General features: G+C 66.9%; 168 protein-coding genes, 2 tRNA genes and 3 rRNA genes (1 of these 173 only partly in view). 59 read left to right on the top strand and 114 right to left on the bottom strand.

Annotated features, from left to right (window positions below):
- The first annotated feature begins 119 nt into the window (after positions 1–119).
- From LL236_RS05675 to LL236_RS05620, 12 genes are all read left to right on the top strand, one after another.
- The gene (locus LL236_RS05675) at positions 120–365 is read left to right on the top strand and encodes a hypothetical protein (protein WP_228177815.1); all 246 of its coding nucleotides are present in this window, start codon (positions 120–122) and stop codon (positions 363–365) included.
- A complete protein-coding gene (locus LL236_RS05670; RefSeq protein WP_228177814.1) occupies positions 365–643 on the top strand; it encodes a hypothetical protein in 279 nt (92 codons plus the stop codon). The genes LL236_RS05675 and LL236_RS05670 overlap by 1 nt, the downstream gene beginning before the upstream one ends.
- 193 nt (positions 644–836) lie before the next feature.
- On the top strand, positions 837–1,451 hold the full coding sequence (locus LL236_RS05665) for an MT-A70 family methyltransferase (RefSeq protein WP_228177813.1): 615 nt from the start codon (positions 837–839) through the stop codon (positions 1,449–1,451).
- Positions 1,451–1,651, top strand: a complete 201-nt coding sequence (locus LL236_RS05660) for a hypothetical protein (RefSeq protein WP_228177812.1) — start codon at positions 1,451–1,453, stop codon at positions 1,649–1,651. Before LL236_RS05665 ends, LL236_RS05660 begins: the two co-directional genes overlap by 1 nt.
- A 388-nt stretch (positions 1,652–2,039) precedes the next feature.
- Positions 2,040–4,163 (top strand): type IV secretory system conjugative DNA transfer family protein, encoded by a 2,124-nt coding sequence (locus LL236_RS05655; RefSeq protein ID WP_228177811.1) that lies wholly within the window; start codon positions 2,040–2,042, stop codon positions 4,161–4,163.
- Between the two features lie 325 nt (positions 4,164–4,488).
- Complete coding sequence (locus LL236_RS05650; RefSeq protein WP_228177836.1) at positions 4,489–5,688, top strand: IS110 family transposase; 1,200 nt, start codon at positions 4,489–4,491, stop codon at positions 5,686–5,688.
- A gap of 293 nt (positions 5,689–5,981) precedes the next feature.
- On the top strand, positions 5,982–6,860 hold the full coding sequence (locus LL236_RS05645; RefSeq protein WP_228177810.1) for a hypothetical protein: 879 nt from the start codon (positions 5,982–5,984) through the stop codon (positions 6,858–6,860).
- Between the two features lie 44 nt (positions 6,861–6,904).
- Positions 6,905–7,267: a GntR family transcriptional regulator gene (locus tag LL236_RS05640; RefSeq protein WP_228177835.1), complete on the top strand. Its 363-nt coding sequence runs from the start codon at positions 6,905–6,907 to the stop codon at positions 7,265–7,267.
- Positions 7,268–7,631: 364 nt separating this feature from the next.
- The gene (locus LL236_RS05635; RefSeq protein WP_228177809.1) at positions 7,632–8,438 is read left to right on the top strand and encodes a replication-relaxation family protein; all 807 of its coding nucleotides are present in this window, start codon (positions 7,632–7,634) and stop codon (positions 8,436–8,438) included.
- Positions 8,435–8,752 (top strand): hypothetical protein, encoded by a 318-nt coding sequence (locus LL236_RS05630; RefSeq protein WP_228177808.1) that lies wholly within the window; start codon positions 8,435–8,437, stop codon positions 8,750–8,752. The genes LL236_RS05635 and LL236_RS05630 overlap by 4 nt, the downstream gene beginning before the upstream one ends.
- Entirely contained in the window at positions 8,749–9,573 is an 825-nt protein-coding gene (locus LL236_RS05625; RefSeq protein WP_228177807.1) for a hypothetical protein, read from the top strand. Before LL236_RS05630 ends, LL236_RS05625 begins: the two co-directional genes overlap by 4 nt.
- A gap of 20 nt (positions 9,574–9,593) precedes the next feature.
- Positions 9,594–11,708, top strand: a complete 2,115-nt coding sequence (locus tag LL236_RS05620) for a recombinase family protein (RefSeq protein ID WP_228177806.1) — start codon at positions 9,594–9,596, stop codon at positions 11,706–11,708.
- On the opposite strand, the gene LL236_RS05615 is transcribed toward LL236_RS05620, so the two are convergent.
- Positions 11,671–11,747 (bottom strand) — tRNA-Pro (locus LL236_RS05615). The genes LL236_RS05620 and LL236_RS05615 overlap by 38 nt on opposite strands.
- Positions 11,748–11,767: 20 nt before the next feature.
- A tRNA-Pro gene (locus tag LL236_RS05610) sits at positions 11,768–11,838 on the bottom strand.
- A 104-nt stretch (positions 11,839–11,942) separates the two neighbouring features.
- Here LL236_RS05610 and LL236_RS05605 point away from each other — a divergent pair.
- Complete coding sequence (locus LL236_RS05605; protein WP_228177805.1) at positions 11,943–13,340, top strand: MFS transporter; 1,398 nt, start codon at positions 11,943–11,945, stop codon at positions 13,338–13,340.
- On the opposite strand, the gene trxA is transcribed toward LL236_RS05605, so the two are convergent.
- Complete coding sequence (gene trxA / locus LL236_RS05600) at positions 13,337–13,765, bottom strand: thioredoxin (protein ID WP_228177804.1); 429 nt, start codon at positions 13,763–13,765, stop codon at positions 13,337–13,339. The two genes, LL236_RS05605 and trxA, sit on opposite strands and share 4 nt — an antisense overlap.
- A 107-nt stretch (positions 13,766–13,872) precedes the next feature.
- Here trxA and LL236_RS05595 point away from each other — a divergent pair, with 107 nt between their 5' ends.
- Both LL236_RS05595 and LL236_RS05590 read left to right on the top strand, forming a co-directional pair.
- Positions 13,873–14,592 (top strand): lysoplasmalogenase, encoded by a 720-nt coding sequence (locus LL236_RS05595; protein WP_228177803.1) that lies wholly within the window; start codon positions 13,873–13,875, stop codon positions 14,590–14,592.
- Positions 14,589–14,963, top strand: a complete 375-nt coding sequence (locus tag LL236_RS05590) for an RNA-binding S4 domain-containing protein (protein WP_228177802.1) — start codon at positions 14,589–14,591, stop codon at positions 14,961–14,963. Before LL236_RS05595 ends, LL236_RS05590 begins: the two co-directional genes overlap by 4 nt.
- Positions 14,964–14,970: 7 nt before the next feature.
- Here LL236_RS05590 and LL236_RS05585 read toward each other — a convergent pair whose 3' ends face one another.
- Positions 14,971–15,894, bottom strand: a complete 924-nt coding sequence (locus tag LL236_RS05585) for an NUDIX domain-containing protein (protein WP_228177801.1) — start codon at positions 15,892–15,894, stop codon at positions 14,971–14,973.
- A gap of 353 nt (positions 15,895–16,247) precedes the next feature.
- Entirely contained in the window at positions 16,248–18,725 is a 2,478-nt protein-coding gene (locus tag LL236_RS05580) for an FAD-dependent oxidoreductase (RefSeq protein ID WP_228177800.1), read from the bottom strand.
- 497 nt (positions 18,726–19,222) lie between these two features.
- On the opposite strand from LL236_RS05580, the gene LL236_RS05575 reads away from it, so the two are divergent.
- From LL236_RS05575 to LL236_RS05565, 3 genes are read left to right on the top strand one after another with little or no spacing between them, the layout of a single operon-like run.
- Entirely contained in the window at positions 19,223–21,118 is a 1,896-nt protein-coding gene (locus LL236_RS05575) for a ribonucleoside triphosphate reductase (RefSeq protein ID WP_228177799.1), read from the top strand.
- On the top strand, positions 21,115–21,867 hold the full coding sequence (locus LL236_RS05570) for an anaerobic ribonucleoside-triphosphate reductase activating protein (protein ID WP_228177798.1): 753 nt from the start codon (positions 21,115–21,117) through the stop codon (positions 21,865–21,867). The genes LL236_RS05575 and LL236_RS05570 overlap by 4 nt, the downstream gene beginning before the upstream one ends.
- A gap of 53 nt (positions 21,868–21,920) precedes the next feature.
- On the top strand, positions 21,921–22,100 hold the full coding sequence (locus LL236_RS05565) for a hypothetical protein (protein WP_228177797.1): 180 nt from the start codon (positions 21,921–21,923) through the stop codon (positions 22,098–22,100).
- Between the two features lie 18 nt (positions 22,101–22,118).
- Here LL236_RS05565 and der read toward each other — a convergent pair whose 3' ends face one another.
- From der to LL236_RS05530, 7 genes are all read right to left on the bottom strand, one after another.
- The gene (der, locus tag LL236_RS05560) at positions 22,119–23,654 is read right to left on the bottom strand and encodes a ribosome biogenesis GTPase Der (RefSeq protein WP_228177796.1); all 1,536 of its coding nucleotides are present in this window, start codon (positions 23,652–23,654) and stop codon (positions 22,119–22,121) included.
- Between the two features lie 2 nt (positions 23,655–23,656).
- Positions 23,657–24,436, bottom strand: a complete 780-nt coding sequence (gene cmk / locus LL236_RS05555) for a (d)CMP kinase (protein ID WP_228177795.1) — start codon at positions 24,434–24,436, stop codon at positions 23,657–23,659.
- On the bottom strand, positions 24,429–25,562 hold the full coding sequence (locus LL236_RS05550) for a prephenate dehydrogenase (protein ID WP_228177794.1): 1,134 nt from the start codon (positions 25,560–25,562) through the stop codon (positions 24,429–24,431). The genes cmk and LL236_RS05550 overlap by 8 nt, the downstream gene beginning before the upstream one ends.
- Entirely contained in the window at positions 25,559–26,398 is an 840-nt protein-coding gene (locus LL236_RS05545) for a pseudouridine synthase (protein ID WP_228177793.1), read from the bottom strand. The genes LL236_RS05550 and LL236_RS05545 overlap by 4 nt, the downstream gene beginning before the upstream one ends.
- Positions 26,395–26,979, bottom strand: coding sequence for an SMC-Scp complex subunit ScpB (scpB, locus tag LL236_RS05540; protein WP_228177792.1), 585 nt, complete (start codon positions 26,977–26,979; stop codon positions 26,395–26,397). Before scpB ends, LL236_RS05545 begins: the two co-directional genes overlap by 4 nt.
- Positions 26,969–27,847 (bottom strand): segregation and condensation protein A, encoded by an 879-nt coding sequence (locus tag LL236_RS05535; RefSeq protein ID WP_374198008.1) that lies wholly within the window; start codon positions 27,845–27,847, stop codon positions 26,969–26,971. Before LL236_RS05535 ends, scpB begins: the two co-directional genes overlap by 11 nt.
- 85 nt (positions 27,848–27,932) lie before the next feature.
- Entirely contained in the window at positions 27,933–28,835 is a 903-nt protein-coding gene (locus LL236_RS05530; RefSeq protein WP_228177791.1) for a ParA family protein, read from the bottom strand.
- A 77-nt stretch (positions 28,836–28,912) separates the two neighbouring features.
- On the opposite strand from LL236_RS05530, the gene LL236_RS05525 reads away from it, so the two are divergent.
- Complete coding sequence (locus LL236_RS05525; RefSeq protein WP_228177790.1) at positions 28,913–29,860, top strand: NAD-dependent epimerase/dehydratase family protein; 948 nt, start codon at positions 28,913–28,915, stop codon at positions 29,858–29,860.
- Between the two features lie 7 nt (positions 29,861–29,867).
- Here the strand turns inward: LL236_RS05525 and xerD are convergent, their stop codons facing one another.
- The 30 genes from xerD to infC form a co-directional block, all read right to left on the bottom strand.
- The gene (gene xerD / locus LL236_RS05520; protein ID WP_228177789.1) at positions 29,868–30,791 is read right to left on the bottom strand and encodes a site-specific tyrosine recombinase XerD; all 924 of its coding nucleotides are present in this window, start codon (positions 30,789–30,791) and stop codon (positions 29,868–29,870) included.
- Positions 30,792–30,793: 2 nt separating this feature from the next.
- Positions 30,794–31,384: an NUDIX domain-containing protein gene (locus tag LL236_RS05515; RefSeq protein ID WP_228177788.1), complete on the bottom strand. Its 591-nt coding sequence runs from the start codon at positions 31,382–31,384 to the stop codon at positions 30,794–30,796.
- Positions 31,377–33,128, bottom strand: a complete 1,752-nt coding sequence (locus tag LL236_RS05510; protein ID WP_228177832.1) for a CTP synthase — start codon at positions 33,126–33,128, stop codon at positions 31,377–31,379. The genes LL236_RS05515 and LL236_RS05510 overlap by 8 nt, the downstream gene beginning before the upstream one ends.
- Before the next feature lie 17 nt (positions 33,129–33,145).
- Positions 33,146–34,843: a DNA repair protein RecN gene (recN, locus tag LL236_RS05505; RefSeq protein ID WP_228177831.1), complete on the bottom strand. Its 1,698-nt coding sequence runs from the start codon at positions 34,841–34,843 to the stop codon at positions 33,146–33,148.
- A complete protein-coding gene (locus LL236_RS05500) occupies positions 34,840–35,763 on the bottom strand; it encodes an NAD kinase (protein ID WP_228177787.1) in 924 nt (307 codons plus the stop codon). Before LL236_RS05500 ends, recN begins: the two co-directional genes overlap by 4 nt.
- The gene (locus LL236_RS05495; RefSeq protein WP_228177786.1) at positions 35,760–36,560 is read right to left on the bottom strand and encodes a TlyA family RNA methyltransferase; all 801 of its coding nucleotides are present in this window, start codon (positions 36,558–36,560) and stop codon (positions 35,760–35,762) included. Before LL236_RS05495 ends, LL236_RS05500 begins: the two co-directional genes overlap by 4 nt.
- Before the next feature lie 10 nt (positions 36,561–36,570).
- The gene (locus LL236_RS05490; RefSeq protein ID WP_228177837.1) at positions 36,571–36,792 is read right to left on the bottom strand and encodes a hypothetical protein; all 222 of its coding nucleotides are present in this window, start codon (positions 36,790–36,792) and stop codon (positions 36,571–36,573) included.
- 89 nt (positions 36,793–36,881) lie between these two features.
- Positions 36,882–37,916: an HAD-IIA family hydrolase gene (locus LL236_RS05485; protein WP_228177785.1), complete on the bottom strand. Its 1,035-nt coding sequence runs from the start codon at positions 37,914–37,916 to the stop codon at positions 36,882–36,884.
- Positions 37,916–38,623 carry a hypothetical protein gene (locus LL236_RS05480; RefSeq protein ID WP_228177784.1) on the bottom strand — a complete coding sequence of 236 codons (708 nt, stop codon included), beginning with the start codon at positions 38,621–38,623 and terminating at the stop codon, positions 37,916–37,918. The genes LL236_RS05485 and LL236_RS05480 overlap by 1 nt, the downstream gene beginning before the upstream one ends.
- Before the next feature lie 673 nt (positions 38,624–39,296).
- Positions 39,297–39,413 (bottom strand): 5S ribosomal RNA (rrf, locus tag LL236_RS05475).
- A 101-nt stretch (positions 39,414–39,514) separates the two neighbouring features.
- Positions 39,515–42,614, bottom strand: a 23S ribosomal RNA gene (locus LL236_RS05470).
- 405 nt (positions 42,615–43,019) lie between these two features.
- Positions 43,020–44,541, bottom strand: a 16S ribosomal RNA gene (locus LL236_RS05465).
- Together the 16S, 23S and 5S rRNA genes form the textbook arrangement of a ribosomal RNA operon.
- A 513-nt stretch (positions 44,542–45,054) precedes the next feature.
- Positions 45,055–46,383 (bottom strand): tyrosine--tRNA ligase, encoded by a 1,329-nt coding sequence (gene tyrS, locus LL236_RS05460; RefSeq protein ID WP_228177783.1) that lies wholly within the window; start codon positions 46,381–46,383, stop codon positions 45,055–45,057.
- A gap of 40 nt (positions 46,384–46,423) precedes the next feature.
- Positions 46,424–47,122, bottom strand: coding sequence for a hypothetical protein (locus tag LL236_RS05455; protein ID WP_228177782.1), 699 nt, complete (start codon positions 47,120–47,122; stop codon positions 46,424–46,426).
- Positions 47,119–47,763 carry a SatD family protein gene (locus tag LL236_RS05450; RefSeq protein WP_228177781.1) on the bottom strand — a complete coding sequence of 215 codons (645 nt, stop codon included), beginning with the start codon at positions 47,761–47,763 and terminating at the stop codon, positions 47,119–47,121. The genes LL236_RS05455 and LL236_RS05450 overlap by 4 nt, the downstream gene beginning before the upstream one ends.
- A 69-nt stretch (positions 47,764–47,832) precedes the next feature.
- Positions 47,833–49,260, bottom strand: coding sequence for an argininosuccinate lyase (argH, locus tag LL236_RS05445; RefSeq protein ID WP_228177780.1), 1,428 nt, complete (start codon positions 49,258–49,260; stop codon positions 47,833–47,835).
- Positions 49,257–50,339 carry a heparan-alpha-glucosaminide N-acetyltransferase domain-containing protein gene (locus tag LL236_RS05440; RefSeq protein ID WP_228177779.1) on the bottom strand — a complete coding sequence of 361 codons (1,083 nt, stop codon included), beginning with the start codon at positions 50,337–50,339 and terminating at the stop codon, positions 49,257–49,259. Before LL236_RS05440 ends, argH begins: the two co-directional genes overlap by 4 nt.
- A complete protein-coding gene (gene argF / locus LL236_RS05435; protein WP_228177778.1) occupies positions 50,318–51,241 on the bottom strand; it encodes an ornithine carbamoyltransferase in 924 nt (307 codons plus the stop codon). Before argF ends, LL236_RS05440 begins: the two co-directional genes overlap by 22 nt.
- The gene (locus LL236_RS05430; RefSeq protein ID WP_228177777.1) at positions 51,238–52,509 is read right to left on the bottom strand and encodes an acetylornithine transaminase; all 1,272 of its coding nucleotides are present in this window, start codon (positions 52,507–52,509) and stop codon (positions 51,238–51,240) included. The genes argF and LL236_RS05430 overlap by 4 nt, the downstream gene beginning before the upstream one ends.
- A gap of 32 nt (positions 52,510–52,541) precedes the next feature.
- Positions 52,542–53,441 carry an acetylglutamate kinase gene (gene argB, locus LL236_RS05425; protein ID WP_228177776.1) on the bottom strand — a complete coding sequence of 300 codons (900 nt, stop codon included), beginning with the start codon at positions 53,439–53,441 and terminating at the stop codon, positions 52,542–52,544.
- Positions 53,438–54,595 carry a bifunctional glutamate N-acetyltransferase/amino-acid acetyltransferase ArgJ gene (gene argJ / locus LL236_RS05420; RefSeq protein ID WP_228177775.1) on the bottom strand — a complete coding sequence of 386 codons (1,158 nt, stop codon included), beginning with the start codon at positions 54,593–54,595 and terminating at the stop codon, positions 53,438–53,440. Before argJ ends, argB begins: the two co-directional genes overlap by 4 nt.
- The gene (gene argC, locus LL236_RS05415) at positions 54,592–55,635 is read right to left on the bottom strand and encodes an N-acetyl-gamma-glutamyl-phosphate reductase (protein WP_228177774.1); all 1,044 of its coding nucleotides are present in this window, start codon (positions 55,633–55,635) and stop codon (positions 54,592–54,594) included. The genes argJ and argC overlap by 4 nt, the downstream gene beginning before the upstream one ends.
- Positions 55,636–55,861: 226 nt before the next feature.
- Positions 55,862–57,694, bottom strand: a complete 1,833-nt coding sequence (locus LL236_RS05410) for a YhgE/Pip family protein (protein ID WP_228177773.1) — start codon at positions 57,692–57,694, stop codon at positions 55,862–55,864.
- Positions 57,691–60,591, bottom strand: a complete 2,901-nt coding sequence (locus LL236_RS05405) for an MMPL family transporter (protein WP_228177772.1) — start codon at positions 60,589–60,591, stop codon at positions 57,691–57,693. Before LL236_RS05405 ends, LL236_RS05410 begins: the two co-directional genes overlap by 4 nt.
- Positions 60,592–60,721: 130 nt before the next feature.
- Positions 60,722–63,256, bottom strand: coding sequence for a phenylalanine--tRNA ligase subunit beta (gene pheT / locus LL236_RS05400; protein WP_228177771.1), 2,535 nt, complete (start codon positions 63,254–63,256; stop codon positions 60,722–60,724).
- Positions 63,256–64,296 carry a phenylalanine--tRNA ligase subunit alpha gene (gene pheS, locus LL236_RS05395; RefSeq protein WP_228177770.1) on the bottom strand — a complete coding sequence of 347 codons (1,041 nt, stop codon included), beginning with the start codon at positions 64,294–64,296 and terminating at the stop codon, positions 63,256–63,258. Before pheS ends, pheT begins: the two co-directional genes overlap by 1 nt.
- 178 nt (positions 64,297–64,474) lie before the next feature.
- Entirely contained in the window at positions 64,475–65,278 is an 804-nt protein-coding gene (locus LL236_RS05390; protein ID WP_228177769.1) for a TrmH family RNA methyltransferase, read from the bottom strand.
- A gap of 240 nt (positions 65,279–65,518) precedes the next feature.
- Positions 65,519–65,902: a 50S ribosomal protein L20 gene (gene rplT / locus LL236_RS05385; RefSeq protein WP_228177768.1), complete on the bottom strand. Its 384-nt coding sequence runs from the start codon at positions 65,900–65,902 to the stop codon at positions 65,519–65,521.
- Positions 65,903–65,932: 30 nt separating this feature from the next.
- Positions 65,933–66,127, bottom strand: coding sequence for a 50S ribosomal protein L35 (gene rpmI, locus LL236_RS05380; RefSeq protein WP_228177767.1), 195 nt, complete (start codon positions 66,125–66,127; stop codon positions 65,933–65,935).
- Positions 66,128–66,173: 46 nt separating this feature from the next.
- On the bottom strand, positions 66,174–66,758 hold the full coding sequence (gene infC / locus LL236_RS05375) for a translation initiation factor IF-3 (RefSeq protein ID WP_292733357.1): 585 nt from the start codon (positions 66,756–66,758) through the stop codon (positions 66,174–66,176).
- A gap of 320 nt (positions 66,759–67,078) precedes the next feature.
- Here infC and LL236_RS05370 point away from each other — a divergent pair, with 320 nt between their 5' ends.
- Positions 67,079–67,498: a DUF1844 domain-containing protein gene (locus LL236_RS05370; protein WP_228177829.1), complete on the top strand. Its 420-nt coding sequence runs from the start codon at positions 67,079–67,081 to the stop codon at positions 67,496–67,498.
- A gap of 35 nt (positions 67,499–67,533) precedes the next feature.
- Here the strand turns inward: LL236_RS05370 and LL236_RS05365 are convergent, their stop codons facing one another.
- From LL236_RS05365 to LL236_RS05340, 6 genes are all read right to left on the bottom strand, one after another.
- Entirely contained in the window at positions 67,534–68,349 is an 816-nt protein-coding gene (locus tag LL236_RS05365) for an SseB family protein (RefSeq protein WP_228177766.1), read from the bottom strand.
- Positions 68,333–69,079, bottom strand: a complete 747-nt coding sequence (gene priA, locus LL236_RS05360) for a bifunctional 1-(5-phosphoribosyl)-5-((5-phosphoribosylamino)methylideneamino)imidazole-4-carboxamide isomerase/phosphoribosylanthranilate isomerase PriA (protein WP_228177765.1) — start codon at positions 69,077–69,079, stop codon at positions 68,333–68,335. The genes LL236_RS05365 and priA overlap by 17 nt, the downstream gene beginning before the upstream one ends.
- 63 nt (positions 69,080–69,142) lie before the next feature.
- Entirely contained in the window at positions 69,143–69,811 is a 669-nt protein-coding gene (gene hisH, locus LL236_RS05355; protein WP_228177764.1) for an imidazole glycerol phosphate synthase subunit HisH, read from the bottom strand.
- Complete coding sequence (hisB, locus tag LL236_RS05350) at positions 69,808–70,413, bottom strand: imidazoleglycerol-phosphate dehydratase HisB (RefSeq protein ID WP_228177763.1); 606 nt, start codon at positions 70,411–70,413, stop codon at positions 69,808–69,810. Before hisB ends, hisH begins: the two co-directional genes overlap by 4 nt.
- Positions 70,410–71,504 (bottom strand): histidinol-phosphate transaminase, encoded by a 1,095-nt coding sequence (locus tag LL236_RS05345; RefSeq protein ID WP_228177762.1) that lies wholly within the window; start codon positions 71,502–71,504, stop codon positions 70,410–70,412. Before LL236_RS05345 ends, hisB begins: the two co-directional genes overlap by 4 nt.
- Positions 71,505–71,547: 43 nt before the next feature.
- Positions 71,548–71,922 (bottom strand): LysM peptidoglycan-binding domain-containing protein, encoded by a 375-nt coding sequence (locus LL236_RS05340; RefSeq protein ID WP_228177761.1) that lies wholly within the window; start codon positions 71,920–71,922, stop codon positions 71,548–71,550.
- 264 nt (positions 71,923–72,186) lie between these two features.
- Here LL236_RS05340 and lexA point away from each other — a divergent pair, with 264 nt between their 5' ends.
- The 3 genes from lexA to LL236_RS05325 all read left to right on the top strand — a co-directional run bounded on the left by lexA (position 72,187) and on the right by LL236_RS05325 (position 76,251).
- Complete coding sequence (gene lexA, locus LL236_RS05335; RefSeq protein ID WP_228177760.1) at positions 72,187–72,867, top strand: transcriptional repressor LexA; 681 nt, start codon at positions 72,187–72,189, stop codon at positions 72,865–72,867.
- A gap of 62 nt (positions 72,868–72,929) precedes the next feature.
- Positions 72,930–74,300 carry a hypothetical protein gene (locus LL236_RS05330; protein WP_228177759.1) on the top strand — a complete coding sequence of 457 codons (1,371 nt, stop codon included), beginning with the start codon at positions 72,930–72,932 and terminating at the stop codon, positions 74,298–74,300.
- A 10-nt stretch (positions 74,301–74,310) separates the two neighbouring features.
- Entirely contained in the window at positions 74,311–76,251 is a 1,941-nt protein-coding gene (locus tag LL236_RS05325; RefSeq protein WP_228177758.1) for a S9 family peptidase, read from the top strand.
- Here the strand turns inward: LL236_RS05325 and hflX are convergent.
- Positions 76,214–77,764, bottom strand: a complete 1,551-nt coding sequence (gene hflX, locus LL236_RS05320; protein ID WP_374198007.1) for a GTPase HflX — start codon at positions 77,762–77,764, stop codon at positions 76,214–76,216. The genes LL236_RS05325 and hflX overlap by 38 nt on opposite strands.
- Positions 77,765–77,846: 82 nt before the next feature.
- On the opposite strand from hflX, the gene LL236_RS05315 reads away from it, so the two are divergent.
- Positions 77,847–78,488: a class I SAM-dependent methyltransferase gene (locus LL236_RS05315; RefSeq protein ID WP_228177757.1), complete on the top strand. Its 642-nt coding sequence runs from the start codon at positions 77,847–77,849 to the stop codon at positions 78,486–78,488.
- A gap of 15 nt (positions 78,489–78,503) precedes the next feature.
- Here LL236_RS05315 and dapF read toward each other — a convergent pair whose 3' ends face one another.
- From dapF to dapA, 13 genes are all read right to left on the bottom strand, one after another.
- Positions 78,504–79,376: a diaminopimelate epimerase gene (gene dapF, locus LL236_RS05310; RefSeq protein WP_228177756.1), complete on the bottom strand. Its 873-nt coding sequence runs from the start codon at positions 79,374–79,376 to the stop codon at positions 78,504–78,506.
- A gap of 50 nt (positions 79,377–79,426) precedes the next feature.
- Entirely contained in the window at positions 79,427–80,341 is a 915-nt protein-coding gene (miaA, locus tag LL236_RS05305; protein ID WP_228177755.1) for a tRNA (adenosine(37)-N6)-dimethylallyltransferase MiaA, read from the bottom strand.
- Between the two features lie 129 nt (positions 80,342–80,470).
- Entirely contained in the window at positions 80,471–82,018 is a 1,548-nt protein-coding gene (gene miaB, locus LL236_RS05300; RefSeq protein WP_228177754.1) for a tRNA (N6-isopentenyl adenosine(37)-C2)-methylthiotransferase MiaB, read from the bottom strand.
- Positions 82,019–82,130: 112 nt separating this feature from the next.
- Positions 82,131–82,853, bottom strand: coding sequence for a regulatory protein RecX (locus tag LL236_RS05295; RefSeq protein WP_228177753.1), 723 nt, complete (start codon positions 82,851–82,853; stop codon positions 82,131–82,133).
- Between the two features lie 2 nt (positions 82,854–82,855).
- Positions 82,856–83,905 (bottom strand): recombinase RecA, encoded by a 1,050-nt coding sequence (gene recA, locus LL236_RS05290; protein WP_228177752.1) that lies wholly within the window; start codon positions 83,903–83,905, stop codon positions 82,856–82,858.
- Positions 83,906–84,165: 260 nt separating this feature from the next.
- Positions 84,166–84,387: a DUF3046 domain-containing protein gene (locus tag LL236_RS05285; RefSeq protein ID WP_228177751.1), complete on the bottom strand. Its 222-nt coding sequence runs from the start codon at positions 84,385–84,387 to the stop codon at positions 84,166–84,168.
- 17 nt (positions 84,388–84,404) lie between these two features.
- Positions 84,405–84,713 carry a helix-turn-helix domain-containing protein gene (locus LL236_RS05280; protein ID WP_195693428.1) on the bottom strand — a complete coding sequence of 103 codons (309 nt, stop codon included), beginning with the start codon at positions 84,711–84,713 and terminating at the stop codon, positions 84,405–84,407.
- A 178-nt stretch (positions 84,714–84,891) separates the two neighbouring features.
- Positions 84,892–85,383, bottom strand: coding sequence for a CinA family protein (locus LL236_RS05275; protein ID WP_228177750.1), 492 nt, complete (start codon positions 85,381–85,383; stop codon positions 84,892–84,894).
- A complete protein-coding gene (gene pgsA / locus LL236_RS05270; RefSeq protein WP_228177749.1) occupies positions 85,380–85,970 on the bottom strand; it encodes a CDP-diacylglycerol--glycerol-3-phosphate 3-phosphatidyltransferase in 591 nt (196 codons plus the stop codon). The genes LL236_RS05275 and pgsA overlap by 4 nt, the downstream gene beginning before the upstream one ends.
- 48 nt (positions 85,971–86,018) lie before the next feature.
- The gene (locus LL236_RS05265) at positions 86,019–88,685 is read right to left on the bottom strand and encodes an FtsK/SpoIIIE family DNA translocase (RefSeq protein ID WP_228177748.1); all 2,667 of its coding nucleotides are present in this window, start codon (positions 88,683–88,685) and stop codon (positions 86,019–86,021) included.
- A 153-nt stretch (positions 88,686–88,838) separates the two neighbouring features.
- A complete protein-coding gene (locus tag LL236_RS05260; RefSeq protein ID WP_228177747.1) occupies positions 88,839–89,333 on the bottom strand; it encodes a GNAT family N-acetyltransferase in 495 nt (164 codons plus the stop codon).
- Positions 89,334–89,391: 58 nt separating this feature from the next.
- Entirely contained in the window at positions 89,392–91,068 is a 1,677-nt protein-coding gene (locus LL236_RS05255; protein WP_228177746.1) for a ribonuclease J, read from the bottom strand.
- A 23-nt stretch (positions 91,069–91,091) separates the two neighbouring features.
- Entirely contained in the window at positions 91,092–92,069 is a 978-nt protein-coding gene (gene dapA, locus LL236_RS05250; RefSeq protein WP_228177745.1) for a 4-hydroxy-tetrahydrodipicolinate synthase, read from the bottom strand.
- A 69-nt stretch (positions 92,070–92,138) separates the two neighbouring features.
- On the opposite strand from dapA, the gene LL236_RS05245 reads away from it, so the two are divergent.
- Complete coding sequence (locus LL236_RS05245) at positions 92,139–92,684, top strand: NUDIX domain-containing protein (RefSeq protein WP_228177744.1); 546 nt, start codon at positions 92,139–92,141, stop codon at positions 92,682–92,684.
- Between the two features lie 6 nt (positions 92,685–92,690).
- Here LL236_RS05245 and LL236_RS05240 read toward each other — a convergent pair whose 3' ends face one another.
- Both LL236_RS05240 and thyX read right to left on the bottom strand, forming a co-directional pair.
- The gene (locus LL236_RS05240; protein ID WP_228177743.1) at positions 92,691–93,455 is read right to left on the bottom strand and encodes an SDR family NAD(P)-dependent oxidoreductase; all 765 of its coding nucleotides are present in this window, start codon (positions 93,453–93,455) and stop codon (positions 92,691–92,693) included.
- Positions 93,456–93,489: 34 nt separating this feature from the next.
- Entirely contained in the window at positions 93,490–94,215 is a 726-nt protein-coding gene (gene thyX / locus LL236_RS05235; protein ID WP_228177742.1) for an FAD-dependent thymidylate synthase, read from the bottom strand.
- A gap of 143 nt (positions 94,216–94,358) precedes the next feature.
- Between thyX and LL236_RS05230 the strand changes: the two genes are divergently transcribed.
- The 4 genes from LL236_RS05230 (at position 94,359) to LL236_RS05215 (ending at position 96,703) form a co-directional block, all read left to right on the top strand.
- Positions 94,359–94,796 (top strand): thioredoxin family protein, encoded by a 438-nt coding sequence (locus LL236_RS05230; protein ID WP_228177741.1) that lies wholly within the window; start codon positions 94,359–94,361, stop codon positions 94,794–94,796.
- Positions 94,789–95,256: a DUF4395 domain-containing protein gene (locus LL236_RS05225; RefSeq protein WP_228177740.1), complete on the top strand. Its 468-nt coding sequence runs from the start codon at positions 94,789–94,791 to the stop codon at positions 95,254–95,256. The genes LL236_RS05230 and LL236_RS05225 overlap by 8 nt, the downstream gene beginning before the upstream one ends.
- 117 nt (positions 95,257–95,373) lie before the next feature.
- A complete protein-coding gene (locus tag LL236_RS05220; protein ID WP_228177739.1) occupies positions 95,374–95,799 on the top strand; it encodes an OsmC family peroxiredoxin in 426 nt (141 codons plus the stop codon).
- A complete protein-coding gene (locus LL236_RS05215; protein WP_228177738.1) occupies positions 95,792–96,703 on the top strand; it encodes a TIGR01777 family oxidoreductase in 912 nt (303 codons plus the stop codon). Before LL236_RS05220 ends, LL236_RS05215 begins: the two co-directional genes overlap by 8 nt.
- Positions 96,704–96,713: 10 nt before the next feature.
- Here LL236_RS05215 and LL236_RS05210 read toward each other — a convergent pair whose 3' ends face one another.
- The 6 genes from LL236_RS05210 to LL236_RS05185 form a co-directional block, all read right to left on the bottom strand.
- Complete coding sequence (locus tag LL236_RS05210) at positions 96,714–97,166, bottom strand: hypothetical protein (protein ID WP_228177737.1); 453 nt, start codon at positions 97,164–97,166, stop codon at positions 96,714–96,716.
- Positions 97,163–97,993 (bottom strand): 4-hydroxy-tetrahydrodipicolinate reductase, encoded by an 831-nt coding sequence (gene dapB, locus LL236_RS05205; protein ID WP_228177736.1) that lies wholly within the window; start codon positions 97,991–97,993, stop codon positions 97,163–97,165. Before dapB ends, LL236_RS05210 begins: the two co-directional genes overlap by 4 nt.
- 42 nt (positions 97,994–98,035) lie before the next feature.
- Complete coding sequence (locus LL236_RS05200; protein ID WP_228177735.1) at positions 98,036–98,638, bottom strand: histidine phosphatase family protein; 603 nt, start codon at positions 98,636–98,638, stop codon at positions 98,036–98,038.
- 66 nt (positions 98,639–98,704) lie between these two features.
- A complete protein-coding gene (locus tag LL236_RS05195) occupies positions 98,705–99,730 on the bottom strand; it encodes an aldo/keto reductase (protein WP_228177734.1) in 1,026 nt (341 codons plus the stop codon).
- A 200-nt stretch (positions 99,731–99,930) separates the two neighbouring features.
- Positions 99,931–102,210 carry a polyribonucleotide nucleotidyltransferase gene (locus tag LL236_RS05190; protein ID WP_228177733.1) on the bottom strand — a complete coding sequence of 760 codons (2,280 nt, stop codon included), beginning with the start codon at positions 102,208–102,210 and terminating at the stop codon, positions 99,931–99,933.
- Positions 102,211–102,459: 249 nt separating this feature from the next.
- On the bottom strand, positions 102,460–104,538 hold the full coding sequence (locus LL236_RS05185; protein ID WP_228177732.1) for a glycosyltransferase: 2,079 nt from the start codon (positions 104,536–104,538) through the stop codon (positions 102,460–102,462).
- A gap of 138 nt (positions 104,539–104,676) precedes the next feature.
- On the opposite strand from LL236_RS05185, the gene LL236_RS05180 reads away from it, so the two are divergent.
- The 4 genes from LL236_RS05180 (at position 104,677) to LL236_RS05165 (ending at position 109,273) form a co-directional block, all read left to right on the top strand.
- Positions 104,677–105,303 (top strand): DedA family protein, encoded by a 627-nt coding sequence (locus tag LL236_RS05180; RefSeq protein WP_228177731.1) that lies wholly within the window; start codon positions 104,677–104,679, stop codon positions 105,301–105,303.
- Positions 105,304–105,459: 156 nt separating this feature from the next.
- Positions 105,460–106,275 (top strand): DeoR/GlpR family DNA-binding transcription regulator, encoded by an 816-nt coding sequence (locus tag LL236_RS05175; RefSeq protein ID WP_228177730.1) that lies wholly within the window; start codon positions 105,460–105,462, stop codon positions 106,273–106,275.
- Positions 106,272–107,237 (top strand): 1-phosphofructokinase family hexose kinase, encoded by a 966-nt coding sequence (locus tag LL236_RS05170; protein ID WP_228177729.1) that lies wholly within the window; start codon positions 106,272–106,274, stop codon positions 107,235–107,237. The genes LL236_RS05175 and LL236_RS05170 overlap by 4 nt, the downstream gene beginning before the upstream one ends.
- Before the next feature lie 20 nt (positions 107,238–107,257).
- Complete coding sequence (locus LL236_RS05165; protein WP_228177728.1) at positions 107,258–109,273, top strand: PTS fructose transporter subunit IIABC; 2,016 nt, start codon at positions 107,258–107,260, stop codon at positions 109,271–109,273.
- A gap of 52 nt (positions 109,274–109,325) precedes the next feature.
- On the opposite strand, the gene LL236_RS05160 is transcribed toward LL236_RS05165, so the two are convergent.
- The 7 genes from LL236_RS05160 to rpsO all read right to left on the bottom strand — a co-directional run bounded on the left by LL236_RS05160 (position 109,326) and on the right by rpsO (position 116,142).
- Positions 109,326–109,967 carry an FMN reductase gene (locus LL236_RS05160; protein WP_228177727.1) on the bottom strand — a complete coding sequence of 214 codons (642 nt, stop codon included), beginning with the start codon at positions 109,965–109,967 and terminating at the stop codon, positions 109,326–109,328.
- A 1-nt stretch (position 109,968) separates the two neighbouring features.
- Positions 109,969–111,165, bottom strand: a complete 1,197-nt coding sequence (locus tag LL236_RS05155; protein ID WP_228177827.1) for an LLM class flavin-dependent oxidoreductase — start codon at positions 111,163–111,165, stop codon at positions 109,969–109,971.
- Between the two features lie 90 nt (positions 111,166–111,255).
- Positions 111,256–112,170 (bottom strand): alpha/beta fold hydrolase, encoded by a 915-nt coding sequence (locus LL236_RS05150; RefSeq protein ID WP_228177726.1) that lies wholly within the window; start codon positions 112,168–112,170, stop codon positions 111,256–111,258.
- A gap of 48 nt (positions 112,171–112,218) precedes the next feature.
- Entirely contained in the window at positions 112,219–113,508 is a 1,290-nt protein-coding gene (efeB, locus tag LL236_RS05145) for an iron uptake transporter deferrochelatase/peroxidase subunit (protein ID WP_228177725.1), read from the bottom strand.
- A 2-nt stretch (positions 113,509–113,510) separates the two neighbouring features.
- Entirely contained in the window at positions 113,511–114,743 is a 1,233-nt protein-coding gene (efeO, locus tag LL236_RS05140) for an iron uptake system protein EfeO (RefSeq protein WP_228177724.1), read from the bottom strand.
- Positions 114,724–115,710, bottom strand: a complete 987-nt coding sequence (gene efeU, locus LL236_RS05135; RefSeq protein ID WP_228177723.1) for an iron uptake transporter permease EfeU — start codon at positions 115,708–115,710, stop codon at positions 114,724–114,726. The genes efeO and efeU overlap by 20 nt, the downstream gene beginning before the upstream one ends.
- A gap of 162 nt (positions 115,711–115,872) precedes the next feature.
- Entirely contained in the window at positions 115,873–116,142 is a 270-nt protein-coding gene (gene rpsO, locus LL236_RS05130) for a 30S ribosomal protein S15 (RefSeq protein WP_228177722.1), read from the bottom strand.
- Between the two features lie 145 nt (positions 116,143–116,287).
- Between rpsO and LL236_RS05125 the strand changes: the two genes are divergently transcribed.
- Positions 116,288–116,509 (top strand): DUF167 domain-containing protein, encoded by a 222-nt coding sequence (locus LL236_RS05125; protein ID WP_228177721.1) that lies wholly within the window; start codon positions 116,288–116,290, stop codon positions 116,507–116,509.
- Positions 116,509–117,816 carry an MFS transporter gene (locus LL236_RS05120; protein WP_228177720.1) on the top strand — a complete coding sequence of 436 codons (1,308 nt, stop codon included), beginning with the start codon at positions 116,509–116,511 and terminating at the stop codon, positions 117,814–117,816. Before LL236_RS05125 ends, LL236_RS05120 begins: the two co-directional genes overlap by 1 nt.
- 71 nt (positions 117,817–117,887) lie before the next feature.
- Here the strand turns inward: LL236_RS05120 and LL236_RS05115 are convergent, their stop codons facing one another.
- Both LL236_RS05115 and LL236_RS05110 read right to left on the bottom strand, forming a co-directional pair.
- Positions 117,888–118,451, bottom strand: a complete 564-nt coding sequence (locus LL236_RS05115; protein ID WP_228177719.1) for a YceI family protein — start codon at positions 118,449–118,451, stop codon at positions 117,888–117,890.
- A 179-nt stretch (positions 118,452–118,630) separates the two neighbouring features.
- A complete protein-coding gene (locus LL236_RS05110; protein ID WP_228177718.1) occupies positions 118,631–118,999 on the bottom strand; it encodes an FKBP-type peptidyl-prolyl cis-trans isomerase in 369 nt (122 codons plus the stop codon).
- 167 nt (positions 119,000–119,166) lie between these two features.
- Here LL236_RS05110 and LL236_RS05105 point away from each other — a divergent pair, with 167 nt between their 5' ends.
- The 4 genes from LL236_RS05105 to LL236_RS05090 all read left to right on the top strand — a co-directional run bounded on the left by LL236_RS05105 (position 119,167) and on the right by LL236_RS05090 (position 122,510).
- Positions 119,167–119,868, top strand: a complete 702-nt coding sequence (locus tag LL236_RS05105; RefSeq protein WP_228177717.1) for a response regulator transcription factor — start codon at positions 119,167–119,169, stop codon at positions 119,866–119,868.
- Positions 119,865–120,881, top strand: coding sequence for a sensor histidine kinase (locus LL236_RS05100; protein ID WP_228177716.1), 1,017 nt, complete (start codon positions 119,865–119,867; stop codon positions 120,879–120,881). Before LL236_RS05105 ends, LL236_RS05100 begins: the two co-directional genes overlap by 4 nt.
- A 16-nt stretch (positions 120,882–120,897) precedes the next feature.
- On the top strand, positions 120,898–121,506 hold the full coding sequence (locus LL236_RS05095) for a cytochrome c biogenesis CcdA family protein (RefSeq protein ID WP_228177715.1): 609 nt from the start codon (positions 120,898–120,900) through the stop codon (positions 121,504–121,506).
- Between the two features lie 140 nt (positions 121,507–121,646).
- The gene (locus LL236_RS05090; protein WP_228177714.1) at positions 121,647–122,510 is read left to right on the top strand and encodes a fumarylacetoacetate hydrolase family protein; all 864 of its coding nucleotides are present in this window, start codon (positions 121,647–121,649) and stop codon (positions 122,508–122,510) included.
- Between the two features lie 29 nt (positions 122,511–122,539).
- On the opposite strand, the gene LL236_RS05085 is transcribed toward LL236_RS05090, so the two are convergent.
- The 3 genes from LL236_RS05085 to LL236_RS05075 all read right to left on the bottom strand — a co-directional run bounded on the left by LL236_RS05085 (position 122,540) and on the right by LL236_RS05075 (position 125,379).
- A complete protein-coding gene (locus LL236_RS05085; RefSeq protein WP_228177713.1) occupies positions 122,540–122,878 on the bottom strand; it encodes a DUF4190 domain-containing protein in 339 nt (112 codons plus the stop codon).
- A 107-nt stretch (positions 122,879–122,985) separates the two neighbouring features.
- Complete coding sequence (locus LL236_RS05080; RefSeq protein ID WP_228177712.1) at positions 122,986–124,458, bottom strand: aspartate ammonia-lyase; 1,473 nt, start codon at positions 124,456–124,458, stop codon at positions 122,986–122,988.
- 12 nt (positions 124,459–124,470) lie between these two features.
- Positions 124,471–125,379, bottom strand: coding sequence for a phosphodiesterase (locus LL236_RS05075; protein ID WP_228177711.1), 909 nt, complete (start codon positions 125,377–125,379; stop codon positions 124,471–124,473).
- 45 nt (positions 125,380–125,424) lie between these two features.
- On the opposite strand from LL236_RS05075, the gene LL236_RS05070 reads away from it, so the two are divergent.
- Entirely contained in the window at positions 125,425–127,542 is a 2,118-nt protein-coding gene (locus LL236_RS05070) for a S9 family peptidase (RefSeq protein WP_374198006.1), read from the top strand.
- Between the two features lie 101 nt (positions 127,543–127,643).
- On the opposite strand, the gene LL236_RS05065 is transcribed toward LL236_RS05070, so the two are convergent.
- The 4 genes from LL236_RS05065 to LL236_RS05050 all read right to left on the bottom strand — a co-directional run bounded on the left by LL236_RS05065 (position 127,644) and on the right by LL236_RS05050 (position 132,864).
- Entirely contained in the window at positions 127,644–128,519 is an 876-nt protein-coding gene (locus LL236_RS05065) for a DUF559 domain-containing protein (protein ID WP_228177709.1), read from the bottom strand.
- Between the two features lie 212 nt (positions 128,520–128,731).
- The gene (locus tag LL236_RS05060) at positions 128,732–129,760 is read right to left on the bottom strand and encodes a 6-phosphofructokinase (RefSeq protein WP_228177708.1); all 1,029 of its coding nucleotides are present in this window, start codon (positions 129,758–129,760) and stop codon (positions 128,732–128,734) included.
- 135 nt (positions 129,761–129,895) lie between these two features.
- Positions 129,896–132,046, bottom strand: coding sequence for a DEAD/DEAH box helicase (locus LL236_RS05055; protein ID WP_228177707.1), 2,151 nt, complete (start codon positions 132,044–132,046; stop codon positions 129,896–129,898).
- A gap of 197 nt (positions 132,047–132,243) precedes the next feature.
- Entirely contained in the window at positions 132,244–132,864 is a 621-nt protein-coding gene (locus tag LL236_RS05050) for a hypothetical protein (protein ID WP_228177706.1), read from the bottom strand.
- Between the two features lie 93 nt (positions 132,865–132,957).
- Between LL236_RS05050 and deoC the strand changes: the two genes are divergently transcribed.
- A complete protein-coding gene (gene deoC, locus LL236_RS05045) occupies positions 132,958–133,686 on the top strand; it encodes a deoxyribose-phosphate aldolase (protein ID WP_228177705.1) in 729 nt (242 codons plus the stop codon).
- Between the two features lie 17 nt (positions 133,687–133,703).
- Here deoC and LL236_RS05040 read toward each other — a convergent pair whose 3' ends face one another.
- The 5 genes from LL236_RS05040 to LL236_RS05020 form a co-directional block, all read right to left on the bottom strand.
- On the bottom strand, positions 133,704–134,681 hold the full coding sequence (locus tag LL236_RS05040; RefSeq protein WP_228177704.1) for a bifunctional riboflavin kinase/FAD synthetase: 978 nt from the start codon (positions 134,679–134,681) through the stop codon (positions 133,704–133,706).
- The gene (locus LL236_RS05035) at positions 134,678–135,115 is read right to left on the bottom strand and encodes a hypothetical protein (RefSeq protein WP_228177703.1); all 438 of its coding nucleotides are present in this window, start codon (positions 135,113–135,115) and stop codon (positions 134,678–134,680) included. The genes LL236_RS05040 and LL236_RS05035 overlap by 4 nt, the downstream gene beginning before the upstream one ends.
- A gap of 89 nt (positions 135,116–135,204) precedes the next feature.
- A complete protein-coding gene (locus LL236_RS05030; RefSeq protein ID WP_228177702.1) occupies positions 135,205–135,573 on the bottom strand; it encodes a hypothetical protein in 369 nt (122 codons plus the stop codon).
- Positions 135,570–136,475, bottom strand: a complete 906-nt coding sequence (gene truB / locus LL236_RS05025) for a tRNA pseudouridine(55) synthase TruB (protein ID WP_228177701.1) — start codon at positions 136,473–136,475, stop codon at positions 135,570–135,572. Before truB ends, LL236_RS05030 begins: the two co-directional genes overlap by 4 nt.
- Positions 136,472–137,146, bottom strand: coding sequence for a uridine kinase (locus tag LL236_RS05020; RefSeq protein WP_228177700.1), 675 nt, complete (start codon positions 137,144–137,146; stop codon positions 136,472–136,474). The genes truB and LL236_RS05020 overlap by 4 nt, the downstream gene beginning before the upstream one ends.
- Before the next feature lie 92 nt (positions 137,147–137,238).
- Between LL236_RS05020 and LL236_RS05015 the strand changes: the two genes are divergently transcribed.
- A complete protein-coding gene (locus tag LL236_RS05015; RefSeq protein WP_228177699.1) occupies positions 137,239–138,141 on the top strand; it encodes an A/G-specific adenine glycosylase in 903 nt (300 codons plus the stop codon).
- Between the two features lie 11 nt (positions 138,142–138,152).
- Complete coding sequence (locus LL236_RS05010; protein WP_228177698.1) at positions 138,153–138,677, top strand: flavodoxin family protein; 525 nt, start codon at positions 138,153–138,155, stop codon at positions 138,675–138,677.
- 6 nt (positions 138,678–138,683) lie between these two features.
- On the opposite strand, the gene rbfA is transcribed toward LL236_RS05010, so the two are convergent.
- The 4 genes from rbfA to nusA form a co-directional block, all read right to left on the bottom strand.
- On the bottom strand, positions 138,684–139,121 hold the full coding sequence (gene rbfA / locus LL236_RS05005; RefSeq protein WP_228177697.1) for a 30S ribosome-binding factor RbfA: 438 nt from the start codon (positions 139,119–139,121) through the stop codon (positions 138,684–138,686).
- 90 nt (positions 139,122–139,211) lie between these two features.
- Entirely contained in the window at positions 139,212–141,989 is a 2,778-nt protein-coding gene (gene infB / locus LL236_RS05000; RefSeq protein ID WP_228177696.1) for a translation initiation factor IF-2, read from the bottom strand.
- A 57-nt stretch (positions 141,990–142,046) separates the two neighbouring features.
- On the bottom strand, positions 142,047–142,334 hold the full coding sequence (locus tag LL236_RS04995; protein WP_228177695.1) for a YlxR family protein: 288 nt from the start codon (positions 142,332–142,334) through the stop codon (positions 142,047–142,049).
- A 43-nt stretch (positions 142,335–142,377) separates the two neighbouring features.
- The gene (gene nusA / locus LL236_RS04990; protein ID WP_228177694.1) at positions 142,378–143,367 is read right to left on the bottom strand and encodes a transcription termination factor NusA; all 990 of its coding nucleotides are present in this window, start codon (positions 143,365–143,367) and stop codon (positions 142,378–142,380) included.
- A 131-nt stretch (positions 143,368–143,498) separates the two neighbouring features.
- Between nusA and LL236_RS04985 the strand changes: the two genes are divergently transcribed.
- From LL236_RS04985 to LL236_RS04970, 4 genes are all read left to right on the top strand, one after another.
- Positions 143,499–145,004, top strand: a complete 1,506-nt coding sequence (locus LL236_RS04985) for an alanine/glycine:cation symporter family protein (protein WP_228177693.1) — start codon at positions 143,499–143,501, stop codon at positions 145,002–145,004.
- Positions 145,001–145,831, top strand: coding sequence for an NADH:ubiquinone oxidoreductase subunit 4 (chain M) (locus tag LL236_RS04980; protein WP_228177692.1), 831 nt, complete (start codon positions 145,001–145,003; stop codon positions 145,829–145,831). The genes LL236_RS04985 and LL236_RS04980 overlap by 4 nt, the downstream gene beginning before the upstream one ends.
- 84 nt (positions 145,832–145,915) lie before the next feature.
- Positions 145,916–146,725 carry a DUF1206 domain-containing protein gene (locus tag LL236_RS04975; protein ID WP_228177691.1) on the top strand — a complete coding sequence of 270 codons (810 nt, stop codon included), beginning with the start codon at positions 145,916–145,918 and terminating at the stop codon, positions 146,723–146,725.
- Positions 146,726–146,776: 51 nt separating this feature from the next.
- On the top strand, positions 146,777–147,280 hold the full coding sequence (locus tag LL236_RS04970; protein ID WP_228177690.1) for a pyridoxamine 5'-phosphate oxidase family protein: 504 nt from the start codon (positions 146,777–146,779) through the stop codon (positions 147,278–147,280).
- 4 nt (positions 147,281–147,284) lie between these two features.
- Here LL236_RS04970 and LL236_RS04965 read toward each other — a convergent pair whose 3' ends face one another.
- Both LL236_RS04965 and gtfA read right to left on the bottom strand, forming a co-directional pair.
- Positions 147,285–149,081, bottom strand: coding sequence for a proline--tRNA ligase (locus LL236_RS04965; RefSeq protein WP_228177689.1), 1,797 nt, complete (start codon positions 149,079–149,081; stop codon positions 147,285–147,287).
- 66 nt (positions 149,082–149,147) lie between these two features.
- Positions 149,148–150,635 (bottom strand): sucrose phosphorylase, encoded by a 1,488-nt coding sequence (gtfA, locus tag LL236_RS04960; protein WP_228177688.1) that lies wholly within the window; start codon positions 150,633–150,635, stop codon positions 149,148–149,150.
- Positions 150,636–150,739: 104 nt separating this feature from the next.
- Between gtfA and LL236_RS04955 the strand changes: the two genes are divergently transcribed.
- From LL236_RS04955 to LL236_RS04935, 5 genes are all read left to right on the top strand, one after another.
- Positions 150,740–151,378, top strand: coding sequence for a pyroglutamyl-peptidase I (locus LL236_RS04955; protein WP_228177687.1), 639 nt, complete (start codon positions 150,740–150,742; stop codon positions 151,376–151,378).
- A 53-nt stretch (positions 151,379–151,431) separates the two neighbouring features.
- Positions 151,432–152,145 carry a GntR family transcriptional regulator gene (locus LL236_RS04950; RefSeq protein WP_228177686.1) on the top strand — a complete coding sequence of 238 codons (714 nt, stop codon included), beginning with the start codon at positions 151,432–151,434 and terminating at the stop codon, positions 152,143–152,145.
- Positions 152,142–153,161 (top strand): 1-aminocyclopropane-1-carboxylate deaminase, encoded by a 1,020-nt coding sequence (locus tag LL236_RS04945; RefSeq protein WP_228177685.1) that lies wholly within the window; start codon positions 152,142–152,144, stop codon positions 153,159–153,161. The genes LL236_RS04950 and LL236_RS04945 overlap by 4 nt, the downstream gene beginning before the upstream one ends.
- Positions 153,162–153,255: 94 nt before the next feature.
- A complete protein-coding gene (treS, locus tag LL236_RS04940) occupies positions 153,256–155,022 on the top strand; it encodes a maltose alpha-D-glucosyltransferase (protein ID WP_228177684.1) in 1,767 nt (588 codons plus the stop codon).
- The gene (locus tag LL236_RS04935) at positions 155,019–156,464 is read left to right on the top strand and encodes a maltokinase N-terminal cap-like domain-containing protein (RefSeq protein ID WP_228177683.1); all 1,446 of its coding nucleotides are present in this window, start codon (positions 155,019–155,021) and stop codon (positions 156,462–156,464) included. Before treS ends, LL236_RS04935 begins: the two co-directional genes overlap by 4 nt.
- 36 nt (positions 156,465–156,500) lie before the next feature.
- Here the strand turns inward: LL236_RS04935 and ispG are convergent, their stop codons facing one another.
- Complete coding sequence (ispG, locus tag LL236_RS04930) at positions 156,501–157,631, bottom strand: flavodoxin-dependent (E)-4-hydroxy-3-methylbut-2-enyl-diphosphate synthase (RefSeq protein ID WP_228177826.1); 1,131 nt, start codon at positions 157,629–157,631, stop codon at positions 156,501–156,503.
- A gap of 80 nt (positions 157,632–157,711) precedes the next feature.
- Positions 157,712–157,993 carry a 2TM domain-containing protein gene (locus LL236_RS04925; RefSeq protein WP_228177682.1) on the bottom strand — a complete coding sequence of 94 codons (282 nt, stop codon included), beginning with the start codon at positions 157,991–157,993 and terminating at the stop codon, positions 157,712–157,714.
- Positions 157,994–158,190: 197 nt separating this feature from the next.
- Here LL236_RS04925 and LL236_RS04920 point away from each other — a divergent pair, with 197 nt between their 5' ends.
- Positions 158,191–160,116 carry an anthranilate synthase family protein gene (locus LL236_RS04920; RefSeq protein ID WP_228177681.1) on the top strand — a complete coding sequence of 642 codons (1,926 nt, stop codon included), beginning with the start codon at positions 158,191–158,193 and terminating at the stop codon, positions 160,114–160,116.
- 30 nt (positions 160,117–160,146) lie between these two features.
- On the opposite strand, the gene LL236_RS04915 is transcribed toward LL236_RS04920, so the two are convergent.
- Positions 160,147–161,460: a M50 family metallopeptidase gene (locus LL236_RS04915; protein WP_228177680.1), complete on the bottom strand. Its 1,314-nt coding sequence runs from the start codon at positions 161,458–161,460 to the stop codon at positions 160,147–160,149.
- A gap of 64 nt (positions 161,461–161,524) precedes the next feature.
- On the opposite strand from LL236_RS04915, the gene LL236_RS04910 reads away from it, so the two are divergent.
- The 4 genes from LL236_RS04910 (at position 161,525) to pflA (ending at position 166,733) form a co-directional block, all read left to right on the top strand.
- Entirely contained in the window at positions 161,525–163,168 is a 1,644-nt protein-coding gene (locus LL236_RS04910; protein ID WP_228177679.1) for a Mur ligase family protein, read from the top strand.
- A gap of 32 nt (positions 163,169–163,200) precedes the next feature.
- The gene (locus LL236_RS04905; protein WP_228177678.1) at positions 163,201–163,464 is read left to right on the top strand and encodes a GlsB/YeaQ/YmgE family stress response membrane protein; all 264 of its coding nucleotides are present in this window, start codon (positions 163,201–163,203) and stop codon (positions 163,462–163,464) included.
- A 184-nt stretch (positions 163,465–163,648) separates the two neighbouring features.
- Positions 163,649–165,919 carry a formate C-acetyltransferase gene (gene pflB, locus LL236_RS04900; RefSeq protein WP_228177677.1) on the top strand — a complete coding sequence of 757 codons (2,271 nt, stop codon included), beginning with the start codon at positions 163,649–163,651 and terminating at the stop codon, positions 165,917–165,919.
- Position 165,920: 1 nt separating this feature from the next.
- Entirely contained in the window at positions 165,921–166,733 is an 813-nt protein-coding gene (gene pflA, locus LL236_RS04895; RefSeq protein WP_228177676.1) for a pyruvate formate-lyase-activating protein, read from the top strand.
- 119 nt (positions 166,734–166,852) lie between these two features.
- Here the strand turns inward: pflA and dxr are convergent, their stop codons facing one another.
- Together dxr and LL236_RS14980 are read right to left on the bottom strand one after the other, a co-directional pair.
- Entirely contained in the window at positions 166,853–167,926 is a 1,074-nt protein-coding gene (gene dxr, locus LL236_RS04890) for a 1-deoxy-D-xylulose-5-phosphate reductoisomerase (RefSeq protein WP_228177675.1), read from the bottom strand.
- A 48-nt stretch (positions 167,927–167,974) separates the two neighbouring features.
- Entirely contained in the window at positions 167,975–168,925 is a 951-nt protein-coding gene (locus tag LL236_RS14980; protein ID WP_228177674.1) for an FKBP-type peptidyl-prolyl cis-trans isomerase, read from the bottom strand.
- A 188-nt stretch (positions 168,926–169,113) separates the two neighbouring features.
- On the opposite strand from LL236_RS14980, the gene LL236_RS04880 reads away from it, so the two are divergent.
- A complete protein-coding gene (locus LL236_RS04880; protein ID WP_228177825.1) occupies positions 169,114–169,830 on the top strand; it encodes a lysophospholipid acyltransferase family protein in 717 nt (238 codons plus the stop codon).
- Between the two features lie 9 nt (positions 169,831–169,839).
- On the opposite strand, the gene LL236_RS04875 is transcribed toward LL236_RS04880, so the two are convergent.
- On the bottom strand, positions 169,840–170,322 hold the full coding sequence (locus LL236_RS04875) for an OsmC family protein (protein WP_228177673.1): 483 nt from the start codon (positions 170,320–170,322) through the stop codon (positions 169,840–169,842).
- Between the two features lie 51 nt (positions 170,323–170,373).
- Here LL236_RS04875 and LL236_RS04870 point away from each other — a divergent pair, with 51 nt between their 5' ends.
- Positions 170,374–171,363, top strand: coding sequence for an asparaginase (locus tag LL236_RS04870; RefSeq protein WP_228177672.1), 990 nt, complete (start codon positions 170,374–170,376; stop codon positions 171,361–171,363).
- A 12-nt stretch (positions 171,364–171,375) separates the two neighbouring features.
- Here the strand turns inward: LL236_RS04870 and LL236_RS04865 are convergent, their stop codons facing one another.
- The 11 genes from LL236_RS04865 to LL236_RS04815 form a co-directional block, all read right to left on the bottom strand.
- On the bottom strand, positions 171,376–174,174 hold the full coding sequence (locus LL236_RS04865; RefSeq protein ID WP_228177671.1) for an FtsK/SpoIIIE domain-containing protein: 2,799 nt from the start codon (positions 174,172–174,174) through the stop codon (positions 171,376–171,378).
- Between the two features lie 95 nt (positions 174,175–174,269).
- The gene (locus tag LL236_RS04860) at positions 174,270–175,046 is read right to left on the bottom strand and encodes a PP2C family protein-serine/threonine phosphatase (protein ID WP_228177670.1); all 777 of its coding nucleotides are present in this window, start codon (positions 175,044–175,046) and stop codon (positions 174,270–174,272) included.
- A gap of 106 nt (positions 175,047–175,152) precedes the next feature.
- A complete protein-coding gene (locus LL236_RS04855) occupies positions 175,153–177,174 on the bottom strand; it encodes an ABC transporter ATP-binding protein (RefSeq protein ID WP_308017245.1) in 2,022 nt (673 codons plus the stop codon).
- Complete coding sequence (locus LL236_RS04850; RefSeq protein WP_228177669.1) at positions 177,171–178,904, bottom strand: ABC transporter ATP-binding protein; 1,734 nt, start codon at positions 178,902–178,904, stop codon at positions 177,171–177,173. Before LL236_RS04850 ends, LL236_RS04855 begins: the two co-directional genes overlap by 4 nt.
- Positions 178,905–179,087: 183 nt before the next feature.
- Complete coding sequence (locus LL236_RS04845) at positions 179,088–179,789, bottom strand: DUF5684 domain-containing protein (RefSeq protein ID WP_228177668.1); 702 nt, start codon at positions 179,787–179,789, stop codon at positions 179,088–179,090.
- A 110-nt stretch (positions 179,790–179,899) separates the two neighbouring features.
- Entirely contained in the window at positions 179,900–180,652 is a 753-nt protein-coding gene (locus LL236_RS04840) for a YaaA family protein (RefSeq protein ID WP_228177667.1), read from the bottom strand.
- A gap of 127 nt (positions 180,653–180,779) precedes the next feature.
- The gene (locus LL236_RS04835; protein ID WP_228177666.1) at positions 180,780–181,040 is read right to left on the bottom strand and encodes a F0F1 ATP synthase subunit epsilon; all 261 of its coding nucleotides are present in this window, start codon (positions 181,038–181,040) and stop codon (positions 180,780–180,782) included.
- A 2-nt stretch (positions 181,041–181,042) separates the two neighbouring features.
- Positions 181,043–182,491, bottom strand: a complete 1,449-nt coding sequence (gene atpD / locus LL236_RS04830) for a F0F1 ATP synthase subunit beta (protein ID WP_228177665.1) — start codon at positions 182,489–182,491, stop codon at positions 181,043–181,045.
- A 23-nt stretch (positions 182,492–182,514) separates the two neighbouring features.
- Positions 182,515–183,411, bottom strand: coding sequence for a F0F1 ATP synthase subunit gamma (locus LL236_RS04825; RefSeq protein WP_228177664.1), 897 nt, complete (start codon positions 183,409–183,411; stop codon positions 182,515–182,517).
- A gap of 22 nt (positions 183,412–183,433) precedes the next feature.
- Positions 183,434–185,071 carry a F0F1 ATP synthase subunit alpha gene (gene atpA / locus LL236_RS04820; protein ID WP_228177663.1) on the bottom strand — a complete coding sequence of 546 codons (1,638 nt, stop codon included), beginning with the start codon at positions 185,069–185,071 and terminating at the stop codon, positions 183,434–183,436.
- 72 nt (positions 185,072–185,143) lie between these two features.
- A protein-coding gene (locus LL236_RS04815; protein ID WP_228177662.1) for a F0F1 ATP synthase subunit delta crosses the window boundary here: on the bottom strand, positions 185,144–185,790 show its 3' portion. Its footprint extends 142 nt past the window's final position; only the last 647 of its 789 coding nucleotides appear in the window; the start codon falls outside the window, past its right edge; its stop codon occupies positions 185,144–185,146.

Here is a 185,790-nt window from a genome sequence, read left to right as displayed (position 1 = left end):
CGGCGACCACGTCCGCTACCCTCGCGGAAGCGGCATAACCGAAACGACACCGTGTCCACGATCGAGGGTCAAGGCCCCTTCCCTCGGGAAGCGCAGGCAGCTCCAATGGACTGGCGTCAATGTCGCTTGGTGCACAGCGGCAGGTGCGGCGTGAGGTTGAGCGGGTGCAGTCCCGCGCGATCGTTGCCAAGCTCACCGAGGAAGGCCGCGCCTTCCTCTCTCACACTGCTCTTGAGCATGTTGGCGCGCTCACCGCGCTGGAGCAGCACCTGATCTCGATCGCCCCGTTGGGTGAGGCTCGCTATCGGGAGATCGTGGACAGCTACACGCTCGGTGCGTCGGCCGCGATTCGACGGTGGCAGTGATGTCGTGCGGACGTCCGACCCCGACGTTTGCCGATGTCGTCGCCGCGATGAAGGACGTCGCAATCAAGGTGACCAACGACATCGCCAACGCGGTCGACAAGGGTCGCCGTGCGCGTATCGAAGCGGACCTGGACCGCAAGCAGGAGCAGCTTCGTCGCACCGTGCTCGATCTGGCGAACGCGCTGGGGATGGAGGCGCACGAGACCCGTCGGGCGCTCATCCGCGAGTCGTACCTCGCCTCGGGGAAAGTTCCCACCAACGAGTCCGCCGACTCGTAGCCCAGGCCGGTGATGGCGCGAGCTTCATCTACGCGGAGCTCGCGCCATCACCTTTCGTAGGCCTTCGTCGCGGTCGTTGTGGTTTTTGCAACGTACGCGACTGGTGCATTGACGACTTCGCGCCGAAAGCGCATAACCAGTGCTCACCAACGCCCCGCGATCACGAGCGGGCAGGGGAAAGGAGTTCATTGACATGACAACCACCAAGGACAAGAAGACCCCAGACACGTTCCGCGGCAGGAAGAAATTCAAGGTGTGTCACGCCGACCCACCGTGGATGCACGGCCAGCTAGGTGCGCGCGGTGCCGCGCGGAAGTACGACTTGATGACTACCGAGGACATCAAACACATGCCGGTCGCCGACCTCATGGACGACGACTCGACGCTGCTGCTGTGGACGACGAGCGCCGCACTTCCCGACGCCCTCGAGGTTATGAAGGCGTGGGGCTTCACCTATAAGACGAACGCCGTCTGGGACAAGTACTACATGGGCCTCGGGAACTACTTCCGTGGCTCGCACGAGCTTCTGCTGCACGGGGTGCGCGGGAAGGCGCCGTTCAAGTTCCGCGGGCAGCGTTCGACGCTGTTGTTCCCGCGTCAGGATCACTCGCACAAGCCCGAGGAGATGATTCCGCTCATCGAGCGGGTCCTCGACGGCCCGTACCTTGAGCTGTTCGCCCGTCAGCGCCCGAACAGCTTGAAGGACTGGTCGGTGTGGGGCAACGAGATCGATTCCGACATCTCCATCCCGGGGTATCCGGTGCCGAGCGACTTCACTCGCTCCGGTCAGGGAGACGGTGATGAGTGATGGCCGACGACTCTCCTCGCAGTGCGGCCGAACGGTTCTTCCGCACGATGCTTCTCATCCTCGGCGGGATCGTCGCGCTGTGGCTCGCTCTGGAGCTGCTGGCGCAGTTCTGGGGGTGGGTGCTCCTGATCGCGGCGATCGTGCTGGTCTTGTGGGTCGCGGTGATGCTCTTCCGCTATTGGTGGGGTCGGCGGTTCTGACCATGACCACGATCACCCCTGTCGAGATGTTGTGCTTTCGACTACAAGGCCGGATTTCGCTTGACAAGAGTGGTCGACGAGTTCATAACAGTCGGCACGACGCCCACGGACTTCATATCTGCGGGCGAACCGAGCGACCTTCCGCGACCGACGTGCGAACCCCAAACAGAGGTGGGCAGGAGGTCAAGCATGGCTAATCACTCCCCTCGACGCCGTTATCGGAAGGCTCAAGGTCGCCGCGTCTGGGTCTTCTCCGAACTCAATCACGATCTACGCCCGGACGCCGTGGCGCGCATCATCACCGCCGCCGGTCTCGAACAAGCCCGCCTCGAAGCAGAAGCCGCCGCCCAGCATCAGGATGCCGAGGACGACGCGGATGGAGGTGAGCATGCCTGACCTCCACTTCGCCCGCCTCCACATCCCACGGCCGCTCGAGTCCGACGCGGTCACAGCGCTCCTTACCCGCCTCATGAGCTCCGATGTCCCGCGACCGCTGGTCTTCGAGATCCACGCCAGCGCGGACGGCATCGTCCACCTCGTCGGCTGCGCTTCGGCCGCGACGGCGCGGCTGAAGCGGCTCCTGGCGGCCCACTTGCCCGGGTTGGCCGTTGAGGCCGCCACACGGCCCGACGTGGCCGCTGTCAGCCGGGTCGTGGCCCACCCCGCGGTGCTGCCCCTCGCCGAGGTCGACCTGGAACGGGTCACTTCCGGGATCTACGACGCGCTCGCCGCCCGTCGTGACGACGAGCATCTCGCGCTCCAACTCGTACTGGGTAGGACGCGGAGGGCAAGGGGTATCTCGGTCAAGGCACCGGATCCGCTCCAGTCCGTGGCGTCGCGGATGCTCGACGGCGTCCGCTCGATCGACGCCGAGACTCGCCGACGCCTCCAAAACCGCGCTGGCACGCCGACGACCGCGACGACGCTGCGCATCGGAGTGACCGCCTCGACCCAGAAACGCATCGGCGCGCTGGTGTGGGAGGTGTTCGGCGCTCTTCAACTGCTTGAGAGCCCCCGGCTCCGACTGAGCCTCAATCACGACACCGCCGACCGCTGGGCAACCGGCTCGCCCCGCGCCGCATTCGACTTGTCCGCGGAAGAACTCGCCCCGCTTCTCGGCTGGCCAGTTGGGGACCGGGACTACGCCGGTCTCGCCGCCATCCACCCGCGAAGACTCCCCGTGCCGGAGATCGTCACCTCGACGCAGTCGGTGTTCGCGACCAGTACCGCGCCCGGACCGCAGCGGGACATCGGTATCGACCCGCAAAGTCGTCTCCAGCACATCGTCGCAATCGGGCCGACCGGGTCAGGGAAGTCGGGGCTCTTTGAGCACCTGGTTCTGTCGGATATCGAGTCGGGCAGGGCATGCGTCGTCGTGGAACCCAAGGCCCAGCTAATCGACAACATCCTCGACCGCATCCCAATGGAGCACGCAGACCGCGTCGTGGTGCTCGACGCCGCCGACGAGTTCCCGGTCGGGTTCAACCCGCTCGATGTGGGCGACCGCGATGCAGACATCGTCGTTGACGGCATCGTCGCCGCTCTGGCCGCAATCTTCGACGACGGCTGGGGACCACGCACCGAGTACCTCATCCACGGCGCACTTCTTTCGCTCGCCCGGGCCGGCGCACACGCAGTCGACCCCTACACGCTGATCGACCTCCCGCGGCTACTCACCGACCCGACTTACCGACGCCCAGTCGTCGCAGCCGTTCAGGGCGATGAGGCCCTCGCTTCGTTCTGGGCAGAGTTCGAAGAACTCGGCGCTGCGCAACGTGCCGCCATGCTCGCGGCCCCACTCAACAAGCTCCGCAAGATCCTGCTCCGCGCCCCGCTCGTGCGTGTCCTCGGACAGGCGCGTCCACGCTTCCGCCTTCGGGATGTCTTCCGCGAGCGAAGCGTCGTATTGGTGCCGCTGAACGAGGCGTTGATCGGGGTGGGTGCGGCGAAGCTTCTCGGCAGCCTGATCGTCGCCGAGATCTGGAACGCCACCCTTGAGCGGGCCAAAGAGAAGCACCCGACCACCCGTCCCGGGATGGTGTTCGTCGATGAGGTGCAGAACTACCTGCACCTGCCGACCTCGATCGCCGACGCGCTGGCCACCTCCCGCTCCTACGGCGTTGCGTGGCACGTCGCTCACCAGTACCGGGCACAACTGCCGCCGCCGACCCGTGCCGGTCTGGACACGAACGCGCGCACAAAGCTGTGCTTCGCCGTCGGCCCCGACGATGCCCGAGACCTCGCCCGGATGGCCCCGCAGCTCAGCGCCGAAGACTTCCAGACGCTCCCGCGGTTCGAGATCTACGCCCACCTCATCGCCGGAGGAGTTCCCGCCGGGTGGTGCTCCGCACGAACACTGTCACCACGCCCGTCCCTCGGCACTGGCGAGCAAGTGCGTCAGCGCAGCCGCGACCGCTACGGCGCCCTTCCGCCAGCACCGACGCCCGTGTCGCCGTCCGAGGATCGCGAGCCGAACAGGCGGCCGTCGAACCAGAAGGCGAGGCGGTCATGACCAGCTCTTTCATCAACGACCTCTTGGTGAGGGTGTCTGACCGGTATTCCGGTCGCTGTTCGCTTCACGACGAACACCCACCGCGTTACTTTCTTTGTAGCCGTTCGGTGAGCATGCTGGGCGGTGGCAGCCTGCCGGGCTCGGCATGATTGGTCCCCCCTGTCCTCGATGATCCGGGGGGTGTTGTCACCGAGCCTGGTTGGCGGTGGGTGATCGCTGATAGGGGCCAGGCCCGAGCACGCTCGAGGTCGTTCGTAACGTGGATGCCGAGACGCACCGTCGCAGCTGTCAACCCGAGCGAAACGGAGGAGCAGTGGTCACCCAGATTGCGAACTACGACCAGGTCGACGTGTTCGTCGGTCTCGACGTCGGGAAAGGCGAGCATCACGCGGTCGCTCTCGACCGCACCGGCAAGAAGCTCTACGACCGGGCACTCCCGAATGACGAGCGCAGACTCCGCGCGGTGCTCACCGACCTGCAGAAGCACGGTATCGTGCTGCTGATCGTGGATCAGCCGGCAACGATCGGCGCGCTGCCGATCGCGGTTGCGCAAGCCGCGGGCGCCCTGGTCGGATATCTACCGGGACTTGCGATGCGACGCATCGCAGATCTGCACCCGGGCGAGGCCAAGACCGACGCGAGGGATGCGGCGATCATCGCGGAGACCGCACGGACAATGCCGCACACGCTTCGCTCGATCCAGGCGACGGATGAACAGGTTGCCGAGCTCGCGATGCTCTGCGGATTCGACGACGACCTCGCCGCCCAGATCACCCAAGTCGGCAACCGCGTCCGCGGACTGCTGACCCAGATCCACCCCGCGCTGGAACGCGCCATCGGGCCGCGACTGGATCACCCCGCGATTCTCGACTTGCTGCAACGGTGGCCGTCACCGGCGCAGTTGCGCGCAGCGGGCGAGAAGCGAATCGCGACGCGGATGCTGAAACTTGCGCCCCGCAAGGGCCGAGACTGGGCCTACGAGATCACCACCGCGCTCGACCAGCAGTCCGTGGTCGTCACTGGCACCAACGCGGCGGCGCTCGTGATCCCACGCCTCGCTGCACAGCTGGCAACGTTGCGGAAGCAGCGTGACGATGTCGCGGCGGAGGTTGAGAGGCTGGTCGATGCGCACCCTCTTCAGCCCGTCCTGACGAGCATGCCCGGAGTCGGCGTCAGGACCGCAGCTCGACTCCTTACCGAAGTCGCCGGCAAGCACTTCCCCACCGCCGGACACCTCGCCGCCTACGCGGGCCTCGCCCCCGTCACCCGAAGATCCGGGTCATCCATCCGCGGCGAGTACTCGTCGCGACGTGGAAACAAGGTGCTGAAGAACGCGATGTTCCTCTCCGCATTCGCTGCGCTCCGCGACCCCGACTCACGCGCCTACTACGACCGCAAGATCACCCAAGGCAAACGCCACAACCAAGCCCTCCTCGCTCTCGCCCGACGCCGCTCCGACGTGCTCTACGCCATGCTCCGAGACGGCACCCTCTACCTAGCGCCCGCCGCTCGACTGGCGGCCTGAGCTAAGAGCGAATCCGAAGAGCATTCTCGTCCTCGTCCACGATTCCGCCGGGCTTGTATCTTGCCATCGGTACAACTTGTGATAGACATGTGACACAAGATACGAGCGGAGTTCAGATGACGTGGGACAGATTCACCTCAATTGGCGTGCTAGATGTCGTGGCTGCGGCTCTTTCATTGCCATTGATCTCTCTGACGATCGCACTGGTCATTGCCGTCGGCATCCTCGCAACCAAGAGGGCAGGTGCTGACCAACGACCTTCGTCAGCACCGTTTGAAGCTCCGGGTCGTTCCGTGGCATCCAGATACGAGCCCGAGCATCGAGTTCTCGGAGTTGCGGCCGTAGCCGTCATCGTCTTGTTCGCGACCGAGAATGTCGTACGGGGCTACCTTTTAAACCTTGCCGACGTCGTGTCATGGTGGCGATTCGCGACGCCTGTCTTCTGCGCATTCCTCGGGATAGCCATTGCGCTGGTCTTCATCGCTTCTCGCGGCACGGCACGCTCCGAAATTCCGGTAGTGCTCGCTGACCGGCGCACGTGGGTGAGCTTTGGGCCACACTGGGGAATCGTCGGCGCAGGGATCGTTCTGCTTCTGCTGCTCGCGACAACACTCGCGGCGGGCATGGCCTCATCGCCTGATGGGGAGGGTCGCTACGTCTGGCTCGAGATACCCGTGCCGAATGAGTCGACCATCGACCCGATCCGTCTTTGGTTCTATGGATGGGCCTATGGCGTTCCCGTCCTCATCTGCCTCGCAGCGTTGTCGATAGCCACCTGGGCGGCGCTCCGCTGCAACGCCGCACGTCCATACATCCGCCCGGAGACGGTCGGTCTCGAGCGGTTCGAGCGCCGCGAGATCGCAACTGGAATCGTGCGTATTGCCACAGCAGGAATGCTGCTCGCGTTAGGCGGCGCATGGCGATTCATCGCAAGCTCGGGATCAATCTCCCAGCTGGTTATCGAGGGCGAGAACGAAGGCGCACCCTACGAAGCGGCCTGGCGCTACGCCGAGCTCGCCACCGCCGGGGGCTGGCTCGCTCCTGCGCTCGAGATCACAGCCTTCGTCCTTCTGCTGCTGGTCGCGAGCCGACTGCGCCGCCGCAACCACTCGACCACAGTTCCCTCGACGGAGGCAGTCGACCATACGACAAGCGCAGGTGCTGCACTGTGACAACCCATCCGATCCTGTCTTCGACGGAGGAGGGGAACCCAGCGATGGGGATCTACCGGCAATTGCGGGGACTCATCGTTTCTGGGCAACTAGGAGCAAACGAACGCTTACCGACCGTTCGACAAACCGCGAGCGATTTGGGAGTCGCCCCCGGCACCGCAGCGAAGGCCTACAAGCTACTCGAGCAGGACGGTCTCGTCGTCACCCGCACCGCCGCGGGCACACGCGTCGCAGAGTCCGCGGCGGTGCTCCCGCGATCGGTCATACGACGCATACGGGATCTGATCGCCGACGCCGAGTCCACTGGCACCGCCCCCGAGGACGTGATCAACGTGCTGCGAGTGATCTGGCCGAGCGACCCGAGCCAGATCCGCTCTTCCGATGCCGGCGACCCTCCAACGCACTGAGCAGTGGGGCGTTTCGCCTCCCACCGCGAACACGTTCAATCCAGACCATCACGATCGGAACAAATAGTGGGCCAACACCACGTACATCCGGCGGCAATCACACTTCCCCCGACCTTCCAGATCAGCATTCCTCTGGACCTCTTTCAGACCCACGAACTTTCACCGGTCGAAAGCCTGCCCAGCGGAAGGCAGAAATCGTCGATCGGCGCTTGACGAAAGACATAGGGGCACCCCCCGCGGCGCTGTTCCGCCCCAAGGTGGCAACACCTGGCGCGGACTCTCCCTGCCTTGCAGCAGCATTTCCCTCAGCACGGAGGCCCACCCCATGATGGCCACTCATGGCGCCCGAAGCCTCGAAGGGAAGTTGACGAGAAGAGACGAAGAGATTCTCGAAGACCTCGAACGGTTCCGGCTTCTCACGACTCGCCAGCTGCAGCGCCTGCACTTTCCTGCAGCGCCACTCGGGACGCACAGGACGGTGAGTGGGGCGACGCGTGGCACCACTCGTGTGCTCCGTCGCCTCGAAACACGCGGGGCCATCGCCCGGCTCCAACGTCGGATCGGCGGCATCAAGCACGGCTCCGCCGTCACCATCTGGCAACTCGCCGCAGCCGGAGACCGTCACCTTCGAGCGCAACGCGGTGAACCCATCCGACGCCGCTACGACGAACCGGGCCGCGCATTCACTGAGCACACCCTCGCCATCGCTGACGTCGCTGTCAGTCTCATCGAGCAGGGCAACGCTGACCGGTTCGAACTACTCGAGCTGGAACTCGAACCCGCGAGCTGGAGAAGCTTCACCGGCGCCGGGGCAACCGTCATCACACTCAAGCCCGACCTGGTGGTCGTGACCGCCGACGCCACCACCGAGACCCACTCATTCGTGGAAGTCGACCGCGCTACCGAACACCTCCCCGCCGTACTCCGAAAATGCGCTACCTACCAACGGCACTACCGGACCGGCATTGAGCAACAGCAGCGGGACCTCTACCCAGCCGTCGTCTGGATCGTTCCCAGCCCCGATCGGGCACGGAAGATCCGGGCCGCTATCGACGAGGACCGCGAACTCGACGGGTCGCTGTTCACCGTCATCACCAGCGAGCAGGCCCTCGCCACTCTGGCCCCGTACGGGCCGCACCCATCACTCACCCCGAAAGGAGGAACACCATGAACACCAACCTCACCCACCAGAATAACCCGCTGCCGAACTGGCTAGGGAAGGTCGATCAGACCGAGCACGCGAAGTTCGTCATCGACGCCTGGCTCGCCCTCGATCCGCACACGCAGCACACCCGCCTCGCACGCCTCATCGCCGCAACCATCCACGACGGCTCCGGTGGCGCACTGGAACGCTTCGCCGCGACCGGAATCCTCGATGCCGAGGCAGCGCTCACCGAACTCAACCACGTCACCGTTCCCCTCGAGCGGGAATCGTGGCTCGACGCTCTCGGCCGCTACATCATCACCGCGGAGCGACGGTCATGACCGAGCATGAGCCAACCCCAATCGTGGAAACCCGCCTCGCCCCCGAGCGCACCACGCCCGACTGGCGTCGCCTCGAAGTCGTCGCCCGCCGATTCGAACAACCCCTCCAAGAAGGCATCGCCAGGGCGCTGGCGAACAAGACCGAGATCGACGAAGGCACGGCGCGCTGCATTGCCCACACACTTGGACGGGCACTCGGCCCCGAGTCCCGCCTCGCAGCGTTCGCAAGAGACGGCGAAGGAAGCTACTTCGACCTGCGCGATGAATATCTCGACCTCTACAACGCAGAAGAGGCAACCCCCAAGGTCAAGGAGCTGATCAACTGGCTCGGCACCTACCTCGTCGCAGCCGAGAACCGCGGCTCCGGAGTGAGACCACGCGACGCAGCTCAACCACCCAGTCTCGACCGCATCCTCGTGCGCACCCGAGTCACCACAAGCGGACACCCGACCACCATCTACGTCCCCGGCACCCTCAACAGCAAAGACATCGAGACCCTCGTCGGCGGCCTCGAAGAGTGCGCAGAGTTCTTCGGTGCAGCCTTTCGCGCATATCTGTCGCTCCCCGACGTGAACGCCGCCGACAATGACCTGCTCGACACCTTCAACGAGAACTACGCCGGAAGCTTCGACTCCTACGAAGACGCCGCCCACTTCCTCAGCCCGCTCGAGGATTGGGAGATCGAACTTGCCAACTGGGCCGACGATCACGGGCTACCGCCCGACGCCGTCGAACTCCACGTTGACTACGTCATCCAACAGACGCGAGAAGCCTACGACCTGATCGAAGAAGGAGGCCGCCTCCATGCGTTCGGTACCTAGCCAGCTCGAGCCAAAGAGGCGTGGACGCCCGCGCGCGGAGCGCGATATCTCGGTCACCCCGGCGTGGAGAGCGCGCCCGGACCCGAGGCGACTCGCTCGCATTCTGCTCGGAATCGTGGCGCATCTCGACGCACCAATGCAGGGCGGCGGATCTGACATTGAGAGGGAAGACCGACATGAAAACGAGTGACGAGCGAGGTGAAAACTACATCGCCGACGTTCCCCAGGTGGACGGCGGTCGAGGTGCCCGGAAAACAGACGAAGGGCTGGACTTCTTGGCCAAGAAGAGCGTAAATCCGGAGGACCTAACCGAAGGAGGGCCTCATATGTACCAAGAAGGCGAGGAAGCGGCAGCCACCCTGGCGCAGCCGAATCTCACATCCATCACCGGACTCGAGCATCTATTTGAGGATGACGATGGGATACACATTCCGCTCCGCACAGGCCTGGCTATCAGCTATCTGCGCGTATCCACGACTCGTCAGCTCAATACCGCTGCTGATCTCGATGAAGATGGCAACAGCATCGCAACGCAGCGAGAGTGGGTGATCCGCAAGGCGAAGGAGCTCGGCGTACCGATCCTCCGCGAGTTTGTCGAACCTGGCCAGTCGGCGCAGACCATCGACAAGCGGCCAGAGTTCAAGAAGCTCCTCCGCTTCGTCGATGCCAACCCCGACATCCGCTACGTCGTGATCTACATGCGCTCTCGCGTCTTCCGCAACCACCTCGACGCTGCCATCACCAAGCGCCAACTGCGCGACAAGGGGGTCGAGCTGATCTCGGCCAAGGAGAACTTCGGCGACGGGTACATGGGCGATGCGATGGAGGCCATCACCGACGTCGTCAACGAACTCCAAGTCCGCATGAGCGGTGAGGACATCCGAATCAAGATGGCCCACAAAGTCGAGCGGGGCGGAAGCGTCGGGCGAGCGAAGCTTGGCTACCTCAACGTGCGCAAGGACTTCGACGGACGCCTCGTCAACACGATCGACGTCGACCCCGTCCGCGCACCGCTCATCATCTGGGCCTTCGAACAGTACGCCACGAACCAGTTCTCGATCACACAGCTCCAGATGATGCTCGAAGATCAAGGCCTGACCACGCGGCAGTCGAGCAAGCGCGCCGCAAGGCCGCTGTCGAGCAGCCAGCTCGCCATGATCCTGCGTGACCCTTATTACACCGGAGTGATCCGCTACAAGGGGAAGCTCCACCCGGGTAGGCACACGCCGCTCATCTCGAAAGAGTTGTTCCTCTCGGTGCAGAAGATCCTCGACGGACGCAATCGCAAAGGTGACCGTGACCGGATTCACTTCCACTTCCTGCGCGGCCTGCTGTACTGCGCCGAATGCAAGTCAGAGGGGCGCACGAGTCGACTCGTCTACAGCCAGAACAAGGGGCACGGCGGCACGTACGAGTACTACGTCTGCACAGCGAAGCAGCGCGGTCACTGCTCGATGCCGTCGGCGCGTCTCGACGAGCTCGAAGACGAGGTGGCGCGACGGGTCGCGGCTGAGCGCTTCGATGCTGACGACATCACGTCCGTACGTGAGGAAGTTCGACGCGCTCTCGTCGAACTCCAAGCCGCGGATCAGGAGGAGAAGGACGCCCTGCGCACGCAGCTCAAGAAGCTCGAGGGCCAGGAGGAGCGGCTCATCGAGCTCGCCGCCGACGGAACGATCGCCGTCGACAAGCTGCGCCAACGCCTCGAGTACGTGACGCTCCAGAAGGGCGCCATCACCGAGAAGCTCACACGGACGGTCGAACGCATCCGGCACGGTGTGGACAAGGCCTTTGCGTTCGTCGATCTCCTTGACGATCCCGCGGCGCTCTACAGGCAACTGCCCGACAACGTCCGCCGCGAGCTTCTCACCGCGTTCTTCGCCCGACTCGACGTCCAGGTCACCGACCGAGAGGTGAATATCGGCGTCGAACGCACTGAACTCAACGCCGGTCTGCATGACTGGCGCGCACAGCGTCGCCTCTCCGCGACCGCCCACACACCCGCCAAAGAAAAGAGAGCCTCCCGCATTTCTGCGGAAGACTCTCTTTCAGACCTATACCCGCTTACTCAGTCCAAAGGTTTGAATAAGCCTGTATTGGTCGGGCTGACAGGATTTGAACCTGCGACCCCCTGACCCCCAGTCAGGTGCGCTACCAAGCTGCGCCACAGCCCGTGGCATGGATATTCAGTTGTTCGGGGCGACGAGAGCGGGGTAAACCCCTTGACCCCCAGTCAAGTGCGCTACCAAGCTGCGCCACATCCCGGAGCCGCACCGAAGCGCGGACAACTCCCCTATCCTAGCCGGTCCCGCAGCCAGTCGAGAATCGAGCTCGCCGGCGGGTTCGGCATCCGTCGGTAGCGTGGATGCATGGCCCAGAGCGAACCGGTGCGCGCACGGATGTCGCACCGCGGCGTCGTGAGCGTCGTTACCCTCGTCATCGCAACCCTGGGCGCAGCACTCCCCCTCTCGATGGTCGCGCCGACGCTCGCGATCACTGCGGATCAGTTCGGTACGACAGCGGCGGAGTCGAGCTGGACACTCACGATCGTGCTCGTCGTCGCAGCGACAACGACACCCGTGATCGGACGGCTCGGCGACACGTTCGGACCCCGGCTGGTCCTGCTGATCCTGATACCGGTCGTCATGGTCGGCCTCGCGATCGCGGGCCTCGCCGGCTCGATGGGCGAGTTGATCGCGGGTCGAACACTGCAGGGCCTCGGCGGCGGAGTCTTTCCGCTGGCGATCGCCCTCGCGGGCCGCGCCGTTCCCGAAGCGCAACGTCCGCTCGCCGTCGGGCTGCTCACGGGAACCTTCGCGACCGGAACAGGACTCGGGGTCGTCATCGCCGGCATCCTCGTCGACCGTGTCGGCACTCAGGCTCTTGCATGGCTGCCGTTCGTGCTGCTCGCCGTTGCCGGAGTGATGACATTCGGTCTCGCCGAGGCGCCGCGCGCGGATCGCCAGCCGCTCCACCTCGGGTCTTCGCTGCTGCTCGCGGTCGGTGTGGCGATCCTGCTCTTCGCGGTCACCGAGGCCCCACGCTCCGACGCCGAGGTCGCGCTCACCGGCGGGAGCCTGGCCGCCGGCACAGCTGTCATCTCCGTGTGGGCATGGCGAGTGGTCAGACGCTCAGAGTCCGCGGGCGTCTCACACCTCCGTGTCCGGGCGCTTTGGACCTCGCACGTGACCTCCCTGTTCCTCGGCGCCGCCCTGTTCGCAACGTTCGTCGCCCTCCCGGTCTTCATCGAAGTCGGGGATGCCACTGCGGGGCCGCTGACACCGGCCACGCTCGCGGGGCTCCTGCTCCTACCCGCGACCGCGGCGATGGCGGCGGTCGGGCCGCTGTCAGGCATCCTGCGACGACGCCTCGGCAGGCGCGGACCCGCGGTTCTCGGCGCAGCGGCCACGGTCATCGGTGGCATCATCCTCGCCGCCGGGGCTCATACGCTGCCGACTCTGCTCGCCGGCTCCGTCCTCGTCGGTGCGGGCGTCGCCACGGGCTCGGCGGGCCTGGTCAACGTGCTCGTCGACGTCACGGATGACGACACGATCTCGAGCGTCAGCGGCGTCAACATCGCCGCACGTCAGATCGGCGGCGCGTTCGGGGCAGCAGGGTGCGCGGCGCTGCTCGCTACGAGCGGAGACGAACCGGATCCTGCGTCCTACGCACTCGCGTTCGGGCTGATCGCGGTGCTCGCGGTCGCGGCGCTTCTCGCCTCGTTCCTCATTCCCGCGCGCCAGGCACCCGGGGAAGAGAGGCCCTAGCCGACCTGCGCGGCAACCCACTGGCGCAACTGCGGCGCAGGAAGCGCGCCGATCTGCCGCGACTGCTCCGCGCCGTCCCGGTACAGCAGCAGAGTCGGAATGCTCTGGATGCCGTGACGCTGCGAAACGCGCGGCGACTCATCCGAGTTCACCTTCACGACCTTGAGCTTGCCGGCGAACTCCCGCGACATCTGCTCGACGATCGGCGACACCATCCGGCACGGACCGCACCACGGCGCCCACACATCAACGAGCACCGGAAGCGTTGCATCACCCACGACAGCGTCGAACGAAGCGTCGTCGGCCTCCACAAGCCAGGGCAGATCCGCGTGGCACGAGGCGCAACGGACCTTGCCGGTGCGCGCCGCCGGCACCCGATTCTTCGCACCACACGACGGACACGCCGTCACCGTCGACTCCGCCATCCTGACTCCCTCCCCGTCCATTGTCGCGATCACTCGGCCGCAAGCGCTACCTCTCGCGCACTCACCAGCAATAGGGTGGGAGCGGTTCCCAACACGAAGGAGTGTCTGTGACCGCTGATGCCGCTACGACCCGAGTCGCCGCATCCGACCTCTCCCCGCGCTGGTGGTGGGGGTTCCTTCCCTACATCGCGGTGTCGATCGTGCACGTCACGGCGCTGCTGTCGGGGTGGGATGCCGTGAGCGGCCCCACCAAGCTCGCGTTGATGCCGCTTCTTGCCGTGGCTGTGCTCTGGGGCGGCCGGGGTTCGCAGTGGGGTCCGCCCTACACGCTGCTTTTTGTCGCTCTCGCGCTATCGTGGCTCGGCGACGGCGCCGCGACCTTCTTCCCGTTCCTCGATGACGAACTCCCGGCGATGCTCCTGTGCTTCGGCCTCGCGCATATCGCCTACATCGTTTTGTTCTGGCGGTTCCTCGCGGTTCGGCGTGTGCCGTGGTGGTCTGCCGTCTACGCCGTGTGGTGGGTCGTCCTGGTCGTGTACCTCTGGCCGACTCTCGGCGGACTCGCGGTGGCGGTCGCGCTCTACGGCCTCGTCCTCGGCGGAACCGCCGTGCTCTCGACGCGGTGCCACCCCGCCATCGCGTGGGGTGGCGCGTTCTTCCTCATCTCCGACACGGTGCTCGCGTTCCGGCTGTTTCTTCCAGACTCCATGCCGTCGGGAAGCAGCGCCCTCGTCATGATCACCTATACGCTCGGGCAGGGACTCATCGCCGTGGGTGCCGTGATCGCGACCCACGCGGCGCGCGTCGCGAGAGAATCGACGGTGTGACCGACTCCGTGCGCGTGGATGCCTGGCTCTGGGCAGTCCGGGTCTACAAAACCCGATCCGCAGCCACTGCGGCGTGCCGTGCGGGGCATGTTCGCGTCGGAGGCGATCGCGCGAAGGCCGCACAACCCGTGCGGATCGGCGATGAGCTGCGCATCCGGATCGCAGGCTTCGACCGCATCCTCGTCGTCAAGCAGCTCCTGACCAAGCGCGTCGGTGCACCAGCGGCTGCCCTCGCGGTCGACGACCGCACCCCGGCGCGCCCGTCTCGGGAAGAGACCCCGTTCGTCCCGGTTCGCGAACGCGGTGCAGGGAGGCCGACCAAGCGCGAACGTCGCGCCATCGACCGGCTGCGCGGCCGGTCCGCCGACTAACGCTGCCTTATGCGCGCGCGTCGAGCTGATCGAGCAGCCAGCCAGCACCGACCACCCGCGCGCCCGCGTCGCTGACACGGTCGGCGAGTCCTCGGTCACTGGTCACGACGACCACCTGCTCCCCACCTCCGATGCGCCGCTGCGTCTCGGCGACGATCTCGTCATCCCCCTCGCCGGGGGCCAGCACGACCCGGATGCCGGCGCCTGACTCATCCGCGGGTCGAGCCGCGCCTTTGGCCTGACCCTCGAGCACGACCGCCACGGCGGGGAACCAGTGCGCGCCCGGAAGCTCGAGCGCGTTGGCGTCCACTCCCCGCGCCTGCCAACCGCTGACCCGGTCAATGAGCCGGCCGGCAGCACCGGCGCGGTCGCGCCACCATCCGTCAGGCACCGAACCCACGACGTTCGCCGCATCGATTACAACGGCCGGCCGCACCGACAGCAGCGGGCCAAGGTGCTCCCATGCCGATGCGAACGCCGGATGCAGCGGCCTATCGGCGACCTCGTCCACGGGAACCCACTCGAGCGCGACGCTCTCGGCATCCGCGATCTGCGGGTCGAACGGCTTGATGACGTCGGCGATCACCGTCGTGTACGACCAGATATCGAGGTCGAGCACGCTCCAGAACCGCTGCCGCACGGCATCCGGTGGCACCGCGGCTTCCTCCCGAGCCTCGCGAAGCGCCGCCACACCGGCATCCTCGTGCTCGTGTCGCGCACCGCCGGGCAGCGCCCAGGTTCCGCCGTGGTGGCTCCAGCCGACGCGGTGCTGCAACAGGATGCCGCGCTCGGCATCCACGGCAAGCAGCCCCGCCGCGCCGAACCGCCCCCAGTAACGCTCCCCCGTTGGCGCGATCACCCACGCGTCACCGGGATCGCGCGGGCCCGACGGGCGGCGCGGCTCTCCGGGAGCCGGGGGTTCGATCGTCACGATCTCAGCCTGTCACACCGCGCGGGCTCCCCCGGTCGCAGCCCCCCTCCGTTCAGTCGCGCCTTGTTGCGGCATCCCAGCCCCAATAGCCACAACACGGCGCGACCGAACATGCGCACTCAACCCCCAGGAGCCCCCCCTTTCGTTCAGTCGCGCCTTGTTGCGACACCCCGGGCAGCACACCCGCAACACGGCGCGACCGGAAGAAATCGGCTCCAGTATCCGAGACCCCCCGGTTCAGTCGCGCCTTGTTGCGGCATCCCAGCCCTCAACACCCGCAAGGCGGCGCGACCGAAACTGACGACGAGGCCCGATACCGACGCTCGAGGCCGACGCTCGAGGCCGGTCGCCGGCTAGATGAACAGGGTCGTCCCGGACTTCTGGGCCTCGCCGAGGAACGTGGCAACACCACCGAAGTCGATGCCGTCCTGCAGATCGGATTCGGCGATGCCGAGCAGGTCCATCGTCATCGTGCACGCCACCAGCTGCGCGCCACCCTCGCGCGCCGAGGTCATGAGCTCCTCGAGCGTCGGGACGTTGTGCTGCTTCATGACGTCCTTGATCATCTTGGGCCCCATGCCCGCCATGTTCATCTGAGACAGCGGCAGGTGGCCGGCATCTGAGGGCATCATCATCGCGAACATCCGGTCCATGACCTTCTTCTCGCGCGGCGGCGCATCGTGTCGGCGCAGCATGTTCAGCCCCCAGAACGTGAAGAACATCGACACCTTCTGCCCCATCGCGAGCGCCCCGTTGGCGATGATGAACGCGGCGATCGCCTTGTCGAGGTCGCCCGAGAAGACGACGAAGGATGTCTGATTCAGCGTCTGCACGGCGCGCGGGGCATCCGTTCCCGCGCTCTTGCGGAAGGTCGCCACATAGCCGGGCCCCTCGGGTGCGATCGCGAGCATCTCGTGGCCGTGGCTTGCGGCCCACGCCGGAGCGTCGTGCGCGAACCCGGGATCCGAGACGTGCACGACGACGTCGTCGCCCGGCTGCAGCTCGTCCATCTGCTTCGTGAGCTTCATGATCGGGCCTGGGCACGCGAGCCCCGTGCAGTCGAGGTCGACCACCTGGCCCGACCCCTTCACCTGGGCGAGCAGATCGGATGCCTCGGCATACGGGATTTCGGCGGGTTTGGCCACGAACCCCACGGGCTCGAGGTCATGGAAGAAGCGGAAGGTGGTCGAGCCGCCCGAGAGCGTCCGCACATTCGTGAACCCGCGCTGCACGAGCGCCCGGTATGCGAGGTAGCTGCGGAAGCCGACAGCGCAGTAGAGGCGGATGGGAACGTCCCGGTCCCAGCTCTGGCACACTTCGCGGATGATCCCGAGGGGCACGTTCTCGGCGCCCGAGATGTGCCAGATGTCGTACTCGACGTCGGTGCGCACATCGATGATGCGGCATCCGTCGGTCGCTGCCGGATAGTCCTTCGCGTACCAGAGCTTCAGGTCGCCGCTGAGCACGTTACTGGCCACGAAGCCCGCCATGTTGACGGGGTCTTTGGCCGACCCGAAGGGCGGTGCGTACGCGAGTTCCAGGTGCTCGAGATCGTGAACTGTCGCGCCGAGCCGGATTGCCGTCGCGAAGACATCCAGCCGCTTGTCGACCCCGTCGAACCCTGCGATCTGCGCCCCGAGGAGCTTGCCGTCCGTCGGCGAGAACGTGACCTTGATGTGCATCTGCGCCGTGCCCGGGTAGTAACCGGCGTGCCCCGAGGGATGCACGTGCGCGGTGAGGTAGTCGACGCCGGCCCGCTCGAGCTGACGCTCATTGGCACCGGTGGCGCCGGCTGTCATCTCGAACACCTTCACGATTGAGGTGCCCTGCGTCGAGAGGTACTCGGTGTCGCGACCGCAGATGTTCTCGGCGGCAACGCGCGCTTCGCGGTTTGCTGGCCCGGCAAGCGGGGTGATCCAGCGCCCCGGCAGCACGGTATGCGCGGTCTCGACAGCGTCGCCCGCTGCCCAGATGTGCGGGTCGGAGGTACGCATGTGCGTGTCGACCACGATGCCGCCGCGCTCGCCGATCGCCAGCCCCGCCTCGCGGGCCAGGGTCACGTTCGGGCGCACGCCCGCAGACAGCACGACGAGGTCGGCCGGAAGCGACTGGCCGTTGTTGAGCTCGACGCGCAGCATCCCATCGGATGCCTGCGTGAAGGCTGCGGCCGCGGTGCCCAGCTGCAGCTCGACACCGCGACCTCGCGCGTGCTGCTCGACGGGAATCGAGACGTCCTTATCCAGCGGCGGGAGGATCTGGTCGGCGAGCTCGACGATCGTGACCTCGGCTCCGCGGTGGATCAGGTTCTCGGCCATTTCGATGCCGATGTACCCGGCGCCGATCACGACGGTCTTCGCGGCCCGTCCCCGGGACGCTGCGGCGGCCAAGGCCTCGTCGAGGCGCGACTTGATGGCATCCATGTCGGCGACGTTTCGCAGGGTGTGGATGCCGGGAAGATCGATCCCCGGCAGCGGAAGCTGCAGCGGATCGGCACCCTGGCACAGCGCGAGCGCATCGTAGGACTCCGTGTACTCCCGGCCTGTCGCGACCTCACGCACCGTCACCGTCTGGGCGGCGCGGTCGAGCTCGACCACGTCCTGACCGATGCGCACGTCGATGTCGAGCGATTCGCGAAGGCTCTCGGGAGTCTGCAGCAGGAGGCGGCTGCGATCGGCGATGACACCGCCGATGTGGTATGGCAGGCCGCAGTTCGCGAATGACACGTACTCGCCCCGCTCGAGAACAACGATCTCGGCCGACTCGTCCAGACGGCGAGCTCTCGCGGCAACGGATGCCCCTCCAGCGACTCCTCCGACGACGACGATCTTCATGGTGTTCTCCTTCGCATTCGGGTCGCAACGGTTCGCGGCTCCGACATGAAGGTACTCCCGGGGGTATGCCTCCAGTCAGGGGCCAAGGTCCCCCCCATCGGTGACCCAGGTCCGGACACCCTGGACTCGGTCGCGCCAAACTGCGACATCCACGGCAATCCACCCGCAACACGGCGCGACCGAAAGAGATGGGCTCCACCATCCCAGCCCACCCCCTCACACTTCGGTCGCGCCTTGTTGCGCCATCCAGCGCTCAACACCCGCAACACGGCGCGACCGAACAGTTGGGCTTTGGCCAGATACTCCTCCGTGGCGTTTTCGCCGGGACCGACACGCGATGCTGTACGCCGCCACAAGGATGCAGGATGCCATGTGGTCTGACCATGTGGATCACCACATATTGTGCCGAGCTCGAGATCGAGCACTGCATATAGTGGCATTCCCGCGATCCGGGAAACCCTCCGAACCGCGCGCCCACACTCCGAAGGAAGCCGCCGATGAAGCCTCGCCCTACCGCCTCACCGCGAACGGTGGCCGTGTCAGACACGATCAACGAATACCTGTCCCGGTCGGACTGGCGCGTGAACGCGAACGCGAACCAGGGCTACTCACTCGGCGGCATGATCCTCAACACCGCGGGCAAGATCATCGCGAACTACTGGCTCGATGAGGTGTACTCCCCCGAGGCCGGAGCCGCGCACCGCGACGGCGACATCCACATCCATGACCTCGATATGTTCGCCGGATACTGCGCGGGATGGTCGCTCCGCACCCTCCTGGAACAGGGCTTCAACGGCATCCCCGGCCGGATCTCCTCTGCGCCGCCACGACACCTGTCGGCAGCGACCGGTCAGATGGTCAATTTCCTCGGCACGCTGCAAAACGAGTGGGCGGGCGCACAGGCGTTCAGCTCCGTCGACACGTATCTCGCGCCTTTCGTTCGCATCGACGGGCTCTCGTACGACCAGGTGCTCCAGGCTGTGCAAGAACTGGTCTTCAACCTCAACGTCCCCTCCCGCTGGGGAACGCAGACGCCCTTCACGAATCTGACGTTCGACTGGACGTGCCCCGACGACCTCGCAGACCAGCGGCCCCTGATCGGCGGCGTCGTGCAGGACTTCACCTACGGAGACCTCGCCGAGGAGATGTCGCTGATCAACCGCGCGTTCATCGAGGTCTACGCCGACGGGGATGCCGACGGTCGCGCCTTCACGTTCCCCATCCCGACCTACAACATCACGAAGGACTTCGATTGGGACGGCCCGAACGTCGACGCCCTCTTCGCGATGACAGCCCGCTACGGACTCCCCTACTTCCAGAACTTCATCAACTCAGACCTTGACCCGCACATGATCCGCTCGATGTGCTGCAGGCTCCAGCTGGACCTCACCGAGCTCCTCAAGCGCGGAAACGGGCTCTTCGGATCCGCCGAGCAGACCGGATCGATCGGCGTCGTCACGATCAACTGTGCCCGCCTCGGATACCTCCACCCCGGCGACCGGCAGGGGGTTCTCGACCGACTCGATGAGCTGATCGCCATCGCCCGCGACAGCCTTGAAGCCAAGCGCGCAGAGATCGGCCGCCACATCGACGGTGGCCTGTTCCCGTACACGAAGCGCTATCTCGGCACGCTCGACAACCACTTCTCAACGATCGGCGTCAACGGCATCAACGAGTTCATCCGCAACTTCACCCTCGACGCTCACGACATGACGGATGCCGAGGGCATGGAGTTGGCGTCGTGGCTGCTCGAGCACGTTCGGGCTCGCATGGTCGAAGCCCAGGAACAGACGGGGCACATGTACAACCTCGAAGCGACCCCCGCCGAAAGCGCGACCTACCGGTTCGCGCGGCTGGACATCGCCAGATTCGGCGATCAGAGCGGCGCTCCCCGGGGCGCCGGCGGCGACGGCATCCGCCACGCGGGCACCGCCGACCACCCGTACTACACGAACTCGTCGCAGCTTCCCGTCGGCTACACCGATGATCCGTTCGAGGCGATGAGCCTGCAAGAGCCGCTGCAGCAGCTCTACACCGGAGGAACCGTGCTGCACCTGTACCTCGGCGAAGCCGTTGCGTCGGCATCCGTCTGCAAGAACCTGGTTCGGCGATCCCTCGAGCAGTTCCGGCTCCCCTACCTCACTGTCACGCCCACCTTCTCGATCTGCCCCGCACACGGATACGTCTCGGGCGACCACCCGCTCTGCCCGCGCTGCGGTCGAGACTGCGAGGTGTGGACGCGCGTCATGGGTTACTTCCGGCCGGTGTCCTCGTTCAACATCGGTAAGCAGGGCGAAGCCGCCGAGCGCGTGTACTTCGATGCAACCCGTGCCGTGCCGGACCCGGAAGCCGCCGAGCCGGATGCAGCGCCCCCGGCGCTGGCGCGACAATGAACGCGCTCGCGTCAGAGACAGCTGACGAGCTGCGCATCGCCGGACTCACGAGATTCTCGGGGGCAGACTGGCCCGACCACCTGGCCGCGACGGTCTTCCTTCAGGGGTGCCCGTGGGACTGCGTCTACTGTCACAACCCCGACCTCATCGACCCCCACAGCACCGGCACGATCGCGTGGCGCGAGGTCCTCGCGTTCCTCGACGAGCGCCGCACCCAGCTCGACGGCGTCGTCTTCTCCGGCGGTGAACCGACGATGCAGACCGCGCTGGTCCCCGCCATCGACGAGGCGCGACGGCTCGGCATCCGCGTCGGCCTGCACACCGGGGGCGCGTTTCCCTCGCGACTGGACTCGGTCCTTCCCCAACTGGACTGGGTCGGCCTCGACATCAAGGCATCCGCCGCCGACTACGCCACCGTGACGCAGCGCCGCTGCAGCGGCATCCATGCCTGGCGCTCCCTGCGGCTCCTGCTGGATGCCGCACGGGCGCGCGCGGGCAGCGAACGCCCGCTGGAGTACGAGGTGCGCACGACCGTCCATCCGACGCTCACCGATGCCAGCCGACTGCGCCTGTTGGGCGAACAGCTGCTTGCCGAAGGCGTGCAGTGGTGGGCGCTGCAGTGCGCCCGCGCTATCGGCACGCGGCCAGAGTTCCCGCACGCATCCGGAGGCGAGGCGGCAACGACCAAGCTCGTCGAGATGATCGCGGCCGAATTCGACGGAGCCTTCGCGAACGTCGTCACGCGCTGACCGCCGTTGTCAAGACCCTCGCACCGCCGACGCACGAGTGCTCGGCTGGCGTCATGGGAAACGAACACGACCACGAGATGATCGAGACTCCAGAGAACGGCGAAACGCACGGCCAGTGGGAGGACCGGGACTTCGGCGACGCCGAGTCAGGAACGGACAAGGGCACCGGCGACCCGGGCGACGACCGCTCGCACCTGCAGGACCTGCCGCCGGCCAAGACCGACGGCGCCTGAGCGCGGCGCGCTGAAACCTCAGCGCTGGCGACGCTCGCGGACTCGCATGTTGAGCACGATCGGCGTCCCCTCGAAACCGAACAGTTCGCGCAAGCGACGCTGAATGAATCGGCGATAGCCGGGGTCGAGGAATCCGGTCGTGAACAGCACGAACGTCGGCGGGCGCGTCGCGGCCTGCGTACCGAACAGGATGCGGGGCTGCTTGCCACCGCGCAGCGGGTGCGGGTGTTCTGCGACGAGTTCAGCCAGGAAGGCATTGAACTTGCCGGTCGGGATCCGCTGATCCCACGACTCCAGCGCCGTCTCGAGCGCCGGCACGAGCTTCTCGAGGTGACGGCCGGTCCGGGCAGAGATGTTCACCCGGGGGGCCCACGACACGTGAGCGAGATCCTGTTCGATCTCCCGTTCGAGGTGCCGGCGACGGTCCTGGTTCTCGAGCTCGGGCGTTGCGAGCAGGTCCCACTTGTTGAACGCCAGCACGAGCGCTCGCCCGGACTCCAGCACCAGGTCGATGATCCGCACGTCTTGCTCGCTGAGCGGCTGGCTGACATCGAGCACAACGACGGCGACCTCAGCCTTCTCGAGCGCCGCTGAGGTCCGAAGCGAGGCGTAGAAGTCGGCGCCCTGCTGCAGGTGTACGCGTCGACGGATGCCGGCAGTATCAACAAAGGTCCACAGGCGCCCCCCGATCTCGACGATCTCATCGACCGGGTCGCGCGTGGTTCCCGCCAGCTCGTTGACGACGACCCGCTCCTCGCCGGCAGCTTTGTTCAGGAGCGACGACTTGCCCACATTGGGGCGACCGAGGATCGCGACACGGCGCGGCCCGCCGATCTCGTGCTTGGCGACGGCTGAGACATCCGGCAGCACCTTCATGATCTCGTCGAGAAGGTCAGCAACCCCGCGGCCGTGGATCGCGGAAACCGGATGCGGCTCCCCGAGCCCCAGGTTCCACAGCGCGGCAGCCTCGGGCTCCTGACGGGCGTCATCGATCTTGTTGGCGACGAGGAAGACGGGCTTGCCGCTCTTGCGCAGCAGCTTGACGACGTGCTCGTCGGTCGAGGTGGCCCCGACCATCGCGTCGACCACGAACAGCACCACATCCGAGAGGTCGATCGCCACCTCGGCCTGCGCCGCCACCGACCGGTCGATACCACGGGCGTCAGGCTCCCACCCGCCGGTGTCGACGAGGGTGAACCGGCGGTCCATCCACTCGGCCTTGTAGGTCACGCGGTCGCGTGTCACGCCCGGAGTGTCTTCGACAACTGCCTCGCGGCGCCCGAGGATGCGGTTTACGAGCGCCGACTTGCCGACGTTCGGACGTCCGACGATCGCGACGACCGGCAACGCCGGCAGGTACTCGATGCCGTCCTCACCGGCCACGAGCCCAGCGAGGACCGCGGCGTCATCCTCGTCCAGGTCGTAGTCATCGAGGGTCGCTCGCAGCGCTGCTGCCCGCGACTCCGCCAGTTCCTCGTCGAGGTCCGCGAGAGTATCGGCGAGGTGGTCCTCGCCCGCGGCGGTCTCGTCAAACTCGTCACCAGTGGTGCTCATGGTCAGTCCTTCCCCTCCACGCCCGGGGCTACCCGGTCGGGGTCCACTGGCGCGGCGCCCCCGAGTTCCCGGCGTGCGACGGCGAGCACTTCTGCCACCGTCTCGTCGAAATCCAACGCGGTCGAATCGACCACGGCAACGCCCGGAGCGGCGGTCAGGAAGTCCACGACCTTCGAGTCCGACGAATCGCGGCGCCGCAACGCCTCCGCGACCTCTGCCGCGGTCGATCCGCTGATCTCGGCGCTGCGTCGCGCAGCCCGAACCGCGGGATCAGCGGTCAGCAGGATCCGCGCCGGCGCATCCGGGGCGACGACGGTCGTGATGTCCCGACCCTCCACGACAACCCCGGGACGACCGGATGCCGCAACCAGCCGCCGGAACGCCGCATTGATCGCTCGTCGGATCGCCGGAACGCGGGCGACGCCGCTCACGGCATCCGTCACCCGCTGCTCGCGAATCGCCTCGGTCACATCGACCTCGCCCGATCGCACCCAATAGTCATCAGGGTCCAGGGAAATGCGGAAGTCGAAGTCGCTGACGGCTTCCAGCACAGCAGTGGCATCGGAGGTGTCGACCTCGCGCGCCAACGCGTGCCACGCGAGCGCCCGATACGCCGCTCCCGTGTCGAGGTAGCCGAAGCCGAGCGCGCGGGCCACCTGCTTCGACACGCTGGACTTGCCGCTGCCGGCAGGGCCATCAACCGCGACGATCACGACGTCGGACGCGGCGGTGTCTGCGGCGACAGTGTCGGCGGCCAGAGCCTCGGGGGCGGTATCAGTCATTGGTGGTGCTCGCGATCTTCCATCCGCGCTTCTCGAGTCCGGCTGTCGCGTCGCGCAGCACGGATGGCGCGACGGCGATTTCGGCGAGGCCGAAAGGGGCCCCCGGCGAGTGTTCCAGCCGGAAGTCTTCGACGTTGACCGCGAGCGCGCCCAGGTCACCGAACAGGCGGCCGAGTTGCCCGGCGGTGTCATCGACCATCACCACGAGGGACGCGAAGCGGCGGTTCTGGCCGTGCTTACCGGGCAGGCGCTCCACGCCCTCGTTGCCCCGGCGAATGGTGTCGGCGATCTCGCGTCGAGCTCCCGGCGCCTCGGGCGTGCGGAGCGCCTCGGCGACGGCGGCAAGGTCCTGCGACAGTGCGTCGAGGATGTCTACGACGGGGGCGGCATTGGCCGCCAGGATCTGCACCCAGAGCTCGGGAGCCGAAGCGGCGATTCGGGTGGTGTCGCGAACGCCCTGACCGGCGAGCCGCAGCGACCCGTCGGGGGCGTCGGTGAACCGGCCTGCCAGCAGGCTCGCCACCAGCTGCGGCACGTGCGACACCAGCGCCACTGAGCGGTCGTGGTCTTCCGGAGTCATCTCGATCGGGGTCGCCCCGAGATCCAGCGCGAGCGCCTCGACGAGGGCAAGGTCGGATGCCGGGGTCTTGCCGTCACGGCAGACCACCCAGGGGCGACCGATGAACAGGTCGGCCCGCGCCGAAATCGCACCGCCCCGCTCACGACCGGCCAGCGGATGCGACCCGATGTAGTGCGTGAGGTCGACGCCGCGAGCTTGCAGCTCCTGCAACGGCTCGAGCTTGACGCTCGCGACATCCGTCACGACGGCGGCCGGGAACGTGCGCAGTTCCCGCTCGACGACGTCGGCGACGACATCCGGCGGAACCGCGACGACGATGAGCGTGGGCTCGTCGGCGGGTGTGGCAGCGCGTCCGGCGCCGTAATCGATCGCGAGACGCAGTTGCGATGGCGAAGCATCCTCGAGCACGACATCCACGCCCAGCGCCCGCAGCGCGTGCCCGACGCTGGCGCCGAGGAGACCGGCACCGACGACGCGCACTGTGCCGGTGACGCGTGGGGTCAGCGAATCACCGCCTGCCACGGCTGACGTATCGGGGCTCGTCACGGGGAAGTCTCCTGAGAATCGGGCGACGAAGAGTCGTCAGCCTCGTGGCGCGCGATCTCTTGCTGCGGGTCACCCTCGCGGCGCGCAAGAGTCAGCAATGCGCCTCGTTCTACTGTAGTCAACTCCCTCACCGCCCCGACCGGGAGGCTTCCCAGGTGCAGCGGGCCGAACTGGCGGCGCACGAGCTCCACGACCGGATGACCCACCTCGGCCATCATCCGTCGCACGATGCGGTTGCGGCCCGAGTGCAGGGTGAGTTCCACGAGCGAGCCACCGCCGGCATCGGATGCCGACAGCAGCCGCGCCTTGTCGGCGGCTATCGGGCCATCCTCCAGCGTGATCCCACGTGTGAGTCGCGCGATCGTCTGCGGCGTGACGCGCCCCTCGACCTTGGCGATGTAGACCTTCGTCACCCCGAACGACGGGTGTGAGAGCACGTGCGCCAACTCACCGTCGTTCGTGAGGACGAGCAGTCCGCTGGTATCGGCATCCAGGCGTCCGACGTTGAAGAGTCGCTCCGACCATTCCGCCGTGTATTCGCGAAGATCCGGGCGGCCCCGCTCGTCGCGCATCGAGCTGACGACGCCGCGCGGTTTGTTGAGCACCACATATCGCTTGCTCTCATCGAGCTGCACGGCGACCCCGTCCACATCCACGAGGTCCGTGGTCGGATCGATACGCGTCCCGAGTTCGGTCACGACGCGGCCGTTCACCCGAACACGCCCGGCCGCGATCAGCTGCTCTGAGACACGACGCGACGCTACTCCGGCTCCGGCGAGCACCTTCTGCAGGCGCACGCCGTCGGGGCCCTCTGACTCGAATCCGGATGCCGTCATCGGATCGACTCCCCCGCGAAACCGTCTGCACCGTCATCGAGCAGGGGTGAGATGTGCGGCAGCTCATCAAGGGAGTTGATCCCGAGGTTCACGAGCAGGGCATCGGTCGTGCCGTAATGGATCGCCCCGGTGTCGGGATCCGTGAATACCTCCGTGATGAGACCCCGCGACAGGAGCGTCCGCACCACCGAATCGACATTGACGGCACGGATCGCCGCGACTTGCCCGCGGGTGACGGGCTGCTTGTAGGCGATGACGGCGAGCGTCTCGAGGGCAGCCTGCGAGAGCCGCGACGGAGCCTGCGTTCCGACGAAGTCGCTCACGAGATCGTCGAACTCCTCCCGTACGTACAGCCGCCAGCCGCCGCCGACCTCGCGCAGCTCGAACCCGCGCTTGGGGCCGCCGGTCAGACCGTCGTAGTCAGCGACGAGGGTCTCGATGGCCTGGCGTACGGCGGGCACGGGCGCCCCTACTGCCGCGGCAAGGCTCACGAGGCTGTGCGGCTCGTCGAGGATCATCATGATCGCCTCAAGCCGGCGGGTGATGTCGGAAGCGAAGTCCGAGGTCGTGTCATCGGTCATAGTCGGCTCCCAGTGTCGCAAGGTTCTCGTCCGACCACCGCTCGGCGGTCCAGCGCAGCGTGAGTTCGCCGAGGGGTTCGACCTGCTCGAATGAGAGTGCCGCGTGGCGGTACAGCTCGAGGACCGACAGGAAGCGCGCTACCACGATCCCCGGCTGGTCCACCCCGACGATCAGCTCGCGGAAGTTCAGCGATCCGGAGTTTCGAAGCAGCGTCACCACGACAGCCGCCTGCTCCCGGATGCTGATCAACGGCGCGTGCAGATGGTCGAGCCCGACCTGCGGGATCTCCTTCGGCGCGAAGGCGAGCATCGCGAGCGCAGCAAAATCCTGCGGTGAAAGCGTCCAGACGAGTTCGGGGACGGCATCCCGGTACTTCGCATCGAGCCGCACCGTGCGCGCGTGACGTGTGTCCTCGCGCAGGAGGCTGCGCCCGAACCACGCCGAGACCTCCTTGAACGCGCGGTATTGCAAGAGGCGGGCGAAGAGCAGATCGCGGGCCTCGAGCAGCGCGACGCTCTCGGCATCCACCAACTCCCCCTGGGGCAGTAGGCCTGCGACCTTCATGTCCAAGAGCGTCGCGGCAACGACCAGGAACTGCGAGGACTCGTCGAGGTCGTGCTCGGGGCCGAGCGCCCGCACGTGGGCGATGAACTCGTTGGTGACCTCGCTGAGCGAAACCTCGGTGATATCGAGTTCGCGTTTGCTGATGAGTGTCAGCAGCAGGTCGAACGGGCCATCGAACACATCGAGCGTGACGCGGAACCCGCCGTCTGCTTCGGCCGCGGCATCCGCAGCGGCACCGGGCGCGGCATCCGCAGCGGCACCGGGCGCGGCATCCGTTCCCTCGTGTGCTGCAGTTTCGTGCACCTGCGGCTCATCAATGCGCCGCGGATGCACGGAACTGCCGCTCTCGTCTGACGGCACCGGAGCGGCATCCGTCGCGCTCGAGGGCTCAGGCGACGGCGCCACGGGCGACGAGCTCTCGCGCGAGCCGCAGATAGGCCTGCGCCGCGGCGTGTTCGGGAGCGAACGTCGTGATCGGCATCCCCGACACCGACGCGTCCGGGAACTTGACGGTGCGACCGATCACGGTCTCCAGCACGTCATCGCCGAACGCCTCGACGACGCGCTCGAGCACCTCACGCGAGTGCAGCGTGCGCGGGTCGTACATGGTCGCGAGTACCCCATCGAGACGGATGTCGGGGTTCAGGCGATCGCGGACCTTGTCGATCGTCTCGATGAGCAGGGCAACCCCGCGCAGCGCGAAGTACTCGCACTCCAGCGGAATGATCACGCCGTGGCTGGCGGTGAGGGCATTGACGGTGAGGAGTCCGAGCGAGGGCTGACAGTCGATGAGGATGACGTCGTATTCCCCGGCCACCTTGCGCAGCACCCGGGCAAGGATCGTCTCGCGTGCTACCTCGTTGACGAGGTGGACTTCTGCAGCCGACAGATCGATGTTCGCCGGGATGACATCGAGCCCCTCCACCGACGTCTTCACGATCGCGTCGTGCGGGTCGCGCTTGGGATCGAGCAGCAGCTCGTAGATCGTGGTGATGTCGTGCGTCGGGATGCCGAGACCCGCCGACAGCGCACCCTGCGGGTCGAAGTCGACGGCCAGCACTCGCCTGCCGTAGTCCGCGAGCGAGGCAGCGAGATTGATCGTCGTCGTGGTCTTGCCGACGCCGCCCTTCTGGTTGCACAGGGCGATCACGCGGGCAGGACCGTGCGACGACAGCGGCGGAGGGGTGTCGAACCCGCGATATGGGCGACCGGTGGGACCGAGGATGTCGGACTCCGCGTCCGTCTTCGCGCCTCGTTTGCTGCCCGCCACCGACTCTCCTGACTTCGCCATGCCGTTGATCGATTCTAGTCACCGAGCGTTCACCGACCGCGAGGCGTGCCGGGCGCGTTCGGCCCTACACTCGGGCCATGTCCAGCGCACCCCACGTCATCGTCGGAGCCGGCCCGGTCGGGTCGTCTCTCGCGCGCATCCTCGCCGGCGACGGTGAACCGGTGATCGTCGTCACCCGCTCGGGCAGTGAACTTGGCGGCGACGGCATCAGGTCGATAGCCGCGGATGCTTCGGACCCGGAGGCGCTCACCCGCATCGCCTCCGGTGCGGCAGCGATCTACAACTGCGCGAACCCGGGGAGCTACACGCAGTGGGAACGCCTCTGGCCGCCGTTGGGGTCGGCGCTCCTGACCGCTGCCGAGTCGACCGGCGCCGTGCTCGTGACGATGTCGAACCTGTACGGCTACGGCCCCGTCACGGAGCCGATGACCGCGCAGATGCCGCTGAATCCGACTGATCACAAGGGCGCTTTGCGGGCCCGGATGTGGGAGGAAGCACACGCGGCACACGAGGCAGGCCGCATCCGTGCCACCGAGGCCCGCGCCTCGGACTACATCGGCCCGACGCTCCCCGTTGCCAGCGGGCTCCTCGCGAGGTACGCCCAGTCGACGCTCGCCGGCAAGCCCGCATCGGTGTTCGCCGACCCTGATGTGCCACACGCGTGGACAGCGATCGACGACGTCGCACGGACCCTCGCAATGCTCGGCCGCGACGAACGGGCCTGGGGCAGACCGTGGCTCGTGCCCTCGAACCCGCCCGTGAGCGTCCGCGAGGCGCTTCGGCGACTGAGCGCGGCGGTCGGCGCTCCCGAACCGCGACTACGCGTCGTGCCGCGGTGGCTGCTCAAGACCGGTGGTCTCGTCGTCCCGCTCCTTCGCGAAGTGGACGGAATGCTGTATCAGTTCGATGCGCCCTTCGAGGTCGATGCCACCGAGACCGAGCAGACCTTCGGCATCCGCCCGACGAACTGGGACCAGCTCCTCGCCGAGACCGCGCGAGCATGGCGGGAACGTCTGTCGTCCTGAGGCCTGCTCAGCGCGCGCGAGGGTGCGACGTCGCATACACATCACGCAGGGCGTCGACGCTGACATGCGTGTAGATCTGCGTCGTCGCGACCGAGGCATGGCCGAGGAGTTCTTGCACGACGCGGACGTCGGCGCCGCCCTGCAGCAAATGGGTCGCGAACGAGTGCCGCAGCGTGTGCGGCGACACATGCGCCTCGAGGTTCGCGCGCTCGGCGGCGGCCTGGATTACGAGCCACGCGCTCTGTCGCGATAACGGCGCCCCGCGCGCCCCGAGGAACAGCCGCGGGCTTGCCTTGCCGCGACGGGCGAGCTCGGGACGCGCCCGGGTGAGGTAGGCATCCACCGCTGCCCGCGCGTACGACCCGATGGGAACGATGCGCTCCTTCGAGCCCTTGCCGCGCACCCGCAGGATGTCGCCATCGGTCACGTCGTCGACATCGAGGCCTACCGCCTCCGACACGCGCGCACCCGTCGCGTACAGCAGTTCGAGAAGTGCCCGATCCCGCAGCGCCACGAGATCGCCGGGTGTTGCCGCCGCAGGCTCGGGACCCGCAGCAGCCAGCAGCGACTCGACCTGGGCGATCGTGAGCGCCTTCGGGAGGCGCCGGGGCATCTTCGGCGGCCGCACGTGCGTCGTCGGATCGACGTGGTCGATGCCCTCGACAACGAGGAACCGATGCATCCCCCGCACCGACGACTGCAGGCGTGCAAGACTCGTGGCTGCTGGCGGCGGGTCGGATGCCGCGCGCTCGGCGATGAACTCCGTTACGAGCGCCGCCGTGACCTGCGCAGAGTCATCGATCCCGCGCCCTGCGAGCCACTGCCAGTATGGCCCGAGGTCGCGGCGATACGCGGCCACGGTATGCGCCGAGAGCCCCCGCTCGATCGTGACGTGGCGCAGGTACGCGTCGAGGGCCCGATCGAGCTGCATCCTCAGCCCTGGCGTTCGCGACGCAGCACTTCGGCGGCGGCGAGCACCCCCACCGAGAGGATGCCGTTGCGCAGGCTCCCGCCCAGAACACCCGAGATGACCTCATCGACGGGCACCCATTCGAGCCGAATGTCGGCCTCCTCGTCCTCGCGCTCGTGCACCTCTGGCGCCGCGCTCAACCCGCGCGCGAGGAACAGGTGCACGACCTCGTCGTTGCCGCCCGGCGTCGTGAAGATGCTCACGAGCGGCTGCCACGACGCAGCAACAAGGTCGGCCTCCTCGGCAAGCTCGCGCTGCGCCGTCGCCATCGGCGGTTCACCGGCGACATCGAGCAGCCCCGCCGGCACCTCCCAGTCCCGGTGGCGAATCGGATGCCGATACTGCTGGATCAGCAGCATCCGCCCCTCGTCGTCGATCGCGATCACAGCCGCAGCACCCGGATGGTCAACGTACTCGCGCACGATCTCGGCATCGCCGTAGCGAACAGTGTCGCTGCGGACGTCCCACACCCGACCCTCGTGCACCAGAGTCGACGAGACGACGGGAGCCTCGAACGGCTCATCGTGCACTGCGCCGGTCACGTTCTCACTCATCCGATTCGACGTCGAAGAGCTCGCTCGCGCGGTGACGGTCGAGAGCTGCACCCACGAGCCCGCGGAAAAGCGGATGCGGCGCCGTCGGCCGCGAGCGCAGCTCGGGGTGGGCCTGGGTCGCGATGTAGTACGGGTGCACCTCACGCGGCAGCTCGACGTATTCGACGAGGTTCCGGTCGGGAGAGAGCCCCGAGAAACGCAGGCCCGCGGTGGCGAGGCGGTCACGGTAGGCGTTGTTGACCTCGTACCGGTGGCGGTGGCGCTCCGAAACGCGCGTGGATTCGTAGACCTCGGCCGCGATCGAGCCCTCGTCGAGCTGCGCCGGATACAGCCCCAGCCGCATGGTGCCGCCCAGGTCGCCGTGGTCGATGATGTCGACCTGCTCTGCCATCGTCGCGATGACCGGGAACTCGGTGTCGGGATCGAACTCGCTCGAGGATGCCCCCGGCAGGTCTGCCATGTTGCGCGCGTACTCGATGACCATGCACTGCAGGCCCAGGCACAGGCCGAGCGTCGGGATGCCCTGCTCGCGCGCGAAACGCAGCGCACCGAGCTTGCCCTCGATGCCACGGATGCCGAAACCGCCGGGAACGACGATCCCATCGACCGACGCGAGCGCCTTCGCCGCGCCCTCCGGGGTCTCGCACAGGTCCGAGGGAATCCAGGTGATGGTCACGTGGGTCTCGTGCGCGAAGCCGCCGGCCTTCAGGGCCTCGGTCACCGACAGATAGGCGTCGGGAAGATCGATGTACTTGCCGACCAGCCCGATCGTCACCTCGTGCTTGGGGTTGTGGACCGCCTGCAGCACGCGGTTCCAGCGCGTCCAGTCCACGCGGTCGGCCTTCGCGATATCGAGAGCGTCGACGATGTAGTCATCCAGCCCCTGGTCGTGGAGCATCGTCGGGATGTCGTAGATGCTCGGCACGTCGACCGCGTTGACGACGGCGCCCTCGTCGACGTCGCACATGAGGGCGATCTTGCGCTTGTTCGCCTCAGTCACGGGGCGGTCGCTACGCAGCACGAGCGCGTCGGGCTGGATGCCGATCGAGCGCAGCGTCGCCACCGAGTGCTGCGTGGGCTTGGTCTTCTGCTCCCCCGAGGCACCCATGAACGGCACGAGCGACACATGCACGAAGAAGACGTTCTTGCGGCCGAGCTCGTGCCGGATCTGACGGGCGGACTCGATGAACGGCTGCGACTCGATGTCACCGACAGTGCCGCCGATCTCGGTGATGATGACATCGGGCTGCGGGTCCTCGGTCGCCTGCAACCGCATGCGCCGCTTGATCTCGTCGGTGATGTGCGGAATCACCTGCACCGTGTCGCCGAGGTACTCACCGCGCCGCTCCCGGGCGATGACCTGGGAGTAGATCTGCCCGGTCGTGACGTTGGCAGCCTGGCTCAGGTCGATGTCGAGGAACCGCTCGTAGTGCCCGATGTCGAGGTCGGTCTCAGCGCCGTCATCGGTCACGAAGACCTCGCCGTGCTGGAACGGGTTCATCGTTCCGGGATCGACGTTGAGGTACGGGTCGAGCTTCTGCATCACGACCCGCAAGCCGCGAGCGGTGAGCAGATTGCCGAGGCTTGCGGCAGTCAGACCCTTGCCGAGGGAGGAAACGACACCTCCCGTGACGAAAATATGCTTCGTCGTCGTGAGGCCCGACGAGCGCTCGTCACCGGTAGAGAAGGGGGACGCCGGGGCGTCATCCGAAGGGGAACCGTGCGAGTCACTCGGGGTCTGCATCACGGGCTTCGATCCTATCAGTCGGCAATCGCGCCCAGGTCGAGCAACTCGCGGGCGTGGGTGAGCGCTGCCTCGGAGTCTGGCATCCCCGACAGCAGCCGCGCCATCTCGGCCTCCCGGGCGGCGCCGATGAGTTGGTGAACACCGGATGCCGTGATCGCGCCATCGCTGGCCTTGACCACGCTCAGATGGTTGTTCGCGAACGCCGCCACCTGCGCGAGGTGGGTCACGGCGATCACCTGGGATGTCTGGGCCAAACGCGCGAGCCGCCTTCCCACCTCGATCGCCGCGGCGCCGCCGATCCCGGCATCCACCTCATCGAACACGAAGGTCGGTACGGCATCGACACCGGCGATCACGACCTCGATCGCGAGCATGACCCGACTGAGCTCACCGCCGGATGCGCTGCGCGAGACCGGGCGTGGCGACGAACCCGGGTGGGGTGCCAGGAGGATCGCCACTTCGTCCCGCCCGGAGCGGCTCGGAGCTGCGGGGGTGACGGAAACCTCGATCTCGGCATCCGGCATCGCCAGAGCATGCAACTCGGCGGTCACGAGCTCTCCGAGGCGGGCGGCAGCCGTCGTGCGCGCCGCCGTGAGGGCAGCTGCCGCCTCATCGAGAGCGGATGCCGCCTCCTCCCGCTCCCGAGTGAGTCGCTCGACCCGCTCGCCGTCGTCGTCGAGTTCTGCCAGCCGTGCCGACCCGGTGTCCAGAAGCGCGATCGCCTCATCCAGGGAGCCGTGCGCGCGCACCAGTTCGGACAGTGCGGCACGGCGCTCCTCGACGGCGGCAAGTTCGTGCGGACCCGATTCATCGAGGTCGGCGAGGTACCCCGCGAGCGAGGCTGAGACATCGACGAGCCGGTACCCGATCTCGGCTACCTGCTCGGCGAGACGCTCGAGCTCGGGGTCACTTCCCGCGGCACGTTCCAGGGCACGCCTGGCCTCCCCGACGAGGGTCGTCGCGTCTGTTGCCTCGTCTTCGGCTGTCAGTGCCGCATGCGCCAGCGCCGCGGCCTCCCGCAGCGCCTCGGCGTTCGCGAGCCGCTCGGCCCGCTGGGTGAGTTCGGCATCCTCCCCGGCCCGCGGTGCCACCGCTTCGATCACCGCGATCGCGGCGCGCAGTTCCTCGGCTTCCGCAGCCCGCGCGTCGCGATCGGTGATCAGGGTCGTCAGTTCCGCGTCCAGTCCCTCCCACGCCGCAAACCGGTCCCGGTAGGTGACGAGCGCGTCGGCGACGTCGGCACCGCCAAACCGGTCGAGAGCGTCGCGCTGGGCGGCAGCCGAGCGCAGCCGCAACTGCTCGGACTGCCCGTGCACGACCACGAGGTCATCGGCAAGATCCGACAGGACCGCGGCGGGAGCTGCTCGCCCGCCGACTGCAGCCCGACTGCGTCCCTCGCTCGAGATGATGCGCCCGACGATCAGCTCGGCCCGCGTCTCGTCGATCGGTTCGACGTCGGCGCCAGCTTCGCGCACCCGCTCTGCCACAGCCCCGTCGGGCGGCACGATCCACACGCCCTCAACGGATGCCTGCGCCGCCCCCGCGCGCACTGCACCGCTGTCCGAGCGCTGACCGAGAAGCAGGCCGAGGCCGGTCACGACCATCGTCTTGCCCGCGCCGGTCTCACCCGTGATCGCCGTGAAACCCGGACCGATGGGCAGGGTGGCCTCGGCGATGACGCCGAGGTCCCGCAGGGTCATCTGCTCGATCACGAACTCTCCGCGGCGGGTGACGGGCCGCGCCATCCTTCGACGGGCAGGCGGAACTTCTTGACGAGCCGGTCGGTGAACGACGCGGGATGCAGGCGCGCAAGCCGCACCGGATGCTCGGATCGGCGGACGACGACGCGCGCCCCGGCCGGAAGATCGTGCGAGCGGCGGCCGTCGCACCACAGGATGCCCGTGCCGTTCGTGCGCTCGAGCAACTCGACGGCCACGGTGTGCTCGGGCGCGATCACGAGCGGCTTGGCAAACAGCGCGTGCGCCGACAGCGGGACGACGGCGATCGCCTCGACTCCCGGCCAGATCACCGGACCGCCGGCGGAGAAGTTGTACGCGGTCGAGCCGGTCGGAGTGGACACCACGATGCCGTCGCAGCCGAACGACGACAGCGGCCGGCCGTCGATCTCGATCACGACCTCGAGCATCCGCTCCCGGCTGGCCTTTTCGACCGTGGCCTCGTTCAGCGCCCACGTCTCGTAGATGACCTGCTCGTCGCGGTCCTTGATCCGCACCTGCAGCGCGAGTCGCTCTTCGACCGTATAGTCGCGGTCGATGACCCGCCGGACTGCCTCGTCCATGTCATCGCGCTCGATCTCGGCGAGGAAGCCGACGTGACCCATGTTGATCCCGAGAACCGGGGCGCTGCCCTCGCGCACGAGTTCTGCGGCCCGCAGGATTGTGCCATCGCCCCCGAGGACGATCGCCAGCTCGATGTCGGCTACCGCGACATCAGCACCGAGGGTCGCGAGCGGCCCCGGTATCGCGGAGTCGAGCTCAGCCCGGTCGTCGGAGGAGAGCACTGGTGTTGCGCCCGCGTCACGCAGGGCGCCGATCACACGGGCAGCAGCGCCCACCGTGTCAGGTCGACGCCCGTGCGCGACCACGAGGATGTTGCGCGCCTCGTCGGTCATCCTGCTCCCGTCAGCTGATTCACCGTGCTGATCCATTCTGTCGGATTGCTCCCCCGCGACGCGGCAAGATGCACGAGGTACTCGAGGTTGCCGTGGGTACCCACGATCGGGGAGGAAATCACCCCGAGAGTGCCGAGTCCCGTGTCCCACGCCGACCACAGGACCCCCATGACGGCCTCGGAACGCAGCGCTGCATCGGTCACGACCCCTTCGCGGATGCCGGTGCGCCCCACCTCGAACTGCGGCTTTACGAGCAGGACGATGTCGGCATCCGCCGCCGCCACGCGGCGGATCGCAGGAAGGACATGGCTCAGGGAGATGAAGGAGAGGTCCCCCACGACGATCCGAGGCTCGAGTCCCACGCCGGATGCCGAGCGCAGCGTCTCGGCATCCATGTAACGCACGTTGAACCCCTCGACCGAGATGACCTCGGGGTCGGATGCGATGCCGGCCGCGAGCTGTCCGTGGCCGACGTCGACGGCAACGACCGGCGTTGCCCCGCGCTCCCGCAGCACCTGTGTGAACCCGCCGGTTGACGCACCCAGGTCCAGCGCAGCTCTGCCCGCGATGTCCACCCCGAACGCCTCGAGCGCCGCGACGAGTTTGTGCGCCCCACGGCTGACGTAGTGATCCTCGGCTGCTACCTCGATGACGGATGCCGCGTCCACTGCCGCTGACGGCTTCACCACCCCGCGCCCGTCGACGGTGACGCTGCCCGCGGAGATCAGGCGCGCAGCATGCGTTCGCGAGCGCGCCAGGCCGCGAGCGGCGAGCTCGGCATCCAGTCGGGGTGTCATCGGCGAGAGATCACTGACGAGGCGCCTCAGGATTGTGCTCCAGGCGCCGAGCCAGGTCTTCGTGGATGGCTTCGTACGCCGCAGCCCGGTCAGACAGCGGCTGCGACTCGACGATATCCAGCTGCGAGAGAAGGTTTTCGTCAGGGCGGGGAGCGGCGGCTTCCGTCACGGTGTCGCCGTCCTTGATCTCGTCGGAGGCGGCATCCTCATCGGGACGGTCGTCGCTGAGCATGACACCCAGACTACGGGCGCGACAGCGCGATCAGGCCCGACAGCGCGGTGAAGGCCCCAGGAGGGTGGAGGCCCAGGGCCGGTGAACGCTCAGGGCCGGTGGAATGGATCCGCGTAGAGGCGCTCCGGCACACGGAACCCGAAGATCGCACGGCCGGTCCGCCAGATCGCGGCAGCCCCGGCACGCAGGAGGTCGATGGGGCGCTCCCCCTCCGCGAGGATTTCCACATCGGGACCATCGATGCGAACGCGAGCACCCCGCACCTCCGTCACCCCGTCATGGGTCACAGCCTCGGGGTACGGCTCGAAGAGTTCGCGAAGATCACCGAGGATAAACGTGGGCTGCGATCCGGCGGGGGCTGCCAGCACGTGCTTGGGCCGGTCGATTCCCGTCAGCACCAGAGCCGAGGCGATTCCGGCCCGGCAGGCGCCGAGAATGTCGGTGTCGAGGCGGTCACCGATGAACAACGGATGCTGCGCCCCGAAACGCGCGACAGCCTCCTCGAAGATCGGCGTCTCGGGCTTTCCCGCGACGGTCGCCAGGCGCCCGACGGCAGTGTGCACCGCCGAGACGAGCGTGCCGTTGCCCGGTGCGATCCCGCGGGCCTGCGGGATCGTCCAGTCGGTGTTGGTGGCGATCCAGGGGATGCCACCCTCGTCCTCCGGGGTCTTCAGCGCGAACGCCGCCTCCGCCAGCTGCTTCCACCCCACATCCGGGGCGAAACCCTGCACGACAGCCGCCGGCGAATCCTCAGCACTCCGGGTGACGGCGTACCCGGCGTTCTCGAGTTCGACGACCAGCCCCTCACCACCGACGACGAGAATCGTCGCGCCCGGTTCTACGCGGGTACGCAGCAGACGCGTTGCCGCTTGCGGGCTGGTGACCACGTCCGATGCCTGCGTCGCAAGGCCAAGCTCCCGAAGGTGCTCGGCGACAGCCTCGTCGGTCCTGGATGCATTGTTCGTGATGAACCCGAGGCGCCGCTCCCCCAGCGCTGACAGGCTCTCCACTGCCCACGGCAATGCGCCGGCCCCGGCGTAGACGACACCGTCGAGGTCGGCGAGGACCGCATCCACTCCATCGAGCGGCGTCGATGACGTGCGCCGCCGCGAGAACATCGCCATCAGCCCTCTCCGTCGGCGCGCTCGGTCTCAGTCGCGGGACGCGAGGTCGGCTCGGCGGTGGCCGCCGGCGCGGCGGTGGGCCCTTCGGACGAGAGTTCCTCGGGTTCAATGTCCTCGACGAACAGCTCTTCGCTCTCGGCAAAGCCGGCTGCCGCATCCAGGGCATCGGCGGCGATGATCGCCCGTCGCTGCCACTCCTGTGCCTCATCGACGCGTCCGAGCTCGTCCAGAACCGTGGCACGGGCGGCAAAGAGCGCGGGTGACCACTCGAAGGCGCGATCCGGGTCGAGCTCCGGAATATCGAGCTCACTGAGCGCGCGCTCGGGCTCGCCCAGATCCAGGCGCGCGCCAGACATCGCGATCGCGAGCTCGACACGTACCCCCGACGGGAGCGCGTCGCGGTCGACGGCCCGGCCCGCCTCCAGGGCACGGTCGGGACGCCCCACCCCGCGTTCACTGTCGACGAGCAGAGCGATCTGGTCATCCTTGCCCGAGATGCGGCGATACGTCCGCAGCTCACGCAGCGCGAGGGCGAAGTCCCCGGTCGCGTACGCGGTGATCGCGGCAGTCTCACGGACCACGGCGATCCGACCCGCACGCTTGACCGCGGCCTGCGCGTGCTCGTGCGCGAGGGCCGGATCGGTATCGATCACCCGCGCCGCCATGGCGAGGTGCCGGGCAACGGCGTCCGCGTTCTCTTTGCTCAAGGTCTTGAGCTCATTGCGGGCGGGCGCAGCGAGGTCCCGGGCGGTGATCTCTTCAGGGATCTCGGGCGCGCGTTCGCGGGTTTCGTTGTCGCGAGGTGGGCGTTCCCTACGCTGCGGACGATCTGCGCGACCGCGGTCCGTATCGCCCCTGCGCTCCGAGGGGCGGCCTCCACGATCCGATGGACGACCACCGCGCTCGGACGGACGACCACCTCGCTCGAACGGCCGTCCTCCACGATCGGACGGCCGACCACCTCGTTCAGACGAGCGCGGCCTGTCGGCGTCACGCTCACCCGCGCCGCGGGGGCGGGCCGAGCCGTGGGGCCGGCCGCGGTCATCGCTGTAGCGAGGACGGGCTTCGCCTCCGCTCGCGCCGCCGTCGCGAGGGCCTCGCGACGAGCCGCGGGCTGACTTGTCACCGGACGCGCTCCGCCCAGCACCAGCCCGACGATCCGAACCACCCCGATCGGGTCGGCCACCACGCGCAGAACTGCCCTCGCGATACGGACGACCCGCTCGATCCTTGCGGTCGCGACGGTCCGAATCATCCGCGTTCGGCGCGCTGTCCTCTACCATCTCGTGCCCGATCCTTCCACGTGGCGTACATCAGCGATGCAGTGGCCTGTTAACGCGAAATGGCCACCCAGCATTGGGTGGCCATTTCTTAAAAGAAGTCCGGCGGTGTCCTACTCTCCCACAGGGTCCCCCCTGCAGTACCATCGGCGCTGAGAGGCTTAGCTTCCGGGTTCGGAATGGGACCGGGCGTTTCCCTCTCGCTATGGCCGCCGAAACACTATTGATGTTTCAGTCTGCACAACAAAAGTCATTGTCATGCGGTTCTCGACCGTACATCGAGAACCACTCAGTGGACGCAAGCACCAAAAACGGTGTGTTATCAAGTCATCGGCTTATTAGTACCAGTCAGCTGCACGTGTTACCACGCTTCCACATCTGGCCTATCAACCCAGTAGTCTGCTGGGAGCCTCTCGCCCGTAGGCATGGAAGTCTCATCTTGAGGCCGGCTTCCCGCTTAGATGCTTTCAGCGGTTATCCATCCCGAACGTAGCTAATCAGCGGTGCTCCTGGCGGAACAACTGACACACCAGAGGTTCGTCCAACCCGGTCCTCTCGTACTAGGGTCAGATCCTCTCAAACTTCCTACGCGCGCAGCGGATAGGGACCGAACTGTCTCACGACGTTCTAAACCCAGCTCGCGTACCGCTTTAATGGGCGAACAGCCCAACCCTTGGGACCTACTCCAGCCCCAGGATGCGACGAGCCGACATCGAGGTGCCAAACCATGCCGTCGATATGGACTCTTGGGCAAGATCAGCCTGTTATCCCCGAGGTACCTTTTATCCGTTGAGCGACAGCGCTTCCACAAGCCACTGCCGGATCACTAGTCCCGACTTTCGTCCCTGCTCGACCTGTCAGTCTCACAGTCAAGCTCCCTTGTGCACTTACACTCGCCACCTGATTGCCAACCAGGTTGAGGGAACCTTTGGGCGCCTCCGTTACTTTTTGGGAGGCAACCGCCCCAGTTAAACTACCCACCAGGCACTGTCCCTGAACCGGATTACGGTTCTAAGTTAGACATCCAGAGTGACCAGAGTGGTATTTCAACAATGACTCCACAAGAACTGGCGTCCCTGCTTCAAAGTCTCCCACCTATCCTACACAAGCCACACCGAACACCAATACCAAGCTGTAGTAAAGGTCACGGGGTCTTTCCGTCCTGCTGCGCGTAACGAGCATCTTTACTCGTAGTGCAATTTCGCCGAGTTCGCGGTTGAGACAGTTGGGAAGTCGTTACGCCATTCGTGCAGGTCGGAACTTACCCGACAAGGAATTTCGCTACCTTAGGATGGTTATAGTTACCACCGCCGTTTACTGGGGCTTAAATTCTGAGCTTCGCTTGCGCTAACCCGTCCTCTTAACCTTCCAGCACCGGGCAGGCGTCAGTCCGTATACATCGTCTTGCGACTTGGCACGGACCTGTGTTTTTAGTAAACAGTCGCTACCCACTAGTCTCTGCGGCCTCCAAACGCTTTCGGAGCAAGTCCTAATACGTCGAAGGCCCCCCTTCTCCCGAAGTTACGGGGGCATTTTGCCGAGTTCCTTAACCACGATTCTCTCGATCTCCTTGGTATTCTCTACCTGACCACCTGAGTCGGTTTGGGGTACGGGCGGCTAGAACCTCGCGTCGATGCTTTTCTCGGCAGCATAGGATCACCCACTTTTTATCCGCATCGTGTCTCAGCCATATGAGTGACGGATTTGCCTATCACTCGGCCTACGCACTTGCACCAGGACAACCATCGCCTGGCTTGGGCTACCTTCCTGCGTCACACCTGTTAATACGCTAACCGCACCAGCATGGGGTCGTGCGCTAGGCCCAATGCCTCACCCCGAAGGGATCGTACAAAGGGATTCGGGCACTTAGCACCACTGGATTGATTGGGGCGGTTCTTCGCCGGTACGGGAATATCAACCCGTTGTCCATCGACTACGCCTGTCGGCCTCGCCTTAGGTCCCGACTTACCCAGGGAAGATTAGCTTGACCCTGGAACCCTTGGTCTTTCGGAGGACGTGTTTCTCACACGTCTTTCGCTACTCATGCCTGCATTCTCACTCGTGTAGCCTCCACGGCTGGTTCACACCGCCGCTTCGCTGGCCACACGACGCTCTCCTACCCATCAACACGGCTGGACCACGAAGGCCTACCAATAATGTCAATGCCACAACTTCGGTGGCGTGCTTGAGCCCCGTTACATTGTCGGCGCGGAATCACTTGACCAGTGAGCTATTACGCACTCTTTCAAGGGTGGCTGCTTCTAAGCCAACCTCCTGGTTGTCTGAGCAACTCCACATCCTTTCCCACTTAGCACGCGCTTAGGGACCTTAGTTGGTGGTCTGGGTTGTTTCCCTCTCGACTATGAAGCTTATCCCCCACAGTCTCACTGCTGCGCTCTCACTTACCGGCATTCGGAGTTTGGCTGACGTCAGTAACCTTGTAGGGCCCATCGGCCATCCAGTAGCTCTACCTCCGGCAAGAAACACGCAACGCTGCACCTAAATGCATTTCGGAGAGAACCAGCTATCACGAAGTTTGATTGGCCTTTCACCCCTATCCACAGCTCATCCCCTCAGTTTTCAACCTAAGTGGGTTCGGCCCTCCACGACGTCTTACCGTCGCTTCAGCCTGGCCATGGATAGATCACTTCGCTTCGGGTCTAGGACATGCGACTGAATCGCCCTATTCAGACTCGCTTTCGCTACGGCTACCCCACACGGGTTAACCTCGCCACATATCGCTAACTCGCAGGCTCATTCTTCAAAAGGCACGCTGTCACAGCTGCTAGGGCTGCTCCAACGGTTTGTAAGCAAACGGTTTCAGGTACTATTTCACTCCCCTCCCGGGGTACTTTTCACCTTTCCCTCACGGTACTTGTCCGCTATCGGTCATCTGGGAGTATTTAGGCTTATCAGGTGGTCCTGACAGATTCACACGGGATTTCTCGGGCCCCGTGCTACTTGGGATACTTCTCGCGCCAAGGGAGGCATTTCGACTACGGGGTTGGCACCCTCTATGACTGGCCTTTCAATGCCATTCGTCTATACCTTCTTGTAACGCTTGCTGTTCGGCAGAACAACACGAAAAGTCCCACAACCCCGAATACGCAACTCCTGCCGGATATCACACGTACTCGGTTTAGCCTGTTCCGGTTTCGCTCGCCACTACTAACGGAATCGCGGTTGCTTTCTCTTCCTGTGGGTACTGAGATGTTTCACTTCCCCACGTTCCCTCTACCCGCCCTATATATTCAGGCGGGAGTCACTGGGTCGGCACGCCGCCCAGCGGGGTTTCCCCATTCGGAGATCCTCGGATCAAAGTGTGCTTATCCACTCCCCGAGGCTTATCGCAGATTGCTACGTCCTTCTTCGGCTCCAGATGCCAAGGCATCCACCGTTTGCTCTTAAAGACTTGAAATCACATGAGTTTTATCAAGAATCGGATCCGACCGAAGCCGGATCAGAAATTGACTAATGATCTATAAAGATCATCTTTGTGAAACGATCCGAAGATCGTCTCTAAGATGCTCGCGTCCACTGTGTAGTTCTCAAAGTACGGGCGGTACCTTCTCCGCGTGTCGCACTGCGACCGCCAGAAAAGGCCCTGAGGTTCAGCTGCCGCATTCGCGACACCCGGTCCCTCAGGACCCAACAGCGTGCATGTGCCGATCGTTCACGATCCGCGGTTCCAGTCCCGAAGGACGTACTGAGCGGGGCGATCTTCGATCGACACCTCGTCAAATGTTCCACCCATGAGCTAACCGGCGAGAACGTATGTCTCGATCCGGCGCCTGGACACCCGAGGGTGCCAGATGCTCCTTAGAAAGGAGGTGATCCAGCCGCACCTTCCGGTACGGCTACCTTGTTACGACTTAGTCCTAATTACCGATCCCACCTTCGACGGCTCCCTCCACAAGGGTTGGGCCACCGGCTTCAGGTGTTACCGACTTTCATGACTTGACGGGCGGTGTGTACAAGACCCGGGAACGTATTCACCGCAGCGTTGCTGATCTGCGATTACTAGCGACTCCGACTTCATGAGGTCGAGTTGCAGACCTCAATCCGAACTGGGACCGGCTTTTTGGGATTCGCTCCACCTCGCGGTATTGCAGCCCTTTGTACCGGCCATTGTAGCATGCGTGAAGCCCAAGACATAAGGGGCATGATGATTTGACGTCATCCCCACCTTCCTCCGAGTTGACCCCGGCAGTATCCCATGAGTTCCCACCATTACGTGCTGGCAACATAGAACGAGGGTTGCGCTCGTTGCGGGACTTAACCCAACATCTCACGACACGAGCTGACGACAACCATGCACCACCTGTTTACGAGTGTCCAAAGAGTTGACCATTTCTGGCCCGTTCTCGTATATGTCAAGCCTTGGTAAGGTTCTTCGCGTTGCATCGAATTAATCCGCATGCTCCGCCGCTTGTGCGGGTCCCCGTCAATTCCTTTGAGTTTTAGCCTTGCGGCCGTACTCCCCAGGCGGGGAACTTAATGCGTTAGCTGCGTCACGGAATCCGTGGAATGGACCCCACAACTAGTTCCCAACGTTTACGGGGTGGACTACCAGGGTATCTAAGCCTGTTTGCTCCCCACCCTTTCGCTCCTCAGCGTCAGTTACGGCCCAGAGATCTGCCTTCGCCATCGGTGTTCCTCCTGATATCTGCGCATTCCACCGCTACACCAGGAATTCCAATCTCCCCTACCGCACTCTAGTCTGCCCGTACCCACTGCAGGCCCGAGGTTGAGCCTCGGGTTTTCACAGCAGACGCGACAGACCGCCTACGAGCTCTTTACGCCCAATAATTCCGGATAACGCTTGCGCCCTACGTATTACCGCGGCTGCTGGCACGTAGTTAGCCGGCGCTTTTTCTGCAGGTACCGTCACTTTCGCTTCTTTCCTGCTAAAAGAGGTTTACAACCCGAAGGCCGTCGTCCCTCACGCGGCGTTGCTGCATCAGGCTTTCGCCCATTGTGCAATATTCCCCACTGCTGCCTCCCGTAGGAGTCTGGGCCGTGTCTCAGTCCCAGTGTGGCCGGTCACCCTCTCAGGCCGGCTACCCGTCGACGCCTTGGTGAGCCGTTACCTCACCAACAAGCTGATAGGCCGCGAGCTCATCCCTGACCGAAATTCTTTCCAGCTGCTGAAGATGCCTTCGCAGCTCGTATCCGGTATTAGACGCCGTTTCCAGCGCTTATCCCAGAGTCAGGGGCAGATTGCTCACGTGTTACTCACCCGTTCGCCACTGATCCACAGAGCAAGCTCTGCTTCACCGTTCGACTTGCATGTGTTAAGCACGCCGCCAGCGTTCATCCTGAGCCAGGATCAAACTCTCCGTGAAGAAATGTTGCTGCGATCAGCCGGAAATTGACTGAAGCAGCGAGTTTGATCTGACCAAATGGATGTCATTGCTGACTATCCGTTGCCGGCACCGAAGTGCCGGACTTTGATCCAAAGGAATCTCATTCAGCCGAAGCTGAATCGAGGTTTTTTGGCATTTGACAAGTGCACGCTGTTGAGTTCTCAAGGATCGGATGCTCCTGCTTTCGGCCTCTCGACCTCCCCGCAGGGCAACTTCTCTATCTTATCCGTTTCCTCGTCGCTGTCAAATCGGCGTCCGGCGAGTCTCAGACTCGCTCGAGCGGTCGACAAGACCACCGCGAAGAGCGGATCCCCCATCGTAGACCCGGAGGTCTGTGACTCTCAAGGAGTCTGTGTGTTGGGGGGTGGTTCACTGCTTGAGGAGGGGAGGCTCTCAGCCTCACCGCGCTCCTTTGGGGCGAACAAGAAAGACAATACGCGGATATGAACAACGTGACAAATCCTGCCCGCATCCCGGGCGTGTCGCGCCGCATCACGCGGATTCACGCGGTCCGAGGAAGACTCCAGCAAGCGTCTTCTTGCCGCGACGCAGCACCGACACTCCCCCGGGGAGCCCACCGGTCACCCGCGCGCCGTCGTCGTCGACGCGGATGCCGTCGAGCGAGACCCCGCCCTGCGCGATGGCCCGCCGAGCCTCGGAGAGACTGGCCACCAGTCCGGTTGCGACAAGAGCTTCAACGACGGTCATCTCCAGCGCCCCCTGCACGTGCGGCAACTCCTCCAGTGCGGTGCGAAGGACCTCGGCATCCAGCGAGGTGAGATCGCCCTGCCCGAACAGCGCGTCGGATGCGGCGATCACTGCTGCCGTCGCCTCCGGACCATGCACCGTCGTCGTGACCTCCAGGGCGAGCCGCTTCTGCGCGGCCCTGCGGTAGGGCTCCACCTCGACGAGTCGTTCATACTCGTCGATCTCCTCGCGAGTGAGGAACGTGAAGATCTTCATCCGCGTGATGACGTCGGCGTCGTCAGTGTTGAGCCAGAACTGGTACATCCGGTACGGAGAGCACATGGAGGCATCCAGCCAGATGGCGTTGCCCTCGCTCTTGCCGAACTTCGTACCGTCGCTGTTGGTGATCAGCGGCGTGCCGATGGCGTGAACCGACGCATGTTCGGCGTGGTGAATCAGATCCACGCCGCTGGTGAGGTTCCCCCACTGATCGCTGCCGCCGGTCTGCAGAACACAGCCGTAGGTCCGGTACAGCTCGAGATAGTCGAGCCCCTGAAGGATCTGGTAGCTGAACTCCGTGTAGCTGATCCCCGCCTCCGAGTTCAGACGAGCGCTGACCGCGTCTTTCTTCAGCATGGTGCCAACGCGGTAGTGCTTGCCGATCTCGCGAAGGAAGTCGATAGCCGACAGCGGCGCCGTCCAGTCCAGGTTGTTGACGATGCGTGCGGCGTTCTCCCCCTCGAAGCTGAGGAAGCGCTCCACCTGGCTGCGCAGTCGCGACACCCACTCGGCAACGGTCTCGCGCGTGTTCAGGGTCCGCTCGGCTGTCGGTCGCGGATCGCCCACCAGGCCGGTCGATCCCCCGACCAGGCCGAGCGGTCGGTGCCCCGCGAGCTGCAGCCGACGCAGCAGGAGCAGCTGCACGAGGTTACCCAGGTGCAGGCTCGGCGCCGTCGGGTCAAAGCCGCAGTAATACGTGATCGGGCCGCCCCCCAGCAGCGCGCGCAGCGCCTCCTGATCGGTGGAAACGTGCACCAAACCACGCCAAACGATCTCGTCCCAGACCGATTCGAACGAAGGGTCGTTCGCGGGCTCCAACGCGCGGACGGGGGAATCGGTCGTGAGTTCTGCCACGAATCTCAGGCTAGCAGCGCGCCCACCGCTGACCGCGGCGTCAGATCGAGGTCCCCCACCATACGAGGAAAGCTACAGCGAGGGCAGTCGTCCAACTCACGAGGCTCCCGATGAGGAAGTACTCCGCGCGGATGCCGCCCTCTCCGTCCCGGGAGATCTCGGGAAAGCGGACGATGCCCTTCGCTGCAAGCACCGCGGCCAGGAGCGTGAACGCGCCGGTGAGGGTAAGGGCGAAGACGAGCACCCGCTCGATCGGACCGATGAGTCGTCCGCCCTTCAGCGTCGCCGCACGCTCCTCAACGGGCACGTCGCCGTCTCGGAGCGCGATTCGCACGATCACGTTCCCGGATTCGAGAAGGAAGACCAACGCTCCGGCGACGAGCACTGCGACGTCCAGGCTCACCGCGCCCAGCGGCGAGTGGGAGGGCCACACCTCGCCGAGCGGCCCCTGGTCTTCTCGGACGCCGAGAAGCGCGACGGCGAGAGCAGCGACAGCTACCACGAGCGCGACCGGCCAGAACCCGGCTCGCCCGCCCCGGCGATCCGGGGTGGCCAGAGCCCAGACCGCGGCCACGCCGACGGCGACGAAGCTCCAGACCGCGGCATCCGCGCCAGCCGAGGCGATCAGCAACACGAGTCCGAGCACGGCCAGAACGATCGCGCGACGCATCCCGGTCAGCGAACGCCGAGTGAGGTCGACGCCACCGACTGTCAGGAGCACGATGCCGGCGGCGATCATCCGGACGCTTCGTCCAGGATCTGGAAGCCGGCCACGAGTCCTGCGGCTCCGCCGGCGGCGAGCGCTTGGGAGACCGCGGACTGCGTGATCCCCTCCTCTGCGGCGAGGTCGTGCTGCGTTCGACCGAGGCAGCGACCATAAGCGAGGCGGCGCGTGCGTGACGTCATCGCGCCGACGATCTCATCGCGGACGAGCAGGTATGCGTTGACGGATCGGACACGCTCGGCCATGGCGGCATCCTCCCCCGAAGCTGCGACAACGCGCGTCCGCGCGCGCGGCACGGCGCGATCCTGGAGGCGGTGCACGGCCTCGACGGCATCCCGGGCTGACCACCAACCGGGCCCGTCGGAGATGCGGTCGGTTGCTGACGAAACGGCCCCCACGGTGCCGATGCCGATCCCGAAGCGCAGCTCGATCTCTTCGGGAAGAGCAAGCTGGAGCAACAGGAGCCACGCGAGCGCGTGATCGAGTTCCGCGAAGACCGCCTGGAATTCATCGGCGAACGTCGCCGTCAGCGGGACGATCGCTGTCGGCCGGTCAGCGTTGACGCGCGCGATAGTCGCCTCGAGCTCGCGCTGCGCGGCATCCCGGTCGGCGAGGCGCCGGGATCCGACGATATCTGCGATCACCGCGACGGTCACACAAGCAGTCTATCGCTTATGAAGCGAGATAATAAGCCCCGGGCTGATTTTTTGGGTCTATCAGTCCCGTCACAGCCCCAGCGCGTGCGCAGCGTCCTGCACACGCGAAATCAGTTCCGCGCGCTGCTCGGCAACCCGCTCCGGAGCGGTTCCGCCCACGCCGGTGCGACTGGAAACCGACCCCTCGATCGTCAGGACCTCGCGGACTCCCGGCGTGAGCCGCGGCGAGACCCGCGCAAGCAGGTCGTCGTCGGCGTCTTCGAGTCCGATCCCCCGAACTTCACACGCCTGCACAAGCTTCCCGGAGATCTCATGCGCATCACGGAAGGGAACGCCCTCCCGAACGAGCCACTCCGCGACATCCGTGGCAAGAGAGAAGCCCTGCGGTGCAAGCTCCGCCATCCGGTCGGTGTCAAAACGCAGGGTCGCCACCATCCCGGCGAAGGCGGGCAACACCGTCTCGAGCGTCCGCACCGAATCGAAGACGGGTTCCTTGTCTTCCTGCAGATCACGGTTGTACGCCAGGGGCAGGCCCTTGAGCGTGGCCAGCAGCCCGGTGAGGTTTCCGATCAGGCGCCCCGCCTTGCCCCGCGCCAGTTCCGCGATATCAGGGTTCTTCTTCTGCGGCATGATGCTCGAGCCGGTCGAGTAGCCATCGTCGAGCGTGACGAAGCCGAACTCCCGCGTGTTCCACACGATGATGTCTTCGGCAAAGCGCGACAGATCGACCCCGATCTGCGCGGCGATGAACGCGAACTCGGCGACGACGTCGCGCGCCGCGGTTCCATCCAGCGAGTTCTCTGCGGGCCGAGAGAGCCCCAGTTCTGCAGCGACAAGCGCGGGATCAAGTCCCAGAGTGGATCCGGCGAGCGCTCCCCCGCCGTAGGGCGACACCGATGCCCGCGTCGACCAATCGCGGAGCCGTTCGAGGTCGCGCACGAGCGGCCACGCGTGAGCGAGCAGGTGGTGCGCCAGCAGGATGGGTTGGGCGTGCTGCAGGTGAGTTCGCCCCGGCATGATCGCAGCCGGGTGGGCCTCAGCCTGGGCGACGATGGCATCGATGAGACGGACGATCTCACGTACCAGCGTCCGCGTGTGGTCGAGGAGGTACATCCGCACCAGCGTCGCGATCTGGTCGTTTCGGCTGCGCCCGGCTCGGAGCTTTCCGCCGAGCTCGGGACCGACGATCTCGATGAGCGCCTGCTCGAGCGCACCGTGGACGTCTTCATCCTGAGGCCGGGCAACGACCTCGCCGCGGGTGACTGCAGCAGCGAGCTCATCGAGCCCCGCGCGCATGCTGGCAGCTTCGTCGGCGCTGAGATAGCCAGCAGCCTCGAGGGCTGACGCGTGGGCACGCGATCCCCGGATGTCGTAAGGGGCGAGTGCCCAGTCGAAGTGGGTGGACACGCTCAGGGCCGCAAGTTCGGGCGATGGACCCGAAGCGAATCGCGCACCCCAGAGGGCGCCATCGTGCGTTGCATCACCCGTCGCAGTCATCGTGCCAGCCTATCCGCGCGCGGCCGCGACACCGTATCGACCAGCCGCTCGAGAGGGCCGCGCCCGAGCAGCAGTGCCCACGCGAAGCAGGCTGCGATGATCCCGAGCGTCATCGGCCAGAACGGGTTCAGGGCCCGGAACCCGAACAGGTCGGATGTCGTCCCCAGTGCGATGAGCGCCCACACCGCCCACACGACGATCTGCGCAGAGTATGCCGTCAGCGGCATCGCGCCCAGGGTCCGGATCGGAAGCACGACGGCGCGCAGGATAGTACGGCACAGCAGCACGCACAGGGCGATGATCGCGATGGCGAACCCACCCGAGCCCCACACCTCGAGGATGCCACCACTGTGCCCGCTGGCCCGCCACACCTGGCCGAGGTACCCGTCGGGGGCTGGAACAACGACCGCGAGGGTCTCTGCTACCGCGGCAGTCACAAGACCCGCGCCCGCCGTGACCCACAGCACTCCTGCCCGCGCGAGGTCGAGGCGGCCGACCGCCATTCCGGCCAGCAGGAACGCAAGCCAGAGCGGAGCTGGGTAGGCCCATCCGGTCAGGAGGAACACCGCTTCGCCCGGCGCCGTGTCCCAGAACGGCGCCGCCTCGATCGGCGGAAGCAGCCACGGCACGATAAGCGCCACCGCGACAGCCCAGACCCACAGCGTCGCTGTGCGCACGCGCACGAAAGGAATCGCCGCGGCGAACAGGATCGCGTACGCCGGCAGGATGACGTACACCGGCACACCCGTGAGGATCAGTGCGATTCCGATGACCCAGAGCACGAGAGCTCGCCAGGCCAGCCACCTGCCCGGGGCGCGGGGGGCGCGTGGGCCGGCGGTGACGATCGAGATCGAGACGCCGGCGAGAGTCGCGAACAGAATCGACGAGCGACCGCCGACGATCCCACCCCAGGTCACCGGATCGGTCCAGTCGATCTCGGGCAGCGTGAACAGGTGAGCCGCGAGCATCCCGATCACGGCGAGCCCGCGGGCAAGGTCCAGCCCCGGAATCCGCGGCGGCCCGTCCAGGCGGCGCAGATTCCCGACGACCCGGTCGGCTACTGCTGCTGCAGCAGCCACACCAGCAGCGCCTTCTGCGCGTGGAGTCGGTTTTCGGCTTCGTCCCACACGACGCTCTGCGGGCCGTCGATCACCTCGGCATCCACTTCGTACCCGCGGTCGGCGGGGAGGCAGTGGATGAAGTTCGCGTCGTCCTTGGCGAGGCTCATGAGTTCCTGCGACACCTTGTAGGGCGTGAGGTCGCGAAGCCGTTGGAGCTTTTCGTCCTCCTTGCCCATCGAGACCCAGGTGTCGGTGACGATGATGTCTGCGCCGGCGGCAGCCTCGTTGGGGTCGGTGTAGAGCGCGACCGAACCGCCGGTCTGCTCGGCGCGGCGGTCGGCGTCGGCCACGACATCCTCACGCGGTGCGTACTCCACCGGGGAGGCGACGCGCACATGCATGCCGGCCGTGACCCCGCCGAGCACATAGGACTGCCCCATGTTGGTGCGCCCGTCCCCGAAGAAGGCGAGCGTGAGGCCCTTCAGCTCGCCCTTGTGCTCCTGGATTGTGAGCAGATCGGCGAGGATCTGACACGGATGGAAGTCGTCGCTGAGCGCATTGATGACGGGCACCCGCGTGCCGGCAGCCATCTCTTCGAGGCCTGCCTGCGCATAGGTGCGCCAGACGATCGCGGCCACCTGCCGCTCGAGCACGCGGGCGGTGTCGGCGGGGGTCTCCTTGCCGCCCAGCTGACTGTTGGCGGTCGAGATGATCAGCGGCGACCCGCCGAGATCGGCGATTCCGACAGCAAACGACACGCGCGTACGCGTGGATGACTTGTCGAAGATCACCGCGACGGTCTGCGGGCCAGCCAGCGGCTGAACCTTCCAGCGGTCCTTCTTCAGGTCTGCCGCAAGGGCAAGGATCTCTGCCTGCTCCTTCGGGGTCAGGTCATCGTCGCGAAGCAGGTGGCGGGTCATTGCGCGGCTTCCTTGTGGTCGGGCTGCGAGGTCTCGTCGGGCTGCGAGGTCTCGTCGAGCATGAGGGCGTCGGTCACGGTGGACAGGGCCGCGGTGAAGAGGGTCAGGAACTCGTCGATCTCGACGTCGCCGATCGTCAGGGCCGGCGCGATCCGGATCGTGTCGTCGTTGGCGGCGTTGACGATGAGTCCGTGTTCCTGCGCCGCGGCGACGACGGCCTTCGCGACGGGGCGGGTCAGCGCCACGCCCAGGAGCAGTCCCTGCCCGCGGCATCCGGCGATCAGCGGGGAGTCGATCGCGAGGATGCCCTCACGCACCTGCCCGCCACGGATGCGGGCGTTGGTCACCAGATCGGCGCGCTCGATCTCGTCGAGCACCGCCCCCGCGACCGCGGTAGCCAGCGCGTTCCCCCCGAACGTCGACCCGTGGGTACCGGGGTAGAACAGCTCGCTCGCCTCGCCGTAGGTGATGAGCGCCCCGATCGGGAATCCGCCGCCAATACCCTTTGCCACGGTGATGGCATCCGGGGTGATACCGGTGTGCTGGAAGGCGAACCATTCGCCGGTGCGACCGGCCCCGGTCTGGATCTCATCAAGGATGAGGAGCGCACCGTGGCGGCGGGTCAGCTCGCGCGCGGCTTCGAGATAGCCGTCCGGGAGCGGGAGCACGCCAGCCTCACCCTTGATCGGTTCGAGGATGAGGGCTGCGACCGAGTCATCCATCGCGGCTTCGAGAGCCTCGATCGTCGAGTCCAGGAACTCCACACCAGGAACCATCGGAAGGAACGGTTCCTGCATGGCCGGCTTTCCCGTGAGGGCGAGGGTGCCCATCGTCCGCCCGTGGAAGGCATCGGTGAGGGCGAGGATCCGGGGCCGGTCAGTTCCGCCGTGCAGCCGGGCGAGCTTGAACGCCGCTTCGTTGGCCTCCGCACCCGAGTTCGAGAAATACACGCGGCCGGAATCACCGGTTCCCGCGAGTCGCTTGAGCTTCGCGGCCAGGCCGAGCTGCGGCGGGGTGGCGAAGTAGTTCGACACGTGCGCGAGGGTCGCGGCCTGAGCAGAAACCGCCTCGACGAACGCGGGGTGTGCGTGCCCGAGCGAGTTCACCGCGATACCGGCAAGGAAGTCCAGGTAGCGCTTACCCGCGTCATCCCACAGGTAGGCGCCCTCACCGCGGGTGAACAGCGCAAGGCGGTCTCCGGCGTTGGCAAGAAGGTCGCGGCGGGCATCGTGCTGCCAGGATGCCGTGGTCGGTGCCTCGTCGTTCATTGCGCCTCTTTTCGTCTCGGGGAGTACTGCACTCATGCGCTCACCACTTCGGTTCCGATGCCCTTACTCGTGAAGACCTCGATCAGGAGCGAGTGCGGCACGCGCCCGTCGATGATCGCCGCCGTGTCGACTCCCCCGTCGACGGCGTCCAGACACGCCTGCATCTTGGGGACCATTCCCGACTCCAGCGTCGGCAGCATCGTTCGCAGCTCCGTCGAGGTCAGGTGAGAGACCAGCGAGTCACGATTCGGCCAGTCCGCGTACAGTCCGGGGACGTCGGTGAGGATGACGAGCTTGGCGGCATTCAGCGACACCGCGAGCGCCGCCGCCGCCGCGTCGGCGTTGACATTCAAGGTGTGTCCCGGACGATCCAGGTCGGGCGCGATCGAGGACACGACGGGGATGCGGCCCGCCGCGAGGTGGTCGAGGACCGCCGTCGGGTTCACGTGAACGACATCCCCGACCGACCCGAGGTCGACCTCTTCACCGTTGACGACAACCCCGCGGCGGCGGCCGCCGAACAGCCCGGCGTCCTCACCCGAGAGGCCGGCGGCGAACGGGCCGTGCGCATTGATCTTCGATACGAGCTGCGGGTTGATGTGGCCGGTGAGGACCATGCGCACGACCGAGATCGCCTCGGTGTTCGTGACGCGGTATCCGCCCTGGAACTCGCTCGGGATGTCGAGGCGCTCCAGCATGCGGGAGATCTGCGGGCCTCCCCCGTGGACCACCACGGGCTTGACGCCGACGTAACGCAGGTACGCGATGTCTTCGGCGACCGTGCGCTGCAGTTCTTCGGACACCATCGCATTGCCGCCGTATTTGACGACCACGATCTGGTCGCGGAAGCGCTTGAGCCACGGCAGCGACTCGATCAGCACGGCTGCCTTCTCGGCAGCCTCGTCGGGCGTGGTCTCTTGCAGGTCAGTCATGACGAGTAGGCGCTGTTCTCGTGAACGTAGTCGTGGGTGAGGTCGTTGGTGTAGATGGTGGCCGAGGCATCGCCCACCTTGAGGTCGATGACGACGCTCGTTGCCCGAGGGGTGAGATCCACGAGTTCGCGGGGCTGGTCGGGACCGCCGTCGGAGCACACGCGGACACCGTTCATCGTGACATCCACGGCATAGGGGTCGAATGCGGCATCCGTCGTCCCGATCGCCGCGAGCACGCGCCCCCAGTTCGGGTCGTTGCCGAAGATCGCCGCCTTGAAGAGGTTGTTGCGCGCAACCGAGCGTCCCACCTCGACGGCGTCGTCTTCGGATGCCGCGTGGATCACCTCGATCGTGATGTCGTGGCTGGCCCCCTCGGCGTCTGACTGCAGCTGGGTCGCGAGGTCGGTGCAGACCGCGATGAGCGCGGTGCGGAAGGCACCCGGCTCGGGCGTGACGCCGCTCGCACCGCTGACCATCAAGGTCACCTGGTCGTTCGTGGACATGCACCCGTCGGAGTCGAGGCGGTCAAAGCTCACGCGCGTCGCAGCACGCAGGTGGCCGTCGGCTTCTGCCGCGCTCAGGACGGCATCGGTGGTGAGAACGACGAGCATCGTCGCGAGCCCGGGCGCGAGCATTCCGGCGCCCTTGGCCATTCCGCCGATCGTCCAGCCGTCAACGGTGATGGTGGTGGTCTTCGGGCGGGAGTCGGTGGTCATGATCGCTCGGGCAGCATCCTCGCCGCCATCCGGCGACAGGGCACCGATCGCGGCTTCGGTTCCCACGAGGACCTTGTCGCGGAAGACCTGATCGCCGGTTCCGATGAGGCCGGTGGAACAGACCTGGATGTCGCCGGCGCTCACTCCGAGCAGCTCGGCGGCGCGCTCCGCGGTCAGGTGGGTCGTCAGAAACCCGAACGAACCCGTGAAACAGTTCGCGCCGCCGGAGTTGAGCACGATGGCTTCGACGACGCCGTCCTGGATGGCCTGTTCGGACCAGAGAATCGGGTTTGCCTTGGCGCGGTTGCTCGTGAAGACGGCAGCGCCGACGGTGAGCGGCCCGCGGTTGACCACCACGGCGACATCCGGCTTTCCGGTCGACTTGAGTCCGGCGGCAACTCCTGCCGCCTCGAACCCTGCGGGCGCGGTGACGGTCACGGTGCCACTCCGTTCGTAGTGAGGGCGCGGCCCTCGGGAAGGCCGAGCGCGATGTTCATGGATTGGACCGCGGCACCGGCCGTGCCCTTGACGAGGTTGTCGACAGCGGCGACGACGACGACCCGGCCTGCGGCCCGGTCGATCGCGAGCCCGAGGAGCGCAGTGTTGGCCCCGACCACGTCGGCCGTGCGAGGGACCTGTCCCTCCGGCAGCAGCTGGACGAACGGCTCGTCGGCGTACGCCAGCTCCCAGGCCGCGCGGATGTCGGCATCCGTGGCGCCCGGAGCAATCGGCGCGGTGGAAGTCGCAAGGATTCCGCGGGCCATCGGGACGATGACGGGCGTGAAGGAGATCCGGACGTCGGTCCCTCCGGCATCCTGCAGCGCCTGACGGATCTCGGGGATGTGCCGGTGTGTGCCGCCGACCGCATACGGGTTCGCGCTGCCGAGCACTTCGCTTGCCAGCAGGTGCGGTTTGAGGCTCTTCCCTGCCCCCGACGGGCCGACGGCGAGCACGCTGACGATGTCGCTCGGATCGATCACGCCGGCAGCCACCCCCGGCGCGAGCGACAAACTCACCGTCGAGGCGTTGCAGCCGGGTGCGGCGATGCGAGTCGCGCCCGCGAGGGTGTCACGGATCTTCCCGCTCGCGACGGGCAGCTCGGGAACGCCGTAGACCCAGGGCTCAGGGTGCGCCCCGCCGTAGAACTGCTCCCACGCTGCCGCATCGCGCAACCGGTGATCGGCGCCGGCGTCGATCACGAGGGGCACATCTCCGAGGGCATCCGTGTATTGCGCTGACTGTCCGTGCGGTAATGCGAGAACCACGATGTCGTGGCCGGCAAGGGTCTCGGGAGTGGTGTCTTGCAACGTCAGATGCGAGAGCGAGCGCAGATGCGGCTGGTGCTCGATGAGGGGCTGCCCGGCGTTGGAGTGGGCGGTGACGGTGCGGATATCGACATCAGGATGCTGGGCTAGGAGCCGCAGGATCTCGCCGCCGGCATATCCGGAGGCGCCAGAGACGGCGACCGAGTAGGTCATGGATTCCACCTTATTGTCTGGGTTCGTCGTGCATCGAAAGCACAGAGCCGGAGGTGGCGACACCGCCGCGCGCGACAGCGCAGCGGGGTCGCCTAGAGTCGGCGACCGCCCAGACGTCGGCGCAGCACGCGAACCGTCGTCGCGAAAGCAACGAGGTCGTGCGGTGCCGGAAGCATGTCGCGAGAGTACCGATCTAGGCCTCGACGCCGCAAATCGACGCGCGAGCTCACGCCGGAAGCAGGGCGCTCACGGCACGTGAGCGCGCGCGGCGCACCCCGATGACCGTGCCAGCGAAGGCGACCGCAGCCCACAGCAGAAGTCCGACTGCAGCCCCGAGCACTTCGTGTAGCGACCCGCCCACCAGAGCGTCGGCGCCCTGCAGGGCAACGCTCAACGGCAGGATCGAGAACGGCGTGGCAGCCAGCGAACCCTCGGTAACCGGTTGAAGGGTGCCTGCGGCCACCAGCTGGAGACCCAGTGCGAGCACCGACACGATGAGACCTGCTCGACCGAACAGGGCGGTGAGTGCCTGGTGGAACAGCGTGAACGACACCGCGGCGGCAAGGGTCAGCCCGTAGGCGACGGCGATCCGATCGGGGACGACACCGAGGACGGCAACCCCCAGCCACACGAGCACCGACTGCACAACGGCGATTCCCATCGCAACCAGTGCAGCGTCAGCGGCGATGTGCGCGGACGTTGCCGGGGTCACGAGCGACGCCCGCGCAAAGGGAGAAACGACGAGGAAGGTGGCGAGCGCCCCCAGCCACAGCGACACCGGCGCCAGCGCTGCCACCGCCGCGGCCAGAGCGGAATCCGGGCCACCGATGCTGGTGGTGGTGACGCCGATCGGCGAGGCGACGGTTGCCGCGATGCTCTGCTGCTGGGCACTCGAATAACTCGGGATGCTGGATGCCGCCTCACCCAGGCCGCTCGCGAGTTCACCAGCGGCGCCGGCCGCGGTATCGAGCCCGCTGGCAAGGTCTGCAGCGCCGGCCGCGAGATCAGACGCACCGGACACCGCCTCCTGCTGAGCCGCCGCGAGTTGGGTGAGCGCTGACGCCGCCGGCCCCGCGAGGTCGGCCACGGCGTCGGCGCCGACGGCGAGTTCGGCGGCATCCACGGCGTCGCCGGCAAGAGCGCCGGCCTGATTCTGAAGGTCCGATGCAATCGCGGCGGCCCCACTGCGGAGGGCCAGGATGTCATCGAGCAGGTCGCCGGCTGGCACGGTCGGGTCCGCGGAGATCACCGCAGCGAGGGCGTCGAGATCGGCGACGCCGAGATCCTGCGCGAGCGAGAGCGCCTCGGCGTCGATCGCAGCGCCGGCCAGCGACCCCGCGAGAGCCGCGGCATCCGACCCGGCTGCGGCGCTCAGCGCACCCAGGTCGCGGACCCCTGTCGGGAGGGCGCGAAGCACCGTTCCAATCCCCTCGAGCCCCGCGACCAGCTCCCGCTGCCCCTCTGCGAGCACTGCCGCTCCCCCCGCGGCGTCCCCGATGCCGCTCGCGAGTTCGCTCGCGCCGTCGGCTGCCTGCCCGATTCCGGTGTGCAACTCAGTGAAGGCCGCCAGCGTGCCTGACACATACCCCGACGTGAGCTGAGCTTCCACTCCGCGCGGAAGGCCCGCTGCCAGAGCTTCGGCCAGCACGCCCGAGAGATACCCGTGACGAGTGCTGGTCTGCACTGTCAGCGAAGCCTGCGTCGGCGCATCAGTGCCGAGGGTTGCGACGTCCTGGGAGAAGTCGGCCGGGATCGTCACCACCGCGAGATAGGTGCCCTGCGCGAGCCCCTGGTCGGCTGTCGCGGTGTCCGTCAGGGTCCACGCGATCGCGTCGTCGGCTGTCAGAAGGTTCTCGGTGACGAGCTTGCCCGCGGCGACGGGCGTGCCCCCGTCCCCGATCGGAACATCAAGATTCACGATCGCCACGGGAACCTGTTCCTGGGTCTGACGCGGCAGCAGCGTCAGCATGACCAGCAGCGGTATCAGGATCGCGAAGACCGCGAGCGCGATCGCCCTGCCCCGACCGCCACCGGTCAACAGCCCCGACAGCCCGGTCATACGACCACCTCGTCGCTTACGTCTTGCCGGCTGCGACCTTCAGGTGACCGGTCTGCAAGGAGGACCCTCACGACGCGGCCGTGAGGGGTCAGGGCAAGTGCATCTTCGGCCACGGGATCACTGACAGCGACAACGAGCGTCGTCGAGGCCGACGCGGTGCGCAGGATGCGGTCAAGCAGCGCCGATTGATCTCGCCTGCGCTGCAGATCGAGGACCGTCACCTCGGGCGTCGATGCGAGCGCGGCAGCGGCATCGAGGGTCCACCGCTGGTGCTCGTCAAGACGCGACATCGGCACATCGACCTCGTCGAGAACGTTCGGCCCGCCCGTCAGTTCCCCCCAGAGCTCGATCGCGCGGCGCACCCGATCACGGTGATCACCACCGCTGCCGTTCAGGCGTACCTGTCGCCGCACATGTTCGACGAGAGTGCTCGCGTCAGTGGGCGTAGGAAGCGCCGGAACCAGGACCGAGACCCGAGAGAGCGGCTCTCTCTCGAACGGGATGAGCCGACCGCCGACGGCAAGGTCGCCGCCGATGCCGGGAATCCGGCCCGAGAGACCTGCGCAGACGGCTGCGGCTTCGGGGCCGTGGACCACAAGGACGCCGGACTCCGGCAGATCGACGGTGAGCGGCGCCGAGTCACCGAACGTCGCCTCGTGCGCATGGATGCCGCGCCCTCGCGTCTCCCGATCGGCCTCGCGCCAGGTTCGCTGATCGAGCATGCGGCGCACTGCCTCACCCTCAATGTCAGCATCCGGCAATGCCCGTACCAACCAGCGCGGCAACCACCACGCGCGCGCACCGAGCAGTGCCATGAGGGCGGGGATCAGGGTCATCCGCACCACGAACGCATCAATGAGCACCCCCACCGCGAGCGCGAGAGCGATCGGCTGGATGATCGCGTTTCCCCCGGGGACGAACGAGAAGAAGACGGAGAACATGATGAGCGCGGCGGCAGTGATGACCCGCGCGGAGGCGGAGAAGCCCTGGAGTACCGCGGCGTGCGCGTCGCCGGTGTCGACGAACCGCTCGCGCATCCGTGAGACGAGGAACACGTGATAGTCCATCGCGAGTCCGAACAGCACAGCCATGACGAGGATCGGCATGAAGCTGATCACCGGGCCGACCTTGCCGACCCCCAGAAGGGATGCACCCCAGCCCCATTCGAAGACCACGGTGGCGATCCCGAGCCCCGCCCCCACTGTCAGGAGGTAGCCGAAGGTCGCGGTGATCGGCACGGCGATGGAGCGGAACATGATCGTCAGCAGCACCAGGCTCAGCCCCACGACCACGATCGCGAACGGCAGCATCGCCGCGCCCAGGCGATCGGAGATGTCGATGGCGAGGGCAGTCTGTCCGGTGATCTCGTAGGTGAAGCCGTTCGCCTCCTCGAACGCCGCGGCGCGATCGCGCAGGGTCTGCACGAGCTGAGCGGTCTGATCGGATGACGGGGAGCTGTCGGGAGTGATCGTCACGACAGCCATGTCGAGGGCTTCGTTCGGGAACGCCTGCGAGACCGCGGTGATCCCGGGCACGCCCTGGAATGCATCCTGGAGCGCGGTGAGAGCCTGCTCGATCTGGAGCGTGCGAGAGATGTCGGCGGTGACCAGCAGCGGGCCGTTGAAGCCGGGTCCGAAACCCTCGTCGAGCAGATCGTAGGCGACGCGCGCCTCGGATCCGGGCGGATCGTATCCGGCATCGGGCAGCGTCAGACGAAGTCCGGATGCCGGGATCGCGATCACCGCGAGCACCGCGGTGACACCGAGCGCGGTCAGCAGCGGCTGACGAGTGACGATCTTCACCCAGCGCGCTGTGTGTCCCGGCTCCGCGCCGCGGCGAGCGGCCCGACGAACGGCCCGACCCCGTGGGATGAGTCGGCGGCCGAGGAGCGAGAGGATCGCCGGAAGCAGAGTGACAGCCACCAACAGCGCCGTGAGCACCGCGCCAGCAGCTCCCAGCCCCATGACGGTGAGGAACGGGATCCCGGCCACCCCGAGGCCTACCAGGGCGATCATGACCGTCATCCCCGCGAAGACGACAGCCGTGCCCGCCGTTGCTATGGCCACCGCTACCGACTCGGCCGGATCCATCCCCTCCCGGAGGTTGTCGCGGTGCCGGGATGTGATCAGCAGGGCGTAGTCGATACCGACAGCAAGGCCCAGCATCGTCGCGAGGACCGGAGCCGTCGAGGAGACCGGCACGAGGGCACCGACGATCGTGATGGCACTCGCTGCGAGTCCGACACCGAGCGCGGCCGTGACCAGGGGAATCCCCGCGGCAAGGAGGGAACCGAACGTGATGGCCAGCACGATGTAGGCGATGCCCATCCCGGCAAGCTCCGTCCAGTCGACCCCCGACGATGAACTCGCGGCCAGTCCCGACACGGCAACGGTCAGTCCGGCATCCGACAGCGGCGCGGTGGCCTGCCCGACTGAGGCCACGAGCGAGTCGGGAATGTCGGTGGCGGCCACCGAGAGCTGAATGGCGATGAAGGCCATGTCACCGTTCGCGGAGATCTGCGAGGACGCCCCATCGGATGCCGCCGTCGAGCCGCTCTCGGCCATCGGGTACGGGCACGTGACAGCAACGACATCAGCGAGGGCGGCGATGTTCTCGCAAGCGGTGGAGATCAGCTCCTCGCTCGTGGAGATCTGGTCCCCCGACGGCGCGGCGGCGACGACCTTGGCGCTGGCACCACTGATCTGCGGGAAGCGCTGCTCCAGGGCGTCCAGCGCCGACTGCGCCTGGGTGCCCGGCACGGTGAAGCTCGACTGCAGGTGGTTGCCGAGAACACCGGCCAGCGCCGAAGCACCGACGACCACGGCGATCCAGATGACGATGACCGTCCACCGACGACGGGCCGCGAATCGGCCCACGCGGTAGAGGAACGACGACATCGGCGCGGCTCCTATCGGGTCGTGTGGTCGCGGCGAGGGGCCGGCCTCTGCGCCCGGACCCTTCGCCAGCGTAGCGGGCGGTCCCCGTTAGTGCAGGAACCGGCGCCGCGATCACGACGACCGATGCGTCTTACTCCCGGATGCGCGCCCCGAACCGCTCGGCAGCAGCAGCGACACCTGCCAGTTTCGCCTCGGTGGCCTCCGCCGCCGTCAGAGTACGGTCGGGGGCCCGGAAGCGCAGCGCGTAGGTCAGACTCTTCGTGCCCGGATCAACACCCGGCCCGCGGTAGTCGTCAACCAGACGCACTGCCTCGAGCAGGTCACCGGCGCCCGAGACGAGCGCCGCCTCGACCTCGGCCGCGGGAACCGCCTCCGACACGACGAGCGAGACATCCTGCGTCGCAGCCGGGAACCCAGACAGGGACGCCGCGACAACCCGCTCCCCCGCGAGAGAGATCATGAGATCCAGGTCCAGCTCGGCAACGATGACGCGGCCGGGCAGGTCGGCGTCTGCTGCCACGGCGGGCAGGAGCTCGCCGACATAGCCGACGGTGACATCACCGACACGAACGTCGCCCGCGCGCCCCGGATGCAGCGCAGCGCGCCGCGTCTGGACGATCGTCACGTCGACGCCCGCCGCCGAAGCGACGGTGCGAACGGCGTCGATGACATCGGCGAGGTCTGCAGCCTCGGCGCCCTGACCGGGCTGCTTGGCCACCCGCGCTCCGGTCAGCAGCACCGCGACATGGCGCGGCTGCGACGGAATCGACGCGTCAAGTCCTGCGAGCGTGGCGGCATCCGGGCGAACGCCGAGCGGCGGCACGAACGGCGTCCCGTACTCTACGCCCGCAGCGGGGAGGAACACGACCCCGGTCTCGAACAGGGCGAGATCGACCAGTCCGCGCGACACGTTGCGGTGCGCGACCTGCAGCAGGCCCGGCACGAGCGAACGGCGCAGGAAGGGCAACTGGCCGTCCAGCGGGTTCGCGAGCTTGATGCTCGGAAGATGGCCCCCGTCGGCGCTGCCGTGAAGGTCATTGCTCTCGACGGTGGCGAACGGGAACGACGGCGTCTCGACGTAGCCGGCGGCTGCCAGCGCGTTCGAGACGCGTCGGCGCGCGCGCTGGGCCGAGGTGAGCCCGCGCCCCGACGGCGGAGTGGGCAGCACGGAGGGCACCTGATCGAGCCCATGGATGCGAGCCACCTCTTCGGCAAGGGTCCACCGGTCGGTGAGGTCGGGACGCCACGACGGCGGGAAGACCAGCCAGGGCGCGGCCGCGTCGGTGCCGGCATCCTGGATGTCGCAACCGATCAGTCGGAGCGCCTCGACGACCTGGTCGGCCGTGTAGTCGACGCCGATCAGACCCGAGACGAAGCCGCGTGGCAGCTCGATCGCCGCCTGTTCGTGACCCGAGCGCAGCGCGCCCCCGAACGACGTGTCAAGCGTCCCGCCAGCCAGCTCCACCATCAGGTCTGCTACCCGACGAGCGGCCGCGAAGGCAATAGCGGGGTCCACGCCGCGTTCGAAGCGGCGCGAAGCCTCCGACGACAGCTTGTGTCGGCGCGCCGTCCGCGCGATCGACACCGGGTCGAACCGAGCCGCCTCGACGAGCACGGTGCGCGTCGCGGGCCCCATCTCTGTCGTGGCCCCGCCCATCACTCCGGCAAGACCGATCGGACCGGATTCATCGGTGATCAGGAGGTCCTCGGGATCGAGGGTGCGCACCTGCCCATCGAGGGTCTCGAGCTTCTCACCGGCGCGGGCGCGTCGGACGGTGATCCCGCCCCGCAGGGTGTCGTAGTCGTACCCGTGGATGGGGTTCCCGAGCTCGAGCATCACATAGTTGGTGATGTCGATGAGGATGCCGAGGGGCCGCACGCCGGCGAGGGTCAGCCGCGTGATCATCCACGGTGGTGTGGGCTTGGAAGCGTCCACATCACGCACGAGACGCACAACGAATTCGGAGGCTCCGACCTGACCACGAATGGGGTTGGGGTCATCGACGGTGATCGGGAAGCCCTCGCCGGGATCCACGTCCTCCCAGGGCCGGTCCGCAGGGTCGCGGAACGCCGCCCCCGTGGCGTGCGAGTATTCGCGCGCCACACCCCGGATCGAGAGCGCGTAGCCGCGGTCGGGGGTCACGTTGATCTCGACTGCCTCATCGTCAAGCCCCAGCAGCGCGATGGCATCCGAGCCCACGGGAGCGTCGATGCCGAGTTCGACCAGACGCAGGATCCCCGAGTGGTCCTGACCGAGCCCCAGCTCCTTGGCCGACGCGATCATGCCGTCCGAGACATGTCCGTAGGTCTTGCGCGCGGCGATCGGGAAGGGTCCCGGCAGCACCGCTCCGGGCAGCGTCACGACCACCTTGTCGCCGGCGAAGAAATTGCTCGCGCCGCACACGATGCCGCGGACGGCTGGCGCGTCATCCGTGCCCTCTCCGTCTGCAACGCGCACCTGGCACCACCGGATCGTCTTGCCGTTGGACTGCGGCTCCTCGACGAACTCGAGAACCTCGCCCACCACGATCGCACCCGACAGATCGAAGCGGTGAACGTCCTCTTCTTCGAAGCCGACCGACACCAGTGCTGCGAGGACATCCTCGGGAGTTGCCTCGGCGGGCACCTCGACGAACTCACGCAGCCACGACAGCGGAACGCGCATCACACCACCATCCCGAACTGCTCACTGAAGCGCACATCACCCTCGGCCATGTCGCGCATGTCCTTCACGTCGCTGCGGAACATCAGCGTGCGCTCGATCCCCATCCCGAACGCGAACCCGGAGTACTCTTCGGGATCGATTCCGGCAGCTCGGAGCACGTTCGGGTTGACCATGCCGCATCCGCCCCACTCGATCCACCGCGCACCGCCCTTGAAGGTGGGGTGCCACAGGTCGAGCTCCGCGCTCGGCTCCGTGAACGGGAAGTAGTTGGTGCGCAGACGCGTCTTGGCCTCCGGGCCGAAAAGGACGCGCGCGAAGTGGTCGAGCGTGCCCTTCAGGTGCGCCATCGTGATGCCTTTGTCGATGACGAGGCCCTCGACCTGCGAGAAGACGGGGAGGTGCGTCGCGTCGAACTCGTCGGTGCGATACACCCGTCCAGGACAGACGACGTAGACCGGAAGCTCGCGATCGAGCATGGAACGCACCTGCACGGGGCTCGTGTGCGTGCGCATCACGAGGTGCCGATCGATCGGGTCGACGAAGAACGTGTCCTGCATCTGCCGGGCGGGGTGATCGACGTCGAAGTTGAGGGCGTCGAAGTTGAACCACTCGTGTTCGAGCTCGGGTCCTTCCGCGACCTCCCAGCCCATGCCGACGAAGACGTCCGAGATCTCCTCCTGCAAGAGAGTGAGCGGATGCCGGGCACCGACCCGCGCGCGCGTCGGCAACGCCGTGATGTCGATCGCTTCGGCATCCAGACGTGCCGCCAGCTCGGCGGCCTCAAGCTCGGCCTCGCGGGCAGCGAGCGCCTGCGTCACCTGACCGCGAGCTTGCCCGATGAGCTTGCCGAACTCGGCCTTGCGCTCGGGAGCAACATCACGCAGCGAAGCGTTCAAGCGCGCCAGCGGCGACCCCTCCCCGACGTGCGCGGCTCGCGCCTGCTTGAGGGATGCCGAATCGGCAGCCGCGGCTATCGCGGCGCGTGCGGCATCAGCCGCTGCAGCGACGGTCTCGGGAGTGATCTCTAGTGCGTCGGACACGAGAGTCGAGTCTACCGAGGCAACAGAGTGCCGCTTCTCTTCTGCCAGGGCGACGAACAGGATGGCCTCGGCGCCTCGGTCTCCCCATCCAGGAGCCGCGGCACCCTCAGACCTCAGGGAGTCTCTTTCACCACCGCCTCCCGCCTGACACTCTCGGGAGTATTGGTCGAAACGCAGCTCAGGCGAGCGCGCTGCGCTGGGCGAACGCGGTCTCGTAAAGACAGACACTCGCCGCCGTCGCAAGATTGAGGGACTCAGCCTTGCCGTAAATGGGAAGCCGCAACGAGAGGTCCGCGTGCGAGAGGGCATCCTCTTCGAGCCCGCGCGCTTCGTTGCCGAACAGCCACGCGGTGGGCTCCGCGAGAAGGTCCCGGGACGCCAGGAAGTCGGTCCCGTCCACGTCTGCGGCCACCACGCGGATGCCAGCGGCATGGGCCTGTTCAACAGCCTCCGGCAGGTCCACCCCCACGGCGATCGGGAGATGGAAGAGCGAGCCGGTCGTGGAACGGACGACTTTCGGGTTGTACGGGTCGACCGACTTGCCGGTGAGGATCACGGCATCGGCGCCCGCCGCATCGGCCGCGCGGATGATCGTCCCGAGGTTCCCCGGGTCACGCACCTGCTCGCAGATCGCGACCAACCGCGGCCGGGCTGCGAACACGTCAGCGACGCTGGACGGGGTCTGGCGTGCGACCGCCACGATTCCCTGCGGAGTCACCGTGTCTGCCATCGCGTCCAGGACAGCTTCGCTTGCCAGCTCCAGGTCCAGTCCCGCGGCACGCGCAGCATCCCGAATGTCGCCGTGCCGATCCAGTGCGCCCGGTGTCGCGTAAAGCTCCACGAGCGCGTCGGACCGGTAGGTCAGCGCCTCGCGAACTGCCTGCGGTCCCTCAAGCAGGAACAGCCCGGTCTCCTGGCGTGCGCTGCGCTTGGACAACTTCGCGACCGCGCGCACGCGCGGCGATCGCGGGTTCTCCAGCACGGGCCCAGTTTAGAGGTACGGCGACAGCGATTCCGGCGCGATCACGGGCGCGACGAGCTTATATTCCGCGAAGGTTACGGTCCGAGGCACCGCGTGTGCGGCACATCCGTGCAAGTGCGGCGATTCTCTGTGCCGCAGTCGCACGACAGTGCCGCACACGTGAGAGCAGGCGACGGATGCCGACACGACAACGAAGGGCGCCTCCCTTTCGGGAAGCGCCCTTCGGGCAAGAACGACCGATCAGGCCGACTTGGGTGCGTTGACGTCGCTGGGAAGCGCCTTCTTGGCGGTGTCGACGAGCGAAGCGAAGACCTTCGGCTCGTTGACCGCGAGCTCGGCAAGCATCCGGCGGTCGACCTGCACACCTGCCAGGTTCAGGCCCTGGATGAAGCGGTTGTAGGTGAGACCGTTCTGGCGGCTCGCGGCGTTGATGCGCTGGATCCACAGGCGACGGAAGTCGCCCTTACGCTTGCGGCGGTCGCGGTAGGCGTAAACGAGCGAGTGGGTGACCTGCTCCTTCGCCTTGCGGTACAGACGCGAGCGCTGCCCGCGGTAGCCGGACGCGCGCTCAAGGATGACGCGACGCTTCTTGTGGGCGTTGACAGCCCGCTTGACTCTAGCCATTTCGTTTCGTTCCTGTTCGTACCGGGGCGCTCAGATGCCGAGGAGCTTCTTGGCGACCTTCGCGTCACCGGGGGCGAGCATCTTGTCTGCCGACAGACGGCGCGTGCGCTTGGTGGGCTTGCCCTCGAAGTTGTGGCGGAGGTTCGCCTGCTGCTTCTTGATCTTCCCGGTTCCGGTGACCTTGAAGCGCTTCTTGGCACCCGAGTGGGTCTTCTGCTTCGGCATCTTGTTTTCCTTCGTTGTGGTTCCCGCCGGGCGGGAGTCTGGGGGCCTACTCGGCGGGAGCGGCCGTGGGCTCGGGGGCTTCACCGCGGGCGGACTGACGTGCAGCCTCCTTGGTGGCAGCGCGCTGGGCGTTCTGCTCGGCCTTCGCCTCGGACTTGTTCTTGTGCGGTGCGATCACCATCGTCATGTTGCGGCCGTCGATCGTGGGGTTCGATTCGACGGTGCCGAACTCGGCGACGTCCTCGGCGAACTTGCGAAGCAGGCGCACACCCTGCTCGGGGCGCGACTGCTCGCGACCACGGAACAGGATCATCGCCTTGACCTTGTCGCCGGCTTTCAGGAACGACTCCGCGTGCTTGCGCTTGGTTTCGTAGTCGTGCGGCTCGATCTTCAGGCGGAACCGGACTTCCTTCAGGACCGTGTTGGCCTGGTTGCGTCGCGCTTCCTTCGCCTTCTGCGCAGCCTCGTACTTGAACTTGCCGTAGTCCATGATCTTGACCACGGGCGGCTTCGAGTTCGGGGCGACCTCGACCAGGTCGAGATCGGCCTCCTGGGCCAGACGCTGCGCGACTTCGATGCGAACGACACCGACCTGTTCGCCGCCGGGACCGACCAAACGGACCTCGGGCACGCGAATGCGCTCGTTGATGCGGGGATCGCTGATGCGGAACTCCTCTTCGTGCGGGTGTAAGCCACCGCGACACGGGATGCGCCGCGGGTGAGATCAGAACACTCCACCCGCTCGACGCACTGCATCGGCTTCATTCACCCTGACGCCCGATGGTTTCTCGAGCGCTACCTCGCCTGGCAATCGGATTGCGAGGCGAAGCGGAGTTCGTGGACCCGGTAGCCTTGAGCGGCAAGCGCGGGTGGGATGTGATCCTCTTTCGTGTCCGGGGCATAGTGCTCCGGAGCCCGCACGAGTCTAGCAGAAGGCATCACGTGTCGACGATTTCCGGTTTCTCCGGCCCCGCAGCATCCGACGGCGAGTCGGTCGACCGCCGAGACCGCGAGCGCGAGCAGCGCTGGGAGGAGGATGCCGAGGCTGCCGCCGCCGCGTCCCGAGACATCGCTGATGTCCCGGCTGTCGAGGTCATCACGACCACTGCCGTGCACCTCATGAGCGCCGCAGCCGTGAAGGTCGGGCTTGCCGACGACCCCGATAGGCAGAAGGACCTCGACGAGGCCCGCAAGCTCATCAATGCACTCGCGGGCTTGATCACCGCCGGCGCCCCGGAGATCAGCGACATGCACGCTCGCTCGCTGCGCGATGGCCTGCGCTCACTCCAGCTCGCGTTCCGCGAAGCGTCAGTGATCCCCGACCCGATCGGCAAGGGACCCGGCGAGAAATGGACAGGTCCGGTCACCTGAGTGAGTCTCGTCAGGCCCCGCCAGTCCGCACCAGCTCAGACCGATGAGCGCCGGATCTTCACGGCGAGGGAGTCCACGAGAACCGCGATGCGGTCGTCAGCTGCCCAGCGTTTCGCGAGCCGCTGCAGCACGGCATCCAGTTCTTCGCGGTCAAGGCCCGGCATGATGTCGAGCTGAACCTGGACCTCGGGGCCTCTCCCCCGCGCCTGCGGGTCGGCTGACGCCAGCGAGAGATCGAGGACGGCAAGTTCCGCACCGATGCTCTCCTGGAATCCGGCGAAGACCTCTGGTGAGGTGTGCGCGGGCTCCCAGGCCTGACCTTGCGCGATCGCCCAGACCGCGGGCCGACGGATGACGAACTCGGTCTCGGATCCCGGGTCGAGAACGATGAGGTCGGTGCCGTCATCGACAGCGGCTGCCGCGGTCCGCACGCCATCGGCGGGGACAGGCCGCGCGGCGGGGTCCCACGCGCCCATTGCCGCGACCGACGAGAACACCGGGAGCACGCGCCTGCCGTCGGGCGCGGCGACAGTGACGATCGACAGCTCCTGCGTCTTGTCGACCGTCAGCCCGTGAGCGCCGACACCCTCGTCGCCCTTCTCAGCGACGAGGGGAATGAGAAGGCGCGCGGATCGGTAGGCGTCTGTCACCTCGACGACAGCAGCATCACCCGCCCGGAACCGCTCGATCGCGCCGATCAGCGCGGGGTCAGCCGACCCATCATCACCGGCGAACGGGTTTGCCTCGAAGCTGCGCCCGGCCCAGGGGAAACCGGCGGAGTCGGCGGTGTGATCCGATCCGTGGGTGTGCGCGTGCGGATGCCGCTGCGGGTCTTCAGCCTCCGGCGACATCCAGTGCCTCGGCCAGGGTGAAGGCGCCCGAATACAACGCCTTCCCGACGATCGCACCCTCGACACCGAGGGGGACGAGCTCGCGCAGCGCCGCGATGTCATCAAGCGTTGCCACACCGCCCGAGGCGATGACCGGCTTCGGGGTGCGGGTCGTGACCTCGCGAAGCAGATCGAGGTTGGGTCCGCGGAGCGTCCCGTCTTTGGTCACGTCGGTGACGACGTAGCGACTGCACCCGGCATCCTCGAGGCGGTCGAGCACCGCCCACAGGTCCCCGCCCTCCTGCGTCCAGCCGCGAGCTGCGAGGGTCGTGCCGCGCACGTCGAGCCCCACCGCGACAAGTTCGCCGTACCGGCCGATCACGTCGGCAGCCCACTCCGGGTTCTCCAGTGCTGCGGTGCCGAGGTTGACGCGTTCGGCACCGTACTCGATCGCAAGCTCGAGGCTCCGGTCGTCCCGGATGCCTCCCGAAACCTCGACGTGAACGCCCTTGACCTGCTTGATGACCTTGCGGATCACTCCCGCGTTGCTGCCGCGCCCGAAGGCGGCATCCAGGTCGACGAGGTGAATCCACTGCGCGCCCTGGCGGGCCCAATCCACGGCGGCTTCGACCGGGTCGCCGTAGCTCGTCTCCGAGCCTGCAGCACCCTGGGTCAGGCGCACCGCCTTGCCGTCTGCGACATCGACGGCGGGCAGCAGAATCAGTTCGGGCGTTGACGCGAAGTCGTTCATGGTTCCTCGGGCGGGTTCACGGAGCCCGCGGCACGCCGATGAGAATCGGGGGCAGGCACGAGTTCAGAGGGTAGCCGCGGGAAGGCTCGTGATCCAATTCGCGAGGAGACGGATGCCAGCCTCCCCCGACTTCTCGGGGTGGAACTGCGTTGCCGCCAGCGGCCCGTTCTCGACGGCCGCCACGAACGGAACCCCATGGGTTGCCCACGTCACTACCGCGCTGGGGAAGGGGTCCTGGGCTTCGAGAGTCCAGTGCTGGGCGGCATACGAGTGGACGAAGTAGAACCGCTCCGATTCGATGCCCCGAAACAGCGTCGACCCGGCGCCCGCCGCCACGGTATTCCACCCCATGTGCGGGAGTACCGGCGCATCGAGCTCGGTGACAGCGCCGGGCCACTGTCCGAGTCCGAGACTGTCGGCTCCGCGCTCGACACCGTGCTCGAACATCACCTGCATACCGACGCAGATCCCGAGCACGGGTCGTCCGCCCGCCAAGCGTCGCTCGATGAGCTGATCCGCACGGGATTCGCGCAGCGCATCCACGACGGAGCGGAAGGCGCCGACGCCCGGAACGACCAGACCGTCCGCAGCCATGATCAGATCGCTGTCATCGGTCAGGCGGGCGTCAGCCCCCGCCAGGGCCAGCGCCTTGACCGCAGAGTGAACATTGCCGGATCCGTAGTCCAGAACGGCGACCGTCGGCCGCGCGGTCGTTGTCGACGCCGAGGTCACAGCGCACCCTTCGTGCTCGGGATACCGCGCACGAGGGGATCGAGTGCCTTGGCCTGGCGGAAAGCGCGCGCGAAGGCCTTGTACTCGGCCTCGGCGATGTGGTGCGGATCACGGCCAGCCAGAACCCGGAGGTGGACGGTGAGGCCGGCGTGGTAGCTGATCGCCTCGAAGGTGTGCCGCACGAGCGACCCCGTGAAGTGACCGGCGATCAGGTGAAGCGCGAACCCGTCGGGCTCGCCGTCGTGCACGAGGTAAGGACGTCCACTGATGTCCACGACAGCTTGGGCCAAGGCATCGTCCAGCGGAACGAGCGCGTCGCCGTAACGCGAGATGCCCGACTTGTCGCCGAGGGCTTCACGGATGGCGTCACCGAGCACGATCGCGACATCCTCGACGGTGTGGTGAGCGTCGATCTCCACGTCACCTTCGGCACGCACCGTGAGGTCGGTCAGGGAGTGCTTCGCGAACGCCGTGAGCATGTGATCGTAGAACGGGACGCCGGTGTCGATCGTGCTGGCGCCGGTGCCATCGAGGTCAAGGCTCAACTCGACGCGCGACTCGCTCGTGGCTCGCGTGACCGATGCGGTGCGGCTGCTGCTCATGCGCGAGAGTCTATCGACGCGAGTGCTTCCAGAAACGCGGTGGTCTCCTCGGCGGTGCCGGCCGACACCCGCAGGCTGCGCGGGATGCCGATGTCACGAACGAGGATGCCGCGATCATAAAGCTGTTGCCACGTGCGTCCGGGGTCTTCTACCCCGCTGAACAGCACGAAGTTGGTCCACGACTCGTAGGCGCGGTAGCCGAGAGCTTCGACTGTCGCCGAGATGCGATCGCGCTGCATCACGATCTCATCCACCATCTGGAGCATCACCGGGGCGTGGGCAAGCGCAGCGAGCGCCGCCGCCTGCGTGAGCGAACTGAGGTGGTAAGGCAACCGCACCAACCGCAAGGCATCGATCACGGCGGGATCGGCAGCGAGGTAGCCAACGCGGGCTCCGGCGAAGGCGAACGCCTTGCTCATGGTGCGCGAAACGAGGAGGCGTTCGCGGCCCGGCAGCAACGACAGCGCGGATGGCGCCGTTCGAGGCGCGAACTCGAAGTACGCCTCATCGACGATCACGATCCCGCGCGTCGCCTCGTAGGCGGCCTCGATCACCTCGAGGCTCATCGGCGTCCCCGTCGGATTGTTGGGGGCGCACAGGAACACGATGTCGGGATCGGCGGCAGCGATCTGGTCGACCGCCGATACGGCATCCACGGTGTAGTCGGCACCTCGGCTTCCGGAGACCCACTCGGCCCCGGTCGCTCGCGTCAGCAAGGGGTACATCGAATAGGTGGGAGCGAACCCGAAGGCGCGACGCCCCGGCCCGCCGAACGCCTGGAGAACGTGCTGAAGCACCTCGTTCGATCCGTTCGCCGCCCAGATCTGGTCGGCGACGAGGCCATGGCGAAGGTACTCGGCGAATCCCTCACGCAGTTCCCGGAACTCGCGGTCCGGGTAGCGGTTGATCTCGCCGAGGGCGCGTCCGATCGCATCCAGGATGTCGTCGGCTACCTCCCGCGGCACCGGGTGAGTGTTCTCGTTGACATTCAGGGCGACAGGAAGTGGCGCCTGCGGTGCGCCGTACGGGGTGAGACCCCGTAGGTCATCGCGGAGCGGAAGATCATCGAGGCGAATCGTCACCCGTCCCATCGTACGGTGCCTGATGAGGCCGCACTCGGTTCTTCAGCAGGATTCACTCGCTGTAGGCGAGGGGGATAGCGAGCTGCTGCCCCGCGCTCACAACGCTTCCCGTCAGACCGTTCAGGCGGGAGATCTCGGCCACGACGTCGCGGGGGTCGGCATCCGGTGCGATCTCTTGCGCGATGGACCACAGGGAGTCCCCCGCCGAAACGGTGACCGTCTCGAACGTCCCCGCCGGCGCCGAGGAATCAAGGGAGGCGAGGGCGGCACCGCCACCCCAGATGACGCCGAGGATGACGATGACCGCCGGCAGCGCAGCAAGCGCCGTGAGGACGGCTCGACCACGAGCAGTCAGTCGAAGCCGTTTCGCGGCGGGTCGGGCCGCGGCGATCGTCGTGGGTGCGGTGCCGAGAGCAATCGTCGTCATGTCATCCTCCGTCATCTCGAGGAGAGATTCGCATCCACCGCCCGGCCAGGAGTGGCGGATGCGAAGCTCTCTTCCGAAGTTATCTTCGAGTATTCTGGCTGTCAAGTCGGATTCCTCCCGGGGATGTTTCGAACACGACACGCGGGCCGGGTATCCCCGAAAGGGTATTGAGGCGGTTACGGTTTCGATGAAGACAGGTCATCACCAACCTCCGACATTCGAAGACGAGTGCGGGCAGATGCGAGCAGCGACAGGAGCGGGGCAATGAACGAGGAGCCGGTACGGGAACGCGCTAGTACGCGGCGGCGGCGCAGCCTCAGCGAGAAACAGCTCGCGATTCTTGAGGTGATCCAGCGCTCGATCGCCCGAAACGGCTACCCGCCGAGCATGCGTGAGATCGGCGATGCCGTCGGGCTCAAGAGCCTCTCGAGCGTCACGCATCAGCTCAACCAGCTGGAACTGAGCGGATACCTTCGCCGCGATGCCGGCAAGACGCGCGCAATGGAGGTGCTCATCGACCTACCGGGCATGGCCGCTGAAAACCCCGCAGACACCGCGCCGTCTGTCGGCGACGCAGCGATGGTGCCGCTCGTCGGGCGCATTGCCGCTGGCGTGCCGATCACCGCTGATCAGCAGATCGAAGAGATCTTCCCGCTTCCCCGACAGCTCGTCGGCAAAGGTGAGCTTTTCATGTTGCGGGTCAGCGGCGAATCGATGATCGACGCTGCGATCTGTGACGGTGACTGGGTGGTCGTACGCTCCCAGGCGACCGCCGAGAACGGCGACATCGTCGCCGCGATGCTCGACGGTGAAGCGACGGTCAAGGCATTTCGCCAGCGGGATGGACACACCTGGCTTCTCCCCCGCAATTCAGCCTTCGAACCCATCCTCGGCGACGAAGCGACGGTCCTCGGCAAGGTCGTGGCGGTCCTTCGCGCGGTCTGAGCCGCACAGATCGCCATATTCGGGTGAGGCGGTGAAAGTGGTCTTCCGCCAAAATGGGGCCCATGAGCTCGCCGACACCCGAAGACCTCGAATCCCGGATCCGCGCCCTCGAGGCTGAAAACGCGCGTCTGACGGTCCGCACCTCCCCGTCCGGTGGGTGGTGGCGCGCCGCCCTGTCGGCGTTCGTCATCGTGATCGCGACGATTCTCGTGCCGGTGTCGGTGGTCACCACGTGGGCACGCGTGCAGCTGGTCGACGAGGATGCCTTCGTGTCTACGTTCGCCCCGTTGACCGAGGATCCCGCCGTCCAGGAACTCATCGTCGATGAGGCGACGGCAGCCATCGATGCGCAGGTCGACTTCGCGGGCCTCACCGACCAGGTCTTCGACGGCATTGAGGACCTGGGACTGCCTCCCGCGGCATCGACAGCGCTCAACGCACTGCGCGCGCCGGCTGCCCAGGGCGTGCAGAACCTGGTCAACTCCGCGGTCGAACGCATCGTGGAGTCAGATGCCTTCTCGGATGTCTGGGCCTTCGCGCTTCGGGGTGTCCACCGCTCGATCACGACCGTCGCGACAGCCGACGGCGGCGGAATCCTCGTCCTCGACAACGACGGCCTCGGGATCGCGCTGGGCCCGATCATCGACCAGGTCAAGGAACGGCTCACCGAGAGTGGGGTCGGCGTTGCCGGGCTCATCCCCAGCATCGACAAGACCATCATCATCGGCGACGGCGAGGCGCTCATCGCGTTCCGGACTGTCTATGCGCTCGCTGATGCTGTCGGCTGGTGGCTCTCGATCGTGACCATCGCGCTGTTCGTCCTGGCCATCGTCATCGCGCGGCGCCGCAGCGTCGCGGTAATCGGTACGGGGGTCGGACTGTTCATCGGCGGCGGCATGCTCGCTGCCGGATTCAGTATCGGCGCTGCAGCAAGTACCGTCGTAGCCGGCCAGCTCGACCTCTCCCCGTCGGCCCTCAGTGTGATCTATGCGCAGCTCACCGCATCCATGGCGCAGAGCGCGCTTGTGATCGCGCTGCTCGGTCTCGTGATCGCGGTCATCGGCTGGCTGATGGGGTCGAGCCGTTCAGCCACCGCCACCCGTGGCGGCGTAAGCGGCTTCAACGCGACTATCCGCGGCGCTCTCGCCGCGCGGGGACTCAACACTGGCGCCTTCGGACGCTTCCTCGCTCGGTACCGCGTCGCGATCCGGATCGCGCTGGTCGTCCTCGCGGTCATCTGGCTTCTTGCGCTCCGCCCACTTTCCTTCAGCGACGTCGTCCTGGTGTTCCTCGTGACGCTGATCGTCGCGTGGGTCCTCGAGTTGCTGCAGCGGCGCGAGATCGTCGAGGTCGAGGTCATCGAGGTGGACGTGGCCGACGCGGACGGCTCCGAGGAGATCGTCGTCGAGGAGCGCGCCAGCGACCGCGCGTAGCGTGGGGACCATGGCTTCCTCCCTTCCCCGGCTCCCCTACGGCACCTGGCCGTCTCCGATCTCCGCAGCATCCGTCGCCGCGGCGTCCCCGCGCTACGAAGGTGCGGCGTTCGTCGCGGCCCCAGACGGCGAGGAGATCTGGTGGGGACAGAGCGTTCCAGCCGAGAGTGGGCGCACGACAGTCCGACGGCGCCTGGCCGATGGGACTGTCGAAGAGCTCCTGCCCGCCCCGTGGAACGCTCGGTCTCGTGTGCACGAGTACGGCGGCGGCCCGTGGGCAGCGACGGATGACGGCGCGTTGTGCTTCGTCGAGAAGACTGACCAGCGGATCTGGATCCTCGCCCCGGATTCTGAGCCGCGCGCCCTGACACCGGCCGGGACGCGGATGCGATTCGGTGGACTGCGGTTCGCCGCCGGAGAGCTGTGGGCGATCCGAGAAGACCACACACGGCCCGGCGTTCCCGCTCGCGACATCGTGCGAGTTCCGCGCAACGGTTCTGCCGCGAGCGATGTGGATCAGATCGTCTCCGTGGTGGCGGGGAGTGACTTCGTCGCCCACCCCGCGGTTTCGCCCGACGGATCCCACCTCGCCTGGATCGCCTGGAATCATCCAGCCATGCCATGGGATAGCACCGAGCTCCGTCTCGGTCGATTCGTGAACGGCCGTATCGAGAAGTGGCAGACCGTCGCCGGTGGCCCAGACCGAGCGCCCCTGCAACCCGAGTGGCTGGACACCGACAGACTCGTGTTCCTCGACGACCCCGATGGTCGGTGGAACCTGCACTCCTGGTCGGCCTCTCACGGCGCAACGCCCATCGCCCCGGCCCCGGAGGACACCGGAGGGCCGCTGTGGTCCCTCGGGGGGCGCTGGTATGCCCTGGGGGCAGACGGCACCGCTGTCTGCGTCCGCACCCAGGGCACCGATCGGGTCGTCGCCGTCGCTCCCGGCGGCGATATGCACGATCTCGGCGGACCGGTGAGTTCCGACGTGTCGGTCGAGGATGCCGCGGGCCGGCGTGCCCTCGTGATCGGCTCCCGGACGGACGGCGCCGCCGGCGTGTGGCTGGTCGATATCGACAGCGCGCGCTGGGAGCCGGTCGCCGGCGGTGAAAGCGCCTGGCCTGCCGAATGGACGCCGCGGCCGATCGAGCTAAGCACCGAAGGCCCCCGGGGTGAGGTCCACGCCTTCGCCTTCCCCCCGACGAACCCGGAGGCGGCCGCTCCGGAGGGAAAGCTTCCGCCCTACATCGTCCTCGTACACGGTGGTCCGACGGGCCATGTCGGCGGTGCGGCATCCCCGAAGATCAGCTACTTCACCAGCCGTGGAATCGGTGTGCTGGACGTGAACTACGGCGGCTCAACCGGGTACGGGCGCGAATATCGCGAGAGGCTCCGGGGGCAGTGGGGTGTCGTTGACGTCGAGGACGTGCGCGACGCGGCGCTTGCGCTAGCGGAGGCCGGACTGGCAGATCCTGCCCGCATAGCGATCGACGGCGGATCCGCGGGCGGTTGGACAGTCCTCGCAGCGATCGTCCAGACCAACGTGTTCGCCGCCGGGGTGTCCCGCTACGGCGTCGGCGATGCTCGCGCGCTCGCTGCCGATACCCACGACTTCGAGGCTCGGTACCTCGATGGCCTCATCGGCCCGCTCCCCGAGGCGGAATACCTCTATCTGGAGCGCTCTCCGCTCTCGCATCCCGACGGCTTCGACGTTCCCATGCTCCTGCTTCAGGGAGCGGAGGACGAAGTCGTACCCCCAGCACAGGCAGAGGCCATTCGAGAAGCGCTAGCTGCGCGCGGCATCCCGCATGCCTACGTCCTCTACGAGGGAGAGGCTCACGGCTTCCGGCGCGCCGAGACCGTCATCCACGCCATCGAAACGGAGCTTGCCTTCCTCGGCGCGGTGTTCGGGTTCACTCCCCCAGGCGTCGCGCCGCTGACGCTGAGCTGAAAGGCGCGAGCTCGGCTGCAAGCTTCTCGGATACGAATGCGTGGAGGGCCGTCCCGGACTCCTCGTGGGTGATGGCGATGACGTGCCCGGACTCGTGTGCGGCGGAGATCAGGTCGCCGCGGTCATAGGGAACGATCGCGTGGACTTCGACCGCCGGAAGCGGAAGAGCCCGCTCGATGGCAGCCCGAAGCTCGGTTATGCCCTCCCCCGTGCGGGAAGAGGCAAACAGCGCCGCGGGCTCCAGCCCCCGAAGAACCATGCGCGTCGATTCGTCGACGAGGTCGGCCTTGTTGAAGACGACGATCTCCGGCAGGTCACGCGCTCCGACATCGCCGATGACGTCACGAACGGTAGCCAACTGCGCCGCGGGGTCGGGGTGTGAAGCATCCACGACGTGCACGATCACGTCCGATTGGCCGACCTCCTCGAGAGTCGACCGAAAGGCTTCAACCAGCTGGTGCGGCAGATTGCGCACGAAACCGACGGTGTCGGTGAGGGTGTAGACCCGACCATCGGACGCCTCGGTACGGCGCACCGTCGCATCCAGCGTCGCAAACAGGGCGTTTTCGACCAGTACTCCGGCGTTCGTGAGCCGATTGAGAAGGCTCGACTTGCCGGCGTTCGTGTACCCGGCGATCGCAACCGACGGCACCGTGTTGCGCCGACGCTCAGCACGCTTGGCATCCCGCGCCGGTGCGAAGTCACGGATCTGCCGCCGCAGCTGCGCCATCCGAGTACGGATGCGGCGGCGGTCGAGTTCGATCTTGGTCTCACCGGGACCGCGAGAACCCATACCGGCGCCGCCTGCACCGACCTGGCCACCGGCCTGGCGGCTCATCGACTCACCCCAGCCGCGAAGGCGCGGCAGGAGGTACTCAAGCTGTGCGAGTTCGACCTGCGCCTTGCCCTCGCGGCTCTTCGCGTGCTGGCTGAAGATGTCGAGGATGACCGTGGTGCGGTCGATCACCTTGACCTTGACGACATCCTCGAGTGCGCGCCGCTGGCTCGGCGCGAGTTCGGTGTCGGCGATCACAGTGTCGGCGCCAAGCGAGGCGACGATGTCGCGGAGCTCCTCGGCCTTGCCTCGTCCGAGGTAGGTGGCGGGATCCGGGTGAGGGCGGCGCTGGAGGACGCCATCGAGCACGACGGCTCCGGCAGTCTCGGCGAGCGCGGCGAGCTCCCGAAGGGAGTTCTCGGCATTCTCCTGCTCACCCTGGGGGTGGACGCCGACAAGAACGACGTTCTCGAGCCGAAGCTGGCGGTACTCGACCTCGGTGACGTCTTCGAGTTCGGTCGACAGGCCCGGGATGCGTCGGAGCGCCGCGCGTTCTTCGCGATCCCACTGGTCGCCGTCGGAGTCCGCTCCTCCAGCCGTCGCGGCATCCTGCAAAGCCTGAGCCGACCCGAACACCCACACGTCGGATCGGCCGCGGGCGCGCTCAAGCACCCGGTCAACAGGGTCGACAGGCTGCTCCGCTGGGGCGTTCTGGGTGTCTGGGATCTCGTCCATCATCATTTCCGTGGGATGCCCGGCATCAGGCATCCGTAAACTCTAGCCTCCCGGAGGCGGCCCGTCCTCCGCTACGCTCGTCGCCATGGAGAGCGATCACTACTTCTCGTCGTCGCCTTCCAGTCCCGAAAACCTCCGGCGCATCCGTGTCTCGATCGCGGGGCATCCGGTGGAGGTCACTACGGCCGGCGGGGTGTTCAGTCCGGATCACATCGACACCGGCACCACCGTCTTGCTCGAGAACACTCCTCCCCCGCCTGCGGGCGGGCATCTGCTGGACCTCGGGTGCGGGTGGGGTCCCATAGCGCTGACCCTCGCGATGGATGCTCCGCACGCCACGGTGTGGGCCGTTGACGTCAACGAACGAGCTCTCGACCTCGTGCGCTCCAACGCGAGCGAACTCGGCCTTGCCAATGTCAACGCCGTGCTGCCGGGCGATGTTCCCGATGATGTCGTCTTTCGGACGATCCGCTCCAACCCCCCGATCCGGGTCGGCAAGGACCAGCTGCACGGGTTACTCGAGGAGTGGATTCCGCGACTGGATGAGCGCTCGGATGCGTGGCTCGTCGTCTCGCGCAACCTCGGTTCGGACTCCCTGCAGCGGTGGATGGCCACGACATTCCACCGCGGCTACTCGGTGCATCGCTCTGCTACCGCCAAGGGCTTTCGGGTGCTACGCGTGCGTCGCCACGGGTCGACGCCGACCGCTGCCATCGACGTCGTCTGACGCCTGGCCGCACGGTCAGGCCAGGGCCATCTCGCCGGAAAAGACCAGGGTCGCAGGCCCCGCGAGGAAGACGTGCGACTCGCCGTCCACTGACGCCACGCGAACCCCGAGTTCACCGCCGGGGACGCCGACCTGCCAAGCATCCGGAGCTGCAGCACCCGCCCAGTGGCGGACCGCAAGCGCAGCCGCAGCGACCCCCGTGCCGCATGAGAGCGTCTCACCGACGCCGCGTTCGAAAACCCGCATGCTCAGGCCCCCGGTGCCGCCCTGCACGAGCGGATCGTTCGGCACGACGAACTCGATGTTCGCGCCTGCGGCGGGAGCCGGGTCCAGCTGCGGGACGCGGGAAAGATCGATGCCGGCGAGTTCTTCGGCCGTGGGGAGCGCTACCACGACGTGGGGGTTACCGACATCCACCCCGATTCCGGGCCGGGCGACATCGAGATGGCGTGCGCGAACCAGCACCTCGGACTCGTCGATCCGGAAGGCACCGAGATCCACTTCGAAGCCGCGCTGGTGTGCCGTCACGGGCTTGATGCCTGCTCGGGTGCCCACGAGCACGGGCCCGGCGTCGGCATCCGCCCAGCCGACCGCCGTGAGGTAGCGCACGAAGACACGGATGCCGTTCCCGCACATCTCCGCAGCAGACCCGTCGGCGTTCCGGTAGTCCATGAACCACTCGACGCCAGCGGCTGTAGCCGCAGCACCCTCGGGGATCGCCGCGGCCCGCACAACCCGCAGCAGTCCGTCGGCGCCGACCCCGAACCGGCGGTCACACAGCGCCGCGACCTGGTCGTCGGAGAGGTCGAGCTCCCCGTCGGCGTCGGGCACGATGACGAAGTCGTTGCCGGTGCCGTGGCCCTTGGTGAACGAGATGGGGGTCGACATGCCTTCAGTCTAGGATCGCGCGGCCCGGCTCCCGGGACGGGGCGACCCGCTCACCGATCCAGCATCCGCGCGGCGTCATCGTCAGGTTCGAGCCAGTGGACGCCGACGTACCGCCGGAACCACGACACCTGACGACGTGCGTATCGGCGCGTGAGGGCCTGGGTCTGAGCGATAGCCTCGTTCTCCGAGAGCTCTCCCGCAAGCTGCGCCAGCGCCTGGGCGTAGCCGATGGCGCGGCGCGCCGTAACGCCACGCTCGATGCCGTCAGCGCGAAGTGTCTCCACTTCGCCGAGGAGTCCGTCTTCCCACATCCGTTCCACACGGGCATCGAGGCGAGCGACGAGGTCCTCTCGGGGCATCCGTCGCCCAATGATTCGCGTTCGCGGATGCCACAGCACCGGCCGATCCGGCAGCGCAGCGCCGTGGCCGGCACTTCCCGATTCGACGACCTCGAGCGCGCGGATCACCCGCCGCTCGTTGGCAGGATCGATTCTCGCGGCGGTGGCGGGGTCGAGGGCGCGAAGGCGCTGGAAGAGGACGCCGATGCCCTGCTCGGCAGCTTCCGCTTCGAGCGCGGCTCGGCGGCCGGCGTCACGAGGAGGGAACTGGAAGTCGTAAATGACGCTTGAGACGTAGAGCCCTGATCCCCCGACGAGGATCGCTTCCGCTCCCCGAGCCTGGGCCTCGGCGATAGCGGCGCGAGCCGCGGGCTGATAGGTCGCGACGGCGGCCTCTTCGGTGACGGCGAGCACGTCGAGCAAGTGGTGCGGAATCCCCCGCCGTTCGCGCTCCGGCAGCTTGGCCGTTCCGATGTCCATTCCGCGGTACAGCTGCATAGCGTCAGCGTTGATGATCTCTGCATGCCTCCCGCGCCGGCCCAGCTCCTCAGCGAGAGCGAGAGACGTTTCGCTCTTGCCGGTTCCGGTGGCGCCAACAATGACCCACAGCGTCGGCTCTGTTGTCACGTCAACGCTCCCGTCCGCACAGGTCCAACCCCGCGTGTGCTGCTGTTCGGTGCATCCGCGGCGGAAGAATACGCAGCAACTGCACCGAACTGCCGCACTCGCTGCGACGCGCCACCGGCAGGGCTCGCGTCACGCGCTCACACGGAGCGAGGGCACGCCCAGCGAGACCGCACGGCGCTCACCGGTCGCGGACGGGCTCGGCACAGCACACGACTCGGCGAGCGACCGGTCCCAGGCATCGCCAGCGCGCGTACGACGAATCCGAAGACGCCCACCCTCGGGCGCATCGGCAAGCAGATGGAACGGTGCAGCGTGGGTCACCTCGACGGTCGCGACATCGCCGGGCCTGGGCACGTCCGACCCTTCGGGTACCTCGAAATGCACAAGCCGGTTGTCTTGGGCGCGGCCCGTCAACCGCCGGGTCTCGACATCCTTCTTGCCCTCGCCGGTCGAGACGAGCACCTCGAGTTCACGGCCGACCTGAGCCTGGTTCTCTTCGAGGCTGATGCGCTCTTGGAGTTCGATGAGGCGGTTGTAGCGCTCCTGCACTACTGCTTTCGGAACCTGATCGGCCATGGTGGCAGCCGGGGTCCCTTCGCGAATCGAGTACTGGAACGTGAAGGCACTTGCGAACCTGGCGCGCTCGACGACGCGCATCGTGTCTTCGAAGTCCTCGTCGGTCTCACCCGGGAACCCGACGATGATGTCGGTCGAGATCGCGGCGTGCGGGATGCGCTCACGCACGCGATCGAGGATGCCGAGGAACCTGTCGCTGCGGTAGGAGCGGCGCATGGCCCGCAGGATCCGGTCGCTTCCCGACTGCAGCGGCATGTGCAACTGCGGCATAACGGCGGGAGTCTCGGCCATCGCATCGATCACATCATCCGTGAACGCGGCGGGGTGAGGGCTGGTGAACCGAATACGTTCGAGGCCCTCGATCTCGCCCGCGGCGCGCAGCAACTTGCCGAAGGCCTGCCGGTCGCCGAACTCGACACCGTAGGAGTTCACGTTCTGCCCAAGAAGCGTGACTTCGATCGCTCCGTCATCGACGAGCAGTCGGATCTCGTTCAGGATGTCGCCGGGCCGCCGATCTTTCTCTTTGCCGCGAAGGCTCGGAACGATGCAGAAGGTGCAGGTGTTGTTGCAGCCGACCGAGATCGACACCCACCCCGAGGCCGCGCTGTCGCGCTTGGTGGGAAGAGTCGAGGGGAAGACCTCCAGCGACTCGAGGATCTCGAGCTCGGCTTCCTCGTTGTGCCGTGCGCGCTCGAGCAGGGTCGGCAACGACCCCATGTTGTGCGTGCCGAAGACGACGTCGACCCACGGCGCCTTCTCGAGGACGCGCTCCTTGTCCATCTGCGCGAGGCATCCGCCGACGGCGATCTGCATTCCCTCACGCTTGTCTTTGCGGGACTTGAGGTGCCCGAGGGTGCCGTAGAGCTTGCCGGCCGCATTGTCGCGGACCGCGCACGTGTTGATGACGACGATGTCGGCTTCGTCGCCGGCCGCGGCACGCACGTAGCCAGCGCTCTCGAGCGACCCGGAGAGTCGTTCGGAGTCGTGGACGTTCATCTGGCAGCCGAAGGTCCGCACCTCATACGTGCGCGCGGCGCCCGTGGATGACACGGCTGCGGCGGACGGCGCGATGAACGTCGGCGAAGCGGAGGGCATGGTCATAGTGCCTGCCATTCTACGAGCCGCTCCCGGGTACCGGCCGAGCGCGGGCTACCTGGGTTCCAGTGGCTACCAGCCACCGATGCCCGGGCAGCCGTTGATCCGAGGGTCGACCTCAGTCGCGCGGCTCAGCCAGCGCAAGCCGCGCCGCCGTCATCGCCACCCCAGGCGGGTAGCCGCGTCGCTGCAACTGACCCACGAGGCGCCGGATGGCGACGTCGACAGCCACCCCGCGGTAGCCGCCAGCCTTCTGGCGTGCGAACTCGAGAGCCCGCTCGGCGTCGTCGTCAGGCAGCGTCGCCAGAGCCGCATCGGCGACGTCACGGGGAATGCGGCGCTTGGCCAGCACCTGGGCGATCGCCCGCCGGCCTTCGCGACGTCTGGTGACGGCGGTATGCACGAGTTGCTCTGCGAGGTCGGCATCACCGAGCCATCGCTTACCCACGAGGTCAGCCACGAGAACCTCTGCGACAGCCTTCTCAACGCCATCAGCGACGAGCTCGTCGGTGGCCTCAGCCTCCGACAGTCCGCGCCGACGCAAACGCTTGATCAGGCGATCGAGCGCAGCACGAGTGACAGCCGACGACGCGCGCGATTCCCCGTAGGGATCGTCGAGGTACCGGTCGTCATCATCTTCACCGATATCGTCGTCATCGACCCACGTCGAGTGCCATGTGCCTGCTGACAGTTCCGCGCACGCTTCGCCGCGATCTTCGCCGAGGAGGCCGTTGTCGCGGGAGACTGAGCCGCGGGAGACTGAGCCGCGAGAGAAGGCCCCGTCACCGAAAAGCGGGATGACGGGGGCGAGCGACCGCTCGCCCCCGGTCTCACGCGTCATGATCAGGCCGGGCGCCGCTTGGCGAGCTCGTCCTCGACATCACCCGCGGGCTTGGCCCCGCCGATACCGAGCTTCTCTTTGATCTTGGTCTCGATGTCGGCAGCGATGTCTTCGTTCTTGATGAGGAAGTTGCGAGCGTTCTCTTTACCCTGACCCAGCTGCTCGCCGTCGTAGGTGTACCAGGCGCCGGACTTCTTCACGATGCTGTGCTCGACACCGAAGTCGATGAGGCTCCCCTCGCGAGAGATCCCCGTGCCGTACAGGATGTCGAACTCGGCCTGCTTGAACGGCGGCGCCATCTTGTTCTTCACGACCTTGACGCGCGTGCGGTTACCGACAGCATCCGTTCCGTCCTTCAGCGTCTCGATCCGGCGGATGTCCAGTCGCACTGACGCATAGAACTTCAACGCCTTACCACCGGCCGTGGTCTCGGGCGATCCGAAGAACACACCGATCTTCTCGCGCAGCTGGTTGATGAAAATCGCCGTCGTCTTGGTCTGGTTCAGGCCACCGGTGAGCTTGCGAAGTGCCTGGGACATCAGGCGAGCCTGCAGGCCGACGTGGGAGTCACCCATCTCGCCCTCGATCTCGGCCTTGGGCACCAGCGCTGCCACCGAGTCGATGACCACCAGGTCGATGGCGCCGGAGCGGATCAGCATGTCAGCGATCTCCAGCGCCTGCTCTCCCGTGTCGGGCTGCGAGACGAGGAGCTGATCGATGTCGACGCCGAGCTTCTGGGCGTAGTCGGGGTCCAACGCGTGCTCAGCATCGATGAATGCGGCGATGCCGCCTGCCTTCTGGACGTTCGCAATCGCGTGGAGCGTGAGAGTCGTCTTTCCCGATGACTCCGGACCGTAGATCTCGATAATGCGGCCGCGTGGCAGGCCGCCGACGCCGAGGGCCACGTCAAGGGCGATGGAGCCCGTGGGGATGATCTCGACCGGAGCGCGCTCGTCGCTGCCCAGTCGCATCACCGAGCCCTTTCCGAATTGCCGGTCGATCTGCGCGAGCGCTGAATCGAGCGCCTTCTCGCGGTCAGCGGGTGTGGGCATGGCGTGTGCTCCTTCAGCACTCGGTCCGTCGTCGGTGTGTCCGGCTCCGGAGAATCGGCCGCCTGTAGGCTGTCGCGCCGCTGCTCGAATGAGCATGAGCCCGACAAGGCGTGTGGTGTCGTTCGACGCTGCTCACGGTACGTGGGGGTTCCGACATTGCTGCCGGCCTGTCCGCGTGTCGTGAGGGAACGCCTTCTCGACTCCACTTGTGCAGGAGACTACGCGGTCATCGAACAGATATTCGACGACACGCCGTCGTTTCAGCGGCGAGGTTCGAGCCGACCGACGCCGTACCGCCGCTGGGCGGGCACATCGGTCTCGGCGCACAGGGCGAGCCAGACATCGCGCGGCGGAACACCAGCCGCGATGGCCTCAGTGGCGGTTCGCCCGCCGACGCCGGAAAGAACCAGGTCGGCCAGAAGCGCTGCCGATTGAGGACCGAACTCGTCGGTGACGGCGCGGTCGAATTCGCTGCGACGCATGCAGAGCGCAGCGCTGGTCAGCGCAGCGAGAGCTCGGCGTCCATTGACGCGACAAGCTCGTCGGGAACGACGTCGGGGAATGTCTGCAGGCCCTCGAGCACTGCAAGGCGGTCACCGACTTCACGCATGATCGTCGAGATAGGAACATCCAGCGCTTCAGCGACCGAAGCGAGGATTTCGCTCGATGCTTCCTTCTGACCACGCTCCACCTCGCTCAGGTAGCCCAGCGCGACGCTCGCGCGGCTGGCGACCTGACGGAGGGTGCGACCCTTCTGCTGGCGGAAGTCACGAAGGACTTCGCCGATCTCTTGACGTACCAGTACCATCTCGGGTCCCCTCCTCACTGACTGCTTCTGTTGGTGGCGATTCCGCTGGTGTCGCGGGTGGACAACAGTACAACACCGATGTAGGTCACACTAATGCCGCCTTCTGGGGAATGGGTGGGAATCACCGAAAGTAACGCATCCGAAACATCAGGTGTTCCCGCGAGCGACCTCCGCTCTCTCAGAGCGAAACCCGCAACAGTTCGAGTGCCGCTCGGACCGCCTCCGCGCGGATCGTCGCTCGGTCACCGGCGAGCTGATGCTCGGTGACTGACTCGCGCTCCGGTGTCACCACAGCGACATAAACGCGGCCAACCGGTGCGTCATCTTGCGGGTCAGGCCCGGCAACGCCGGTCGTGGCCACCCCGACCTCGGTGAGAACACCGGCTGGCTTTGTAGCAACCCGGATGCCGCGGGCCATCTGAATCGCAACCTCAGGGTGCACCGCACCCTCGCGGCCCAGGAGCGCGGCCTCCACCCCGAGCAGGCTCGCCTTCAGGTCGGTGGCGTACGCGACGACGCCGCCACGGAAAACGTCCGAAGCGCCAGGGACCGACACGAGAGCCGAAGCGAGCGCGCCGCCGGTCAGCGACTCGGCAACACCCAGCCGCCATCCTCGGGAGCGAAGCGTCGCGAGAACCTCGGACGCACTCGCGGAGGCGTCGCCCGTCATGATTCCGCCGACGGCGCTACCTCACCACGTCGAGTCCGAGCTGCCCGGATCTCCGTGACGACATAGTCGATTCCACTCGCGATCGTGAGAACGACGGCGATGGTCATGGCAACGCCGTTGACCCAGAAGATCCACTCGCCCACGAGGTTCCACAGCGGCAGGAGGGCGAGTGAGAGCGCAACGGCCTGCGCCACTGTCTTGAGCTTTCCCATCCAGGCTGCAGCGAGCACATGATCGCTGACGACGATGAACCGATAGATCGTGATTCCGACCTCGCGGATCAGGACCACGATCGTTATCCACCACGGCAACTCGCCGAGGATCGAGAGACCGATGAACGCGAACCCGGTGAGCACCTTGTCGGCGATCGGATCCAGGAGCTTGCCGAGGTCGGTGACGATCTCGTACTTGCGGGCGAGATACCCGTCGATCCCGTCGGTGGCGATGGCGACGATGAAGATCACCGCCGCCCACCATCGGAGTGCACCGTCCGATCCCCCGTCGGCGAGCAGCATCCACAGGAAGATCGGCGCCATGAGGATGCGCACGATCGTGATCGCGTTGGGAAGCTGCCGCGGAATCGCCATGGGCCGAGCCTACTGCGAGAGGCCCCGCCTACCGCGGGACGAGACCGGTCAGTCGCGCCCTGTCAGCCCCCAGGCATCTTCGCTGCCGTCGTCGCCGTCGACGACCTCGTACCCTGCGAACTGGCTGTCCACGGCATCCGGACCGTACGGGTCCTCGGATGCCGCACCCGGCGAATCTTCACCGCGAAGACGAGCGAGCACGTCGGGCAGCTGCTCCGCTGTCACCAGCACATCGCGCGCCTTCGACCCCTCAGACGGACCGACGATCTCGCGTGATTCGAGGAGGTCCATGAGCCGCCCCGCCTTCGCGAAGCCGACGCGGAGCTTGCGCTGGAGCATCGAGGTCGAACCGAACTGCGTCGAGACGACGAGTTCTGCTGCAGCCAGCAGCAGTTCAAGGTCGTCACCGATGTCGGCATCCACCTCTTTCTTCTCGGCAGCCGCCTGCACGTCCGATCGATACTCGGGGCGGGCCTGCCCCGTCACGTGCGCGACGACTTTCTCGATCTCGGATTCGCTCACCCACGCACCCTGCACGCGCAGGGTCTTCGAGGCCCCCATCGGCAGGAACAGCGCATCGCCCTGGCCGATCAGACGGTCGGCGCCGGGCTGATCCAGGATGACGCGGGAGTCGGTGACGCTGGTCACCGCGAAAGCGAGACGCGAGGGGACGTTGGCCTTGATGAGGCCCGTCACGACGTCGACCGAGGGTCGCTGTGTCGCCAGTACCAGATGGATGCCGCTCGCTCGCGCCAGCTGTGTGATGCGCACGATCGAGTCTTCGACATCGCGTGGGGCGACCATCATGAGGTCGGCGAGCTCGTCAACCACGACCAAGAGGTAGGGGTAGGGCTTGAGGACCCGTTCACTGCCGGGCGGCAGCTTCACCTCGCCAGCGACGACCGCACGGTTGAAATCGTCGATGTGGCGGAACCCGAACGACGCGAGGTCGTCGTAGCGCATGTCCATCTCTTTCACGACCCACTGGAGGGCTTCCGCCGCCTTCTTGGGGTTCGTGATGATGGGGGTGATCAGGTGCGGCACGCCAGCATAGGAAGTCAACTCGACGCGCTTGGGGTCGATCAGCACCATCCGCACCTCGGAGGGCTTGGCGCGCATCAGCAGGCTCGTGATCATCGAGTTCACGAAGCTCGACTTACCCGAGCCGGTCGAACCGGCGACGAGTAGGTGGGGCATCTTCGCGAGGTTCGCCACAACGAAGCCGCCACCGACGTCCTTGCCCACGCCGATCGTCATCGGATGCGTGGACTGAGTGGCAGCCGCCGAGCGCAGGACGTCACCGAGCGTGACGATCTCTCGATCGGTGTTGGGGATCTCGACACCGATCGCGCTCTTGCCGGGGATCGGCGCGAGGATGCGCACCTCGTTGGAGGCGACGGCGTAAGCGATGTTGTTCGTGAGCGCCGTGATGCGCTCGACCTTCACACCGGGGCCGAGCTCGATCTCGTACTGCGTGACTGTCGGCCCGCGCGAGAACCCGGTCACCCGTGCGTTGATCGAGAATTCCTCGAAGACGCTTGTGATCGCCCGGACGACCGCGTCGTTGGCCTCCGAGCGCGACTTCGCGGGAGTCCCCGCCGAGAGGTTGTTGACCGACGGGAGTCGGTAGGGCGCGGTCGGAGCAGACCGGGGGGCATCGCTGCCAATGCCGATCACGCCGGGGAGGGCGGCATCCTCGTCGTCGGCATCGTCGTCCTGGAGCCCCGTGTGCGATCCGCTGACCGCCTTCTTCGCGCCGTCGAGGACGGCGGGATCGATGACCTCGGTGAGGGCATCCGGTGCCGGCGCATCCGATGCAACTGCCGCGAAGGCCTGATCGAAGCCTCCCTCGGGAGGGCCCGGCGGCAGGAGTTCGGTGAGGAAGTCCTCGGTCGACTGACCGCCGTCGGCATCCTGCTCGCGTCCCGAGCTGTTACGGCGCCACCAGGGCAAGGACGTGCGTTCGCCAGACTCTGTCTCGTCAGTGTCGGCCGACTCGGCGGGTCGCGTCGCGCGCTCCGCGCCGAACATCCAGGCATAGAGGTCGCCCAGGCGCCTGCCGATGCGGTTGGGCGGCGTCTTGGTGAGGATCAGGATGCTGAGGATGCCGAGCAGGGCCAGCACGATGCCGGCGCCGATCAAGGTCAATCCCAGCGCGAGCGGCTCGCCCAGCATCCAGCCGAAGACGCCGCCTGCCGCACTCAGTGCCGGGAGGCCGTCGCGCGGCTGCGGGCGGCCGCCGTAGACATGGGCGAAAGCCGCGATGACCAGGATGATGAGACCGAAGCCGATCCCGATCCTGCCGTTGTCGTGGACGGATGCCGGATGACGAAACAGCCAGCCCGCGAGGATCACCAGCAGCACCGGCAGCACGAACGCGACGCGTCCGACAAGCGCGCCGACCGAGTAGGCCGAGATCGTCTCGCCGACCTCCGACCCGATGAAGAACCACTCCACTACTGCGCCGGCGATCGCGAGCAGCACCAAGAAGAAGGGGAATCCGTCGCGCCGCTGGTCTTTCTCGAGGGTCTCGGGACCGAACGCGCGGAACACGCCGCCGGTCGCGTGAGCCAGGCCCAGCCACATCCGCACGATCAGTGCGGGGCGCTCTTCGTCGCCGACGTACCGCTTGGGCGCCGGCGCTGACGCGCGCGAACGCGAGCCCTTCGCGGGCGCACGACCAGAGGTCGAGGTCTTGGTGCTACTCCTCGGCATGACCTCCACGGTAGGTGCGACCACCGACAAATCCGCGGAACGACGCGGCCTGTCGGCATCCGCCCGATGCGTCCGCCGCGAAACTGCAGTGTGCCCGCGAGCCAGTGCGCGCCTCACGCGCCCTCGCGGGCACGATGCAGTCTCGACGATCCGTCAGCGCAGGCGCTTGACCATGGTGTCGCGACCGAAACCGCTCTGGACTACCGCGAAGCCCTCGGTGCGGTAGAAGACCGCGGCGAAGTTGCCCCGCTCGACGCTCAGGCTCAGACGCGCGAACCCGGCGGCGCGAGCGTTGTCGGACAGGGCGCGCAGAAGCGCGCGGCCGACCCCGTGTGCCCGCCAGATGGGCCGCACCCCGATGATCAGCTCGGGAACACCAGTGCCGACGTAGCCGAATCCGGGGTCGGATCGCGGGAACATCCGATACCACGCCGCCCCGATGGGCTCCCCCTGCGGATCCGACGCGACGAACCCGGCGTCCCCGGGACGCATCCAGCCCGAGACATACCTGCCGTGCTCGGGGGCAGTCAGCACCTCGTATCGCGGACGAGAGCGTCCCGGCGACCAGTTGGCTGCCTCGACGACCATGTCACCCAGGAACGCGCCATCGGCAGCCGTCGCGGGGCGGATGCTGAAGGTGGCGGGCATGCCGTGATTGTAGCGAGCGCGACAGGTCGCGCATCCGCCGACCAGCGGCGCTGGAAGCTCAGGCCTCGATGACCAGCGGCACGATCATCGGCCGGCGCCGCAGGGACTGATTCACCCAGCGGCCGATCGTGCGACGCACGACCTGCGAGAGCGCGTGATTGTCGCGCACACCGGACTGCGCTGCCTCCGCGAGTGCCGCAGCGATCTTGGGCTTCACGCTCTCGAACACTGCAGCGTCCTCCGCGAAACCTCGGGCGTGGACCTCGGGACCGGAGATGATGCGGCCGGTTGCGGCATCCACGACGACGATCACCGAAATGAAGCCCTCTTCGCCAAGGATGCGACGGTCCTTGAGGTCGGCATCCGTGATCTCACCGACGCTCGACCCGTCGACGTAGACGAACCCGAGATCGAGCTGACCGACGTTGCGCGCGACACCGTCGCGGAGATCGATGACAGACCCGTTCTCGGCGACGATCGTATTCTCGGCGGGAACGCCGGTCTGCTGCGCCAGCTGGGCGTTGGCCATCAGGTGCCGGTACTCGCCGTGGACGGGGAGCACGTTTCGGGGCTTGAGGATGTTGTAGCAGTAGAGCAGCTCGCCGGCGGCAGCGTGGCCCGACACGTGGACCTTGGCGTTGGCCTTGTGCACGACATTGGCACCGAGCTTGGTGAGCCCGTCAATGACGCGGTAGACGGCGTTCTCGTTGCCGGGGATCAGGCTCGAGGCGAGGATGACGGTGTCGCCCGGACCCGGCTCGATCTCGTGGTCGAGGTTGGCCATGCGCGAGAGCACCGCCATCGGCTCGCCCTGCGATCCGGTCGACATGTAGACGATCTGATCGTCCGGAAGGTTGCGGGCCTTCTTGTAGTCGATGAGAAGGCCGTCCGGCACGTTCAGATAGCCGAGGTCTTCGGCGATCGTCATATTGCGCACCATGCTGCGGCCGAGCAGCGCCAAGCGGCGTCCGTGGGCGGCAGCGGCATCCATCACCTGCTGAACGCGATGGACGTGGCTGGAGAAACTCGCGACGATGACCCGGCGCGGCGCTTTGCCGATGACCTGGTCGAGGACCGGGCCGATCTCCTTCTCGAGGGGTGTGAATCCGGGGACGTCGGCGTTGGTGGAGTCGACGAGGAAGAGGTCGACACCGGCTTCGCCCAGGCGCGAGAACGCTCGAAGGTCGGTCAGGCGCCCATCCAGCGGGAGCTGGTCCATCTTGAAGTCGCCGGTGGCCAGCACCGTGCCGGCGTGGGTGCGGATGGCTACCGCGAGCGCGTCGGGAATCGAGTGGTTGACCGCGACGAACTCGAGCTCGAACGGGCCGAGCCGTTCGACCTGGCCCTCCTTCACCGTGAGGGTGTAGGGGCGCAGCCGGTGTTCCTTGAGCTTTGCTTCGGTGAGCGCGAGGGTCAGGCCCGAGCCGATCAAGGGAAGGTCGCCCTTGAGTTTTAGCAGGTACGGAACCGCGCCGATGTGGTCTTCGTGACCGTGCGTGAGCACGACCCCGACGATGTCGTCCAGGCGCTCCTTGAGGGGCTCGAAGTCGGGAAGGATGAGGTCCACTCCTGGCTGATGCTCCTCAGGGAAGAGCACCCCGCAGTCCACGACCAGGATCTTGCCGTCGAGCTCGAAGATCGTCATGTTGCGGCCGACCTCGCCGAGGCCCCCGAGCGGGATGACGCGCAGCGTCCCCGATTCGAGCGGGGGTGGGGCGAGAACAGCGTTGGACATGCGACTCCTATCGGCGCTGGGGATCAGCGCGTGGTGCCCGAGACCTTGGGCAGGGCACCGCCGGCGGCAGCGTTGCGGTCGGGGCGGAAGTTCGAGAAATCGGCACCGGGAACGCCCGACACGAGGGCCAGTTCATCCTCGATCTTGGCGGCTTCCCACTCCTCCGGGCCCACGAGCGGCAGCCGCACGCGAGGGCTGGTGATCCGGCCGAGCCCGTGGAGGATGTACTTGGCCGAGACGGTGCCGGGAACGTGCGTCATGACGGCGCGCACGAGCGGTTCGAGCTTGCGGTGGGCGGCAGTGGCAGCGGTGAGGTCTCCCGCGTTCACGGCGTTGACGATCTCCCGGTAGGGCTGCGCGGCGATGTTGGCCGTGACGCCGATCAGGCCGGATGCTCCGATCGACAGATGCGGCAGCACGTTGGCGTCATCGCCGGAGAAGTACAGCAGGTCGGTCTGGTTGAGCACGCGGCTCACCTCGCTGAAATCGCCCTTGGCGTCTTTGATCGCGAGGATGTTCGGGTGCTTGGCCAGCCGCAGGATGGTCTCGTACCGGATGGGCACGCCCGTGCGGCCCGGGATGTCGTAGAGGATGACGGGCAGATCCGTGGCGTCGGCGACGAGGCGGAAGTGGGTCAGGATGCCGGCCTGGGTGGGCTTGTTGTAGTAGGGCGTGACGATCATGATGCCGTCGGCACCGACCTTCTCGCTGGCCTTGTACAGCTCGATCGCGTGGGCTGTCTCGTTGGAGCCACCGCCGGTGATGATCTTCGCCCGTCCGGCTGCGACGTCTTTGCCGACCTCGACGAGGCGGATCTTCTCGGCATCGGTCAGGGTCGAGGTCTCCCCCGTCGTTCCGGTCACCACGATGCCGTCGGCCCCTGCGCCGATCACATCGTCGATGTGCTTCTCGACGGCCGGCCAGTCGACTTCGCCGTCGGCGGTCATGGGAGTGACCAGCGCGACGAGCACCTGCCCGAACGGGTTTGTCGAGTGCGTCATGGGTTCAGGCTATCGGTTCGGCATCCGGGGTCACCGCGACCGGCACCTGCGGGACTCTAGCCTGGTGGCATGTCGTGGCGCACGGAATCCTCGAGATCGGTCTATGAGAACCGCTGGATCGCGGTTCGGGAGGACGGCGTCAGCGGTCCTGCCGGCGCGGGGATCTACGGCGTCGTCCGGATGCAGCATCCCGCTGTGTTCGTCGTAGCCGTCGATACGCACGACCGGGTGTGCCTGGTCGCCCTGGAGCGCTACCCCACCGGCACGAGATCGATCGAGGTCCCCGCCGGGGGCACCGATGGGGAGTCCCCCCGCGAGGCTGCCGAGCGAGAACTCCGCGAGGAAACCGGCCTGCGGGCTGGCGAGCTCACCGAGATCGGCTTCATGTATGCCCTCAACGGCATCGCCGACGCCCCCGAGCACGTGTTTCTGGCGACCGGCCTGGAGCCCGTTCCCGGTGCCCATGCGACAGACCGCCACGAGGAGGGCATCGACGAGGTGTCGTGGGTTCCGTTTCCTGAGGTGCTCGGGATGATTCGCGACCGCCAGATCACCGACGGCGAGACAATCGCGGCGCTGATGTTCGCCGCCATCCACCTCGGGCGCGTGAGCTGACGGGACTCACCGACCGCGGCTGCCCGCGGCTGCAGCGACGGATGCCGGCAGCAGGCGCGCGACGGCGGTGATCAGCTTCCACTTCAGGGACGGGATCGAGAGTGCCCGGCCGCGCGCTGCATCGCGCAGGGATTGCTCGACGACGACCTCAGCGTCGAGCCACAGCCAGTCGGCCACGCCCTCGCGGCCTGGCGCCAGCCCCATCCGTTCGTGGAAGTTCGTGTGGGTGAAGCCAGGGCAGACCGCGGTCACCGTCACCCCCGAGGGCGAGTAGGCGGCATTGGCCCAGCGCGAGAACTCGACGACCCACCGCTTGACAGCGCCGTAGGTCGATCGCGGCGTGTACGCGGCAACCGACGCGACGTTGATGACGCGTCCGTGACCGCGGCTGAGCATGGGGCCGAGGGCTGCGTGCATGAGCCGCATCGGTGCCTCGACATGCAGCGCGAGGTGACGGGCTTCGTCCTCGATGTCGTTACGTTCGAACGCGAGGGGAAGGCCGAAGCCGGCGTTGTTGACCAGAACCTCGATGGGGCGCTCGGGATCTGTCAGCCGGGCCTCGACCTTCGCCCGCTGGCGCGGTTTCGTCAGGTCGGCGACGAGGACCTCGGCCTGAACGCGGCAGCGATCGCGGATCTCTGTGGCGACGGCATCCAAGGCTGCCCCGTCCCGACCCACGAGCACGACATCCGCTCCCCGCGCTGCGAGGCGGCGGGCGTACTGCGCGCCGAGGCCCGAGCTTGCCCCGGTGACCAGAACGGTCTTCGGCATTGCGCTCAGCCGATCTCGGAGCAGGTCATCGGCGTCACGGAGCCACGCGGCCGTTCGCCGCGAACGCCGAGTGTGTCATCGGCATGAGGGTCGCCCACAGGTCTTCCATCTTCTCGGCGCACATCTCGATCTCCCGCTGCGGGAACGACGGGAAGTGGGAACCTTCGACCTTCGTCCGCAGCGACAGGAAGTTCATGAGCGACCGGGCGTTCATCGTGACGTACATCGACGAGTAGGTGTTCAGCGGCAGCACGATGCGCGCAACCTCGCGGGCAACGCCGGCATCCAGCATCCGTTGATACGCCGCGAACGCGTGCGCGGATGCCTCCCGCGTCGCCTCATCGACGATCTCGGTCTGCTCGGGGGTGCCGTCGATGAAGTCGTATGCACCGGGCTTTCCGACCTGAACGAGCTTTCGCTCGGGAGCCGGCACGTAGAACACCGGCCGCAGTTCGCGGTAGCGACCGGATTCCTCGTTGTAGGAGGCGATCCGGTGCCGCATGAACTCGCGGAAGACGAAGATCGGCGCCTGCACATAGAAGGTCATCGAGTTGTGCTCGAACGGGGAACCGTGCCGGTCACGCATCAGATAGTTGATGAGCCCCCGATCCCGGTCGGATGCCTCCACCCCGGCTGCTGCGTCGCCGAGGGTCTGTTCGCCGAGCGTCGACACGCGCGCCGCGAAGAGAACGTCGGAATCTGCTGCACTGGCTCGGACAAGCTCGACTGTCACGTCGCTGCGAAACTCGATGTCGGTCACGGCTCACACCCTACTCGCGCAAGCCCGCGTGGCACGCTGCGCGCCGGGCGCGTCCTGCCTCTTGCGATCTGGGTGCTCCAGCACAGTGTCACAGTCCGTCACGCGCGCCCCTCCCGCCTTCCGGTCGCTTAGTGTGGGATGCCGTGGAACCCCTCTCTGCTCTTCTCGGCATCGCCGCTCTGGTCGCGGTCACCGCCGTGATCGGCATCCTGCTGCGCAGCCGACAGGGGCGCCTGCGGCGTGATGTCAACCATGAGATCGTCGAGCCGTCCCGTCTCGGTGCCGACCGGCTCGGGGACGCTGCAACCCTGCTGCAGTTCAGCACGGAGATGTGCAGCCGATGCCCCGGCGTTCACCGGACGCTCGGCGAAATCGCCGCCTCGCGTCCCGGGGTTCTTCACCTGGATGTCGACCTCACTCATCGCCCCGATATCGCGCGCCACTTCAACGTGCTGCAGACCCCGACAACCCTCGTGCTCGACCGTGACGGCGCAGTCCAGACCCGGTTCGGCGGCGTGCCGAACCGCCACGTGCTCGAGCTCGAGCTTCAGCGACTGACGACGGAGAGCGCCCATGCCTGACAAAGCCCGCGGTATCGACCCTCGGGGTCCGCGGTTCGCCGCCGCGATCACATCCGTCCTGCTGCTCGTCGACGTGTTCCTCGGGCTGACCGGCGCCACCGTCGCAGCCTTCGTGCTGCTGGTCGCGATCGCCCTGCTATTCCTGTGGGGGGTCGTGTCGCCGCGCACGGCTCCGTGGGGCGCTCTTTATCGCGGCCTCATCCAGCCCCGCCTGGCGCCGCCCAGCGAGCTTGAAGACCCGCGCCCGCCGCGCTTCGCGCAGGGGGTCGGTCTGTTCGTCGCCGCTATCGGCATCCTGCTGTTCGTCGTCGGCGTGCCGTGGGGAGTCCCGGCAGCTGCCGCTGCAGCATTCGTCGCGGCGTTCCTCAACGCCGTGTTCGGGCTGTGCCTGGGATGCCAGCTGTACCTCGTGCTGCAGCGCGCCGGGGTACTCGGTCGACGCAACCCCAGCGCCGCCTAAGCCGGATATCCGGCCGGCGGCGCGGGTTTGGTCAGGAGCCTGCCCTCCCCCGCGAAACGCCGTTAGGCTGACCGCGGAAGCGCCCACTCCGGGTGCATGACGACCAGGGAGGTCCCCATGTCCGTGACGAGCGAAGCCACCACCGTCTGGAACGGCAGCCTGACCGATGGATCGGGAACAGTGACGTTCGACAGTTCGCACCTCGGCACTTTCGATGTCAACTGGAAGGCCCGCAGCGAAGGGTCCTCGACAGTCACCACACCCGAAGAACTCATTGCGGCAGCCCACGCGTCCTGCTTCAGCATGGCGTTCTCGCACGAGCTCACCCAGAACGGCACGCCCCCCGAGTCAGTGCGCTGCTCGGCAGCTGTCACTTTCATTCCCGGCACCGGCATCACCGGAAGCCACCTCAACGTGCACGCGTCGGTCCCGGGCCTTTCCCAGGAAGACTTCGATCGCATCGCGAACGCCGCGAAGTCCGGATGCCCGGTCTCGGCAGCTCTGGCGGGAATTGAAATCACCCTCGAGGCGACGCTTGCCTGAGTCGGCTCCGCGACACGTCGTCATCGGTGGAGCGTCCGGCCTCATCGGCCGGACGCTCGCCGCGAGTCTGCGGGCCGACGGCGTCCGCGTGACGACCCTCGTCCGCACGCGCGACGCGGGTGCTGACGAGGTGCCGTGGCTCGTCGACTCCGACGTGCTCGACCCGGCAGTGCTGGACGGCGCTGACGCGGTCATCGGGTTGAACGGAGCGAGCATCGGCCGATTCCCCTGGACGTCGTCGTACAAGCACACGCTGCTGTGGTCGCGCGTCACGCCGACCCGCGCCGTGGCACGCGCCGTACGGGAGTTGGGCGAGAGCGCACCGCACTTCGTGTCGGCATCCGCCGTCGGCTACTACGGCACGCATCCCGGTGGCCCGATCGCCGAGGACGCCCCCCGCGGCGACGGATTCCTCGCTGATCTGTGCGGCGAGTGGGAAAGCGCCGCGTACGGCGCCGGCGACAATGCGCGCGTCACGACGCTGCGAACAGCGCCGATCATTCACCGTGATGGTGTGCTCAAACCCCTGATCCTGCTCACGAAGCTCGGGCTCAGCGGGCCGCTGGGGCGAGGCACGCAAGTGTGGCCGTGGATCTCGCTGGATGACGAGGTCCGAGCGATCCGGCACGTCATCGACACCGGCACGACGGGGCCCGTGAACCTGTGCGGCCCGACCCGAGCCACCGCGAACGACATCGGCTTCGCCCTGGCGCGAGAGCTGAACCGACCGTACCTGCTGCGCGCCCCGGAGTGGGGCCTGAAGCTTGTACTGGGGTCAGACCCGACCGAGTCGCTCTTGACCACGGACGCCTACGTGATCCCCGAGGTGCTCGCCGCCTCCGGCTTCTCGTGGACGCACGAGAGCGCGGAGGACGCCGTTCGGGCGGCGGTCGGCCAGAGCTGACGGTTATCGGTCAGCTCTGCTGACCCCGCCCGCGCTCGAGCCGGATTGCGGTTCGCACTGCGGCCCGTGCGCGACGTCGGTCGCCAGCCGCGTCATAGACGATCCCGAGCCGATACCAGGCCCGCCAGTCGTCGGGTGCGCTTTCGACATCCGCTTTGAAACGGGGGAAAAGCGCATCCCCGTCCTCGCGCACGACGCGCCCGCTCGGGCGCACCGCGACGAGATCATCAGGCAGCTCACCCTCGGCCTCGAGGCGCCGACCGAGTTGCTCGGCCCGCACACCGAACCACAGCTCCCGCGCAAGCGCCCAGATCGCGATGACCGGCAGCACCACCAGCACCGCTCCCATCGCCACCCCGACCGGGTCCCCGCTGACCAGCAGCAGCCACGCCCGCTGGGCTACCAGGGCGATGTACAGCAGCAGGAGCGCAGCCATCACCGCGACGGCGATGCGCGAACTCATGCGCCGGTGGCGCGGGCTACCTGCCCCGGCACGCCGCCCTCATCCACGGGCGGCTGGTCGACGAACGCCGGTAGGCGAACCCCGATGTCGAGGAAAGCGTCAAGCCCGATCAGGACTCGGCCGGGTTCGACTCCGGCGACGCGCCGCGAGACTGCTCCGAGCACGAGGCGGATGCCTGGCGCGTAGGCGGCTGCAGGGTCGATGGTGTCGTGGGTGAGGGTGAGCGTCTCCCCCGGTCCCGAAAGCAGGACGCTCTGGCTCGCGACCACTCCGGGCCTCCGGAGGGAATGGATGGGAACGCTCGCAACCTGCTGCCCTCGCGCCCGCTGGTCGACATGGGGGGCGGCGACGGGACCGGCATCCGCACGGGCCGCAGCGATCAGTTCGGCGGTGCGCACCGCCGTACCCGACGGCGAGTCGATCTTGGTCTCACGGTGGGCTTCGATGATCTCGATCGACGAGAAGAAGGGGGCCGCAGCAGCAGACAGCGCCGAGCCGATCACTGATCCGAGCGAGAAATTCGGGATGAACACCGCCCGGATCCCGGCCTGTTCGATTTCGGGCCGCACCCGCGCGATGCGTTCGGCCGACCACCCCGAAGTCCCGACGATGATGTCGACGCCCCGCTCGGCTGCGGCCTTGACGATGTCGATCGACACCGCGGGAGTTGTCGCATCCACGACGAGGTCGGCGCCATCGAGCGCTGACATCGCTGAGCGCGAATCGAGCTCGGAGTGGACCTCGAATCCGGGCTCAGCAGCAACGACGTCGCGGATGATTCCGCCGAGCTTTCCCGTGGCACCGACGATGGCGACGCGTGTGGTCATGGGCTCCAGCCTATCCGCGGCAGCCGGCAGTCTCGGCGTAGCTCAGAACGCGTAGGCCTCGGGAAGCCCCGTGCGGTCTTCGACCGGCAGGTGCGCGAGGTCGTTGTGCGACAGCAGGGTCCACGGCCTTCCCTGCTTTTGCGCGAGCACCGTCAGACCGCAATTGGCCTGATTCAGCGTCATCCACTTCCACTCGGGAGCCTGCAGGACCTCGCGGACGAACCACCCGATGACGAAGTTATGCGTCACGAGCAGTTCATGGACTTCGCCGGATTTACGCACCAGGAACGCATTGACGGCGTCGGCCATCTGCGCACGGCCGGCCTCGATCTCTTCCTCGGTGACAGCTCCGAAGAACGGCTCGAACACGGCGGGGGTCTCCTCGACCATGCCGGTGGGAACGCAGTCGAACAGCAGAGCGGAGGGCGTCGGGGTCAGCGCCGGCATCCGCTCCGCGATCGCCCGCGCCGTCTCGGCGGCACGGTCGAGCGGGGAATGCCACAGCGCGTTGAAGGGGATTCCCGAGAGGCGGTCGGCCAGGAGCGCTGCTTGGCGCTTGCCGCGCGGCGAGAGGGGTCCGTCGATCAGGCCATGCTCGGCATCCAGATGTTCACCGTGGCGAACGAGGTAGATGTAGTGGGTCACGGGGCCGCTTCCTCGACGTGCTCGGAACAGTCCTACCCTAACCTCTCGGCCCCGAGGCGGGGTGTCTCAGTCTGCCGCGCGGGCGATATCTGCCAGCTGGGCGCGGGTGAGTCGCACGCCCACGCCCTGGACGAGCTCGTCGACCTGATGCGGGGCGAACGCGTTGATGATCGGCGCCGTGATGATGCGCTGCGCAAGAAGCCAGGCCACGGCTACCGAGGCGTTCGTGACACCCAGTTCCGCCGCGATTGCGTCCAGGGCCTTCAGGGTGCGTGTACCGCGGCGGTTGACGTTCGCGGTGATCTGCTTCGCGCGAACCGACAGCGGTCCGTTCATGCGGTCGCGGTGCAACCCCGAGAGGAACCCGTGCTCGAGGGCGTGCGAGGGTGTCACCGCCATCGACTGGGCGTTGGCCACCAGACGCAGGTCGCCGTCGAACTCATGCCGCCGCAACACGTTGAAGGGAACATCCAGCACCGAGATGCGCGGATAACCCGCCGAGCACAGGATGCGCGCCTCCACGAGCTGCGCAGCCTGATAGCCGATCGCTCCAATCGCGCGCACCTTACCCGCGCTGATGAGCCACTCCGCGGTGGCGAGTGTCTCTTCGACCGCGGTGGTCGTGTCAGCACGAGCGTCAAGGTACAGAACGTCGATGCGGTCGGTGCCGAGCCGCGTGAGCGAAGCCTCTGCAGCGCGCACGAGATCTACCGGCCCGAGTCCCGGGTGGTCGGGATGGGCGCCGACGCGAACGGCGAGAACGATGTCATCCCGGATGCCGCGGTCTGCCATCCATCGGCCGATGATGTGCTCGCTGCGCCCGCCCGAGAAGCTATCGGCAGTGTGAATGGCGTTGCCGCCTGCCCGAACGTACGTGTCGAGGATCTCGTGGCTCGTAGCCGCGTCAACCGTCCAGCCAAACTCACCGCCGCCAAGAATGAGGGGGAAGACCGACATGCCCGTCTCGCCGAGGTCGACGCGCACGCTCGAGCCGAGCGGCTGCCCGAGGACGGGGATTGGGGCTGACGGGTGGGCGGGGTTCACCGCTCCGGCTCCTGCCGTTGCCGCGGCACCGAGGCCAAAAGCAGCCATTCCCTCACCCCCTTCACGGTATCCGTGGTGGTGAGTGACGGATGCCGACGCGCTCCCCGGCGCGTGTTTCGAGGTTACGGCGTACCGGCGGTGGCGCGGCGACGCCAGGCAACACAGGCGTGAATATTACATAACGCTTCGATCACGCCGAACGCGAGAACGCCCGCCCCCGGAGGGACGGGCGTTCTCGACAACGGGTATCAGCCTTCCGCGGGAGCCTCGGGACCCTCGTTTGCTGCGGCACGGCCCTCCTGATCGGCGGGCTCGTCGATCACGGGCTCAAGGGAGAGCTTGCCGCGGTCGTCGATCTTGGTGATTTTGACCAGGAGCTTCTGCCCGACCGACAGGACATCGTCGACGTTTTCGACACGCTTGCCACCGGCGAGCTTGCGGACCTCGCTGATGTGGAGCAGGCCGTCCTTGCCCGGAAGCAGCGAGACGAACGCCCCGAACGTCGCGATCTTGACGACGGTTCCGAGGAACTGCTCGCCGACCTCCGGGTTGGTGGGGTTGGCGATCGCGTTGACCTGGGCGCGGGCCGCCTCGGCCGACGGACCGTCGGTCGCGCCGATGTACACGGTGCCGTCCTCTTCGATGGAGATGTCGGCGCCGGTCGCATCCTGGATGGCGTTGATCGTCTTGCCCTTGGGCCCGATCAGCTCACCGATCTTGTCGACGGGGATCTGCACGCTGATCACGCGCGGCGCCGTCGGAGCCATTTCATCGGGGCCGTCGATAGCGGCGTTGATGACGTTCAGGATCGTCAGGCGCGCTTCCTTGGCCTGCGTGAGCGCAGCCGAGAGCACCGACGACGGGATGCCGTCGAGCTTCGTGTCGAGCTGGATAGCGGTGACGAACTCGCTCGTGCCGGCGACCTTGAAGTCCATGTCGCCCAGAGCGTCTTCTGCACCGAGGATGTCGGTGAGCGCCGCGTAGCGGGTCTGACCGTCGACCTCGTCCGAGACGAGGCCCATCGCAATACCGGCGACGGGCGCGCGAAGCGGCACACCCGCGTTCAGCAGCGACAGCGTCGAGGCACACACCGAGCCCATCGAGGTCGATCCGTTGGAGCCGAGCGCCTCGGACACCTGACGGATCGCGTAGGGGAACTCCTCGCGCGGGGGCAGCACCGGCACGAGCGCACGCTCGGCCAAGAACCCGTGGCCGATCTCGCGGCGCTTCGGGCTTCCCACGCGACCGGTCTCACCGGTCGAGTACGGCGGGAAGTTGTAGTGGTGCATGTACCGCTTGCTCGTCGTGGGCGAGAGCGAGTCGATCTGCTGCTCCATCTTGAGCATGTTCAGCGTCGTGACGCCCAGGATCTGGGTCTCACCGCGCTGGAAGATCGCTGAACCGTGCACACGCGGGATCACCTGGACCTCGGCATCCAGCGGACGGATGTCGGCAAGCCCACGGCCGTCGATGCGGACACCGTCGGTGAGGATGCGACCACGAACGATCTTCTTCGTCACCGACTTGTACGCTGCCGAGAATTCACCCAGAGCCGTTTCGGGCAGCTCACCGGCTTCAACGGCGGCGACGAGCTCTGCCTTGACGGCATCCTTGAGCTCATCGTCGGAGTTCTGACGCTCGACCTTGTCGGCGATCTGGTAGATCGGGACGAGCTTGTCGTAAGCGCGACCGGCGACGAAGTCGTAGGTCTCGTCGGCGTACGCGGGGAAGACCGGGTAGGGCTGGATCTCCTTCGCGGCGGTGTTCGCGACGACGTTCTGCGCGGCCACGAGCTCCTTGATGAAGGGCTTGGAGGCCTCCAGGCCCTGCGCGACGATCTCTTCGCTGGGCTTGGTGGCGCCGCCCTTGATGAGGTTCCAGCTACCTTCGGTTGCCTCAGCCTCGACCATCATGATCGCGACGTCACCGTCGGGCAGGACCCGCCCGGCGACGATCAGGTCGAAGACCGCATCCTCGAGCTGCTCGGCCTTGGGGAACGCTACCCACTGGTCGGCGTGCTCGCCGTGGCCGGGGATGAGCGCGAGGCGCACACCGGCGATCGGACCCGAGAACGGCAGGCCCGAGATCTGGGTCGACAGGGACGCTGCGTTGATCGCGAGCGCGTCGTAGAACTCACCCGGCGCGATCGAGAGCACCGTGACAACGATCTGCACCTCGTTGCGCAGCCCCGAGACGAACGAGGGGCGCAGCGGACGGTCGATCAGACGGCAGACCAGGATCGCCTCGGTCGAGGGGCGACCCTCACGACGGAAAAACGAACCGGGGATCTTTCCGGCGGCGTAGGAGCGCTCTTCGACATCCACCGTCAGGGGGAAGAAGTCGAAGCCCTCGCGAGGGTGCTTTCCGGCGCTCGTCGCCGAGAGCAGCATGGTTTCTTCGTCGAGGTACGCGGCAACAGCGCCCTGAGCCTGCTGGGCCAGGCGTCCGGTCTCGAAGCGGACGGTGCGGGTGCCAAAGCGGCCGTTGTCGAGAACGGCTTCAGCGGCGGTGATTTCAGGACCTTCCAAGAGGTCTCTCCTTCTTTGTTTTGACTCGCGCACCCGTGTGGCGCGCGAGCACATGCGAAGGAGCAGGAACAGGCAGTATCGAGCGTGCGGCATAACGCCGCGTGAATCGTCGGCGCTGGCCACCAGTAGAAGACCACCCGGCGCAACACGACGGGGAACCCACCACAGGGGACCAGCTTCCTGCCGGCCTGCTCCATGAAGCTCACTGTGAAGTTGAGCGGATGCCGTAAGGCAACCCGAACGATCCTATCAGGGGCGCACTCGCCGTGTCGGGTCGGCGCCCGGCGACTCCGCTCCGTCACGCACCGGGCTCGCTCCGGCATCCGGCACGACCGGCGACTCGGAAACGGTCGCCGGCCGCCGCGAGATCGTTACGTAATCCGCATGCTTCGCGCTCAAGCCGTCCCCCGCGGTTCGCCCACGGAGTCGCCGCCAGAGCCAGGGCACCGCATCGCGACGAACCCAGCCGCGCGGGTTCGGGTCGTCATCGTCATGGAAAGCCGAGTCGAGCGTCGCCAGCTCGTCAGCGTACGGGACGCCGAGCGCCTCGGCAGCCCGGTAGGCAACGAAGCGATGACCCTTCGACCGGAAGTGGACCTTGTCGTCGGCCCACATGTCGAGGTCACTGATCGCCGGCTGGGCCTCAAGATCGAGCAGCATGCAGCCGGTGCTGGCCGCAATGCGTCTGATTTCGGAGTTGTAGACCGCAACGCGGCGAGCGAAGATCATGGCTGCGGGCCGCCGGGGAAGCACGATGCTCACCAGCAGCACATCGATCCCGCGGGACCGCAAATCCACGACCGCCCGTTCGAGCCCCTTCGCCAGGATGAGCGGATCGGCTCCGCGGCTGACCAGGTCGTTTGCGCCCATGAACACCGACACCAGATCGGGTGCCATCCCCAGCGCGCGCGGGAGCTGCTCGTCGAGGAGGTCCCGGATCTTGCGGCTGCGCACAGCGAGATTCGCGTACCGGAACGGCTCCGCGCTCGCTGGAAGTCTCGCCTCTCGGGCGCCGGCCAACAGATCCGCGAGACGGTCGGCCCACCCGCGATACTGACCTTTCGGCATCCGCGATGTGTCGCACAGCCCCTCGGTCAAGGAATCACCGAGGGCAACGAAACGCGACCACCGCGGGGTTCCCTCCGTCGCGGGTGCGGGCGGAGCTGCGGGGCGAGTCGCCGCACGCGCGAACAGGGCGTCATCGATCGGGCGGAGCATCCGGGCCTCTGCGTAGTGACCGACAAGCTGGCGGCCCAGAGCCTCCCAGGTGCGCTCGCGCACGGATTCGCGGGCCGCGGCCGCAAAGGCTCGCCGCTTGGATTCGTCTCCGATGAGGTCTGACACGCGCGCGCGGAGGTCGGCCAGGTCACCCGGCCGATAGAGCCATCCGTCGACGCTGCTGCGAACGAGATCGACCGGACCGCCTGTTCCCGTCGCGACGACCGGAACTCCAGCCGCGAGAGCCTCCTGAATCGTCTGGCCGAACGTCTCGCTCTCGCCGGGGTGAACGAAGACATCGAAGGATGCCATCGCCTCGCCGAGAGCGTCGCCGGACAGGTGTCCGAGAAAGACAGCGCGCGGGAGGGACCGTTCGAGCGCTGGTCTTGACGGTCCGTCACCGACGATCACGAGGCGGCTTCCCGGAAGATCGTGCAGCGCGGCGAGATCTTCGACCTGCTTCTCGGGGGCGAGCCGGCCCACGTAGCCGATGATCGTCTCACCCGGGGCCACGCGCTGGCGCCACGCAGCGCTCCGGTGCTCGGGAGCGAATCGGATGGCATCCACTCCCCGCCCCCACCGGCGGAGGCGATCAATGCCGAGACCTTCGAGCTGAGACATGCTCGCCGAAGACGGCACCAGGGTCAACGTCGAACGCCGGTGCAAGCGCGCCAGGTGCGACTCCACGATCGAGGTCGCCGCCGGAAGCCCGTACTTCTGGGCATACGCGACCACGTCGGTCTGGTAGACCGCGACGACGGGCACCTTGAGCGCGTCGGCGGCAGCGGTTCCTTGCCATCCGAGCACGAACGGCGATGCCAGGTGGATGACATCGGGCCGGAACTCACGCAGGTGCGCCGCCAGCTTCGCAGCGCGGGCGAACACCACACGAACTTGAGGGTAGGAGGGCAAGGGCACGGACCGGAGCATGGTCGTGCGAGCGCCAGAGAGGTCGGCGCCGCGCAGGTCGGCCTCGACATCGCCAGCTTTGGGAGCGATGACGAGCGTCTCATGCCCTTCGCTTGCCAGATGACGAAGGATCTGGAGCACCGAGCCGGTGACTCCGTTCATGTGGGGGAGGAACGATTCCGCCAATACCGCGACTCTCACGGCTCCAGGGTGACGCCTGTCGGATCGCCGAACACGCTGAGGCAGGCACGGTCGCCGAGAGTTCACCGGATGCACGCCATCGCGTCACCGGACGTGCCCCGTTCCGTCTCCGTTCACCATCCCGTGTTACCCAGAGGTGTGATCGATGAGGTGCTGACGCACGTTGCCGGCAGCCCCTGGGCGCTCCCTCTCATGTTCGCGCTCGTCCTCGCCGACAGCCTCCTGGTGCTGGTCCCGGGAGAGGTCGCCGTGACCGCCTTCGGTGCGCTCGCTGTCACCGTCGGCTCACCGCCACTCCTGGGCGTTGTGCTACTGGCCGCGGTCGCAGCGTTCCTCGGCGACATGATCGTGTACGTCGTCGGGCGCCGCGTCGGGCTGGATCGGTGGGGGTGGATGCGGGGCCGCAGGGTGAGCGCCGCGATCGGGTGGGCGCACCGGCGACTGCACCGCTCGAGCGCGACGGTGGTCTTCACCGCCCGGTTCATCCCGTTCGCCCGATTGGCGGTGAATCTGACGGCTGGAGCATCGCGGGTGCCGGCTCCTCGATACCTCATTCTTGTTGCCGTGGCCGCCACGGGATGGGCGGTGTACCAAGCGGCCGTCGGAGCGATCGTCGGACGACTGGTTCCGGGTGGACCCGTGGTCGCCGTCCTCATCTCCATCGGTATCGCGATCGTGTTGGGGATCGTCATCGACCTGATCGTGACGCGCATCTCATCCGCGCAGGGCAGCCGCTCCCCCGGCGCTAAAGACACCTCCGCGTAGCTCGCGCCGCAGTTCGAGATGCCCGCGGCGGCCGTGCCCCAGCCTCCGGGGGCGGATCCAGCACACCACCGGCATCCGCGGTCGCGCGCCCGAAATGCAGATTCACTCTTGTAAACACACACATACACAGCTAATCTCACACATACACAGATTTCGATGTCACGGATGACATCGGACGGGAGAACACTCATGTACGCGACGGAGCGCCAACACCGCATCGCGGGAATCGTCACCGACGAGGGCCGGGCATCGGTCACCGCCCTGTCTGGTCTGTTCGGGGTCGCACAAGAGACGATCCGCCGCGATCTCGATCAACTACAGGCCGATGGCGTGCTGCTGCGGGTGCACGGTGGCGCCGTTCCAGCGGGCCGCACAAGCGCCGCCGAACCGAGCCTCGCGGCACGCGAAGCCACCGCGACCGAGGCCAAGGAACGGATCGCTGCGGCGACGATCGACCTGATCCCTCGGGGCCTGGGCGGGGCCGTCCACATCGATGCCGGCTCCACGGCAGCGCGCGTCGCCCGCCTCCTGGCAGCTCGAGAAGACGGCAACGCCTCGCTCACCCTCATCACGAACTCGGTGATCACCGCATCGACCCTGAGCCATCTCACGACCCCGGCCGTGCGCGTGATCGGCGGAAGGCTCCGGGCGTTGACCGGTGCCCTGGTCGGCGCGGGAGCGATCGACCAGATCGCAGGCTTGCGGCCGGATGTGGCAATCATCGGAACCAATGCCGTGCACGCCCAGTTCGGGCTGAGCACGCCCGACGAAGCCGAGGCCGAGGTCAAGCGGGCCGCGGTAGCCTCGGCGCGGCGGGTGATCGTCGTCGCTGACGCATCGAAGCTCGGCGAAGAATCTCTCGTGCGGTTCGGAGGGTTCGATGACATCGACGCCCTCGTGACCGACGGCGAACCGGATGCCGACCTGAGCGCTGCCCTGCGCGCAGCCGACGTGGATCTGGTGCGCGCATGATCGTCACCGTCACGATCAACCCGAGCGTCGATCGCACCATTCAGCTCCCCTCGCCCCTCGTTCGCGATGCGGTCCTTCGCGCGAGCGCCGTCACCTCGCAGGCAGCCGGCAAGGGCGTCAACGTCTCGCGAGCGCTGGCTCACGCATCCGTCGCGACCCGCGCCATCGTTCGCGCCGACTACCACGACCCCTATGTTCGTGAACTCGTCGAAAGCGGGCTGGCCGTGGTCACGGTCGATCCCGGCGCGAGCGTGCGCACCAATATCTCTCTCGTCGAACCCGACGGCACCACGACGAAGATCAACGAACCCGGCTCGCCGCTGAGCGCATCGGCTGTAGCGGCCCTGCACGACGTCGTCGCTGCTGAGGCCCCCCGGGCACAGTGGCTGGTCTTCGCCGGTTCACTGCCTCCGGCGGCGGATGTCGAGCTGCTTGCCGACCTGGCGCGCACCGCCCGGATCGCGACGCCCGACATCCGCGTGGCAGTCGACACATCGGGCGCTCCGCTGACCGCGCTGCGCACCGCGGGGGTACACATCGATCTCATCAAGCCGAACCTCGAGGAGCTCGCCGAGCTGACCGGAACCGACCCCGCGACGCTCACCGATCCGCACGCGGTCGCGGACGCCTGCGATGCACTGCGAGCGCGCGGCATCGCTGCCGTCCTGGCAACCCTCGGCTCTGCCGGTGCCGTTCTCGCCACGGCAGAGGGCGCGTGGCACGCCACCCACCCACCGGTGACCGCCCGCAGCACCGTCGGTGCCGGTGACTCCTCCCTTGCCGGCTACCTCATCGCCGATGCTGCCGGGTGCTCCCCGGCGGCACGGCTCGCGCACGCGGTTGCCTACGGCGCCGCTGCCGTCGCCCTGCCCGGGACGACCATCCCCCGCCCCTCAGACACCCACCCTGACCAGGTCACGGTCACCGAACTACACCAGCCCGCCACGGTCACAGCACCGTGACGTTCTTCGAAGGAGAGAACATGTCCATCATCACCCCGGAGCTCGTTGCTCTCGATGTTGCATTGGGCGCAACATCCGGCGACGTCATCGATGCTCTCAGCACGATCGTCGCGGGCGCAGGACGCACGACTGATGCGCACGCGCTTGCGGCAGACGCCCACGCCCGCGAAGCGCAGACCTCAACCGGGATGCCCGGCGGGATCGCTATACCCCACTGCCGCACGGCCGCCGTGACCGAGCCGACGCTCGCGTTCGCCCGGTTGTCGGATCCCGTCGACTTCGGTGACGACGATCCCAGCGACCTGGTGTTCTTCATCGCTGCACCGATCGGTGCCGACACCGACCACCTCGCGATCCTCTCCACGATCGCCCGCGCACTGGTGCGGGAAGAGTTCGTCGACTCCCTGCGCGCCGCGACTTCGGCCACCGAAGTCGTCGCCCTGATCGACGAGGCGATCGCCCCCGCTCCTGCCGCGAACGCCGCGGCGCCGGCGTCGTCGGATCAGCGCGTGCTCGTGGCCGTCACCGCCTGCCCGACCGGCATCGCCCACACCTACATGGCTGCCGATGCCCTCGTGGCTGAGGCGAAAAAGCGCGGCATCCGCCTCGAGGTCGAGACGCAGGGATCAAGCGGATCGACGGCGCTCGATCCCGCCGTGATCGCCGCAGCCGACGCCGTCATCTTCGCGGTAGACGTGGATGTGCGGGACCGCGGGCGCTTTGCCGGCAAGCCCGTCGTCCAGGGGCCCGTCAAGCGAGGCGTCGAAGCTCCCGGAGCCATGATCGATGAGGCGTTGGCCGCGGCCGCGAACCCGGATGCTGCGCGGGTCGCGGGTACCGAGACCCCGACGGCGACAACCGATACCGCCAGCGAACACGCCGGGCGCAAGCTGCAACGCTGGCTGCTCACCGGCGTCAGCTACATGATCCCCTTCGTTGCCGGCGGTGGCCTGCTCATCGCCATCGGCTTCGGCCTCGCGGGATACGACATCAATGCGACGGCCAGCGACATCGTCGCGTCGTCGTCCCTGTGGAACCTCCCCGACGGCGGTTTCTGGACGTATATCGGCGCCGTCGCCTTTGTCATCGGTGCAGCTTCCATGGGCTTCCTGGTCCCCGCGCTTGCGGGCTTCATCGCCTACGCAATGGCCGACCGCCCCGGCATCGCACCGGGATTCGTGGTCGGCACGATCGCCGTCATGATGAACGCCGGCTTCCTCGGCGGCATCGTCGGCGGCCTCCTCGCGGGCCTCGTCGCAGCCTCGCTCACCCGCATCCCGGCACCCCGCTGGCTGCGTGGCCTGATGCCGGTCGTCATCATTCCGCTGTTGGCATCGATCGCCGCATCCGGAGCCATGATCCTCTTCCTCGGCGGACCGATTGCCTGGCTGATGACGACACTGACCGATTGGCTCAACAGCCTGACCGGCGTCGGGATCGTGCTGCTGGGCGTCATCCTTGGCCTCATGATGTGCTTCGACCTCGGCGGACCTGTCAACAAGGTCGCTTACTCGTTCGCCGTCGCGGGCCTCGGCGCTGCGTCGTTGGCCAACCAGGTGCCTCTGGAGATCATGGCTGCCGTCATGGCATCGGGCATGGTGCCGCCGCTGGGACTCGCTCTTGCCTCGACGGTGCTTGCCCGCAAGCAGTTCACTCCCGTGGAGCGCGAGAACGGTGTCGCGGCGTGGCTGCTCGGTGCATCCTTCATCTCCGAGGGTGCGATCCCCTTCGCCGCAGCCGACCCGCTGCGCGTCATCCCCGCATCCATGCTCGGTGGCGCCGTGACCGGTGCGCTCTCGATGGCCTTCGGGGTCACCTCGCAGGCACCCCACGGTGGAGTCTTCGTGCTCTTCGCCATCGGGAACATCCTGTGGTTCCTGCTGTCGATCGCGATCGGCGCCGTCATCACCGCTGTCGCGGTCATCGGCCTCAAGCGCATCGGCCGCCGGCCGAGCGCCGCGACTGTCGAGGCCGCGGGAGCTGCCGACGACACCGAGGCCAGCGGCGTGCTCGCCAGCGGCGCAGCCCGAGCCTGAGAACTCACGATGCCCCGGCCGTCGGGTGCGGCCGGGGCATCGTGTATCTGCGTCAGTCGGCGCTGAGTCCGCCCAGCAGGCTCTCGAACGAGCGACCCTCACCGAGGTAGGTCGCCGGGTCGAACGGGTCCTCACCAACTGTCGCGCCCCGACGGGCGACGGCATCCGCGAGCTCTCCCGCGGCCCGCTCAGTGCGCGAACGTAGCGAGGATGCTCCCTCGCCGCCGGCCCAGTCTTCCGATGCCGCGAACACGGATGTTGAGACCGGGTTGGCGTGCAGGTAGGTGAACAGCGGGCGCATCGCGTACTCGAGTGCCAACGAGTGGCGTGGTGACCCGCCGGTGGCTGCCAGCAGCACCGGCATCCCCCGCAACGAGTCCGGATCCAGGATGTCGAGGAACGACTTGAACAGACCGGAGTAGCTCGTCGTAAAGATGGGCGTGACGGCGATGAGGGCGTCTGCCGAGGTCACGGTCTCGATCGCCTCAGCGAGCCCCCGGCGCGCGAACCCGGTGAGGAGATTGTCGGTGATCGCATGAGCGTGCTCGCGCAGCTCAATCATATCCGCCCCGACCTCGATCTCACGCTCTGCCAGCTGTGCACGAACGGCCTCCGCCAGCCTGTCGGCAAGCAGCCTCGTCGATGACGGGTTCGAGAGCCCCGCGGTGACGACCGCGATGCGGCGCGTGGTCATCTCACGCCCCCTGACGTGTCGCTGCGGCACCGAATGCGGCACCTGCAAGCGGCGCGCTGTCACGGTACGGGGAGCCGCCGGTGACGTTGTCGCCGCGGTTGGGCCGCGGCCGAGCTTCACGCGCTCCCCCGGCCGCTGCTACCAGGCTCTCGTGTGTCGGAGCGTCGGCGACGCCTGCCGGGCGATCCTTCGCGAGCTCCTTACGGAGCACCGGCACGACCTCGCCGCCGAGCATGTCGAGTTGCTCGAGAACGGCCTTCAGGGGCAGGCCCGCGTGGTCGATCAAGAACATCTGGCGCTGGTAGTCACCGAAGTGCTCCCGCATCGCCGCGTACCGATCGATGACCTGCTGCGGCGAACCCACCGTCAGCGGCGTCATTTCGGTGAAGTCCTCCAGGCTCGGTCCGTTGCCGTAGACCGGCGCGTTATCGAAGTATGGGCGGAATTCGCGGACCGCCTCCTGGGAGTTGCGGTGCATGAATACCTGCCCGCCGAGCCCGACGATCGCCTGCTCCGGGGTGCCGTGACCGTAGTGCTCGAACCGCTCGCGATAGAGGGTGACCAGCCGCTGGAAGTGCTCCTTGGGCCAGAAGATGTTGTTCGCGAAGAAGCCGTCGCCGTAGTACGCGGCCTGCTCGGCGATCTCAGGGGTGCGGATGGAGCCGTGCCAGACAAACGGGGGAACGCCGTCGAGCGGCCGCGGCGTCGACGTGAAGCCCTGCAGCGGCGTGCGGAATTGACCCTGCCAGTCCACGACATCCTCGCGCCAGAGTCGGTGAAGCAGTGCGTAGTTCTCGACGGCAAGGTTCAGGCCCTGACGGATGTCCTTTCCGAACCACGGATACACCGGGCCCGTATTGCCGCGACCGAGGATGAGGTCAGCCCGGCCACCTGAGACGTGCTGGAGCATCGCATAGTCTTCAGCGATCTTCACGGGGTCATTGGTTGTGATCAGGGTCGTGGCAGTCGAGAGCAGGATGCGCTCGGTCTGGCCCGCGATGTAGGCGAGGGTCGTCGTCGGCGAAGAAGACCAGAACGGCGGGTTGTGGTGCTCGCCCAGGGCGAAGACGTCAAGTCCCACCTCCTCGGCGTGCTTGGCGATCTGCAGCGTCGCCCGGATCCGCTCAGCCTCGCTGGGAGTGTGACCTGTCGTGGGGTCTTCCGTGATGTCGCTGACGGTGAAGATCCCGAACTGCATCTGGCTCATCGTGCTCTCCGCTCCCGGTCGCGGGGTGTGCGGCCGATCTATGCAAGTGAATGTATCTTGTGCAACGCGGTGCCGGCGAATCTATTCCCCGGCATCGACAGGATCGGGCAGACCGTCGACCTCGGCAAACATCGCGAGCATGTCGCGCACCAGCTGATGGGGCGCCGTCTCGCACGGGCTATGTCCCGTTTCGTAGACCGCCACTTGCGCGCCGATGCGCCGCGCGTACGCGACGTACTGCTCGGTGGGCCACAGGTCATGTGCCCCCGTCGCGACGAGCGTGGGCACGGATGCCGCGCGCACCGCATCCGCGACATCCGGCATCCGCATCATGAGCCCGACGATGTCATCGACGCTTTCGCGACGGGTCAGAGCGAATCGCGCACGAACGAAGGCGATGCGTTGCGGGGGGACCCGGTTGAGGTTGTTCCGGATGCCCCACAGCAGGAGTGAGGCGCCGCTTCGCGGGCCCGCGAGACTGCTGAACCGGCCGATTCGCTTCACGCCCCGGAATACCTGCCCGGTGGCGGGCGGAGTGGACAACAGGGTGAGTGTTGCGAACAGTTCCGGACGCTCGGCGACGATCAGCTGAGACACGAGTCCGGCAAAGGAGTACCCGAGCACGTGGGCGCTCGCGCCGTTCTCAAGGACGGCGGTCAGGTCTTCGATGAACAGCGGATAGTCGTAGCGGGTCCGGGGCGGATCGAGGTTCTCGGGGCCGGCATCCCTCGACTCGTACTGGCCCGCAAGGTCGTACGCCTCCACACGGTAGCCTGCCTCGGCGAGGAGCGGCAGCATGAGCGTGAAGTCCTCTTTGGAACCTGTCACGCCGGGAAAGAGCACCACCCGTCCGCGCGCGCCGCTACCGAGACTCACCCGTGCGAGCTTCCCGCTCGGGGCATCGAACTGGTCACGCACAGTCCCGGCGGGGAAGACCCGCCAGTCGAGGTCGGGAATCGCCGCATCCCGCTCGCGGGCGTCATCGGTAAGCGTCATCGACGCCCGAGACTACTCCAGCAGCGCTCGCGCAGGCAGTATTCCGGCCTACGAGAACAGCGCGGCGCCGACGAACGAGCCTTCCGAGGGCGCCGGCGGGATGGCCCAGATGCCCGATCCGATCGTGAGGAGATACTCCATCATGAGGTCGGTTGCGACCGAGCGCTGCACCGTGATGAACCGATCCGGCGAGCGCACGTAGCCGAGGAAGAACAGCCCAGCATCCAGCCTGCCGAGCACGGTGTTTCCATCGACGTAGTTGTAGCCGCGACGCAGCATCCGGATGCCGCCGTTGTGGTCGGGATGCGCCCGCGCGACGTGGGATGCAGGGTCGATGGCGGTTCCACCGGATGCCGAGAGCGCGGCGAAGTCAGGAGCGGTGAACTCGTCGCCTCCGCTCAAGGGGGCACCGCTGCCTTTGGCGCGGCCGGTGATCTGCTCCTGCTCGACGAGGCGAACCCGGTCCCACGTCTCGATCTTCATCGCGATCTTGCGGGCGACGAGATACGAGCCCCCGGCGAGCCAGGCTGGGCCATCCTCGGACGAGACCCAGACGTGCTCGGCGAGCGCATCCTCGTCGGTCGCCAGGAGGTTGGCGGTGCCGTCTTTGAACCCGAAGAGATTTCGCGGGGTCTGCTGCTGCGCTGACGTTCGTGAGGTGCGACCGAACCCGAGCTGCGACCAACGGAGGCGCGCTCGTCCAAACGCGATGCGGCTGAGGTTGCGCACGGCGTGCACGGCGACCTGCGGATCATCGGCACAGGCCTGGATGCACAGGTCGCCACCGGTGTGGTTTGGGTCGAGGTCGTCACCGAGGAACGGTGGCAGGGGCGCGAGCGCCTCAGGCGCCTGGGCTGCGATTCCGAAACGATCTGCTCCGTCCGCGGTGCGGAACAGCGTAGGCCCGAAACCGAAGGTGATGGTCAGATTGCTCGCCGGCAGCCCGAGCGCCTCACCGGTATCGTCCGGTGGCGCCTCCGGTGAGCCGCCCACGGCTCCGGAGGCGCTGACCTCGAGCCCGAGCATCATTCTCGACGCGGCATAGCTCCAGTCCTGGAGCAGTTCGACCAGTTCCTCGCGGCTGGTCGTGTCCATCACGTCGAAGGCTGCGAAGTGAAGGTGGTCTTGCACCTCCGTCGTGATCCCGGACTGATGCTCCCCGAAGAAGGGGTGCGTGTCGGCGCGCGGCGCGGCCTGCGCGTCCGAGACGCGCGCCACCACCGCGGCGCCGCCGACGCCGACGGCGACCCCCGCGGCGCCGGCACCCAGCGCCAGGCCGAGCAGGCCTCGCCTGCTCAGCCCGGCCACCGGGCGTTCCTGCGATGCAGGATTGGTCATACTCACTCCAGGACTGTCACCGTCAGCTGCGACAGCGGCTCGGCGAGGGTGTTGATCTGGTCGGACAGCGTGCGCTTGTCAGCCTCCGTCAGTGTGCCGTATGAGACGAATCCGTCGCTGAGCGAGCCGAACTCCGCCAGCTCCGCCTCCAGCTGAGCGTATCCATCGTCGATCAGCGCGACGAGTTCCTCCCCGTCGGGGCCACTCGAGAGCGCGAAGTCGCGGACGAGTGAGAAGGCCATCTTCGACCCCTCGACGTTGGCGGCGAAGTCGTACAGGTCGGTACCCGACCACCAGTCCTCCTCGCCGCTGATCTTGCCGGTCGCTACCTCATCGAGCAGGGCGATTGCGCCGTTGGAAACGCCCGCGATGCCCTGCGACTCGAGTGTGTCCACGAACTCCTGACCGTGCACGTAGTCGTACAGTTCCTGCACATCGGCGATGAGCAGGTCACCGAAGTCAGCCCGCTGCTCGGGCGTCGACGGCGCCCAGTCCTGCCATGCCAGGGTCACACCATCGGAGTTGAGGGCATCGGTCGCGGGGACCCAGAGATCCTTTTCGATCCGGTGGAAGCCCGTCCAGTCGATGCCGTCCGCGACGGCGTCGACCTCACGGAAATCGATGCGGGGGTCGAGGTCACCCAGCGCCTCTGCCACGGGCTCGATGCGCTCGTAATACGCGCGCACCTGCGGGAACATCGCGCGGGCGGTGTCGTCGTCGCCCGCGACATAGGCTGCGACGAAATCGTCGACGGCGGGAACGAGCTGACCCACCTGATCCTTCACGAATGCCGCGTACAGATCCACCGCCTGCTGCTTGAGTTCGGCATCCTGAGCGTCCACCTCGACTGCCTCACCGGTGACGGCGAAAGCCGCGCGGCCCACGCCATCGCCGATCATTCCCGGTTTGCACAGCGTGTAGTAGTCGCCGGGCTGGGCCAGAACCGTGAGAGTGCGCGATGCGCCGGGGGCGATGTTCTCGACCTCGCCGACGATCCGTAGCCCGTCGCTGGCGAGCAGATAGAACTCTGTGGTCTCCGAGCCTGCGTTCGTCACCGCGAAGTTCAGCGTGCCACTGGCAGAGCTGGCAGAGGAGATCTCGCACGAGTCATCCGTCGAGGTGACGGTGAGCGCGTCGCCTGCTGCCTGATCGGCGCGGGCCACGCAGCCAGCGAGGACGAGGGAGCCGACCGCGGTCGCGGCGACCAGGGTGAGGCTACGAGAGAGGGTGTTCATGGGTCTCCTTGCTGTGGGGACTGAGAGCGGACGAGTGAAGGTTCGAGTCGGCCGTGTCCGTCGTGGGGCCGGCGGTCGGCGGTGTAGGCGCCGGAGACGGCGACGCGGTGACCGCGCGCACGAGGAAGAGAGCGCCGACGACCCCGACGTAGAGCATCCAGGCGATCACTTGTAACCAGCTCATGCGGGCGGTGAATCCGATGGTTGCCTGCAGGATGACGGCAGCCGGGCTCGTGGGGTCGAACGCGGTGGTGAGATCAAAGGCCCAGCCGAACGGGAATCCTGACCAACCGACCGCGACGACTCCGTCCACGACGGGCGCGAGAACTGTGTTCGGACCCGGGAGGACGCCCGCCTCCTGCAGATCTCCGATGCCGTAGGCCAGCACGCCCGCCGCGACCACGATCAGGAATGCGCCGGTCCAGGTGAAGAAGCGGCGGAGGTTCAGGCGCAGCATCCCGCGGGCGACGAGCCAGCCGAGGACTGCCGCGCACAGGATGCCGAGCACGGCGCCGGCGAGCGACTCCGGCGCGTTACCGAACGATTGCACCATCGACCACAGCAGAAGCGTCGTCTCCACGCCCTCCCGGGCGACCGAGACGAACCCCAGAACGACGATGCCCCACAGTCCGCCGGTGGCGATAGCCCGGTCGACGCCGCTGCGCAGTCCGCTCGCGAGCGTTCGCGCGTGGTTCTGCATCCAGAAGATCATCCAGGTGACCATCGCGACAGCCAGCAGGGACAGCAGTCCCCCGATGATCTCCTGCGCTTCAAAGGTCAGAGCGTAGGCACCGAACGTGAAGAAGGCTCCGATCGCGAGCGCCAGCGCAATCGCACCCGCGACCCCCAGCCACAGGCGCGGCAGCACGTCGCGGCGCCCCAGCTGTGTGAGATACGCCACCAGGATGCCGACGACAAGCGCCGCTTCGAGCCCTTCGCGAAGGCCGATCAGAAAGCTAGCGAGCACGCGGATCCTCGGGGTGAATTCGGTAAGCCTTACCTAAGCGTTCCGAGACTACTCCCCCGCCCCTCGGCTGAGCAATTCCCACCCGCACCCCCACATCAACGACGAAGGGCCGCCCCACACCGTGGGACGACCCTTCGAGAAAGCGATATACGCGGTTCGCGCTTAGCGGCGAAGCCCGAGACGCTCGATCAGCTTGCGGTAACGCTCGATGTCGATGTCCTGGAGGTAGCCGAGCAGACGACGGCGCTGACCGACGAGCAGGAACAGGCCACGACGCGAGTGGTGGTCGTGCTTGTGCTCCTTGAGGTGCTCGGTGAGGTCCTTGATGCGCTGCGTCATGAGCGCGACCTGCACCTCGGGGGATCCGGTGTCACCGGGGTGCGTTGCGTACTCTTCGATGATCGCCTTCTTGGTCTCTGCTTCCAGTGCCATAGAACGATCCCCTCTCTCTTCGTTGCGCGGTGCCCGTCACCTGCTGTGCGAGCTCTCTTTCTCCGCGGCCGATCTAACGGCAACCGAACAACTCTACCAGCCCAGGGCAGAGCCCGCGAGCGCGTGCGCGGAGTAGCCTCATCGGGTGCGCATCACCGTCCGAGTAAAACCCGGGAGCCGGCGCGGCCCCCTGGTCGAGACGGTGGGATCCGATCTCGTCGTGTATCTCCGGGAGCCGGCCCGTGAGGGCGAGGCCAACGCCGCCCTCCCCCGAGTGCTGGCAGAACACTTCGATACCTCGCCGAGCCGCGTCTCAATCGTTCGGGGACACTCGGCGCGCATCAAACAGGTCGAGATCGACCTGTGATGGCGCGAATCTCGCGAGACCAGTTCCTCGATCTTCGCCCCTTCCGCGCGAGCCCCGCCTTCGCGCGACTGTGGATCGGTTCCACCCTGGCCGGGCTGGGCGGGCAGCTCACGATCGTCGCGGTCATGCTCCACGTCTACGACCTCACGCAGAGCACCTTTGCGGTCTCCATGATCGCCGTCGTCGGGCTCGTGCCGATGGTTGTCGCGGGGCTCTACGGCGGAATGCTTGCCGACGCATTCGACCGTCGCCTGGTCGCACTGCTGGCGGCATCCATCACCTTCGCCTCCACCGCGCTGCTGGCTATCCTCGCATGGACCCAGTCCGAGACAGTGTGGTCGCTCTACGCGCTCAGCATCGTCAACTCCGCGGCGAACTCCGTGGTTCTCGCGACCCGCTCGGCGATCGTCCCTCGACTCTTACCGCGGCAGCTTCTCCCGGCGGCTGCCGCCCTGCAGGGCATCACCGTGGGCATCATGGTCATGGCGGGCCCGGCGCTTGCCGGGGTGCTCGTTGCAACGGTCGGCTACGCGTGGACCTACTCCGCCGATGTCGTGCTGATGACCTCGCTGTTCCTGGGGCTCTGGACGCTCCCCCGCATCGTCCCCGAAGGCGAGATCGTCAGACCCGGCCTCGAGTCGCTGCGTGATGGCATCGCGTTCCTCCGGCGCGCCGCGAACATCCGGTTGCAGTACATCCTCGACATCACGGCGATGACGTTCGGTCAGCCCCTCGCCCTGTTTCCCGCGATAGGCGCCGTGCTTCTGGGTGGCGGCGCGATCACCACCGGCGCTCTCACCGCGGCTTTCGCGGCCGGCGCTTTCCTCTCGAGCCTCTTCTCGGGCCGCATCGGACGGTACCGCGCGCACGGGCTGGGAATCGAGCGCGCGATCCTCGTCTACGGCGTCGCGATCCTGGCCTTCGGTGCCGTGCTCCTGGCTGCATCCTTCGGCGTCGGCGCCGCTGGCGGTGTCAGCGAGACCTCGCCCAACATCGCGCTGATCGTTCTGGCCGTGCTGGTTCTAGCTGTCGCAGGCGGCGCCGACAATGTCAGCGCGATCTACCGGTCGACCATGATGCAGTCTGCGGTGCCCGACAGCATCCGGGGCAGGCTCCAGGGGATCTTCATCGTCGTCGTCGCCGGCGGACCCCGAGTGGGGGCGCTCTACGCGGGAACGCTCGCAACGTTCACGACCCTCTGGTTCCCGCCACTGCTCGGCGGCCTGCTCATCCTGGCGATCGTGACCACGCTCGTGCGCCTGAGCCCAGGCTTCCGCGCCTACGACGCTGACAATCCGGTTCCCTGATCGGGCACGCCGACGAACGACGGTGGGGCGGATGCCGCAGCATCCGCCCCACCGGAAAGTCGCGCGTCGCCTCAGTCGGCCTGGAGGGCGCCCTGCAGGTCAAGCTCGATCGTCACGTCCTTGCCAACGAGCACGCCGCCCGTCTCGAGCGCAGCGTTCCAGGTCAGACCGAAGTCCTCGCGGTTGATGACAGCCTTGGCCGTGGCGCCGGCCTTGTAGTTGCCCCACGGGTCGTTACCGAAGCCACCGAACTCCACCTCGAAGGTCACCGGCTTGGTGACGCCACGAATGGTGAGGTCGCCGTCGACGAAGAAGTCACCGTCCTCGATGCGAACACCGGTGGAAACGAAGTCCATCGTCGGGTACTGCTCGGCGTCGAAGAAGTCGGCCGAGGCGAGGTGCTTGTCGCGGCCCTCATCCTTGGTGTCAACCGACGTCACGTCGACCGAGGCAGTCACGGTGGTCTCGAGGGGGTTCGCGGGAGTCACGAACGTCGCGCTCTTCACACCGAAGGTGCCCCGCACCTTCGAGATCATCATGTGCCGGACGGTGAAGTGGACCTCGCTGTGCGACGCATCAAGCTGCCACGTTCCCACGCGGTAGCCGGGGATCTCGACGGTTGTCGTTTCGGTCATGCTCTCTCCTCGGGAGTTGTCTGTGCCGCCAGTCGGCGACAAGAGCCCCAACGAAGCCACCAGCGGACTCTATTCCCGTGAATGGAAAAATTTCCGAGCGCGTCATCTCCTGGTCACGGTAGCGACGAAACGGCGGCGGATACCGAAGCATCCGCCGCCGCGTGATCAGCCAGCGAGACTCAGCCGACCGAGATCAGGTCGATGATGAAGATCAGGGTCTTGCCGCCCAGGAAGTGACCACCGGCGGGGCCGTACGCCAGGTGCGGTGGGATCACGAGCTCACGGCGACCGCCCTCACGCATCCCCGGAATGCCGTCCTGCCACCCCTGGATCAGCCCGCGCAGCGGGAACTGAATGCTCTCACCGCGGTTCCACGACGAATCGAACTCCTCACCCGAGTCGTACTCGACGCCGACGTAGTGCACAGTGACGCTGTCGCCGGGCTTCGCCTCTGCTCCCTCACCGACGATGAGGTCGCGGACGACGAGTTCGGACGGAGCAGGGCCCTGAGGGGCATCGATGTCGGGCTTGGTGCGGTCATCAGTCATGCTCACCATCCCACCAGAGCCGGTCGCGGCGCGCAATGCGGCACCGCGGTCGGCCGAAGCGCTGAGCGCTCTCGTGTGAGCACCCGTTCTTTCGCCGGTCATTACGAACTCCTGACGGCAGAGCTTGCGTGGGTGTCGCGCACGCGGCGGATGCCTATAGTGGGGCCGTGGTGCGCCTGATGCTGGTCGAAGACGATCGGACGATGCGCGAGACTGTCGCGGCCTACCTGGCCCGCGCCGGGCACGACGTGGTCGCGGTCGCCGACGGAGACGCAGCGATATCGCGGTTCGCCGAGTCCGGCGTCGACCTGGTGCTGCTCGACCTGATGCTGCCCGGAACAGGCGGGCTCGAAGTGACAAGACGACTCCGCGCGATGCGGCGCGATCTTCCCCTCATCATGGTGACGGCGCGCACGCAGGAGCACGAGCGGGTCCAGGGACTGCTCGCCGGAGCCGACGACTACATCACGAAACCGTTCAGCCTGAGAGAGCTTGACCTGCGCATCCGTTCCCTGCTGCGCCGGGCCACCACGACACCCCGGGCGACCTCCGACATCCTCGTCGACGGGGATCTGCGCGTCGAGGTCGCTGCCGGCCGGGCCGTTCGAGACGGGGAGGCCCTGACCCTTACCGCGCGAGAGTTCGATCTGCTGGTCTGGTTCCTGCAGCACCCGGGAGTCGTTCACAGTCGTGAAGATCTCATCCGCGAAGTCTGGGGATGGAACGTCGGAGATCCCTCCACCGTGACGGTGCACGTTCGACGCCTCCGTGAGAAGGTCGAGACCGACCCATCCCGGCCCACGCGGCTGGCGACAGTATTCGGCAAGGGGTATCGCTGGGACACTGACGGCTCGGCGGGCACACCATGACCCCGGACGAGAACGCCGTCGTTCTGTCGATCCTCACCACAGCGGGCGTCGGGCTGGTCGGCACCGCAATCGTGGCGGCGCTTCCCCGCTCCAAGCCCGTCGTGGCTGCCATCGCAGCACCGTTCGTCGTCGTCGCCTCGCTTGCCGCCGGCGTGGCCGTAGCGACCCGGCAGATGCTCATCGACGATCACACCTCCCAGACACTGCTCATTGTGCTGGCAGCGTGCGCACCGCTTGCACTCCTCGTCGGCCTGGTCCTGGCGCGCCGAGCCCGCGCCGTGGAGCGTGAGGCAGCCGCCGAGCGAGCCGACAGACAGCGGGCCCGCGAGGTCGAGGACTCCCGGCGAGAAACGGTCAGGTGGCTCTCCCACGACCTTCGAACGCCGCTGGCCGGCATCCGAGCATTGGCCGAGTCCGCCGCACAGGATGACTCCCCCGACGACCCGCCCGCGCGCATCGTCCGCGAAGTCGACCGACTCGACGCGATGGTCGATGACATCGTCGAGCTCTCGCGGCTCCACGGCCAGAGCCGGCGAGAAATCACCGCTGCCGCGCTCGATGACATCGTCTCGGACGCGGTGGCCTCGGTCTCTCCGCTCGCGACGGCCGAGGGAGTGCGGATCGAAGCGACTGCCCTCGGCGGTGAGATCGTCGAGGTCGATGTCCGCGAACTCACCCGCGCCGTGACGAACATCATCAGAAACGCCGTACAGCACACGCCAGCAGGAGGTCGCGTTCTGCTCACGACAACACGTGCTGAGGGCTGGGCCGTGGTTTCGGTCACAGACGCGTGCGGGGGCATTCCGGCAGGCGGTCTTCCGCACCTCCTCGAACCCGGCTGGCGCGGCGACTCCGCCCGATCCGGCAGAGGCATGGGCCTGGGCCTTGCGATCGTCGACGAGGTGGCCCGGGCCCATGGCGGCGCCGTCACGATCGTCGGGACCGCACCCGCCGAGGGCTGCACGGTGAGCCTGCGGCTTCCGGCGAATCACGCAGTTCTTACAGACCCATGACGAGCGCGGCGTTTGAGTGGCCAAGCGCCTCGCGGTCACCCTGTCGCTTGGCGCGAGTGTCACGGTCTTCACGCTGCTGCTTCGAGCTACCACGGCGCTCATCGATATCCCCACCCAGGTGTGGCAGATTGCCAGCGGCATCCTGCTCATCGTCCTCGGCCTGTTCTCGGTGTTCCCCGCGGCGTGGGACCGCATCTCGCAGCGCACCGGACTGACCGGCGCCTCCACGCGGAACCTGGATGCCGCCCACCGACGCGGCGGCACCGCCGGCGCGATCCTTACCGGCGCCGCTCTCGGTCCCGTGTTCACCTCGTGCAGCCCCCTGTTCGCCTATGTGATCGTGACAGTGCTTCCCGCGGAGCCGGCACGAGGACTGGCTTTGCTCGGCGCCTACGTCGTCGGCCTGATGGCCGTCCTGCTCGTGATCGCGCTGGCGGGACAACGGGCCGTCCGCCGGATGCGGTGGGCGGCTGACCCGCACGGTTGGTTCCGGAGGGGGCTCGGCATCCTGTTCATCGTCATCGGGATCCTCATCGCGACCGGCCTGATGCAAGACATCGAGGCCTGGATCCTCACCTCCTCACCCATCGCGCCGTGGGAGATCGGATCCGATATCGGTCGCTGACGCAGCTCGCCCGCGGGGCTCTTGACAGGGCACGGATGCAGCGAGAAGCTTGTTCTAGATCTACTCAGCGCCCGGATTCGACTCGCAGGCATCGCCGCGGCACCGGGCGCTGAGTCTTTGTTCAGCGCTAGCGTGGTTGAATGCGCTTCGCCCACGTTTCCCTTCCCGGGTCAGCCACGCCGCAGCTCGTGACCGTCGATGACGACGGCGCAGCCGTGGTGTCACTGCTCTTCGACGGGGCGCCCGCCACACTCAACGCACTCATCGAGGGCGGCGACGAGCTGCTCGAACGCGTGCGTACGACGGCCTTGAACGCTCCCCGGGTCTCCCTGGAGGGCGCCGTGTACGGCCCCGCTGTCCCTCGGCCGCCCGTCATCCTCGCCGTCGGCCTGAACTACGCGGCGCACTCCAGTGAACTCGGTCTGAAGACCGACACGGCGCCGACGGTGTTCGTGCTGTGGCCCAACTCCCTGACCGGCCACGACGGCACGACGAGCTGGCCCCGCACACTCAGCGAGTCCGTGGACTACGAGGCCGAGCTCGGCGTGGTCATCGGCAAGCCAGCCAAGGATGTCGCCCCCGAGACGGCGCTCGACCACGTCTGGGGCTACACGGTCGTCAACGACATCACGGCACGCGACATTCAGTTCGCCGAGGCGCAGTGGTCGCGCTGCAAGTCCTTCGACGGGTTCACTCCCGTCGGCCCCGTTGTCGTGACAGCCGATGAGATCCCCAATCCGCAGGACCTGCAGATCTGGACGGTCCTCGACGGACACACGCTGCAGGATGCCTCGACGAGTCAAATGGTCAGGCCGGTCTCCACACTCGTCGCGCATCTGTCGGCATCCGTCACCCTCCTACCGGGAACCCTCATCTCCACCGGCAGTCCGGGCGGTGCTGGATACTCCCGCGACCCGCAGGTCTTCCTCCGCGACCGTTCCACCGTGACCGTCGGGGTCGAAGGCATCGGTGCGTTAACGACGCACTGCCGGATCATCGGCTGATCCGGCAGTGCGTCAGGTGACTTGCAGGATCAGCCGCAGGTGACCGTGACGCCGTTCACGTCGTGAACACCCGTACCCAGCTCCGAACACATAGCGAGCGCCGAGCCGAGCGAGCTGACGATGACAATCGCGATGATGCTCCCGATCACCATGAACACGATCGAGAGGATGATGGCCCACAGTGCCGGAGTGTTCTTGGCTCCGACCTTGCGGCTCTGCACGAGCGCGACGATCCCGAGGATCAGGCCGAGCAGCTGGAAGAAGAAGGCGAGAATCAGGGCGACGATGCCGAGCGTCTTTCCCGGCACGGGGGCCGACGCTCCTGCGGGAGCCTGCGGGGCAGGCTGGTAGGCGGGTGAATCAGACATGGGCGACTCCTTGCGTCCATTGCGGGTGAGGGTGGTCGCACGCCATTGAGCGACCTCGCCGCAATCTAGCGGCTAATTCCCAGCTTCCGCAACGGCCCCAATCTGGGTTACAGGTCAGTGTCTCCGGTGGGAGCGTTCTCGAATCCGATGATGGGCATCGCCGCGGTCACGGCCTGAAGTCCCGAGAGCCGTTCGGGCGAGAGTTGCTTGTCGACTTCCGCGCGTGACATGAGTCCGCCTTCGACCACCAGATCGGCGATGTTCCGGCCCGACACGAGGGCAGACTTTGCCAGGGCAGCAGCAGCCGCGTAGCCGATGAACGGCGTCAACGCTGTCACGACACCGACCGAGGCTCCGACCGACGCCGCAAGCCGCTCACGATTCGCCGTGATGCCGTCCACGCAGTTCACTCGCAGTGTGCGCATCGCGCGTCGCATCCAGGTGATCGATTGGAAGATCGAGTGAGCGATGATCGGTTCGAAGGCGTTCAGCTGCAGTTGGCCGCCCTCGACGGCCATTGTGACGGTGAGGTCCGCGCCGGCGACGGCGAACGCCACCTGATTCACGACCTCTGGGATGACCGGATTCACCTTTCCGGGCATGATGCTGGATCCGGCCTGGCGGGCAGGTAGCGAGATCTCACCGAGACCCGCCTGCGGGCCCGACGAGAGCAGCCGAAGGTCGTTCGAGATCTTCGAGAGCTTGATGGCGTTGCGTTTGAGGGATGCCGAGAACGACATGAACGCCCCGGTGTCGCTGGTCGACTCCACGAGGTCGGATGCGGTTTCGAGATCCAAGCCCGTGATCTCGCGCAGGTGTCGCAGAACCGCAACCGCATAGTCGGGATGCGCGGTGATGCCAGTGCCGATCGCGGTCGCGCCGAGGTTCACCTCGAACAGCAGATGTGCGTTCTCGGTGAGGCGCTGGTAGTCCTGACCCAACGTCGTTGCGAAACCGTGGAACTCCTGCCCGAGAGTCATGGGGACGGCATCCTGCAGCTGCGTGCGGCCGACCTTCAGGACGTTGTGGAACTCGCTCGCCTTGCGCAGGAACGACTGCCGCAGCAGGTCGAGCTCCTCCAAGAGCGTCTGCAGGTCAAGGCTCAAGCCGACCTTGATGGCCGTCGGATAGACGTCGTTGGTGGACTGGCTGCGGTTGGTGTCGTCGATCGGAGAGAGGAACGCGTAGTCGCCCTTGGGCCTGCCGGCAAGCTCCAGCGCGATGTTGGTGATGACCTCGTTCGCATTCATGTTGGTGGAGGTGCCCGCGCCGCCCTGCACGACTCCGACCACGAACTGGTCGTGGTAGCCGCCGTCGATGACCAGCTGAGACGCCCGGTCGATCAGCACCGCCTTCTCGCGGTCGAGCACGCCGATCTCGGCGTTGGCTCGCGCCGCCGCCTGCTTGACCATCGCGAGGGCGCGCACGAGATCGGCGTACACCGAGATCGGGCGTCGCGAGATCGGGAAGTTCTCGAGGGCGCGTGCGGTGTGGATTCCCCAGTACGCGTCAGCCGGGATCTCCATCGATCCCAGAGAATCAGTTTCGGTGCGCGTCGGGGCGGCGGTGTGGTGCGTCATTGTTCCTGCCGTTCATGAGCGCTTTCGAGAGAAGGCCTCGAGGCGCTCGTGGGGGGTGAGTGCCGCCATCCGCTCGACCCACTCCTCGGAGAAGTAGTCGCCGGTGTCAGCGTCGACGACCGGCACGACGGCGTGCGTGATCGTCGCCTCGTACACGTGTACGAGGTGGAAGGACTGCCCGGCGTCCATGCCGTTGACCTGCTGCGCGGGCCGGGCCAGATTCATGGTGTAACAGGTGGCTGCCGACACTGACACGGGAACGCCCGCAAAGGTCGCGCTCGTCGAGTAGTGCAGGTGGCCTGCGAGGATGCCGCGGACATCGGTGCCTGCGATCACGCGGGCGAGACGCTGCTGGTCGCGCAGTTCGAGAATGTCGAAGAACGGCAGATGCGATGGGATCGGCGGGTGGTGCATCGCGATCAGCGTCCCGAGCGGGGCGGGAGTCGCGAGCTGCTCCCGAAGCCAGCCGAGCTGGCCCTCGTCGAGGTTGCCGTGATGCCAGCCCGGCACTGAGGTGTCGAGGGCGATAAGCCGCAGGCCATCCAGATCCCAGACACCGGTCACCGGCTCCTGCGTCGGTTCGGCATCCAACAGCTGCTCGCGGAGCGCTGGCCGCTCATCGTGGTTGCCTGCCACCCAGACCAGCGGTGCAGCAAGCTCCCGGGCCAGGGGCTCCAGGAGCTCACGCAGGTCACGGTAGGCGCCGGGCTCGCCCTCGTCGGTGAGATCTCCGGTGACGACGATCGCGTCGGGACGGATGCCGAGGCCGCGCACCTTCTGCAGGGTCCTGCCCAGGTTCGCCGCCGTGTCGAAACGCCCGCCGAGCGGCCGATTGGCATCGAGAAAGTGCGTGTCGCTCAGGTGCACGATCGTCCGAAGTGCGGGCGGATACTGACCGAAACGGACGGGAGCCGAAGCCATGCCGCCAGCATACGTCGCACGGGCGACGCGGCCCTCTCGACTAGCGTGGGTCGGGTGAGATCCGCCCCCGAAGCACCCCGCGCCGCCCGCCGCCCCGTCCCGCGTTCCCACCATGGCGACGAGGTCGAGGATGCCTACGAATGGCTCCGAGCGAAGGACGACGCCGGCGTCCGCTCCCACCTGGAGGCCGAGAACGCCTTCACCGAGGCGCGCACCGCGCACCTCGCGCCGCTTCGCGAGCAGATCTTCGAGGAGATTCGCTCCCGCACGCTCGAGACCGACATGTCGGTGCCGGTGCGACGGGGGCAGTGGTGGTACTACACCCGCTCGGTCGAGGGGCAGCAGTACGGCATCCATTGCCGCGCACCGTTGGGCTCACCCGACGACTGGGACCCGCCCGCCCTCTCCCCAGGTAGTGAGGTTCCAGGCGAGCAGGTGCTCTTGGATGCCAACCGCGAGGCCGAGGGCCACGAATTCTTCGCCCTCGGCAGCTTCGAGGTGTCCACCGATACGACCCGGTTGCTCTATGCCGTCGACACGGTCGGCGACGAGCGCTACACGATCCGGGTGCGCGACCTCGAGACCGGCGACCTGCTACCCGACGAAATCCCCGATACGTTCGCGGGGGCGACGTTCTCACCCGACGGCCGCCATATCGTCTACACGACGGTCGACGAGGCGTGGCGTCCCGACACCGTGTGGCTCCATGAGGTCGGCACCGCGGCATCCGCGGATCGCACGCTCTTTCACGAACCCGATGACCGCTACTGGGTCGGCGCGGGGTTCACGCGCAGCGACCGCTACCTGGTCATCGAGCTCGGCTCCTCCATCACCTCGGAAGAGTGGCTGGTGGACGCCGACGACCTGTCGGGGCAGCCCCGCGTCGTGTGGCCCCGACAAGAAGGCGTTGAGTACTCGAGCTCCCACGCTGTCGTTGACGGCGAAGACGTGCTCTACATCGTTCACAACGACCAGGCGCTCGACTTCGAACTCGTTCGGGTTCGCGCCGCCGATCCGCAGGGCCCGCGCGAGGTCGTGCTCGCGCATGAGCCCGGGCAGCGCCTGCTCGGCATCTCAACCTTCCGAGACTGGGCAGTGCTGGCCTACCGGCGCGACGGCCTCTCTCGGCTCGCGACCTTTGACTATGCGACCGGGTCGCCCACTGAAATCGCCTTCGACGAGGAGCTGTACGACGTCGGGACTGCAGGAAACCCCGAGTGGGCACCGCCGATGATCCGCGTCGCGTTCGGATCGTTCGTAACGCCCTCAACGGTGGTCGACCTCGTGGTCGCGACCGACGAGCGCCGCATCCGCAAGCAGCAGCCGGTGCTCGGCGGCTACGACCCTGCCGCCTACGGGCAGCGGCGGGTATGGGCACTCGCCGAGGACGGCACGCGGATCCCCGTTTCGCTCGTGTGGCGGCGCTCCTTCGGGGAGCCGGGCGAGAAGCCACGCCCACTGCACCTCTACGGCTACGGGTCGTACGAGCACTCGATCGATCCGGCGTTCTCGATAGCGCGGCTGTCGGAGCTCGACCGGGGTGTCGTGTTCGCTGTCGCGCACGTGCGCGGCGGCGGCGAGATGGGGCGCAGCTGGTACGAGGACGGCAAGCTGCTGAGCAAGCGCAACACGTTCACCGACTTTGTCGCGGTAGCCCGGCACCTCGTCCACAACGGCTACACGGATGCCGAGCACCTCGTTGCCGAGGGCGGCAGCGCCGGCGGCCTGCTCATGGGCGCGGTCGCCAACATTGCGCCGGAACTGTTTGCCGGCATCCTGGCTGTCGTTCCGTTCGTTGACGCGTTGACGACCATCCTCGATCCGTCGCTGCCGCTGACGGTCATCGAATGGGACGAGTGGGGCAATCCCCTCGAGGATCCGGATGTCTACGCGTACATGAAGGGCTACACGCCCTACGAGAACGTGCGCGAGGGCGTCACCTACCCCCGAATCCTCGCCGTCACTTCCCTCAACGACACCCGCGTGATGTACGTGGAGCCGGCCAAGTGGATCGCGCGGTTGCGCGAGGTCGGTGCCGACGCGCTCTTGAAATGCGAGATGTCAGCCGGGCACGGTGGTGTCAGCGGGCGCTACAACTCGTGGCGCGAGCGGGCCTACGAGCTGGCCTGGATCTTCGACGTCCTCGGGGTTGCCGACGCCTGATCCGCTGGCGCGCGCCGCCGCCTCCCGCCTCCTGCGGCCTCCCGCCTCCTCCCGCAGGTAGGAGAAATCACCGGCGTAGGACGATTCAACGCCAACACCTCCTACCTCCGCGAGAACGCCCACCTGCGGGATGCGAGCGGCTGTCGATGGAGGCCCTGAGCGACGGCATCCGTGACTGTCGCCGTCACGTAATCGGGCTCGAACAGGACCTGATGATAGTCGAAGCGCAAGACGGTGAAGCCGCGCAGGGCGAGTCGAGCATCAGCCCGAAGATCCCGGCGGCGATCGGATGCTTGGTGATGAGCGAACCCGTCGAGCTGAATGGCGAGGCGATCGCCGATCAGCCCGTCCAACGGGTGTCCGTCGACCCAGACCTGCTGCGCAACGGTTACGCCGATGCCGTGCATGAGATGGAGGAAGTGTGTTTCGATCCCCGAGTCGGACAGGAGCGATGCCACCTCCGCCAGCCGCCGCGCCCGCCCGCTCCCCCATTGGACGCGCTCCAGCACGTACCGGTCGGTGCGACCGCTGCGCAGCGCTGACTCCCACACGGCGGCCGCGTCAGCCAGCGGCACACAGCGAGCCACATGGAAGAGCACATTGACGAGCGGCTCGGCGGTCTGAGTCGGCGAGGTCGGCGCCGGCCCACCACCCCAGTGCAGCCGTACTCCGGGAGCACGGACCCGCGACGCCGTTGGCTCCACGGCTACGTGCACGTCGTCGTGGTGTGGGGTCCATAGTCCCAGCGCCGATGCTGCGCTCAGGCAGGTGAGTCGTCCGCCAGCCGTCGCCGCGGTTCGCCGCGCCGGATCGCAGCCAGGACCCACGAGCCAGCTGCGCCGCACGCGCTCGAGCACCCCGAGCGCGATAGCAGTACGCACCACGTGCATGGTGAAGCCAGCGGCGGCAATCGACCGTGAGTGCGCGGCGCCGCCGCATCCGTCGACCCATGCCACCAGCTCGTCCACGCTCCGCATCCGTCGACTCTTGCGTGCGCGACCCGACGCGAGCGTTCGGATACGCAGAGTGTGGATGCCGCAGGTCGTATGCCACCCGGGGAGGAACGACGCGCCCCTACCAAAGGGAGGAGAAATCCCCGGCCTAGGACGAATCGACGTCAACACGTCCTACGCTGCGAAGAAGTCCTACCCTCGTGCGCGAGCGGCAGCGTTCGGGCGGATGTCGCGGATCAGCCGAAGAGGGCGGCAGCTTCCTCGTAGCGGTAAAGCGGGACGGTGTTGAGCTCGCCGAGCGCCTCTTCGAACGAGACGCGGACGATGTCGGTTCCGCGCATTGCGACCATCTGGCCCCACGCGCCGTCGACGAGCGCGTCGGCGGCGTGCAGACCGAGGCGCGTCGCAAGGACACGGTCGAACGCCGAGGGCGATCCCCCACGCTGGATGTGACCGAGCACGGTCGCGCGGGTCTCGATGCCAGTGATGCGCTCGATCTCGGGCGCGATGAGTTCACCGATACCGCCCAGGCGGGGGCGGTTGAACGCGTCCAGGCCCTTGTGGCTGTGCGCCTCATCCATGCCCGTGATCGTGAAGCCCTCCGAGACGACGACCAACGGCGCGCGGCCGCGATCATGAGCGCTCGTGACCTGCCGGCAGATCTCGTCGATCGACATGGGCACCTCGGGGATGCAAATGACGTGAGCGCCAGCAGCTACTCCCGCGTGCAGGGCGATCCAACCGACATGCCGGCCCATGACCTCGGCGACCATGCACCGCTGGTGCGAGTCGCCGGTCGTACGCAGCCGGTCCATCGCGTCGGTGGCGATGTTGACGGCCGTGTCGAAGCCGAACGAATAGTCGGTGGCGCGCAGGTCGTTGTCGATCGTCTTGGGAACGCCGAGAACGTTGATCCCGTCCTTCCAGAGGCGGTCGGCAGCGGCGAGTGTGCCCTCGCCGCCGATAGCCAGGATGCCGTCGATTCCGGCATCCTCGAGCGTCCGAGCGATGTTCTCGGCGCCGCCGCGCGGACCTTCGTACGGGTTGGTGCGGCTGGTTCCGAGGATCGTCCCGCCGACCTTCGACAAGCCCTTCACGTCGTGGCGCGAAAGCGGGAAGAAGTCGCCGTCGACCACGCCGCGCCATCCGTCACGGATGCCGACGAAGTCGAGCCCGTACGCCGTTGTGCCCTTGAGGACCACGCCGCGAATGACCGCGTTCAGGCCGGGGCAATCGCCGCCGCTGGTGAGGATGCCGATTCTCATGTGCCGTCCCTGTTGGTGTTTCCGGATGCAAGGTGGCGACGTTGCCTCCACCGACACTAGCGTCCGCACCGCGCAGCATCCATCCCCGGGCCGCCGTGATTACTCGACGCACCCCCGGCTGCCGGCGCGCGGCGCTCAGTCGACCTCGCCCAGCGCCTGCCGGAGCAGGTGCATCAGCGCCGCAAGCTGCACGGAGTCGCTCGAGGCCGGGTCGACAGCTTCACCGTCGAGAGCGCGCAGCGCGAGCCCCTGCTTGGTGTCGATCAACTCGGCGATCTTCGTGTCGATCGTGTGCGCGGCGATGATCCGCCACGCCGTGACCGGCTCGTCCTGTCCGATGCGATGCACGCGGTCGATCGCCTGCGTCTGCTCGGCAGCCGTCCAGCTGAGTTCTGCGAGAACCACGTTCGAGGCTGCCTGCAGGTTCAGGCCGACGCCGGCCGCCGTGAGCGAACACACCGCGATTGCGACACCGGCGTCCTCGTTGAACGCATCGATCGCCTGCTGGCGAGCTGCCGTGGTCTGCTCGCCACGGATCGAGACTGTCCGAAGGCCCGCCTGCGCGAAGTGGCGCTCGGCGGCGTCCATGACATCGATGTGCTTGGCGAAGAACACGACCTTGCCGACCGAGCGCTGCAACTGGGCCGCGTAGTCGGCGGCAACAGTGGCCTTGGCCTGGCCGATACGGCGAACCATCGTGAACACGTTCTCGCTGCCGGTACCGGCCGCCTTCGACTCTTCGAGTTCGCCCTCCGCGACGAGCCGGACGATGTCCCCGTCGATCTCGCCGGGCGCGAGCCCGCGATCGCCGCGCGCGTCGATGATGCGCCGGTACTTGGCCGCCAAACGCGCACCGAGCTCTTGCTCGGCTTGCCGGATCGACCGCCCGTATTCGTCGTCGAGTTCCACCGGCAGGTCGGCGATGAGCTTGTCGGGCAGGTCGGCGGCGACATCCTTCTTCTTGCGCCGCACGATGCCCATCGAGATCACGGCGGAGCGCGCTTCGGGATAGAACGCCTTGTCGGCCGGGGTGAGCCCCGTCTCGTCAAGCTTGGTCATCAGCTCTGCGCCGGGCTTGTCGCCCGTGGTCCAGCCGAGGAACCGCCAGATCGCGTCGAAGTCTTCGACGTCATTGATCAGCGGTGTACCGGTCAAGGCGAGCAGCAGCGGATTGTGGACCTGCTCCTTGATACGGCTGGCCAGCGCAAGAACGTTCTGCGAGCGCTGCGACGTGAGGTTCTTGATGAAGTGGGCTTCGTCAACGACCATGCCCTTCAGCCCGATCGAGCCGAGCCATGACAGGTGCCGGTCGAGAATCTCGTAGTTGACGATGAAGACGTCGGCGAAGGCATCCAGATCTTCACCGTCGCCCGAGATGACCGTGGCGCGCCGGTGCGGCGTCCACCGCTCAACCTCGCGAGCCCAGTTCATCTTGACGACATTGGGCACGACAGCAAGCAACGGGTAGGCGCCGGCGACGGATGCCGCGAGCACCGATTGCGCGGTCTTGCCCAGGCCCGGCTCATCGGCCAGCAGGAACGTGCGGTGCCCCTCGCGCACCGACTCCAGGAACCGTGACTGGTGAGGCATGATCTCGAGGCCGCGCGGTGAGAGCCGATCGAACTCGGGAACCGGCGGAAGCTCCATGGATGCCGCCGCGCCTCCGGCGCCGGTCTCGAACGCCTTGTAGAGGGGACCCATGAGTTCCCATCCGTCGAGGCGGCGACGGGGGGTGTCTCGCGGAGCGCGGGCGGTGAGATCCGGAGCGAGGAACGGGTTCGCCATCTGTCGCGCCTCGATCGAGGCAGGGACCACCTGACGCTCGGCGAGCGCTGCGGGCACCACCTGCTGCGCGGGAGCCGGCGTGTCGGTGATGATGAGTTCGTCCGGCGGGAGTTCGGCGCCTGATTCCAGCAGCCAGTCGCGGCGCATACGACGCGCCACGGGCGAGGTCGCCTGATCGACTTCGAGCAGCTGGATGAGGGACGTGTCCCGCGCAGCGGTCTTGGCGAGGATCGTCGCGACACCGTCGAGCCGCTTGAGCAATTCGACACGCGCGGCATCCGTGAGCGACGTATCGGCCTTGACCCTGGCGCGCTCCTCGCGCACGAGGAACGCAATGACCTGGAACTTCACGCGGTTGGTCGGCCCGAGCTTGCCGCGCTGGGCCTTCGCCTCGACCTCGCGCACCTTGCGCGCGAGGATCGGGATGATCGGGGCCTCGTCGTCGCGGCGTGCGGACGAGGATTTCTTGCGCCGCTGGGCGGCGGTTGCCGTAGCCGGCATGCTCCTCCTGAGCGTTGGTACATCTGTGACCGCCGCCATCGTGGCGTCGGATGAGCGCCTGCAAAGACGCGATCTCACTCGAACATCGACACCTGCGGCTCACGACAACACGGGCACTCGCTTCTGCGAACCGTGCAGTGTGACGCGGCGTCTCCCCTAGTCTAGCGCGAGTGGCCCGCGCGCCATCGCAGGACTCGTCAGGGCCACAGCGTGGCGACGATGTCCTCCGTGTAGCCGTCGGGCGAAAAGTCCACCCAGTGGGTTGCAACCCAGCCATCGCCCTGCAGGTAGTGCGTCTCACCGATCGTCACGATGTTGTCATTGCGATCGATGGTCTGCTGCTCGATGCGGCACACCGTGCCGGCGCCGAGTTCCTCACACGCCATGCCGGAGCCGGCGAAAGCATCCATGAGCGCCGTGGATTGGTCGGCTGAAACGACCGAGACGTTTGTTACGAGCCCCGGCGCCCCGGCGGCACCCCAGGAGCAACGCAACGTCGGGATCCCGGAGTTCAGGATCTCCAGGGCAGCAACGTTCTCCGTCGCGTAGATCGTGATGCCGGGGTCGTTCAGCGGCGGGTTGGTGCTGTTCAATTCCTGGAGCATTGTGGGCGAGTACAGCGCGTCGCACGCTCCCGGCAGCGTGAATCCCGCCTCCGCGGTCGGCGAGGGCGTGGCCGACGACGTTTCGCTCGGAGCGGGGGCAGCCGAGGACTCGGATGCCGTGGGCGCAGGAGTCTCGGAAGGCAGTGCGTCACAGCCAGCGAGCACGAGGGCGCCCGCGATCAGCACCACGGCGGCGAGGGATCTCGAACGCATCCTGTTCTCCTTGGGCTCGACAGCACGAGCGACGATACCTCGCGCTTGCCTGATCCGGTGTCCCCCGCGCCGACCGGTGCGTAGGCTGAAGGCATGAGCGAGACCACCGAACAGATCACCGAGGCGCAGCTGGCAGCCACGATCGACCACGCGATCCTCAAGCCGGAGTTCACCCGCGACGACGTCGACGAGCAGCTCACGATCGCCCGGGATTGGAAGGTCTTCAGCGTGTGCGTCCGCCCCTCCGACATCGCCCATGCTGTGCAGTTCCTCGAGGGGTCCGGCGTCGCTGTCGGCACCGTCATCGGCTTCCCGCACGGAACCACTTCGACAGCGGCGAAGGTGGCGGAGACCAGACAGGCCGCCGCGGACGGAGCTAGCGAGTTCGACATGGTGGTCAACATCGGCGCGCTGCGTTCGGGGTTCGATGATGTGGTCCGTGACGACATCCGCGCCGTCGTCGAGGCCGCGGGCGGTGCCGTCACCAAGGTCATCCTCGAGGTCTCCCTCCTCGACGATGAGCAGATCGAACGCGGCTCCCGGCTCGCCGAAGAAGCCGGGGCCGACTTCGTGAAGACCTCGACGGGCTTTGCCGGCGGGGGCGCGACGGTCGAAACTGTCAGCCTCATGCGGCGAACCGTCGGGCCGGACACGCAGGTGAAGGCGTCAGGTGGGGTACGCAGTCTCCAGGACGCAATCGCGATGCTTGACGCCGGCGCAACCCGACTGGGAACAAGCGGCAGCGCGACGATCCTCGGCGAGCTTCGAAGAATCGCTGCCGGCGGAACGGCCAGCGGCGCGGTGGACGAGTCCTCCTACTGAGCGGTAAGCGGCGGTGGTCAGTCCGTTGACTGATCACGCGCGAGAATCTCGCGGGTGCGCTCGACATCGTTCGCAATCTGGGCGACGAGGGCCTCGATGCCCTCGAATGCGCCCATGCCGCGAATGCGCTCGACGAACCGCAGCTCGATCTGACGGCCGTAAAGGTCAAGATCGGTCTCGTCGAGCACGTACGCCTCGACCTGCCGCGATGCGACGTCATCGAACGTCGGGTTCGTGCCGATGCTGATCGCCGCCGGGTATCGGATGCCGGGGCGCAGGCCACTGGCATCCGCTTGATCGATGAGCCAGCCGGCATACACACCGTCGGCCGGAACGAACCCTTCGAGGTCGTCGCTGAGGTTCGCGGTCGGGTACCCGATCTCTCTTCCACGCTTGAGTCCGTGAACGACCTCGCCGACGACCGAATGGTCGCGGCCGAGCAACTTGCGCGCGCCCACGACGTCCCCGGAGCTCAGGAGCTCCCGAATCCATGTCGACGAGACGCGCCTGCCTCGGTCGGCAGCTCGCACGTCATGGACGACGTCAACCTCGAAGCCGTGGCTGAGACCGAAAGCGGTGAGGGTTTGCGCAGTACCGACGCCACCCCGACCGAAGCGGAAGTCGGCGCCGACCAACACGGCCTCGGCGGCCAATGCGTCCACCAGAACGAGACTGGCGAACTCGTCAGCTGCCAGAGACGCGAGATCTTCGTCGAAGCGCAACACCAGCACGGCGTCCACGCCGGTATCGGCAAGCAGACGTACTTTCTGGTTCACCCCAATGAGGTTCTCGGGGCACTTGTCGGGGGCCAGCAGCGCTAGCGGATTGCGGTCGAAGGTGACGGCGACCACTGTCGCGCCGAGCGACACTGCCTTCACCCGCGCTCGGTCGATCACCGCGCGGTGGCCGGAGTGCACACCATCGAATTTACCGATGACCACAACGCTCGGACCGAAGCCCGGCGGCACCTCGGCGGGGTCCCGAAAAACGATCATGACACCGCGGCGACGTCGTCGAGAGAGGCGACGCGGGCAGGACGGTGCGACCACAGCCACCACAGCCCCAGGAACGGCAGGACGAGGGGGACGAAGAGGTATCCGATATAGCCGTCCGGTCCAAGACCACCGAAGTACGACCACACCGACGGATGCCCGAAGATATCGGGGACGAGGTAGCTGAGCGTCCCGACGATGAGGACGCCCGCCAGTTCGAAAGAGATGGCGATCCAGGCGACCATGTACCAGCCGCGGCGTCCTGCGAAGATCAGCGCGAGGGTAGCGAGGATATAGACGACCGCGGCGAGCGCGGACAGCGTGTATGCGACAGGTGCCTCATCGAATTCGCGCACAATCTGGACGAACGAGCGACCGGTGGCCGCGAGAGCCATGATCGCGTAGACGATCACGAGTACCCGTCCGATTCCGGTCATGCGGGGTCGGGAAGGCGTAGTCATAGCGGCATTCATCCTACGTCCCGCGCGGCCGGTCTCGGGGCGAGCCGCGACCTCGCGGACGTGCCTCATCCGATCTGGATCGTCCAGATGACCTGCATCCGCCACACCATCACCGCAACGGAAAGAGCCGCGATCCCCATGATGACGGTGCTCCACCTGCTGCGCTCCAGCAGGGCCCAGATCACCGCTGCTGGCGGAAGAAGCGCCGCCGAGACGAGGTAGACCCAGAACTCGAGGACGCTCCCGGTCGGAAGGTTACCGACGAAGGGAGCCACGATGGCGATGACGACCTGCGCCACCAGCAGAAGCTCCAACAGCGCGAGGGCCCCAACGGTGTAGTCACTCGGGCGACGCCCGGCAAGACCCAGGATGACGCACAGCAGACCTCCCAGGACTGCCACTCCCACCTGCACGTAGGTGAACCACAGGATCATGACCCCTCCGCCATATTCATCGCACTCTTCAGATCATTGCCGCGCCGTTCCAGGATGCCGACGAGCCGCCCGTCAGGGTCGATTGCCGCAGTTCCCGACGACAGCCGCTCCGCCGCCCCGAGGATCCGTTTGCCCTGACGGAGGTCGCGCGCCTCCTCCGCTGACACGGGGACCGCTCCGAGAACCGTCCCGGCGACCGCCGCCGGTGGGAGCAGTCGAACGGCTGAGATGTCGTCGATCCTCGTCCCATCGGCAACCAGGAACGGGCCGATGCGGGTGCGTCGCAGCGCGGTCAGGTGTCCCCCCACGCCCAGGGCAGCGCCGAGGTCTCGGGCGAGTGCGCGGATGTAGGTTCCGCTCGAGCAATCGACCGAGACACCGAGATCGATCACCGGCAGCGCGGCACCATCGGCATCCGTCGCAGCCCGGCGCGTGTGGCGAACCTCGAATCGCGACACCGTCACAGTGCGAGCCGCAAGCTCTACCTGCTCACCCGCTCGTACGCGGTCGTACGCGCGTCGCCCGTCGACCTTGATCGCGGAAACGGAACTGGGAATCTGGTCGATCGTCCCGGTGAGCGCGTCGATGCCGGTGCGGATGTCGGCGTCGGTCACCGCATCGGCCGCCACCGCCGCGATGACCTCGCCCTCCGCATCATCGGTGCCGGTCGAGACGCCGAGGCGGATCGTCGCCTCATAGGTCTTGTCAAGTCCCACCATGAAGGTCAACAGGCGTGTCGATGCCCCGACACCCAGCACGAGCAGTCCCGTGGCCATCGGATCGAGGGTTCCGGCATGGCCGATTTTTCGCGTGCCGAGCGCGCGCCGCGCGCGGGCAACCACGTCATGGCTGGTCATGCCACCCGGCTTGTCGACGAGCAGGATGCCGCTCGGATCGCTCATCTGATGACCTTCGGGTTCGTCGGATCGGAATTGTCGATGCGAACCGCGGCGAGAGCTGCGGGATCCACGCGTGCGATGTACATCTCCTGGCCCACGCGATAGCGCTCGTTCGACGCCGCATCCGGGTCGGGGTCGGTGCCGTCGCGCTCCGCCATACGAGCGAAGCGCACGGTAGCCGGAGCATCAAGCCAAAACGACCAGTCCCAGACGTCGATGAGCTCGGGCCGGTGCAGAAAGATGCCGTCGACGACGAGCACGGCATCCTGCGGCGCCGTCGTCCACTCTGCTTCAACGGGGATGTCGCGCTCGAGATCGAACGCCGCCACCTGAAAGCCCGTGGTCGCTCCGGTCAGCCCGCCCTCGCGAAACGGGTCGATCAGAACGCGGCGGAACGTCGCGTAGTCGTAGGAGTCGAGGTAGAACCCCTCGGGCGAGCGCCTACCGCGCGCGTAGCGCTCTGCGCGAGGCCGGTGGAATCCGTCGATGGATGCGCGGATCGCCACCACGCCGAGGTCGTTCATGACAGCGGCCAGGGTGTCCGCGAACACGGTCTTCCCGGCCCCGTCAGCCCCGTCTACAGCGACGATCGAACGGCCCGCCAGCCGCCGCCGGGGCAGCGCACTGACAAGTTCACGCATCAGCGTCACTGTCGGTGTGGCGGGCAGACGCATGCCTCCAGCCTATTCGGCGAGGGCCGACTCCCCTGCGGCCCGCCCGAGCCACCGCAATCCGACCTCAGCGCGGGACGCATAGGCTGAGGGCCGTGCATCCGCTCGCTTCCGATCTCAATGAGTGGTTCCGGCGCAACGCGAGAGACCTACCCTGGCGGGAACCGCGCACGGGTGCGTGGGCGATCCTGGTCAGCGAGTTCATGCTGCAGCAGACACCGGTCGCTCGTGTGATTCCGCACCTGGAAGCGTGGCTGCAGCGCTGGCCGACGCCCGCCGATCTCGCGGAGGCGTCTCCCGCCGAGGCCGTCACCCAGTGGGCCAATCTCGGATACCCCCGGCGCGCGCTGTGGTTGCACCGTGCAGCTGAAGAGATCACCACACGACACGGCGGTGTGGTTCCCCGCGACGTGGAAGCCCTCCTGGCACTGACCGGCATCGGCGACTACACGGCCCGTGCGGTGGCGGTCTTCGCCTACGGTGAGCGGCATCCGGTCGTCGATACGAACACGCGCCGAGTGCTCGCGCGCGTGATCGACGGACGATCTCAGCCCGGTCCTCCGTCCCGGCGTGACCTCGATGCCATGGCAGCCCTCCTCCCCCTCGAGCGGAAGGATGCCGCGCTCTTCAATGCCGCGACGATGGAGCTCGGCGCGACGATGTGCACGGCCCGAGCGCCGCGTTGCGATGCGTGCCCGGTCGCAGAGAGATGCGCGTGGCGAGCTGCCGGCTACCCCGACACCGGAGACCGACGCCCGCGACAGGCAGCGTATGAGGGAAGTGACCGCCAGGTTCGCGGCCTCGTACTGCGGGCTCTCCGCGAGGCCGCACCCTCCCCCGTCGCAGCCGAAACCCTCGCGCCGGATTGGCCGGATCGGACACAACGTGACCGCGCGATCGATTCACTCATCGCCGATGGCCTCATCGAGCTCGAAGACGACATTGCCTGCCTGCCGCGGGGGCGAAAGTCCCTAGGCGAGGCACGCGCGACACCCTAACCTCAACACTCGTGAAGACTCTCGTGATCTACGAGTCGATGTTCGGCAACACCCGAGACATCGCCCGAGCGACCGCCGAGGGGCTGGCTGAGTGGTCGGATGTGTCGATCACGGATGTCGACAGCGCGCTGCTGACCGTCCCGGCTGATGCCACTCTGGTCGTTGCCGGCGGCCCGACCCACGCGTTCTCGATGTCGCGCGAGACCACACGCCACGACGCCGTCGCACGGGGGGCCGTCAGAGGCAGTGCCGGAGGGCTCCGCGACTGGCTCGCGGCCGTCAGCCTCGCCGTGCCCGTTCCCCTCGCCACGTTCGACACCCACACCAAACAGCGGTGGGTGCCGGGATCGGCCAGTCGGGCTGCGGCAAAGGAAGGCCGAACGCGCGGCTTCATTCCCGTGGCATCACGCAGCTTCTATGTCACCGATGTCCAGGGCCCACTCGTAACCGGTGAACTCGAGCGCGCCCGCCACTGGGGACGTTCGCTGTACTCAGGTGTGTCCGGCTCCGTGCGGAGCAGAACGGTGCTCGACTGAGGGAACTCAGTCCTCGTCGTCGGCAAGGATGCGGGGCGCCACGTACGGGTCGGCATCGCCGGCATACGTCGCCGATGCTGCAAGACCGGCAACGGCATCGTCCCGTTCACGCGCCTCACGAAGCAGCTCCTCGATGTGCCCGGCGTCTTCGGCCAGTCCATCGTGGATGAATTCGAGAGTCGGGGTCAACCGCACGCCGAGCTTTCGCCCGACCTCGCTGCGGAGCATGCCGGTTGCCGCGCGCAGGGCATCAGCTGTCGATGCCCTCTCCTCGTCGCTTCCAAGAACCGTGTAGAACACTGACGCGTGCTGCAGGTCGCCCGTGACGCGAACATCAGTGATCGTCACGAACCCCATGCGAGGATCGCGCAGACCCTTCTCGAGACGCTCGGCAACGAGCACCTTGATCCGGTCGGCCATGCGTGCCTGACGTTCCCCAGTCATCTCATCTCTCCTTGCGCTTCCAACCGCCGAGACTCAGGATGTCCCGACCTCAATGGGCGGGACATCCCGAGTCACAGCGTGTCGTGGTCCTCAGCCGCGCGGCTTCTCCACGAGCTCCGTCGTCTCGATCTCGTCGCCGACCTGGATGTCGTTGAACTTGCCGAGCCCGATACCGCACTCGTAGTCGGTGCGAACCTCGGTGACGTCATCCTTGAACCGGCGGAGCGACTCGATAGCGAGGCCGTCGGCGATGACGACACCCTCGCGGATGACGCGCGCCTTGGCGTTGCGGGTGATCGTGCCGCTGCGGACGATACATCCGGCGATGTTGCCGAACTTCGAGGAGCGGAACACCTCGCGGATCTCGGCCACGCCCGACTGCACCTCTTCGAACTCCGGCTTGAGCAGACCCTTGAGGGACTGTTCGACGTCGTCGATCGCGTTGTAGATGACCGAGTAGAACCGGATGTCGACACCTTCGCGGGCAGCGCGCTCGCGAGCCTTCGAGTCCGGTCGCACGTTGAATCCGAGGATGATCGCGTTGTCGATCGTCGCCAGGTTCACGTCGGACTCGGTGATCGCACCGACACCGCGGTGGATGATGCGCAACTGCACCGAGTCGTCGACCTCGATCTTCAGCAGCGACTCCTCCAGCGCCTCGACGGCACCGGAGACGTCGCCCTTGATGATGAGGTTGAGCGATTCGACCTTGCCCTCCTCGAGGGCACGGGTGAAGTCCTCGAGCGAGATGCGCTTGCGCGCCTTGGCCAGCTGGGCGTTGCGCTCGGCGGCCTCACGCTTCTCGGCGATCTGCCGGGCCATACGGTCCTCGTCGGTCACGATGAACACGTCACCGGCGCGGGGCACGGAGTTCAGACCCTGCACCTGGACCGGACGCGAGGGAGCCGCCTCCTCGACCGGATCGCCGTTCTCGTCGACCATCGCGCGGACACGGCCGTACGCGGTACCCGCGACGATCGCGTCACCGACGCGCAGCGTTCCGGACTGGATGAGCACTGTCGCCACCGAACCACGGCCCTTGTCGAGCTTGGCTTCGATCGCCACACCGCGGGCGTCCTTGTTCGGGTTCGCACGCAGGTCCAGGCCGGCATCCGCGGTCAGCAGGACGGCGTCCAGCAGATCCTGGATGCCGGTTCCCTGGCGCGCTGACACGTCGACGAACATGACGTCGCCGCCATACTCTTCGGCCACCAGACCGTACTCGGTCAGCTGCTGGCGGACCTTCTGCGGGTTGGCGTCGGGCTTGTCGACCTTGTTGACCGCCACGACGATCGGCACGTTCGCCGCCTGCGCGTGGTTGAGCGCCTCCACCGTCTGCGGCATGATGCCGTCGTCGGCAGCGACCACGAGGATCGCAAGGTCGGTCACCTGCGCACCTCGGGCACGCATGGCCGTGAAGGCCTCGTGACCCGGGGTGTCGATGAAGGTGATGGCACGCTCGATGTCCTCGTGCTCGGTCCACACCTGGTACGCACCGATGTGCTGCGTGATGCCACCGGCTTCACCCGCCACGACGTTGGTCCGACGGATGGCGTCGAGCAGGCGGGTCTTACCGTGATCGACGTGACCCATCACGGTCACGACGGGAGGACGGATCTCGAGGTCTTCGTCGTCCTCCTCAGCGAGCTCCTGCTCGAGATTCAGACCGAAGCCTTCGAGCAGCTCCTTGTCCTCGTCCTCGGGCGAGACCATCTGGATCTTGTAGCCGAGCTCTTCACCGAGGACCTCGAAGGTCGCCTCATCCAGCGACTCGGTGGCAGTTGCCATCTCACCGAGGTTGAACAGGATCGTCACGAGGGTGCCGGGCTGCACCGTGTAGCCGCGGATCGCTTCGAGCTTGTCGGCGAAGTCCGAGATCGACGCGCCGCGGCGCAGGCGGATGATCTCGCCGTTGCCCTTCTGGACGTTGACGCCGCCGACCTGCGGGGCATCCCTCATCTCGAATTCTTGACGCTTCGCCCGACGCGACTTGCGCTGCTTGGACTTGCCACCGCCCTTACCGAAGGCACCGGCGGTGCCACCGCCAGGACCGCGGCCACGGCCGCCGCCACCGGGACGGGCGGGGAAACCGCCACCGCCACCAGGCGCGCCGGGACGAGCGAACCCACCGCCGCCACCGGGACGACCGGCGCCGCCGGGACGCTGCTGGAACGGTGCACCGGGGCGACCGCCACCGCCGGGACGGCCTGCGCCGCCCGGCCGGCCGGGGCCACCGGGGCGTCCGGGCGAACCGGGACGCGGAGCCTGAGGCCGCGGGATGTTGGCAGGAGTCGGGCGCTGGCCCATACCCTGCTGCGACGCGAACGGGTTGTTGCCCGGACGCGGGCCGGCCGGGCGCTGGCCCATACCCTGCTGCGACGCGAACGGGTTGTTGCCCGGACGCGGTGCGCCACCGGGACGCGGAGCCTGCGGCGTCGGAGCAGCAGAGGATCCCGTGTCGGCGGAGTTGCCTTCGGACGCCGGCGCGCTGGACCCCGTAGGCGCAGCGGGTGCGGATGCCGCCGGGGCGGGAGCTTCCGCCTTCTCCGCCGGCTGCGGGCCGGGACGCGGTCCCGGGGTCGCAGCCCCGGGAGTTGCAGCCGGGCGCGATCCCGAGCGACCTGACGTCGCGCCGGGACGTGGGGCGGGGCGCGCGCCTGACGCGCTCGAGGGTGCGGTCGTGCCGCTGCCCTTGGCTGCGTCAGCGCCCTGTCCCTCGAACGCCGCGCGCAGCTTCCGCGCGACGGGAGGCTCGATCGTCGAAGAGGGGCTCTTGACGAATTCGCCGAGCTCCTTCAGCTTCGCGAGAGCCACTTTGCTGTCAATGCCGAGTTCGGATGCGATCTCGTGCACGCGTGGTTTTGCCACAGTTCTCCTGTCTGGGGTCCACCCAGACAGGGGCGGACCACTAGTTGCGGACGGGTCTCATTTCGAGCCGTTCACTTTGTGTCCATTGCCATTCAGCCGTTTCTCGTTCAGCCGTTTCGTGAGCGCTTGCGAATCCAGAGAACCTGGGGCGCGAAGCGCGCGTACGAAGGCCCGACGCTTCAGTGCCGCGTCGACGCACTCTCGCGTCGGATGAACCCACGCACCCCGCCCCGGCATCGAAGCCCGCTCGTCCCAGACGAGTGAGGATTCGATGGCCACGACGCGAAGAAGCGCCGATCGGGAAGAACGCGTGCGACATCCGACGCACGTTCGTACAGGTTCCATCCTACACCTGCCCTCCCGGGCCAGCCCACGCGAAGCGTGCTGATCAGGACTCGTCGAGAATGCTGTCGGGCTGGATGTCGATCTTCGCGCCCGTGAGTTTTGCGGCAAGCCGCGCGTTCTGTCCCTCCTTGCCGATGGCAAGAGAAAGCTGATAGTCCGGCACCAGTGCCCGTACGGCCTTGGTCTTGGCATCCAGCACGAAACTGGAGGTCACCTTCGCCGGAGAGAGCGCGTTTCCGACAAACGTCGCGAGGTCAGGGCTGTAGTCGACGATGTCGATCTTCTCGCCGCCAAGTTCCTCGGTGACCGCGCGCACACGCCGCCCCAGCTCCCCGATGCAGGCTCCCTTGGCGTTGATCGACGGATCGTTGGCCTTCACCGCGATCTTGCTGCGGTGCCCCGCCTCACGCGCGAGGGACACGATCTCCACGAGCCCCGCGGGAATCTCGGGAACTTCGAGAGCGAAGAGCTTGCGAACGAGGCCCGGGTGCGTCCGGGAAACGGTGATCGACGGACCCTTCGTTCCCTTCGAGACGGATGTCACATAAACCCGCAGCCGCGAACCGTGGGCGTAGTCCTCTCCGGGCACCTGCTCCTCGGGGGGCAGGATCGCCTCGACCGTGCCGAGGTCGACGTGCACCATGCGCGGGTTCGGTCCCTGCTGGACGACACCGGCGACGATGTCGCCCTCTTTGCCCCGGAACTCGCCGAGGACGGCGTCGTCGGCGATGTCTCGCAGGCGCTGGCTGATGACCTGCTTGGCGGCGAAGGCCGCGATGCGACCGAAGTTCTCGGGCGTGGTCTCCTCTTCGCCGATGACCACACCCTCGTCATCCAGCAGCGGCACAAAGATCGCGACGTGGCCCGTCTTACGGTCCAGCTGAGCGCGCGCGCCCTCGGGTGCCTCGCCGGTTGGCGAGGTGTGTTTTGCATAGGCGGTCAGAATCGCCTGCTCGATGATGCGAACGAGTTCGTCGAACGGAATGTCCTTCTCGCGCTCGACCGTTCTGAGCAGTGTCAGATCGATGTCCATCGTGACCTCCCTATTCAGCTCTACCCGTCGCGAATCACACGCCGCGCGGAATCATCCCACGTTACCCGATCGCTCCTTTGCTCGTCCCGTGTTGGTCGCTCATTCCATCCCGGGACCGACATACTGATGCCGTGGATGACGTCAATTCCCTCATCGTCGAGTGGGGTGACCTGTTTTGGACCTGGGCGGTGCTTCCGATCGTCGTCGGACTGGGCCTGTATTTCACGGTGCGATCGGGCGTCGTGCAGATCCGGCTCTTCCCGGAGATGTTCCGCACCCTCACCGACAAGACGCCGCGAACAACCGACGGCGCACCGCAGTCCGTGTCGTCGTTCCAGGCTTTCACGATTTCGGCGGCCTCGAGAGTGGGCGTCGGCAACATCGCGGGGGTGGGAACCGCGATCGCGCTGGGCGGACCCGGAGCAGTGTTCTGGATGTGGCTCATGGCGCTGATCGGCGCGTCATCGAGCTTCATCGAGTCCTCGCTCGCGCAGCTGTTCAAGGTGCGCGACGCCGAAGGCGGCTTCCGCGGCGGACCCGCCTATTACATGCAGCGAGGTTTGCGCGCGCGGTGGATGGGTGTGCTCTTTGCCGTCATCCTGCTGATCTGTTTCCCGTTCGCGTTCTCATCCCTGCAGGCCAACACGATCGCCGACACGGTCTCGTCGAGCTTCGGGACGGATGCCGGATGGGTCGGCCCGGTCACCGGGGTGATTGTGGCCCTATTGACGGCGCTCGTGGTCTTCGGCGGCATCCGTCGTATCGCGTCAGTCACCCAGACCCTGGTGCCGCTCATGGCGCTCGCCTACCTGCTGCTCGGCCTTGCGGTGGTCGCCATCCACATCGATCAGCTCCCTGTCGTTTTCGGGGAGATCTTCACGCAGGCGTGGGGGTTCAACGAAGTCGTCGGCGCGACGTTCGGATACATCGTGCTGACGGGTGTACGACGCGGCATGTTCTCGAACGAGGCGGGCCTCGGTTCAGCTCCGAACGCGGGTGCCAGCGCCGCCGTCACGCACCCGGTCAAGCAGGGTCTGGTGCAGTCGCTGGGCGTCTACTTCGACACCTTCCTGGTCTGCTCGATCACCGCCTTCATCATCCTGGTGTCTGTCCCTGATCTGGCGGGCGCATCGCGAGGGATCGCCCTCACCCAGGGGGCACTTGTCTCCACGCTCGGAGAGTGGTCGAACATTGCGCTGAGCATCATCATCTTCCTGCTCGCGTTCTCGTCGATCCTCGGCAATTACTACTACGGCCAGTCCAACATCGAGTTCATCACCACCCGACGCGGCATCCTCCCGGCCTACCGTGTTGCCGTTGTTCTCGCCGTGCTCCTCGGCTCGCTCGCCTCTGCCGACCTGGTGTGGAGCTTCGCGGACGGCGTCATGGGGGTCATGGCACTGATCAACCTCATCGCCATCGCGCTGCTGTCGGGCATCGCCTTCCGCCTGCTGCGCGACTACACCCGCCAACGCCGGGAGGGCCGCGATCCCGTCTTCACCCGCGACCTGCTGCCCGGCGTCACGGGGATCGAGTGCTGGGAAGACGAACTCACCGTCACCGGTCCGCTGGATCTCATCACCAAAAAGCGGCAGTCCCAGAAGCACCGCGATCACCTCCACGGAGCACAGCAATGACCCGCAGGCGAACACTGCCCGCCGCCGCAACCGCCCTCGTCGCCCTTCTTCTTGCCCTGTCGGGTTGCTCGCTGACAGCGTTCACCGACTTCGGCGTCGTCGACGAGAGCGGCTCCGGCCAGTACAGCGACGGCGAGGTCTACACCGAGGATGACGAGGATCTCGGCGTCGTCCAGGTCTACACCGTCGAGCCGGATGCTTCGCTGTCACCCACCGGCGACGAGACCACCGAGTCGGTCTGGGACATGTTTGTGAGGATCGCGACCCCCGAGGTGGCAGTCAGCGTCATCCGCGACTTCCGTGTCGGAGATTCAGACTCCAGCGACCTGGGGGCCTACGTACGCCAGACTGACGATCCCGCGCGGTGGACACTCGTGGTGAACCTCGCTGACGGGGCAGACCAAGATGTGCTGCTGCCCACGATGATCCACGAGTACGCGCACATTCTGAGCCTGTCTCCGGGCCAGACCGACCCCGCTGCGTGGAGCTGCGACACGCTGCAGCTGGACGAGGGGTGCGCAGAGCCGGATTCGGCGCTGTGGGGCTTCGACCAGGAGTTCTGGGCCCGGTACGGGTCGGATGCTCCGGATCCTGGTAATGCAGACGCCGACCTCGCCTACGAGTTCTATCTCGATCACGAAGAGGACTTCGTCAGCGACTACGCCGCCACCAATGTGGTCGAAGACTTCGCCGAGAGCTTCATGACGTTCGTGCTCGAGCCCGAACCCGACGACGACACGGTGATCGCGCAGAAGCTTCTCTTCTTCTGGGATCGCCCGGAGTATGTCGAGATCCGCGACCACGTGCGTGCGGAGTTCGGACTCTGAGCCCACTGACGATCGCCTGTTGCATCGGCTCGCGCTGACGTCAACCGTCTCCGCGACCGTGCCGACCGCAGATACGCTCGGCCCATGGCCCCCGGCAGCGTGAAAAAGACCGCGCGCGATGCGCAATCTCATCCCGCCGTTCGAGCGCTCGCCCGAGGCGGATACGTCGCGATGGGCCTGGTGCATCTGCTCCTGAGCACCCTCGTGATCACTGTCGCGCTGGGAGGATCGAGCGAGCAGACCAGCCAGAGCGGGGCGTTCACCGCACTTGCCGAGGCGCCGTTCGGCATCATCCTCGTCTGGGTGATTGCCGCGCTGCTTGCCGTGCTCGGCGCCCATCAGCTCGCGGACGGCCTTGTCGTACGCGGCTCTGATGAGCCCGACAGGTGGCGGCGCAGAATAGCCTCCTGGGGCCGCGGGGTCGTCTACCTGATCCTTGCGGTGCTGGCGGCAGCAATTGCACTGGGCGCGCGGCCCAACAGTGAACAGAGCGCGGAGGATGCCAGCGAGGGCGTGCTCTCGCTGTTCGCGGGACCGATCGTGCTCGGCATCCTGGGGATCGGCATCCTCATCGCCGGCGTTGCTTACGCCGGTGTCGGCGTGACCCGCGGCTTCCAGAAGAAGATGTCATACCCGGGCGGGGGGCTCGGGATGACGGTGACAGTGCTCGGAATCGTGGGATACGTCGCAAAGGGCCTCGCGCTTGCCGTCGTGGGCATCCTGGTCGTGATCGCGGCGGTCACCACCGACCCAGACGCCGCCGGAGGATTGGACGAAGCGATCCACTCCCTGCTCGCGCTACCGGCCGGCCCGGCACTCGTCATCGGCGTCGGCACAGGCTTCGCCGCATACGGGCTCTTCTGTTTCTTCCGCGCCCGATATGCAGACCTGTGACCCGTGTCAATCCCCTCGCGCGCGCGAGGGGATGACCCACATCCTGCCGACATGACGGAATTGACAGGAACCGAAGCCCGCACCCGCGCCAAGGAACTCGTCGAAGACATCGACATCACGATGCTCACGACGCGCGATGACGGCGGCAATCTGGTGAGCCGCCCGATGAGCACACGCCGGATGGACGAGAACGGAGACATCTGGTTCTTCACGGCCGAGCACACCAAGAAGGTCGACGAGGCCGAAGCAGATGACGAGGTCGGACTGTCCTACTGCGACCCGAAGGGCATGCGCTACGTCTCGGTCGCCGGTCACGCCCGCGTCGTCCACGACGATGCACTCATGCAAGAGCTGTACTCGCCGTCGCTGGAGGTGTGGTTCGAGGACGGGCTCGATACGCCCGGGATCACCCTCCTGCGGGTGAGCCCGGTCGAAGTGGAGTTCTGGGAACCCGGACAGAACCGGTTGGCGCAGGCCGCCGGGATGCTGAAGGCGCTGGTGACCCGCGACACACCGGACGACGACATCGTCCGGCACGCGAAGATCGCCTACTGATACCTCACGGCGCGAGGCGAGCGATGGCGTCGTCAAGCGTCATCGTCTCGCGCTCGCCGGTGCGGCGATCCCAGAGCTCGACCTCACCGGCCGCCGCTCCCCGTCCGACCACGAGGATGCGTGGCACGCCGACAAGCTCCGCGTCGCCGAATTTCACCCCCGGAGAAACCTTGGGGCGGTCGTCGTAAACGACCGCGAGACCGGCCGCCTCAAGTCGCGCGCTTGCCTGTTCCGCAAGGTCGAACGCGACGGCGTCCTTGCCCGTGGCGACGACGTGCACATCGAAGGGTGCCACGGCAGTCGGCCAGATGAGACCCTTCTCGTCGTTGCTCAGCTCAGCGATGATCGCAAGGATCCGCGTGACGCCGATGCCGTAGGAGCCCATCGTCACCGTCACGAGCTTGCCGTTCTCATCCAGAACCTTCAGGCCAAGCGTCTCGGCGAAGAAGCGGCCGAGTTGGAAGACGTGACCGATCTCCATTCCACGCGCCAGTTCGACGGGGCCCGAGCCATCCGGTGCCGGGTCGCCGGGCAGAACGTTCGCCACCTCGACGAAACCGTCGCCGCTGAAGTCCCGTCCCGCCACGAGTGAGTGGACATGCTTCTGGTCGATGTTCGCGCCAGTGACCCACGACGTACCCTCCACGACACGCGGGTCGAGGAGATACCGGATGCCGGTCGCCGACTCTTCGCCGAGAATCGCCCCCGTCGGTGACCAGGGACCGATGTAGCCCTTCACGAGCAACGGGCTGTTCTCAAAATCGTCAGCCGTCGCCGCCTCGACGGCGGCGGGCGCGAAGGCCACCTCGGCGCGCTTGTCGTCGATATCGCGGTCTCCAGGGATACCGACCACGACGATCTCGCGGGTGCCGTCGAGGTGGGTCAGCGCGAGCACCACGTTCTTCAGCGTGTGAGCTGCCGTCCACGTCGTGTCGCCATCCGTGGCGGGACCGGCGATGCCGGGAGCCGGGGCAGCCTCGTTCGCGTTGAGGTGGTCTACCAGCGTGGCGATCGTCGGGGTGTCGGGCGAGTCGAAGATCACCGGGTCCGGAAGGCCATCGAACGGCAGGGGTGCAGGAACGACCGTGGTGAAGGCCTCGACATTGGCGGCGTATCCCCCGGCGCTGCGAACGAACGTGTCTTCCCCGACGGGGGTCGGATGCAGGAACTCCTCGCTCCGAGCGCCGCCCATCAGCCCGTTGTCGGCGTTGACGATGACGTACTCGAGTCCGAGCCGCTGGAAGATTCGCTCATACGCGTCACGCTGGGCCTGGTACGACGCATCGAGCCCGGCATCCGTGTAGTCGAAGGAGTAGGCATCCTTCATCGTGAACTCACGCCCGCGCAGCAGCCCCGCGCGCGGCCGAGCCTCGTCGCGGTATTTGTCCTGGATCTGGTAGATCGCCAGCGGCAGATCCTTGTACGAGGAGTAGAGGTCCTTCACCAGGAGCGTGAACATCTCCTCGTGGGTCGGCGCGAGCAGATAGTCGGCGCCCTTGCGATCCTGGAGGCGGAAGATACCGTCGCCGTAAGACTCCCAGCGCCCCGACGCTTCGTAGGGCTCCCGGGGCAACAGCGCCGGGAAGTGCACTTCGTAGGCTCCCGCGGCAGCCATCTCGTCGCGGATGATCTGCTCGAGCTTCGCCTTGACCCGCAGGCCCAGTGGCAGCCACGCGAAGATGCCGGGTGCCTGACGCCGGATGTAGCCGGCGCGCACCAGGAGTTTGTGGCTGGTGACCTCGGCGTCGGCGGGGTCTTCGCGAAGCGTGCGGAGGAAGTAATGCGAGAGACGGGTGACCACGAGCGTCAAGTCTAGGCCGCGGCGGCGCACCGGTTCAGCGAACGGCGAGCCGAAGGCGTCCGGGCCTCACCCATCGGTGGGAGGCTGCTCGAGCAGGTCCGCCGTAGCGTGCTCGCGCCCGTCGGCGCGCGCCCAGCGGAGTTCGGCCTGGCCCTGGTCCAGCCGCGCCCGCAGCTCGGACCATCCGGATGCCGACTCCCACCGCATGTGCAACCATCCGTCGTCATCGAGCCGCGACTGGAAGGCCCCGTCGAGCCCCGGGGCGCCAGCGCGGAATCGGCACAGCTCCAACAGAGCGGCAACGACAGGCCGCTCAAGGTCGCGCGTCACGTCGGCGTCACTGTAGATGTGGCGGTTGATGTCGCGCCCGACCCCGGTGCGCCCAAGCAGATCCATGTCATTGGTTCCAGCGAGAGCCCCGACGTAATAGATCTGGTGGATGCCGGGCAAGAACAGCTGCACTGCACGTGCTGCCAGGTACGCCCGATCATCGCGGCGCAGGGCGTCGTAAAAAGTGCTGTTGACCTGATAGATGTCGAGGTTCGAAGCCGCCGCGCCCGTTGCCGCCCGGCTTTGCCCGCCCGTGGCGTCGTGGATCGCTTCGACCAACGCGTCGAGCTGGGTGGCATCCAGAAGCCCGGGCTCCCCCGTCGCCGCGTCGGGCCCCACGTCCACGATGCCGATGCCGTCGTGAGTGTCCAGCACGGTCACGGCGTTCTCGGGCCGCTCAGCGATCCAGCGCGCCAGCGGCGCGTGATCTCCAGTCGCGGCAGCGAACAGCACCAGGGGCGGAAGCGCGAAGTCGTACACACGGTCGACGCGCTGGGCGATCTCGATCTGGCGACGGTAGAACGAGTGAACCTCGACTAGGACCTCGAGCCCGCGCTCGTGCGCCAGCGCGGTCAGCTCATCGATGAAAGCAAAGGTCTCAGGCGTCATGAACGACGAGCTGCCCGGCGTCTTCACCGCATAACCGACAGCGTCCAGGCGAATCATCCGTGTGCCAGCATCGCGCAGGGCATCCAGGATCGAAATGAGGTACGCGGACCCCGCAGCACTGCGCACATCGATGTCGACCTGTGCCGCGGTGAAGGTGGTCCACACCAGCCGGGTCGACTCGCCCCACGGATACGGAGTGAACGGGAGCCCGGGACGGGGCCGATAGATCCGCAGCAGATCGGCTTCTGTCGCACCGTCCGGGAAGACGGTTCCCATCGTCAGGAACATCTCCGCGTAGCGCGACTGGTCCCCGTTCTGGATGACGTCGCGGAACTGCGGCGAGCGGGCAGACACGTGATTGACGATGACATCCACCATGACATCGAGGTCGTCAGAGAGGGCGCGGACATCTTCCCACGTGCCCAGCCGAGGGTCGACTGTCGTGTGATCGTCGGGGTCGAACCCGGCGTCGGCGCCGTCGAAGGGCGTGAAGAAAGGAAGGATGTGAACGCCGCCGAAGGCTCCAGCGAATCGGTCGCGTACTACCTCACCGAGCGCGGGAATCGTCCCTCCCAGGCGGTCGGCATAGGCGATGAGCTGGATCGGATGGGTCATGAGGAGCACTCCGGAGGCGTCTGCGGCTCGGTCCTGACGACCTCCTCCGCGTTGCTAAATCGTGTCAGCATATTCTACCGGCATCCTCGACGTACCGTGAAGGCATGTCGACCGTGCTTCTGACCGGCTTCGAACCGTTCGCCGGTGATCAGACGAATCCGTCAGGCGACGCGGTAGTGCGATTGGGCGCCGCGTGGAACGGGCCGGCTCGACTGGTCACGGCAGTACTTCCCGTGGATTTCGCGCGCGCTGGCGCAGAGCTGATCGAGCTCGTCGCCACACACAGGCCCGATGTCGTCATTGCGACAGGCCTGGCCGGCGGTCGCGACGCCATCACGCCGGAGCGCATCGCCGTGAATCTGCGCGACGCCCGCATTCCCGACAACGCGGGGCATCAGCCCGTCGACACCGCCAGCATCCCCGGCGCGCCCCTCGCGTACGCATCCTCGCTCCCCGTCAAGGCGATCGCCACGGAGATCGCGGCCAGCGGCATCCCCGCCTCCGTGTCGCTATCGGCAGGCTCGTTCGTCTGCAACGACGTATTCTTCACGGTCGCACACGTGAGCGCGAACACCCCGGGACTGCGGGCGGGCTTCATCCATGTGCCATGGGATGCCGAGAACGCACCACCCGGCGCGGCATCGCTCCCCCAAGCCGACATCACGCGCGCGCTCGAGATCGCCGTGATCACGACGCTGACGTACACCAGCGATCTCGACGTCCCCGCCGGACACCTGGCCTGAACCCCGCCGGTCGGAGTTGACAGACACGCGTCGTTCCGTATGCAATATATTGCATGCCGGTCCCCTCGACAGCGGGCACCCACCGCCCCCTCCTCCGCGACGAGGTACAAGCACGGCTGCGCGCCGCCATCGTGGACGGCACCCTCGCGCCGGGCGAACAGGTGCGTGACGCCGACATTGCGCAGTGGCTGGGCGTGAGCCGCACACCTGTTCGCGAGGCGCTGCTCGAGCTCGCACACGCGGGACTCGTCCAGACGACACCGGGACGGGCGACAATCATCTCGCCGATCGAACGTCGGGCCACCAGTGAGGCTCGCGATGTCGTAGCGGCCATGCACCGTCTCGCTGCGCTTGCAGCAGTGCCGCGACTCGACTCGAACACGATCGAGCGGATGCGTGCTGCGAATCGCCTGTTCGCCGCAGCGCTCCGGTGCGGTGACATCGACGGCGCCATCGCCGCCGACGAACTCTTTCACGGCATCCTGGTCGAAATCGCCGACAACGATGCAATACGAACGGTGCTGCGCCTGTATGAACCGGTCCTCCTGCGAGCAGAACGCGCACAATTCTCGTCGGAGCACGCCGAGCTCTCGACACTGCGCCACGACCAGCTGATCGCGCGCTGCGCCCTCGGTGACGCGCTGGGCGCTGCGGAGATCGCCGAGTCTATCTGGACCTACCTGCTTACCGAGGGCGATGCCAACGTCTCGGACCCCGCCACCGCCGACACCGGCACGAGCAACGAAACCGAGGATTCCCACGCATGAAGCTCCATGAGTTCCCCCGCTACCCGCTCACGTTCGGACCGAGCCCGGTCCACCACCTCGCTCGCCTGAGCAACCACCTCGGCGGCGCGCAGATCTGGGCCAAGCGCGAGGATGTCTCCAGCGGCCTGGCGTACGGCGGTAACAAGGTCCGCAAGCTCGAGTACATCGTCCCCGACGTCATCGCCTCGGGCGCAGACACCCTCGTCTCCATCGGCGGTTACCAGTCCAACCACACGCGACAGGTGGCAGCTGTTGCGGCCCACCTCGGTTTGAAGGCCCGGCTCGTGCAAGAGAAGTGGGTGCCGTGGGAGGACCCCACCAACGACAAAGTGGGCAACATCCTGCTCACCCGGATGATGGGAGCAGACTCGCGCCTCGACGACGCGGGGTTCGACATCGGCATCCGGGACTCGTGGAAGACGGCGCTGCAGGAAGTCGAGGATGCCGGCGGCGTGCCGTATCCGATCCCGGCGGGAGCGTCAGAGCACCCGCTGGGCGGACTGGGATTCGCCAACTGGGCCTTCGAGGTCGCCGAACAGGAGAAGCAGCTCGGGGTCTTCTTCGACACGATCATCGTCTGCACGGTGACCGGGTCCACCCACGCCGGCATGATCGCCGGCTTCGCAGCCTTGGAGGAGCTGACCGGAGTGCGCCGCCGGATCATCGGGATCGACGCATCGGCAACGATCGAGAAGACGCGGGAGCAGGTAGCGCGGATCGCGCGGAACACCGCCAGCCTCATCGAACTAGGCCGCGACCTCCGAGACGACGAGATCCAGGTGCTCGAAGGCTGGGCTGGTGACCTGTACGGCATCCCGGTCGACTCGACAATGGCCGCGATGGCGCTCGGCGCGCAGCTGGAGGCCATGATCACCGACCCCGTCTACGAAGGAAAGTCCCTGGCCGGGCTGATCGACCTGGTGCGCAGCCGCGACATTCCCCAAGACTCGACGGTGCTGTACGCCCACCTCGGCGGGCAGCCCGCGATCAACGCCTATTGGCGCCTATGGGACTGAGCGCGCGAGCGCAAGGGGATGGCATCGGACAGGCGCGTGTGGCAGGTTAGGCAGACGACAGGCCCTCCGACATCCGGAACCACGGGAGGAACAGATGACCGCCGCGGAACCGACGACAAATACCGTCTCCATCCCGATCCTGACACAGGAGCCGTTCCCCGATACACCCGGAAGCGCGGAGCCTGAATGGTTCAAGACGGCGGTCTTCTACGAGGTCTTGGTCCGATCCTTCAAAGACAGTGACGGCGACGGAACCGGCGACTTCCGGGGCCTCATCGACAAGCTGGACTACCTCGAGTGGCTCGGTGTCGACTGCCTGTGGCTTCCGCCCTTCTTTCCCTCCCCCCTGCGCGATGGTGGCTACGACGTTGCCGACTACACCGGCATCCAGCCGGGGCTCGGAACTACCGAAGACTTCCAGGCCTTTCTGAACGCCGCGCACGAGCGGGGCATGCGGGTCATCATCGACTTCGTCATGAACCACACCAGCGACGAGCATCCGTGGTTCCAAGAGAGCCGCCGCGATCCCGACGGGCCGTACGGCGACTTTTACGTGTGGAGCGACACCGACGAGCTCTACGAGGATGCCCGCATCATCTTCGTCGACACCGAGCCGAGCAACTGGACGTGGGATCCGGTGCGGCAGCAGTACTTCTGGCACCGCTTCTTCTCGCACCAGCCGGATCTGAACTTCGACAACCCGCGGGTCCACGACGCGGTGCTGGACGCGATGCGGTTCTGGCTCGACATGGGGCTCGATGGGTTCCGCCTCGATGCCGTCCCCTACCTCTACGAGCGCCCGGGCACCAACGGCGAGAACCTCCCCGAAACACACGACTTCCTGAAGAAGGTGCGCCGCATCGTCGACCGCGAGTATCCGGGACGCGTGCTCCTGGCCGAAGCCAACCAGTGGCCGGCGGATGTCGTCGACTACTTCGGGGATCCGGACGTCGGCGGCGACGAATGCCACATGTGCTTCCACTTCCCGGTCATGCCGCGCATCTTCATGGCGGTGCGTCGTGAGTCCCGCTATCCCATCAGCGACATCCTCGCGGAGACTCCCCCGATCCCTTCCGGATGCCAGTGGGGGATCTTCCTGCGCAACCACGACGAGCTGACCCTCGAAATGGTCACCGACGAAGACCGCGACTACATGTGGAACGAGTACGCGCAGGATCCGCGCATGAAGGCGAACATCGGAATCCGTCGCCGCCTCGCACCACTGCTGGACAACGACATCGATCGCATCGAACTGTTCACCGCGCTGCTTCTCTCCTTGCCCGGCGCGCCGGTGCTGTACTACGGCGACGAGATCGGCATGGGCGACAACATCTGGCTCGGTGACCGCGACGGCGTGCGCACACCCATGCAATGGACCTCGGACCGCAACGCCGGGTTCTCCACCGCCAACCCGGGCAAGCTTGCCCTGCCCATCGTGCAGGACCCGGTGCACGGGTACCTCGCTGTGAACGTGGAAGCGCAGCAGGAGAACCGCTCCTCGCTGCTCCAGTGGACGCGTCAGATGATCCAGGCTCGCAAGCGCCACCCGGCGTTCGGACTCGGGAGCTTCAACGACCTGGGCGGGTCGAATCCGTCAGTGCTGTCCTACACGCGCGAGCACACCAACGACGACGGCACCGTGGACGTCATCATCTGCGTCAACAACCTGTCGCAGTTCCCCCAGCCGGTCGAACTCGACCTCCGCCGCTTCGAGGGGCTCGTGCCGGTCGAGCTCGTCGGCGGCGTTCCCTTCCCTCGGATCGGTGAGCTGCCCTACCTGCTCACCCTCGGCGGTCACGGGTTCTTCTGGTTTCAACTGCACTCACCGGCCGACGATGCAGAGGAGGTGGGGCTGCTGTGACCGCGCCCGACGCCGCTCTCCTGGAGAGCTATTTGGTACGCACCCGCTGGTTCGGCGGCAAGGGGCGGCCATTCGAGGTCGAACAGGTACGCAGCATCGCGGACGTGCCTGCTCGCCAGGGGCGGCCGTCTCTGACCGTTTACCTCCTCACGGTGACCTATCGCGATCAGGATGCCGGCAGCGAGCTGTATCAGGTGCCGCTGAGCGGCTACCCCGACGTTGAAGAGCGAATCAGCCACGCCTACCTCGGGGGCATCGACACGGATGCCGGCCACATCCACCTCTACGACGCGGTGCACGACCGCGAGGCGATGCGCATCTGGCTGGACGGGTTCATCGCGGCGGAGGCCACGGGAACCGCGCAGGTCGATCGGCTGCGCTTCCACCGTGTCGCAGGCGGCGAACCCCTGGACGACTCGCTCGTCTCGTCACCGATGACCGGTGAGCAGTCGAACTCGTCGGCGCGGTTCGATGACACCGCGATCATGAAGCTGTTCCGCAAGGTGAGCCCCGGAACGAACCCCGACATCGAGATCCATGAGGAACTCACACGCGGCGGCTCCGAACACATCGCACAGTTGTACGGCTGGGTGGAGGTCGAGGTCGAGGGGCAGCTGCTGCAGACGGCGATGCTGCAAGAGTTCCTGGCGACGGCGACCGACGGATTCGAGCTGGCCGTCGCCAGCGTTCGCGCGCTCCTCGCAGATCCCGAGCAGCGTGCGGGGGACTCCGGAGGTGACTTCGCCGGCGAGGCCGCGCGTCTGGGTGCGGCCCTCGCGCAGGTCCATGCCCTGATGCGGTCGCGCTTTCCCGCCGAGCGCCGCGGTGCCGGCACCACGGCGGAGCTCGCCGACGCGATGCGGGGTCGCCTCGACCACGCGCGCCGGTCGGTCCCCGGGCTTGAGGCCAGCGTCCCGCAACTGCACGCCCTCTATGACGCTGTCGCCGCACTTGACACCCTCGAGGTTCAGCGCGTGCATGGCGACCTGCACCTCGGCCAGACTCTGCGTACCTCGCACGGATGGCGCATCGTCGACTTCGAGGGTGAACCGGGCCGGCCGTTCGAGCAGCGCTCTCTTCCGGATTCGCCGTGGCGGGATGTTGCCGGAATGCTGCGTTCGTTCGACTACGCGGCGGCGATGATCGAGGTGTCCTGGGCTTCGGACACCGATACCGATGAGGCGGGGGCTCTGCGAGCAGAGCGCGCGCGCGAGTGGTCAGCCCGCGCTCGCGAGCACTTCGTCGCGGCGTACGTCGCGGCTGCGGCATCCGATGACGGCAGCGACGGCGACACCGGCGCGGACCTCACCGGGCCTCACCGTGTGCTGCTGGACGCTTACGTCGCTGATAAGGCGGTGTACGAGGTCATGTACGAGATCCGCAACCGGCCCACGTGGGTTTCGATCCCGCTGGAGGCGCTCGAACGCGTTGCGAGGTCCTAGACTCCCGGACCCAGGCGCGTGGGAGTCCGGGGCTTCTCAGCTCGTGACGACCTGCGCAGTACCGAGCGGGGCGTCGGGGCCCATCTCGTCGGCGAGCCGGTTGGCCTCTGCAATGAGAGTGGCGACGATCTCGGACTCGGGAACCGTCTTGATGACCTCGCCCTTGACGAAGATCTGACCCTTGCCGTTGCCGGAGGCAACGCCCAGGTCGGCATCCCGGGCTTCTCCCGGTCCGTTCACGACGCACCCCATGACAGCCACGCGCAGCGGCACCGTCATGTCTTTGAGTCCCTCGGTGACGTTGTCGGCCAGGGAATACACGTCGACCTGGGCTCGCCCGCATGAGGGGCACGACACGATCTCGAGCTTTCGCTCACGCAAGTTCAGCGACTGCAGAATCTGGTGCCCGACCTTCACCTCTTCGGCGGGCGGCGCAGACAGCGAAACGCGGATGGTGTCGCCGATCCCCTCACCCAGCAGGATGCCGAAGGCGGTAGCGGATTTGATGGTGCCCTGGAAGGCGGGACCGGCCTCGGTCACCCCGAGGTGCAACGGCCAGTCACCCCGTTCGGCGAGCAACCGGTAGGCCTTGACCATCACAACGGGATCGTTGTGTTTGACCGAAATCTTGAAGTCGTGGAAGTCGTGTTCTTCGAACAGCGAGGCCTCCCACACCGCGCTCTCCATGAGCGCCTCGGGAGTCGCCTTGCCGTACTTCTCCAGCAGGCGCCGGTCGAGCGACCCGGCATTGACACCGATCCGCAGCGACACCCCAGCCGCTTGCGCGGCCTTCGCGATCGCCCCGACCTGGTCGTCGAACTTGCGGATGTTGCCGGGATTGACGCGAACCGCCGCGCAACCGGCGTCGATGGCTTGGAAGACGTACTTCGGCTGGAAGTGGATGTCGGCGATCACCGGAATCTGGCTCTTTGCCGCAATGATGTGCAGCACGTCAGCGTCATCCTGCGACGGCACTGCCACGCGCACGATCTCGCATCCGGATGCCGTGAGCTCGGCGATCTGCTGCAGCGTGGCGTTGATGTTGGTCGTCGGCGTCGTCGTCATCGATTGGACGCTGACGGGCGCATCTCCGCCGACAAGGACCTTACCCACCTTGATCTGGCGGCTCTTGCGGCGCGGAGCGAGGGTTTCGGGGACCTTCGGCATTCCGATGTTCACAGCTGGCACGGGACCAGCCTACGCATTCCGGCTGGGTGGCAGGCCGAGGTCGCCGAGGTGGGTCGGCGCTACTGCAGTCGGCGCATCTCGTCCTGGATCTTGCTCTCGGCGAGCGCGCCGCGGGTCGGACCGTACGCGTTGAAGCCCGCGAAGGCAACCCCGATCGCGATTCCAGCGATCGGCCAGGCGGGCCAGAAGTACCCCATCCCCGTCAGCGCCCAAATGAGAACAAAAAAGATGGAGAGCACCACCCATGTCGCCAGGGTGTACCAGAACCCCTGCTTTGCGCGAAGACTTGCGACCGCGCGCTGGCGGAGCTCGTCGGAACCACTACCCTGCGGATCTGTCATGTCTCGAATGTATTGCGAGCTGGCACCCGAGCGCCAGAGACTCGGCGCAGCGCAGCAGCGCTGTGGTAGTTTCGGCGCATGTTCGCGAGCACCCCATGGTGGCCCACCGTCTGAGGCGGTGTGCTCGTTGATCCTGAGACCGCCCCCGGGGCGGTCTTCTTTGTGAGGGTGGCCGCCCCACGACGAAAGACCGATCCATGACCGGGACTCCCCTTCCCTCCCTCGCCGGACTCGCCACCAGCGACATGCCGTTCGCGATCCTCGCCCGTGACTCCGCAACCGTCGAGGTGCTCACCGGCGAGGTTATCGACGTGGAGCTGCTGCGCGACATCCCGCTCCTGGCAGCCGACGGCACGCCGCGAGAGGTTCTCGCGCTCGTTCCGTTCCGACAGGTGAGAGAGCGCGGATTCGCGTGCCACGATGACGGCGCACCGTTGCGGTGTCTTGTCATCACGGAGCGCGCCACGTATCCGCGAGACGAAGCGCTGGCCGTCCTTCCCCACGACGTCATCCCGCTGCGGGACGCCGGGTTCGACATCGACGACGAGGCGTACGCCGACATCGTGCGCCGGGTCATCGCCGATGAGATCGGGCGCGGCGAAGGCGCCAACTTCGTCATCCGTCGCGATTTCACGGCGGATGTCGATGCTGACCCGCGGGTGGCGGCCCTCGCCTGGTTCCGGGCGTTGCTCGAGCACGAGCGCGGCGCCTACTGGACCTTCGCGGTGGTGACCGACAGCCACGTGGCGGTCGGAGCGAGTCCCGAGGCTCACGTGAGCGCCGAGGCAGGCATCGTCACGATGAATCCGATATCGGGGACATTCCGCCACCCCGAGGGCGGGGCCACCGTCGACAACCTCAGCGAGTTCCTGCGCTCCACGAAAGAGACCGAAGAGCTGTTCATGGTCGTCGACGAAGAGCTCAAGATGATGAGCGCCGTGTGCACGGACGGCGGACGCATCACCGGCCCGCACCTGAAAGAGATGTCCCGTCTCACGCACACCGAGTACATGCTGCGGGGCTCGAGCAAGCTGGACCCGCGCGACATCCTGCGCGAGACGATGTTCGCACCCACGGTCACCGGCTCCCCCATGCAGAACGCGTGCACGGTCATCACCCGTCACGAGACGACACCCCGCGGCTACTACTCGGGCGTCGCCGCATTGTTCACGCCACGCACGGACGCCGCCCCCGGCCAGGGAACTGACGCTGTCACCCACGACCTCGACGCCCCGATCCTGATCCGCACCGCCTATATCGAGAACGGACGCCTGCGGGTGCCTGTCGGCGCCACGCTGGTGCGCCACTCCGACCCCTACGGCGAGGTCAGCGAAACACATGGCAAGGCTGCGGGCGTGTTGGGCGCGATCGGCGCGATCCCGCGCGAAGTCCGGCCCGCTGTTGTGATTCTCGACGAGGATGCCCCCGCCGCTGCCCCTGCCCGGTTGGCTGACGACCCGACGATCGCCGCACTCCTGGAGTCCCGGAATGCCCGGCTCGCGCCGTTCTGGCTGAACCCGCAGGAACAGGCAGGCGCCGGACCGTTCGCGGGGCGACGCGCGCTGGTCATCGATGCCGAAGACCGCTTCACGACGATGCTCGCGCACCAGTTGAGCCACCTCGGCCTCGACGTCTCGATTGTGCCGTGGGATGCCGTTACCGATGACGAGGTCGACGCGGCGGAGCTGCTGGTCTCGGGCCCCGGCCCCGGCGACCCGCTGGATCCGTCGTCGGCCCGCATGGCCCGGCTGCGAGAGATCATCGCGCGGCGCCGCGCGGCATCGGCACCGCTGCTGACGGTGTGTCTGAGCCATCAGATCCTCGCCAGCGAGCTCGGCATCGACCTCGCTCCGCTGGCGCAACCCCACCAGGGCCTGCAGCTGACCGTCGATGTCTTCGGACAACCCGCCTCGATCGGCTTCTACAACACGTTCACGGCGCGCTGCGCTTCGGGAACGACGATTGCCGGTGTGGAGATCGCAGCGGATCCGGCAACGGGCGACGTCTACGCCCTTCGGGGCACCGGATTCGCCTCGGTGCAGGGCCACCTCGAATCGATCCTCTCGCGCGACGGCATGTCGACCCTGCATCAGCTCATCGAGTGGGCCCTCGCCCCGGAGTGATCCCCGCGGCGCGTCGGCCGCGCGACTCGCTCAGCCGAAGAGCGGGATGGGGTTCACGAGGTCGGCGATGATCAGGACCGCGGTCATCGCGATCAGGGCTATCACCACGACGAACGTCAGGGGCACGAGTCTGGTCGCGTCGATCGGGGCCGGTTCAGCACGCCCGCGAATCCGCGCCCACCAGTTGCGGATGCCGCCCCACAGCGCCACGACGATGTGACCACCATCCAGGGGGAGAAGTGGCAAGAGGTTGAACACGAACAGCGCGATGTTCAGCGACGCCAGCAGCGACAGGATCACGGCGATGCGATTGACGACCGGGGCGTCGGTTGCCGCGACCTCTCCCGCGATCGCCCCGGCGCCGACGATACTGAGCGGCCCGTTCGGATCGCGCTCGGCACCGGTCACCAGCGTCGCCGCCGTTTCGTAGACCTTGACAGGAAGTTGCACGATGATCCCGGCAACGGTTCCGACATTGTCGACCGCAGCGATGGGGCCTGACCAGATCGGCTGACGCACGTAGTCAAGAGTCCCGGTGACGCCGATGACCCCGACCTGGTTCTCGACACGCTGCCCGTCCTGATCGACGACCTGACGGGTCACGGAGTCGGGTGTCACCGACAGGGTGAGACGCTGGCCGTCGCGGTCGACCACGATCGGTACGCTCTGGCCCGGAGCTGCCTGGATGAGGGCAGCTGCCGTGGCGAAATCAGAGACCTCCTGACCACCCACCGACACGATGACATCGCCGGGTTGGATGCCTGCTGCCGCCGCCGGTGACGGCGGATCGCCGGCCTGACATTCCTGGCCAGCCTCGGCGGGGACGCAGGCGCTCACCGACGCGACGGTGTTCGTCACGGTCTGCACACCGATGCCGCTGAGCACAAGCGTCATCAGAACGACCGCGAAAACCAGGTTCATGAGCGGACCACCGAGCATGATGATCACGCGCTTGTAGACCGGCAGCCGATAGAAGACGCGGTCGTCGTCGGCGCCGTCGAGTGTTTCGTCGTTCGCCGCGCGGGCATCCTGCACCATCGTCGCGAAAAAGCCGCCCCCGGCACGTCCCGAGACTGTTCCGCCGTCTGCAGCGCGCGCAGCCGGCGAGGGTGGGTACATTCCAGCCATGGAGATGTAGCCGCCGAGCGGTATCGCCTTCACGCCGTACTCGGTCTCGCCGCGGCGACGGGACCACAGCGTGGGTCCGAAACCGACCATGTACTGGCCGACGCGCACCCCGAATCGCTTCGCGGGGACGAGGTGGCCGATCTCATGCAGCGCGATCGACACCGCCAGGCCCACAACGAGCACGACGACACCGACGATGAAGGCGACTACATCCACGCCGCCACGCTATCGGCTCTGCCTTTGAGTCAGCCCAGTGCGCGGGTGAGAAGATGGAGGCGCCATGACGACAGATCCCGCGAACCTGCCGCCCGTGCTCCGGCCGCAGAACCCGCCCGCGCACCGCCTCGCGGACCTCGCGGCACACCTCGGAGCACCGATCGAGCAGCGCGTCGGCGGCGGCGATCAGGATGCGGACACCGACGCCTCGGCATCCGTCACCGGTCTCACCCTCGCGACCGCAGACCTCCGCCCCGGCGACCTCTTCGTCGCCGTCCAGGGAGGGACGCGCCACGGCGCGGAGTTCGCGGACGATGCCGCAGCGCGAGGCGCCGTCGCTGTCGTCACGGATGCCGAGGGCCGCGAGCGCGCCCTGGCCAGCGGCCTGCCGACGATCGTTGTCCCCGACCCCCGCGGGAGCCTCGGCGCCCTGTCGGCGTGGGTCTATGCGACCGGGCCGAACGACACGCTTCCGATCCTGTTCGGCACGACCGGCACGAACGGCAAGACGAGCGTGTCCCACCTGCTCGAGGGCATCCTGACGCAGCTCGGCGTCACCGCCGGACTCTCATCGACCGCCGAACGCCACATCGCCGGCGATGTCATCGTGTCCCGCCTCACCACTCCCGAGGCCTACGAGATGCACGCCCTGCTCGCCCTCATGCGCGAGCGCGGCGTCGAGGCAGTCGCCATCGAGGTCAGCGCCCAGGCCCTGAGCCGCCAACGTGTGGACGGGATCGTGTTCGACGTTGCGGGCTTCACCAATCTCTCGCACGATCACCTCGACGACTACGCCGATATGGCTGAGTACTTTCAGGCCAAGCTCCCGCTCTTTCGCCCCGACCGCTCGCGCCGAGCCGTGATCTGCCTCGACTCGGCATCGGGCGCCGATGTCGTCGCTGCCTGCGAGGTGCCCTACGTCACGATCGGAACCCCCGCGATCGCCGCTGACCCGGATGCGGCAGCAGCAGCGGACTGGACTGTCGAGATCCTCGACGAACTGCCCGACGGCACACGTTTCCGCCTGTCGGGTCCCGGAGGTCGCTCGCTGTCCACGACGGTGCCGGTGATCGGGCGCCACATGGCCGCCAACGCCGCCCAGGCGATCGTCATGATCTTCGAGGCCGGCTACGACTGGGAACGCATCACGCGGGCCCTCGACAATGACGTCATCCGCGCGTACTTGCCCGGTCGAACCGAGCTCGTCTCTGGCCCCACTGGTCCCGCGATCTACGTCGATTTCGGCCACTCCCCCGATGCCTTCGAGAAGACGCTCGCCGCGGTCCGCCGCGTCACGCCGGGGCGCGTGCTCATGCTCTTCGGCGCCGATGGTGACCGTGACAAGAGCAAACGCCACGACATGGGCCGCACCGCGGTCGAGGGCAGCGACATCCTGGTCATCACCGACCACCACCCGAGATTCGAGGACCCGGATTCGATTCGGGCGACCTTGCTGGAGGGTGCACGGCGAGCGCGTCCGGATGCCGAGATCTACGAGTACTCGCCGCCCGAGCGGGCGATCGTCGAGGCTGTCGCGCTCGTCGGCGACGGCGACGCGATCCTCTGGGCAGGGCCGGGCCATCAGGACTACCGCGACATCCGGGGCGTCCGCACGCCATACTCGGCGCGCGAGCTGTCGCGCCGCGCGCTGCGCGAGGCCGGCTGGCCGGTGCCCGAGCCACGCTGGCCCGTTCCCTACCCCGACTGACCCCGCTTCGCCCGACTCGAGAGGACCGTCCCGTGGGTTTCTTCGCCTTCGCCATTCTCGGCATCCTGACGGGCATCATCGCCCGCATCATCCTTCCCGGCAAACAGGTCGGCGGCTGGTTCGTCGCGATCTTGCTGGGCCTGCTCGGCGCGATGGTCGGCGGGTGGATCGCCGGGCTGTTCGGACTGGATGTCTACACGACGTTCTGGAACTTCTCGGGCTGGGTGTTCGCGCTGATCGGCTCGATCGTGGTGCTCCTGCTGTTCGGTCTGATCTTCGGGCGCAAGCGCAGCTGACCACTTGTGGTCTGACCACAAACATGTGTGTGGTCAGACCACATGGATGTAGGGATTCGTGCATCTTTCCGACGGGGTTCCTTCGCGGGTCTAGCGTCGGTGTCAGAAGCACTCCCGCGGCGGCGTAATCCGTCGCCGAGACGAGTGACCCACACTTCGACACCCACGAAGGAGATGCGTCACCATGAGCACCGTAACCCCCACCCCCGTCGACCAGGCAGACGCGATCCCCGCAGCCTGGGACGGATTCGTCGCCGGCCCCTGGCAGGACGCCATCGACGTCCGCGACTTCATCCAGCGCAACTACACGCCCTACAGCGGTGACGCCTCGTTCCTGGCTGGGGCAACCGAACGGACGCAGCGAGTCTGGCAGACACTGACCGCGATGTTCCCCGCAGAGCGTGAGCGCGGTGTGTACGACGTCGACGCCACGACGCCCTCCACGATCACCTCGCACGCACCGGGCTATATCGCTCGTGACGACGAACTGATCGTCGGCCTGCAGACCGACGCCCCGCTCAAGCGGGCCATCATGCCCAACGGTGGATGGCGGATGGTCAAGGGTGCCCTGGAGACCTACGGCTACGACGTGCCGGCGGATCTGGAGAAGATCTTCACGACCTACCGCAAGACCCACAACGACGGCGTGTTCGACGTCTACCCGCCCGCCGTCCGCCGGGCACGCAGCAGCCACCTCATCACGGGGCTTCCGGATGCCTATGGCCGCGGCCGCATCATCGGCGACTACCGCCGGGTCGCACTGTATGGAACGGACGCCTTGATCGACGCGAAGAAGGCTGAACACGCCGAGCTCGACATGCACTTCTCGACCGAGGACATCATCCGGAGCCGCGAAGAGAACGCCGAGCAGATCCGCGCGCTGCAGGAGCTGACCCGGATGGCAGCAACCTACGGTTACGACATCGCGCGTCCCGCCGCGAACGCCCGCGAAGCGCTGCAGTGGCTCTACTTCGCCTACCTCGGCGCGGTGAAGGAGCAAAACGGCGCAGCGATGAGCTTCGGCCGCAACACCGGGTTCCTGGACGTCTACATCCAGCGCGACCTGGAGGCCGGCATCCTCGACGAAACGGGAGCGCAGGAACTCATCGACGACCTCGTCATCAAGCTTCGGATCGTGCGGTTCCTGCGCACGCCCGAGTACGACGCCCTGTTCTCCGGCGACCCGACATGGGTGACCGAGTCGCTGGGGGGCACGGGCGTTGACGGGCGAACCTTGGTCACCAAGACCGCGTTCCGTTTCCTGCAGACGCTGTACAACCTGGGTCCCGCACCCGAGCCCAACCTGACGGTGCTCTGGTCGGATGACCTCCCCCGCGGGTTCAAGGAGTTCTGCGCGAAGGTCTCGATCGACACGTCCTCCATCCAGTACGAGTCGGATGCCCTCATCCGGGGCCTGTGCGGAGACGATGCTGCCATCGCCTGCTGCGTCTCGCCCATGAGCGTCGGCAAGCAGATGCAGTTCTTCGGCGCCCGGGTGAACCTCGCCAAGACTCTTCTCTACGCCATCAACGGTGGCCGTGATGAGGTCACCGGCAAGCAGGTAGCCCCCGTCATGCCGGCCGTGACCGGCGACGTGCTGGACTACGACGACGTGCGCGGCAAGTTCCGCACGCTGATGGAGTGGCTTGCCGCAACCTACGTCGACGCACTGAACTGCATCCACTACATGCACGACAAGTACGCGTACGAGCGGCTCGAGATGGCCCTGCACGACCGGGAGGTTTTGCGCACGATGGCCTGCGGTATCGCAGGGCTGTCGGTGGCGGCGGACTCCCTCTCGGCGATCAAGTACGCTCGGGTCTCCCCGGTTCGCGATGAGACCGGCCTGGTCACCGACTACGTCGTGGAGGGCGAGTTCCCCACGTACGGCAACGACGACGACCGTGTCGATGACATTGCACGGGAGCTTGTGACCGAATTCATGGAGATGCTGCGCTCGCACCCGACCTACCGGGATGCCGTGCACACCCAGTCCGTGCTGACGATCACCTCGAACGTCGTCTACGGCAAGGCCACCGGCAACACCCCGGACGGGCGCCGCGCCGGAGCCCCCTTTGCACCGGGAGCGAACCCGATGAACGGTCGAGACACGCACGGGATGCTGGCAGCTACCCTCTCCGTCGCCAAGATCCCCTTCGACCAGGCACAGGACGGCATCTCGCTGACCACGACCGTCGTCCCCGCAGGCCTCGGCCGGACCGCGGACGAGCGGGTCGCGAACCTCGTCGGGCTCCTGGATGCGCAGATGGCAGCTGGCGGCTACCACCTGAACGTCAACGTCCTCACGCGGGAAACGCTCGAAGACGCGATGGAGAACCCGGAGAACTACCCCCAGTTGACCATCCGGGTGTCGGGTTACGCCGTCAACTTCGTCCGACTGACCCGCGAGCAGCAGCTCGACGTGATCAGCCGCACCTTCCACGCGGGGGTGTGACATGGCCGCCGTCGCGCTTCCGCAGCCGGCGGTCCACGCGGGCCGCCTCGAGACGCACCACGCGCGTCTCGAGGCGGCCCGCGCCGGCGAGATGGGAAGCGTCCACTCCTGGGAGCTCGTCACCGCCGTCGACGGGCCAGGTACCCGGATGACGCTGTTCCTCTCCGGCTGCCCCCTGCGCTGCCAGTACTGCCAGAACCCCGACACGTGGCTCCAGAAGGATGGAACGCCGACCACACTCGCCGAGATCGTCACACGCATCCGCCGCTACGCCGGTGTATTCCGGGCCACCGGCGGCGGACTGACAATCTCGGGCGGCGAACCGCTGCAGCAGTCAGCCTTCGTTGCCCGCATCCTCCACGAAGCGGCAGCGGAAGGCATCCACACCGCCATCGACACGTCGGGCTACCTGGGCCGCAACGCGTCCGACGCGATGCTCGATGACGTGAGCCTCGTGCTGCTGGACGTGAAATCCGGCATCCCCGAGACCTACCGCACGGTCACTGGACGCGAGCTGCAACCGACGATCGACTTCGGTGACCGCCTTGCCGCGCGGGGGCTTCCCACCTGGATCCGCTTCGTTCTCGTGCCTGGACTCACTGACGCCGAAGACAACGTCGACGCCGTCGCCGAGATCGTCTCGCGGTGGTCGAATGTTGAGCGCGTCGAGGTTCTCCCCTTCCACCAGATGGGCGCATCGAAGTGGGACCGCCTGGGGCGCGCCTACAGCCTTGCCGAAACCCGCGCCCCCGAGCCAGAGCTGATCGAACGCGTGCGCGGCCAGTTCCGCGCCCGGGGCCTGATGACCTACTGACCGCCCCCCTCCCCCTCTGGGCGCGAACCCACACCCCCGGCCGCGAACCCCCACGTTCTCGCGCGCGACTCCTGTGGGTTCGCGCCGAGACCTGTGGGTTCGCGCGACGAGGAGGCGAGCTACAGGAGCTCGGCCGCTGTGCGCCGCGCCCAGTCTTCAGCGTCTGCAAGACTCTCTCGGGTCAGGGCGGCGGGGGGCTCGTGGGCCTCGACGACCCGCTCGACGGTATCGAGGATGCCGAGGAATCCGATCCTCCCGTCGTGGAAGGCATCCACAGCCACCTCGTTTGCAGCATTGAAGACCGCCGGATACGTTCCGCCGGCGCGACCCACACGCTTTGCCAGCTCGACTGCCGGAAAGGCCGTGTCCTCAAGCGGCTCGAAGCTCCAGGTGGTCGCGGTGCTCCAGTCGATGGGGAGGCCCACTCCAGCGATGCGATGCGGCCAGTCAAGACCGAGCGAGATCGGCAGACGCATATCGGGCGGGGATGCCTGGGCGATCGTGGAGCCATCACTGAACTCCACCATCGAGTGGACGACCGACTGCGGGTGCACGACGACCTCGATTTGCGCGTACGGCACGTCGAACAGCAGGTGCGCCTCAATCACCTCGAGTCCCTTGTTGACCAGGGTCGCCGAGTTCGTGGTCACCACGCGCCCCATGTTCCAGGTCGGATGTGCCAGCGCTTCGGCGGGTGTGACCGTCCGCAGCGCATCACGGGAGCGGCCCCGGAACGGCCCGCCCGATGCGGTCAGCACGAGTCGGCGGACCTCTGACCGTTCGCCCGAGCGCAGCGCCTGCGCGATAGCCGAGTGTTCGGAATCCACCGGCACGATCTGGCCGGGACGCGCGAGCGCGGTGACCAGCTCTCCTCCGACGATCAGCGACTCCTTGTTGGCGAGCGCGAGAGTTCGCCCCTCCTCAAGAGCCGCGATGGTCGGGCCGAGGCCAACCGAACCCGTGATGCCGTTCAACACGACATCGGCCTCGACGTCACGGACCAGCTGCTCTGCCTCGTGGATGCCGACAGCCGTACTCTCGACACCGAACTCGCGGGCCTGCGCCTCGAGCACGTCGCGTTGGCTCCCGGTCGCCAGACCCACGACATCGAAGCGATCTCGGTTCCCCCGAATCACATCGAGGGCCTGCGTGCCGATCGAGCCGCTGGAACCAAGGATGATGACGCGGCGCATGCGCTCAGCCTATCGAGGGCCTCGCGATGCGCCGCGCCAGGGTAGCTCTCAGCCGGCCGCAGGCTCGCTGGAGATGATCTCCACGACGAACACGAGCGTCTCGCCTGCCAGTGCATTGGTGTTGGTCACCGACGCTTCGCCATATCCACACAGGGGCGACATCGAAACGAGGACCGTCGAGCCGACCTTCTGCCCCTCGAGCGCCCGCTGGAAGCCGGACACGACCTGTGTCGTCTGGAACGTCGCGGGAGAGCCCTTCTCCCAGCTGGAGTCGAAGACGCTCCCATCGCTCCACTTCACCCCGGTGTAGTTCACCGTGACGCTGTCGCCGGGCTCGACGACAGCGCCGTCACCTTCGGTGAGCACGTCGACGACAACACCACTGGGCGGGTCCGATGCCGGGATCGCGATGGCGGGAGCACCGCTCTCGTCGAACGTGACGGTCGGCATGGCCGTGTCAGCGTCCACGACCTGGCACCACTGATCAGCTGGCGTCACCTCGAGCACATCCAGCACATAGATCTGCGCCGCTGTTTCACCCTGCCCCGGAACTGCCAGAACGATCCGCGAACCCTGCGTGGCGCATCCGAAGAACTCGTCGATGCCCGTGCCGGCTTCCACCGGGATCGGGGCCAGCGGGGCAGAGTCGTCATATCCGGCCGAATCCACCTGCGCTCCCGTGTCACCGTCGAAAACGGTGAGTGCGTACGAAACATATGCGCCGTCTGTCAGCGCCGCTCCATCGCCCGTGATGGCGACGGACCGCTGCATCCCGTCAACGGCGATCGGTGTCGAGAAGGATGCGGTAGGAACTGTTCCGAAGTCTCCCTCCACCGTCACGGACTCGGAAACCGGGCCGGACTCGGCAGCTGCGGCGCACAGTCCGCCGTTGCCGGCGGTGGATGCCGTTGGGTCGCTCTCGGAGGCGGAAGTACAGCCTGCCAGAAGAAGGGCCGCGGTCGCGGCGACGGTCAGGGCGAGAAGGGAACGTGAGCGCACAATGGTCCTCTGCTGTGGGCGGAGCCCCCATCCTTTCGCACAATTCCTCTGTCTCTCCTGGGAATCGCGAGCCCGGCGCCATTCCGATCGGGGAATGAAACCGACGGTAACCTCGACGGGTGACCGTCGAACCCACCGCTCGCACGAACGCGGAGCCCCCCGCCGACGGCAACACGACCCGTCGCCGCATGGGCATCACGTATGCGCTCGGACGTACGGTGATCACGCCGCTTGCCCGCCTGATCTATCGACCCCGTGTCGAGGGCAAGCATCTGGTGCCCCGAAGCGGACCAGTCATCTTCGCGAGCAACCATCTCTCGTTCATCGACTCGATCGCCATCCCTGTCGGCGCGCCGCGGCGGGTTCACTTCCTGGCGAAGTCGAGCTACTTCGAAGGCTCGGGCTTCTCAGGATGGGCCTCGCGGCAGTTCTTCACCTCCATCGGCGCGATACCCGTTCGCCGCGGTGCAGGTCAAGCAGCCCTCGACGCCCTGGAGCAGCAGCGCGCTCTTCTCGAGGAGGGAAGCGCCGTCGCGCTGTATCCGGAGGGCACGCGCTCGATGGACGGACGCCTCTACAAGGGGCGCACGGGGGTCGCCTTCCTGGCGCTCCAGACCGGCGCACCCGTTGTTCCCGTGGGGCTCATCGGCACCGACAAGGTCATGCCGAAGGGAGCCACGATGCCCTCCCCGAAGCACCGCATCACTGTCAAGTTCGGTCAGCCGCTGGATCTGTCCCATCATGGCGACTCGTCATCCGGTCGCGCCCGCCGCGGCGCAACCGATGAGATCATGGCCGCGATCCACGCGCTGTCCGGGCAGGAACTCGCGGGCGCGTACAACGAGGTTCAGCCCCAGTCGCCGATCGAACGCATCAAGCAGGTACTCCCGCACGAGCGCCGCTGACTCCCCGGCTCAACCGTCGATTCCCGCCACGAGCGTCGTAGGACGGTGGTGGACGGGAAAGTTGACCGAGTTCGCGATGAAGCACCACGTGTTGGCCTGCTGATGCGCAGCCTCGGCGGCGGCCCGCATCGACTCGTCCGCTACCGTCACAACCGGATGCAACGTCACCTCGCGGAAGCTCCCCCCACCGTGACCGTCTTGCACCATGACTCCGGTAGCGGTGTCTCGGTAAGCGACGACCACGACACCCGCTTGGACTGCCGCGTGCAGGTAGGACAGCAGGTGGCACTCGCTGAGGGAGGCGACGAGGAGATCCTCGGGGTTCCACCGCGATGGATCCCCCCGAAACGGCTTGTCGCTCGAGGCGAGAAGATCCGGCTTTCCCTCGATCCGCAGGGTCACGTCTCGGGCATAGTCCCGATAGCCCGCCGTGCCGACGCCACGGTTGCCGGTCCATTCCGCCCGGACGATGTAGTCGTGTTCACCCAGCATGGGGCAAGTCTGACACCTGCTCGGGGTCAGTGGCCCGGATAGGCTGTTCGAGTGCCTGAGACCCTCCCTGTTGCTGCTGCCGTCGAGCTCGCGCGGGTGGAACGAGGCGGATTCGTGGAATCCCGCCATGCCGGCGCGGCGATCGTCCTGAACCCCGAGGGTCAGGCCATCGAGCGGCTCGGCGACACCGACGCACCCATCCTTCCGCGGTCATCTTTGAAGCCGATCCAGGCCCTGGCGTGCCTTGCCGCGGGCGCGCAGCTTGCTGACGAGACGCTGGCGCTCGCGACCGCCAGCCATGCCGGAACCGACCGGCACGTCGCAGTGGTCCGTGACATTCTCGACGCTGCCGGGCTGGACGAGCGCAGCCTTCAGTGCCCGCCCGCGTGGCCATCCGACACGGCGACACGAGATGCCCTGGTCCGCGCCGGAGGAGAGCCCGAGCGGCTTCGTATGAACTGCTCGGGCAAGCACGCGGCAATGCTCGCGGCGTGCGTCGCACAGGGGTGGGACCTTGCCACCTACCTCGACCCCGAGCATCCGCTGCAGGTTCAGATTCGCGAACTCGTCGAGCGACTGACCGGCGAGCGTGTTCAGGCATCGGTCATCGACGGATGCGGCGCTCCGGTGTTCGCCCTCACTCTGTCGGGCCTTGCCAAGGCAGCGCACCGGATCGGCGGTTCTTCGGAGCGGTCGCCGTTCGCGCTGCATCGCAACGCGGCAGCGCTGGTCGGGGCAGTGCGCCGGCATCCCTGGACGATTGACGGCCCAGGACGGGCCGACACCATCGCGATCGAACAGACGGGAGTCTTCGCGAAGGGGGGTGCCGAGGGCGTGATGATCATGGTCGCGCCGGATGGGACGACGGTAGCCCTCAAGATGCTCGATGGCTCCGCCCGGGCCTCGTCCATCGTCGCGCTGCGTCTTCTCGAGCGAACTGGCGCACTGAGCGCCGCCGACGTCTCACGCGCGCGGGAAGAGCTGCCCCTGCGGGTACGCGGCGGCGAGCGCGACGTCGGCATGATCTCCCCTGCGTTCTGATCGTCATCCGCATCATCCGAGCCGCACCCGACTGACCTCCCGCCCGGGTTCGAGGAGCCATCCGCGCAGCGCGCCGGGAAGACACAGGGGAGGAAGCTCTCGTCGCCCGGTGAGGATGCGGTACTCCGCCGCACACGATGGATCGACCAGAAGAGGACCCTGCGCGCGCAGGGTGGTCAGCGTCGTCCAGAACCTCTGCCACTGCTCGGGTTCAGCGCGCACGACGAGCGAGCGTCCAGGCTCCAGCGCCTGCGGGCTGCCTCCGGCGAGCGCGTGATCGGGTCCCGTGACCACCACGTCACGAGCCAGCCACTGCTCCTGGATGCGCTCAGCGCCGGGGGTGGCGCGCGTAACCCAACACGTCAGTCCGGCCGGCGGTCGCCAGGTTGACTCGTTCGGCACCCTCACCCCTCGAGAAGCAGTTTCGGCCTGGAATACCTGCACGAGCGTCCCGTCGAGTCGTCCTCGACCCGCCGAAGCTGTGGGATCACAGTGGCCCGGCACCCCGCCGGCAGAAAGGTAGTCGCTGCGCTGGGAATGGCGAAGCAGCAGGCGATGCGGCAGGAGATCGGCGACGCGAGCAATCGGCCCCGCGAGACGTTCCAGCCCGAGCAGGAACGGATGTCCCTCCCCGGACGAGCGGGCTATCGTTTCGAGGAGGCCTGCTGCGACATGGGCGTACTCCGACGGGAGCGCCGCCAAGACCGCGTCGGCGTCATCGACCACGACAGCGCCGCGCCGGGTAACGGCGACACGGTTCAGGACGTCCCAGGCTCGCTCGAGATCATCGGAATCGACCCAGGCCTCGACCTCGCCGATCTGGGCCGCGACAGTCTGCAGCGCAGTCGTCACGCCCGATCCGGCGGCTCCGACGACGCACAGGCCCCGAACTGATCTCGCGATCCCGACGGGTTCCTGTCGCTGCAGATGCGGCTCATCGGCGAGCCCGATGAGAAGCGTGTCGTCGTTCCTCCCGCCCGGAAGTGCCACCGTGACCGGGAGGGGCTCGAGCCAGGGCGCCTGTACCGGTGCGGCCTCGGAGCGGGCAGCGATTCGCGACACGAACTCGTCTCCCACCAGCGCGATGCGAATCGGCACCGGCCTGTGGTCTGTCGCGCGTCTGACGAGGGCGCTCCCGGCGCTACGCACGCCGGCAGGCACCCGACAGCCGCTGTCATCTCCGAGCATGAGGCGACTATCGGCAACATCGGCGGCCCGGAGAACAACGCGCAGCAGACAATTGGCCAGAAGCGCCTCACGAAAGACCCCGGTGGCGCGCTGCGTGCCCAAGATCACGTGGATGCCCAGCGCTCTTCCCCGCGCGGTGAGATCAATGAACAGGTTCGCAAGCTCGCTGTGAGAACTCAGTAACGCGGCGAACTCGTCGACGACCACGACCAGACGCGGCAGATCCGCAGCCCCCTCGGCGATATCTCGGACTCCGGCTGCCGCGAGCACGCCCTCACGCCGCCGCACCTCAGCGCGCAGGCTCTCGATCCCTCGCGTTGCCGCAGCCTCGTCGAGATCGGTCAGAACACCGGTGACGTGCGGGAGTCTCCGGAGCGATGAGAACGCTGTGCCTCCCTTGAAGTCCGCGAGGACGAAGACCACATCCTCTGGGCTGTAGTGCGCGGCCAGCGAGGCGACCCACGTTCGCAGTAGTTCGCTCTTGCCGCTGCCTGTCGTACCGACGACCAGCGCGTGCGGCCCGTCGCTGACGAGGTCGAGGCAGAACGCGCTCGCATTCGAGGTCCCGATGACGCTCACAAGGCTTCGAGCACCCGCTCCGGGCTCGGACGCTCGGTGCGGCTCGACCAGACCGTCCAGCGCGAGCTCGCCACTGTCCATCGCTGTCCGCGAGATCTTCTCGCGCAGGGAGCGAGCCAGAAGGCTCGCCTGGAACTCGGAGAGCATCTGTGGGCGAATCTCGAGACTGTCTTCACCGGTGTCCACTGTCGCGTGCGCCGATCCGGTAGCTCTCTGACCGAGCACAACCCGAACTCCGGCGCCACCTCCCCGCCCGATGAGGATCGAGGCATCAACCTCCCCGACGGGGCCGTCCCACCCACTTGAGACATCCAGCGCGATCCGGTGCTGCCCGGGTGTGAACCGATGCGGGAGTTCCTCGACCCACGAGAAACCACCCGGAAGGTCCCCGGTGATCTCAAGATCACCTGGCGGATGGACCAGACACAGTTGGACGAGCATCGCGCGCACCGCCCCAGCAACAAGTGGCTCGGGTCCGACCACGGCGAGGCTGCCGCGCAGCGGCACAGTCGCGGGGGCATCCGGCATCGTCAGGTTCGGCGTGCCGGCAGTTCGCGCGGCGACCTCGGGCGCGAACTCAGCCCGAAGGTCGGACACGTGCTCGGCGGCCACCGTGATCGGTATGTCGCCGCTTCCCAGCACGAGGTGGCCTTGGCGACCCTCGACCTCCCGCCACACCTCTTCCGGATTCTCCAGGAGCCGGCGGATGTCGGGCCAGGCTCGCCATGCACGGTCGCGACGACGGACGACCTCCTTTTCGATCGCCGCGCTCAGCGAGGCAGAGTCCGCCTCGGCTACAGCATCATCCCGGCGCCGCGCACGCCGTGCCGCCCACACGCGGTCCCCGAACCCCGCCACCGCCATCATCGGCGCGAGGGCAGCGAACCACAGGCTCAACACGGATCCGGTCACCGCCCACAGCGCCACTGCCCCGAGCACCGGCACCGCCGTCGCAAGGATCGGAAGACCGGTCGCGGCACGAGCGGGGGCGCGCAGCTTCGTTACGGGGGACAGGCGCTGCGCGGTTCCAGACGGTGAACGCATCACCCCAGCCCATCACCCGGATCGGCGCGATCGCGCTACCGGGCCCACCGTCGCGCCCGAGCGGAGCGATCGCCGCGTTGGGGAGGAACGGAACCTCAGGCCCCCGGAACGCGGGCGACGTTTACAACGACGATCGAGATGTTGTCGCGCCCGCCGTTCTCCAGCGCAGCATCCAGCATCGCCTCAACTGCCGCCGCCGGCTCGGGATGTTCGGCAAGGAAGTGCTGGATGCCGAAGTCAGTGAGCTCCTTGGTCAGCCCGTCAGAGCAGATGACGAACCTGTCGCCATCGACCACGTCGAGGCGGACGTAGTCGGGGGTGACGCTCTCACTGGGTCCGAGCGCCCGCGTTATGACGTTTCCGTACGGGTGGTTCTCTGCCTCTTCCGGGCTCAGTCGCCCGGAGGCGATGAGCTCCTGGACGACCGAGTGGTCAGTCGTGACCTGCACAATCGCGCCATCGCGAAGCAGATAAACGCGAGAGTCCCCGATGTTCAGGGCAACCCAGGATGCCTCGGCGCCCGAGACGTCAAGGAACAGCCCGGTCACGGTGGTGCCGGTCGCCTCGTCGGTTGCCTCCGGACGAGCGGCGATGTCTTTCACCGCGCGCGCGAGGGCCTTCTCGATCGCCTTGGTGGAGACGGAGCCGGTGTCGGCCACAGCGTGGAGGCGTTCGACAGCGCTCGCGCTGGCGATCTCGCCACCGATGTGACCACCCATTCCGTCGGCGACGATGAACAGGGGGAACTCCGCGAGGACGGCATCCTGATTGACCTCACGCCGACGGCCCGTGTCTGTCACCGCGGCCCAGGCGAGCTCGAGGCGATCGCGTGCCAGGTCAACGGTGCGGGAATGGGCGGAAACCTCGGCCACGCGACCCTTTCCTCGTCGTTGTCGGTGCCGGCGCGAGGCACCGACCGTCACATACTAATCGAACGTCAGACACGGGGCGGGGACGTGCGGCGGTGGTGGCGTGCAGTCACTCGCGTCCGACCGGTTCTGCCCCCTCGTCGGCGGGGGCTTCGAACTGAGCGTTGTAGAGCGCCCAGTAGGCCCCCCGCGCGCGCAGCAACTCCTCGTGCGTCCCCTGTTCGACGATCGCGCCGGCTTCCATGACCAGGATGAGGTCGGCATCTCGAATCGTCGAGAGACGGTGCGCGATCACGAACGAGGTCCGGTCGCGCCGCAGGCTGGACATGGCGCGCTGGATCAGGAGTTCGGTGCGGGTATCGACCGACGACGTCGCCTCATCGAGGATCAGGATGCGCGGATCAGCGAGGAAGGCTCGCGCGATCGTGACAAGCTGCCGCTCACCCACCGACAGATTCGTCGCCTCGTCGTCGAGCACGGTGTCGTATCCGTCCGGGAGCGCATGGACGAATCGGTCCACGTATGCCGCCGAGGCCGCCGCCACCAGCTCTTCCTCGCTCGCTTCCGGCCGGCCGTAAGCGATGTTCTCCCGGATCGTGCCCGCGAACAGCCACGTGTCCTGCAGCACCATGCCGGTGCGCGCCCGCAGGTCATCGCGCGTCATCCGTCGCGTATCGAGGCCTCCGTCTGGAAGCCCCGCCGCGGTGCCGAGCAGGATGCCGCCCTCATCCACGTCGTAGAAGCGCATGACGAGGTTGACAAGCGTCGTCTTTCCCGCACCCGTGGGTCCGACGATCGCGACCGTGCTCCCGGATGCCGCGCGCAGAGTCAGGTCATCGATGAGCGGCGTGTCGGCGACATAGCGGAAGGACACGTCGCGGAACTCGAGAGTGCTCGCGTCGCTCGGCACGGTCTCGGCTGGCTCGGGATCGTCGGTCTGCTCGGGCTCGTCGAGCAGTTCGAAGACCCGCTCGGCGCTGGCTACCCCCGACTGCAGCAGGTTCGCCATGGATCCGAGTTGGCTCAGGGGCTGTGTGAACTGCCGCGAGTACTGGATGAAGGCCTGCACGTCTCCGATCGAGAGCATTCCCCCGGCGACCTGCAGCCCGCCGACGACCGCGATCGCGACGTAGACGAGGTTACCGATGAACATCATGGCGGGCATGATGATTCCCGAGAGGAACTGCGCGCCGAAGCTCGCCCGGTACACCTCTTCGTTCTCGGCGGCGAAGTCGGTCTCGGCCTCACGCTGGTGCCCGAACACCTTGACGACCGAGTGCCCCGAGAAAGTCTCTTCGATGCGGGCATTGAGGACGCCAGTGGCCCGCCACTGCGTCACGAAGAGGGCCTGTGAACGGCGCGCGACCAGGACGGTGACGACGATCGTCAGCGGAATGGTGACCAGCGCGATGACCGCTAGAAGCGGCGAGATCACGAACATCATGACGAGCACGCCGATCACGGTCAGGAGCGAAATCACGACCTGCGACAGTGTCTGCTGGAGGCTCTGGCCGATGTTGTCGACGTCGTTGGTGACGCGGCTCAGCAGCTCGCCCCGCTGGACGCGGTCGAAATACGACAGCGGCAGGCGGTGGATCTTCTGCTCGACCTCGATGCGCAGGCGGTGCATCGCGCGCTGGACGACGCCGTTCAGGATGCGGGCCTGCAGCCAACCGAACAGGCTCGCGCCTACATAGACGGCGAGCACGAGCAGCAAGAGTTGGCCAAGGGCTGCGAAGTCGATACCCGCACCCGGGGTGAAGGTCATCGTCGAGAGCAGGTCAGCCTGCTCCTGCTGACCGTTCGCGATGAGCTGGTCCATGATCTGCTGCTGCGTGGTCCCCGGGGGAACATCCGAGAATTGCAGCGACACGAAACCAGCGAAAACGAGGTTGGTGCCCTCCCCCAGGAGCTTCGGCCCGATCACCGACAGTGCCACCGAAAAGACGCCCAACACGATAACGACGACCAGGAGCGCGTTCTCTCGGCGCAGATGCGCGAGCAGGCGCTTCGCGCTCGCGCCGAAATTCTGCACCTTCTGCACGGGCATCCCCATCCCGCGTCCCATGGGGCCGCCCCCCATCGGACCGCGCGCGGGAGCTGCACCTGCAGCGGGACGAGGCGCGCTCATGCCGCTGCCTCCGCCGAGAGCTGGGAATCGACGATCTCGCGGTAGGTCTCGCACGTCCCCACGAGCTCATCGTGTCTACCGATGCCGACGATCCGACCGTGGTCGAGCACCACGATCTGATCGGCGTGCTGAATCGTCGACACTCGCTGGGCGACGATCAGGCGCGTAGCGTCAGGAAGTTCGGTGTCGAGGGCTCGGCGAAGCGCGGCATCCGTTCGCAGATCGAGGGCCGAGAACGAGTCGTCGAAGATGAAGATCGGCGGGTTCTTCACGAGCGCTCGCGCTATCGCGACGCGCTGTCGCTGCCCACCCGAGACGTTCGTGCCCCCTTGCGCGATCGGTGCCTCGAGTCCCAGGGGGAAGGACTCGACGAACGAGCGCGCCTGCGCCAGCTCCAGGGCACGCCACAGACTTGCGTCATCGGCGGCGGCATCGCCGTACCGCAGGTTCGAGGCGACGGTTCCGGAGAACAGGAACGCCCGTTGCGGGACCAGCCCGATCCGCGCCCACAGTTCATCGGGATCGTACGAGCGCACGTCGACACCATCGACACGCACCTCCCCCGCCGTCACATCGAACAAGCGCGGCACGAGCCCGATGAGCGTCGACTTGCCGGCCCCGGTCGATCCGATGATCGCTGTCGTCGTGCCCGGCTCGACCGTGAAGGTGATGTCGTGAAGCACCGGATCCTGCGCACCCGGGTAGGCGAAGTCGACGTGCGAGAATTCGACCCGGCCGCGCGGCGCGGGGGCTGCCACGGCGACGGCGGGAGGCTCAACCGAGGGTTCCGTGTCCAGGACCTCGCCGATCCGCTTCGCGCAGACCGCGGCACGGGGGATCATGACGAACATGAACGTCGCCATCATGACACCCATGAGGATCTGCATGATGTAGGTGAGAAAGGCGAAGAGGGTTCCGATCTCGACGCCGTCGTTTTGCACCTGGAAGGCGCCGAACCAGATCACCGCAACGCTCGAGACATTGAGCACGAGCATGACCACGGGAAACATCAGCGCCATGAGGTTGCCCGCGCGAAGTCCTGTCGCCATCACATCGCGGCTCGCGACGTCGAAGCGCTGACGTTCGTGGTCTTCGCGGACGAAGGCGCGAACGACACGGATGCCGCTCAGCTGCTCGCGCATGATCTGATTGACGCGGTCGATCCGCTGCTGCATGACCGTGAACGCGGGAACCATTCGCACGACGATGAGTGAGACCAGGATCAGCAGCACAGGCACCGCTACCGCCATGAGCCACGACAGGCCGGGGTCCTGGCGAATCGCCATGATCACCCCGCCGATCGCGAGCATCGGCGCCGAGACCATCAGCGTCGCCGAAACCTGCACGAGCATCTGCACCTGCTGCACGTCGTTCGTGTTGCGCGTGATGAGAGACGGCGCGCCGAAGCTCCCGACCTCGCGCTGCGAGAACGCGACGACGCGGTGGAAGACATCGGCCCGCAGGTTCTTGCCCATTCCCATGGCAAGTCGCGACCCGAAGTACACGGCGATGATCGCGCACACGACTTGCACGAGCGAGATGACGAGCATGAGACCGCCGGTCGACCAGATGTAGGCGATGTCGCCGGTCACCACACCGTTGTCGATGATGTCAGCGTTCAGAGTCGGAAGCAGCAGCGATGCGATCGACTGAGCGAGCTGAAACACGATGACGGCGATGATGAGCGGCCACGCGGGTCGCAGGTATCGCACCAGGAGGGTCCAGAGCACGAGGAGGTCCTTCCACCGAACGGACGGTCGGGTCCCCGCGGACACGTCCTCGCTGACGCTACGCCCGGCATCCTGCGGCAGGCAAATCACTCGGCTGCGCCGTCAGCGAACGGCCGAGATTGCAACAGCCGAACGTGTGAGAGGCCCCCACCGTGCGGTGGGGGCCTCTGGGGTCAAGCGGGATTAGGCCTTGGGCTCTTCGGGCGCTGCGGGCGGCTCCGGGCTTGCCGGGGGCTGCGGTGCAGCAGCGGGAGGCGCGGCAGGGGGTGCGGCCGGAGGAGCGTATCCGGTCGGCGGAGCCGGCGGTGCCGCGTAGCCGGCTGCGGGGCTGGTTGCCGGGTTCGCGGGGTAACCACCGGCCGGAACCTGCGAGGGGATGCCGTCCCAGTTCGTACGGTCTGCCAGGAACCCGTTGCCCGCCCAGGGCGCGGCCGGGATCGCCGTGTTCCAACGCGACTTGTCGAAGGCCGCGATACCGAGCCAGACGATCGAGAGGAAGAAGTAGAGAATGAGCCAGACTGCCTCTTTCTGCAGCTTGAGGCCAACGCGCCAGGCAGCGAGCAGCGTCAGCACGAACGCGGCGAGGCCGATGAGCTGGCCGATGACGGGGATCCAGCCGAGCAGGATCGCCGCACCGATCGCGTAGAGGAGCAGCCAGGGGCTGAGGTCGCCGAGCTTGAGGAAGATCATGCCGTTGTAGACGGGCACCCACGCGCGCCACTTGCCCTGCACGCCAGCCTTGTCGAAGATCCTCATCAAGAAGAACGAGGTCAGGACGTAGCCCGCTGCGGCAAAGATGATCCAGAAGAAGGCGAAGAAGATCAGCAAGCCGATCGACGCGCCGTCGTTGTAATAGACGACCGAGGCGCCTACGTTTTCGAACATGAACGTTCCTCCCGAACGGTCAGGACTCGCACCTCGAGCCGGTGCGCGACGGGGCACTCGCCCGCTGCACCACATGCTAGCGATCCTTGAGCGTAGCTGTCAGTAGATTCTCAGCGTGGGGGCAAGATGAGCGTCATGACGTCGCCGTCGGGGGCCGTCTCGAACCCGGCGTCGCTCGCCCATCTCACGAACTGCGCTGTGTCCGCGAGGTCGGCGCTGGACTCCGCGAGAGCGCGGGTGAGCCGGCCCTTAGCGGCTTTGTTGAAGTGATTGAGCGCTCGCGTCTGCCCGTCCGGAGCCCGCGTCAGGACTCGCACGTAGGCGCTCCGCCCGACCGGTGCAGCCCCGAGCGCAACGTAGGCCTCGGACCTCAGGTCGAGCACAAACCCGCGGGTGTCACGGGCGAGCGCTGCCGCGACGGGACCGGCCCAGAGGCGCCGCTGCGAGGCGAGGCCGGGAAGACTGATGCCCGCACCCAGCCGGTAGGACGGAATGGGGTCCAGAGCACCGACCAGGCCGAAAGGCGCGGAATGGATCACGACATGGTCGCCGAGCCAGCGCCTGGCAGACGAGTCGAGACTCGAGGCATCCAGAGCGTCGAAAAGCACTCCCGTGTACCTGTCGATCGCCGGCATCGTCGGGGAGGTGCGCAGCGACCGGTTCGTTTCGATCTCGCCGCGCTGCTTCGGCCCGAGCTTCAGGACCTTGGCTGCGGCATCCGGGTCATCGCTCAGCCGCACCAGCGCGTCGATCACCGACTCGCGGATCGGCGTGAGTTCAGAAAACGCCAGACGGGATGCATCCCACGGCGCACCCTCTCCGCCTGGTCGCTTCGTCTCCGAGGGAGGCAGCAGGATCAGCACCGCATCTCCTCACCGAGAAAGGCGAAATCGCCGAGGTAGGACGGATGACGATGCATTCGTCCTACCTCGGCGATTCTTCCTACGCCCGTTCAACGCGGCCGAGGCCTACGCCGGGCGGATGCTGATGTCAGGCGACGAGAGCAGCGTTGCCGGCCACGATCGTGACGACATCGCTCTCGATGGAGAGGAAGCCGTCCTGAGCGTTCGCGACGACCTTGCTGCCGTCATCCTTCGTGATGCGCACCTGGCCCTCGGCGAGGATCGCGAGCACCGGCTCGTGACCCGCCATGAAGCCGATCTCACCCTCGACGGTCTTCGCGACGACGAGGGATGCCTCCCCCGACCACACTTCGGCGTCGGCGGAGACGAGGCTGACGTGCAGCGGCATGATCAGCCGTTCTCCTTCTGGATCTGCGCCCAGCGCTCTTCGACGTCGGAGATGCCACCCACGTTGAAGAACGCCTGCTCGGCCACGTGGTCGAAGTCGCCCTTGACGATCGCGTCGAACGACTCGATCGTCTCCTTGATCGGAACCGTGGAGCCCTCGACACCGGTGAACTTCTTGGCCATGTAGGTGTTCTGCGAGAGGAACTGCTGGATGCGGCGCGCACGCGACACGACGACCTTGTCCTCTTCGGAGAGCTCGTCGACACCGAGGATCGCGATGATCTCCTGCAGTTCCTGGTTCTTCTGCAGGATCTGCTTCACCGCGGTTGCCACACGGTAGTGGTCTTCACCGACGTACCGCGGGTCCAGGATGCGGCTGGTCGAGGTCAGCGGGTCGACCGCGGGGTACAGACCGCGCGAGGCGATCGCACGCGAAAGCTCGGTGGTCGCATCGAGGTGGGCGAAGGTCGTAGCCGGCGCTGGGTCGGTGTAGTCGTCGGCGGGGACGTAGATCGCCTGCAGCGAGGTGATCGAGTGACCGCGCGTGGAAGTAATGCGCTCCTGGAGCACACCCATCTCGTCGGCGAGGTTCGGCTGGTAACCCACAGCGGAGGGCATGCGGCCGAGAAGCGTCGAGACCTCGGAACCTGCCTGCGTGAAGCGGAAGATGTTGTCGATGAACAACAGCACGTCCTGCTTCTGCACGTCACGGAAGTACTCGGCCATCGTCAGCGCCGAGAGCGCCACACGAAGACGGGTCCCCGGCGGCTCGTCCATCTGACCGAAGACGAGGGCGGTCTTGTCGAAGACACCTGCCTCTTCCATCTCGTGGATCAGGTCGTTGCCCTCACGGGTACGCTCACCGACACCGGCGAACACCGACACACCACCGTGGTCCTGCGCAACACGCTGGATCATCTCCTGGATGAGGACGGTCTTGCCGACGCCCGCACCACCGAACAGACCGATCTTTCCACCCTGCACGTAGGGGGTCAGCAGGTCGATGACCTTGATGCCGGTCTCGAACATCGTCGTCTTGGACTCGAGCTGGTCGAAGGCCGGCGCCTTGCGGTGGATGCCCCACCGCTCGGTGATCTCGATCTTCTCGCCCGGCTCGGCGTTGAGGACCTCGCCGGTCACGTTGAACACGTGGCCCTTGGTCACGTCGCCGACCGGCACCGAGATCGGGCCGCCCGTGTCACGGACTTCCTGACCACGGACGACACCGTCGGTGGGCTTGAGCGCGATGGCGCGGATGAGGTCGTCGCCAAGGTGCTGTGCGACCTCGAGGGTCAGCTCGCTGGACTCGCCCTCGATCGTGATCGTGGTGGTCAGCGCGTTGTAGATGTCGGGGATCGAGTCATGCGGGAACTCGATGTCGACGACGGGGCCGGTGACGCGCGCGACGCGGCCGACGACCGCGGTCTTCTCGGCGGTTGCGGTGGGAGTCATGGTCATTCTCTTTCGTGTCAGGTCTACTTGCCCGACGCCAGAGCGTCGGCGCCGCCGACGATCTCGGCGATCTGCTGCGTGATCTCGGCCTGTCGCGCGTTGTTGCGCAGGCGGGTGTAGTCGGTGATGAGCTTGTCGGCGTTGTCGCTCGCGGACTTCATGGCCTTCTGCGTCGCCGCGTGCTTCGCAGCAGACGACTGCAGGAGCGCGTTGAAGACGCGGCTCTGGATGTAGACCGGCAGCAACTGGTTCAGCACGGTTTCGGCATCCGGCTCGAACTCGTAGAGCGGGTACACCTGCGCGGATACCGACTCCTCGGCCTCGACGACCTCGAGCGGCAGCAGGCGGACCTGCTCGGGGCTCTGGGTCATCATGCTAACGAAGCGGTTGTAGACGAGGTGGATCTCGTCGACCCCTCCTTCGTCACCCCCGCGGTCGTAGGCATCCAGCAGCGCTGCCGCGATCTCCTCGGCGGTGTGGAAGTGCGGAGTGTCGGTGTCACCGGTCCACTGCGCCGCGCTTGCCATCTTGCGGAACTGGAAGTAGCCGACTGCCTTGCGTCCGACCAGGTAGAAGACAGGTTCCTTACCCTGGTCGCGCAAGAGCTGTGCAAGCTCCAGACCCTCGCGGAGGATCTGCGAGTTGAACGCGCCGGCAAGTCCACGGTCGGAGGCGAAGATCACCACGGCGGAGCGCCGGATGACCTCGCGCTCGGTCGTGAGCGGGTGATCGACGTTCGAGTGCGTGGCAACCGCCGACACCGCGCGGGTTACCGCGCGAGCGAACGGAGCTGACGCCCGCACGCGACCCATCGCCTTCTGAATGCGCGAAGCCGCGATGAGCTCCATCGCCTTCGTGATCTTCTTGGTCGTCTGGGCAGAAGAGATCTTCTGCTTGTAGACCCGGAGTTGTGCGCCCATGGTTTATCGCCCTCGCGCGCCCTTAGTGGCGGCCCTTGACGATCTTCTCCTGGTTGACGTCCTCGGCCTGCGCGGCGCCGACCTCTTCGTGGCCGGGCTTGGAGATCGCCTGACCCTTGCCGGAGCGGAACTCCAGCACGAAGTCGTCGACGACCTTCTCGAGCTCGGCGACGGTGTCGTCATCCAGCACGTTGGTCTCGCGAAGACGGTCGAGGATCGTCGTGTTGCGGCGCAGGAAGTCCAGCAGCTCGCGCTCGAAGGGCAGCACATCCTCGACCTCGATCGTGTCGAGCTTGCCGTTGGTGCCTGCCCAGATCGAGACGACCTGCTCTTCCACCGGGTACGGCGAGTACTGCGGCTGCTTGAGCAGCTCGGTCAGGCGCGCACCGCGGGCCAGCTGTCGGCGGGATGCCGCATCCAGGTCGCTCGCGAACATGGCGAATGCCTCGAGCGAGCGGTACTGAGCGAGCTCGAGCTTGAGCGTTCCCGAGACCTTCTTGATCGACTTCACCTGGGCGTCACCACCCACGCGCGAAACCGAGATACCCACGTCGACCGCGGGACGCTGGTTCGCGTTGAACAGGTCGGACTGCAGGAAGATCTGGCCGTCCGTGATCGAGATCACGTTGGTCGGGATGTAGGCCGAGACGTCGTTAGCCTTGGTCTCGATGATGGGCAGACCCGTCATCGAGCCCGCGCCCAGCTCGTCCGAGAGCTTCGCGCAACGCTCGAGCAGACGCGAGTGCAGGTAGAAGACGTCGCCGGGGTACGCCTCGCGGCCCGGCGGGCGGCGCAGCAGCAGCGACACGGCACGGTAGGCCTCAGCCTGCTTCGACAGGTCATCGAAGATGATCAGGACGTGCTTGCCGCCGTACATCCAGTGCTGACCGATAGCCGAACCGGTGTAGGGAGCCAGGTACTTGAAGCCGGCGGGGTCCGATGCGGGAGCCGCGACGATCGTCGTGTACTCCATGGCACCGGCATCCTCAAGCGCGCCCTTGACGGATGCGATCGTCGAACCCTTCTGACCGATGGCGACGTAGATGCAGCGCACCTGCTTGGTCGGATCCCCGGAGGCCCAGTTGTCCTTCTGGTTGATGATCGTGTCGATAGCGATCGCCGTCTTACCGGTCTGGCGGTCACCGATGATGAGCTGACGCTGGCCGCGGCCGACCGGGATCATCGCGTCGATCGCCTTGATACCGGTCTGCATGGGCTCGTGCACGCTCTTGCGCTGCATGACGCCCGGCGCCTGCAGTTCGAGGGCACGGCGGCCTTCCGTGGCCACCTCGCCGAGACCATCGATCGGGTTGCCGAGCGGGTCGACGACGCGGCCGAGGTAGCCGTCGCCGACGGGAACCGAGAGCACCTCGCCGGTACGCGTGACCTGCTGACCCGCCTCGATGCCGGCGAAGTCGCCGAGGACGACGACACCGATCTCGTGCTCGTCGAGGTTCAGGGCCAGGCCCTGCGTGCCGTCGGCGAAGGTCACCAGCTCGTTGGCCATGACGCCGGGGAGACCCTCGACATGGGCGATGCCGTCGGCGGCGTCGATGACGGTGCCGACCTCGTTGGCCGCTGCCCCGGAGGGCTCGTAGGCCGCGACGAAGTCTTTCAGCGCGTCACGGATGACGTCGGGGCTGATGGAGAGTTCTGCCATGGTCTTCCTTCGTTAAGGTCCTTCTCGGGTTCCGTGCGTCGGACCCGAAGTCTGCGCCTGTCGGCGGTGTCGTTAGCCGGCCAGTCGCTGACGGAGGTCGGCGAGCCGGGAGGAAACACTCATGTCGATGACGTCATCGGCGATCTGCACGCGCAGCCCGCCCACGACCGTCGGGTCGATCACGGTGTTCAGGGAGATCTTGGTGCCGTAGCGACGGCTGAGCAGCTCGGTCAGGCGCGTCACCTGCTCCGCACTCAGTGGTGCAGCCGCGGTGACCGTGGCGACGGCGCGCCCCCGTTCGTCTGCGACGATGCGGATCGCCCGCGACAGCAGCTGGCGCACGCGGCGCTCACGCGGCTGCTGCACGAGCGATGATGCGACGAGGACCGTCGCCTCGCTCGCGCGTCCGTTCAGGAGCTTCGCAACGAGGTCTCCCTTCGCTGACGCATCGCCGAGGCGGCTCCCGAGCGCGAGTTCGAGTTCGGGGTTCGCCGCGACCGTGCGGGAGAACTCGAACAGCTCGGACTCGACGTCAGCATCGGACGCAAAGGTCGCGGCGCGAACGGCGAGTTCTTCGATCCCATCGATGAGATCGGATGCCGACGACCACCGCTGCTGGACGGCGTTGGTGAGCAGACCGACTGTCGCCGGAGCCATCGACGGCCCGAAGACATCGGTGATCACCTTCGCGCGGGCGGCGGGCGCCGCCGCTGAATCGG

It is taken from the genome of Microbacterium schleiferi, assembly GCF_020781975.1.
Lineage (GTDB): Bacteria > Actinomycetota > Actinomycetes > Actinomycetales > Microbacteriaceae > Microbacterium.
Note: the sequence above shows the minus strand (reverse complement) of the source record. Positions and strands in the feature narration are given on the sequence as shown.

Bases quoted from the DNA above. Each gene is read 5' to 3' on its own strand.
- pgsA (WP_228177749.1), bottom strand. From the start codon at position 85,970: ATGGCGATTCCGCGGCAGCTTCCCAACGCGATCACGATCGTGCGCATC.
- LL236_RS05430 (WP_228177777.1), bottom strand. From the start codon at position 52,509: ATGAACGACGAGGCACCGACCACGGCATCCTGGCAGCACGATGCCCGC.
- LL236_RS05195 (WP_228177734.1), bottom strand. From the start codon at position 99,730: ATGGCTGCTTTTGGCCTCGGTGCCGCGGCAACGGCAGGAGCCGGAGCG.
- LL236_RS05510 (WP_228177832.1), bottom strand. From the start codon at position 33,128: ATGCAGACCCCGAGTGACTCGCACGGTTCCCCTTCGGATGACGCCCCG.
- LL236_RS05655 (WP_228177811.1), top strand. From the start codon at position 2,040: ATGCCTGACCTCCACTTCGCCCGCCTCCACATCCCACGGCCGCTCGAG.
- ispG (WP_228177826.1), bottom strand. From the start codon at position 157,631: ATGCCGAAGGTCCCCGAAACCCTCGCTCCGCGCCGCAAGAGCCGCCAG.
- LL236_RS05605 (WP_228177805.1), top strand. From the start codon at position 11,943: ATGGCCCAGAGCGAACCGGTGCGCGCACGGATGTCGCACCGCGGCGTC.
- LL236_RS05035 (WP_228177703.1), bottom strand. From the start codon at position 135,115: ATGACCGGAATCGGACGGGTACTCGTGATCGTCTACGCGATCATGGCT.
- LL236_RS05410 (WP_228177773.1), bottom strand. From the start codon at position 57,694: ATGACCGGGCTGTCGGGGCTGTTGACCGGTGGCGGTCGGGGCAGGGCG.
- LL236_RS05405 (WP_228177772.1), bottom strand. From the start codon at position 60,591: ATGTCGTCGTTCCTCTACCGCGTGGGCCGATTCGCGGCCCGTCGTCGG.
- LL236_RS05260 (WP_228177747.1), bottom strand. From the start codon at position 89,333: ATGCCCGCCACCTTCAGCATCCGCCCCGCGACGGCTGCCGATGGCGCG.
- LL236_RS04945 (WP_228177685.1), top strand. From the start codon at position 152,142: ATGAAGCTCCATGAGTTCCCCCGCTACCCGCTCACGTTCGGACCGAGC.
- LL236_RS05210 (WP_228177737.1), bottom strand. From the start codon at position 97,166: ATGAGTTCGCGCATCGCCGTCGCGGTGATGGCTGCGCTCCTGCTGCTG.
- LL236_RS05640 (WP_228177835.1), top strand. From the start codon at position 6,905: ATGGGGATCTACCGGCAATTGCGGGGACTCATCGTTTCTGGGCAACTA.
- LL236_RS04845 (WP_228177668.1), bottom strand. From the start codon at position 179,789: ATGTTCGAAAACGTAGGCGCCTCGGTCGTCTATTACAACGACGGCGCG.
- truB (WP_228177701.1), bottom strand. From the start codon at position 136,475: ATGAGCGATCCGAGCGGCATCCTGCTCGTCGACAAGCCGGGTGGCATG.
- LL236_RS05525 (WP_228177790.1), top strand. From the start codon at position 28,913: ATGTCCAGCGCACCCCACGTCATCGTCGGAGCCGGCCCGGTCGGGTCG.
- LL236_RS04955 (WP_228177687.1), top strand. From the start codon at position 150,740: ATGTCGACCGTGCTTCTGACCGGCTTCGAACCGTTCGCCGGTGATCAG.
- dxr (WP_228177675.1), bottom strand. From the start codon at position 167,926: ATGCGCCGCGTCATCATCCTTGGTTCCAGCGGCTCGATCGGCACGCAG.
- argF (WP_228177778.1), bottom strand. From the start codon at position 51,241: ATGACCCGCCACCTGCTTCGCGACGATGACCTGACCCCGAAGGAGCAG.
- LL236_RS05055 (WP_228177707.1), bottom strand. From the start codon at position 132,046: ATGCCGGCTACGGCAACCGCCGCCCAGCGGCGCAAGAAATCCTCGTCC.
- hisB (WP_228177763.1), bottom strand. From the start codon at position 70,413: ATGAGCAGCAGCCGCACCGCATCGGTCACGCGAGCCACGAGCGAGTCG.
- deoC (WP_228177705.1), top strand. From the start codon at position 132,958: ATGAGCGAGACCACCGAACAGATCACCGAGGCGCAGCTGGCAGCCACG.
- recA (WP_228177752.1), bottom strand. From the start codon at position 83,905: ATGCCCACACCCGCTGACCGCGAGAAGGCGCTCGATTCAGCGCTCGCG.
- LL236_RS05280 (WP_195693428.1), bottom strand. From the start codon at position 84,713: ATGGTACTGGTACGTCAAGAGATCGGCGAAGTCCTTCGTGACTTCCGC.
- LL236_RS05160 (WP_228177727.1), bottom strand. From the start codon at position 109,967: ATGACCACGCGCCGCATCGCGGTCGTCACCGCGGGGCTCTCGAACCCG.
- LL236_RS05325 (WP_228177758.1), top strand. From the start codon at position 74,311: ATGGCTTCCTCCCTTCCCCGGCTCCCCTACGGCACCTGGCCGTCTCCG.
- LL236_RS05485 (WP_228177785.1), bottom strand. From the start codon at position 37,916: ATGGCGATGTTCTCGCGGCGGCGCACGTCATCGACGCCGCTCGATGGA.
- atpA (WP_228177663.1), bottom strand. From the start codon at position 185,071: ATGGCAGAACTCTCCATCAGCCCCGACGTCATCCGTGACGCGCTGAAA.
- LL236_RS05570 (WP_228177798.1), top strand. From the start codon at position 21,115: ATGAACGCGCTCGCGTCAGAGACAGCTGACGAGCTGCGCATCGCCGGA.
- LL236_RS05040 (WP_228177704.1), bottom strand. From the start codon at position 134,681: ATGATCGTTTTTCGGGACCCCGCCGAGGTGCCGCCGGGCTTCGGTCCG.
- LL236_RS05060 (WP_228177708.1), bottom strand. From the start codon at position 129,760: ATGAGAATCGGCATCCTCACCAGCGGCGGCGATTGCCCCGGCCTGAAC.
- argH (WP_228177780.1), bottom strand. From the start codon at position 49,260: ATGACTGCGACGGGTGATGCAACGCACGATGGCGCCCTCTGGGGTGCG.
- efeB (WP_228177725.1), bottom strand. From the start codon at position 113,508: ATGACCAATCCTGCATCGCAGGAACGCCCGGTGGCCGGGCTGAGCAGG.
- LL236_RS05115 (WP_228177719.1), bottom strand. From the start codon at position 118,451: ATGACCGAAACGACAACCGTCGAGATCCCCGGCTACCGCGTGGGAACG.
- LL236_RS05295 (WP_228177753.1), bottom strand. From the start codon at position 82,853: ATGACGCGTGAGACCGGGGGCGAGCGGTCGCTCGCCCCCGTCATCCCG.
- gtfA (WP_228177688.1), bottom strand. From the start codon at position 150,635: ATGACCCATCCGATCCAGCTCATCGCCTATGCCGACCGCCTGGGAGGG.
- argB (WP_228177776.1), bottom strand. From the start codon at position 53,441: ATGACTGACCTGCAAGAGACCACGCCCGACGAGGCTGCCGAGAAGGCA.
- LL236_RS05170 (WP_228177729.1), top strand. From the start codon at position 106,272: ATGATCGTCACCGTCACGATCAACCCGAGCGTCGATCGCACCATTCAG.
- dapA (WP_228177745.1), bottom strand. From the start codon at position 92,069: ATGACGCACTCGACAAACCCGTTCGGGCAGGTGCTCGTCGCGCTGGTC.
- LL236_RS05675 (WP_228177815.1), top strand. From the start codon at position 120: ATGTCGCTTGGTGCACAGCGGCAGGTGCGGCGTGAGGTTGAGCGGGTG.
- miaB (WP_228177754.1), bottom strand. From the start codon at position 82,018: ATGACCATGCCCTCCGCTTCGCCGACGTTCATCGCGCCGTCCGCCGCA.
- LL236_RS05565 (WP_228177797.1), top strand. From the start codon at position 21,921: ATGGGAAACGAACACGACCACGAGATGATCGAGACTCCAGAGAACGGC.
- der (WP_228177796.1), bottom strand. From the start codon at position 23,654: ATGAGCACCACTGGTGACGAGTTTGACGAGACCGCCGCGGGCGAGGAC.
- LL236_RS05315 (WP_228177757.1), top strand. From the start codon at position 77,847: ATGGAGAGCGATCACTACTTCTCGTCGTCGCCTTCCAGTCCCGAAAAC.
- LL236_RS05100 (WP_228177716.1), top strand. From the start codon at position 119,865: ATGACCCCGGACGAGAACGCCGTCGTTCTGTCGATCCTCACCACAGCG.
- LL236_RS05530 (WP_228177791.1), bottom strand. From the start codon at position 28,835: ATGGCGAAGTCAGGAGAGTCGGTGGCGGGCAGCAAACGAGGCGCGAAG.
- rplT (WP_228177768.1), bottom strand. From the start codon at position 65,902: ATGGCTAGAGTCAAGCGGGCTGTCAACGCCCACAAGAAGCGTCGCGTC.
- LL236_RS05545 (WP_228177793.1), bottom strand. From the start codon at position 26,398: ATGACGGCATCCGGATTCGAGTCAGAGGGCCCCGACGGCGTGCGCCTG.
- LL236_RS04980 (WP_228177692.1), top strand. From the start codon at position 145,001: ATGACCCGCAGGCGAACACTGCCCGCCGCCGCAACCGCCCTCGTCGCC.
- LL236_RS04865 (WP_228177671.1), bottom strand. From the start codon at position 174,174: ATGCGTTCACCGTCTGGAACCGCGCAGCGCCTGTCCCCCGTAACGAAG.
- LL236_RS05085 (WP_228177713.1), bottom strand. From the start codon at position 122,878: ATGTCTGATTCACCCGCCTACCAGCCTGCCCCGCAGGCTCCCGCAGGA.
- pheT (WP_228177771.1), bottom strand. From the start codon at position 63,256: ATGCGCGTTCCGCTGTCGTGGCTGCGTGAGTTCGTCGAGGTGCCCGCC.
- LL236_RS05490 (WP_228177837.1), bottom strand. From the start codon at position 36,792: ATGCTCAGCGACGACCGTCCCGATGAGGATGCCGCCTCCGACGAGATC.
- lexA (WP_228177760.1), top strand. From the start codon at position 72,187: ATGAACGAGGAGCCGGTACGGGAACGCGCTAGTACGCGGCGGCGGCGC.
- LL236_RS05020 (WP_228177700.1), bottom strand. From the start codon at position 137,146: ATGCGTCTGCCCGCCACACCGACAGTGACGCTGATGCGTGAACTTGTC.
- rbfA (WP_228177697.1), bottom strand. From the start codon at position 139,121: ATGACTGGGGAACGTCAGGCACGCATGGCCGACCGGATCAAGGTGCTC.
- LL236_RS05275 (WP_228177750.1), bottom strand. From the start codon at position 85,383: ATGACGGGCGACGCCTCCGCGAGTGCGTCCGAGGTTCTCGCGACGCTT.
- LL236_RS05340 (WP_228177761.1), bottom strand. From the start codon at position 71,922: ATGACGACGATTGCTCTCGGCACCGCACCCACGACGATCGCCGCGGCC.
- LL236_RS05345 (WP_228177762.1), bottom strand. From the start codon at position 71,504: ATGGGACGGGTGACGATTCGCCTCGATGATCTTCCGCTCCGCGATGAC.
- LL236_RS05625 (WP_228177807.1), top strand. From the start codon at position 8,749: ATGACCGAGCATGAGCCAACCCCAATCGTGGAAACCCGCCTCGCCCCC.
- LL236_RS05365 (WP_228177766.1), bottom strand. From the start codon at position 68,349: ATGTCGCCGGAGGCTGAAGACCCGCAGCGGCATCCGCACGCGCACACC.
- cmk (WP_228177795.1), bottom strand. From the start codon at position 24,436: ATGACTGATACCGCCCCCGAGGCTCTGGCCGCCGACACTGTCGCCGCA.
- LL236_RS05120 (WP_228177720.1), top strand. From the start codon at position 116,509: ATGGCGCGAATCTCGCGAGACCAGTTCCTCGATCTTCGCCCCTTCCGC.
- LL236_RS05150 (WP_228177726.1), bottom strand. From the start codon at position 112,170: ATGACGCTTACCGATGACGCCCGCGAGCGGGATGCGGCGATTCCCGAC.
- scpB (WP_228177792.1), bottom strand. From the start codon at position 26,979: ATGACCGATGACACGACCTCGGACTTCGCTTCCGACATCACCCGCCGG.
- LL236_RS04925 (WP_228177682.1), bottom strand. From the start codon at position 157,993: ATGACAGATCCGCAGGGTAGTGGTTCCGACGAGCTCCGCCAGCGCGCG.
- LL236_RS05265 (WP_228177748.1), bottom strand. From the start codon at position 88,685: ATGCCGAGGAGTAGCACCAAGACCTCGACCTCTGGTCGTGCGCCCGCG.
- trxA (WP_228177804.1), bottom strand. From the start codon at position 13,765: ATGGCGGAGTCGACGGTGACGGCGTGTCCGTCGTGTGGTGCGAAGAAT.
- LL236_RS04950 (WP_228177686.1), top strand. From the start codon at position 151,432: ATGCCGGTCCCCTCGACAGCGGGCACCCACCGCCCCCTCCTCCGCGAC.
- LL236_RS05220 (WP_228177739.1), top strand. From the start codon at position 95,374: ATGTCCGTGACGAGCGAAGCCACCACCGTCTGGAACGGCAGCCTGACC.
- hflX (WP_374198007.1), bottom strand. From the start codon at position 77,764: ATGATGGACGAGATCCCAGACACCCAGAACGCCCCAGCGGAGCAGCCT.
- LL236_RS05075 (WP_228177711.1), bottom strand. From the start codon at position 125,379: ATGGCTTCGGCTCCCGTCCGTTTCGGTCAGTATCCGCCCGCACTTCGG.
- LL236_RS05580 (WP_228177800.1), bottom strand. From the start codon at position 18,725: ATGAAGATCGTCGTCGTCGGAGGAGTCGCTGGAGGGGCATCCGTTGCC.
- LL236_RS04880 (WP_228177825.1), top strand. From the start codon at position 169,114: ATGGGCATCACGTATGCGCTCGGACGTACGGTGATCACGCCGCTTGCC.
- LL236_RS05165 (WP_228177728.1), top strand. From the start codon at position 107,258: ATGTCCATCATCACCCCGGAGCTCGTTGCTCTCGATGTTGCATTGGGC.
- LL236_RS05495 (WP_228177786.1), bottom strand. From the start codon at position 36,560: ATGACACCCCGACTGGATGCCGAGCTCGCCGCTCGCGGCCTGGCGCGC.
- pflB (WP_228177677.1), top strand. From the start codon at position 163,649: ATGAGCACCGTAACCCCCACCCCCGTCGACCAGGCAGACGCGATCCCC.
- LL236_RS05245 (WP_228177744.1), top strand. From the start codon at position 92,139: ATGTCGTGGCGCACGGAATCCTCGAGATCGGTCTATGAGAACCGCTGG.
- LL236_RS05080 (WP_228177712.1), bottom strand. From the start codon at position 124,458: ATGACGCACCACACCGCCGCCCCGACGCGCACCGAAACTGATTCTCTG.
- priA (WP_228177765.1), bottom strand. From the start codon at position 69,079: ATGAACGACTTCGCGTCAACGCCCGAACTGATTCTGCTGCCCGCCGTC.
- LL236_RS04975 (WP_228177691.1), top strand. From the start codon at position 145,916: ATGGCCCCCGGCAGCGTGAAAAAGACCGCGCGCGATGCGCAATCTCAT.
- argC (WP_228177774.1), bottom strand. From the start codon at position 55,635: ATGACCTACTCGGTCGCCGTCTCTGGCGCCTCCGGATATGCCGGCGGC.
- LL236_RS05090 (WP_228177714.1), top strand. From the start codon at position 121,647: ATGCGCTTCGCCCACGTTTCCCTTCCCGGGTCAGCCACGCCGCAGCTC.
- LL236_RS04835 (WP_228177666.1), bottom strand. From the start codon at position 181,040: ATGCCGCTGCACGTCAGCCTCGTCTCCGCCGACGCCGAAGTGTGGTCG.
- LL236_RS05330 (WP_228177759.1), top strand. From the start codon at position 72,930: ATGAGCTCGCCGACACCCGAAGACCTCGAATCCCGGATCCGCGCCCTC.
- efeO (WP_228177724.1), bottom strand. From the start codon at position 114,743: ATGAACACCCTCTCTCGTAGCCTCACCCTGGTCGCCGCGACCGCGGTC.
- LL236_RS04910 (WP_228177679.1), top strand. From the start codon at position 161,525: ATGACGACAGATCCCGCGAACCTGCCGCCCGTGCTCCGGCCGCAGAAC.
- rpmI (WP_228177767.1), bottom strand. From the start codon at position 66,127: ATGCCGAAGCAGAAGACCCACTCGGGTGCCAAGAAGCGCTTCAAGGTC.
- LL236_RS04920 (WP_228177681.1), top strand. From the start codon at position 158,191: ATGACCGGGACTCCCCTTCCCTCCCTCGCCGGACTCGCCACCAGCGAC.
- LL236_RS05110 (WP_228177718.1), bottom strand. From the start codon at position 118,999: ATGACTGATGACCGCACCAAGCCCGACATCGATGCCCCTCAGGGCCCT.
- LL236_RS05660 (WP_228177812.1), top strand. From the start codon at position 1,451: ATGGCCGACGACTCTCCTCGCAGTGCGGCCGAACGGTTCTTCCGCACG.
- pflA (WP_228177676.1), top strand. From the start codon at position 165,921: ATGGCCGCCGTCGCGCTTCCGCAGCCGGCGGTCCACGCGGGCCGCCTC.
- LL236_RS04825 (WP_228177664.1), bottom strand. From the start codon at position 183,411: ATGGGCGCACAACTCCGGGTCTACAAGCAGAAGATCTCTTCTGCCCAG.
- LL236_RS05665 (WP_228177813.1), top strand. From the start codon at position 837: ATGACAACCACCAAGGACAAGAAGACCCCAGACACGTTCCGCGGCAGG.
- LL236_RS05030 (WP_228177702.1), bottom strand. From the start codon at position 135,573: ATGATCCTGTGGTTCACCTACGTGCAGGTGGGAGTGGCAGTCCTGGGA.
- nusA (WP_228177694.1), bottom strand. From the start codon at position 143,367: ATGGACATCGATCTGACACTGCTCAGAACGGTCGAGCGCGAGAAGGAC.
- LL236_RS05155 (WP_228177827.1), bottom strand. From the start codon at position 111,165: ATGCAGTTCGGGATCTTCACCGTCAGCGACATCACGGAAGACCCCACG.
- LL236_RS05670 (WP_228177814.1), top strand. From the start codon at position 365: ATGTCGTGCGGACGTCCGACCCCGACGTTTGCCGATGTCGTCGCCGCG.
- LL236_RS05630 (WP_228177808.1), top strand. From the start codon at position 8,435: ATGAACACCAACCTCACCCACCAGAATAACCCGCTGCCGAACTGGCTA.
- LL236_RS04875 (WP_228177673.1), bottom strand. From the start codon at position 170,322: ATGCTGGGTGAACACGACTACATCGTCCGGGCGGAATGGACCGGCAAC.
- LL236_RS05455 (WP_228177782.1), bottom strand. From the start codon at position 47,122: ATGATCGCCGCCGGCATCGTGCTCCTGACAGTCGGTGGCGTCGACCTC.
- LL236_RS05500 (WP_228177787.1), bottom strand. From the start codon at position 35,763: ATGACCGACGAGGCGCGCAACATCCTCGTGGTCGCGCACGGGCGTCGA.
- xerD (WP_228177789.1), bottom strand. From the start codon at position 30,791: ATGCAGCTCGATCGGGCCCTCGACGCGTACCTGCGCCACGTCACGATC.
- dapF (WP_228177756.1), bottom strand. From the start codon at position 79,376: ATGTCGACCCCCATCTCGTTCACCAAGGGCCACGGCACCGGCAACGAC.
- LL236_RS05065 (WP_228177709.1), bottom strand. From the start codon at position 128,519: ATGCGGAGCGTGGACGAGCTGGTGGCATGGGTCGACGGATGCGGCGGC.
- treS (WP_228177684.1), top strand. From the start codon at position 153,256: ATGACCGCCGCGGAACCGACGACAAATACCGTCTCCATCCCGATCCTG.
- LL236_RS04970 (WP_228177690.1), top strand. From the start codon at position 146,777: ATGACGGAATTGACAGGAACCGAAGCCCGCACCCGCGCCAAGGAACTC.
- LL236_RS05575 (WP_228177799.1), top strand. From the start codon at position 19,223: ATGAAGCCTCGCCCTACCGCCTCACCGCGAACGGTGGCCGTGTCAGAC.
- LL236_RS04855 (WP_308017245.1), bottom strand. From the start codon at position 177,174: ATGAGCGCGCCTCGTCCCGCTGCAGGTGCAGCTCCCGCGCGCGGTCCG.
- LL236_RS05255 (WP_228177746.1), bottom strand. From the start codon at position 91,068: ATGTCCAACGCTGTTCTCGCCCCACCCCCGCTCGAATCGGGGACGCTG.
- LL236_RS05515 (WP_228177788.1), bottom strand. From the start codon at position 31,384: ATGAGTGAGAACGTGACCGGCGCAGTGCACGATGAGCCGTTCGAGGCT.
- LL236_RS05240 (WP_228177743.1), bottom strand. From the start codon at position 93,455: ATGCCGAAGACCGTTCTGGTCACCGGGGCAAGCTCGGGCCTCGGCGCG.
- LL236_RS05225 (WP_228177740.1), top strand. From the start codon at position 94,789: ATGCCTGACAAAGCCCGCGGTATCGACCCTCGGGGTCCGCGGTTCGCC.
- rpsO (WP_228177722.1), bottom strand. From the start codon at position 116,142: ATGGCACTGGAAGCAGAGACCAAGAAGGCGATCATCGAAGAGTACGCA.
- LL236_RS05050 (WP_228177706.1), bottom strand. From the start codon at position 132,864: ATGCGTTCGAGATCCCTCGCCGCCGTGGTGCTGATCGCGGGCGCCCTC.
- atpD (WP_228177665.1), bottom strand. From the start codon at position 182,491: ATGACTCCCACCGCAACCGCCGAGAAGACCGCGGTCGTCGGCCGCGTC.
- LL236_RS05175 (WP_228177730.1), top strand. From the start codon at position 105,460: ATGTCACGGATGACATCGGACGGGAGAACACTCATGTACGCGACGGAG.
- LL236_RS05285 (WP_228177751.1), bottom strand. From the start codon at position 84,387: ATGCGTCGCAGCGAATTCGACCGCGCCGTCACCGACGAGTTCGGTCCT.
- dapB (WP_228177736.1), bottom strand. From the start codon at position 97,993: ATGACCACACGCGTCGCCATCGTCGGTGCCACGGGAAAGCTCGGCGGA.
- LL236_RS04995 (WP_228177695.1), bottom strand. From the start codon at position 142,334: ATGGAACCTGTACGAACGTGCGTCGGATGTCGCACGCGTTCTTCCCGA.